Origin of the sequence: Alcanivorax jadensis T9 (genome assembly GCF_000756655.1) — a bacterium.
Lineage (GTDB): Bacteria > Pseudomonadota > Gammaproteobacteria > Pseudomonadales > Alcanivoracaceae > Alcanivorax > Alcanivorax jadensis.
The window spans coordinates 1-230686 of the sequence record NZ_ARXU01000001.1 but is presented as its reverse complement, the minus strand read 5'-3'; the positions used below and the strand labels follow the sequence as shown (position 1 = coordinate 230686).

At 57.1% G+C, this 230686-nt stretch carries 207 protein-coding genes and 7 tRNA genes (1 of these 214 cut by a window edge); 71 read left to right on the top strand and 143 right to left on the bottom strand.

Annotation, left to right across the window (positions count from 1 at the left end):
* The 3 genes in view from T9A_RS01050 to T9A_RS01040 are tightly spaced (each overlapping or abutting the next) and all read right to left on the bottom strand, a layout consistent with a single transcriptional unit that may run on beyond the window.
* On the bottom strand, positions 1-710 hold the start of the coding sequence (locus T9A_RS01050; protein ID WP_035244364.1) for an FGGY-family carbohydrate kinase. It extends 850 nt beyond the left edge of the window; the window shows 710 of its 1560 coding nt (coding positions 1-710); its start codon is at positions 708-710; its stop codon lies beyond the left edge, outside the window.
* On the bottom strand, positions 707-2206 hold the full coding sequence (locus T9A_RS01045; RefSeq protein WP_035244363.1) for a glycerol-3-phosphate dehydrogenase/oxidase: 1500 nt from the start codon (positions 2204-2206) through the stop codon (positions 707-709). Before T9A_RS01045 ends, T9A_RS01050 begins: the two co-directional genes overlap by 4 nt.
* Complete coding sequence (locus T9A_RS01040) at positions 2206-3825, bottom strand: FAD-binding oxidoreductase (protein ID WP_035244361.1); 1620 nt, start codon at positions 3823-3825, stop codon at positions 2206-2208. Before T9A_RS01040 ends, T9A_RS01045 begins: the two co-directional genes overlap by 1 nt.
* Positions 3826-4142: 317 nt before the next feature.
* Here T9A_RS01040 and T9A_RS01035 point away from each other — a divergent pair, with 317 nt between their 5' ends.
* The 3 genes from T9A_RS01035 (at position 4143) to T9A_RS01025 (ending at position 6917) form a co-directional block, all read left to right on the top strand.
* The gene (locus T9A_RS01035; protein WP_035244359.1) at positions 4143-4811 is read left to right on the top strand and encodes a YiaD family glycine zipper/OmpA-like lipoprotein; all 669 of its coding nucleotides are present in this window, start codon (positions 4143-4145) and stop codon (positions 4809-4811) included.
* 139 nt (positions 4812-4950) lie between these two features.
* Positions 4951-6018: a bifunctional DNA-binding transcriptional regulator/O6-methylguanine-DNA methyltransferase Ada gene (gene ada / locus T9A_RS01030; protein ID WP_035244357.1), complete on the top strand. Its 1068-nt coding sequence runs from the start codon at positions 4951-4953 to the stop codon at positions 6016-6018.
* Positions 6015-6917 carry a DNA-3-methyladenine glycosylase family protein gene (locus T9A_RS01025; protein ID WP_035244356.1) on the top strand — a complete coding sequence of 301 codons (903 nt, stop codon included), beginning with the start codon at positions 6015-6017 and terminating at the stop codon, positions 6915-6917. The genes ada and T9A_RS01025 overlap by 4 nt, the downstream gene beginning before the upstream one ends.
* 173 nt (positions 6918-7090) lie before the next feature.
* On the opposite strand, the gene T9A_RS17335 is transcribed toward T9A_RS01025, so the two are convergent.
* Positions 7091-7879, bottom strand: a complete 789-nt coding sequence (locus tag T9A_RS17335; RefSeq protein WP_269529848.1) for an MFS transporter — start codon at positions 7877-7879, stop codon at positions 7091-7093.
* Positions 7840-8343 carry an MFS transporter gene (locus T9A_RS17330; RefSeq protein ID WP_269529847.1) on the bottom strand — a complete coding sequence of 168 codons (504 nt, stop codon included), beginning with the start codon at positions 8341-8343 and terminating at the stop codon, positions 7840-7842. Before T9A_RS17330 ends, T9A_RS17335 begins: the two co-directional genes overlap by 40 nt.
* On the opposite strand from T9A_RS17330, the gene T9A_RS01015 reads away from it, so the two are divergent.
* Positions 8334-9125, top strand: coding sequence for a patatin-like phospholipase family protein (locus tag T9A_RS01015; protein ID WP_035244354.1), 792 nt, complete (start codon positions 8334-8336; stop codon positions 9123-9125). The genes T9A_RS17330 and T9A_RS01015 overlap by 10 nt on opposite strands.
* A 106-nt stretch (positions 9126-9231) precedes the next feature.
* On the opposite strand, the gene T9A_RS01010 is transcribed toward T9A_RS01015, so the two are convergent.
* The 3 genes from T9A_RS01010 to T9A_RS01000 all read right to left on the bottom strand — a co-directional run bounded on the left by T9A_RS01010 (position 9232) and on the right by T9A_RS01000 (position 11556).
* Entirely contained in the window at positions 9232-10344 is a 1113-nt protein-coding gene (locus tag T9A_RS01010) for a ferritin-like domain-containing protein (protein ID WP_156964802.1), read from the bottom strand.
* Between the two features lie 295 nt (positions 10345-10639).
* Complete coding sequence (locus T9A_RS01005; protein ID WP_035244352.1) at positions 10640-11089, bottom strand: PaaI family thioesterase; 450 nt, start codon at positions 11087-11089, stop codon at positions 10640-10642.
* Positions 11086-11556, bottom strand: coding sequence for a PaaI family thioesterase (locus tag T9A_RS01000; protein WP_232221947.1), 471 nt, complete (start codon positions 11554-11556; stop codon positions 11086-11088). The genes T9A_RS01005 and T9A_RS01000 overlap by 4 nt, the downstream gene beginning before the upstream one ends.
* A 136-nt stretch (positions 11557-11692) precedes the next feature.
* On the opposite strand from T9A_RS01000, the gene T9A_RS00995 reads away from it, so the two are divergent.
* The gene (locus T9A_RS00995) at positions 11693-12817 is read left to right on the top strand and encodes an alpha/beta fold hydrolase (RefSeq protein WP_035244350.1); all 1125 of its coding nucleotides are present in this window, start codon (positions 11693-11695) and stop codon (positions 12815-12817) included.
* Between the two features lie 73 nt (positions 12818-12890).
* Here the strand turns inward: T9A_RS00995 and T9A_RS00990 are convergent, their stop codons facing one another.
* The 4 genes from T9A_RS00990 to T9A_RS00975 form a co-directional block, all read right to left on the bottom strand.
* A complete protein-coding gene (locus T9A_RS00990; protein ID WP_232221946.1) occupies positions 12891-13652 on the bottom strand; it encodes a hypothetical protein in 762 nt (253 codons plus the stop codon).
* Positions 13653-13732: 80 nt separating this feature from the next.
* Positions 13733-14608, bottom strand: coding sequence for a hypothetical protein (locus T9A_RS00985; protein ID WP_232221945.1), 876 nt, complete (start codon positions 14606-14608; stop codon positions 13733-13735).
* Between the two features lie 200 nt (positions 14609-14808).
* Entirely contained in the window at positions 14809-15210 is a 402-nt protein-coding gene (locus T9A_RS00980; protein ID WP_035244344.1) for a YkvA family protein, read from the bottom strand.
* Positions 15200-15982 (bottom strand): ParA family protein, encoded by a 783-nt coding sequence (locus T9A_RS00975; RefSeq protein ID WP_035244342.1) that lies wholly within the window; start codon positions 15980-15982, stop codon positions 15200-15202. Before T9A_RS00975 ends, T9A_RS00980 begins: the two co-directional genes overlap by 11 nt.
* Before the next feature lie 470 nt (positions 15983-16452).
* Here T9A_RS00975 and T9A_RS00970 point away from each other — a divergent pair, with 470 nt between their 5' ends.
* The gene (locus T9A_RS00970; RefSeq protein ID WP_035244340.1) at positions 16453-17796 is read left to right on the top strand and encodes a cytochrome P450; all 1344 of its coding nucleotides are present in this window, start codon (positions 16453-16455) and stop codon (positions 17794-17796) included.
* Positions 17797-18100: 304 nt separating this feature from the next.
* On the opposite strand, the gene gorA is transcribed toward T9A_RS00970, so the two are convergent.
* Entirely contained in the window at positions 18101-19465 is a 1365-nt protein-coding gene (gene gorA / locus T9A_RS00965; RefSeq protein WP_035244338.1) for a glutathione-disulfide reductase, read from the bottom strand.
* 346 nt (positions 19466-19811) lie between these two features.
* Here gorA and T9A_RS00960 point away from each other — a divergent pair, with 346 nt between their 5' ends.
* The gene (locus T9A_RS00960; RefSeq protein ID WP_035244337.1) at positions 19812-20462 is read left to right on the top strand and encodes a transglycosylase SLT domain-containing protein; all 651 of its coding nucleotides are present in this window, start codon (positions 19812-19814) and stop codon (positions 20460-20462) included.
* An 83-nt stretch (positions 20463-20545) separates the two neighbouring features.
* Here T9A_RS00960 and T9A_RS00955 read toward each other — a convergent pair whose 3' ends face one another.
* Both T9A_RS00955 and ppsA read right to left on the bottom strand, forming a co-directional pair.
* Positions 20546-20848: a Rieske (2Fe-2S) protein gene (locus T9A_RS00955; protein WP_035244335.1), complete on the bottom strand. Its 303-nt coding sequence runs from the start codon at positions 20846-20848 to the stop codon at positions 20546-20548.
* A gap of 216 nt (positions 20849-21064) precedes the next feature.
* Positions 21065-23437 carry a phosphoenolpyruvate synthase gene (gene ppsA, locus T9A_RS00950; protein WP_035244333.1) on the bottom strand — a complete coding sequence of 791 codons (2373 nt, stop codon included), beginning with the start codon at positions 23435-23437 and terminating at the stop codon, positions 21065-21067.
* A 465-nt stretch (positions 23438-23902) separates the two neighbouring features.
* Here ppsA and ppsR point away from each other — a divergent pair, with 465 nt between their 5' ends.
* Positions 23903-24721, top strand: coding sequence for a posphoenolpyruvate synthetase regulatory kinase/phosphorylase PpsR (gene ppsR, locus T9A_RS00945; protein WP_035244330.1), 819 nt, complete (start codon positions 23903-23905; stop codon positions 24719-24721).
* A 416-nt stretch (positions 24722-25137) separates the two neighbouring features.
* Here the strand turns inward: ppsR and T9A_RS16525 are convergent, their stop codons facing one another.
* The 18 genes from T9A_RS16525 to filA form a co-directional block, all read right to left on the bottom strand.
* The gene (locus tag T9A_RS16525) at positions 25138-28554 is read right to left on the bottom strand and encodes an FG-GAP-like repeat-containing protein (protein WP_084573349.1); all 3417 of its coding nucleotides are present in this window, start codon (positions 28552-28554) and stop codon (positions 25138-25140) included.
* A 107-nt stretch (positions 28555-28661) separates the two neighbouring features.
* Positions 28662-30239, bottom strand: coding sequence for a hypothetical protein (locus T9A_RS16970; protein WP_232221944.1), 1578 nt, complete (start codon positions 30237-30239; stop codon positions 28662-28664).
* An 80-nt stretch (positions 30240-30319) separates the two neighbouring features.
* Positions 30320-32743, bottom strand: coding sequence for a DUF6160 family protein (locus tag T9A_RS00935; protein WP_156964800.1), 2424 nt, complete (start codon positions 32741-32743; stop codon positions 30320-30322).
* 2 nt (positions 32744-32745) lie between these two features.
* Positions 32746-33540: a hypothetical protein gene (locus tag T9A_RS00930; protein ID WP_198030598.1), complete on the bottom strand. Its 795-nt coding sequence runs from the start codon at positions 33538-33540 to the stop codon at positions 32746-32748.
* Complete coding sequence (locus T9A_RS00925; RefSeq protein WP_156964798.1) at positions 33537-34823, bottom strand: hypothetical protein; 1287 nt, start codon at positions 34821-34823, stop codon at positions 33537-33539. Before T9A_RS00925 ends, T9A_RS00930 begins: the two co-directional genes overlap by 4 nt.
* Before the next feature lie 369 nt (positions 34824-35192).
* Positions 35193-36677: a bifunctional 2-methylcitrate dehydratase/aconitate hydratase gene (locus T9A_RS00920; protein WP_035244322.1), complete on the bottom strand. Its 1485-nt coding sequence runs from the start codon at positions 36675-36677 to the stop codon at positions 35193-35195.
* 166 nt (positions 36678-36843) lie between these two features.
* On the bottom strand, positions 36844-38022 hold the full coding sequence (prpF, locus tag T9A_RS00915) for a 2-methylaconitate cis-trans isomerase PrpF (RefSeq protein ID WP_035244320.1): 1179 nt from the start codon (positions 38020-38022) through the stop codon (positions 36844-36846).
* A gap of 129 nt (positions 38023-38151) precedes the next feature.
* Positions 38152-40743, bottom strand: a complete 2592-nt coding sequence (gene acnD, locus T9A_RS00910; protein ID WP_035244318.1) for a Fe/S-dependent 2-methylisocitrate dehydratase AcnD — start codon at positions 40741-40743, stop codon at positions 38152-38154.
* 143 nt (positions 40744-40886) lie between these two features.
* Positions 40887-42017 carry a bifunctional 2-methylcitrate synthase/citrate synthase gene (gene prpC, locus T9A_RS00905; RefSeq protein WP_035244315.1) on the bottom strand — a complete coding sequence of 377 codons (1131 nt, stop codon included), beginning with the start codon at positions 42015-42017 and terminating at the stop codon, positions 40887-40889.
* A gap of 131 nt (positions 42018-42148) precedes the next feature.
* Positions 42149-43036 carry a methylisocitrate lyase gene (gene prpB / locus T9A_RS00900; RefSeq protein ID WP_035244313.1) on the bottom strand — a complete coding sequence of 296 codons (888 nt, stop codon included), beginning with the start codon at positions 43034-43036 and terminating at the stop codon, positions 42149-42151.
* Positions 43037-43114: 78 nt separating this feature from the next.
* The gene (locus T9A_RS00895) at positions 43115-43810 is read right to left on the bottom strand and encodes a GntR family transcriptional regulator (RefSeq protein WP_035244311.1); all 696 of its coding nucleotides are present in this window, start codon (positions 43808-43810) and stop codon (positions 43115-43117) included.
* Positions 43811-43907: 97 nt separating this feature from the next.
* Positions 43908-45851 (bottom strand): hypothetical protein, encoded by a 1944-nt coding sequence (locus T9A_RS00890; RefSeq protein WP_035244308.1) that lies wholly within the window; start codon positions 45849-45851, stop codon positions 43908-43910.
* A gap of 44 nt (positions 45852-45895) precedes the next feature.
* Positions 45896-46711: a globin family protein gene (locus tag T9A_RS00885; protein WP_035244307.1), complete on the bottom strand. Its 816-nt coding sequence runs from the start codon at positions 46709-46711 to the stop codon at positions 45896-45898.
* Positions 46711-48378, bottom strand: coding sequence for an outer membrane protein transport protein (locus T9A_RS00880; protein ID WP_035244305.1), 1668 nt, complete (start codon positions 48376-48378; stop codon positions 46711-46713). Before T9A_RS00880 ends, T9A_RS00885 begins: the two co-directional genes overlap by 1 nt.
* A 30-nt stretch (positions 48379-48408) precedes the next feature.
* Positions 48409-49425: a transporter gene (locus tag T9A_RS00875; protein ID WP_052042407.1), complete on the bottom strand. Its 1017-nt coding sequence runs from the start codon at positions 49423-49425 to the stop codon at positions 48409-48411.
* Positions 49426-49470: 45 nt separating this feature from the next.
* Positions 49471-50280, bottom strand: coding sequence for a C39 family peptidase (locus tag T9A_RS00870; protein WP_035244303.1), 810 nt, complete (start codon positions 50278-50280; stop codon positions 49471-49473).
* A 202-nt stretch (positions 50281-50482) separates the two neighbouring features.
* Positions 50483-52390 (bottom strand): tetratricopeptide repeat-containing sulfotransferase family protein, encoded by a 1908-nt coding sequence (locus T9A_RS00865; RefSeq protein ID WP_198030597.1) that lies wholly within the window; start codon positions 52388-52390, stop codon positions 50483-50485.
* A 114-nt stretch (positions 52391-52504) separates the two neighbouring features.
* Positions 52505-53365, bottom strand: coding sequence for a putative pilus system protein FilA (gene filA / locus T9A_RS00860; protein ID WP_035244299.1), 861 nt, complete (start codon positions 53363-53365; stop codon positions 52505-52507).
* Between the two features lie 526 nt (positions 53366-53891).
* On the opposite strand from filA, the gene T9A_RS00855 reads away from it, so the two are divergent.
* Positions 53892-54830 (top strand): anthranilate synthase component I family protein, encoded by a 939-nt coding sequence (locus T9A_RS00855; protein WP_232221943.1) that lies wholly within the window; start codon positions 53892-53894, stop codon positions 54828-54830.
* Positions 54831-54992: 162 nt separating this feature from the next.
* Positions 54993-55214, top strand: coding sequence for a hypothetical protein (locus T9A_RS17240; RefSeq protein ID WP_232221942.1), 222 nt, complete (start codon positions 54993-54995; stop codon positions 55212-55214).
* A 383-nt stretch (positions 55215-55597) separates the two neighbouring features.
* Here the strand turns inward: T9A_RS17240 and thrH are convergent, their stop codons facing one another.
* The gene (thrH, locus tag T9A_RS00850) at positions 55598-56215 is read right to left on the bottom strand and encodes a bifunctional phosphoserine phosphatase/homoserine phosphotransferase ThrH (protein WP_035244297.1); all 618 of its coding nucleotides are present in this window, start codon (positions 56213-56215) and stop codon (positions 55598-55600) included.
* 194 nt (positions 56216-56409) lie between these two features.
* The gene (cysB, locus tag T9A_RS00845; protein ID WP_035244292.1) at positions 56410-57384 is read right to left on the bottom strand and encodes an HTH-type transcriptional regulator CysB; all 975 of its coding nucleotides are present in this window, start codon (positions 57382-57384) and stop codon (positions 56410-56412) included.
* Positions 57385-57563: 179 nt separating this feature from the next.
* On the opposite strand from cysB, the gene T9A_RS00840 reads away from it, so the two are divergent.
* Entirely contained in the window at positions 57564-58361 is a 798-nt protein-coding gene (locus tag T9A_RS00840) for a sulfite exporter TauE/SafE family protein (protein WP_035244290.1), read from the top strand.
* Positions 58362-58598: 237 nt separating this feature from the next.
* Here T9A_RS00840 and T9A_RS00835 read toward each other — a convergent pair whose 3' ends face one another.
* On the bottom strand, positions 58599-59516 hold the full coding sequence (locus T9A_RS00835) for a 5'-nucleotidase (protein WP_035244285.1): 918 nt from the start codon (positions 59514-59516) through the stop codon (positions 58599-58601).
* Between the two features lie 427 nt (positions 59517-59943).
* Here T9A_RS00835 and T9A_RS16965 point away from each other — a divergent pair, with 427 nt between their 5' ends.
* Positions 59944-60570, top strand: a complete 627-nt coding sequence (locus T9A_RS16965; protein ID WP_035244284.1) for a hypothetical protein — start codon at positions 59944-59946, stop codon at positions 60568-60570.
* A gap of 58 nt (positions 60571-60628) precedes the next feature.
* On the opposite strand, the gene T9A_RS00825 is transcribed toward T9A_RS16965, so the two are convergent.
* The 3 genes from T9A_RS00825 to T9A_RS17455 all read right to left on the bottom strand — a co-directional run bounded on the left by T9A_RS00825 (position 60629) and on the right by T9A_RS17455 (position 61991).
* Entirely contained in the window at positions 60629-61018 is a 390-nt protein-coding gene (locus T9A_RS00825; protein ID WP_232221941.1) for a PilZ domain-containing protein, read from the bottom strand.
* On the bottom strand, positions 61008-61685 hold the full coding sequence (locus T9A_RS00820) for a hypothetical protein (RefSeq protein WP_035244282.1): 678 nt from the start codon (positions 61683-61685) through the stop codon (positions 61008-61010). Before T9A_RS00820 ends, T9A_RS00825 begins: the two co-directional genes overlap by 11 nt.
* 96 nt (positions 61686-61781) lie before the next feature.
* The gene (locus T9A_RS17455; RefSeq protein ID WP_456297568.1) at positions 61782-61991 is read right to left on the bottom strand and encodes a hypothetical protein; all 210 of its coding nucleotides are present in this window, start codon (positions 61989-61991) and stop codon (positions 61782-61784) included.
* On the opposite strand from T9A_RS17455, the gene T9A_RS00815 reads away from it, so the two are divergent.
* Positions 61896-62450: a DUF3108 domain-containing protein gene (locus tag T9A_RS00815; RefSeq protein WP_456297567.1), complete on the top strand. Its 555-nt coding sequence runs from the start codon at positions 61896-61898 to the stop codon at positions 62448-62450. The genes T9A_RS17455 and T9A_RS00815 overlap by 96 nt on opposite strands.
* A 71-nt stretch (positions 62451-62521) precedes the next feature.
* Here the strand turns inward: T9A_RS00815 and T9A_RS00810 are convergent, their stop codons facing one another.
* Positions 62522-62980 (bottom strand): DUF2489 domain-containing protein, encoded by a 459-nt coding sequence (locus tag T9A_RS00810; protein ID WP_035244281.1) that lies wholly within the window; start codon positions 62978-62980, stop codon positions 62522-62524.
* Between the two features lie 123 nt (positions 62981-63103).
* On the opposite strand from T9A_RS00810, the gene T9A_RS00805 reads away from it, so the two are divergent.
* From T9A_RS00805 to mtnC, 5 genes are all read left to right on the top strand, one after another.
* The gene (locus tag T9A_RS00805) at positions 63104-63559 is read left to right on the top strand and encodes a PGPGW domain-containing protein (RefSeq protein WP_035244276.1); all 456 of its coding nucleotides are present in this window, start codon (positions 63104-63106) and stop codon (positions 63557-63559) included.
* Positions 63549-64577 (top strand): S-methyl-5-thioribose-1-phosphate isomerase, encoded by a 1029-nt coding sequence (gene mtnA, locus T9A_RS00800; protein ID WP_035244274.1) that lies wholly within the window; start codon positions 63549-63551, stop codon positions 64575-64577. The genes T9A_RS00805 and mtnA overlap by 11 nt, the downstream gene beginning before the upstream one ends.
* Before the next feature lie 4 nt (positions 64578-64581).
* The gene (locus T9A_RS00795; protein WP_035244272.1) at positions 64582-65217 is read left to right on the top strand and encodes a methylthioribulose 1-phosphate dehydratase; all 636 of its coding nucleotides are present in this window, start codon (positions 64582-64584) and stop codon (positions 65215-65217) included.
* A 5-nt stretch (positions 65218-65222) separates the two neighbouring features.
* Positions 65223-65768, top strand: a complete 546-nt coding sequence (locus tag T9A_RS00790; RefSeq protein ID WP_035244271.1) for a 1,2-dihydroxy-3-keto-5-methylthiopentene dioxygenase — start codon at positions 65223-65225, stop codon at positions 65766-65768.
* Positions 65769-65881: 113 nt separating this feature from the next.
* Positions 65882-66556 (top strand): acireductone synthase, encoded by a 675-nt coding sequence (mtnC, locus tag T9A_RS00785; RefSeq protein ID WP_084573346.1) that lies wholly within the window; start codon positions 65882-65884, stop codon positions 66554-66556.
* 114 nt (positions 66557-66670) lie between these two features.
* Here mtnC and T9A_RS00780 read toward each other — a convergent pair whose 3' ends face one another.
* Positions 66671-67777 (bottom strand): methyltransferase, encoded by a 1107-nt coding sequence (locus T9A_RS00780; protein WP_035244270.1) that lies wholly within the window; start codon positions 67775-67777, stop codon positions 66671-66673.
* 141 nt (positions 67778-67918) lie between these two features.
* Between T9A_RS00780 and T9A_RS00775 the strand changes: the two genes are divergently transcribed.
* A tRNA-Pro gene (locus T9A_RS00775) sits at positions 67919-67995 on the top strand.
* Between the two features lie 309 nt (positions 67996-68304).
* Here T9A_RS00775 and T9A_RS00770 read toward each other — a convergent pair.
* The 16 genes from T9A_RS00770 to thpR form a co-directional block, all read right to left on the bottom strand.
* A complete protein-coding gene (locus T9A_RS00770) occupies positions 68305-68595 on the bottom strand; it encodes a hypothetical protein (RefSeq protein WP_156964797.1) in 291 nt (96 codons plus the stop codon).
* Between the two features lie 87 nt (positions 68596-68682).
* On the bottom strand, positions 68683-69135 hold the full coding sequence (locus T9A_RS00765; protein WP_084573345.1) for a DUF2213 domain-containing protein: 453 nt from the start codon (positions 69133-69135) through the stop codon (positions 68683-68685).
* Positions 69132-69371, bottom strand: a complete 240-nt coding sequence (locus T9A_RS00760; RefSeq protein ID WP_035244268.1) for a hypothetical protein — start codon at positions 69369-69371, stop codon at positions 69132-69134. The genes T9A_RS00765 and T9A_RS00760 overlap by 4 nt, the downstream gene beginning before the upstream one ends.
* Positions 69372-69383: 12 nt before the next feature.
* The gene (locus tag T9A_RS00755) at positions 69384-70184 is read right to left on the bottom strand and encodes a hypothetical protein (protein ID WP_035244266.1); all 801 of its coding nucleotides are present in this window, start codon (positions 70182-70184) and stop codon (positions 69384-69386) included.
* 20 nt (positions 70185-70204) lie between these two features.
* Complete coding sequence (locus tag T9A_RS00750) at positions 70205-71599, bottom strand: terminase large subunit domain-containing protein (RefSeq protein ID WP_052042404.1); 1395 nt, start codon at positions 71597-71599, stop codon at positions 70205-70207.
* On the bottom strand, positions 71596-71952 hold the full coding sequence (locus tag T9A_RS00745) for a hypothetical protein (protein ID WP_035244261.1): 357 nt from the start codon (positions 71950-71952) through the stop codon (positions 71596-71598). The genes T9A_RS00750 and T9A_RS00745 overlap by 4 nt, the downstream gene beginning before the upstream one ends.
* 143 nt (positions 71953-72095) lie before the next feature.
* On the bottom strand, positions 72096-72350 hold the full coding sequence (locus T9A_RS16960; RefSeq protein ID WP_156964796.1) for a hypothetical protein: 255 nt from the start codon (positions 72348-72350) through the stop codon (positions 72096-72098).
* Positions 72351-72407: 57 nt separating this feature from the next.
* Positions 72408-73940 (bottom strand): DNA primase family protein, encoded by a 1533-nt coding sequence (locus T9A_RS16735; RefSeq protein WP_198030596.1) that lies wholly within the window; start codon positions 73938-73940, stop codon positions 72408-72410.
* A complete protein-coding gene (locus tag T9A_RS00730) occupies positions 73933-74343 on the bottom strand; it encodes a CHC2 zinc finger domain-containing protein (protein WP_035244260.1) in 411 nt (136 codons plus the stop codon). The genes T9A_RS16735 and T9A_RS00730 overlap by 8 nt, the downstream gene beginning before the upstream one ends.
* Positions 74343-74702 carry a hypothetical protein gene (locus tag T9A_RS16955; protein WP_052042403.1) on the bottom strand — a complete coding sequence of 120 codons (360 nt, stop codon included), beginning with the start codon at positions 74700-74702 and terminating at the stop codon, positions 74343-74345. Before T9A_RS16955 ends, T9A_RS00730 begins: the two co-directional genes overlap by 1 nt.
* The gene (locus T9A_RS00720) at positions 74699-74908 is read right to left on the bottom strand and encodes a hypothetical protein (RefSeq protein WP_035244255.1); all 210 of its coding nucleotides are present in this window, start codon (positions 74906-74908) and stop codon (positions 74699-74701) included. Before T9A_RS00720 ends, T9A_RS16955 begins: the two co-directional genes overlap by 4 nt.
* Positions 74905-75117 carry a helix-turn-helix transcriptional regulator gene (locus T9A_RS17410; protein WP_035244254.1) on the bottom strand — a complete coding sequence of 71 codons (213 nt, stop codon included), beginning with the start codon at positions 75115-75117 and terminating at the stop codon, positions 74905-74907. The genes T9A_RS00720 and T9A_RS17410 overlap by 4 nt, the downstream gene beginning before the upstream one ends.
* A gap of 76 nt (positions 75118-75193) precedes the next feature.
* Entirely contained in the window at positions 75194-75787 is a 594-nt protein-coding gene (locus tag T9A_RS00710) for a hypothetical protein (RefSeq protein WP_035244253.1), read from the bottom strand.
* Entirely contained in the window at positions 75784-77172 is a 1389-nt protein-coding gene (locus T9A_RS00705) for a tyrosine-type recombinase/integrase (protein WP_035244252.1), read from the bottom strand. The genes T9A_RS00710 and T9A_RS00705 overlap by 4 nt, the downstream gene beginning before the upstream one ends.
* Positions 77173-77449: 277 nt before the next feature.
* Positions 77450-78079, bottom strand: a complete 630-nt coding sequence (locus tag T9A_RS00700) for a YbhB/YbcL family Raf kinase inhibitor-like protein (protein WP_035244251.1) — start codon at positions 78077-78079, stop codon at positions 77450-77452.
* A gap of 85 nt (positions 78080-78164) precedes the next feature.
* Positions 78165-78677, bottom strand: coding sequence for an RNA 2',3'-cyclic phosphodiesterase (gene thpR / locus T9A_RS00695; protein WP_035244250.1), 513 nt, complete (start codon positions 78675-78677; stop codon positions 78165-78167).
* A 121-nt stretch (positions 78678-78798) separates the two neighbouring features.
* Between thpR and rimO the strand changes: the two genes are divergently transcribed.
* The 3 genes from rimO (at position 78799) to T9A_RS00680 (ending at position 82041) form a co-directional block, all read left to right on the top strand.
* On the top strand, positions 78799-80124 hold the full coding sequence (gene rimO / locus T9A_RS00690; protein WP_035244249.1) for a 30S ribosomal protein S12 methylthiotransferase RimO: 1326 nt from the start codon (positions 78799-78801) through the stop codon (positions 80122-80124).
* Positions 80125-80128: 4 nt separating this feature from the next.
* Complete coding sequence (locus T9A_RS00685; RefSeq protein ID WP_035244773.1) at positions 80129-80974, top strand: DMT family transporter; 846 nt, start codon at positions 80129-80131, stop codon at positions 80972-80974.
* A gap of 116 nt (positions 80975-81090) precedes the next feature.
* Entirely contained in the window at positions 81091-82041 is a 951-nt protein-coding gene (locus tag T9A_RS00680; RefSeq protein ID WP_035244248.1) for an alpha/beta fold hydrolase, read from the top strand.
* A gap of 16 nt (positions 82042-82057) precedes the next feature.
* On the opposite strand, the gene T9A_RS00675 is transcribed toward T9A_RS00680, so the two are convergent.
* The gene (locus T9A_RS00675) at positions 82058-83305 is read right to left on the bottom strand and encodes an ABC1 kinase family protein (protein WP_035244247.1); all 1248 of its coding nucleotides are present in this window, start codon (positions 83303-83305) and stop codon (positions 82058-82060) included.
* Positions 83306-83428: 123 nt separating this feature from the next.
* Here T9A_RS00675 and T9A_RS00670 point away from each other — a divergent pair, with 123 nt between their 5' ends.
* From T9A_RS00670 to T9A_RS00660, 3 genes are all read left to right on the top strand, one after another.
* A complete protein-coding gene (locus T9A_RS00670; RefSeq protein ID WP_035244245.1) occupies positions 83429-84064 on the top strand; it encodes a class I SAM-dependent methyltransferase in 636 nt (211 codons plus the stop codon).
* Between the two features lie 109 nt (positions 84065-84173).
* Positions 84174-86546: an endopeptidase La gene (gene lon / locus T9A_RS00665; protein WP_035244243.1), complete on the top strand. Its 2373-nt coding sequence runs from the start codon at positions 84174-84176 to the stop codon at positions 86544-86546.
* A 91-nt stretch (positions 86547-86637) separates the two neighbouring features.
* Positions 86638-87315: a pseudouridine synthase gene (locus tag T9A_RS00660; protein ID WP_035244241.1), complete on the top strand. Its 678-nt coding sequence runs from the start codon at positions 86638-86640 to the stop codon at positions 87313-87315.
* A gap of 119 nt (positions 87316-87434) precedes the next feature.
* Here T9A_RS00660 and T9A_RS00655 read toward each other — a convergent pair whose 3' ends face one another.
* On the bottom strand, positions 87435-87758 hold the full coding sequence (locus T9A_RS00655; RefSeq protein ID WP_035244240.1) for an SET domain-containing protein: 324 nt from the start codon (positions 87756-87758) through the stop codon (positions 87435-87437).
* Between the two features lie 89 nt (positions 87759-87847).
* Between T9A_RS00655 and T9A_RS17325 the strand changes: the two genes are divergently transcribed.
* Genes T9A_RS17325 through T9A_RS00640 form a run of 3 tightly spaced genes read left to right on the top strand, consistent with a single transcriptional unit; the run spans position 87848 to position 91723 of the window.
* Positions 87848-89266: a haloalkane dehalogenase gene (locus tag T9A_RS17325; protein WP_052042402.1), complete on the top strand. Its 1419-nt coding sequence runs from the start codon at positions 87848-87850 to the stop codon at positions 89264-89266.
* On the top strand, positions 89263-90924 hold the full coding sequence (locus T9A_RS00645; protein WP_035244239.1) for an ABC1 kinase family protein: 1662 nt from the start codon (positions 89263-89265) through the stop codon (positions 90922-90924). Before T9A_RS17325 ends, T9A_RS00645 begins: the two co-directional genes overlap by 4 nt.
* A 7-nt stretch (positions 90925-90931) precedes the next feature.
* Complete coding sequence (locus tag T9A_RS00640) at positions 90932-91723, top strand: M48 family metallopeptidase (RefSeq protein WP_035244237.1); 792 nt, start codon at positions 90932-90934, stop codon at positions 91721-91723.
* Positions 91724-91836: 113 nt separating this feature from the next.
* Here T9A_RS00640 and nfuA read toward each other — a convergent pair whose 3' ends face one another.
* Positions 91837-92436 (bottom strand): Fe-S biogenesis protein NfuA, encoded by a 600-nt coding sequence (gene nfuA / locus T9A_RS00635; RefSeq protein ID WP_035244235.1) that lies wholly within the window; start codon positions 92434-92436, stop codon positions 91837-91839.
* Between the two features lie 409 nt (positions 92437-92845).
* On the opposite strand from nfuA, the gene T9A_RS00630 reads away from it, so the two are divergent.
* The 3 genes from T9A_RS00630 to T9A_RS00620 all read left to right on the top strand — a co-directional run bounded on the left by T9A_RS00630 (position 92846) and on the right by T9A_RS00620 (position 95391).
* A complete protein-coding gene (locus T9A_RS00630; RefSeq protein ID WP_035244233.1) occupies positions 92846-93079 on the top strand; it encodes a DUF2970 domain-containing protein in 234 nt (77 codons plus the stop codon).
* A gap of 181 nt (positions 93080-93260) precedes the next feature.
* The gene (locus tag T9A_RS00625; RefSeq protein WP_035244231.1) at positions 93261-94907 is read left to right on the top strand and encodes a nitrite/sulfite reductase; all 1647 of its coding nucleotides are present in this window, start codon (positions 93261-93263) and stop codon (positions 94905-94907) included.
* Entirely contained in the window at positions 94900-95391 is a 492-nt protein-coding gene (locus T9A_RS00620) for a DUF934 domain-containing protein (protein WP_035244229.1), read from the top strand. The genes T9A_RS00625 and T9A_RS00620 overlap by 8 nt, the downstream gene beginning before the upstream one ends.
* Positions 95392-95433: 42 nt before the next feature.
* Here the strand turns inward: T9A_RS00620 and T9A_RS00615 are convergent, their stop codons facing one another.
* The 6 genes from T9A_RS00615 to T9A_RS00590 all read right to left on the bottom strand — a co-directional run bounded on the left by T9A_RS00615 (position 95434) and on the right by T9A_RS00590 (position 102050).
* Positions 95434-96390 (bottom strand): zinc transporter ZntB, encoded by a 957-nt coding sequence (locus tag T9A_RS00615; protein WP_035244228.1) that lies wholly within the window; start codon positions 96388-96390, stop codon positions 95434-95436.
* A 139-nt stretch (positions 96391-96529) separates the two neighbouring features.
* Positions 96530-97519, bottom strand: coding sequence for a YhdH/YhfP family quinone oxidoreductase (locus tag T9A_RS00610; protein ID WP_035244226.1), 990 nt, complete (start codon positions 97517-97519; stop codon positions 96530-96532).
* A 185-nt stretch (positions 97520-97704) separates the two neighbouring features.
* On the bottom strand, positions 97705-98757 hold the full coding sequence (gene sohB / locus T9A_RS00605) for a protease SohB (RefSeq protein ID WP_198030595.1): 1053 nt from the start codon (positions 98755-98757) through the stop codon (positions 97705-97707).
* Positions 98758-98904: 147 nt separating this feature from the next.
* Positions 98905-99552: a hypothetical protein gene (locus T9A_RS00600; protein WP_035244225.1), complete on the bottom strand. Its 648-nt coding sequence runs from the start codon at positions 99550-99552 to the stop codon at positions 98905-98907.
* 12 nt (positions 99553-99564) lie between these two features.
* Positions 99565-100371, bottom strand: a complete 807-nt coding sequence (gene nudC, locus T9A_RS00595; RefSeq protein WP_232221940.1) for an NAD(+) diphosphatase — start codon at positions 100369-100371, stop codon at positions 99565-99567.
* Complete coding sequence (locus T9A_RS00590) at positions 100371-102050, bottom strand: FimL-related protein (RefSeq protein WP_035244223.1); 1680 nt, start codon at positions 102048-102050, stop codon at positions 100371-100373. Before T9A_RS00590 ends, nudC begins: the two co-directional genes overlap by 1 nt.
* A gap of 517 nt (positions 102051-102567) precedes the next feature.
* Here T9A_RS00590 and nhaB point away from each other — a divergent pair.
* The gene (gene nhaB / locus T9A_RS00585) at positions 102568-104157 is read left to right on the top strand and encodes a sodium/proton antiporter NhaB (RefSeq protein WP_035244221.1); all 1590 of its coding nucleotides are present in this window, start codon (positions 102568-102570) and stop codon (positions 104155-104157) included.
* 96 nt (positions 104158-104253) lie between these two features.
* Here the strand turns inward: nhaB and dnaQ are convergent, their stop codons facing one another.
* Genes dnaQ through T9A_RS00570 form a run of 3 tightly spaced genes read right to left on the bottom strand, consistent with a single transcriptional unit; the run spans position 104254 to position 106227 of the window.
* Complete coding sequence (dnaQ, locus tag T9A_RS00580) at positions 104254-104991, bottom strand: DNA polymerase III subunit epsilon (RefSeq protein ID WP_035244219.1); 738 nt, start codon at positions 104989-104991, stop codon at positions 104254-104256.
* Positions 104991-105446 carry a ribonuclease HI gene (rnhA, locus tag T9A_RS00575; RefSeq protein ID WP_035244217.1) on the bottom strand — a complete coding sequence of 152 codons (456 nt, stop codon included), beginning with the start codon at positions 105444-105446 and terminating at the stop codon, positions 104991-104993. Before rnhA ends, dnaQ begins: the two co-directional genes overlap by 1 nt.
* Positions 105447-105450: 4 nt before the next feature.
* Positions 105451-106227 (bottom strand): class I SAM-dependent methyltransferase, encoded by a 777-nt coding sequence (locus T9A_RS00570; RefSeq protein WP_035244215.1) that lies wholly within the window; start codon positions 106225-106227, stop codon positions 105451-105453.
* A 57-nt stretch (positions 106228-106284) separates the two neighbouring features.
* On the opposite strand from T9A_RS00570, the gene gloB reads away from it, so the two are divergent.
* From gloB to T9A_RS00530, 8 genes are all read left to right on the top strand, one after another.
* Positions 106285-107058 carry a hydroxyacylglutathione hydrolase gene (gene gloB / locus T9A_RS00565; protein ID WP_035244214.1) on the top strand — a complete coding sequence of 258 codons (774 nt, stop codon included), beginning with the start codon at positions 106285-106287 and terminating at the stop codon, positions 107056-107058.
* A 69-nt stretch (positions 107059-107127) separates the two neighbouring features.
* On the top strand, positions 107128-108732 hold the full coding sequence (locus tag T9A_RS00560; protein ID WP_035244212.1) for a lytic transglycosylase: 1605 nt from the start codon (positions 107128-107130) through the stop codon (positions 108730-108732).
* A 16-nt stretch (positions 108733-108748) separates the two neighbouring features.
* Entirely contained in the window at positions 108749-110545 is a 1797-nt protein-coding gene (locus T9A_RS00555) for an extracellular solute-binding protein (protein ID WP_035244210.1), read from the top strand.
* 160 nt (positions 110546-110705) lie between these two features.
* Positions 110706-112523: an extracellular solute-binding protein gene (locus T9A_RS00550; protein ID WP_035244209.1), complete on the top strand. Its 1818-nt coding sequence runs from the start codon at positions 110706-110708 to the stop codon at positions 112521-112523.
* Positions 112520-113599 (top strand): microcin C ABC transporter permease YejB, encoded by a 1080-nt coding sequence (locus T9A_RS00545; protein WP_232221939.1) that lies wholly within the window; start codon positions 112520-112522, stop codon positions 113597-113599. The genes T9A_RS00550 and T9A_RS00545 overlap by 4 nt, the downstream gene beginning before the upstream one ends.
* On the top strand, positions 113599-114642 hold the full coding sequence (locus tag T9A_RS00540; protein WP_035244205.1) for an ABC transporter permease: 1044 nt from the start codon (positions 113599-113601) through the stop codon (positions 114640-114642). The genes T9A_RS00545 and T9A_RS00540 overlap by 1 nt, the downstream gene beginning before the upstream one ends.
* Positions 114639-116267 carry an ABC transporter ATP-binding protein gene (locus T9A_RS00535; RefSeq protein ID WP_052042400.1) on the top strand — a complete coding sequence of 543 codons (1629 nt, stop codon included), beginning with the start codon at positions 114639-114641 and terminating at the stop codon, positions 116265-116267. The genes T9A_RS00540 and T9A_RS00535 overlap by 4 nt, the downstream gene beginning before the upstream one ends.
* A gap of 110 nt (positions 116268-116377) precedes the next feature.
* Positions 116378-117178 carry an enoyl-ACP reductase FabI gene (locus T9A_RS00530; protein ID WP_035244203.1) on the top strand — a complete coding sequence of 267 codons (801 nt, stop codon included), beginning with the start codon at positions 116378-116380 and terminating at the stop codon, positions 117176-117178.
* 85 nt (positions 117179-117263) lie between these two features.
* On the opposite strand, the gene T9A_RS00525 is transcribed toward T9A_RS00530, so the two are convergent.
* The 10 genes from T9A_RS00525 to T9A_RS00480 all read right to left on the bottom strand — a co-directional run bounded on the left by T9A_RS00525 (position 117264) and on the right by T9A_RS00480 (position 126458).
* Positions 117264-119195 (bottom strand): SurA N-terminal domain-containing protein, encoded by a 1932-nt coding sequence (locus T9A_RS00525; protein ID WP_035244201.1) that lies wholly within the window; start codon positions 119193-119195, stop codon positions 117264-117266.
* Between the two features lie 166 nt (positions 119196-119361).
* Positions 119362-119438 (bottom strand) — tRNA-Asp (locus T9A_RS00520).
* A 10-nt stretch (positions 119439-119448) separates the two neighbouring features.
* Entirely contained in the window at positions 119449-119721 is a 273-nt protein-coding gene (locus T9A_RS00515) for a non-specific DNA-binding protein Hbs (protein ID WP_035244197.1), read from the bottom strand.
* 185 nt (positions 119722-119906) lie between these two features.
* Complete coding sequence (gene lon / locus T9A_RS00510; RefSeq protein WP_035244195.1) at positions 119907-122303, bottom strand: endopeptidase La; 2397 nt, start codon at positions 122301-122303, stop codon at positions 119907-119909.
* Between the two features lie 28 nt (positions 122304-122331).
* Positions 122332-123612 carry an ATP-dependent Clp protease ATP-binding subunit ClpX gene (gene clpX / locus T9A_RS00505; RefSeq protein ID WP_035244193.1) on the bottom strand — a complete coding sequence of 427 codons (1281 nt, stop codon included), beginning with the start codon at positions 123610-123612 and terminating at the stop codon, positions 122332-122334.
* Between the two features lie 131 nt (positions 123613-123743).
* On the bottom strand, positions 123744-124361 hold the full coding sequence (gene clpP / locus T9A_RS00500) for an ATP-dependent Clp endopeptidase proteolytic subunit ClpP (protein WP_035244764.1): 618 nt from the start codon (positions 124359-124361) through the stop codon (positions 123744-123746).
* 320 nt (positions 124362-124681) lie between these two features.
* On the bottom strand, positions 124682-125995 hold the full coding sequence (gene tig / locus T9A_RS00495; protein WP_035244191.1) for a trigger factor: 1314 nt from the start codon (positions 125993-125995) through the stop codon (positions 124682-124684).
* Between the two features lie 179 nt (positions 125996-126174).
* Positions 126175-126250 (bottom strand) — tRNA-His (locus T9A_RS00490).
* Between the two features lie 28 nt (positions 126251-126278).
* Positions 126279-126355: transfer RNA gene (locus T9A_RS00485), tRNA-Arg, on the bottom strand.
* Between the two features lie 26 nt (positions 126356-126381).
* A tRNA-Pro gene (locus T9A_RS00480) sits at positions 126382-126458 on the bottom strand.
* Positions 126459-126701: 243 nt separating this feature from the next.
* Between T9A_RS00480 and folD the strand changes: the two genes are divergently transcribed.
* Complete coding sequence (gene folD, locus T9A_RS00475) at positions 126702-127547, top strand: bifunctional methylenetetrahydrofolate dehydrogenase/methenyltetrahydrofolate cyclohydrolase FolD (RefSeq protein WP_035244188.1); 846 nt, start codon at positions 126702-126704, stop codon at positions 127545-127547.
* 244 nt (positions 127548-127791) lie between these two features.
* Here the strand turns inward: folD and T9A_RS00470 are convergent, their stop codons facing one another.
* Positions 127792-129474, bottom strand: a complete 1683-nt coding sequence (locus tag T9A_RS00470) for a glutamine--tRNA ligase/YqeY domain fusion protein (protein WP_035244186.1) — start codon at positions 129472-129474, stop codon at positions 127792-127794.
* A gap of 162 nt (positions 129475-129636) precedes the next feature.
* Between T9A_RS00470 and T9A_RS00465 the strand changes: the two genes are divergently transcribed.
* The 3 genes from T9A_RS00465 to T9A_RS00455 are packed head-to-tail and all read left to right on the top strand — an operon-like array spanning position 129637 to position 131466.
* Entirely contained in the window at positions 129637-130134 is a 498-nt protein-coding gene (locus T9A_RS00465) for a peptidylprolyl isomerase (protein ID WP_035244183.1), read from the top strand.
* 4 nt (positions 130135-130138) lie between these two features.
* Complete coding sequence (locus T9A_RS00460; protein WP_035244181.1) at positions 130139-130735, top strand: peptidylprolyl isomerase; 597 nt, start codon at positions 130139-130141, stop codon at positions 130733-130735.
* A gap of 2 nt (positions 130736-130737) precedes the next feature.
* Complete coding sequence (locus T9A_RS00455; RefSeq protein WP_035244179.1) at positions 130738-131466, top strand: UDP-2,3-diacylglucosamine diphosphatase; 729 nt, start codon at positions 130738-130740, stop codon at positions 131464-131466.
* A gap of 163 nt (positions 131467-131629) precedes the next feature.
* Here T9A_RS00455 and miaE read toward each other — a convergent pair whose 3' ends face one another.
* Positions 131630-132235, bottom strand: coding sequence for a MiaE family protein (miaE, locus tag T9A_RS00450; RefSeq protein ID WP_035244177.1), 606 nt, complete (start codon positions 132233-132235; stop codon positions 131630-131632).
* 120 nt (positions 132236-132355) lie between these two features.
* Between miaE and T9A_RS00445 the strand changes: the two genes are divergently transcribed.
* Both T9A_RS00445 and acnB read left to right on the top strand, forming a co-directional pair.
* Positions 132356-133264 (top strand): lysophospholipid acyltransferase family protein, encoded by a 909-nt coding sequence (locus T9A_RS00445; RefSeq protein ID WP_035244174.1) that lies wholly within the window; start codon positions 132356-132358, stop codon positions 133262-133264.
* A gap of 181 nt (positions 133265-133445) precedes the next feature.
* A complete protein-coding gene (gene acnB / locus T9A_RS00440; protein WP_035244172.1) occupies positions 133446-136046 on the top strand; it encodes a bifunctional aconitate hydratase 2/2-methylisocitrate dehydratase in 2601 nt (866 codons plus the stop codon).
* A gap of 105 nt (positions 136047-136151) precedes the next feature.
* On the opposite strand, the gene hrpB is transcribed toward acnB, so the two are convergent.
* Positions 136152-138602: an ATP-dependent helicase HrpB gene (gene hrpB / locus T9A_RS00435; protein WP_035244171.1), complete on the bottom strand. Its 2451-nt coding sequence runs from the start codon at positions 138600-138602 to the stop codon at positions 136152-136154.
* Positions 138603-138742: 140 nt separating this feature from the next.
* Here hrpB and T9A_RS17225 point away from each other — a divergent pair, with 140 nt between their 5' ends.
* Both T9A_RS17225 and T9A_RS17220 read left to right on the top strand, forming a co-directional pair.
* A complete protein-coding gene (locus tag T9A_RS17225; protein WP_232221938.1) occupies positions 138743-139099 on the top strand; it encodes a hypothetical protein in 357 nt (118 codons plus the stop codon).
* 20 nt (positions 139100-139119) lie between these two features.
* Positions 139120-139308 (top strand): hypothetical protein, encoded by a 189-nt coding sequence (locus T9A_RS17220; protein ID WP_232221937.1) that lies wholly within the window; start codon positions 139120-139122, stop codon positions 139306-139308.
* Between the two features lie 114 nt (positions 139309-139422).
* Here the strand turns inward: T9A_RS17220 and T9A_RS00425 are convergent, their stop codons facing one another.
* From T9A_RS00425 to leuC, 21 genes are all read right to left on the bottom strand, one after another.
* Positions 139423-140157 (bottom strand): iron-containing redox enzyme family protein, encoded by a 735-nt coding sequence (locus T9A_RS00425; protein ID WP_035244169.1) that lies wholly within the window; start codon positions 140155-140157, stop codon positions 139423-139425.
* Between the two features lie 68 nt (positions 140158-140225).
* On the bottom strand, positions 140226-142268 hold the full coding sequence (locus tag T9A_RS00420) for a transglutaminase TgpA family protein (RefSeq protein ID WP_035244167.1): 2043 nt from the start codon (positions 142266-142268) through the stop codon (positions 140226-140228).
* An 8-nt stretch (positions 142269-142276) separates the two neighbouring features.
* A complete protein-coding gene (locus T9A_RS00415; RefSeq protein ID WP_052042399.1) occupies positions 142277-143233 on the bottom strand; it encodes a DUF58 domain-containing protein in 957 nt (318 codons plus the stop codon).
* 3 nt (positions 143234-143236) lie between these two features.
* Positions 143237-144148 (bottom strand): AAA family ATPase, encoded by a 912-nt coding sequence (locus tag T9A_RS00410; protein ID WP_035244165.1) that lies wholly within the window; start codon positions 144146-144148, stop codon positions 143237-143239.
* A 94-nt stretch (positions 144149-144242) separates the two neighbouring features.
* Positions 144243-145454 (bottom strand): O-succinylhomoserine sulfhydrylase, encoded by a 1212-nt coding sequence (locus tag T9A_RS00405; RefSeq protein ID WP_035244164.1) that lies wholly within the window; start codon positions 145452-145454, stop codon positions 144243-144245.
* Positions 145455-145484: 30 nt separating this feature from the next.
* Positions 145485-147008, bottom strand: coding sequence for an amidophosphoribosyltransferase (purF, locus tag T9A_RS00400; protein ID WP_035244162.1), 1524 nt, complete (start codon positions 147006-147008; stop codon positions 145485-145487).
* A gap of 65 nt (positions 147009-147073) precedes the next feature.
* Positions 147074-147559 carry a CvpA family protein gene (locus tag T9A_RS00395; RefSeq protein ID WP_035244160.1) on the bottom strand — a complete coding sequence of 162 codons (486 nt, stop codon included), beginning with the start codon at positions 147557-147559 and terminating at the stop codon, positions 147074-147076.
* 140 nt (positions 147560-147699) lie between these two features.
* Positions 147700-148314 (bottom strand): SPOR domain-containing protein, encoded by a 615-nt coding sequence (locus T9A_RS00390; RefSeq protein ID WP_232221936.1) that lies wholly within the window; start codon positions 148312-148314, stop codon positions 147700-147702.
* Positions 148307-149542, bottom strand: coding sequence for a bifunctional folylpolyglutamate synthase/dihydrofolate synthase (locus tag T9A_RS00385; protein WP_035244156.1), 1236 nt, complete (start codon positions 149540-149542; stop codon positions 148307-148309). The genes T9A_RS00390 and T9A_RS00385 overlap by 8 nt, the downstream gene beginning before the upstream one ends.
* Positions 149535-150416 (bottom strand): acetyl-CoA carboxylase, carboxyltransferase subunit beta, encoded by an 882-nt coding sequence (accD, locus tag T9A_RS00380; protein ID WP_035244153.1) that lies wholly within the window; start codon positions 150414-150416, stop codon positions 149535-149537. Before accD ends, T9A_RS00385 begins: the two co-directional genes overlap by 8 nt.
* 12 nt (positions 150417-150428) lie before the next feature.
* Positions 150429-151232 carry a tryptophan synthase subunit alpha gene (gene trpA, locus T9A_RS00375; RefSeq protein ID WP_035244152.1) on the bottom strand — a complete coding sequence of 268 codons (804 nt, stop codon included), beginning with the start codon at positions 151230-151232 and terminating at the stop codon, positions 150429-150431.
* A 9-nt stretch (positions 151233-151241) separates the two neighbouring features.
* Positions 151242-152453, bottom strand: coding sequence for a tryptophan synthase subunit beta (gene trpB / locus T9A_RS00370; protein ID WP_035244150.1), 1212 nt, complete (start codon positions 152451-152453; stop codon positions 151242-151244).
* Entirely contained in the window at positions 152446-153102 is a 657-nt protein-coding gene (locus T9A_RS00365; protein WP_035244146.1) for a phosphoribosylanthranilate isomerase, read from the bottom strand. Before T9A_RS00365 ends, trpB begins: the two co-directional genes overlap by 8 nt.
* A gap of 86 nt (positions 153103-153188) precedes the next feature.
* A complete protein-coding gene (gene truA, locus T9A_RS00360) occupies positions 153189-153992 on the bottom strand; it encodes a tRNA pseudouridine(38-40) synthase TruA (protein ID WP_035244144.1) in 804 nt (267 codons plus the stop codon).
* A 226-nt stretch (positions 153993-154218) separates the two neighbouring features.
* Positions 154219-157302 carry a FimV/HubP family polar landmark protein gene (locus tag T9A_RS00355; protein ID WP_232221935.1) on the bottom strand — a complete coding sequence of 1028 codons (3084 nt, stop codon included), beginning with the start codon at positions 157300-157302 and terminating at the stop codon, positions 154219-154221.
* A 206-nt stretch (positions 157303-157508) separates the two neighbouring features.
* Positions 157509-158522, bottom strand: coding sequence for an aspartate-semialdehyde dehydrogenase (locus tag T9A_RS00350; protein ID WP_035244143.1), 1014 nt, complete (start codon positions 158520-158522; stop codon positions 157509-157511).
* Positions 158523-158648: 126 nt separating this feature from the next.
* Entirely contained in the window at positions 158649-159761 is a 1113-nt protein-coding gene (gene asd / locus T9A_RS00345; RefSeq protein ID WP_035244141.1) for an aspartate-semialdehyde dehydrogenase, read from the bottom strand.
* A gap of 62 nt (positions 159762-159823) precedes the next feature.
* Positions 159824-160900, bottom strand: coding sequence for a 3-isopropylmalate dehydrogenase (gene leuB / locus T9A_RS00340; RefSeq protein ID WP_035244139.1), 1077 nt, complete (start codon positions 160898-160900; stop codon positions 159824-159826).
* Between the two features lie 46 nt (positions 160901-160946).
* Positions 160947-161387, bottom strand: coding sequence for a hypothetical protein (locus T9A_RS00335; RefSeq protein ID WP_035244137.1), 441 nt, complete (start codon positions 161385-161387; stop codon positions 160947-160949).
* A gap of 42 nt (positions 161388-161429) precedes the next feature.
* Complete coding sequence (leuD, locus tag T9A_RS00330; protein WP_035244135.1) at positions 161430-162068, bottom strand: 3-isopropylmalate dehydratase small subunit; 639 nt, start codon at positions 162066-162068, stop codon at positions 161430-161432.
* A 10-nt stretch (positions 162069-162078) separates the two neighbouring features.
* Complete coding sequence (gene leuC / locus T9A_RS00325; RefSeq protein WP_035244134.1) at positions 162079-163497, bottom strand: 3-isopropylmalate dehydratase large subunit; 1419 nt, start codon at positions 163495-163497, stop codon at positions 162079-162081.
* Positions 163498-163656: 159 nt separating this feature from the next.
* On the opposite strand from leuC, the gene T9A_RS00320 reads away from it, so the two are divergent.
* Positions 163657-164532 carry a LysR family transcriptional regulator gene (locus T9A_RS00320; RefSeq protein WP_084573342.1) on the top strand — a complete coding sequence of 292 codons (876 nt, stop codon included), beginning with the start codon at positions 163657-163659 and terminating at the stop codon, positions 164530-164532.
* A 4-nt stretch (positions 164533-164536) separates the two neighbouring features.
* Here the strand turns inward: T9A_RS00320 and T9A_RS00315 are convergent, their stop codons facing one another.
* From T9A_RS00315 to prmB, 3 genes are all read right to left on the bottom strand, one after another.
* Positions 164537-165691, bottom strand: a complete 1155-nt coding sequence (locus T9A_RS00315) for an MFS transporter (RefSeq protein WP_035244132.1) — start codon at positions 165689-165691, stop codon at positions 164537-164539.
* 258 nt (positions 165692-165949) lie between these two features.
* Positions 165950-167035: a chorismate synthase gene (gene aroC / locus T9A_RS00310; protein ID WP_035244130.1), complete on the bottom strand. Its 1086-nt coding sequence runs from the start codon at positions 167033-167035 to the stop codon at positions 165950-165952.
* Between the two features lie 70 nt (positions 167036-167105).
* Positions 167106-168032, bottom strand: coding sequence for a 50S ribosomal protein L3 N(5)-glutamine methyltransferase (gene prmB, locus T9A_RS00305; protein ID WP_084573341.1), 927 nt, complete (start codon positions 168030-168032; stop codon positions 167106-167108).
* Positions 168033-168255: 223 nt separating this feature from the next.
* Between prmB and T9A_RS00300 the strand changes: the two genes are divergently transcribed.
* From T9A_RS00300 to T9A_RS00280, 5 genes are all read left to right on the top strand, one after another.
* Complete coding sequence (locus T9A_RS00300) at positions 168256-168636, top strand: hypothetical protein (RefSeq protein ID WP_035244128.1); 381 nt, start codon at positions 168256-168258, stop codon at positions 168634-168636.
* Positions 168633-169112 carry an EVE domain-containing protein gene (locus tag T9A_RS00295; RefSeq protein ID WP_035244126.1) on the top strand — a complete coding sequence of 160 codons (480 nt, stop codon included), beginning with the start codon at positions 168633-168635 and terminating at the stop codon, positions 169110-169112. The genes T9A_RS00300 and T9A_RS00295 overlap by 4 nt, the downstream gene beginning before the upstream one ends.
* Before the next feature lie 174 nt (positions 169113-169286).
* A complete protein-coding gene (locus tag T9A_RS00290; protein ID WP_035244124.1) occupies positions 169287-170582 on the top strand; it encodes an ammonium transporter in 1296 nt (431 codons plus the stop codon).
* Entirely contained in the window at positions 170579-171196 is a 618-nt protein-coding gene (locus T9A_RS00285; protein ID WP_035244123.1) for a hypothetical protein, read from the top strand. Before T9A_RS00290 ends, T9A_RS00285 begins: the two co-directional genes overlap by 4 nt.
* Before the next feature lie 101 nt (positions 171197-171297).
* Entirely contained in the window at positions 171298-172626 is a 1329-nt protein-coding gene (locus T9A_RS00280) for a dicarboxylate/amino acid:cation symporter (RefSeq protein WP_035244122.1), read from the top strand.
* On the opposite strand, the gene T9A_RS00275 is transcribed toward T9A_RS00280, so the two are convergent.
* On the bottom strand, positions 172611-172820 hold the full coding sequence (locus T9A_RS00275; RefSeq protein WP_035244118.1) for a hypothetical protein: 210 nt from the start codon (positions 172818-172820) through the stop codon (positions 172611-172613). The two genes, T9A_RS00280 and T9A_RS00275, sit on opposite strands and share 16 nt — an antisense overlap.
* A gap of 101 nt (positions 172821-172921) precedes the next feature.
* Between T9A_RS00275 and T9A_RS00270 the strand changes: the two genes are divergently transcribed.
* On the top strand, positions 172922-173722 hold the full coding sequence (locus tag T9A_RS00270; protein ID WP_035244116.1) for an SDR family NAD(P)-dependent oxidoreductase: 801 nt from the start codon (positions 172922-172924) through the stop codon (positions 173720-173722).
* Between the two features lie 168 nt (positions 173723-173890).
* Here the strand turns inward: T9A_RS00270 and T9A_RS00265 are convergent, their stop codons facing one another.
* From T9A_RS00265 to T9A_RS00240, 6 genes are all read right to left on the bottom strand, one after another.
* Positions 173891-174400 carry a DUF2505 domain-containing protein gene (locus T9A_RS00265; RefSeq protein ID WP_035244115.1) on the bottom strand — a complete coding sequence of 170 codons (510 nt, stop codon included), beginning with the start codon at positions 174398-174400 and terminating at the stop codon, positions 173891-173893.
* On the bottom strand, positions 174397-175485 hold the full coding sequence (locus tag T9A_RS00260; RefSeq protein ID WP_035244114.1) for a GGDEF domain-containing response regulator: 1089 nt from the start codon (positions 175483-175485) through the stop codon (positions 174397-174399). Before T9A_RS00260 ends, T9A_RS00265 begins: the two co-directional genes overlap by 4 nt.
* Complete coding sequence (locus tag T9A_RS00255; RefSeq protein ID WP_035244113.1) at positions 175478-176431, bottom strand: hypothetical protein; 954 nt, start codon at positions 176429-176431, stop codon at positions 175478-175480. Before T9A_RS00255 ends, T9A_RS00260 begins: the two co-directional genes overlap by 8 nt.
* A gap of 289 nt (positions 176432-176720) precedes the next feature.
* On the bottom strand, positions 176721-177182 hold the full coding sequence (locus T9A_RS00250) for a MaoC family dehydratase (protein WP_035244112.1): 462 nt from the start codon (positions 177180-177182) through the stop codon (positions 176721-176723).
* Positions 177183-177290: 108 nt separating this feature from the next.
* Positions 177291-178139 (bottom strand): alpha/beta fold hydrolase, encoded by an 849-nt coding sequence (locus tag T9A_RS00245; RefSeq protein WP_035244111.1) that lies wholly within the window; start codon positions 178137-178139, stop codon positions 177291-177293.
* Positions 178139-178951, bottom strand: a complete 813-nt coding sequence (locus T9A_RS00240) for an alpha/beta fold hydrolase (protein ID WP_035244110.1) — start codon at positions 178949-178951, stop codon at positions 178139-178141. The genes T9A_RS00245 and T9A_RS00240 overlap by 1 nt, the downstream gene beginning before the upstream one ends.
* A 244-nt stretch (positions 178952-179195) precedes the next feature.
* Between T9A_RS00240 and xthA the strand changes: the two genes are divergently transcribed.
* Genes xthA through T9A_RS00220 form a run of 4 tightly spaced genes read left to right on the top strand, consistent with a single transcriptional unit; the run spans position 179196 to position 182861 of the window.
* Positions 179196-180011, top strand: a complete 816-nt coding sequence (gene xthA, locus T9A_RS00235) for an exodeoxyribonuclease III (protein WP_035244109.1) — start codon at positions 179196-179198, stop codon at positions 180009-180011.
* Between the two features lie 3 nt (positions 180012-180014).
* A complete protein-coding gene (locus T9A_RS00230) occupies positions 180015-181040 on the top strand; it encodes an ion transporter (RefSeq protein ID WP_035244108.1) in 1026 nt (341 codons plus the stop codon).
* 51 nt (positions 181041-181091) lie between these two features.
* Complete coding sequence (locus T9A_RS00225; protein WP_035244105.1) at positions 181092-181595, top strand: response regulator; 504 nt, start codon at positions 181092-181094, stop codon at positions 181593-181595.
* Positions 181596-181646: 51 nt separating this feature from the next.
* Positions 181647-182861 (top strand): serine/threonine-protein kinase, encoded by a 1215-nt coding sequence (locus T9A_RS00220; protein ID WP_035244103.1) that lies wholly within the window; start codon positions 181647-181649, stop codon positions 182859-182861.
* Positions 182862-183191: 330 nt separating this feature from the next.
* Here T9A_RS00220 and sixA read toward each other — a convergent pair whose 3' ends face one another.
* From sixA to T9A_RS00195, 5 genes are all read right to left on the bottom strand, one after another.
* The gene (gene sixA / locus T9A_RS00215; protein WP_035244101.1) at positions 183192-183668 is read right to left on the bottom strand and encodes a phosphohistidine phosphatase SixA; all 477 of its coding nucleotides are present in this window, start codon (positions 183666-183668) and stop codon (positions 183192-183194) included.
* The gene (locus T9A_RS00210) at positions 183665-184696 is read right to left on the bottom strand and encodes an NAD(P)H-dependent glycerol-3-phosphate dehydrogenase (RefSeq protein ID WP_035244099.1); all 1032 of its coding nucleotides are present in this window, start codon (positions 184694-184696) and stop codon (positions 183665-183667) included. Before T9A_RS00210 ends, sixA begins: the two co-directional genes overlap by 4 nt.
* A gap of 270 nt (positions 184697-184966) precedes the next feature.
* Complete coding sequence (gene htpG, locus T9A_RS00205) at positions 184967-186814, bottom strand: molecular chaperone HtpG (RefSeq protein ID WP_035244097.1); 1848 nt, start codon at positions 186812-186814, stop codon at positions 184967-184969.
* Between the two features lie 76 nt (positions 186815-186890).
* Complete coding sequence (locus tag T9A_RS00200; RefSeq protein ID WP_035244095.1) at positions 186891-187793, bottom strand: TIGR01777 family oxidoreductase; 903 nt, start codon at positions 187791-187793, stop codon at positions 186891-186893.
* Positions 187790-189415: a hypothetical protein gene (locus T9A_RS00195; RefSeq protein WP_035244093.1), complete on the bottom strand. Its 1626-nt coding sequence runs from the start codon at positions 189413-189415 to the stop codon at positions 187790-187792. The genes T9A_RS00200 and T9A_RS00195 overlap by 4 nt, the downstream gene beginning before the upstream one ends.
* Positions 189416-189923: 508 nt before the next feature.
* Here T9A_RS00195 and T9A_RS00185 point away from each other — a divergent pair.
* Entirely contained in the window at positions 189924-190160 is a 237-nt protein-coding gene (locus tag T9A_RS00185) for a PA3496 family putative envelope integrity protein (protein ID WP_035244089.1), read from the top strand.
* Positions 190161-190326: 166 nt separating this feature from the next.
* On the opposite strand, the gene sucD is transcribed toward T9A_RS00185, so the two are convergent.
* From sucD to sdhC, 9 genes are all read right to left on the bottom strand, one after another.
* Complete coding sequence (gene sucD / locus T9A_RS00180; protein WP_035244086.1) at positions 190327-191202, bottom strand: succinate--CoA ligase subunit alpha; 876 nt, start codon at positions 191200-191202, stop codon at positions 190327-190329.
* Complete coding sequence (gene sucC, locus T9A_RS00175; RefSeq protein ID WP_035244084.1) at positions 191199-192368, bottom strand: ADP-forming succinate--CoA ligase subunit beta; 1170 nt, start codon at positions 192366-192368, stop codon at positions 191199-191201. The genes sucD and sucC overlap by 4 nt, the downstream gene beginning before the upstream one ends.
* Before the next feature lie 71 nt (positions 192369-192439).
* Complete coding sequence (gene lpdA / locus T9A_RS00170; protein WP_035244082.1) at positions 192440-193879, bottom strand: dihydrolipoyl dehydrogenase; 1440 nt, start codon at positions 193877-193879, stop codon at positions 192440-192442.
* 93 nt (positions 193880-193972) lie between these two features.
* Positions 193973-195232, bottom strand: coding sequence for a 2-oxoglutarate dehydrogenase complex dihydrolipoyllysine-residue succinyltransferase (gene odhB, locus T9A_RS00165; RefSeq protein ID WP_035244081.1), 1260 nt, complete (start codon positions 195230-195232; stop codon positions 193973-193975).
* A gap of 13 nt (positions 195233-195245) precedes the next feature.
* Positions 195246-198080 carry a 2-oxoglutarate dehydrogenase E1 component gene (locus tag T9A_RS00160; protein WP_035244080.1) on the bottom strand — a complete coding sequence of 945 codons (2835 nt, stop codon included), beginning with the start codon at positions 198078-198080 and terminating at the stop codon, positions 195246-195248.
* Between the two features lie 395 nt (positions 198081-198475).
* A complete protein-coding gene (locus T9A_RS00155; protein WP_035244079.1) occupies positions 198476-199192 on the bottom strand; it encodes a succinate dehydrogenase iron-sulfur subunit in 717 nt (238 codons plus the stop codon).
* Positions 199193-199206: 14 nt separating this feature from the next.
* Entirely contained in the window at positions 199207-200982 is a 1776-nt protein-coding gene (gene sdhA / locus T9A_RS00150; RefSeq protein ID WP_035244078.1) for a succinate dehydrogenase flavoprotein subunit, read from the bottom strand.
* A gap of 3 nt (positions 200983-200985) precedes the next feature.
* Positions 200986-201357 (bottom strand): succinate dehydrogenase, hydrophobic membrane anchor protein, encoded by a 372-nt coding sequence (gene sdhD, locus T9A_RS00145; protein ID WP_035244077.1) that lies wholly within the window; start codon positions 201355-201357, stop codon positions 200986-200988.
* Positions 201351-201725 carry a succinate dehydrogenase, cytochrome b556 subunit gene (gene sdhC / locus T9A_RS00140; protein ID WP_084573340.1) on the bottom strand — a complete coding sequence of 125 codons (375 nt, stop codon included), beginning with the start codon at positions 201723-201725 and terminating at the stop codon, positions 201351-201353. Before sdhC ends, sdhD begins: the two co-directional genes overlap by 7 nt.
* A 454-nt stretch (positions 201726-202179) precedes the next feature.
* Between sdhC and gltA the strand changes: the two genes are divergently transcribed.
* The 3 genes from gltA (at position 202180) to T9A_RS00125 (ending at position 205794) form a co-directional block, all read left to right on the top strand.
* Positions 202180-203463 carry a citrate synthase gene (gene gltA / locus T9A_RS00135; protein WP_035244073.1) on the top strand — a complete coding sequence of 428 codons (1284 nt, stop codon included), beginning with the start codon at positions 202180-202182 and terminating at the stop codon, positions 203461-203463.
* Between the two features lie 353 nt (positions 203464-203816).
* Positions 203817-204929, top strand: coding sequence for an SMP-30/gluconolactonase/LRE family protein (locus T9A_RS00130; RefSeq protein ID WP_052042397.1), 1113 nt, complete (start codon positions 203817-203819; stop codon positions 204927-204929).
* Entirely contained in the window at positions 204916-205794 is an 879-nt protein-coding gene (locus T9A_RS00125; protein ID WP_035244071.1) for an NAD(P)-dependent oxidoreductase, read from the top strand. Before T9A_RS00130 ends, T9A_RS00125 begins: the two co-directional genes overlap by 14 nt.
* A 58-nt stretch (positions 205795-205852) precedes the next feature.
* Here T9A_RS00125 and T9A_RS00120 read toward each other — a convergent pair whose 3' ends face one another.
* A complete protein-coding gene (locus T9A_RS00120; protein WP_035244069.1) occupies positions 205853-206869 on the bottom strand; it encodes an amidohydrolase family protein in 1017 nt (338 codons plus the stop codon).
* A gap of 157 nt (positions 206870-207026) precedes the next feature.
* On the opposite strand from T9A_RS00120, the gene T9A_RS00115 reads away from it, so the two are divergent.
* The 3 genes from T9A_RS00115 (at position 207027) to T9A_RS00105 (ending at position 208969) form a co-directional block, all read left to right on the top strand.
* Positions 207027-207434 (top strand): MbcA/ParS/Xre antitoxin family protein, encoded by a 408-nt coding sequence (locus T9A_RS00115; RefSeq protein WP_035244067.1) that lies wholly within the window; start codon positions 207027-207029, stop codon positions 207432-207434.
* A complete protein-coding gene (locus T9A_RS00110; protein WP_408605288.1) occupies positions 207431-208132 on the top strand; it encodes an RES family NAD+ phosphorylase in 702 nt (233 codons plus the stop codon). Before T9A_RS00115 ends, T9A_RS00110 begins: the two co-directional genes overlap by 4 nt.
* 72 nt (positions 208133-208204) lie before the next feature.
* Positions 208205-208969: a TIGR01458 family HAD-type hydrolase gene (locus T9A_RS00105; protein ID WP_035244065.1), complete on the top strand. Its 765-nt coding sequence runs from the start codon at positions 208205-208207 to the stop codon at positions 208967-208969.
* 262 nt (positions 208970-209231) lie between these two features.
* Here the strand turns inward: T9A_RS00105 and T9A_RS00100 are convergent.
* From T9A_RS00100 to gltX, 3 genes are all read right to left on the bottom strand, one after another.
* Positions 209232-209307, bottom strand: a tRNA-Glu gene (locus tag T9A_RS00100).
* Between the two features lie 5 nt (positions 209308-209312).
* Positions 209313-209388, bottom strand: a tRNA-Ala gene (locus tag T9A_RS00095).
* A gap of 330 nt (positions 209389-209718) precedes the next feature.
* Positions 209719-211203, bottom strand: a complete 1485-nt coding sequence (gltX, locus tag T9A_RS00090; RefSeq protein ID WP_035244063.1) for a glutamate--tRNA ligase — start codon at positions 211201-211203, stop codon at positions 209719-209721.
* Positions 211204-211420: 217 nt separating this feature from the next.
* On the opposite strand from gltX, the gene T9A_RS00085 reads away from it, so the two are divergent.
* The gene (locus T9A_RS00085) at positions 211421-211900 is read left to right on the top strand and encodes a DUF4399 domain-containing protein (protein WP_269529817.1); all 480 of its coding nucleotides are present in this window, start codon (positions 211421-211423) and stop codon (positions 211898-211900) included.
* Between the two features lie 74 nt (positions 211901-211974).
* On the opposite strand, the gene T9A_RS00080 is transcribed toward T9A_RS00085, so the two are convergent.
* From T9A_RS00080 to T9A_RS00065, 4 genes are all read right to left on the bottom strand, one after another.
* Positions 211975-212310 carry a YnfA family protein gene (locus tag T9A_RS00080; RefSeq protein WP_035244060.1) on the bottom strand — a complete coding sequence of 112 codons (336 nt, stop codon included), beginning with the start codon at positions 212308-212310 and terminating at the stop codon, positions 211975-211977.
* Positions 212311-212406: 96 nt separating this feature from the next.
* Complete coding sequence (locus tag T9A_RS00075; RefSeq protein ID WP_035244058.1) at positions 212407-212751, bottom strand: TraR/DksA family transcriptional regulator; 345 nt, start codon at positions 212749-212751, stop codon at positions 212407-212409.
* A gap of 55 nt (positions 212752-212806) precedes the next feature.
* Positions 212807-213655: a universal stress protein gene (locus tag T9A_RS00070; RefSeq protein WP_035244056.1), complete on the bottom strand. Its 849-nt coding sequence runs from the start codon at positions 213653-213655 to the stop codon at positions 212807-212809.
* Positions 213656-213665: 10 nt separating this feature from the next.
* Complete coding sequence (locus T9A_RS00065; protein WP_035244054.1) at positions 213666-215150, bottom strand: SulP family inorganic anion transporter; 1485 nt, start codon at positions 215148-215150, stop codon at positions 213666-213668.
* A gap of 281 nt (positions 215151-215431) precedes the next feature.
* Here T9A_RS00065 and dusA point away from each other — a divergent pair, with 281 nt between their 5' ends.
* From dusA to T9A_RS00050, 3 genes are all read left to right on the top strand, one after another.
* Positions 215432-216430, top strand: coding sequence for a tRNA dihydrouridine(20/20a) synthase DusA (dusA, locus tag T9A_RS00060; protein ID WP_084573365.1), 999 nt, complete (start codon positions 215432-215434; stop codon positions 216428-216430).
* Positions 216431-216621: 191 nt separating this feature from the next.
* On the top strand, positions 216622-217572 hold the full coding sequence (locus T9A_RS00055; protein ID WP_269529816.1) for a transaldolase: 951 nt from the start codon (positions 216622-216624) through the stop codon (positions 217570-217572).
* Positions 217569-218009: a tellurite resistance TerB family protein gene (locus T9A_RS00050; RefSeq protein ID WP_035244048.1), complete on the top strand. Its 441-nt coding sequence runs from the start codon at positions 217569-217571 to the stop codon at positions 218007-218009. Before T9A_RS00055 ends, T9A_RS00050 begins: the two co-directional genes overlap by 4 nt.
* Positions 218010-218169: 160 nt before the next feature.
* Here T9A_RS00050 and T9A_RS00045 read toward each other — a convergent pair whose 3' ends face one another.
* The 8 genes from T9A_RS00045 to T9A_RS00010 all read right to left on the bottom strand — a co-directional run bounded on the left by T9A_RS00045 (position 218170) and on the right by T9A_RS00010 (position 229106).
* The gene (locus T9A_RS00045; protein ID WP_035244748.1) at positions 218170-218940 is read right to left on the bottom strand and encodes an MlaA family lipoprotein; all 771 of its coding nucleotides are present in this window, start codon (positions 218938-218940) and stop codon (positions 218170-218172) included.
* Positions 218941-219031: 91 nt separating this feature from the next.
* Positions 219032-219682 (bottom strand): HvfX family Cu-binding RiPP maturation protein, encoded by a 651-nt coding sequence (locus tag T9A_RS00040; protein ID WP_052042395.1) that lies wholly within the window; start codon positions 219680-219682, stop codon positions 219032-219034.
* A 9-nt stretch (positions 219683-219691) separates the two neighbouring features.
* Positions 219692-220462, bottom strand: a complete 771-nt coding sequence (locus T9A_RS00035; protein ID WP_035244047.1) for an HvfC family RiPP maturation protein — start codon at positions 220460-220462, stop codon at positions 219692-219694.
* Positions 220459-221316, bottom strand: coding sequence for an HvfB family MNIO-type RiPP peptide maturase (locus T9A_RS00030; RefSeq protein WP_035244044.1), 858 nt, complete (start codon positions 221314-221316; stop codon positions 220459-220461). The genes T9A_RS00035 and T9A_RS00030 overlap by 4 nt, the downstream gene beginning before the upstream one ends.
* 18 nt (positions 221317-221334) lie before the next feature.
* Positions 221335-221682 carry an HvfA family oxazolone/thioamide-modified RiPP metallophore gene (locus T9A_RS00025; RefSeq protein ID WP_035244042.1) on the bottom strand — a complete coding sequence of 116 codons (348 nt, stop codon included), beginning with the start codon at positions 221680-221682 and terminating at the stop codon, positions 221335-221337.
* Between the two features lie 192 nt (positions 221683-221874).
* Positions 221875-223005, bottom strand: coding sequence for a beta-ketoacyl-ACP synthase III (locus T9A_RS00020; protein ID WP_035244038.1), 1131 nt, complete (start codon positions 223003-223005; stop codon positions 221875-221877).
* A gap of 267 nt (positions 223006-223272) precedes the next feature.
* Positions 223273-227157, bottom strand: a complete 3885-nt coding sequence (hrpA, locus tag T9A_RS00015; RefSeq protein WP_035244032.1) for an ATP-dependent RNA helicase HrpA — start codon at positions 227155-227157, stop codon at positions 223273-223275.
* 149 nt (positions 227158-227306) lie between these two features.
* Entirely contained in the window at positions 227307-229106 is a 1800-nt protein-coding gene (locus T9A_RS00010) for a M61 family metallopeptidase (protein WP_035244029.1), read from the bottom strand.
* A gap of 209 nt (positions 229107-229315) precedes the next feature.
* Here T9A_RS00010 and T9A_RS00005 point away from each other — a divergent pair, with 209 nt between their 5' ends.
* On the top strand, positions 229316-230248 hold the full coding sequence (locus tag T9A_RS00005) for an alpha/beta fold hydrolase (protein WP_035244022.1): 933 nt from the start codon (positions 229316-229318) through the stop codon (positions 230246-230248).
* Positions 230249-230686 lie beyond the last annotated feature (438 nt).

The following is a 230686-nucleotide window of genomic DNA, read 5'->3' as shown; positions in this document are numbered from 1 at the left end:
CCGACGGGAATGCCGGTATGTCGGCTGGCGGCGGCGGTGACCTTGCCCAATGTCTCGCCGGGTGCGACCAGCTCAGGGAGCTGCTCGCGGTTTACCCGCAGGGCTTTCCATTTCAGGTCGTGGGGCGGCGCCCAGCACTGCCCTTTGTAATCAAAAGGAATGTAGCCAACCTGAGAGGCAGTACAGTCACGAAGCTCACCGGTCAGCCGATAGTTTAGGTAGCCGGACAGCAGCAGGAAATGGGCGGTTCGTTGCCAGATCTCGGGCTCATCCTCCGCCAGCCAGTTGCACTCCGCCTTGGCCTGAAACTGGCGCAGGGTTTCTCCCTGGCCGAGCAAGTTCACTGGCGCCGCATACCACCAAGGCAGGCGAGGAAAATTCGGGGTACGACGCTGATCCAGCCAGATCACCGCCGGGCGCAATGGGCGCATGGCCTTGTCCAGGCAGACCACCGAGGCACGTTGAGTGGTCAGAGACACCGCCACAACCCGGGATCGCAGCTCGCCATGCTCCAGCCATAACCCCTGACAGGCTTGGCCCAGTTGTTCCCAAAAATAATTGACGTCCTGCTCGGCCTCGCCTGGGCGGTCTGGAAGATAGGGCTCAATATGTTGCTGGTATTTGGCAATCAGCTCGCCGTTGCCATCGAACAGCATAGCCCGGGCACTTTGTGTACCCTGATCCAGAGCAAGCAGCAGCGGCGCGTTCATCCTACGGCCTGCTGTGCTGGGGAGGCTGGCACACCATAGTAGCGCTGATGAATTTCCAGATAGCGTCTCCTCTCCTCTTCCCAGTACGCATCGTCCCAGCCCAGGGTGGACTGAATCTGTTGTCGCAGGCTATCCAGCAGTCCCTTGCCGGCTTCAGGCAGCAACAGACCCAGCCGGGTACGGCGCAGCATCAAATCATCCAGGTGCACCACATCCTCGTTGTCCAGAATCCACTGAATGAAGACCGGGTCCCCCTGATTTGCATGCAGAAAAGCATCCACGGCTTGTGGGGCATCACTGATGGGAATAAAGCCGGGCTCTGTGGTTTTCTGACCGCGCTTGTGGGCGGCACTGTCGATCAGTCCGCTGGCCAGCAAGGCATCCAGGGCAATCAGCCGAAACGTGGTGAGCTTGCCACCGCTTACGGTAACGATACCGTTTTCGCCCCATACCGCATGATCCCGGCGCTCCTTGGAAGGATCCATGCCCTTGCCTGAGGCAATGACCGGACGGACTCCGGCGATGGTGGAATAGATATCGTCCCGATTGAGATCCACCTTCGGAAACTGGCTGTTGATCAAACGGAGCAGGTAATCCACTTCCTGACCACTGGCCGCTGCCTCGATATCCATATCCTGGGGATGATCCAGATCCGTGGTGCCCACGCAGGTCACCCCCTCCCAGGGGAACACAAACACCGGGCGCCCATCGTCCGGGTGCATGACAGTGAGGCAATCCTTCACCGGCAGACGTTCGGGATTCACGAACAGGTGACTGCCCCGCAGGGGGCGGACGCGGGGATCGCTGCCGGAAAAGCGGTCTGCCCAGGCGCCGGTGGCACTGATCACCCGTCGTGCGCGAAGGGTAGCGGTCTGCTCGGTGGTTCGATCCGTCACTGTGACGGCGTAACCCTCACCACTGGGTTCGGTTTGCTCTACCCGGCAGTAATTCTGTGCCAGTCCACCGTGGCGGGCTGCCTCCAATATCACCCGAACCACCAAGCGACAGTCATCGGTGAGGGCATCGGTATAGCTCATGGCGCCTGTCAGCGACTGGCTATTGAGCCCCGGCACCCGTTCCAGCAGTTGCTCGCGGTTCAGGTAACGGTGATCACGGATGCCGGCAAGAAAATCGTACAGCCAGAGAATTGCCTTCATGGGCAACCGACCGGGGAATACTCCCTTTCGTAGCGGAAACAGATAAGTGGCTCGCTCCACCAGCCCCGGCAACTCTTCAATCAGACGTTCTCGCTCAAGCAGGGAGTGGCGGGTCAAGCGAATGTCCCCCTGGGCGATATAGCGTAGCCCGCCGTGCACCATCTTGGAGGAACGACTGGAGGTGCCCCAGGCGAAATCGGTCTGCTCCAGCAGCAGAACCCGATGCCCCCGGCGAGCCGCTTCCAGCAGCACGCCGGCTCCGGTGATACCGCCACCGATGACAATAAGGTCCCAGTTTTCGTCAGCGAGGGAGTCCAGGGAGTGGCGTTTGCCTAACATCAAGATTCCTTTTCAATACGCGGCTGGGTGTCGTCGAGCAAACAGCCCGGGTTCAGTCGCTGCTGCGGATCAAAGTGCTTCACCAATGAGGTCAGTGCCGCGATACCCTGCTCGCCTTTCTCGTGGTGGAGCCAGGGTGCATGATCGCGCCCTACCCCGTGCTGATGGCTGATGGTGCCCCCGTGCGCCACGATGGCCTCACTGGCCGCCTCTTTCATGGCATGCCAGCGCTGCAAGGTGTTGTGGTAGCTGTCCGAGCTGCGAAACACATAGGTGGTATAGATACTGGAACCCTGCGGATAAAGGTGTGACAGATGGGTAAAGACATGCACTTTTTCGCCCTCACCCACGTTGTCGCGTACCGCCTGCTCCATGGCATTCATGGCCGGGGTAACCTGGTTCCAGTCCACTGCGGTTTCAAAGGTATCCACCACATACCCATGCTCCCACAGGCCATGACGAAGATAAGGGGAACGAAAACGGGATTCTTCCCATTTCTTGCCCAGCAGCTCACCCACCACTGTGCCACCGACAGCACGAATGCGTTTTTTGACCGTGGCCAGGGTATGGCGCACCAGCGACTTTTCACCGGTCACCCCAAAAGTGATCATGCATTTTTCATTCCGGCAGCCACGAAGGGACAGGTAACGGTGCAGTACCGACACCAGCCTTTCATGGCCGGCGAGCATCAAATGGGTGCGGGTTTCTTCCGCATTGGACAGCCGCAGCATGGAAAGCGGCAGCTTGGCCTGGGTCAGGCTGCGCACTAGCGTCTTGGCCGTTTCCCAGTCCGGAGCGAATGCTACCTGGAAGGTTTCCGTTTCCGGCAAGGGGGTGACGCGCACCTTGACCTCACTGATCACCCCCATGCGCCCTTCTGAGCCCATGATCATCTCCCGCAGATCCGGCCCGGCGGAAGACGCCGGAATCGTGGGGATATCCAGGGTGCCTCTCGGCGTTTCGATACGCCCGCCGGCGAACATCTGTTCGATACGCCCATAGCGCATGGACTGCTGGCCGCTGGAGCGGCTGGCCACCCAGCCGCCTACCGTAGACAGTTCCCAGGATTGCGGGAAATGTCCCAGCATATAGCCCTGCTCGCGCAGCTGATTTTCTACTTCCGGTCCCGGGGTACCGGCCCCGAAGGTGGCTATCTGACTTTCCTTGTCCAGGTGGAGCAGTTTGTTCATGCCAGCCAGTGACAATGTCAGCACCGGTTTGTCGCTGGCTGGCGGATTGATATGCCCGGCCACGGAGGTGCCGCCGCCATAGGGAATCACCAGCACATCATTGTCCTGGGCCCAGGCCAGCAGACGCTTCACCTCTGCGCTTTTGGTCGGCATCGCGACCCCGTCCGGGAAACGCCCGAAATCACCGGAACGCATGGCCAGCCAGTCCGGCAGGCTTTGCCCACGGGCATGACGAATACGGGTTTCTGCATCGGTGCGGATCAGTGGGTGGTCAGGCATGCGCGACGCGGGCACCGCCTGCAACACCGTTGCCATTTCCGCATCCGGCAAGGGAGTCGCCGTGCCAAGACGGGATTGCAGAAAAGTCAGGCCAGAGGCCTTCAACGGGTAATGATTGGCGCTGTCGCCCCAGCCGTTCCAGCGTCGCATGCAACTACTCCTTGGTTTGGGAAAGCCTGACAGGATCGTATAACAGGCTGCTGTCATGGTAGCCCTGGTGGCAAGGGGTTTCACTGGCGCAGCGGGACAGTAGATGGACTATTTCTGACATTCGGCTGATTTGTGCCGCCGTTACAGGCTGTATTGAATAGATAACAACCCTCTACAGACGGCCACTCGGTTTTTTTCGTACAAATTCGTAAACTCGTGAAGACGCCGCTTTACCAGCCATGCTGTCAGGGCTATGGTTCATATCACATCCAAACTATTTAAAAACCAATACCTTATAAGACTTACAAGGAGTTTCCATGAAACGTTTCGTTGGCTGTCTGGCGCTTGCAGGCGCTATGTCCCTGCAGGCTGGCTGCAGCACCATCAACCCCTACACCGGTGAAAAGCAGACCTCCAAGGCTGGCATGGGTGCCGGTATTGGCGCCGTCACCGGTGCGCTGATCGGTATCGCCACGTCAGACAGTGCCAAAGAGCGTAAAGAGCGGGCACTGAAAGGCGCCGGTATTGGCGCCGTTGCCGGTGGTGGCGTGGGCTACTACATGGATGTACAGGAAGCCAAGCTGCGCGAAAAACTGGAAGGCGCCGGTGTGTCCGTTACCCGTGACGGCGACAACATCATCCTGAACATGCCGGGCAACCTGACCTTCGACACCGACAGCACCACGGTGAAGTCTTCCTTCCGCCCGGTACTGGACGCAGTGTCTGAAGTGCTGAAGGAATACAAGTCCACCATGATTCAGGTAGCCGGCCACACCGATAGCACCGGCGGCGACAAGTACAACCTGATGCTGTCCCAGCAACGCGCCCAGTCTGTCGCCAATATTCTGGGCGGCTTCGGCGTTGAACAAGTGCGCATGGATACCGTCGGTTTCGGCGAAACCCAGCCCATTGCCAGCAACGGTACTGCCAGCGGCCGTGAGCAAAACCGTCGTGTTGAACTGACCCTGTTGCCTTACACCGAGTAAGGCAATCTGGAGGTGGGTGCCCGGCACCCACCTCTTCTCCCCTTCCAGTTTTTTCAATTCCCCCGCAACATCCAGAGTGCATCGCGATTTTCTTCGGGTCATGATGAAGTCAGACTCTTAACGCCCAGGAAACAAGATCGTGAGCACAGTGACGGCGCAGATTACCGACACACAGTGGCATGCCATCCAGAACCGTGACCGAAGCGCGGATGGTCGCTTTGTCTATGGCGTCATCACCACCGGTATTTTCTGTCGGCCCAGTTGCCCGGCAAGACGACCTAACCCGGCTAATGTGCGGGTTTTCCCCAATGGGCAGGAAGCCTTGCAGGCAGGCTTTCGCCCTTGTCGTCGCTGCAATCCGTTTTCCCTGGCTGGCTCACCGGTGACAGACACCGTCACAGCCCTGTGCCGCCATATTGAGCAAAGCCACAGCCTGCCGACGCTGAAAGAGCTTGCCGCTCAGTGCGGCTGGTCGCGCCACCATCTGCAGCGCCAGTTCAAGGCCGTCACCGGTGTTTCGCCACGGGACTATGGGCTGGCAGTGCGCCGGCGGCGACTGACCGGGAATTTACAGCGCCATGCATCCATCAGTGGTGCCATGCAGGAGTCGGGAATGGAATCCGGCAGCCAGCTTTATAGCCAGGGCAAGCAGATGCTGGGCATGTTGCCCGGCCAGTATCGTTCCGGCGGCACGGGGACAGCTATCCGCTTTGCCATGGCCGAATGTAGCCTGGGAAGCCTGCTGGTGGCAGAAACGTCGCAGGGCCTCTGTGCCATCAGTCTCGGTGATGCGCCGGAGCCGTTGCTAGAGGAGTTTCAGGCACGTTTTGCCGGCGCCGAGCTGCTGCCACCGGATCCGGCATTTGACAGCAAAGTGGCCCGGGTTATTTCACTGGTCGAAGATCCAAAACAGAGTCTGTCGTTGCCACTGGATATTCGCGGCACCGCATTTCAGCAACGGGTCTGGCAGGCGCTGCAGCAGATACCACCGGGCACCACCCTGTCCTATCAGGCTCTGGCCGAAACGCTTGGCCAACCGGGAGCCGCCCGGGCCGTTGCGTCGGCCTGCGCCGCCAATACATTAGCCGTGGCGATTCCCTGCCATCGGATTGTACGCCGCGATGGCAGCCTGTCCGGCTACCGCTGGGGCGTGGAGCGCAAGCGGGTCCTGCTGGAACGCGAGCTTGAAAACAAGGAGAGTGAGTGAGGGAACAAACAGCCGAGCTAGTTTTACCGCTACCGGCGGATTTCAATCGCGACGCCTTCCTTGATTTTCACCGGCGGGATGTTCAAGCAGTGGCCGAGAAAGTCGATGCCGGGATGCTGGTGAAAGCCTTCATCTGGCAACAGGTACCCACCCTGCTGACAGTGGCATTCCATGAGCCAGGCCAGGCCCGTATTACCTTGCAATGTGACGCCGAGGCGCCCTCAGCCAGCGTTTCACTGGACGCCTTTGCTCGTCACTTGCTTGGCCTGGATCAGCCAACACAAGAATTCGAGGCGCAGACCGGCAGGCATCCCCTGGTGGGCGCAATGGTGCGCACCCAGGCCGGATTGCGGGTACCACAATCCGCCTCACCGTTTGAGGCACTGAGCTGGGCCATCATCGGCCAGCAAATCAGTGTGGCGGCCGCCGTTTCCATTCGCCGACGTTTTATACAGCGCCTGGGCCGCAGGCACAGTAACGGCCTTTACTGCTACCCCGATGCCAAGGATGCTGCCAACACGGACGCGGAAACACTGAAGGCCTGCGGTTTTTCGCGCAGCAAGGCGGAGTGTCTGCTCACCGTTGCCCGGCTCTGCCTTGACGAGACCCTTCTGCCCGAGATTCACACGGCACAGCCCGACCTGGAAGCCTTACGGAAGAGCTTGCTGGAAATACGTGGGCTGGGTCCCTGGAGCGTTCACTATGCACTGCTGAGGGGGTATGCCTGGATGGACGGCAGCCTGCATGGGGATGTGGCCGTACGCCGAGCCATCCAGCAGTTATTGGGCAATGCCGCGCCACCTACTGCCCGTGAAGCCGAGCTCTGGTTGGCAGACTTTCGCCCCTGGCGCAGCCTGATGGCGGCCCATCTGTGGAAGTCGTTATCAGTGAATGCCTGACTTGATGACTCACCGGCCCCAACTTTCACCGTAGGGTGCACTGAGCCTAAGGCGAACTGCACCATCCCCAGCGCCGAATCGGTGCAGTTCGCCTTAGGCTCAGTGCACCCTACGAAGCTGACGTATTTTGACCGGTTTTCGCGACTCGAAACCCGGACCTCGCCACTGGCACCCTACGCACTAGCCGCCGCAGAACGTACCAGCCGCCAGGCCAGCCAGGCCAGCGGCACCATCAGGGACAATACCAGCAGATAGGGCCAGCGATGATCCAGGGTGTACAGGCCTGTGCCAACCAGCGGCCCGAGGATAAAGCCCAGTGCCGGGCAGGCGCTGGCCAGACCGGCCACCCGCCCCTGTTCTTCACTACTGACTCGCAGGCTGGCCAGAGACATGATCGCCGGCATGCCAAAGCCCAGGCCGAGCCCCACCAGCAATACCGCAAAACTCATCACCAGTTGCCGGTCTGCCAGCCACAGAATCAAGGCGCCGACGCCCAGCGCCGGAACAGCCAGGGCCACCAGCAACGTGGCCGGTGCCCGCAGCCATTGCACCACGACAATCTGACCAAACAGGGAGGTGACCGCCGCCGCCATCATGGTCAGGCCAAGTGCGCGGGCCGCCGCCGCGGGCGATAACCCGAAGTGGTCCTGAAACAGGAAGCCCAGGGTCTGCTGAATCAGCGCAAAGCTCATGAACAGCATCACGCCGGTGAGCAGCAAGTCCCGCAGTCGCGGGTCCGCATAGGCGCCGAGACCACTGCGCAGCACCTTGCCCAGGGACACGGTGCGCGCCGTAGGCTGGTGTGGGGATTGAGGCAGCCACAAGGCTGTTGCGATAGCCATCAGTGCGGTCAAGGCCGCCACGCCATAGAGCGGAAAGACCAAACCCACCGCCGCCAGCAGCCCACCGGATACCGGCCCGATCACTGTCCCCAGATTGTTCGCTGCACCAATACGCCCCATACCCTGGGTGCGCTGCTCCGGGGTAGTGATATCTGCGGTATAAGCTGGGCGGCGGCCGGCGTGGCGGCCATGATCGCCGCCTGCACCATGCGACTGAGCACCAGACCGGCCACCAGCAAGCCACCGACCAGACCGCCATGCAGACCAATATCGAACACCACCGCAAACATCAGCGTGCCCAGGGAATAGCCGCTCAGCCCGATCACCAGCACCCGCTTGCGGCCCAGGGATTCGCTGAGGGTGCCCCACACCGGGCTGGCCAAGGCAAAAATCAGCGACGAACAACTGATGATCAGTCCCACCTGCATTTCCGCCAGGCCGGTGGCCCGGCCCAGGGACGGAAGCAGCGTGAATACCAGGGTCTGACCCAGTGCGGTAACCGCCACGGCGGTCAACAGGATTGTATGGCTGAGGGTGCCCGGGTTAGGGTTTGTCGCCGCAGAGGAAGAGTTCAATGAAGACATTTCCCGCCCCAAGCATGGCGGACTGGTTGGCCGAGCGCCCCTTTACCCTGGCCATGTCGTCCGGTTTTTTTGGTTTCTTTGCCCATTTTGGTGTCGTCAAAGCCCTGAAAGAACATGAATTACAGCCTGCCCGCTATTGCGGCTCCAGTGCCGGCGCGCTGGTAGCCGCCTGCATGGCCAGCCAGGCATGTCCGGAAAGAATGGAGCGCACTCTGCTCGGGCTGTCCCGGGAGCATTTCTGGGACCCGTCTCCCGGACTTGGTTTGCTAGCCGGCAAGCGTTTTCGCACATTGCTGCAAGAGCTGCTACCGATAACGGACCTGGCCCTTAGCCCCACCCCGGTGGCCATTTCCGCCTGGCATGCCGGCAGCCGCCGCACCCAGGTACTGAGCACCGGGGACCCGGTAGAAGCCGTCTATGCGTCCTGCGCCGTGCCCTTCCTGTTCCAGCCGGCGCGGATCGACGGTGGTTACTACTGGGATGGTGGCATTGCCGACCGGCATGGTCTCGCCGGCACCTGGCCCGTCGAGCGCGTACTCTATCACCATCTGCAATCCCGATCCCCGTGGCGACGGGCCAATAGCCCTGCCCTGCAGGCGCCTTTGCGCCCCAACCTGATCACCCTGGCCATTGATGGCCTGAGCCGCAGCGGTCCGGGGAAGCTGGAGCAGGGGCGCATGGCATTACATCAGGCCTATGAAGCGACCACTCAGGCGCTGGCCAAACCGGTTCGGCAGGGAATCGTCAACGTCGACAGCGTGTTGAAACGTAGGGTGCACTGAGCCCAGGCGAACTGCACCGATCTGGCGCTTGAATGGTGCAGTTCGCTTAGGCTCAGTGCACCCTACGCTGACTATAGACTTTTGTAAGAGCCTACAGAGACAGCCCTCAGGAGGCTTCGTCGTAGAGAGGTTTCGACAACTCCGCCCAGTCCACTTCGCCGTCATCCACCAGGTTTTCGAACTGAAGGATGCCCAGTTCTTCGAAACGGGGGCGAACCGACTCGGTGAGCAGACCGATACGTTTCAGGTTGGGCATGATGCGAGTGAACAGCAGATTGCGGAATTGGGCCATGATGGTGGAAGACAGGACCTGTTCACGGGCCTCGTCCACATCCCAGCCAAAGTGTTCAAACACCTCGGTGCTGATCAGACGCTCACGCATGACCACGCAGGCCTCAAAGGCAAAGTGCGCCCGCTCTTCTTTTTCTTCTTCAGAAAGAGTCTCAACAAAGTCCTCCAAGTAGTTGACACCAAAGGTAACGTGCCGCGCTTCATCGCGAATAACCAAGTGGATGATCTGCTTGAGAAGCGGATCATGGGCGGTCAGCTTGAGGGTATTGAAAGCCGCCAGGGCCAGGCCTTCGATGATGATCTGCATACCGATAAATTTCAGGTCCCAGCGAGGGTCCGAGAGGATCTTGTCGAGCAGGGCTTTCAGATTTGGATTCACCGGGTAGAGAATGCCGATCTTTTCCTGCAGGTAGCGGGTGAACACTTCCACATGCCGCGCTTCATCGAAGGTCTGGCTGGCCGCATAGAGCTTGGCATCGTAGGAAGGTGCACAACTTGCCAGCTGTGAAGCCACCAGTAACGCACCCTGCTCCCCGTGCATGAACTGCGCCAGCATCCAGGCAAGATTGTGCCACCCGAAGCGCAGTTTTTCGTCGTCGCTAAGTGCCTCGAAGGTAGGCCAACCATTGAACGGGTTGAAGGACTGATCCAGGGGCACCTCGCTCCTGGGAAAGGTCTGGCTCCAGTCCAGATCCATGTCCGCATTCCAGTTCAGTTCCTTGCCCAGGCGGTAGAGCTTGCGGATACGCCCATCGGCACTGGAGTAGTCCCAGTTGTAATGGCCGGTGAGCGGGGTCTGGAAGATTTCCACCACATCCTGCACATGACCAGGGGTCAGCTTGTCTTCAATATCATCGGCACCGGGGCCGTCCCAGTTTTCGTAAATGCTCACCGATGTGGGTGGAGAGGTGACGTTGGTTATTTTCATGAAAACACCCTTTTTAGCGTTGTAGCGCACACTCAAGGACGCAACGTTGCGTCCTGAACAGGTTCACTTAAACGCTAGGCGGATGTGGTTGCTGGAACAATGTCGCGTTCTGACAATCGGGACGAAGGCTGGCGCAAAATCACAATAAACGCAAAACCAGAAAAATCTCTCAGGAAGACGCAGGGTGCGCTTAGCCTAAGCAAACTGCACCATCCAACGCCGAATGGGTGCAGCTCGCTTAGACTCAGTGCACCCTACAAAACAGCTGATGCTTGATCCTCAAAAGTCTGCGACGTCAGCCTGCATCATCAGACAAGAGGAAATGGGCCCGGGCGATGGTGATGGGTTCCTGGCGGTTTTTTTGCCAGGCGCTGATATGCACATTGGCAATTCGGCGCCCCAGCCGGGTCACGCTGCATTCCGCATAGGTGTCTCGGAAAAGACCGGCCCGCAGGTAATCGATGGTGAAATCGATTGTCTTGGGTACCCGTGGCTCACCCATTTGCAGCAGAATGAAGATAATCGCGGCCTGCTCCATAAAGCCAGCCACCGCCCCACCATGCAGGGCCGGCAAGGTCGGATTGCCCACCACATTGTCATGCTTGGGCAGGACGAAGGTCAGCTCGTCACCCTGCGCCACTACCTGGATGCCCAGAAAGCGGGCATAGGGTACCCGGTCAATCAGGCTCTGGTAATCCGCCTCACCAGCGCGGCATTCTTCAATCAGGGTTTTCAGTGCTTTCATTGCCCCACCACCTTGCCTGCCGTTTCGATTTTCAGTCGGGTATAGGTTGCCAGACCGGTTGCGATGGGCTCATCTTCATTGCCCTCTTCCCAGGTGGTAATGCGTACAAAGGCCACGTGGGTAGTGAGGCGATAGCAGGTGGCTTCGCAGAATACGGCTGCGCCCTTTTCAGGGCCGCGCAGATGATCCACGCGAAAGTCGATGGTGGGGGTAATTTCAAACGTCGGGAAGGTACGGCAGGTGACTGCCATGCCGCCAGCATGATCCATCATGGCGAAGATGGCGCCACCATGCATAACACCGGTTTCCGGGTTCCCGACCAAGTCTTCGCGCCAGGGCACGCGTACCCTTACAGCGTTTTCTTCAGCGCTGAGCACTTCCAGCCCCAGCACGACTGAGTGCCTGACCGACTCCAGAAAGCGGTTACAGACATCCAGACGGGTAAATGATTGCGATGAAGTTGTCACGACGGCCAATGCCTCCTGTGCCTCGGGCGCGCTAGATTAACGAGTCGACATTACTCTGCAAAGTGTTACTTTTTCACCCTAGTAATACGCTGCTTTCCCGATAGTATCCCAGCCCCCTCATTGTCGGAGGCCTCCCATGGCGACGTCATCCCGTTTGAAGACCAGTCTGCGTGCAGTTGGGCATATCGTCGAGCGTCGGCGGCATCCGCAGCGGTTTATCCAGATTGATAAATGCCCCTGGGATGAAATCTACCGCGACGGCATCATGGCAGTTCGCCATTATAGCCTGCCGCCCATGGCCGAAATCCCAGTCAATGACGAGACCATGCCTGTTGAGCGCCATAAATATCGCACTCCCCTGATTCTGGTGCCCGCTTTGGGGATTCATTGCTGGACCTATGACCTGATGCCGAACCGCTCCATGGTCCGCTATCTGATGGCGCGAGGCTATGACATCTATTTGGTAGATTGGGGCAAACCCTCCCAGGCCGAGCGCAGCCTGGATCTGGATACGTATGTGAATCGTTGGCTGCCGGAAGCGGTGGAAATGGTCAAGGCACATTCCGGGCAGGAGCAGGTCAACCTGATGGGCTACTGCATGGGCGGCCTGCTTTGCCTGATGTACCTCGGGGGACACCTGGATGCGCCGGTGCGCAGCCTGATCACCATTGCCAGCCCGGTGAATTTCCACAAGAGTGGTCCTTTCGGCAAGGCCCTGGGCCTGGCATCCATCCCCGCCATGCAACTCCACGACTGGTTCAAGCTGCGTCTAGAGCCACTGGACGATAAGCTGTTCCATATCCCGGCAGGGCTGCTGACTTTCGGCTTTAAAATGACCAATCCGCCAGGGGTGGTGCAGGCTTATCTGGATCTGGTGAAGAACATTGCCGACCGGGAATACGTCACCGAGTACATGACTATGGGTCAATGGTTCAACGATATGGTGGATTATCCGGGTGCGGTAGTGCGCGAAGTGATCGAGAAGATGATTCTGGCAAACAGCCTGGCCAAGGGGAAAATCCGTATCGGTGGTCGCGGTGTGGATTTTTCTGCGATTCGCCAGGACCTGCTGGCGTTTGCCGGCACCACCGACAATATCGTCAGCCTGCGCGCCGCAAAGGAAGTGCTACGGCTGGTCGGCAGCCAGGAAAAACGTTTCGAAGAAGTCCCTGGCGGCCATGCCGGGGTATTCTCCGGCTCCAAGGCACCCAGCCAAGCGTGGCGTATCAGCGCCGACTGGCTGGCAACACGCTCAGATTGATACTGACACCCCCATAGCCATACTTTCCGGGAAAACGCCCCTTTTGCTCCACCGGAAAGTGCTACCTTTTAGCTCAGGGAGCTACCAGCTCCTCTATGTGCTCTGCGACCTGGCTGGCGTAGCGATAAAAGAGGTAAGGGACCTTATTGGCATCGTTCTCGTTCATCCGCGGGATGGTATTGCGCACGAAAACCCAACGTTGATCAACAAATGCCAGCACCTCGCTCGCCTGCGTATCACTGGCATAGTGTCTCTTTAGATTCTCCAGCTGGTCATCAATGGCTTTTGCTTCAAGGGCAAAATCCATTGGCGGCAGCCCAGTACCGGTCGGCATGCCTGCCGACGGGAAGGCGGCCAACGCAAGGTATTCACTGGCCAAGCGCTGCATGGAGACCGACAACTCCGCAATATTGAGATAGCTGCCTTTGTCAGTGGAGTCGGCCTCCTCAGCCAGCTTGGCAACAGCAAGAGTGGTCGTGTTCATCTCGCTCATGGCGCCATAGTCCGCATAACCCAGAGATGCCAGCGGGTTGTCGAGCGCGCGTTTGGACAGGTCATCCCAGGCCTGGTTAAAAGCCCTGGCCTGGGCCACCTCTTCGCCCTCGGCTTGCCCTTTGAGCTTAACCACCCGTCGCTCCCCATCATCAAGCAGCTGCCTAAGTGCGTCCCGGTCCTCCGGGTTATCACCACGAATCGAAAGTAGATGGAATCCCATCCTGGCGCGCCAGGCGTCCGCTTCCATCATTGCCAGTTCCGTTGCAGAGAATGCTGCTTGCGCGCCGGAAACAGCGACCATCAGCGCCCCCGCCAACATCCACAATCCTTGTTTTTTCACCCCAATTCCTCTTTCTTTACCCCACGAAAAACCCCCGCCGTTAGCGGGGGCCTGAATGCATGCCAAGCTGGCAGTTAAGACTATTCAACTGGCCCGAAGGTAGGCTTGGCCATATCTGTGGATGCCAGACTGATCGCCTGCTCCATTGTTTCCACCATCTGTCTGGTATAGCGGTAAATCAGGAACGGCACCGCATTTTCATAGAACTTTACCATGGACTGACGAATGAATTTCCACTTTACCGCCACCTGATTCAGTGCCCGGGTCATGGCTTCGTCGCCAGCATATTGTTTCTGAGCCGCTTCCAGCATCTTCTCAAATTCCGGTACGGCATTCTTGAAATCCAGCCGGCCCTCATCCGAGCCTGATGCCATTCCGCCGGCAGGGTCCGCTGCCACATTCAGATACTCTGATGTCATCCGCTGAAGGTATGCCGATAACTCACGAATTTCATCATACTTGCCACCGGTGGCATTTTCGAAAGCATCCATTTTGTCCGCCATAATAGCGGGAAGCTCGTTCACATCCTTGATGATATAGGCATTGGTATACCCTTGCTCCGCCATGGTGTTACCCCTGGCGGCATCGACGTATAGGGTTAATTCCTTTTCCAGATCTGCCACAAACTGGCGCTCTTCGCTGCCCTCGGCATTGGCTCTGAGCTCGGAAAGAGCCTGCCTGGACTGGGAAATAGTACGCTTCAGGTCAGACGCATAAATCTCACTGCCTGCCATCACCGTGAGCATATGGAAGTTTGTGCGCACCTTCCACAGCGACAACTCAAACTCTTCAAGATCCGCATTGGTAATGGCTGCCATCCCCTGCGCTGGCAGCAAGGCGATAGCCAGAAGGCTCCCCAGCAGACGCTTGCCCATAACTACTCCCTTTTCCTGATCGCTAATTGTTGTTGTGAATTGCTTGTTTTTGGTCTGATCACGCCGGCCCAGGGCAGGCACTCACTCAATATGAGTAAACACTATCACAAAATTCATAAGAGAGAGGAACCCGGTATTGATATCAAAATGGTCACTGTCACGCTGCCTTTCACCCTGGGTCCTGTCCGGGCAGGGTCCTACCTCAAAATCGTAGCTGGCGTTATGGCCACTTCATGGTATCGAGGCCTGGCGTCATAAGGCCAATCACACCTAACAGGCTGCTATAGACCTGTAGCAGCGTCGTCATGGATCTCACGCCATTGCTGATATCGCTCGATATCCTTTCCGGCAAATTGCCAGGCCTTGGCCAGCACCCCAATATCATCCAGCAAACCCAGGCCAATAATCGGGTCTGGGATAGCATCCAGGGGCATCAGGAAATACACCAGCGCTACGGTGATGGTGAGCAGGGTTCCCCAGGGCACCTGACGGTAGCGCCCAGTCGTCCAGTCCAGCAGCATTTGGGCCAGTAGCTTGAGCTGCCCCGCCGCCTTCCCCAGACGTTGTTGCAACTGATCAGAGCGGTTGAATACCGCCTTGGCCAGCCATCGGCTGGCCGTGGCCGAGCGCAATATACGCTCGGCACGGCGAGACGCCTGCTTGCGAAACGGATTAGCGGCCACTGAGCTCGTGGAACAATGCCCGATATTCCTCGGTCAGCTTGTGCTTTGGCTGCAAATTAACCAGGGGGGTCGCCTGTTCGTGGGATTCTCGCATTACCACACTGGCAGAAAGCTTGCTGCTCAGCATCGGCAAACCTTCTTCAACAAGCGACGCCACCAGCTCCTGCGGCAAACGGGCTCGGGGCTGGAACTGGTTGACGACGATGCCTTCCACCTGCAGCTCGTCATTGTGATCTTCGCGAGCCTCCTGAATGTTTTCCAGTAGGGTATACAGCGCCTTGCGTGAGAAGGCATCACAATCAAAGGGTATCAATACACGATCAGCAGCAATCAGCGCGGACAGGGTATAAAAGTTATACGCTGGCGGGGTATCGACAAAGATGGTATCGAAATCCTTGGACAGGCTTTTCAGCAGGCCGCGGAGCTTGTAGATCTTGTGCTTTGATTCAAGCATGTGCTCGATTTCGCCCAGTTCGCCATCCGAAGGCAATACAAACAGGTTCTGAAAAGGCGTGGCATGCACATAGTCGCGAGCGTCCTTTTCTTTCAACCGAAACGACAGCGTCTGGGCAAAGAAGGTGCCGATATTCGGCTTGGGGCCTTCACCATTGCTGTAGGCGGGCATCCCCAGCAGGTACTGGCTGGCATTACACTGCGGGTCCAGATCCACCACCAAGGTGCGGTTTCCTTCGGCAGCACTGATGGCAGCCAGGTTTACCGTGATGCTGGATTTACCCACTCCCCCCTTCTGGTTAAACACCACACGACGCATTCCTTGTTCTCCTTAATACAGCAGGCTTGCGGACTGTCTGCAGGCCAGAACTCCGCAGGCATCCGCGCTATTGGCGCTGACGCCCTGCTTGATCCGGGTTTGACTTAAGCCATTCGACCACTGGAAGCCCACTCTTTCGAAGCGGGCTCAATCTGGGCCTGCACGCAGTTTTTGTTTGTTGCCGAATCATACACAGGCCTTGGAGGCTCTCCCAGTGCCCACCGGTTCTCTTTTTCTGTCCACAGTTTCTGTGGATAACCGAGTGCATAACCCTTGAGTGACTGGCCCCAGCCTTGCCGGGCTGTGAGCCAGACAGGTTCAGGTCAAAAAAACAGCACACTGCACCCGGGGACTACGAGATCTGAGCCGTTCGGCTGAGAGGGAAATGTCATAACGAAATCTGTTTAGTGGTATTGAGCTAAGCGGGGTATCCAGCTAATAGTAAACGCTCTGTTTATTGGGAGAGATTCATGTCACAACCGTTTTGTTCGCTGCCCGCACACAGTCAGCTTCGAGCTGTGCCCGGCGACAAGGGGCTGCCGCTCATCGGCCATACGCTCTCCTTCATGAGCGACCCCATCGGTCTTATGCGTAAGCGCTACGACCAATACGGTCCGGTCTCATGGACTAGCGTATTTGGCCTGAAAATGGTGCAACTGCTGGGGCCCGATGCCAATCAGTTCGTCATGCTCAATCGGGGCGATCTGTTTTCCAATCACCAGGGCTGGGATTACTTTATTGGTCGTTTTTTCCATCGCGGTATCATGCTGCTGGATTTCGAAGAGCACCGCTGGCATCGCAAAATCATGCAGCAGGCCTTCAACCGGGATGTGCTCAAGGGGTATCTGGAGCGGATGGGCCCGCACATCACCTCGGGAATTGCCCCCTGGAAAGACATCGCCGATTTTCATGTGCTGAATGCGGTAAAACAGCTCACCCTGGATCTGGCCACTGATGTATTCATGGGCTATGAGCTGGGCCCGGAGGCTGACGACATCAACCGGGCCTTCGTGGATACGGTTCGCGCCGGTACTGCCATCGTGCGTACTCGAGTCCCCGGCCTACGCTGGTCAAAAGGTCTCAAAGGGAGAAAGCTACTGGAGGCCTTTTTCCGCAAGGAAATTGCCGCCAAACGGCAAAGCCGCGACTCCGATCTTTTCAGTGTGCTCTGTCACGCCGAAACAGAAGATGGCGAACAATTCAGCGATGACGATGTGGTCAACCACATGATCTTCCTGATGATGGCGGCCCACGATACGTCCACCATCACGCTCTCCACCCTCTTCTATTATCTGGCCAAGAACCCGCAATGGCAGGAGCGTCTGAGGGAAGAAAGCCAGGCCCTTGGCAAAACCTGCCTGGACTATGAGGACCTGCCCCGGCTGGAAGGCATTGGCATGGCCATGAAAGAAGCACTGCGGCTCTGTGCCCCGGTGCCATCCCTGCCCCGCAAGACCGTCAAGGACGTGGAATACGAGGGCTTTTTCATCCCCCGTGGCAGCTTTATCAATGTGGTGCCCTACTTCACGCATTACATGGAAGAGTACTGGCCGGTACCTGAAAAGTTCGATCCGGAACGGTTCAGTGAAGCACGCCGGGAAGACAAGGTGCACCCTTATGCCTGGGTGCCGTTCGGGGGCGGTGCGCACAAATGTATCGGCCTGCACTTTGCGGAAATGCAGGTAAAGGCGATTCTGCACCAGGTGCTGCTCAATTTTCGCTGGAGCGTACCGCAGGACTATGAGATGCCGGTGGATACCACCAGCCTGCCGGTACCCGGCGATGGGCTACCGGTGAAACTGGAGAGAATCTGACACCCAGACCGCAGGAGCGTCGCTGGCGGCGCGATAGCCAGAATCGCGCACCCCCGATCATGTCTCGCAGCCGCTGTAGGAGCTCCGCTTGAGGGGCGAACCACGCGTCAGCGTGGAAATAGCTCGCAGGGCGATCAGGAGTATCTTGCTTGGCAGACTCCATTGCGGGCACCTGCCAAGCTGTTATCTCGCTGCGCTCGGTTCGCCCCTCAAGCGGAGCTCCTACAGCGGCTTTGTAGAAAGTGTGGAGGATGTTGCGCCGGCAGTTACGGCCCCTACGGCATAGTCAACCAATATTGGCTGATCAGGCGGTGATTCTTTCCCCCTGACGCATGGTGACCAGCTCTTCAGCCGCCGTCGGGTGGATGCCCACGGTAGCGTCAAAATCCGCTTTGCTGGCACCCATCTTGATAGCCACAGCAAACCCCTGGGTAATTTCTGCCGCGTCCTCGCCGGCCATATGCAGCCCAAGCACTTTGTCAGTTTCGTCGTCCACGATCAGCTTGATAAAGCTGCGTTCCTGCTTGTCACCCAGAGTGTAACGCATGGGTCTGAAGCCACTTTTGTAAACCCGGATTGCTGAGGCCTGCTGTAGCGCTTCTTCCTGACTGAGCCCTACGGTGCCGATGTTCGGGTGGCTAAAAACAGCGGTGGCGATATTGCGGTAATCCATTGTAGCCTGCGGCTTGCTCTCGCCGAACAGCTGCGCAGCCAGCCACATGCCTTCAGCCAGGGCCACGGGGGTCAGCTGGACACGGTCAATCACATCGCCCAAGGCGTAAAGGCACGGGATGGAGGTGGCAAAGCCGTCATCAACCTTGATCGCCCCCTTCTCTGTCAGCGTTGGCGTCGCCCCGTCTGCAAACAAACCATCCAGCTTTGGCACGCGGCCGGTGGCGTAAAAGACTTCGTCAAAGGTTTGCTGGCTGCCGTCCTGATAGGTGACCTGCTTGCCGCTGCCGACCCTATCCAGGCGGGTAACGTCACTGTTGAACTTCAGATCCACCTCCTGCCCGCGCATCTGCTCTGCCACGAACTGACGAATATCTCCGTCAAACCCGCGCAGGAAGAGATCACCCCGGTATACCTGGGTGACCTGACAGCCCAGGCCATGCAGGATGCCCGCGAACTCGGTGGCAATATAGCCGCCCCCCACCACCGCTACTCGCTCAGGCAGCGTCTCCAGATAGAACAGGTCATCGGAGATCCGTGCCAGCTCACAGCCGGGAAATTCAGGCACATAAGGCTTGCCGCCGGTGGCGATCAGGATATTGGCTGCGCTCAGTTCCTGGTCATCCACCGCAACTCGTCCCTGGCCCAACACCTTGCCATGTCCTTCGAAAACAGTGACTCCGGCCTGATCGAGAATGCGTTGGTAAATGCCATTCAAGCGCTCAATTTCCCGGCTTTTGTTATCTCGCAGGGTTGCCCAGTCGAACGACCAGCCCTGCACGGAAAAACCGAAATCTTCGGCCAGTGCAAATTCCTGGGGGAAATGGGAACCATAAGAAAACAGCTTCTTGGGAACACAGCCCACATTCACACAAGTACCGCCAAAAAAACGTTCCTCAATGATGGCAACCCGGGCGCCGTGGCTTGCAGCCATCCGCGCCGCTCGAACGCCGCCGGAACCGGCACCGATCACCACCAGATCAAATTCTGTTGTCACTGCTGTCTCCTGCTAGGTTTGCCCCTATTGTGCGCAGGGCGAAGGGATTAACAAGGCTGGTGAGCTAATACGTGCCATAGCCAACAGCAATGGATTTTCCCATATGCCAGAATGAAGCCGAAATGTGCGCCAGACCTCTTGGGCGTCGAGGGCAGCGATAGTATGATATTTGAGCGCTGGCCGGGTACGCTCAGCGGCTCATACCGACAACTCGTCGGTCATGGGTAATACCTGTCAGGCCTGACGTTATCATGGGGGTAACGTCGGCGGGAAAAGCTCACAGGGCTTTTTCTTACAACAACAACGCGTGGCACACCACAGCGCATTAACGGGGAACGGGACACCAATGCGACTGAGCGGGCTGCTGGCTCTACTAATGAGCGGCATGATCAGTTTTTCAGGCACTGTCGGGGCCAGTGATATATACAAGTATCGCGCCGCTGACGGCACCATTCTGTTTACGGATCAACCTCAAGACCGGGTTGGCCGCAACCATACCCTGCTATCCATCCGCAAAGGCTGGAATTACCAGCCCCGCGCCCTGAGTGATGCAGAGCGGGACCGCTACGACAATCTGATCACCCTGGCGGCAGGCCAGCACCGGGTGGATCCGGCTCTGGTAAAGGCCGTGATCCATGCCGAATCCCTGTTCAACCCTCAGGCCATATCCCGTGTCGGCGCCCAGGGATTGATGCAGCTGATGCCAGAAACCGCTGCTTATCTGGAAGTCAGCAATCCTTTTGATGCCCGGGAAAACATCCTCGGCGGCACCCGCTTCCTGGCGTACCTGAAAGGCAAATTCTCTACCCTGGACCATATCCTGGCGGCCTATAATGCTGGGGAAGGCAATGTGCGCCGTTACGGCGGCATCCCCCCCTTCAAGGAAACCCAGGCCTATGTGCGCAAGGTCAAACAACTACGCCAGCGCTATAGCAGCCACTTTGTTGCCGGGCTGGGCGAAGAGAAAGTGGTCTACGCTTCTCCCATTCGCCAGTAAGCTGCCCTCTGATTTCTGCACAAGCAGACCCGCAAACGGGCGGCAACCAGCGTTACGTTTTCAAGCATCGTTATTGCTCTCTCCTATGCGGGCAGATCCACTCCCAACCACGGGCCGTCATAGCTCAGTGGATATTGCTCGAGTTGGTAGCCAGCGCTGAGACAGCGGCCGCTTCGCAGGGAAAACATCAGCCCATGGCCGGGGCAGCGCAGCTCGCCATGGCTGATGGTGCAACGATCCAGTGGGAAATCCGCATGGGGACAGCGCCGTTGCATTAACCGGGTCTCCCCCTCCTCGTGGATCAGCAACAGCTCCAACCGGCCCACTTTGACAGGCAGTCGCAGGCCGTCGTACAGATCCAGAGTCCTTAGCAGGCGATGAAACATGGCTTACCTTCATCCAGGTTTTTGAACTTGCGGTCCATGGCAGCCCAGATTCCTCTTGCTCAGACCTCTATCCGCATCCACAGACTCTTCAACATAAAAGAGGAAAAGGAAACCGCTGAGAAACGTCTCTGCCAACCAGCCCATAACGTAAAAAGCCCGCAATCGCGGGCTTTTTACTGTGCTGTGAAGCACCTTGCAGGTCAAGCAGGCAAAGGATCAGTTGCCGTGCTTCTCCGCCAGGTAGAACCAGGTGTCGAGTACCGAATCCGGGTTCAGAGACACGGAAGAGATGCCCTGCTCCATCAGCCATTTGGCCAGATCGGGATGATCCGAAGGTCCTTGGCCACAGATACCGATGTACTTGCCCTGGGCATTACAGGCATCGATGGCCATCTTGAGCAACTTCTTGACCGCCGGATCCCGCTCGTCAAACAGGTGGCTGACGATACCGGAATCCCGATCCAGGCCCAGCGTGAGCTGAGTCAGGTCGTTGGAGCCGATAGAGAAGCCATCAAAGTGCTGCAGGAAGTCGTCAGCCAGCAGTGCATTGGTGGGCAGCTCGCACATCATGATCACACGCAGGCCGTTCTCGCCACGCTTCAGACCGTTCTTGGCGAGCAGATCAACGGCCTGCTCGGCTTCGCCCACCGTCCGCACGAAGGGCACCATGATTTCCACATTGGTGAAGCCCATGACATCCCGGACTTTTTTCAGCGCACGGCATTCCAGCTCGAAACAGTCACGGAAGTTTTCGCTGATGTAACGACTGGCGCCCCGGAAGCCCAGCATGGGGTTCTCTTCTTCCGGCTCGTAGAGCTTGCCGCCGATCAGGTTGGCATATTCATTGGACTTGAAGTCGGACAGGCGAACAATCACCTTTTCCGGGTGGAAAGCGGCGGCCAGGGTGGAGATCCCCTCGACCAACTTCTCGACATAGAAGTCCACCGGATCACCGTAACCGGAAGTGCGCTTGTCCACGTTCTGCTTCACATCTTTGGGCAGAGTGTCGTAGTTCAGCAGCGCTTTCGGGTGCACCCCGATCATGCGGTTGATGATGAATTCCAGACGCGCCAGGCCAACACCCTGGTTCGGCAGACCGGCGAAATCGAAGGCGCGATCCGGGTTGCCCACGTTCATCATGATCTTGAACGGCAGCTTGGGCATGGATTCAATGGAGTTACGCTGAATATCGAATTCAAGCTGGCCTTCATAGATCTTGCCGGTATCACCCTCAGCACAGGACGCAGTCACTTCCTGACCGTCCTTGAGCACATCAGTGGCATCGCCACAGCCTACAATGGCCGGCACCCCAAGCTCACGAGCAATGATCGCCGCGTGACAGGTACGCCCACCCCGGTTGGTGATAATGGCCGCCGCACGCTTCATGACCGGCTCCCAGTCCGGGTCGGTCATGTCGGTAACCAGCACATCGCCGGGCTGGACCTTGTCCATTTCCTTGATGTTGGTAACGATGCGCACCTTGCCGGCACCGATACGCTGGCCAATGGAGCGGCCCTCTACCAAGACCTTGCCGGTCTGTTTGAGCAGGTAGCGCTCCATGACATTCACATCGGAGCGGCTCTTCACGGTTTCCGGGCGGGCCTGCACGATGTAAAGCTTGTTGTCGTCGCCATCCAGCGCCCATTCAATATCCATGGGCATACCGTAGTGTTTTTCGATCTCGATGGCCTGACGGGACAGGTTTTCGATCTGCTCGTCATTGAGGCAGTAGACCATGCGCTCGGCATTATCCACGTCCACAATTTTCACAGACTTGCCCGCAGAGCCTTCGGCGCCATAGACCATTTTCTGCATCTTACTGCCAAGATTGCGACGCAGGATGGCGGGTTTCTTGTTCAGCAAGGTTTTCTTGTGAACGTAGAACTCATCCGGGTTCACTGCACCTTGCACTACCATTTCACCCAGGCCGTAGGAAGCGGTAATAAAGACCACGTCCTTGAAGCCGGACTCGGTGTCCATGGAGAACATCACGCCAGCGGCACCAGTCTCGGAACGCACCATGCGCTGAACGCCGGCGGACAGTGCAACCAGCTTGTGATCAAAACCCTGGTGAACGCGGTAGCTGATGGCACGATCGTTGAATAGAGAGGCAAACACTTCCTTGACGGCAATCATTACGCTGTCGATACCGCGAATATTGAGGAAGGTTTCCTGCTGACCAGCAAAGGAGGCATCGGGCAGATCTTCCGCAGTGGCAGAAGAACGTACTGCCACCGGCAAATCAGCATTTCCTTCGCCAATCTGTGCGTAAGCCTCACGGATAGCACTATCCAGCGCTGGCTGGAACGGGGCGTCCACGACCCACTGGCGAATCTGCTCGCCGGTCTTGGCCAGAGCAACCACATCCTCAACATCTAGAGCGCTTAAGGCCTCGTTGATTTTCTGGGTCAGATTGTTGTGCTCAAGGAACTCGCGAAAGGCTTCAGCTGTGGTGGCAAAACCGCCCGGAACGGAGACACCCGCTGCCGACAGATTGCTGATCATCTCACCGAGGGATGCATTTTTGCCGCCTACGCGCTCAACGTCATTTTTCCCAAGGTCCTGAAACCAGACTACATATTCCGCCAAGGTCGTCTCCTTTTTACGTATTACCGTTGATTACTGGCCTGAGCCGGCGCTAATCGAGCCGCCATTCTACTCAAAACCCGCACAGTTTGCCCGCCCCTAGTCGTAATTTGGGTACGACTTTGGTCAATCCCTGCATCTGTGGCTAGTCCTGCCCCTCTCGGGAGCACTATCCCATTGAAAATGAAAGGGTATTTAACCTGCGGACCAGCCTATGCGGCGCAGTTTAGAAGGATGTGAAGGCAGGGACAACGCCCAAGGCAGGATTTACCGGATTTGAGCGCCAACTGCCCACAGATAGCACTGGCCCCTAACCTCTGCGGGCTCTAGACTGTCATCATTGAAAACAATGACTTACAAAACCCCGTAGGAGCGGCGCTTGAGTCGCGAATATGCCTGGCAAGTCGTGTGTTGAGCAATTCGCGGCTCAAGCGCCGCTCCTACAGGCACAGAAGACGGCTGAAACCAATGAAAAGAACGGCATTCTATCTCTCAGATGGCACCGGAATCACCGCAGAAACCCTTGGCCACAGCATGCTCAGCCAGTTCGGCGATATTGAGTTTGTGCAAATCACCCTCCCCTTCGTCCAGTCCGATGAACAGACCCGGGAAGCCATCGCTCGCATCAACAGAGCGTCGGTAGAGGATGGCCAGAAGCCCGTTGTCTTTTCCACCCTAGTCAATAACGACCATCGCACCCTCCTACACGGCTGCGACGGACTGGTACTGGATCTGTTCGGCGCCTTTCTGAACCCCCTGGAAGACGAACTGGGCGTGCGCTCCAGCCACAAGATCAACCAGAGCCACGCCATCCGCGATGCGGAGTCCTACCGCATCCGTATCAATGCCGTGCATTTTGCCCTGGACAACGACGACGGCGCCCGCACCCGCCACTATGATCAGGCGGACGTGATTCTCATTGGTGTTTCCCGCTCCGGCAAAACCCCGACCTGTCTCTACTTGGCACTGCAATTTGGCCTCTTCACCGCCAATTACCCCCTCACTGAAGACGATTTCGACGACCTTCGGCTGCCGAAGCCGCTGGTCGAGCACAAACAAAAGCTCTTCGGCCTCACCATCAACGCCGACCGCCTCAGCGCCATTCGCAGCGAGCGCAAGGCAGGCAGCAAATACGCTTCCCTGCGGCAGTGTGATATGGAGTTGAGAGCTCTGGAAGCCATGTACAACAAACACAACATCCCCTACCTGGATGCAACGGAGCTATCGATCGAGGAGATTAGTACGCGTGTATTGGCGATGAAGGGGTTGGAGCGGCGATTGCAGTAGCCGCCCTGCCATAGGAGCTAATCTGAGAGCGATTCACACCCAAAGCATAGTCTATGCGGTCTTTCCAAGAAATCTTCATCCGCCGGCAGAGCCATTCGGAAAGGCCGTAGTAGTTTGAATGAGGTACTCGGTATAACGTTCCGTTTGACGGAGCTTATGAGTATCCCCGGTTAACGCTGAAACTCCAGAACCTGATTTTGTTAGACTGTGCTTGCACTCTAAATAGGTGTGGTGACCAGCCGGATAAGCTGCAACCAGCCTTCTACTAAAAGTGGAAATTTCAGATAGAGAACAAACGGTTAACAAGTTGAGACTATGCGAAGCTTTCGGTAAAAAGAAATTAATTACGGAAACCTCTTGCTAAAGTTCCGCCATGCCAGAAGAAACCTCATCTGATACGCCAGGCCGACACAGTATTAAGGCTGTATGCTACAGCCGGCATGAAGCGCGCGTTGATCAAAAATTATGAAGCGGTTGGTTTCCATACTTTCACACTGCCAACGCACACCATCCGGCCAGGTAACAGTGATATCTCCCGCCTGAGCTTCGCCCATGCCGAAATGCAGGTCGGGTGGGTTTTGCCCGTTGAAATTCGTGTTAGCCATGCTGACACGGGTTTGTGTCTGCGTACCGTAATTGCCCCCAACATTAGCTTCTATGGAAACTTTAGTACCCAAGGCTTCGGTATTAGGCGATTCACCCACCAATCTGATTGACAGGAAGTGGTTACCCGGGCCGTACCCTACTTGGTTGCTAAAAAACTGCAGCCCATTGGAGTGATCAAGAAGAGCGACATCCATATCCCCATCACGATCATAATCCAGGCAAGTAACCCCACGTCCATCGCTAGTTAACAATAGCCCCCAAGAAGCCCCCTGTTCGGAGAAAGTGCCATCCCCTTGGTTCATGAAAAGCCGCGGCAAGGAACCTTGATACTCGCTGGCAATGTCCCGAATTCTATCTTTCAGCTTCTGGCCTTGTTCATCTATAACGGCACTCTCAGGGATATTCCCAAAACCATTTACATGAAAAATATCGAGAAAACCATCATTGTTGAAATCTGCGAAACAAGCGCCCCAGCCCCAGTTTCCGTCGGCAACACCCACCTGTTCAGTCACATCTTTCAGCAAGATATCTCCGCCACCACTATCGTTTCGGTAAAGTCGGTTCCCGGTTACACCCCAGTTGCCCTCTGCCTCTCCATTCGGGTCATAAATCGAAGTAACAAACCAGTCAAGATCACCATCGTTATCATAATCACCGAGTGCAGAGCCCATGCCATTCTCATCAGTAATAACGGATCTGTCAGTTATATTAACAAAAGTGCCTTTTCCTGCTCCCTGCATTACAACACTGGTGCCAAAATCCGAAGCCAGCAGTAAATCTAATTCGCCATCGCCATTGAAATCGCCAGGCTGTGGTGAAAAATTCCAACTCTGAGAAAGATTGTTGTCTGAGAGACCACCCTCAAAATCATAATGTTCGAGCTCAGTTCCTCTGTTATTTTTCCAAAAAACCGGTGCGGTCAGAGTGTTGCCGAGAAACCAGTGGGCCAAAAATATCTCTGGATAACCATCGTGATTACTGTCGGCAAACGATATACCGTAGGTATGACGACTGATAGAAAGGTCTGCCACACGATAATAACTGCCCCTATCATTACCGGAATAGATCGGCAACTTCTTGTCCTTGATATTGCCAAACAATAATTCTCGCCGATAATCACCGTTCAAATCGGCCATGGCAACACCAGTAAAACGACCACCAGGATCATCTTCTAGCAATGGCTGGGCATCGAAACCGGCCTGCCCACCACGGTTGATATAAAATACCATTCCAGACCGATCACCACCTGCATAAGCCAAGTCTAACCAACAGTCGTCATTCAGATAGCTGGCACTGACACCGCCAGCGATCATAGTTGGTTCAGAACTGAGTCCGCCAGTAAGACCCCAAGTCTCCGCATTAAAACCATGTGGATGTATCGGGTTGCCGAACAGATCATAAAGCCCGAATAAAATCGAGTTTCGTGGCAAAAAACCATGTCCAACATTAATGGTGCTCTGGCTTGGATATTCAGAACAATATTCGATTTCAGCAAAGGTACTACGAGCTTGGGCAGTAAAATTTAAATCCACAGTTTTCGGATAATCGCCCGGTTGTGCAGGCAGCTCATTATCATCAGTGGGTGGATCAAGTGGCGTAATCGGCTCAGCCGTCGGGTTAATACCACTGACGAGTAAATTACCATCAGGGTCATCGTTGAGACTAGGAACCCACTGGTTTCTGCAGGTATGATTTTTAACACAATCATCGGTAAGCGTGTGCAAAAAAGAAGCCAGGTCAGACACTTCCTGATTAGTCAAGGCCCTTCCAGGAAGAAGCGCTTCAGCAATAGAAAAGCTACTGGCATTCAGTGCGCTCTGTGAATGCGATAAAGCATAGCCATAAGACTGGGTTCCTTGAAACTGTGCCAGACTAGCCAGTGTAAAATCATAATCTTGTATACCCTGACGCGGATTGGCATGGTAACGAATAGCATCTTGTAAAAGATCAAAGGTCCCTGCATGACCATACGGCATGGTAACTTCAACATTCAGCAAGGAGGGCACTCGAAAAGCGTACCGATCTTCTTCCCTTCTTGTGCTAGCCCAACGGCCAATGTCATCTTTTTCAGCACGCATAAAACCGCGCCCAATCTGCGGAAAAGCAACATTGTAGAATCCTTCATTGGTAAAAAAATCGCCGCTATGACAACTTGTACAACCTAGGCCACCCTCATCAATGGGCTCGAAAAACAAGCGGGCGCCACGCTTAGAAGATAATGAAATCGCATGATCATTACCTTCCACATAACGTTTCCACGGGGATTCAATAAAAATCATAGACTGGATATATTCAGCAAGCGCTCGCTGGATATTAATCAAGGTAATAACCTCTAAAGCGCTAGCCTGTGGTTGGTCAAACCCCTGCCGGAATCGTTGCAACCAATTTTCGGGCCCATTCGCTGACAACATACCCTCATCCTGCTCTCCTCGCAGCCGAGCTGCCAGGTACTCCCGGTACTCCTCCTGAGATTTTGCACTAAAGAGATAGGCCCGCATTTCATTATGGTTGGTAAGGGGGAATTTGACAAAAATTTCCAGTATACCGTCAGCATCTGATGAATCGGGGAAATTACCGCTTTCAGGAGTGCGGATTGCTTGCCCTTTACCGCCAGCGACAACGTTCTCATCCTCCACAAATACTCGACCATCAAAACTCATACTGCGGTCAAACAAAGCAGAGTTAAAAATTGTCTGACTATTACGGTGCATGTTGGGGCCGCGATCAGCAGCTGGATCCAGATCTTTGGTGCTGTCTAGTCGACGCACAGGGCCGACTTTAGCTGCATCTACAGGAGCAACTCCAATTCCAAGTGAAAGCGCGTCGCTTCCACCGAAATCGGGCGTGTGGCAAGTAGCACACGAGGATGTCAGATCACCTGAAAGGGAATGGGAAAAGAAGAGCAATTGCCCTAATTTAATTTTAGGGTCTTCTGAAGGGGTTCGCTGGCGCTGCTGTCGTGGAGTTGCCGGATCCCCAGTTAGACCATTCTCCATGATTACGTTACGGAGCCAATCATCCAACGTTGCATTCGGCTCATCAGATCCAATATCTGTTTCACCAAAATCTGAGCCGTGATCGGGGTTAGGAGGTGTCTTTATGGCTGGATTTGCATCCACAGGAGCTTTACCGTTGCTGCCACCACCCCCGCAGCCAGACAACACTAATGAAACCACCAAAAGCCACAATAGACGCTGGCATTGGTCAACTATTTTTCCTGATGTCATTACCGTATCCGGGATTCTTTATTTAATAGGTTTAAAGCAACACAAAAAGCATTTTCTGTATGGAATACATTTTGAATCATCAAAGTAGAGCCGCGTATGGCTTTTATTCAACAAAACCTAGCGCTTCCCCAGCAGTTCTTGAATGGAGGCTCTAGCCCAACGATATTGCCATCCCTTGCGGCTGAAGAACCGGTAATACCAGAAACAAAAGTTGTAACAGGCTGAGCTATATCTAAAGTAAAAGCGTCAGGAGCATACATAGCCCATCCTCTTTTTACTGACTCAACATAGCCTGGATACTGAACATCTTCTTTTTGAAAAGAAAGCCCAAAAAGATCAGAGGTCACATCAATTTGATGCACATTCGTCACATTAAATGGAAGATCGTAGTTGTTTAGATCAGTGTTGATAGCTCCATCAGATTTACTATTAATTATAGCTTGATTCGTTGCCTCATTAGGATCATAAATTCTCAGGCCTGCAGCAAGCTGTCTTTTAATTTGATCTGAGACCCCACCGCGGAGCAACGGAAGTAATGTAGGACCAAAAATACCAACTAATGCTCCAGCATCAGTATCAGCCAATTCAAGGGGAGAGGCACCAACATTGGTAGAACCATCGTTGTTGCCGTAAACAAGGCTATTAACAACTCCTCCAAGCTCAATACCACTTACTGCCGCCTGATTTTGACGGTTGCCACTGAGAAGAACCGAATTACCATTTCGGGTAACTGTGCCATAACTAACCAGAGCTTCCTGAAAGCGAATAGACGCAATCCCAATATCAAGAATCATATCGTCACCGAGATTAAGATATCCACCTTCTGGGGCTGGCAACCCAGCTCTATTACAACCAAAAAAACCACAAGCGGCAGGAGGAGATCCCCAGCTACTGGCGCCACCATTGTTCATTCCGCTCGTATCAGCACCTGGAGCCACACAAGGGCGATCTGCATATGCACAGGTAATAGCAACATTGTCTGCGCCTTGCATTTCCAGGTTTGCTTGGCCAGACATATACCCGCTGAAAGTATTTAGTGAACCAAAGCTTAAGGGTCCGGATACATCCTCACCACCTAGCCGAATACCCACCACTTCCCTGAGAGTTTTTGAATTATCATTTTTTATAGCAAACTGGAAAAAAGGACGCTCAATCAAAAAGTCTTTCAGCTGACTGGCAGTTCCAGCTGGGGCACCCGGAATTTGGCGCCCACGTGGATCCAAAGAAAGGCATGCTCCTGATGAATCAGCAACACAACCTAGAGAAAAATTGTCGATATCTAAATCACAAGCTCCAGGGCCATTAACTCCGCCACAGCCTAACTGCAGCTTCTCGAAATTTGTATTCAGTTCAAGTTTTGCATCAAGGCCCGCTTTATAAAACGTAAAGCCATTGGTGAACTCTTTATCCATTTGCAATAGCGCCTGACCAGACACATTAGACATTTCTTTGTCAGCCATCTCGGTCATTGCAGTGACCGGTGAAGCAATACTCAACAAAATAGCCGTCATACAAAATGCCAACGCTATTCCTGCTTTATTAGCCTGGATTGGAGAGAATAAAAAACCACGGGTAAATCCAGAGCAGTTCTGACACTCATTGGAAAAGGTCTTTTTCATGAAAAAAAAAGCTCTCTGAATAAAAATCCCTAGAGAGGCGAGAGCGTCAATGGCGGCCTTTATCATTATTCTCTGGTTGCTCATCATTTTGCCTGTTCTGTTGTTTGGTCGACCAGATGCATATGCAAGGTAAACATTTCTTACAATTACGGAGAGAATGGTATTGCTGCACTTTGAGGTTCTAGTGTGATACTTGAGTAAATTTGTGCCGAAGGAATAACCATTCGTCCAAGCTTGGCGTCACCTAGCATAATGCTGTCAATTATTACCGGCTGTCCCGCATTAGCACTTGAAATACCTGGAACAGTATCAAGAACACTACCCAGGTGAGTTGCCGCCGCATAGCCGACTTTTATGTTATTAGCGATTATCATTTTGGGCTCAGGGCTCATTGCTCTTTCATTAGTCCCCACGATGTCTACCCTGCCGTCAGTAAAGGCAAGATCGCCAGTTATATTGGCAAGCTTAATTGCTGCTTCAGGCTGACTCGGTTCAGCGATAGAAAGGTAACTACCGCAATTTGAATCTCCTAAAGAGCCGCAATTTGACACGTCAGTCGTGCCGCCTAACATACCATCGCTGTGGCTAGTACCGAGGCTCAAAGCGCCGCTATACCCCAAATAATTATTGCCAGATGTAGAAGCAGGATCAGATGGTGAAAATCTTAGATTTACCAAACCCTCCAAATTCAAATCCAGATTGGCTCCATTAACGGTCTGAGCACGAGTTGTACTCTCAGGGTCGTAGTCAGGATGACCAGGTAACAAACCTCCACCAAAGGTGGCACGGTAGTTGAACCGTGCTTCAGGGGAAAAAATATCGAGGCCGCCGGAGTAATAGTCGTTTCCAACCTGTGGTTTTACCCATATCCGGGTATCGTTACCAGCCACCACAAAACTTGAACTCATAAAACCAATACCCATGCTGGCTTCAGTATCAGCAATCATCAAATGTGTGCCGTGATCCCAATTCTGAGTCTGTAGTTCATTGCTAGCGTCAAGAGTTTGTGACTTGAGCAAGATATCAGCAATAATCCCATCTCCGCCGACATAAGAAGCAGACCCGGAATCATAACGACTACCACCGGGATACAAATAAAAGTTGGCATCAATATTCGCCAGTGAATATATGAGCCCCCAATTAAACTCTCGGGTATTTACTGTTTCACCATCTGACTGCCTCTCAAGAAGCCGCACCTTACGAGAGTACGCTTGAAGTTGCCCATCGCGAACAACAATGGCAAGAGCCCCGGAATCACCGCCATGGGTAAACCCGTAATAATTGCCAATCCGCCCAGGCTGAATATTCATAAACTGCCCGCCTGCACCAGCACAACCGGAGGCCTGAAAATTGGTTCCATGGCCCCAGCAGAGTCCACCAGGGCCTTGCCCTGCTCCATTAATCACATCTATAGCAATCAAAGGAAAATAGTGAGCCGACGGTTTGCGCTCTGTCCGTACGCCCCACATGGTCCAGTCACCGAGCTCAAAGTTAACTCTTGACTGATCTAAACTTGCAACATCGGCAGTTTCACCAAGCCTCCAGCGGAATTCATTGTCAGCAGAAAGAAAACTCTTTGCAGCAATGTCATCGAGATTCACATAGTCCCATTGGGAGCTAAAGCGTAAACCTTCCGAAGTCACAGCATTTGCACCATATGGGTCAAAGGCTCCGGCAGTTGCTCCTTGCCAAACACCGCCTGACATCCACTTGAGTTCGGCGTCACGCACGCTACCGAGAAAACCAAAGTGCATTAAACCTCTTGCGTTATTAGTAATGCGGAACTCTTCCGCACCAACTTTCTGGCCATAGATTAAATCGAAGTCCAACGCTAAATTGATCAAATCTGAAGCTTGGATGTTAGAAGACGTTGGTATTTCTGATGAAGGGCCAGAAACTGCGTTTGGGTCAAACGGGTTACCTGCTCGATGCACGATACCCTGATTATCAACTCCCAAGGTGCCTTCCTGAATTTCCCAACGAAGAGCAAAATCATGCAGCGCTAACCAAGGATTAGTATCGTCTCCTTGACGATAAAAAAGATCTGCATCTCGGATCTCACCCAGCAGGTAGGCCTTGTCATAGCCCATGTTAAAAATGCCATTATTAACAAGGTCGATACCACCTTCAAAGTCGAAGGCAAACGTCCCCATTGAACGAGAGTTGCTTGCGGAAGGAATAGTCAACGAATCAGTGCGCACACGTATACGGCTGTCTGTATGAAGACCCAGCGCCATCAGCGGCACACCATCACCAGCAGTACCAGCGTCAACCGTAAAAGTAGCTGCGGCCTGGTCAGCACCAGCCATGGTGCCATCATCACCTACTCCATCTAAATTGATGTTATTGAGGCTTAGCTCGGTCGCATCCGGCTTCCATTTAACAGCGTCGGCACTCCAACCTTCACTTGCTTCGAGATTAATTGTCAGGCCGTCTTGACCAGATACACCGGCTAAATCTTTATCATCAAGTGCCTGCATGGCATTAGCTGGAATGGCTGAAGCCAACAGTGCGGCAGGAAGAGCCACTGAGAAATAAACGCTTTTTATTGTTATTCTGCGTTTTTTCATAATCAGAACCCGTACATATAGAAGTTGCCACCGATAGCAATGCCAGCCTGATGACTATTATTGTCGGCAATTTCGAAGCCTAAAAATGAACCAAAGTTGTTTGCCTGCCAGCCAGGTGCTGCAGCCCAAGTCTCGCCGATTTCGGGCTCATTATATTCCACGGCTAGCCCTTGAACATAAACCCCTAGGAGAACGTCATTGTAGCCTTGACTGGTTCCTGGTTGGCCTGCATTACCTGCCGTATAGATTCCGCCACTCTCAGGGTATTGAGCTCGAACAGCAGGAGAGTTATCAATCCATGATTTTGTACAGTCCCCAAACAGGCAATCTCCTGACTCATTACGAAACTTTTCATCATTGAGGTCTATTAATTTGTTAGCAGCACTGACCCCATTTTCTGCCTCTGGATCGCCGCCAAGAAATGCGGCATCCAGACTCAAACGGTTCATTTCCAGTGAGGCATGCCCGTTTTTGAAGACCAACCAACCAAAGTCGCGATTCTCAAGTTGCAAAGCAAGACGACAGTTCACACTTGCTAAACCAGTACAATCAGCGTTAGCGGATCCAATGTCTTCATCATTAGCAACGTCATGAGGCGGCCTGCTGTTGTAGTAATATTGCAAGCTGATCAGAACCCCTTCTTTCCCAGTAACAGTGCCCATTTCTGTATCATCCATGGGCTCAAGTGCTTGCGCAGGGTTCACATTCAAAAATAGCATCACAAGTAAAGACACCACGAAACGGCGCTGCAAAAAAATTAATGGGTAACCAGATAGCTTTTTAACACAAGTCGTCACAGCCCTGCCCCCAAAGTTGTGATTTTCATATGGTTGATTCGCATGCCTTCGATCCTGGAAATCCCAAGATTAGTGACCGCATCAGGGATCACCGTACCGGCGCCGGTGCCGCCACTAACAAAGTAGATACCGTTATCGGTAGATTGTGCACCCGGTACTGCAAAACCGTCAGTGGACCCAGGATCGTCGAAACGGGTGAAATCCCCCCAGCGTACATAACCACGCGTATCGTTGTTGGGGTTTTGAATTTCTCCGTTGACAATATTGCAAGGTCCAACGCAGTAAAAATCCTCATAAACTGCAGCAATATTGGGAATTTGGGTTAATTCGATAATAAAGTTACCGCGTTCGCTGCCACTTCTTACTGCATCGAGAGTTAGTGCTTGGTAGTGCAATTGTCCAAGAGGTAGGTAGGCATCAACATTTTTGAAGTACATGCCTTCATTATCTTCAAAGTCCGGCACCCAATGCAGGCGATCTTCAGAGTTTGCTTTCTGACGCACAGAGAAGCGGAAGTCACCTGAAAGAGCACTTTCATAGGTGATGCCAAACGTATTGGAGTCAGCCCAAGGGTAGAGTGCCGAGTCCATACCAGTGGTGCGCATCAGTCTAAGTCGAGCGGGCCTGCCATCTGTCGTTACCGGTTTGCCGTGGATTATGGTCTGGCTCTGAAGGAAATCGGCACCACCAACGTTATAGCTATTGTTCAGAGCACCATCGGCCGGATTGTTATTTAACCGATCCACCTCAAGCTCACCCCAGAAAGACCAGCGCCAGCGGTCAGTATCGCTGGGGCCTATCAACTCCATCACGGTAGGCATATTTGCAGGGGTGCTGAGGTAAGCGCCCGAATAGTCATAGCCTTCGTATTGGTAGGCACGCAGGACGTAGGGGTCGTAAATGGAGGCAAAGGCACCGATTCCCCCACCATTGTCCGTACCCATTGGACAAGCCAGGTGATCATTGCCGAAAGCCCCGCCGGAGCCACAGCCTGAACCATGCCAATCCATACCGGCGATTTGCTCTCCATTGGTAATGGAAAGGCCGTAGTAACGGGCATCACCCCGTTCCCAACCTGCACCCTGTGCTTGGGTTCCGGTCAGTTCTATATAGCTGGTAGGTGCAAAGCGAAAACTGAAATCATCCATTGCAAAGGCCAAACCTGCGCCCTGCACATCAGACAGCGAGGAGTCATCCAGCTCTTGCAGAGCCATTGCCTGGGAAGCGCCGAGGGTGAGGGCCGCTCCCAGCAGCATGTGGGAAAGGGAGTTGTTGCGCCGCACTGTGACCTCTGTCTTGTTGTTATCAGTCTGACCGTGAACGGTTTTTGGGCAGGACTGGTTACTTATGCCACAAGACTACACAGCATGATAACGCTAGACAACATGTGTTAACACAGACACTACATTATGTTAGGTTTAAATTTTCATTAATTTCAATACGTTATAGATGGTAAACATCAAGTTTACACTTTCTATGAATATACGTGCGCTACCAAAAGCGAGGATCTGTTACAAATATGCACACTTTGCCGAGAACTGTAGATTCCAAGGCTATGTAGGAATGGTGTGCGAGTATTAAGGCCTAAGAGGGTTCGCCATGCGAGCATAGTTCCTAGTGGGGAAGGACCTGACCCATTTGGATTTACAGGCCTACAGCGCAAGCATGTCCATGAATTCGTTAACGGGTATGGCTTCCAGTTCATCACGATCCCGGCAGAGCTCGAGAATACGCTCTGTCCGCCCTCGCGGAAAACTTGTCAGCAGGTGTCGTCGGAATTTGCTTTCCAGAACAGGGGTGCCCTCCTCCCTGCGACGACGGTGACCAATGGGATACTCTACGGCCACCTTGTCCGTGTGGGTACCGTCTTTGAAGACTATCCGGATGGCATTGGCGATAGAGCGTTTGGCCGGGTCGTGGTAATCCGCTGAGTACTGCTTGTCTTCCTGCACTTCCATCTTGTCACGCAGGGTGTCGATCAAGGGATGGCTTTTGTGGAAGTCATCCTCATAGTGCTCGGCAGTCAATTCACCGAATATTAGCGGTACGGCAACCATGTATTGCAGGCAGTGGTCCCGGTCGGCCGGATTGGCCAGCGCACCCTGTTTGGAAATGATGCGAATGGCCGAGTCGTGGGTGGTGAGTTCGATCTTGTCGATCTGGTCGAGACGGTCCTTTACCTGGGCGTGCAGCGTAACAGCAGCTTCACAGGCCGTCTGGGCATGAAACTCTGCCGGGAAGCTAAGCTTGAAGAGAATATTCTCCATGACGTATGAGCCATAGTCCCGCTGAAAACGGAATTTTCGCTCCGCGTCAGGTTTGACCTTCTGATCCTTGTTGGTTTTGGAGAACAGCACGTCGTAGAAGCCCCACTGTTCTGCGGTAAGGGCACCGGGTATCCCCATTTCTCCCCTAAGGGCAATATCGGCCAGCCGCACGGCTCGACTGGTGGCATCCCCGGCGGCCCAGGATTTCCGCGAACCCGCATTGGGAGCATGGCGATAGGTACGCAGTGATTGGCCATCCACCCAGGCATGGGAAATCGCAGACAAGAGCTGTTCGCGGTTGGCACCCATCATTTTTGCCGCAACCGCAGTGGACGCCACTTTTACCAGCACCACATGGTCAAGCCCGACCCGATTGAAAGAATTCTCAAGCGCCAATACACCCTGTACTTCATGAGCACGGATCATGGCATCGAGGACATCTTTCATGGTCAGCGGCTCCCCACCCTGTGCCGCCCTCTGTTGAGATAGGTGGTCTGCCACAGCCAGGATCGCACCCAGATTATCCGACGGATGCCCCCACTCCGCAGCCAGCCAAGTGTCGTTATAGTCCAGCCAGCGGATGGTACAGCCAATATCCCAGGCGGCTTTGACCGGGTCCAGTCGATGCGGGGTTCCAGGGACCCGGGCACCATGGGGAACCAGGGTTCCTGCCACTAAAGGCCCCAGATGCTTGGTGCATTCCGGGAAACGCAACGCCAGCAGACCACAACCCAGGGTATCCATCAGACAATAGCGGGCCGTGTCCCACGCCTCTTCCGAGTCAATTCTGTAATTGAGGACATAGTCGGCGATAGCCTGGATTTCCTTATCGTAATCCGGGCGTTCATTGTGGTCGACGTTGGTGGACATGGCAGAAGCCTCCCCTTGCTGGGTTGGCTTTCAGGGTCGCCCCAGGATGGCGGAGGGTCAAGGGCTGGAGGAGACTAAATCGGTAGGTATTCGCCTTGTAAGCAAGGCTCCAACGGGGATAAATGTTGTTGGAGCTTAGCTCACAAAGTGAAATCAGCCTGGCAAGTCAGAAGCAGTCACCAGGGACACGCACCCAGCCTTCCATCAGCACGCGGGCACTGCGGCTCATACTGGCTTTGGTGGCAGTCCACTGACCGTTAACTTGCTGGGCTCCAGCGCCGACACGCAGGGTGCCGGAGGGATGGCCGAAGGTCACGCTGTCGCGCTCGCCACCACCGGCTGCCAGATTGACGAGGGTGCCCGGCACTGCCGAAGCGCTGGCGATAGCGACTGCGGCAGTTCCCATCATGGCATGATGCAGCTTGCCCATGGACAGGGCTCGCACCAACAGGTCCACATCCGCCTCGCCGATTTGCTTACCACTTGAGGCGGCATAGGCTTTCGGTTTGGAGACAAAGGCAATCTTGGGGGTGTGCTGACGGGCTTCCGCTTCCTCGATGTTCTCGATAAGCCCCATACGCACGGCAGCATAGGCACGAATGGTCTCGAACCTCTGCAGGGCGTCCTTGTTTTCGTTGATGTCACCCTGCAGCTCGGTACCGGTGTAGCCGATATCTTCTGCATTCACGAAAACCGTAGGGATACCGGCATTGATCATGGTCGCCGGGAAGGACCCCACACCGGGGACCTCGAGCTCGTCAACCACATTGCCGGTGGGGAACATGGCGCCGTCACCGTCTGCCGGGTCCATGAAGTCAACCTGTACTTCCGCGGCCGGAAAGGTCACCCCGTCCAGCTCGAAGTCACCGGTTTCCTGGACTTCACCTTTGGTGATCGGCACATGGGCGATAATGGTTTTCTGGATATTCACCTGCCAGATGCGCACCACGGCAATGCCGTTTTCGGGAATACGGTCGGCGGCGATCAGCCCGTTATTGATGGCAAAGGCCCCTACTGCAGCCGTCAGGTTGCCGCAGTTGCCGCTCCAGTCAATGAAAGGCTTGTCGATGGACACCTGGCCGAACAGGTAATCCACATCGTGGTCAGCGCTTTCGCTCTTGGCCAGAATCACCGTCTTGCTGGTGCTGGAGGTGGCGCCGCCCATGCCGTCGGTGTGTTTGCCATAGGGATCCGGGCTGCCGATGACTCGCAGCAGCAGCTTGTCACGGGCTTCGCCGGCCACCTGGGCCACGTCCGGCAGATCGGTGAGGCTGAAAAAGACGCCTTTGCTGGTGCCGCCACGCATATAGGTGGCGGGGACTTTAATTTGAGGTGCATGAGCCATGCGAGTTTCTCCTTCAAAAAAACCCCGACGTGCGAAGGCACCGGGGTTTCAGATTCTTCGCCTTGCGAGCAAGGCTCCAACGGTTTGGGTTTGCTGTTGGGGCATTGCCCGCATTATCAGGCGAATGATTTAGCTGGCTTCTGCCATGAAATCCTTGGCGAATTTCTGCAGGATACCACCGGCGGAGTACACGGAGACCTCCTCCGCGGTGTCCAGCCGACAGATCACAGGTACGCGTTCCTCATCACCATTGGCGCGGTGGATCACCAGGGTCATGGTCGCACCCGGCGCGCGCTCACCTTCGACGTCGAAGATCTCGGTGCCATCCAGGCCCAGGGTCTTGCGGGTGGTACCTTCCTCGAACTGCAGAGGCATCACGCCCATACCGATCAGGTTGGTACGGTGAATGCGTTCGAAGCCTTCGGCGACGATGGCTTCCACACCTGCCAGTGCTACGCCTTTGGCCGCCCAGTCACGGGACGAGCCCTGACCATAGTCGGCGCCGGCGATGATGATCAGCGGCTGCTTGCGATCCATGTAGGTCTCGATAGCTTCCCACATACGCTTCACTTCGCCTTCCGGCTCGACCCGAGCGTGAGACCCCTGAATCACATTGCCCTGCTCGTCCTTGACCATTTCGTTGAACAGTTTCGGGTTGGCCAGGGTGGCGCGCTGGGCGGTGAGGTGATCACCGCGGTGGGTGGCGTAGGAGTTAAAGTCCTCCTCCGGCAATCCCATCTTGTCCAGGTAGGCGCCCGCAGCGCTGTCCAGCAGGATGGCATTGGACGGCGACAGGTGGTCGGTGGTGATGTTGTCCGGCAGGATTGCCAGCGGACGCATGCCTTTCAGGGCACGAGCCTCGGCCATGGTCCCTTCCCAGTAAGGCGGACGGCGGATATAGGTGCTCTGCGGACGCCAGTCGTACAACGGGCTGGCAGCGCGCTCACCGTCACCTTTCTTCTCGAACATGGGAATGTAGGTCTTGCGAAACTGCTCCGGCTTCACTGATGCCTTGACGATGGCATCAATCTCTTCATCCGCAGGCCAGATATCCTTGAGCATGATCGGGTTACCCTCCTGATCATGGCCCAGCACATCCTTCTCGATATCGAAACGGATGGTACCGGCAATGGCGTAAGCTACTACCAGCGGCGGTGAGGCCAGGAAAGCCTGCTTGGCGTACGGGTGAATACGACCATCGAAGTTACGGTTACCGGACAGTACCGCCGTGGCGTACAGGTCGCGGTCGATCACTTCTTTCTGGATCTTCGGATCCAGCGCGCCGCTCATGCCGTTACAGGTGGTACAGGCAAACGCCACGACATCGAAGCCCAGATCCTGCAATTCTGGCAACAGATTGGCTTCTTCCAGGTACATTTTCACCGTCTTGGAACCCGGCGCCAGGGAGGATTTCACCCAGGGTTTGCGGATCAGACCCAGCTTATTGGCGTTGCGGGCGATCAGGCCGGCGGCAATCATGTTGCGCGGGTTGCTGGTGTTGGTGCAGCTGGTGATGGCGGCAATGATCACTGCGCCATCTGGCATTTCACCTTCTTTCTCTTCCCACTTGCCGGAGATGCCGCGGCTGGCCAGTTCTGAGGCTGGCAGCAAGGAATGCGGGTTGGACGGACCGGCCAGGTTGCGGCCAACGCTGGTCATGTCGAACTTGAGGACGCGTTCGTACTCGACACCTTTGAGACTGTCTGCCCACAGGCCAGTGGCCTTGGCATAATTTTCCACCAACGCCACTTGCTTGTCTTCGCGGCCGGTCAGCTTCAGATATTCCAGGGTGTTGTCGTCGATGAAGAACATGCCGGCGGTGGCGCCATACTCAGGCGTCATGTTGGCAATGGTTGCACGGTCGCCCACGGACAGGCTGTCAGCCCCTTCACCGAAGAATTCCAGGTAGGCACCCACCACACGCTCGCGACGCAGGAATTCTGTGATTGCCAGTACCAGGTCAGTACCGTTAATGCCCGGGCGGAGTTTACCACTCAGCTCCACGCCGACGATGTCGGGCAGACGCATCATTGAGGGGTTACCCAGCATCACGTTTTCTGCTTCCAGGCCCCCTACCCCGACGGAAATCACACCGAGTGCATCCACCATGGGTGTATGGCTGTCAGTACCGACACAGGTATCCGGGTAGGCAACACCATCACGCACCTGAACTACCGGAGACATCTTCTCCAGGTTGATCTGGTGCATGATGCCGTTGCCCGGGGGAATCACGTCCACGTTATCAAAGGCTGTCTTGGTCCAGTTGATAAAGTGGAAACGGTCTTCGTTGCGGCGCTCTTCCACCGCCCGGTTTTTCTCGAAAGCATTTTCTTCAAAGCCCGGGTGTTCCACGGCAAGGGAGTGATCCACAATCAGCTGGGTCGGCACTACCGGGTTGACCTTGGACGGGTCACCACCCTGCTCGGCGATGGTGTCACGCAGACCGGCCAGATCCACCAGAGCGGTCTGACCGAGGATGTCATGACAGACCACCCGGGCCGGGTACCAGGGAAAATCCAGGTCGCGCTTGCGCTCGATCAGCTGCTTGAGCGAATCCGTCAGTGCGTCCGGAGCGCAACGTCGTACCAGCTGCTCGGCGAGAATCCGTGAGGTGTACGGCAGTTTGTCATAGGCCCCAGGCTGGATGGCATCGACAGCCGCACGGGTGTCGAAATACTCCAGCTCGGTGCCGGGAAGGGATTTGCGGTATTCGGTGTTCATAGCCTGGGACTCTTGTTCAGGGGGCTCTTTGGGGGGAGACCTGAGTAATGAATGTGGGAGCAGCTGTAGGAGCTTGCTTGCAAGCGAATCCGTTCGGGTATCAAGGCATTCGCCTGCAAGCCGCCACCTACAGTTATAGCGTTTTAGCTACGCTCGGCAATTGGCGTTACCTTGCGCAGTTCCGGACCGGTGTACTCCGCACTGGGACGGATAATACGGTTATCCGCACGCTGCTCAAACACGTGAGCGGCCCAGCCAGTCAGACGGCTGATCACGAAAATAGGCGTGAACAGCTTGGTGGGGATGCCCATGAAGTGATATGCAGAAGCGTGGAAGAAATCGGCATTACAGAACAGTTTCTTCTCGCGCCACATGACTTCTTCACAACGGACGGATACCGGATAGAGCACGGTATCGCCCACATCATTGGCCAGCTTTTCGGACCACTGCTTGATGATAGCGTTACGGGGATCGGATTCGGTGTAGATCGCGTGGCCGAAGCCCATGATCTTTTCCTTGCGCTCCAGCATGCCCAACATTTCTTTCTCGGCATTATCCGCGTCGCTGAACTTCTCGATCATATCCATGGCCGCTTCATTGGCGCCGCCATGGAGCGGACCACGCAGGGAACCGATGGCACCGGTAACACAGCTGTGCAGATCACTCAGAGTCGAGGCGCAGACGCGAGCGGTGAAGGTAGAGGCGTTGAATTCGTGCTCTGCATAAAGGATCAGCGACACGTTCATCACACGCTCATGCAGCTCGTTCGGCTTTTCGCCACGCAGCAGGTGCAGGAAGTGGGCGCCGATGGAATCGTCATCGGTTCCCGGATCAATCTTCACACCGTCGTGGCTGAAGCGATACCAGTAACAGATGATGCTCGGGAAGGCTGCCAGTAAACGGTCGGTGGCATCTTCCTGTTGGCTGAAATCGGTTTCCGTTTCCAGATTGCCCAGCATGGAGCAGCCGGTGCGCATCACATCCATGGGGTGAGCATCCTTGGGGATCTGCTCGAGGACGGTTTTCAAGGCGTCAGGCAGGCCACGCAGGCTTTTCAGTTTGGCCTTGTAGGTGGCCAGCTGGTCCTGGGTGGGCAGTTCGCCCTTCAGAATCAGGTGCGCCACTTCTTCGAATTCACAATTCTCCGCCAGATCTTTCACATCATAGCCACGGTAGGTCAGGCCGGAGCCACTCTTGCCTACGGTGGAGAGTGCGGTTTTACCTGCTACCTGGCCACGCAGACCTGCGCCGCCGACTTTTTTGCCTTCTGCCATTGTTTATCTCCTTGTGAAACCAATTTTTCGCCAATACGAATTCAGTTCTGTAGGAGCGCCTCTCGAGGCGCAAACCGGCTTGCCGATATCTTCTGATTCGCACCTCAAGAGGTGCTCCTACCTAAAACCTCTTAGCCCTTGCCTTTGGCGAAGAGCGCATCCAGCTTCTGCTCGTAATCGTGGTAATTCAGGAAATCGTACAATTCCATACGGGTCTGCATGATGTCTACCACGTCTTTCTGGTGGCCCTGCTCGCGAATACTCTGATACACCTTCAGAGCTGCCTGGTTCATGGCACGGAAGGCACTCAACGGATACAGGATCATGTCCGCTCCCGCCTCAGCCAGTTCTTCACGGGTGAATAGCGGCGTGGCGCCGAATTCGGTGATGTTGGCCAGCAGCGGAACGTCGCCCAGACCTTCCTTGAAGGCCTTGTAATCTTCCAGGGTGTGTACGGCTTCGGCAAAGATGCCATCCGCACCGGCTTCGATGCAGGCCCTGGAGCGCTCGATGGCGGATTCCAGACCGTCTTTCTGGAAAGCATCGGTACGGGCGATAATGAAGAAGTCATCATCGGTCTTGCCGTCAACGGCCGCCTTCACCCGGTCCACCATTTCTTCCTGGGAGACGATTTCCTTGTTCGGCCGGTGGCCACAGCGCTTCTGTGCTACCTGATCTTCCAGATGAACGGCGCCGGCACCAGCCTTGATCATTTCTTTCACGGTACGGGAGATATTGAATGCCCCACCCCAGCCAGTATCGATATCTACCAACAGTGGAGTTTCCACAGCACTGGAGATACGACGCACATCTTCCAGCACATCATTCATGCTGGTCATGCCCAGATCCGGCATGCCGTAGCTGGCATTCGCCACACCACCGCCAGACAGGTAAATCGCCCGGTACCCGGTCTGCTCTGCCATCATGGCCGCATAGGCGTTGATGGTACCCATCACTTGCAACGGCTTCTCTTCAGCCAGAGCCTTGCGGAAACGTCCGCCGGCGGTGAGTTTGCTCATAGTAGATCTCCTCGTTATGTGCCGTAGGAGCTTGCTTGCAAGCGAATCCTGATCGGCGGTTCGCTTGCAAGCAAGCTCCTACAGTGTGTCAGCCTGTTTCTGATACTGGTTTTCGATATTCTTGCGTGCACTACTGATATGGCGACGCATCAAAAGCTCGGCCATTTCGCCATCACGAGCCTCAATAGCTTCGACAATTCGACGATGTTCATTGAGGGCTTTCTGGGGCCGGTTGGCCACGGTGCTGAACTGGTAACGGTACATACGCACCAAGTGATACAGCTCACCGATCAGGAGCTGACTCAGAGTGGCATTGTGGCTGCCCTGGATAATGCGGTAATGGAAATCCAAATCCCCTTCACGCTGGAAATAGGCGACATCTTCGCGAAGGTCTTGCTGCTGCTCGTGCTGGGCCAGCACGTCGTAAAGGCCTCGCACTTCCTCAGGAGTCATATGTTCGGCGGCAAGCCGGGCGGCCATACCTTCCAGGGCCTCGCGAACATGGTAGATTTCGATCAGGTCATTGACGCTGAGGGACGCCACGCGAGTGCCCACATGCACCACTCTCTCAAGCAGTTTGCGGGATTCCAGACGGCGGATAGCTTCACGAAGGGGGCCACGGCTGACACCGTAGCGGCTGGCCAGCTCGGTTTCGCTGACCTTGGAACCGGGAAGGATTTCCCCGCGCACAATATCGTCCTGCAGCCGGGCGAAGACCCGATCTGCCAGTGTGCGTGTGTTTTCGGGTACGGAACCCGCGGGAGCAGCAGTCATAAAATAGCCCGATTGTTGACAATCCGAACAACCGGGCTGGACTTTACGCCCCTAAACAGGATGTTTCAAGGGGCATTGTTGACAATTTGGCTCAAGATTAAGGCGCCATGGGGTCACAGGCTGGGTCTCCCGGGGCACCTTTGAAAAATTGCACTGCCCCACTGCGCAGGGAATTGAATCGGCGAGCTTCGGGGTCACTTGGTTCATCCCCGAAACCTGCCAGAACAATGCGGGGTAAAAAAGTCTCTTCTACCCATCGAGCTCGGAGACCAATATCGAAGTTTTCATCAGACAGCCGGTAGAGTGGCGCACAATTATTAGCATCAGCCGTCAGATCAACTCGCCCTTCAATGGTGGCATTAAAATGAGGAGTGTCAGCCCTGAGATCCATGCCCGGCGCTAAACGAATTGATAGGTTGGCACTTTTGGGATCGTCAAAACTGCGTGTCACCAAACCAACGCCATAAGCATTCCCGCAAGCGCCGCCCGCACCAGTGGTTACGAGTCCATCCGCATTAATTCTCAAACAGAATTCGCCGATATCATTCTCGTCCATGCGAACACGCTCACGGATTACGGTTTCGCCACCCAATGTCTCTGGATAATTGCCCCCGGAATTACTGATTTCTTCATTCTCATCCGTATCTTCGTTCGGGTCCACGATATCCATACACACGCCGGTGTCATCATCGTCGCCAAGATCATCGTCAACACAGGCACGCATTAAACGAATGGTGTAATCACCAACCAATTCTGTGGCGACAACAGGTTGGGCCTGGACAAAGCCAGTTTTCGTGGCCCGGAATGGAAGAGGCTGACCGGTCAGCTGTGCATCCAGCAACTTCTCCGTGATTTTCCCTTTTTCTTGCTCCTGCAAGCTTGTGTCGGCGCTCGGGAAATCAAGTTTGAAATCGCTATTACCGTCGATTTCCACACCCGCATAAAGGCTGGACCCAAGGAACCGACCGGCAACCTGGGCATCAGTATTGTTAGCTGGAGCATCACCAATGCCTGCACTTAGCAGATTGACTGAAAGCGAGTCGTCATCCTGATTCTGAAGTTCAAGAAGAGCCGATAGTCCTGCAGTAGATCTGAACCCCAGGTAATCCAGCACCTCGTCACCGCCCTCTGACGCCCTCACACCCAAGCCGCCGCCAAGGATATCGCCATCAGGGAGTACCAGGGCATTAAGCGTGAACGATACCGTCGAGCCATCAACACCACCGAAGTCACAGCCATCCAGGATGATGCACTCACCCGCAATTTCAAAGGCATAGAGGCCGGCGCGAGTTCGGTTATTCCCTTCTACAAGACGATCCTCATAAGCACCGGTGTCGTTGGCGAATCCATCAATAGGTGTTTCCGTATTTACCCGGTCAATGAAACCCTGCCAAGCCGACTTGAATTCGTCGAAATCGCTGTAATCAAAGCCGTTTCCTGCAGCGAGCTCAGGCTGGGCATCGAGTATGGTATTCGGATCCCCGGAATCAGCAGGAAGATCCTGCTCACCCGGAATGATAATCTTCGCGTCAGGATTATTGCCCTGCTGATTAAGGGCATGCAATAACGCAGACCGGTTCAATGCCGGGCTTGCCGTGCCCGCCGCGCCATCTTGAACCTCTGTCCTGCGAGGTGACTCAATCAAATCCGCAAGGGTAAGCTGATAAGTCCCCTTACGCAGTTGCTGCGGCAACTGGTAGCTGCCCAGCGTGACCCGGTTACCCTCAAAAATGGCGCTGCCGATATAAAACTCAACGCTGCGCGAGTTAGCCGGGCACAGTGCATGAAAAGCAGGAACTTCGATATTCAGGCCAGCAGGGGTATAAGCCTCGTCACGGGTATAACCGTTCGAGTTTCCACATCGATAGCCCAGGTTCGCCACACGCGGGCCCTGTAGTTCGATCAGAGAATCCCCACGAGGATTAATGTCACAGTTCGCCCCTAGCGGGCAACCTGGAACCGTGGCATCAGAAAAATCCTCGCCGCCATTACAGCCAGCCAGCGCCAAGGCGGCAAAAGCCATCAATGTAAGGTGTCGCATAGTTCGTTACCTGTAATAGCAAGCCGGGCTCTAACCGGCTGAATTCATTGGGCGGAAAGCAGCAATTCGCCTTTCAGCACCGCTTGCAGCCCATCAGTACTCGATTGCTCTTGTAAGTAAGGCAGGAAAACCACCAAATGACGTTGACCGGATTCATGCGGCAAGGTTCCTTGTAAATAGCCGTATCGGTACCAAGTCTCCGGGTATTTTCGACTGAACGGTTGATCGATCAGAAGCAGCGGTCGGCCAGCTTCATCTAGCCACAGCAGTTGTGCGGCTACGTAGTCCTGTTTTCGAATGAAGGCCTTCAATTCAAGGGTAGTCACATTCTTGTTTACCGTCAGGGCCATTGCCTTGAGTGGCTCATCGCCCAGCATGACCGGGCTATCCTGGTCAAAACTAATCAGAGTTTCGGTACCTGGCGCAAGCTCGACTGCTTCCTCAAGGAGATGCTGGCAGCAATCCTGCCGTATTGTGCGGTAAGTTTCCAGAAAACCGCTTTCAGCAACCTCCGAATACTCCGGTTCGACCTTGGACAGCGCCTCCTTTTCAGCCACCATATCCACTGGTCGACTGGTTAGCTGCCCACTTTCGTCCACATAGGTAATAAACCGATCCCGCTCTTTATCCTCAAGCTCCTGGTCTATCTCTTCGCTGGGCCGGTAGTCTTCCAGCGGCTCACCAAGAGAAAGCCCACCAGTACTACCATCAGCCTCAATTAGTTTTTTGTCTTCAGGTTTCTCAATAGTGACCAGGTTACCTTGAGCATCCGTGTAGACGTACAGATCGCCCTGCCCTGGTTGCCCCTGGCAGGCAGCAAGCAACAGTATCAGCGGATAGAGAAATAAGTATTTTTGCATTAGAAGCGAGTTCTGAACGCCAGGCCCATGATAGTTACCGTAGCTTCAGTTTTTATATCAAGCCCGGCGTAGGGGTTATAGACCACATTGTCGATACCCGTGCAGTTAGCCGCACAGCTTGAATTTGCAGGAATTTCATCCTTGCTACGCAGCTGGGCAATACCAAGATCGATATCCGTGTCCTTATCCCATTTATAGCCAAGGCCAAGGCTGTAGTACTTGGCCTCGTTGATCGGAACCATTGGGCTACGACGGTCTTCCGGAATTGCCGATGCCCGAGGCTCGTAACCAGCACGAAGCTGAATACGGCCAGTGAGATCGTAGGAAGCACCAAACGCCAGGTTCCAGGTGGACTGATAATTCAACGGGTAACTTAACCGGGACGAGGTAGAGCCAGGTGAAAACAGGCGTGCAAGGCTGAGTACTGCAGAGCTGCGGTCAAAAGTAAAATCAAAGGAGTCCCATTCTTTGTAATCTGCCCATACCGCATCCACATTGAATTGCAATCTTTCTGTCGGCCGAATCTTGATGCCCGTCTGGAAAGAGGCAGGCATGGTCAGATCCATGCTTACACGCCCGACTTCTTCTGCTGCGACACGGGAAGGTATGCCAAGCACCGCCAAGGCAATAGCCCCCGTTGCGGAGCCGCCAATCCCATTAATAGTTTCCTGGGCAGCATTGGAATAGCTGATCTTGTAGTCACCTCGCATATGCGTTTTGGCAGCAGAGCGATACACAGCGCCCCAGGCAAAACGCTCATGAGGCTCCCACAGCACACCCAGGTTGTAGGAAGGACTAAAACGCTGATCCATTTTAACATCGAGAGACGCCAGATTCTTGAACGGACCCAAGCCCTCTTCCGGGCGGCAAATACCGAAAAGAATCAGATCTAGAGCGATATTGGATTCGCCCTTGAAAGGCGCACAAATACTTTCATCCAGCACCCTGGCAAACCCCAGCAGCTCATTGGGGGCACGAAAATCTTGCTCCAGGGCCACAGCCTGGAAGCTCATGCCGATGGAAGCACCAATTGAGAGTTCGTCGTTGACCCGGTAACCAACCGAAGGTGAGAGATAGGTTATACGTTCCAGCGCTACCCGCTCACCCATAAAGTTGCCGACATCATCTTCATCACGGTAAAAGCCTGCAGCCATGGGCAGATACGTGGCGGTACCAAAAGTGAACTTGGAACCTGCTGGACGAATGGAAAAAGCAGGTAGCGGACCTGCAATCAAAGGGCCGGGAGGCAAATCCACAGTATCGTTAATAAACGGCACATAGAGAGAAATGCCCTCAATCGTACTGTTGGCGGTTTTGAAATCACGGCAGAAATCCACACCATCATTCGGCGCATCGTTACAGACAACCGGATCATCAGAAAAACCAAAAACATTATAGTCCGGGGGCGCAGAAAACTCGGAGTTCAAGCTGAAGTCCGCAGCCAAAAACTGTAAGTCGACCCTGCGTCCATCTAGCTTGGCCAACCCTGCTGGATTGAAATGGATTGCCATAATGCCAGGGGGATCAGCGGTTACCGCATGGCCCATACTCATGGCACGCACATCAATCGCCAGGTTGTTAGCCAACTGGGCCTTGGCACCTGTCGCAAAAGAACCCGCCAGCAAAGCCGCCAGGCCGCAGGCCAAAGCCTTATTATTGTTCTTCATGGCATGCCTCTCACAACTGCAAATATCGGCTTAGGCACCGGGTTTCAAACCGCTGAAATCAATCGGCATGGACAAACCAAGCAGCACGTCGGGAGAGTCTTCGGTCAGACCGAAGCCGAAACTCAGGTTAATGATGCGGTTCTTGGAAGAACGTAAACCAATGGAGGTATTCACTACACTGGAAGTGGAGTCTTCTGATCGAGCAATCCGACCACCATCAAAGAAGAACTCGGTATCGAAATTATAGGACTGCTGATAGCTGGCGCTCAGAGACACTTCATAGGACAGCGCATAAGCTAAGCCCATGGAAAAGTTGATGCTGTCCCCCGGGTTTACCTCTTCAAGGATATCCGAGCCGCGTCGCTGATTGATACCGGTAATGTCAAATGCCATGGAATAGCCCAATGAGCCATACAACACGACGGGGTCAACAACCTTGCTCATACTGACGCCACCACCCAGGGAATAGAACCCGGAACCGCTGGAAACCTCACTGTTAACGTTGATGTCGTAAGGGCTATCCCCTGTCGGCGTCGTCAACGTTGTATAAAGTGTGGTATTTACGGCGCCAGGGCGCACCGGGAAAGGTTGATAACGCAACCCAAAAGACACATCCCCAAGGGCAGCCTGGGACACATCCTTTTCAGTGTCATACTTGTAGGAAACAGGCAACCGGGTATTGAATGTCAGGTTGTTCCAGATACCATAATCAAAAGACAGCGAGGAGCCGAAGGAGTGCTGGGCATCCTGCTCAATACGGAATCGGCTGATATTGCCACTATCCTCATCCAGAGCAATATCAATTCTATCATCACGATAATAGTTATAGTTCGCCGAGAAATTCAGTGACATCTGTCCACTGGGCAATAAGGAGTACTGTTTTTCCGCCGCCTGGAAAACTTCTTCCAGGTTCTTTTCTTCGGTCACATCATCTTCTTTGGTCTGCAGGGCATCGCGTGCTTCTTCAACGCTTTCGGCCGCCCAGACATAGGGCTGGGCAAGCAGGAGTGCAGCAATCGCTGCCACTTTTCCAGACTTCATATTCATGCAAAGCCGTCCTTTATTCTGTTTTTTATTTGCCACTGCAGGCTCTTATTTTCTGAAATAGGTGCGGGTTGGCACATTGATCACACGCTCTGTACCGTCCTCTTCCTCAATCAATACTCGACGAAGCGTACTGGCCTTATCCGCCCAGTTTTCGATGGTATTGGTAAACACTGGAAACTCCTGGAAAGCCAATCGATTAATAGTACGTTCATCCAGCAAACGGAGGTCATAATCAGTCAATTCGAGACCATCCTGTGGCTCAAAGCCGTTAGGAAATACAATGAACAGGACATTCTGGTCCCAAACTTCAAGAAACTTGGATTCAGTAAAGCTGATATTGCCCAACGCCGGGTCAGCCACATAGATATGGCCGTCCTGATATTTTTTCAGCACAACGAAATGCTTAAAGCCGCCATAAGCGATAGGAACGATTGCCGGGTGGTCAAGGCTCTCGATATCTTTCATCTCCGCCTTGAACCCACCACTAGGGTGACCCAGGGCAGTTGCCAAACGTTTCATATCCAGTAGCGAAAAGCCACGGCGCTGGACAATCTTTTCGGTTTCACCAAACCGCAAGAGGCCCTCCATGATCTGGCGCTCCTGGAACTGTCGTCCAAGATATTGATTCAATACGGTAGTCAGAGCAGCGGAGCCACAGGAATAGTCGTACGCCTGCCGCGTAACGTTGTGATAACGGAATTCAGAAACTGGTTTAACAGCAACCCCCCTCTCACGCAGAGGCCCGTCACCAGTGGAGTGCTCGTAATAGATCACGCCTTTCTCGGGGGGCTCGACCACTACCGACTCATTGGCGGCAAAGTAGATCAGCGCTACACCCAGCATGGACGTCAGCATGGCAAGTTATCCGCTGTTATTGTTATTGTTTGTTTCAAACATAGGCAGACATGTTAACCATGTCCCAGTAGGCAGGCAACCACCTATTCTGACAGACTCAGGTGGCGTTCCAGCCAATCTTGTTGGCACCCGAATGAAGCTTATTGCTTATAATTCCGTCCATAAGCGCTTGTTTTTAAAGGAAAGTCCAACAAAGCACCCCTTAGTCCCTTAATGGCTCCAGTCCATGTGACCTCAGGGCATCCATCATAGGCCCTAGATACGCCTCATATTTTTTCCATCGAGCAACGCCCTGAGTAAAGAGCCCCTGGCTTACCTGGTTGATGCTTGCAGTACTCACCTTACCCTTGGCGCGTTGAAACTCCAGGCAGCGCGGATCCCATGAAAGCGCACAATAAGCAAGAAGCTCTCTGACCTGTGGCTCAAAATTATTGACGAGGGTCTCATAATACAAGGAGTGGAACTCTTGAGCGGGCAACTGGTTATACCAAAAGGCCATATTGTCATAGAAAAGCGCCACTTCGCGGGCACACCCGTCCATGGAAAAGCTGAATAACTGACTAGCAAAATTTTGCCGATAACAGCCAAAGGCTACATCCATGATATTCCGCCGAAGATCGATAAAACTGGCCTCGGGAAAGGCTGCTTTTAGCAATCCGGCAAATTTATGATTGTTAATTCCTTTATTTACCAAACGCTTACGCGTATCAAAACCGGCCTCTGCCGCCGCTGCAAGATAATACTGACGGAATTTTTCGACCTTTTCTGCTGACATTTGACGGTGTAATTCAGGGGCAGAAAACAAAGACCGCTCACCAGTCAATGCAAACCAGGCCTGCTCGGCAAAGTCTGATTCCCCCGTTGCTTCAGCATCTTCATGCACTCCCAGGATCTGCTCTACCAGAGTACTTCCTGAACGAGGGAGACTGAGAATGAAAATTGGCGCGGGACAAGGTCGGGCTTTCGAGTCTGCCGACCATTCATGGATATTTTCCGCGGAATAGCACTCACGCGAGGGCTGTACTCGTGAAAGATAGTTATCAAAATCGAAGCGGATCAAACCATGCTTTAAATTGTTACCCTTTTCAAGAGATCGAAACTCCAGCTCCCTTTCCCCCGTAAGCTCGAAGTGAAAAGCCAACGCGAAATGAAAGTCCGCGGCGGTCGATTGACGCCCAAATTTGCTCGCTAAGCGGGCCTGCTCCTTAAGACAGCTTAACTCTCCATCACTAAGAGGGCTTTTGGTGAGCTCCATAAGCTGCTTCCAACCATTAGCAATTCCCGGCTCGCTTTGCAGGAGAAAACGCAAACGCTCACAGGCCTCTGCATTGCGGCCATAAATGTTATCCAGACGCACACGCTGCAAAATCCAGTCAGGCTCTTTCTGATGCACCTCATCCATACCATCCAGAAATTGTTCAGCAAGATCATATTCACCGGTATGCAAGTACACATCAACGAGCCGTCTCCGAGCCAGCGCCCCAACAACCGGGTGGTCTTGAAGCTTTTCCAACTCCTGCTGGGCTTGCCGATAACGATTTGCCTGACGCAAGGCTTCGCCATAATCAACTTTGGGGCCAACCGCGTCCGGAAAATCTGAAATCAATTTCTCAAGTAGACGAAGCGCCTTCAATGCCTCGCCTTTTTCGAGAAAACACACGGCAAGGCGCTGGCGAGCCTCAGGGAAATCAGGCTCACGCTCTAAAGCCCCGCTAAAACAACGCAACGCTCGTTCGACATCCTTGGTGCCAAGCAAACTCTCGCCCAGGCCAAACCATGCCTTGGCCTGACTGTCATCCTGTTGAATAACCTGCTGATAAATATTTGCAGCGTCCTGCCATTGTCCAGCCCGGACCAGCATTTGCCCCAATAAAAGGGCACGGTCGAGCCGCCCTCCGTCCAGAGAAATAGCTTTCTTTAGACCGAGAATCGCAGGTTGCACCTGGTTTAAATTCGCACATGCCTGGGCGTAGATATCCCACGCCACGCCGGATGCAGCCCCCTGCTGAAAGGCAAGATTGATAGCCTGCTGCGCCTTTTGAGAAAAGCCCTGTTGCAGCAATGAGGCAGCCTGGCGCACCAGTACTTGGGCTTTCGGGGTTTGATTCATGGTCATGAAATCATAGATATAAAATGAATTGACTGTATATCGTTAAAAAAAATAAAAAAACCCGGCCTGAAAAGGCCGGGTTTTCGTTTGCAAGCCATACGGCAAGCTTCAGCTTTAGTGGCCAGAAATTTCCAGGCTACCAGTCAGCTGCAGGCCAACCAGCTCGATATCACCGACGTTACCGCCAGAACCATCACCGATGTTCAGGTTAGCCAGACGTACATCCATGCCACCACCGTTACCGATGCCCGCAAGGCCGATATTCAGAGAGTCAGCATCAACGTTGATACCAGTAGCCACGGTCAGATCAGTACCACCGTTATCCACAATGCTTACGTCCTGGGTAATACCACCACCGCTGTCAGCATCATTAATAGCGAAGCCGCTAATGGAGATACCATTAGAGATGGTCGTGTCGATAGCGATCATGTCACCTTGAGCTTCATTACCCAGCTGGATGTTCAGGGAAGTCCCCGCACCCAGAGTCAGGGAGCCCAGGCTGATCACGCTGTCTACGCGGTTGGTGCCAACGGAAGTGCCAACCGTCCAACCTGCACTAATCGTGGAGGCAGTAGTTCGGCCAGAATCCGCCACGTCCAGATCACCCATGTTCACATCAATACCGTTAGCCAGATCCACATTGATGTTCAAAGTCGGATCATTACCCGCGTTGGTACCAGCATCAATTTCCAGATCGATCTGAGCAGCACCACCACCGATAGCAGTAATGGCAAAGTCCTGGAAGATAAGTGCCGCAGAATCAGTGCGGTCATTTGCAGTGACACCAGCAGGATCTACAAAGCCGTCAGCATCGTGAATACGCAGTTCAGCACTCAGTGCAGTGTTAAGGCCAATGGTGATACCGTCCTGACCAGTTACACTGGACAAAGCGCTATCTTCCATAGCTTCCATGGAAAAACCGGTAGCCGGAAGGGCTGCAACGGCGGCCGCCAGAGCAAGCTTCTTGAATTTCATTGTTATCTCCTCGTGTGCACAACGTTTTGTTGTAATCGTTCGGGTGCCACGTTTGATCGGCACGCATCTAAGTTAACACAATGGTTACAAAAACAAATGCATCCGTTACAAAAGTCGAAATCGCAGCATTTCAAGCATAGGTCATTGTTTTTATTTGCTTTTATAGCCTTACATACACCAGCATCAATCGAACAAAGATGTAAACACAGCCCATGTTAAAGTCTACCTGTTACGCTCAGTAACAGAGTTAGGCAAGTTTCACCTCGACGGGTAGACTACCTGCTCCTGAATCTGGTTGCCCATGATGTCATCGAGCTGTCTCTTCAGTAATACAAATGGACTAGTCGCCCTAAACAGGCCCGATCTAACGCTGTCTGCGGATAACGCCGCGGATCTGGTGCGCTGTACTGTGGAAGCGGAAAAGGCCCTGGCTGGGGGCTATGCTTTTGCGGCCGGCGTGTTGCCTTATGAGGCCGGGGCGTGGCTGAGAGGGGTTAACCGTTCCTGTACCGTGAAAGGGAGGGGCTTGCATAACCATTCTGTGATGCCTGCGGTAATTCATCTCTATAAGACGCACCCTAAACCCTTTCGCGGCTCGAGCGCCGCTCCTACAGGGGGATTTATCCTCGGCGGAGCGTTTCGGGCCGAGCAACGCAGGGAGGAATATCTGCATAGTCTCGCGCGGATCAAGGACTATCTGTCTGCCGGTGACTGCTATCAGGTGAACTTGGCCCAGCGTTTCAGCTCCCACTTCGAGGGCGATCCCCTTACCGCCTGGCTTGCGTTACAGGAGGCTCACCCTGCCCCGCACAGTTGCTACTTTGATACGGGCGACAGCCAGATCTTCGGAGTATCGCCGGAGCGTTTTCTGTCTATCCGCGACCGGAGGGTGGTGACCGAGCCGATCAAGGGCTCGCGACCGCGTGGCAACAGTCCTGAAGAAGATCAGGCTTTTGGCGACGAGCTGCTCTCCAACCCCAAGGATCGCGCGGAAAACCTGATGATCGTGGACCTACTGCGCAATGATCTGGGGGCCTGCTGTGAACCCGGCAGCATTCAGGCATATCCATTGTTCGAGTTACGACGTTTCAGCAATGTGCAACATCTGGTCAGCACAGTGACAGGCACCCTCCGCCGGGATCTCTCACCACTGGACGCCCTGCTCGGCGCTTTTCCTGGGGGCTCCATCACTGGCGCCCCGAAGAAACGGGCCATGGAGATTATTGCCGAGCTAGAACCGTCGCCCCGCGGCGCCTACTGCGGCAGCTTCTTCTGGATGGATAACCAGGGCAATCTGGACAGCAACATTCTGATTCGCACCCTGCAAACCGAGGGTGACCGGCTCTATTGTCATGGCGGGGGCGGTATTGTGTTCGATTCCGTGCCGGAAGCGGAATATGAGGAGAGCCGCTTTAAAGTTGCCAAGTTGATGGGGGCGCTGGAAGAGCGGTTTCTTTCATTGTAGGAGCTTGCTTGCAAGCGAACCCACACCTGGCCGAACGAAAAGCATTCGCTTGCAAGCAAGCTCCTACAGGGGGTTCTCCTACAGTATATTCCGAGCATTGCTGGCACGGGCTGAAGCGAGGGGCTTACAACCATGTAAATGAGGCCATGTCAGGCTTTTTCCATGAATCAAGTTTTTCATGGCAAGGCCCTTCGGCGTGGCCGACATAGTGCGCCGGGTAATATTTACATTGTTACGATAGTCACCAAACAGCGTCACTTCTGGTTCCAGCGCTTTGACAGTGCTCGAGTGGTGGTTCGGGCTCTTCTTAATAGTGACCGGCAGGGGTTTTCCAGCACTTATGCCTTTGTGGTGATGCCTGATCACCTTCATTGGCTGGTTTAACTGGAAAATAAAGAACCGTTGTCTCGTGTTGTGCAGAGGGTCAAGTCAGAAGTCACTCGCGGGCTGAGACAACAAGAGACCAACATTCATAATCAGGTCTGGCAGGCTGGCTTCCATGATCATGCCATGCGAAATGAGGAGAGTTTGATCCGTGCTGCTCGCTATATCGTGGCCAATCGGTTAAGAGCGGGGCTGTGTCGTAGTGTTCGCGAGTATCCGCATTGGGATTGTGTTTGGGTGTAGCGCGGGTTCGCGTGCAAGCACGCTCCTACAGCACGCTGTCCTGTAGGAGGCTGCTTGCAGGCGAACCGGGTTGGCAGATCTAGGCCGGTGTTCGCGTTCGCTTGCAAGCAAGCTCCTACAGGGGGCTTGGCCCAAGTTGATTACAGCGGGATATCGCGCGGGCTGGCTTTGACGATTTCCTTTTTCAGGTCGTCGTAGCTAAACACGGCGGGGAACTGGGGGAATTCCGCAATCACGTTGTCCGGGGCATGGAACAGGATGCCCTGCTCGGCTTCTGACAGCATGGTGGTGTCGTTGTAGGAATCACCTGCCGCGATGCAGTGGTAGTTCAGGGAATGGAATGCCTTGATCGATGCCCGCTTGGGATCCTTCTGGCGCAGCTTGTAGTCGGTGATCCTGCCGTTCTCGTCCACTTCCAGGCGATGGCAAAACAGGGTCGGCCAACCCAGCTTCTTCATCAGCGGCCTGGCAAACTCGTAGAAGGTGTCAGAAAGGATGATCAGCTGGAAGTTCTCACGCGCCCACTCGACAAACTCTTTGGCACCCTCCATGGGGTCCAGGGTATCGATGACTTCCTGGATGTCGGGTAGCCCGTAGCCATGCTCATCCAAAATGCGCAGGCGCATGCGCATCAGCTCATCATAGTCCGGAATGTCCCGGGTAGTGGCACGCAGCTCGTCGATACCGGTCTTTTCCGCAAAGTTGATCCAGATTTCGGGGATCAACACCCCTTCCAGGTCCAGGCACAGCAATTCCACGGTTTTCCCCTTTGGGTTAATAAGGCGCGCACAATGTAGCGGCGCCCCGGGGGCTTTGCAATGGCTGACAGACGCTCAGGCTTGGCGGAACCCGTGGGAGCCTTGCTTGCAAGGCGAAGGGCCTGAGAAAGCGCCACTGCTCCCGAGACTCTTCGCCTTGCAAGCAAGGCTCCAACGAGGTCGCAACGGAGGAACTAGCGGATGGGCAGCTCAATGCCCTCGAACAGGGCTTCACGCTCCTCCCGGTTGGGGGCCTTGATGGCAGCATCCACCTGATCCCGGGTCAGGTGTGGCGCGAAAGCCTCCAGGAAGTCATACATGAAGCCGCGCAGGAAGGTCCCTTTGCGGAAACCGATACGCGTGGTGCTGGATTCGAATAAATGGCCGGCATCCAACGCCACCAGCCCCTTGTCTTCCACCGGATCCACGGCCATGTGGGCTATGATTCCTACCCCCATGCCAAGACGGACATAGGTTTTGATCACATCCGCATCGGCGGCGGTAAACACCACTTTCGGCTCCAGCCCCTTGTCGACAAAGGCATCATCCAGCTTGCTGCGGCCAGTAAAGCCGAACACGTAGGTGACAAGGGGGTACTCAGCCAGGGCTTCCAGTGTCAGCGGCATCACCTTGGTCAGCGGATGTCCCTCCGGCACCACCACTGTCCGGTTCCAGCGATAACAGGGCATCATGACCAGATCGGTAAACAGGTCCAGGGCTTCCGTGGCGATAGCAAAATCCACACTGCCGTTGGCGGCCATCTCGGAAATCTGCATGGGAGTGCCCTGATGCATATGCAGGGACACATCCGGGAAGCGCCCGGTGAACTGCTGGATGACCGGTGGCAAGGCGTAGCGGGCCTGGGTATGAGTGGTGGCAATGCTGAGTTCGCCGCGGGATTCGTCCCGGTATTCCTGGGAAACCCGGCGTATCGATTCGGTCTGCTGGAGGATCTCGCCGGCAATCTTCAAGATCGCCTGGCCAGCCGGGGTGATGTGGGTCAGATGCTTGCCGCTACGGGCAAACACTTCGACGCCGAGTTCATCCTCCAGCATGCGGATCTGCTTGCTGATACCCGGCTGGGAAGTGAATAGCGCCGCGGCGGTGGCAGACACATTCAGATCATGGCGGGCCACTTCCCAAATGTAGCGTAGTTGCTGCAGTTTCATCCTTGCCTCCGCAATCGGAACACGGCGCCAGGTTGAGTGACTATCCTTTGTTGATACATCAGGATACAGCTCAACCTGGTTATAAAAATATGAATAATTATTCGTTCAAAGCATAGATAACCGTCTTTATAGTAGCTCCGTCAAGTATTTCTCCCACAGAATCTGCCAGGAGCCACTGTATGCCGATACTGCAACCGGAGCTGCTTCTCTATATAAGCGCCGGTGCGCTGGTCGGTTTTGCTGTTGGCCTCACCGGGGTCGGTGGTGGCTCGCTGATGACCCCGCTCCTGCTCATGTTCGGTTTCCCGCCCCAGGTTGCCATCGGCACCGATCTGCTTTACGCCGCCATTACCAAATCCTCCGGTATGGTGATGCATGCCCGTCGCCGCAACGTGGACTGGACCATTATGAAGCGCATGGCTGCCGGCAGCATCCCTGCCGCCCTGCTCACCGCAGCGTCCCTTTGGTTACTGGCTTCCGATGCCGACGACTATGCCCCCTTGCTGACAACGGCACTGGGTATAACCCTGATCGTCACCGCCCTGGTGCTACTGTTCAAGCATCGTCTGCAGGCGATGGTGAACCACCGTCCTGTTGGCGTACTGGGATCCGTTCAGCAGCGAGCCGGCGCGTGGACGGTAGTCATGGGGGTTCTGCTGGGCGTTTTCGTCACCCTATCCTCGGTGGGCGCTGGCGCCATCGGTACCGCCGTGTTGCTGATTCTCTACCCTGCCCTGGCACCGATTCGGGTGGTGGGTACCGATCTGGCCCATGCGGTCCCCCTCACCCTGATCGCCGGCCTCGGGCATCTGGCTCTTGGCCATGTGGATCTGGGGCTGCTCGCTGCCTTGCTGATGGGGTCCCTGCCAGCAATTTATATCGGCACCCATGTGGGCCATCGGGTTACCAACCACATCATGCATCCGGTGTTAGTGACGGTGTTGCTGGCGTTGGGTATCAAGTATGCGGTGTTTTGAAGGAAGGCTCTGATATTAACCCGGACGCAAAAAAGTGCGCCGTAGGAGCGGCGCTAGAGCCGCGAATGGTAAGCAAGGACGCCGGGTTCGCGGCTCAAGCGCCGCTCCTACAGCGAAACAACCCCTTGCGGGTTAATAGTAAGAGACGCAAGAGCGATGCTTGCATCGCGACTCGCAAGCAGATTCGCCATGCAAGCATGGCTCCTACAGGGCAAAACCTGTCAGGCTAACGCGGTCTCAAGCTTCACCGCTTTTTCGCCGATTGGCGACACCATGGGGAACATGCCCGGCCGCCACGTGTCTGGCGGCGGATTCGCAGTGGCCCTGTTGATCATCGAAGAAGACATCTGCACCGAACGCCCGCAGGAAATCCCCTTTTGCCAGCCCTCCCAGAAACAGACTTTCATCCAGCCGAATATTCCAGTCGCGCAGGGTTCGTACCACCCGTTCGTGAGCAGGAGCCCCCCGGGCGGTCACAAGGGCGGTGCGGATCGGGCAGGATTCCACCGGGAAGCTGTCCTGCAGTTGATGCAAGGCGGCCAGGAAAGGCTTGAACGGGCCGCCGTCCAGTGGCTGACGTGCGGACCGCTTTTCGTTCTCAGTGAAGGCCTCCAGGCCATCACTCTGGAAAATCTGTTCTGACTCATCGGAAAACAGCACCGCATCGCCATCGAAGGCAATCCGCAAAATGCCATCCGGGCGCTGACACTGGCCGCCGGAAAGAATGGTGGCGGCCGCATAGCCGGCTTCCAGTACCTCCTGTACATCATCCGGGTCTGTTGACAGAAACAGATGGGCACCGAAGGCAGATACATAGCGGTGGGGGCTTTGCCCGCCGGCAAAGGCCGCACGGGTGATCGGCAATCCGTAATGCTCGATGGAGTTGAAGACCCTCAGTCCGGTATCCGAGCTATTACGCGATAGCAGAATGACTTCGACCCGCCCTTTCCCCTCTTTCAGTTCGTTGATGGCCAGCAGCTTCTGCACCAGCGTAAAGGCATCGCCAGGCTCCAGCACATCGTCTTCATGGCGGGTCTGGTAATCCTGAAACGCTTCCAGACCCTCTTCCAGATAGACCTTGTGGCTGTCTGCAAGATTGAACAAGGCACGTGAGCTGATCGCGATAACCAGCTTGCCATCAAAGGAAACCGGCATGATAGGTCCCGGGTGAAGGTGAATTTTACCCAGTATCCTGCGCGCCCCATTGAATCGCAACAGCTCAACGCAGCACCAGGTATGCCAGTGCTTTTGCAGCAGGCAAGGCTTGTGTTCCAGTGCGGCCTGATTCGCGATGCAAGCATCACTTCCCACATAGGCTTGCCTCTATTTCATCATTCACTATCGCCCCTGTTACTTCCCTGGCCCTCCTCTGAGGACCGCGATCAAATCGCGACTAATGACTTGTTTCTGGCGTTGAGAATCCCACTTCCAGCGTTCTTTAATTGATCAATGGTTGTTCAGTAGTGGGATGTGGCATAAAGTTGCTACAGCAACGGCGTTGCACGTTACTATTGAATCCGGGCATTGCTGCTCACCAGCGCAAAGCCACTACGAACAATCCGAAGGGGAAAGGGAGTCATCCATGGCTGCTAGCAAGGTGAAAGATACTGTCGAGGAACTTCAGGCTCAGATTCGCAAGCTGGCTGAGCGCTTCGACAAGGAACGCGAGAAACAGATCAGTCAACTTGAGAAACAACTGGAGAAGGTGCGCGATCGCCTGAACCAGGAAATGAAGCGTCAGCGGGAGTACTTCGCCAAAGTTGAAAAGCTGCAGGCGGAATACCGTGACCGTGCCACCGCCACCGTCAAGAAACAGATGGACCGCGCCCGTAAGGCGGCAGAAGATGCCCGCAAACAGGTGGAAACCTCTCAGGGCCGCAAGCGCATCCTGGAAACCGAGGTGCGGGTTTTGAAGGCCACTGCCAAGCAGGCCCACAGCCTGTCGCGGGTTATCGGTCAGTACGAGAAAGATCTGGAAAAACGCGCCAAGGAAATTGAGCGCAAGGTGGCTCCCAAGAAAGCGGCTGCCAAAAAGGCACCTGCGAAGAAAAAAGCGGCTGCCAAAAAGGCTGCTACTCGCAAGGCTCCTGCCAAGAAGAAAGCGGCCGCCAAAAAGGCCCCAGCCAAGAAAGCAGCGGCTAAGAAGAAAGCACCTGCAAAGCGGGCTCCTGCCAAGAAGAAAGCGGCAGCGCCTTCTTCCGGCGAATGAGCCAAGCCAATATCAAAAAAGCCGCCTCAGGGCGGCTTTTTTGTGTTCGCTACCAGCCTCAACCCTGGGGGAAAAGCTGTTCTTCCATTCCTGCCAGATAACGGATCTGATGCTGTCGCGCATCATCAGCCAGCTCCCGCAGGCTGGAATAGGTGCGCAAGCCGATCCGATATGCCTGCCCTGCCCGATGGCAACTGACCACTTCTGCGGATACCTGCCGCAGAATCATGCCCGGCGCATACAAGTCCAGCTTGAGTCGGGTGCCCTGTGACAGACTCACCGGTGATGTCAGACCCACCCCATAGCGATTGTAGTCCATGGCCTTGGCACGAGTTACAAAGCGCCATCCGCCAATCAAACGGTGGCGAAAGATATCGACCCGCATTTGGGTATTGATTCGTGCCAGCTTTCGGCGGTTGGCACCGCGATTTTCCCTGCTATCCATCATCGAACCGTATCAGCATCTGATCAAAATAACGCACCACCGCCGTCCTGGCGTTGGCCTCCATGCCCGGCACCCCCTTTTGAGTGGCTGATGCCGTTGCTTTACAAATTGTAACACGAGCTGCCGATACTAATGCACGGTTTACCCGCCCCAGTGTCAGACAAGCCACCGAGTTGTCCATGAAATGGGTGATCGCACCATCATTGATCGCCTGCATCACAACCAGCAACCCGCCCATGTCTTCTTCACCCAGCAGGCTTGCCTGAAACACCAGAGAGGCCTTCTCTGCCATGGCCGGGCTGAGGGGGTAAGCCACATACAATTTGCTGCCCTGATAACGGCGAAGATTCTGGAAATAGCGAGCCAGAGCCAGCTGCTCGTCCAGAGTGGTATTTTTCATCAAGCGACCAATCAGACTGTTAGCCGACCGGTTTATCACTCTCATGGCACCCAGAATCAATCTGGCCGATGTCCCCTTTGCCTCGGCGGCTTGCAGCGGCCCCTTGAAGAACACAGACAGCACTTCATCGACAAAACACACAACCAAAGCGTCCAGTTCTTCTAGGTGACAACGTCCGGGCTGAGCCGGCACGCCATCAATAAATTCCTCAATGGATTGCTGGAGGGGCAGTGAGGCCTCGAAGGCAATGTGGAGCGTGCTATCATCCATATTCATTTAACTGGGGACACTGGGAAAGTGGCGAATCATACTGTAATCCTGCGGCCCTTACGGCTGCTGTCGGGCCTGCTGCTTTTGGCGTCCCAGTCATTGTTTGCTCAACCCGGCAATCGGCCTGCCCCGTTCCCGGTAGCGCTGCAGCCTGCTGAGGCCGAGTACCGCGTTGTCGTCAATGGCATCCCACTTGGTCTCAACGCCACCATCCGGCTCACGCAGGAAGACCAGGACTACCGGCTTCATTTCCGGATTGAAAATCGCCTGTTTCAACATGAAGAAGTTGCCACCTTCCGTTGGCATGACTGCACCGCCCGTCCCCACCACTATCGCCACGCCAGTGCCGGTTTCGGACTGCGCCGTGAAGGGGAGATTGTGTTTGACTGGCAAGACCGGGAAGCTCAGGGAAGCAAGGCGATCTATCCATTAGTCGACGAAGCCCTGGATGCCTTGAGTGTCGCCATGGTGGCACGCTGCAACATGGCAAAGGGAGACGCAGAATTCAGCTACCCGGTAGCAGAGCCGGACGGCATGGCACACTATCAATACCGTTCTCTGGGTGTGGAAAATTTGGAAACGCCCGCCGGGGATTGGAATGCTGCCAGCATAGAGCGGGATTATCCGGAACGGGGCAAACGCTCCCGATTCTGGGCGGCGCGGGAGCTGGATTACTTCATGGTCCGCATGGACCATCAGGAAAACCTGTTCGTGCGGGGGCGTATTGAGTTGACCTCGTTCCGTTATCTCACTGTGCCCCCCTGAAGCCCGCCTTATCTGTATCTGCTGCAGGGGACCAATCTCTGCCGCCCCGGTAGCATCACAGGCTTGCCAACCTAGACTCCCAAGCCGCTTCGCCAGGTTGGCAGTACTTTTGCCAGGCGGCGTGCCGCCTGGTTGACCACCTCATCCTGATCCTCTTCCAGCTGCCAGCGACGGGAATCCTGCTGGAATCGCGCCCGGGGAGTCAGTTCCTGGCGCTGCTCACCGCGATCAAATTGTTGGCAGGTTTCGGCAAACTGATGAATGGCGGCCAGATCCACTTTTGGTTCAATGCTGTCAGGCAGGCAGTCCAGCAAGGCGCTGATACGGATGGAAGCCTCACTTAATTCCACCTGCTTCTGCTCCACAGCCCGGCATAGCACATCCAGACTCTCGATAATGTGCACCTGCTGAGCTCGTATTTCCCGTGTCTCGCGACGTGCCAGCCAGAACCGCCAAAGCACCAGGCCCAGGGCTGCACCAATCAACAGCCCGATCAAGGCTGCCAGTATAAGTTGTCCGGCCTGGGCCATAACGCATTCTCCTTGGAGTCTGTGAAGATAAAAAGCCATGCCATCGGCATTGAAAATCCGCGGGCATAGTCGCATTGTACGCGGCACACTCTCTCTGCTACAGCACCGCAAACCGGAGGCCCATTGAACGCAGAGTTACCCGTCTGGCTGGAGCCCTTGGCCCAGCACCTGGAACCCTGGCTGCCGGCACTCACGGTAACTGGTATTGTCATGGCCCTGGCCTCCTGTGTCGCCATTCCCTGGCTATTGCTGCGAATGCCTGAGGATTATTTCACCGAGAGCTATCTGCCTCACGCCCACCGAGGCCCTTTGGCCTGGTGTTTCTGGCTGATTCGTAACGTACTGGCGATAGTATTACTGGTCGCTGGCATTCTGATGCTGGTGCTTCCCGGGCAAGGGCTGCTGACCATTCTGATAGCACTGATGACAAGCACTTTTCCAGGGAAATACCGTATGGAACGCGCTATTATGCGCCGCCCCGGCATCTTCCGGACAGCCAACTGGATACGCCGCAAATACCACAGAACACCTCTGAAACACCCTGACGGACATGACAAGGACATCACCGATGGCCATTAACAGCGCTGCCATCCGTTGGCATGACGATCACCTCGAGCTGCTCGACCAGCGACGCCTGCCGGCAGAAACCATCTGGCTGCCAATCCACGGCAGCGACGATGCCGCAACCGCCATTCATGACATGGTCGTTCGCGGAGCACCTGCCATTGGCATCACCGCCGCCTACGGCCTCGCCCTGGAGGCTGCCCGTCTGGGCGATGACGCTTCAGCGGCAGCGCTGGCGCCTGCCATTGCCACCCTTGCCGCCAGCCGCCCTACGGCCGTCAATCTGTTCTGGGCCCTTGAGCGTCTGCAGAGAATCGCCAGCGACCTTTCCGGCGCGGCGCTGATCAGCGCCCTCAAAGCAGATGCACAGGCCATTCACCAGGAAGACCTGGCGGCCAACCAGCGCATGGGCGAGCTGGGTGCTGACCTGCTGCCGGCCAACGCCAGCGTCTATACCCACTGCAACACCGGCGCTCTGGCTACCGGCGGGCATGGCACGGCGCTCGGCATTATCCGCACAGCCTGGTCACGGGGTAATCTGCAGCAGGTTTATGCAGGCGAAACCCGGCCCTGGCTGCAAGGCAGCCGCCTTACCAGCTGGGAACTGCTCAACGACGGCATCCCTGTCACGCTTGTCGCGGACAGTGCCGCCGGCCAACTTATGCAGCAAGGTAAGGTACAGGCCGTGATCGTCGGTGCCGACCGCATTACCGCCAATGGCGATACTGCCAACAAGATCGGCACCTACAATCTGGCCGTGCTGGCACGCCATCACGGCATTCCCTTTATCGTTGCAGCACCACTGTCTACCCTGGATGCAGAACTGCCTGATGGCAGCCACATTGTTATCGAAGAGCGTGATGCCAGTGAAGTACGCAGCATTCAGGGCAAGACGCTGGCACCGGCCCACTGCCCGGTGTACAACCCGGCTTTTGATGTGACGCCCGCAGAGCTGATCACCGCCATCGTCACCGAACGGGGTGTGATCCGGGCCCCCTCCACCGATACACTGTTGGCACATCTTCGTGGATAAAAACATGATCGAGCGCCCCTACTCTACCGCCGTTTACCGTGATGCTGCCCACGCCCTGGCGACTATCGGCCAGCGCATCTATCAGCATGGCTGGTCGCCGGCCACCAGCAGCAACTACTCCGTGCGCCTGAATGCCAGCCATGCAGCGATTACCCGCTCCGGCAAGGACAAGGGGCTGCTGCAGGAAACCGATATCATGGCCGTGGACATGAACGGCCAGGCCGCTAGCGATGGCAAACCATCAGCAGAAACCCTGCTGCATACCCAGCTGTACCGTCGCCATGACACCGTGGGGGCCGTCCTGCATACCCACAGCCATGCCAGCACCGTGCTGACCATGCACTGGCCCGCCAACAGCATCACCCTGGAAGGCTACGAGCTGCTCAAGGCCCTGGAAGGCTTTACGACCCATGACAGCCGGCTGGTCATCCCGGTATTCGATAACACCCAGGATATTGCTGCCCTCGCCGACCAGGTGGATGCCGCCATGGCAGACGATGGTATTAGCCACGCCTACCTGATCCGCGGCCATGGCCTGTACACCTGGGCAAGCGATTTACCCACCTGCTATCGTCAGCTTGAAGCGCTGGAGACCCTGCTCGCCATAGAGCTGGATCGCCGCCGTCTGCAAGGAGTGTGAACACCATGAGCGAACTGAAAATCTTTCATGACAACCAGCCCGATACCCTTGAGCAGCACCTGACTGACAAGGCATCCATGGCCAGCGCTCTGGCTAAGGCCGGTATTCGCTATGAACAGTGGCAAGCCACACAGGCCCTGTCCGATGCCCCTCAACAAGACGAAGTCATCGCCGCCTACAAGGCCGATATCGACCGCCTGATTGATGAGGAAGGCTACCAGACCGTGGACGTGGTCAGCATGGTGCCGGATCACCCTGAAAAAGCGGCGTTCCGACAGAAATTTCTCGAAGAGCACCGCCACAGCGAAGACGAAGTGCGCTTCTTCGTGGAAGGCCAGGGCCTGTTCACATTGCACATCGAGGACAAGGTGTACGAAGTACTCTGCAGCAAAGGCGACCTGATCAGCGTGCCCGCCAACACCCCGCACTGGTTCGACATGGGCCCCAACCCCCGCTTTGTCGCCATTCGCCTGTTCAATAACCCGGAAGGCTGGGTGGCTAATTTTACCGGCAGCGATATCGCCCAACAGTTCAACCGCCTGGAAAACTGAAACCTGGCCCCTGTAGGAGCTTGCTTGCAAGCGAACCTCCGTGCGTAATCTGGCTGCCTGGTTCGGCTGCAAGCAACCTCCTACAACAGCCTATCCAACCCGCGAACCGAATCATGATCAAGGCCATCGTTACCGACATTGAAGGCACCACCAGCAGCATTTCCTTCGTCAAGGAAGTCCTGTTCCCTTATGCCGCCAGACAATTTCCGGCGTTTCTCGAAACGCACTGGGATCAACCGGAGATACAGTCACAAGTGCGGGCGGCCGAACAGGAAAGCGGTCGGAGTCTGGAAAGCCCAGCCTCAGCCAATGCCCTCTTCCAGCAGTGGATCCGCGAGGACCGTAAAGCCACCCCGCTGAAATCCCTGCAGGGAATGATCTGGAAGGCCGGCTATCAAAATGGGGATTACACCGCTCACCTCTACCCGGATACCGCCGCTGCCCTGCAAGCCTGGAAGGAAAAGGGGTTGGACCTGTACGTTTACTCCTCAGGCTCCATCGCTGCCCAGAAACTGTTCTTCGGCTACAGCGATGCGGGGGATCTGACCGGCCTTCTCTCCGGCTATTTCGACACCACCTCCGGCCATAAACAGGACGCTGGTAGCTACCGCACCATCCAGCAAGCGATCGATTTGCCGGCGGAGCAATTGCTGTTTCTGTCGGATGTGGAAGCGGAACTGGATGCGGCGGCTGACGCGGGATTCCAGACTATTCGCCTGGACCGGGAAGGCAGCCAGGGGGAAAGTCGGCACCGGGTAGTGACGTCATTCGACGAAATCGCCCTGTAGCGCCACCTACGGCCGCACAACGGGAAAACAGGAAATGCCGGGTGCACTGAGCCGAAGGCGAACTGCATCATTCAGGCACTGGGTCGGAGCAGTTTGCCTTCGGCTCAGTGCGTCCTACGAACAACCCCAGACAACAAATTTCTGGTTGCTGCCCAGCACCTCCACCTTGGTAAACAGCTTGCCCAACAGCTTGTGGTAGCCCAGGTGGCGGTTACCGATCACCCGCAGTTCCCCGCCAGCGTTCAGCGCCTGCTTCGCTTGTCGGAACAGGCGTCGCGCCACGTGATCACCGACCACATGCCCTTCATGAAACGGCGGGTTGAGAAGGATCAGATCAAAACGCTCATCGCACCCGGCCAGACCATCACCGAGATGAAATTCGCTGGTGCTTTCCGGGCAATACCTAGCCACATTGTCACGGGCACTTTGCAGGGCCAGCCAGGATTCGTCGCAAAACACCAGATGACTGTCCGGGTGGGCCTGCAGCAGTGCCAGCCCGATCACCCCGTTGCCGCAGCCAAGATCTGCCACCTTCGCCCCCGCTGACAGACTGCCGGGTAGATGCGCCAGAAAAAAACGTGCACCGATATCCAGCTGCTGCTGGGCAAACACCCCCGCATGTACCGTCAATGGCCCCATGGGGCCCTCCACCTCGGTGGGGTATGGCGCCACAACGAGCCGTTCGCCGGGCGCCGTCGCACTGAACAGACGTGCCTTCTTCCAGCCCAGCTCCGCCCGACCATTGCCCAGGTACTGCTCCATCAGCGGCACCAGTTGCCGAGGCAGGTGCTTGTCCATGCCCGCCAGCCAGACCGGTGTGCCGCCCGCAAGCTGCTCGCTGAGCCATTGCAACTGCCATTCCAGCAGCGCCAGAGACTTGGGCACACGCATGATCACCTGATCAGGCACTTGCGGCAGGAGATCAAAAGGCCACAGGGTCGCTCCCTGCTCCGGCAGCCCATTCAGTAGACGGTTATGGGTCAGCGCCCGGCTGGCCAGAAAAGAATCGCCACAGCTGACCACTGGCCCATGCTGGGCCGCTGCCAATGCCAGCGCCCCCTGCTGATCATTGACCACCAGCGTTACCGGACCGGCATGGCGCTCCTTGAGAATCTTCAGCAGGTAGTGATCGGCACTGTCCCAGGCCTGCAGAGGCTCATTACGGCGACGAGGCCAACGCTGCAGGGTCAATTCGCCCCAGGGGTGCTCAAAGGTTGTCATACCATTCCTGCTTGCCGATCGATCAGACCGCGCATTCTGCCTGCCCTACCGGCTGTTGGCCAGATTCTGCGCAAACAGCCCGGCGACGCCTATTTAGGTATGGTATTTTGCAATTTCGCTGCTAGAATGCGCCAGCGAACTCGGAATATAGCTCAGCCTGGTAGAGCACTACGTTCGGGACGTAGGGGTCGCAGGTTCGAATCCTGCTATTCCGACCAAATAAGTAAACAAAATCAGCGGTTTACGGGTGATGCCGGGTCGCTTTTTTTGTGCCTGAAATTTCTGTCAGCGCAAATGTGGCCAACGTGTGGCCAATCGTAAATTTTCCTCTATTGCCGATTTTTCCCGAGAATTGTCGAAATTCCCAGCGCCTTCTAGCCAAGTCCTACCCAGCTTTAGCCAATCTCCTACACAAAAAAGCCGCCACGGCTTACAGATCCGCAACGGCTCCCTTGTTATCGTTCTCTTGTCCGGTGCCAGCCAGGAAGGCTAACGACTAGCGTGTCAGTGATTATGCGCCGGACTCTTCACCCTACAAACTCGTAAATCATCCGCCTTGCGGCATTCAGATCCAGCCCCAGCGGCTCGCATAGATTCGCCAGCAAGCGGCAACTGGTCAGCAAGTCGGCAAATGCCTCCCCATCATCGGGGGCTTTGCCCTTGTTGGCATAGGCCCGCACATCCTTCGCGTAGTCCTTAATAGCGGCCATCCACATAGCCGTGCAAGCCTCGCTGTTGCTGCACAGATTCGCCGGATGGTGAGCCAATGCAGACAGCTCGATCAGGTTTTGCTGGCTAACCTGCATAAGTCTGCCCATGGGGATAATCGGAATAAGTACCGACCGCGAGGCAACCACCCTCCGCCGGTAGTTGGATAGGCTCCAACAAGCCCCCACGGAGCATGGTTAACCACCGATACGCTGGGCCGAGCCACTGCGCCCCTTGGGAACCAAGGCAACGTGATTGCCCTGGATGTCCCGTTGCTCAAGTCCTCGGGCCGCTTCTTGGTAGTCGGCGGCATACCCGCCGGACAACTCCCGCAAGCCGTCAGCGATGGCGGCAATGGCCTGTTCTTCCCAGATAAGGAAGTCGGCTTTAAGTTGCTGGCTGGATTCGTCGTAGAAAGGGGCCGACACAATGCCGACCATATCCCGTTTCACTGAATCCCCGGACACGCCCCCATCAGGATGATCTACCGTAACCGGCACACCGTTGAAGGATTGCGCCGAGCGTTTGACCTCGCCGGGGTCGCGGTACACTTTCAGCACATCGGAACCAGCGCGCCCCAGCTCATGGGCGACATATTCCTGATAGCCTGCCCGTGCAAATGGCACTGCCCGAAATAGTTTCGCCCTCATTTGTAGCCACCTCGCAGCCAATCCTCATAGCTTTCCCCGTCGGTTTGGCCGAGATATTCCGCATACTCGCGGGGGATTTGGCGGGGCTGGTGAACGGCATCCATCGTCACGGCCTTTTTGGCGCGGGCTTTTAGCCTCTCCAGCTCATCGTCGCTTAGATCCAGCTCCTCATGGGGCACAAAGCCCAAGTGCTGGGCACCTTGTCCGGCGGCATCAGTGAAGTAGTGGGTAGTCATGGCTCGATCTCCTTAAACCGCGACGGCCAACTGAGCGGTGCTAGTGATTCTCAGCGTTCCGTCTTGGGTCATTGCGATATACATGGGGTGATTGCGCAGCTTGTCGAATTCAGCGGCTGATACCTCGGTAATAGTCCCGCCAGCGAGTGCAACGCCAGCAACGCTAACCTGTCCGGCGCGGTTGTTCTGGATGCCTACGGCAGCATCATCAGACACATCAGTCGTAAACAAGCGCGGCTCAGCCTGTGCGAGCGCGTCCAGCAGGCGCTGGGCTTTGAGTAACTTGCCCGCATCGCGCTGTAGCTTCTTGCGGTAGCTCTCGGTCTTTTCCGGGGCAATCAGCTCCGCAAGCTGTTCAGCGTCTTGCAGGCTCTCCAGTGACTTAGCCAGGCTGTCGGGAAAGTCAATCACGCCAGCGTCTACGCGCCCTTGTGTGGCCCTCACCAACGCGGCAAGCAACTTGATCCGGGCAGGCTGCCCCCAATCACGCGAGTAGCGGTTAAAGGTGGCAATCCAGAAAGCGCCGTTACGCTGGTTAGTGGCCGAAAGCTGGCGACCACTGGCAATAGCGGCAACGTACTGGTTAAGGGCTGTTGATAGGGTTTCTTCCCGCACGTCCAGCGCCTCGACGGCCTCCACAATGATCTGTGTATAGGTGTCGATCTTGGTTTGCATGTCGGTGCTGGCTGCCAAGGTGTCGCGCTCTGCCTCTACGTCAGCCCGTGCGCTCTCATATAGCGGCCTGATTGTCTCCGCCGCTGCCTTGGCTGCCTCATTAAAGGCTTCTACTTTCTTCATGGTGCTGGTGGTCATCGTGGTTGCTCCGGTTGGGGTTAAATCCAGTCTTCGATGGGGACATAGCGGCGACCAATAGCGGTATTGGCAATAAGCCCCGCCACTGCGTTTGCACGGTCGTCGTGTCCTCCGGGGGGATGGTCGATACTTTCCCGGCCACCTCTGGCGGTGCGCCGTTCGAGGCTGGCTAGCTGGGTGATTAGCTTGTCATCGGGGGGGATCTCTGCCCGGCCACTGTTCAGCACGGGCAAGGTGTCCTTGTATAGGTCGCTCTTGGGCTTGGCTGATTGCTCTACGGTTATCCTGTGGCGTGCGAACTCATCAGCGGGCCATGTACCGCCATATCGGTCAGACGTGGCCTTGTCGATGCCGTAACTAGCAAGCAGGGCCGCATATTCCTCAACAATGGCGGATGGTTTACCGGTACGACCGCGCACAACATCAACGACAAGGATCTGGTCTTCTATGTGACCTATGGCGAGGGTGAATTCGTCAGCGCCACCACCAGCCGGATCAACAAAGGCTTGATACTGGATGCCTGACTGATACGGCAGCTCTAGTGGCTGTGGCCGTGTTGCCGCTTCCACCACCTCACGCTGTATAAACGCCTCAATGTCCGACCGGAACTGAGCGCCATACTCAGCGGCAGCCGCTTCGGGGTCGCGTGCGTATGCTTCATCTACAACACGGGCAGGCAATGCGGGGTTCATGGTGCGGCTTGGAGCCTGCGCCACCAAGATGCTGGAGTCGGTGCCGTAATATCGGCGGTAGGCGTCCCATAGTGCGCCACGGCGGCTGTAGGGGCTGGACAGTGCTACCAGCTTGCCATCCAGTGTTGCCATGGCCGGGCGAATCGCGTTCAGGATCTCAAAATCAGGGTTTGCACTATCATCCGACCGCCAGAACGCCACCTCATCAGCAATACAGCAAGAGACGGAATAACCACGGGTAGCGCGGAAGCTGGCGGTATGCACCTCGATAGCAGTGCGGTTAGATAGCTCTATGGATTCCTTGTCTTGCCGCACCACCAATGCCCGAAGCATAGGGCTGGAATCAATCAGGCCGCTGATATACCGGAACACTGAGCGGGCCTGTTTTCGATCTGCCGCCAGTAGCATCACAGTGGCCACTTCGCCAGGACTTAACTTGTCCCGGTGGTCACGGAAGAAGGCCTCATAAACGGCCAGCAGGGCCGCGTTTTGTGTCTTGCCGCCACGTCTGCCAACCACTAGCCATAGCTCGTTGTGTGCGCTCTCTGAGGCGCTCTCGCGTGCGGTAAGATCCTGCCAATGGGTCAGCTCACCATCGGACAGCGGAAGACCATAAAAGCCTGCCAGCAGGCTACGCCATGCGGTGAAGGACTCGCCACCAAACTGCCCGCCGAATAACTCCGGGTCGGTCATCAGGTCGCGGATGGTGACTGCCTCGCTCATTGACCTGCACCCCTGCGAGCAATGAACTCAGACAGGTTAGGCACATCACGGGCCGCACGCTCTAGCCCCAGCTTGGACAGGATGCCTTGCAGGGAGTTGGCTGCCTGCACCCACTTGCCCACGTCGAACTCTGTACCAGTAGCCAGCCCTTGCTCTTGCTGGGCCAGCCAATACTCCAGCCACAAGGCACGCTCAACCAGTGAACGCTGGGCGTAGCTCAGCCGGTCAGCGCCTCCCAGATCCGCCGTAAAGTCGTCGTAACGCTGGCGCATCACCTGAGCAATGCCGGTGCGGCCATCCAGCTCAGACAGCCAGCCTTGTGCGAATTTATCCGGGGGGTATTTGTGGGACATTGGGTGCCTAATTACGCTCTAATATGGGCCTATTTTCCCGCGAGCGGCCACAGACTGGCTAATCGGCACGAACAAACACGAACACTAATCCTTATATTTCATGTGTTTACTTACTTATTTTCCTGCTTAATTACCGCAGGGGTCTAATGTTCCAGGGTATCCCCCAAAAAATGCCGGTAATTTGCGGCTGGATTCTCTAGCCCATTCCAGTGCCGATAGTGACGCAAGTGACGGATCTCCCTACATACCCCTATGCCCTGAGAAAAAGGTTTTTCCTTTATTTCTTTTTTCCACACGCAATATATAAAAAGAAGCGTCACTAACGTCACTAATGCTCTGAAATAGGCGTATTTGCTGGGCTGGCGGCAGTGACGGATCATTAAAGAAGCGTCACTCATGCGTCACTTTCCTGCCCATAAAGAGAAAGGGCGTACCAAATGGCACGCCCTCCGCAGCTACATCAAGTTGGCCCGTCTGCAATCTAGGCCGGTTATGTACCTGGCTCCATTGGTTCGGTATCGCTCGAACCCCAGTGCCTCTACACGATCAGCGAAGGCGCGAAGGCCCAGCGTCTTGTGAATCCCGCACTCGTCTGCCCATTGGCGGTAGGCATTAAATAAGCGTTTCGGCTCGACTCTGCACACGGCATCAGCAGTGCATTCATCCTCGACAAATTGCGCCACCTGATCCGCCTCCATGCGCCAGCGGTTACGGGCCTGCTTGCAGCTCACTGGCAGAGTGAAAGCACCACGGGCCACCACTCCGGCATAGGCGTCCAACGCAATGTTCAGGATGCCCGGCAGCTCTGCCATTAGCTTGTCTACCAACAGCGGGTCGCAGTTGCCAAGCTCCGGCTTGAACTTGTTGTTGAACTCGACCACAAGGGCACGGCGGAACAGGCCGTCACTAAAGTCACGGGTGTGAGGCATGTGGTTAGTGCCGAACCAGCAAGTGCTGAACGGGCGCATCACGAACGGGTCGCGATGCTTGTGCTCAACGGTGGTCGGCTCACCGGAAACAATGCCTTTCAAGCTGGCGTCGTCGATGATCTCACCCTGCTTGACCTCGGTTACGATGTTCACCAACTTCCCGTGAAGGTGGGCACGCTGGAAGGCTTTACCGAAATTGGAAGGCTGTACCCCGGCGACGTTGCCAGATCCCGCCAAGGCCTCAAGCACTGCCAAAAGGACAGACTTACCGTTAGCACCACCGCCCACCAGAATCACGAAATGATGATAATTACAGTGGGCCATCAGGGAATAACCCATCACCTCAAGCAGCACCAGCGCCTTCTGGTCTGCGTCCGGGTCGCCTTTAAAAACCTCGGCCAGGAATTGCTCAAACCGTGGGGCTGTCGCGTTCTGATCGAACTCAACCGGCACTTGAGTAGTGCGGAAATGCTCACGGTTGTGCGGCTCCAGCTTCCACCCCTCCGGCGAAAGCATCAGCTCCCCATTGGGGCAGTTCACGCATTCTGCCGGGCCTTGGTCGAACTCCAGTTCTGGCCGGTAGACTTCTGTTCGGAACAGGTCGGCTACGCTGTCCACGTCGGATTTACTCACACCATCATCATTTTCACCTAAGTGCGCCTGAACCCATTGCTTAACGGCACGGTCTTCCTGTTTGCGCCATACCCCTGTGTTTTCCCAGCGCCATACGAACGATTGCGCGGCCAGCACGTTGTCGTTGCCGATATGGCCCACCAGATCCCGCGCATGGGTCAGGTGGTCAAACCCAGCAGTGTCTTCACGGCTGTGATTCTCAGCTTGAGCAATTACCCCTAGCGGCAGTCCGGTCTGTTTCTTGATTGCCTCATGTACCCAGCGCTTTTCAATGGGACTCAATCTGGCAGCTTCGCCAACGATCATTGAAACGCTGGCCGTGTCGGCATCCTTGGTCAGCTCTTGGGCTGCGGCCAACAATTCTGGATAGCCTCGCCCTTTCTCGGCTTCCGCTTCTTCAATCATGGCATCTATATCATCAGTCATTGAGAAGCCCCCCAATCTTGCGTAGCCGCTCCTTGGCCTTGGCTGCACGCTCAGGGTCGACAAGCTCACCACGCGCAGCATCAGAGCGCATACAAGCCAGCACGGCACGCTCGTGGTCAGCATGTGCCCGAAGGCGCTCCATTTTCCAATGAGGCAAGCCCGGCTTGTGATGGCTACGCATTCCATCGGGGAACAAGTCGCCAAGGCTAAGGCCAACAGCCGTTAGCACGTCACCAGTTGGACAACCTGCGAAGCAATGCACCAGCAAGCGGCCATCGTCGCATTCCTTAATGGATAGGCTCGGGGTTCGATCATCATGCGCAGGGCAGCAGGCCATATATCGGCCTTCACCAGTGCGGCGCATCTTTTCCAGGCGGTTGAGTAGTTTCTGTGCTGGGGTCATCACTTCACCCCCAACATAGCCAGTGCATGGCGCAGCCCGTCGCGGTCTGCCTTGCTCAAGTGATACCGGCCATACCATGTCCGCATCGTGTCCCGGTCACGGCAGTTAATCCGCTCCATGTCGATGGTCAGGCCCAGCTCTCGGAGCAGGCGCACATACTCCGGCGCATTGGTGGTGCCGACGATCTGGTCTAGGTCAGGACGGTCTACAGGGCCGCTCAGCATTGCAGCGGTTGCCCGGCTATATCGGTTGTTGGCCTTAATGCGGCGGGCGATTGTGCTATAGTCAGGGCGCTTGTTTTGATATTGGGCCTCGCAACCGGCGGCAACCGGCGCGGGGCTTTTTTGTGTCTGAGTCATAATGCTGTCACCTCCGCTTCAAGGCGTGACAGCAGGTCAACATCCACACCTACACGGTGCGCGATGGACTCAAGGGCGCGTTGCCGGTCGAACCAGTGCGGCAGGGTGTCCGCATCCAGCAGGACGGCAGAGATTTCCTCTACGGTAGAAACTGGCTTTAGCAGGACTAGCGCGCTTTTCTGGCGGAATTCTTGGAAGGTTTTCATCGCGCAGCCTCCTCAACCTTGGCTTCAAGCCATTGGTCTAGCTGGCTGCGAGTCCAGCCGATGCAGCGGGCACCTAGTCGGACGGGGCGCGGGAAATTGGCGTCATACTCCATGAGCTCATAGAGTTTGGTTCGGCCTATATCAAGGTAGGCACAGGCCGACTTGGGACGGTAGAAAGCTTGCTGGCGTGTGTGCTCTTGGGTTTGCATTATGAATCCCGTATTTGTTTGAGGGATTCTTATTTAATGCCATGCATAGTGGGACAGTGGCGGGCACTGTCCCTACTTATTTTCCTGTTCTGGGGTTTGTAGTGTGACGCTTGATCGTTTTTTCCGAAACTTCAAATTTTATGGCCGCCTTCCGCTGTAGATCCGCATAGCTCAGCCTTGGGTTTTCAGCGTATAGATTATCAATGTGGCTCTGATATTCCGGCCATTTTTTTCTATGGCGCTCAGCGGCAGCGTCCCCTCCTCTACTGCTACTTTCTATTTGCTTCTCGCCACGCTCAATATCAGGAAGGCTCTTTAAATACGTCCCAGCACGCAACGAGTTTAAGGCCTGCGCCAAATAATCCGATGCATAAGTAAATTCAGGCGGTATCTTGTTATCTACAATTTCATTTTTCGTTATCCAAACCAGTAGTGCCGCATCATGAATTGAACGTAGTATCAGAGCGTCAAAATCAGAACCTGCCCCAATAGTTTTTAAAAGCCATGGCGGGCGCTTACATTCTGGGTATATGCAGGCATTCTCCATAAGCCACTTCAAATCTTTACCTGACCTTGTCCTATAATCGTCAATCAATACCTTAAAACCATGCTCTTCCGCATATTGGGTTATATGCTTAATATCAGAATCATTGCTTTTTGATTCATTCACAGCACAGCCCCCTTGTTCAGCTTCTCGCCGCCGCTGAGGCTGGCAGCCACAATATCCAACGCCTCTAGCGCCTGATCCTCGCAAAGGTGGCCGTAGTATTCCTGAATCATGGTGGCGTCTTTCTGCCCCACCATCTTGGCGACGGTTAGAATGGGCACGTTGGCCTTAATCATGGCGCTAATAAAGTGGTGCCGGAATGCGTAGAAGTTTAGGTTGTCCGGCAGTCCTCCAAGGCGCTTAACCCGTGTCCATGGCTTTATGTGGGCCTTTCTATCCAGCTCCCGGCCAGTTCGCGGGGACGGGAATACCAGCCCCTCCTCAGGCTTGCCCTGCTCTTTCCACCATGTCTTCATAATCGCCAGCGTCCCATCATTCAAACGCAGGTCTACCGCGATGGGGTCACGCTTCTTGCGGCGCATGTGCTTGGACTTCTCGGTGATTTTGGTCAGCCTGCCAAACTTTATGTTTAGCTCGTCCCACGTCAGGGAATACAGATCCCCCGGCCTAAGGCCTGTTCTCATTGCCAACTGACAGAAAGGGATGAACCAGTGCGGCATAGTCCTGTCGTCCAGATCCGGCAGGTAGGCTTTCCCATGTTGGCGGCTATTGCGGCGCTCTGCCCTCAATTCCTCCGCGAAGGCCTCCAGCCCCTCACTGATCCCGGCAACCTCATCAGCGGTAAGCATGCGGCGCTCGGCCTTCTTGGGGTCAGCGTTAATCCGCTCCTGCTCATCCATGCTGGCCGTCTCTAGCGTGAACCTCTCAAGGGGGTCAACCTCCAGCACGTCATCCTTCACGGCCTGACGCAGCAGCGTTTTCAGACTGGAATAGGTGCGTTCAATCGTCTTGTAGCGTAGCCCACGGCCTCCCTTGGCTTTCGGGGCTTCGCAATGGGCCTGCCAAGCATGTATGTCCTGCTTGTTGATTGTGGCCATGTCGCGGTCTAGCAGATCCGCAAAGTGCCCTTTGATACGGCTGTAATTGATCTTTGCCGGAGTCGGCTGCCACGTTTTATCCATCAGTGGCTTATACCGGTTCTCAAGATAGTGGCGCAGGGTGCGCTGTTCTGCGGTGGCGGCCTCCTGCTTACGGATATGACGGGAATGAGCCTTTTCCTGTAACGGATCGGCTTCCCCTTCCCTCCAAGCCAGCGCGACCTTGGCGGCTTCATCGGCTTCCAGGTGTACCAGCTTGCCAATGGTCGCCGTTCGGCGCTTACCAGTGCCATCAGTGTAACGATAACGCCAAACGGCTCCTGACTTGAGCTTGGTCAGGTGGAAGCCTGGGATTCGCTTGCAGTAAACCGCCTGCCGCTCCTCTGCCTCTTTTGCCCATTTGTTAGCCGCAGTATCGGTGATGCTTGTGATGGATGCTCGCTTGGCCATACCCCTGATTCCTTGACCGTAATGGTCTGCCGTTCCGGTTTCGTGTAGCCAATCTGTGGCCACACAAGGGGCATAATAACGAACAACGGCGAACACAAGCAAACACTAAACCCTACAATATCAGCATGTTATAGTTTCAACAGATTGAAAAGCGGCACCATTTTTTACGTTCGGGACGTAGGGGTCGCAGGTTCGAATCCTGCTATTCCGACCAATTCAGGTCCTTGTCTCAAGGGCCTACAAAAAAGGCCGCTTTTGCGGCCTTTTTTGTGTCTTCTCAGTCTGCCAATCGCGGGTTCAGCGTGTAGCTCACCGTGATACTGGCTTTGGCAAGTACATGCCCTTCCATGGCCGCAACAATGGCGGCACCACTGAAATCATCCTTGACCGGCAATGTGCTCACGTCCAGTGCGTAAACGGTAAAGACATAACGATGCACAATGCTGTCGTTCCAGGGCGGACAGGGGCCGTCATAACCGAAGTAACTCCCTTCCATATCCCCGTCGCCGGCAAACCAGCTGGTGTAATCGTTAAGACCATGCCGCATACCCTGTGGTGCTGAAGGCCCGGATTTGCCCCGTGGGGTTATCCCCTGGCAATGGCTGCCTTCCATCAGCTCGCTCTGGTCAGCGGGAATGTCGAACAGGGTCCAGTGATAGAAATCCACCCGCGGCAAGTCGGCAGGGACTTCGCGGTCTTCCTGATTCACATCATCGCCCGCACTGGGTACATCCGGGTCATGACAGACCACCGCGAAAGAGCGGGTCCCGGCCGGCTCGCCTTTCCAGGCCAGATGAGGATTGATGTTGCTGGACAGTGCCACATGGTTATCCGGGTCAATCACTGCGAAAGCGAACTTCTCAGCGATGGGAGCCTGATCGGTGATGCTGTTACTGAGTAGCTCCATGGTACGACTCCTTAAATCAGTGTTTGCACAACCCCCAACCTTGCAGTTGCAGGCGATAAATTCAACCTGTCATGGCCATTTCAGTTCAAACCATGCCGGTCAGCGGGTGCTGGGATAATGGCCGGTAGGTAGGGACCTCGCCCTGTATCATTTCACTCTGGTACAGACAGAGTTGATCTACCGACAACAGCCAGTGCCCCGTTTGCGGTACCAATGCCAGCCCCGGCTTTGCCAGGGTAATGTGCGGTCGAAAGGCTCGCTGTTCGCGCTCTACGCCCTGGCGACTGAGGCATTCCCACAGGGCTTCGTGCAAGGTATTGAGAGGACCGGAAACGGTCGTGGTCAGCGCCAGAAAAGGCCCCTGCTCCGCCGGAAAGGCTTCGCAGCAATCAAAGTCCAGTTCAAACGCCGGAAAGCGGCCAGCCAGCGACTGCAATTCACCGGATAACCGGGCCACCCCCGCCGGGGTACATTGCCCCAGAAAGGCCAGCGTCAGATGCAGGTTGGGTCGAGGAGTGGCCCGCGGCAACCCCAGGGAAAGCTCCTTGCACTCCCGGGCCAGAGACCCGGTGACCGGTACGCCGACAAAACAGCGCATGAAAAAACCTCCTGTCTATCAACCAAGCCAGCCGAGCGGCATGGCTTCAAAGCGGTCACGGCGGTAGAATTGCGCCCCGTTATGGCTATCGGCGAACGACAGCCAATCTCGAGGTATCACTATGTCCGGTAAAGTCGGTTTCATCAGCCTGGGTTGCCCCAAGGCCCTGGTGGACTCTGAGCGTATTCTGACCCAGCTTCGCACGGAAGGCTACGAAGTCACATCCAGTTACGACGATGCGGACGTAGTAGTCGTCAACACCTGTGGCTTTATCGACGATGCCAAGGCCGAATCCCTGGATACCATTGGCGAAGCACTCAGCGAAAACGGCAAGGTGATTGTGACCGGCTGCATGGGCGTGGAAGAAGACACCATTCGCAAGGTACATCCCTCGGTCCTGTCCGTCACTGGCCCGCAGCAATACGAACAGGTGGTTAACGCCGTTCACCAGGTGGTGCCACCGAGCCAGAACCATGACCCTTTTCTCGATCTGGTTCCCCCTCAGGGCATTAAACTGACTCCCCGTCATTACGCCTACCTGAAGATTTCCGAAGGCTGCAATCACAAATGCAGTTTCTGCATCATCCCCAGCATGCGCGGCAAACTGGATTCACGCCCGATTGGCGATGTGATGGATGAAGCGGAGCGCCTGGTGAAATCCGGTGTGCAGGAACTGTTGGTGATCAGCCAGGACACCAGCGCCTATGGGGTGGATCGCAAGTACCAGACCGGTTTCTGGCAGGGCATGCCGGTGAAGACCCGTATGCTGGAAATGTGTCAGGCCCTGGGCCAGCTTGGCGCCTGGGTACGCTTGCACTATGTATACCCCTACCCCCATGTGGACGACATCATCCCGATGATGGCCGAAGGCCATATTCTTCCCTATCTGGATATTCCCTTTCAGCACGCCAGCCCCAGCGTACTGAAAAACATGAAGCGCCCAGCCCATTCCGAAAACACCCTGGAGCGAATTCGTCGCTGGCGGCAAATCTGCCCGGACATCACCTTGCGCAGCACCTTTATCACCGGTTTCCCCGGTGAGACCGATGCAGATTTCGAGCTTCTGCTGGACTGGCTGGAAGAAGCGCAACTGGACCGGGTGGGCTGTTTCACCTATTCCCCGGTAGACGGTGCCCCGGCCAACGCCCTGCCAGACCCGGTGGATCCGGACGTGGCGGAAGAACGCCGCGAGCGCTTCATGAACGTGCAGGCCCGCATCAGTGCCGCCAAGCTGCAGAAGAAAATCGGCAGAACCCTGGAAGTGCTGGTGGACGAGGTGGATGAGGAAGGCGCCATCGCCCGCTCCCAGGCTGATGCGCCGGAGATCGACGGCCTGGTCTATCTCAACGGGGAAAGTGACCTGAAGCCCGGCCAGCGGTTAATGGTGAATATCGAGCACGCCGACGAGCATGATCTGTGGGGTACTCCGGTACCGGTCGGCCATTAATCCGGTGAACGACCAGCCTCTCAAGGGCGCTCTGCTACTGGTCCTCGGTGAGGGTCTGCTGGCGGTGATGGCCGCCATGATCAAGCATCTGTCCGATCACCTCGACACCGAGGTGATCGTGTTTGCCCGCAATCTGTTCGGGCTGTTGATCCTGTTGCCCATCATTGCTTCGCGCGGCGGCTTTGGCCAGCTGCGCACCCGCTTCCTGCACCTGCACATGATCCGCGGTTTTACCGGGGTCACTGCCATGTTTTGCTTCTTCTACACCATCGGTCACATTGCCCTGGCAGAAGCGGTACTGGTGAAAATGACCGTACCCTTCTTTCTGCCCATCGTGGCCTGGTTGTGGCTGCAGGAAGTGATCAGCGTGCGCACCTGGCTGGCTATCATCGGTGGTTTTGCCGGGGTTGCCGTGATCATGGATGTGAGCAGTGGCAGCGTGAACCCGGTGATGTGGGTGGCGCTGGCCGGGGCCGCCATCATGAGTGTGGCCAAGGTAAGCATCCGGCGCATGGCAGTATCGGAACCTGCGCAACGGGTGGTGTTTTACTTCGCCCTGTTTGCCACCCTGTTTTCCGCCCTGCCCCTGCCCTGGGCCAGCACTCCTCCTGCTGGCAGCGATTACCTGTGGTTGTTCGCCATCGGCCTGGTGGCCACCGGCGGGCAATACGCCATGACCACCGCCTACCAGATTGCCCGCCCGGGCCAGGTGGGAGTCTACAACTATTCATCTGTCATCTGGGCCGCCCTGCTCGGCTGGATGTTCTGGGGCGAAACCCTGGTCCTGACCACCCTGATCGGTACCCTGCTGATTGTTGCCGCCGGCGTCTGGAATCTGAAGAGCCGCTAGTGAGTATCTACAGAAGGCCTTCACGGTCCTATTGGATATTGGCCCGCAGAGAAGGACACGAGGCGACAAAATCCCCTATGCTCTTGGGTCGGCAAAACAACCAACGGGATTCCTGCATGCATTCATTAAAACTCAGCCTGCTGTTGATCAGCACGATCGTCCTTTCCGGCTGCGATGGACTGGCAAAATGGGCCTACGAGAGTGGCTTGAGCCTGGAAAAGGGTCGCGCCGGTCTGACGGATCAGACCGTGGGAACCAGCGACGGCATTCAGTGGCACCTGCTACGCAGTGAAGGTCAGCAGGACAAACCTGCTGTCCTGTTGATTCACGGTTTCGGCGCCGATTCCAGTAACTGGGTACGCTTCGTCAACGAACTTGAAGGCGACTTCCATTTTGTCGTTCCGGACCTGCCAGGTCATGGCGACACCACCCGTAACACGGATCTGGATTACACCATGGCAGCCCAGGCAGAGCGCCTGGTGACCCTGATGGAGACCCTGGAGATTCCAGCCTACCACGTGGCCGGCAATTCCATGGGCGGCGCCATCACCTTGGCTCTGGCGCAAGCAGCGCCACAGCAGGTGCTTTCCATGGGGCTGGTGGATGCGGCCGGGCTGACTCGCCAGACCGAGGAATTCAAAGCCATACTTGCCACCAGCGACAGCAACCCGCTGATCCCGCGCAGCCCGGAACAATTCCACACCACGCTAAAGTGGGCCATGGAAGACGCACCTTATATCCCGGAATTCTTCATCGATATCATGGGCGCGAAAAAGGCGCAGAACGCTCCTGTGACCGAGAAGATCTGGGAGGATATGGACACTGACCCGGGTCTAAGCCTTGAAGGCACCGGCAAACTGGCCAGCCTGGAGCAACCAGCACTGGTTCTCTGGGGCCGTGAGGATCGCTTGTTAGGCGTGGACAACGTGGATGTTTTCCTCAAGGAACTGCCCAAAGCCCGGGCGGTGATCCTTGATGGCATTGGCCATGTGCCCATGGCAGAAGCCCCTACCAAAAGTGCCGATGCTTTCCGGGTATTCTGGCGTGAAGCGCAATCAAGCTCCTGATTCATCTTTACCGTCGCTAGGTTGACTGGGCCTGCCGCTGCTCCGGCGGAGTCCAGTCAAACGGCACCTGGTAGCTCATCAGAAACCCCCCCAGCGTAATCAGTACCCGCGAGATGCCGATATAGGAATCGGGAATACTGATTCGCTCTTCTCGGAACCGCTGCATCAACTCCCCCATCGCCGCCACCGGCCCCTGTTGATTGACCTTGTCAGTCAGTACAAAGAGAGCCAGCTCTTTCAGTGTTTCCGGGCTTCCGCCTTTAAAGCCTGCCTGAACAAACAACTCGCCGATATCCACATCCCCTTCAAAGCCCATCAGGCCGTACAGCAGCCGTGAATAGCGACGCACTTCGTCCGGCGTCAGCACACCAATGGCACCGAAATCCAGAATCACCACCTGGCCCTGGTCGTTGACCAGGAAATTGCCTGGGTGCGGATCCGCCTGGTAGACCCCGAAACGGGTCACCTGCTGAAGGTAGCTGGTTAACAGTACCGAGAGCAGGTCCCTGGCCTGTTCCGGATTCTCATCCAGATGGTTGCGCAACCTTGAGCCATGCTCCCAACTGGTCACCAGAATGCGCTCACTACACAAGCCATCAATCAAATCGGGAATACGAATACGGTCATGATGGGGCTGGCGGGAAAAGCGCCGGGTATTGGCGGCCTCATTACGAAAATCCAGCTCCATGGCGGTCATGATCAGCAGCTGCTCTATGGCCTGCTTCAGATCAAATTCCCGAAACCGGGGCGCGGCAATCGCCGCCAGAACCTGGAATACCTTGGCATCCTGCTCGAACAGCTTCTTGACCCCGGGCAAGCGCACCTTGATCGCCACATCGGTGCCATCTTCCAGGCGCGCCCGGTGCACCTGGGCGATGGAGGCCACTGCCACCGGGTTTTCGTCCACCCAGCGAAAAGCATCACGCCAGTCAGCACCAAGGGATTCTTTCAGGGCAGCTTCAATCCGTGAAAAAGGCACCGGGGCTGCGTCATTCTGCAATTGCTGAAACGCTTCAATATATTCCTGCGGCAGCACATCTGGCCGGCAACTGAAGAACTGGGCCGCCTTGACCCAGATCGCACCATTGCGTCGACACAGGGCAGTAAGAATGTCCGCTCCCCGGCAGTGACGCTGGTGGCGATCATCCTTGCCGACGCCCCCCGCATAGATCGCCGCCACACGAGCCATGGCCGTCAGTGCCCGCAAATACCGGGAGCGCCCTCCAGCCAGGCCACCGACACCGGCGATACTTTTCTTAATCATTAGGCTTTATTCATTATGGTTATTCACCGGAATTCGGTTTGCCCAGAGTAAGCCGCATAGATACGGCTTGAAACCCGTCGGGCTTGACCTTACTGTTTCTAGCTTTGCCGCTGGTGAGCGATTATGTCAGGAACAGTTATACGCGCTGGAGAGCCGCATACCATTCGCACTCGCGGCATCACCCTGCTGCGTTCCGGCCACCGGGAAATCCGTCGCCTGAAACGTGCAAACCACACCCCCTCCATTCACGGTAACAAGGTCTGGAACTCCAGCTTCCTGATCATGGACCACCTGACCCGCCGAAAAGTGTCTGCCGACGAGCATATGATGGATATTGGCTGTGGTTGGGGTCCCCTTTCCATCTTTGCGGCCAAGCGTTTCGGTTGCCGGGTCACGGCTGTGGATGCCGATCCGGATGTGTTTCCCTATCTCGACCTGCATGCACAGATCAACAAGGTTCAGATCAACCAACAGCAGGATAGCTTCGAAAAGCTCACCCAAAAGCGCCTGGCCGAGGTGGACATCATTGCCGGTGCCGACATCTGCTTCTGGGATGAACTGACCCCGGTGCTTTTCAATCTGATACGCCGGGGCCTGCGCAGCGGGGTCAAACAGGTGATTATTGCCGACCCGGGGCGGTCGCCGTTCTATGCCCTTGCGGAAAAATGCGAGAATGCCGGTATGGATGCCCGTGTCGTGGAGCGCCGGACCAAAACCCCAAAAGTCCTGAGCGCGGATCTGTTGATTATTAATCGCTAACGCAGCGGTCTGCGATGTATCAAACATGCGGCGCACCCCAGTGCCGCACTATTGATTTTTCGCACCTCGCCACCATGTTGTTTCCACGCTGAATGGAAGTGACAACATTATGAGCCAAGACGATAGCAATACTGTTGAGCAACCCTCGAGCAGCCTGGCGCTGCCTGACCAGCCGAAACCCCAACGCATCTACCTGATTCCCGTCCAGCACCGGCCTTTCATGCCCGGGCTGGTACAACCGGTGATGCTGGACAAGGAACGCTGGCAGGCGACCCTGGAACGAGTCAGTCAGACCCCACATCAGTCGCTGGGGCTGGTCTATGTCGGCGATAACGACCCGGATTCGGTGACGCCGGAAGATTTCCCGGAATACGGCTGCCTGGTCAAGGTTCACGCCCTCAATGAAGAAAACGACCAGTTCCAGATGGTGGCTCAGGGCACCACGCGATTTCATATTGAAAACTGGCTGACCCGCAAGCGGCCCTTCATGGCTGAGGTCAGCTATCCGGAACCTCGTGTCGAGGCGGATGAAACCATCCGCGCCTTCGGCATGGCCATTATCAACACCATCCGCGAACTGCTGCCCCTGAATCCGCTCTACAATGAAGGGCTGCGCCACTATCTACAGAATTTCTCCCCCAGCGACCCCTCGCCGCTGACTGACTTCGCAGCAGCGCTAACCAGCGCCAACGGCGCTGAGCTGCAGGCCATTCTGGAAACCGTGCCGTTGAAACCGCGCATGGAAAAAGTGCTCACTCTGGTCAAGAAAGAGCTGGAGGTGGCCCGACTGCAGAGCCAGATTTCCGAAGAGGTCAACGAGAAGGTCAGTCAGCACCAGCGCGACTTCTTCCTTCGCGAGCAGCTCAAGATCATCCAGCGGGAGCTGGGCCTGAGCAAGGATGACAAGACCGCCGAAGCGGAGGAATTCCGCGAACGCATGAGCGCCTTGGCGCCGCCGGAATCCGTACAGAAACGTTTTGAAGACGAGCTGCAGAAGCTGTCAGTGCTGGAAACCGGCTCACCGGAATATGGCGTCACGCGCAACTATCTGGACTGGCTCACCAGCGTACCCTGGGGCCAATACAGCGACGACAACCTGGATCTGAAACATGCCCGGGAGATCCTGGAAGCCCACCACAGCGGCCTGGATGATGTGAAGGACCGGATTGTGGAATTTCTGGCCGTGGGCGCCCTGCGTGGCGAGGTCAAAGGGTCCATTATCCTGCTGGTGGGCCCACCGGGTGTGGGCAAGACCAGCATCGGTAAATCCGTCGCCGATGCCCTGGACCGCAAATTCTACCGATTCAGCCTGGGCGGCATGCGCGACGAAGCCGAGATCAAGGGCCATCGGCGCACCTACATCGGCGCCATGCCCGGCAAGCTGGTGCAGGCACTCAAGGAAACCGGCACCGCTAATCCGGTGATCATGCTCGATGAGGTGGACAAATTGGGGCAGTCTTTCCAGGGTGACCCTGCCTCGGCCCTGCTGGAAGTGCTGGACCCGGAACAGAACCAGGATTTTCTCGACCACTACCTGGATGAACGGCTGGACCTGAGCCACGCCCTGTTTATCTGTACCGCCAATACCATGGACAGCATTCCCGGTCCCTTGCTGGACCGCATGGAAGTGATCCGCCTGTCCGGCTATATCACCGAAGAAAAAGTGCAGATCGCGCGCCAGCACCTGTGGCCCCGTGCCCTGGAACGTGCCGGCGTAAAACCCGGCCAGTTGCGCATCAGCGACAGCGCGCTGCGCCAGATCGTGGAAGGCTATGCCCGCGAAGCCGGGGTCCGTAATCTGGAAAAACAGCTCAACAAGATCATCCGCAAGGCGGCGGTGAAACTGCTGGCTGGGGAAAAGAAACTGAGCGTCTCCGGCAAGAATCTGGCGGATTTCCTCGGCCAACCCTACTTCCAGACCGAGAAGACCCAGCGAGGCGTGGGCGTGGTAACCGGCCTGGCCTGGACCTCCATGGGCGGCGCCACGCTCTCCGTGGAAGCCAGCCAGGTGCACAGCAAGCAGCGGGGCTTCAAGCTCACCGGTCAGCTTGGTGATGTCATGAAAGAGTCCGCGGAGATTGCCTACAGCTATGTAGCCAGCCATCTGCGCGATTACGGCCTGAGCGAAGAGCGCCTGGATGAAGCCTTTCTCCATCTCCATGTGCCGGAAGGGGCAACCCCCAAGGATGGCCCCAGTGCCGGTATCACCATGGCCAGCGTCCTGCTGTCACTACTGTTGAAGAAGCGTTTGCCGCGCAAGGTGGCCATGACCGGCGAGCTGACCCTCACCGGCCAGGTACTGGCGGTTGGCGGTATCCGTGAAAAAATTATCGCCGCCCGGCGTGTAGGTATTCGTGAGGTGATTTTGCCGGACGCCTGCCAGCGGGATTTCGACGAACTGCCGGGGTACCTGAAAGACGGACTCACTGTGCATTTTGCCAAACAGTACGACGATGTCTTTCAGATACTCTGGGGTAAATAGGTTGCGAGAAACGAGTGATGAATAGCGAAAGGCAAAAACGGGCTGAAGTCCCGGAGTCAGTATCTCTGCGATCTCAACGACGAACTGCCCGATGAATTCACCCGCCGACAAACCCTACTATGTCGTGCCCACCTGCCATGAGCGGGTGAGCACGGTGTACAGGGATGAGCATATTCTGCTGGTCAACAAACCGGCCTATCTGCTCAGTGTGCCGGGGCGCGCACCGGAAAATCAGGACTGTGCGGTGCGACGCCTGGCGCGAAAAGATCCGGATATACGCCTGGTACACCGACTGGATCTGGATACGTCAGGCATCATGGTCTTCGCTCTCACCCGCCAGGCGCAGAGCCAACTCAGCCGGCTGTTCCAGCAACGTACCGTGAAGAAACGCTATCAGGCGGTGGTGCACGGCCTGGTAGCAAAAGATAGCGGCAGCATCGAGTTGCCATTGATCGCGGACTGGCCCAACCGCCCGTTGCAGAAGGTCTGTTACGACACAGGCAAGTCCGCCCTCACCCATTACCAGGTGCTGGAACGGGACGAAGCCCGCAACCGCACCCGGCTAGCGTTAAGCCCCGTCACCGGCCGCAGCCATCAACTACGGATTCACTGTCGGGAGCTGGGTCATCCCATCATAGGCTGCGACATGTATGCGCCGCCGGAGATTGAGGCACTGAGCCCGAGGTTGTTGCTGCACGCGGAGTGGCTGGCCTTCAACCACCCGATGACCGGGCTATGGCAGGAATTCACCTCACCCTGCCCGTTTTAAGCAACCCAAATGGTGCACCCTGCGCAGCTGTAGGAGCTATGCTTGCATGGCGAACCGCCCGGAAACCGCGATAAATATCATCGCGAGCAGGTTCGCCATGCAAGCATAGCTCCTACAGGTTATTCCCAATCATCGCCGTAGTCGTGCAGCAGCTCTTCCCCGGCCTTGATGGACTTCAGGGCCACCACGGTCAGGTCGTCATAGTAAGCCACGTTGGGTTTCTTGCCGTGGTTGATGAAGCGCAGATCACAGAGCACCCGGTAGCGCTCTTTGCCCTCGTCATCCAGCGATAACACATAGGGGCCATCTTTTTTGGCAACCTTGGTTTTACACAAACCCAGCTCGGTATCTTTCTTGATTCGCTGGGTGGCAAACAGGCCACGACCATGGACGGCGCTATGGCGCACTTCCACTAGATCGTCACGGAGATAGGGTTTTGACATTTTTTCGCACTTTACGTTACTGACACAGCCATGGCATCTTGCCAGAAAAGCGGTAACAGTTGAAAAATTCGATGCAAGGGATGCATGTCATGGGTTTTGCGGATTTTCCGTTTGAGTCACGTTACGTCACGCTGAATGGCCACCGCCTGCACTATATTGATGAAGGTGAAGGACCGGTACTGCTGTTCATCCATGGCAATCCCACCTCCAGTTACCTGTGGCGCAACGTGATCAAGCCGCTTCGGGGCCACTATCGCTGTATCGCTCTGGACCTGATCGGTTTTGGCAACAGCGACCAGCCCGACATCGATTACCGCTTTCTGACCCATTACCGCTATCTGGAAGATTTCGTTGCTACCCTGGGGCTCTCCGACATCACCCTTGTGCTCCACGACTGGGGCGGCCCCCTGGGTTTTCGATTAGCACAGCAACAACCCCGGACCGTCAGCCGTCTGTGTTTTATGGAAACCTTCCCGTTCACCTGTGACTGGGATGAGTTCCCCCTGCCCTTGCGCCCTCTTTTCTTTGCCTTCCGACAAGAACGCCTGGGCCGGTTTCTGATTATCAACCGCAATCTGTTTGTCAGGATGGTGCTGCCTTTCGGTGTTATTCGTCATCTTCCCCGCAGCGTCAGGCGCATCTACCAGAAGCCGTTTCGTCAGCGGGCGTCCCGCTACCCGGTATATGTCTGGCCCAACCAACTACCGATCAATGACCGCCAGGATGAAGCCTGGAAGGCCATTGAGGAGATTGAAAAGGGACTGGGCAGCATGCCCCAGCCCATGCTGCTACTGAGGTTTCGCCCCGGGGCCGTGCTCGGCCCGGCGCGCATTCGCTGGTTGCTGGATCAGATCCCCAATCTGGATATTTCCGATTGCGGTCGCGGGCTGCACTATGTGCAGGAAGATAACCCTGAGGCGATCGCTGATGCGATCGAACACTGGCTGCATCCATTGACAGGAACCATGGCAGAGGCCGCCCCCCCCGCCAGTCCGCACCTGCATGAATCCGACGATTATGCAGAGCCACTGACCTGGTACTATGGCGAAAGCTGCTATGGCCATGCTCTGGTCGCCGAGTCCGCTCACGGCCTGATCCACTTCGATTTCTGCAACAACAAGGATGACGCGCTGGGCAGACTGAAGCAGCGCTTTCCCGCCGCTAACCTCATAGAGCAACCCACCCCGGCACTGCTGGCCACCCTGGACCACCCCGATTCCGCGCCGAGCCCGCTACATCTTTGCGGCACGCCATTCCAGCGACAGGTATGGCAAGCGCTATTACACATTCCCCCCGGCAGCACCCGCTCCTATGGCGAGATTGCCCGGCAAGTTGGCAGCCAGGCCCGGGCCGTAGGCCAGGCAGTGGGCAAGAACCGCCTGGCAGTCCTGGTGCCCTGTCACAGGGTCACCCGTGCCGATGGGGGTCACGGCGGATTCTACTGGGGCACAGCACTGAAACAGCGGTTGCTGGATCAGGAGAGTACGACAAAAGGAAATTCCCCGTGAGCATTCTCCACACCGGCAAAGATCTGTTACGCATGAATGAGCTGGCCACCATTCTGCTCAAATACGGCTTTGCCGACGTGATTCGTCGATTGGGGCTTTCCACTCCGGTGGAACATGCCGGCAAGCTGGTGCGCAGTTCCATGCGCCCGGACATGCTGCGCATGGGTACCGCCGAGCGACTGCGCCATGCCATGGAAGAGATGGGCCCCACTTTCGTCAAACTGGGGCAGGTACTGGCCACCCGGGTGGACCTGTTCCCGCTGGACTGGATTGCCGAGTTCGAGAAGCTCCAGGACCAGGCCACCGCCATCCCCTATGAAGAACTGGTCCCCCATCTCGAAGCGGCCCTGGGCAAATCTCTGGAGTCGGCCTTTGCCCGCATCGATCCCAAACCCATTGGTGTCGCCTCCATCGGTCAGGTGCACAGCGGCCTTACCCGCCGTGGCCAGAAAGTGGTGCTGAAGATCCAGAAACCCGGCATCCGCGCCAAAATCGAATCCGATCTGCGCCTGCTGGACCAGCTCGCCAAGCTGGCGGCGGACAACTCTGTGGAGCTGCGCCGCTACCGTCCCGTGGAACTGGTGCGCGAGTTCAAACGCTCCCTCACCCGGGAGCTGGATTTCACCATCGAAGCGCGCAACGCCGATCGTATTCGCAAGAACCTGCGCTCTCTGAAGTGGCTGACAGTTCCCCGGGTGTATTGGGAGCTGTCATCACAGACCCTGCAGGTGCAGGAGCATATCCAGGGCATTCCCGCCCGCGCCACAGACGAGCTGGATGCAGAAGGCCTCGACCGGGTACTAATCGCCCGGCGCGGTGCCCTGGCCGCCTGGAAGATGGCCCTGGAAGACGGCTTTTTCCACGCCGACCCGCACCCGGGTAACTTCATCATCCAGAGCGGCAACCGCATCGCCATGCTGGATTTCGGTATGGTCGGTAAACTCAGCCATAGCCGCCGCGAGCAGATACTGCAGATCACCCGCTCGGTGGTGCTGCGCGAGGCCGAGCAATGCGCGGCGGTGCTTTCCAACTGGTCCGATGGCCAACCGGTCCGCTTCGATCAGTTAGTGTCTGACGTGGAAGACGTGATCAGCCAGTACCACGGCATCTCCCTGTCACAGCTGGACATTACTGCCCTGCTCACGGATATCACCGCCCTGGTGCGCAACCATAACCTGGTCCTACCCAGTGATATCGCCCTGTTCATCAAGGCGATTATCACGCTGGAAGGGTTCGGGCGTCTGCTCAACCCGGATTTTGATCTGATGACCGAGGCGGAGCCACTACTCAAACGCATGATCCGCACCCGCTACTCCCCGGTGCGGCTGGCCAAGAGCCTGAGCCTGCGTGCACTGGACGTGGTGGACAAGGTTTATGCGCCGCCCCACGCCGGCAATTTGCCGTCGCAACAGGAGGGCAGCATTGATCCACGCCACCTTGAAAGGCTGGTAGCCAGACTGGAACGCGGCCAGTATCGACAGGTCCAAGCGTTATTGGTGTCAGCCGGTTTTATAGGCGGTTCACTGATGCTGGCCGGCCGTGTGCCTCCTGCACCATGGGAAATTTCCCTGTTTGGCCTTATCATCTTCCTCGGAAGCGCTGGCTGGGCAAGCTGGCTTATGTTTGTGTCCCGCCGTTTTCTGCGGGAATGGGAGTAACAGAATAATGAAATTTCGACGTCTGATTATGATTTCCGCCCTCACTGCCGGGCTTGTGGCCTGTGCCACCTCGCCATTGGGCCGCAATCAGTTCCTGCTGATGCCCGCCGGTGAGATGGACCAAATGGGCGCCACCGCCTATGCACAAATGAAAGAAGAGAAACCACAGAGCAAAGATAGCCATGAAGTGAACTATGTCCTTTGCGTGAGCAATGCCATTACCAACACCGTGGGTGGCAACCAGCAATGGGAAGTCACCGTGTTCCAGGAAGACAGCGCCAACGCCTTTGCCTTGCCCGGAGGAAAGATCGGTGTCCACACCGGCCTGTTGAATGTGGCCAAGAACCAGAGCCAGCTTGCCGCCGTGATCGGCCATGAGATCGGACATGTGCAAGCCCAGCACTCCAACGAACGGATGTCCCTGCAGTATGCCACCCAGGGCGGCATGCAGCTTCTGGGCGCCCTGGCTGGCCAGGACAGCGCGGCCAAACAGGGCATCATGGCCGCACTGGGGGTGGGCGCAGAGTATGGTGTTGCCCTGCCCTTCAGTCGCAAGCACGAAGCGGAAGCCGATATCATTGGCCTGCAGCTGATGGCTCAGGCCGGTTTCGATCCCCGCGAAAGCGTCAATCTGTGGCAGAACATGGCAGCGGCCAATGGCGGTAACGAGCCGCCGGAATTCATGTCCACTCACCCCTCCAATTCCACCCGCATTAACGGACTGCGCGCGCGCATACCGGAAGTGATGCCGCTGTATCAGCAAGCTCAGGCGGCGGGACGCAAGCCGCAGTGCGGGTGAGGGGGAAGCTACGAGCTGCTAGCCACTAGCTTCTAGTAAACGCGAAGACCTTAAACAAGAAAACGCAGCCTAAGGCTGCGTTTTCTTTTCTAGAAGCTAGTAGCTCGAAGCTGTTAGCTGTAGTAAGCGTTGTCCGTGACGGTGTGGTCGGTCTTGTCGCGCACACCGGTCAGGTCCGGCACGCGTTCTTTGAGGGTTTTCTCTACGCCATCACGCAGGGTCACATCGACCACGGAGCAACCCTGGCAGCCGCCACCGAATTCCAGCACGGCCACGTTATCTTCCGTCAGCTCCAGCAATTGAACGCTGCCGCCATGGGCCGCCAGGTTGGGGTTGATTTCGGCATACAAGACGTAATTGATTTTCTCTTCGATGCTGGCGTCTTCGCTGATATCGGGCACCCGGGATTTCGGGGCGCGGAAAGTGAGCTGACCTCCCATGCTGTCTTTCTTGTAGTCGATCACCGCATCTTCCAGGTAGCGCACGCTCTTGCCTTCTACCCAGGCGTGAAAGCCCTCGTAGTCGTAGCGAACGTCGCTGTCTTCCTGTTCGCCATCCGGGCAATAGGCCATGCAGCACTCCGCATGGGGGGTACCGGGACGCTCTACAAAAATGCGCACGCCGATATCGCCCTGCTGATCCTGCTTGCCCAACAGGTCACGCAAGTAATCCTGGGCGGTTTCGGTAATATCGATCAACTGCTCTGCCATCATGATTCCTGTTCGGGATGAATGGCCACCTGGCAGGCTGCTGAAAAACCCCTTGCATGCTCAGCGTAGCCTGAAGCGCGCAGCAGATATGCGCTTCAGGCGACGCCCTTCGGGGCTTTCAGGCTGGCCCGTACTCGTTGTTGCAATTTCTCGATGGGTGGACACACACCTTCAAAATTGCGCCTAGATTACCAGCCAGCCTGAAAGCCTGAGCAGGCAAAGGGTTTTTCACCAGCCTGCTGGGGGTGGTAATGCTTTCCTGACTATTTTAGTCAGGTATTCCACAGTTGCAATGGTGCCGTGGTGAAGTGAATTCAACCCCGGCCTTCTCCGCTGTTACCCGGCGCTCGGCAAGCGTACAATAGCAGACGTAATTTATCGTTCAGCCAATCGCCAAAACGCAGGATTTTCCATGTCCGAGCAGCATCACACCCCCTCCGATCAGGGCAAAAAACCGACGTTAATCCAGACCATCAGCAGCATTCTGGCCGCTTTATTCGGGGTCCAGAGCTCGAAAAACCGCGAGCGGGACTTCACCAAAGGCGATGCCGGCAACTATATCGGTGTCTATGTAGTGTTGGTTCTGGCACTGATCATCGGCATGATCGTTACCGTGAATATGGTACTGGACGCCGTCGCGAAATAAGCCCGCTTAGATGAGCATTCGTTATAGCGATATGCCAAGATATTTCTTTTCACTATAAGGGCGCTTTGTTAGAGTGCCGCTCTCCCTCCCCCGAGGGCGACGCTTACCTGTTGAATTCTAACCCGAATCTATGATTTGACATGGATTTAGGTTCAAGCATAAAGGACGGTGAATCGGTCCCATGTACGTCTATCAGGAACATGACCAGCGACTGCTGGAAGAGCGGGTTGCGCAGTATCGCGACCAGACCCGCCGTTATCTGGCTGGAGAACTGAGCGAAGACGAGTTTCTCGTCCTGCGTCTCCAGAACGGCCTCTATATTCAACGTTATGCGCCGATGCTGCGCATTTCCGTTCCTTATGGCTTACTGGCGAGTCGTCAGCTGCGCCGTCTGGCTCATATTGTGCGCACCTATGACAAGGGCTTCTGCCACGTCAGCACCCGCCAGAATATTCAGCTGAACTGGCCTTCCGTGGAAGAAGTGCCGGATATTCTTGCCGAGCTGGCTGACGTGCAGATGCACGCCATTCAGACCAGCGGCAACTGTATCCGTAACATCACCACCGATGAATTCGCTGGTGTGAATCCGGACGAAATTGAAGATCCGCGTCCCTGGTGTGAAATCATTCGCCAGTGGTCCACCTTCAACCCGGAATTCGCCTACCTGCCGCGTAAATTCAAGATTGCCGTGAATGCCGTCCCCGATGCGGACCCGGCCCTGATCGGCGTCCACGATATAGGCGTACAGCTGGTTCACGATGCCAACGGCGAGACCGGCTTCCAGGTATGGGCCGGTGGCGGCCTGGGCCGCACCCCCATGACAGGTTCCGTGATTGGCGAGTTTGTCCCATGGCAAGACCTGTTGCCCTACCTGGAGTCCATCCTGCGGGTGTACAACAAGTACGGTAACCGCGACAACAAGTACAAGGCCCGTATCAAGATTCTGGTCAAGGCTCTGGGTGCCGACAAGTACCGCGAGCTGGTGGAACAGGAATTCGCCGAGCTGAAAGACGGCCCGATGACCCTGACCCGGGAAGAAGTAGAACGTATTCAGTCCTGCTTCAGCGCCCCGGACTACCAAACCGTGGACAGCGCCGCCCTGAACGCCAAACTGGCCGAAGACAAGGCGTTCAGCCGTTGGTATCACACCAATACCCGCGCCCACAAACAGGCCGGTTACCGCGCTGTTACCCTGACCCTGAAGAAAACTGGTCGGGTACCGGGCGATATCAGCGATGAGCAGCTGGAAGCCGTTGCCGATCTGGCGGACCAGTACAGCTTCGGTGTGCTGCGCAACAGTCACCAGCAGAACATGGTGCTGGCTGATGTGGCCGCCTCGGATCTCTACGACCTGTGGAAAGCTCTGGACGCTCTCGGTTTCGCCACCCCCAACCTGGGCCTGATCACCGATATCGTGGCCTGCCCCGGTGGCGATCTGTGCGCCCTGGCCAACGCCAAATCCATTCCGGTGGCGGAATCCATCCAGCGCCGCTTCGATAACATGGATTATGTGCATGACCTGGGGCTCATCGACCTGAACATTTCCGGTTGCATGAACGCCTGTGGTCACCACCATATTGGCCACATCGGTATTCTCGGCGTGGACAAGAAAGGCAAGGAGTTCTACCAGGTCACCCTGGGTGGCCGTGGTGACAGAGAGTCACGCGTGGGCGAGAAACTGGGCCCGTCCTTCGAGTCTGATCAGATTACCGATGTGGTTGAAAATATCATCAAGCTCTATGTAGAAAAGCGCCTCGAAAACGAGCCGTTTATCGACACCTACGAGCGCATTGGCATGGACCCGTTCAAGGAGCGCATCTATGGATAAGGTAATCATTGATGGCGCCATCGCGGACAACCTGTGGCAGCGACTGGAAGCAGATGCTCTGGAAAGCGGCGTGCCGGCACAAGGCAAAATCATTGTGCCGCTGGCCTACTGGCAGGAAAATCGCGATGCCCTGATCGACCGTGGTGATGTGGCCGTATGGCTTGCACCGGGCGAAGAGCCCAAGGACCTGGAAGACGATCTGGCCAGCCTGCCGCTGGTGGCGATCCACTTTCCGGCCTTCAAGGACGGTCGCGGTTACTCCTATGCCCGTGAGCTGCGAACCCGCTATGGTTTCAAAGGTGAAGTTCGTGCCACCGGCGATGTGCTGCGTGACCAGCTGTTCTATATGACTCGTTGCGGATTCAATGCCTTTGAAGTCCGCGAAGATCGTAGCATTGAAGACGCACTGCAGGGCCTCAAGGATTTCAGCATTACCTACCAGGGCGATGTGAACGAGCCCAAACCGATCTACCGCCGGGCCTGAACGGCAAACCCCTCAACGGCAGATCCACGACAACGCCGCTGGCTACAACCAGCGGCGTTTTCGCATCCAGATGGCGACGCCAACGGCAATCACCCCCACGCCGGAACAGAACCACCAGAAAGCATGGGGATCCTCCACGCCCGGCAGCCCGCCCACATTGATACCGAACAGGCCGGTCAGAAACCCCAGCGGCAGGAACAATGCGGAAATGATCGCCAGCAGATACATACGATCATTGATCGCTTCGTTCTGCACCGAAAAGACCTCTTCCTGCAACAAGGTCGCATGCTCCCTGGCTGCATCCAGATCTTCCAGCAGACGTTGCAAACGATCCGTGGCTTCTCGGATCAGCATGGTATCCGCCGCCGCAAACAGCGATTCATTCTGTAGCTTGATCAATGCCTCACGCTGGGGCGCAAGATACCGTCGCAGCGTAATCGCTCGCCGGCGTAGCAGGCTCAGTTGTGGCGTCAGGCTGGATGTGGGAGCCTCTTCCAGCTGTAGAGCACAGCCCTCAACTTCCGACTCCAGATTCTCGATCACCTCTTCCATACGCCAGATCAACTGATCGACCAGCTCAGCGACCAAGGCGCTGATGGTCGCCGGTCCCTGCTGGCTGTCCAGCGTCTGTTTCACCGCATCGACACTGAGCAAGGCCCGCTTCTGACTACTCACCAGCCCCGTTGGCCCAACCCACATTCGCAGGGCAATCATGTCTTCCGGTCGTGCACCCGGGTTCAGGTTAACACCGCGCAAATACACCAGTACGCCGCCTGCCACCTCCGAGGCACGGGGGCGGGTTTCCGCTGCGGTAAGCGAATCAATCACCGCCTTCGGTATGGACTGTCGATGCAACCACTGTTCACTTTCTTCGCGGGTGTAGTCCATATGCACCCAATAGGCTGAGGTTTCCGCCAGAGGCTGCTCAGCGGCCAGTTCAGATGCGCCACCCCGGCCATTCAGTTGCAATGCAATTTTCAGCCAATTGCTGTCAGTCATTGTGGCTCATGCCCTTGTTGTCTCGCCTGGATTTCATCGAAATATCCCATGGCCATAGAATGCGTGAGTGACTTTCTTCAGACAAATAAAAAAGCGCGGCCTCGCCGCGCTTTTTTATCAAGATTGAACGTTTCAGCCATCAGGGCAAGCGCACAACCACACGCCCCTGGACGCCGCCCTGGAGAATTTTATCCACCCAGGCGTTAACACCTTGCAGTTCAACCTCATCCGCTTCCAGCAGAGGTAGATCCACGGGCATCCATTCGTCCGCAAGTAACTGCCACATTTGTTGTTTGATCTCGCAGGGCAGCTCAACACTGTCCACGCCCAACAGGTTCACGCCGCGCAGAATAAACGGCAATACGGTCATTTCCAGCTTGGGAGATGCCGCCAACCCACAGCAGGCGGCACAGCCACCATATTTAAGGCTCTTCAATGCCGTGGTCAGCATATCTCCACCGGCACAATCCACCGCCCCGGCCCATTGCTCTTTCAGCATGGGTTTGCCGGCGTTCTCAAGAAAACTGTCGCGGCTGATCACCTCACTGGCGCCCAGCGACTTGAGCCACGGGTGTGATTCCGATTTGCCGCTCACAGCGGTCACGGAAAAGCCCAGCTTGGAGAGAATGGCGACCGTGATACTCCCTACTCCGCCAGTGGCGCCGGTCACCAACACCGGACCCTGATCCGGATTGAGACCGGTATCGAGCAGTGACTCCACGCACAGTGCAGCGGTGAGCCCGGCGGTGCCCAGCACCATGGCATCACGGGGGGCCAACCCTTCAGGCAGCGGAACCAGCCATTCCGCAGGCACCCGGATGTACTGGCTGTAGCCACCATCCGTATTCATGCCAAGGTCATAACCGGTGCAGATCACAGTATCGCCAACGCTGAAGGGGCCGTCTGTGGTTTCCTCCACCACACCCACCGCATCAATACCTGGCGTATGGGGGAACTGGCGGGTAACCCCCTTGTTGCCGGTGGCTGAAAGCGCATCTTTATAGTTCAGAGATGACCAGTGCACACGCACCAACACACCCTCTTCCCCCAGATCAGTCAGTTCGCGTTCTTCCAGTGCGGTTTGGTACCCGTTCTCGGTTTCACGGGTCAGCAGGGCTTGGAAACTCATGATCGAACTCCTTCTGAAGCGGCTAGTTACGAGCGACCAGCTACGAGTCGCGAATCAAGTTGCGACCAAGCAGAAACGCTCTCGCAGCGAAACAACACCTTTGCGACTCTGTGCGCAGCGACAATATTCTGTCGATTGGCACCCTACTTTCCCGCGTCTTGTGGCTCGCAGCTAGTAGCTAGTTTTTAATGAATCTGTCGCTGGCTGCCTCGGTGCCAGAATTTTTCTACGGCGCGGTGCAGGCTGGTTTCCAGGGAGAAACCGAGCCGTTCGCCCAGCTTGCGCTTGGCTTCCCACTGTACCTGATAGAGAGAGTGGGTGCCCTGGCGCAGTTGCAACAGTTCGTCACTGGTCATGATCTCGTCCACCAGGCCCAGTTCCTTGGCCTGGCTACCAAACCAGTGCTCGCCAGTGGCCACTTTATCCAGATCCAGGCCGCGGCGATTGTCGCGAACAAACGATTTGAACAGCTGGTGGGTTTCTTCCAGTTCTTCCTGGAATTTGGCGCGCCCTTTCTCGGTATTCTCGCCCAGCATGGTCATGGTGCGCTTGTATTCACCGGCGGTCATCAGCTCCACGTCGATATCGTTCTTTTTCAACAGACGATGGAAGTTGGGGATCTGGGCAACCACACCAATGGAGCCAATCACCGCGAAAGGCGCCGCCACAATACGGTCAGCAATGCAGGCCATCATGTAACCGCCGCTGGCAGCCACTTCGTCCACAGTCACGGTCAACTTGATGCCGCTATTACGGATGCGGCGCAGCTGGGACGCAGCCAGGCCATAGCTGTGCACCAGACCACCAGGGCTCTGCAAACGCACCAGCACTTCGTCATTCTGGGTGGCTACCTGCAGCACGGCACTGATTTCCCGGCGCAGATGATCCACCGCGCTGGCCTGCACATCGCCATCGAAATCCAGCACGAACAGGCGTGGTTCGACCTTGTCTTCGGTCCCGGCCTTTTTCTTTTGCTTGGCTGCCAGTTTTTCCTGTTTGCGCTTCGCTTTATGGGCTTTCTTGCGCTGTGCCTCGGGCAGGATTTCCGCCTCCAGAGAGTCCTTGAGGTCCTCAAATTCTTCATTGAGGTGGCGGACTCTCAGTTCTCCGTCCTGGCCCGCCTTGTTGCGGCCGCGGGAAGCGGTAGCGGCGATGCCGCCGATCACAAACAAGATTGCTACCACCAGAGTAACGACCTTGGCCAGAAACATGCCATATTCGGATAAAAACGCGATCACTGTTTACCTGCTTGTCCGTAGGATTGGTACCTGCCCGTGGTCGGCAGATGAAAAGGAGTGAGAGGGATTCTACCTAACCGAGCGGCAATGGGGTATGGCGGCCACCACAGGAACGCTGTAATGGCACCTCAAGACCAGCCGACAGCCTCAATCCCAGCCGGAGATGGCTTGCTGGGCACTGCCATTCATGGGGCGAGCCACCAGACCGGTGGCGCCGGCATTCACTTCAAACAGCGCCCCTTCGGCCATGGGCAAATAGGCGGCACTGCCATAACTGGCATCCACCAGCAGACTCCAGCCGTCCCGGGCCATCTTCCAGACATCAATACCCACCGGGTCACGGTGCAGACTGTAGACAGTGCGGTCCCGCGAGCGCTCATCTTCCAGTGCGTAATATCGACCGGAGATGCGGTCCAACTGGTAGCCGGGCTGCAGGCCCAACAGGCTGAAAGGCATTTTCCATTTGATAATCCGGGCATCCAGCTGCCACTGATCCCCTTTCAGACGGAAATCTTCGGTGGTGCCATCGGTGCGGGTAACGGTGGCAATGAAGGATTGCTCACCGGACTGACGAAAGCTGACCGTGGCCACGGACACTTCCTGAGCGTATTCACGGTAGCCGTAGATATTCAGGGCGAACAGGCTCAGATAGATAGCCAGACCCACCATCAGCAGCCCTGCCGTGCCTTTTAGCCATTGCATCAACCATTGCTGGCGCAGCAGCACCCAGGCGCCCAGCAAGACGAAAAGCAGGCTGAAAATAAAAATCACCAGAGGCGCGAGTGTGTAGTTCATTGCTTCTGTCCTTTATTGGAAACGCGCTACCCAATGGTCAATCAGGGTTCGGGCGATACTGCCCGGTGGCGGTATCATTGGCAGTGACCGGTAGTGAAACCAGTCCGCCGCTACTATCTCGTCATCATCAATACAGATTTCCCCGCCGGCGTAGTCTGCGTGGAAGCCCAGCATCAACGAATGCGGAAACGGCCATGACTGGCTGGTGAGATATTCAAGATTCGTCACTTCGATGCCACTTTCTTCCCGCACTTCACGGGCCAGCGCCTGCTCCGCCGACTCCCCTGCCTCCATGAAACCCGCCAAACAGGAATACATCCCTTCCGGGAAACGGGTTGAGCGCCCCAGCAGTGCATGCTCGCCGCGGGTCACCAGGGTAATGATGCAGGGAGTGATTCTCGGGTACTGGAAATAGCCACAGGCCTGACAGGTCATGGCCAGATCCCGATGGTGGGCTTCAGTGAGTGAGCCACAGCGGCTGCAGTAACGGTGGTTCTTTTGCCAACTGAGGAACTGCAAGGCCCGGCTGACCATCGAGAAGCCTGGCTCATCCAGGCCTCCGGAAATCAATTGCCGTAGCGGCACCGGTTGCAGGGAACCATCATCCAGTTCGTGGTTGACCAGTTCACAAACGTAACAGGGCTCGCCGTTCAACAGACCCAGATAAAAGTAATGAGGATGCTGGCGAAGCATATAAGCCGGCATCACCGGCAGCTGCCACTGATCGGCGGCAATCAGGATATTTTGCTCATGGATGACATAACAACGGGCGTGTTCAGCATCCTTGGGTTCGGGGCTGGAGAGATCAATCATGGTCATCAAGCCACTTTGGCCACCGGGTAACCCAGCGCTTTCATACTTTCTTCAGCCACCTCGAGCACACCGTCGCCGATGGGCTTTTGCTCTTCCATACTTTCCAGGTAGTAATCCACGCCGGTGAGGGCGTCGGCCAAGGTTTCCATATTTTCCTTGGTGGGAGTGGTCGGAGCCTCAATGAGCTGATGAACGATGTATTTGTGGCATGACTCAGTCACACCACGGGCCCGCTGCAACTCCAGGAACATCAGGCCGCCGGCAATTGACGCAAAGGTGCCGGGCAGATTGGAAAGATGCATGGCATCCCAGTTGTTATCCATAAAAGAACTGATGGAGCGCTTGGCCAGAGCCAGCCCGGCACGGCACTCCCCGACCACGGTCATGCGAGCATCATCCAGCTGGTAAAGAGAAATACCGCTGTTGTTGCTGCCACGATGGATGTCGTCTTCCGGCGCAATACTGCGCTCCAGATTTGCCGCCACGTTCTCAACCATAAGCAGGTCATCCACCAGCGCATGAAATGCTTCGCTTTCAACGTTCTGGTCAGCACGCCACTCGTTTACCTGCGCGGCACGCTGTTTGATCACTCCTGCCTCATCGTCCTTACCGATCATGGCCAGGGTGCTACCCAGACGGTTGAGGCTGGCGGCCACGGACTGATAATTGGTGTCAGCCACTCCCTGGGAGGCCATATCCAGGCTTTCTTTCAGCTCACTGATTTCATCGCGCATGGCACTGGCAACCGAACGGATCACCGAGCCGCTGGCACCGGTCATCAGTGCCAGTTCGCGCTGCAGGATGGCGTCGGATACATCATTGTTCAGAGCAAACGCCTGCTTCACTTCCGCAACCACACCTGTGTCCAGGGAGGACAGAGACACCAGATAGAGACTTTCCTTGATCATCAACAACGGCGCTTCTTCGCTGAGCGCCTGATCCCCACCATAGACCAGCTTCTTCAATTGTCGGTCGTACTGGGACAACAGCGCCTTACGGGCCGGGGTGATCGCCATGTCATCGGCCACCATGGCCGTGATGACGGCCTGGCCAATCCACAGAAACCGACTCAGACCACAATCACCGGCGGCGCGATCCAGGCGCACCATGGCCCGCCCCATCAGACGGAGGCTTACCGAAGGGTTCAGATCTCGCAATACACCCAGCAGGCCAGTCTGATACATGTGGCGCAGGCGACGGGCCAGTGCCGGCAATTCGGCGCGAGGCAGGTCACTGTCCGGCGCTACCGGGTTACGGGGCCGGGATAGCTCGGCACTAAAAAAATGGCTTTCCTGAATCAGTGCCTTACCACCGGCGCGACGCAGCTCATTAATACCGCCGATCAACAGTGCCGGCAGAGTGCGGTTCTTCAACTGGACATAATCGAAATAGCGGGTGAGCAACACAATGGCATTACTCAATGCCTGTACCCGGGCATCGGACTGCTTTTCACGCAGCTCCCGGGCGGCAAGAGACATCTCTTCACTCATCAGCGCAGCCGCAGGCAGCTCTACCACCTGGCAGATACCCCGCAATTGCTGGAAGTCTTCGGCACAGCGTGCCAGCTCCTCCTGACGGGAGGGGTCGTCGGAAAATGCCTCCAAGCTGTTTTCCGCTTCCGTCAGGGTGGCGTCAATCGCTTCCTTGAGAAAAGTCAGGGAGGTGGTATTCGTTATGGCGACCATGGACTCTCCGCAAGCACCCAACTGTTATTATCATCGGTCCGATCCGTAAAGCCGTACAAAAACCCCCGGATACGCCGCAATTCTCATGATAGAAGTGTCGGCAGGCCATCGAAAGCAAGCCGGGCAGACACCACAGAGACAGCATTGCTGTCATCTCAAGCACGCAGAGCACGTGGTTTACTGTGTCTACCTTGGCGGCAGCCTGCCGTCCAGGCGGCAAGAAAAGGACTTTACTGTTCTTTTCAGCACCGACCGAGAAAGGCGCATCAACTTTTGCACGTCATCAAACAGTGCGTCAACTTTCATTTGTAAGCAACTGATTTATTGGCCATTTGTTAACCTGGCCACACTCTGGCAATGGCGTTTTAACCATCGCCAACCCTAAACCGGCTGCTTGAGTGTCAACCCCTACCATCGTCCGGTCCCGCTCCCCGCCATCTGCACTGTACTGGGGCAAGGCAAGTCCGTATGATTGCGACCGCAAAAACCCCGTTCATCCCTCGCGCAGGATTCCGCCATGTCAGCCACGCTTGGCCGTGCCTTTTTGCACAACTTTCTTGGGCAAGCTCCCGCCTGGTACAAGTACACCATCATTGCCTTCCTGGCAGTGAATCCGCTGATCCACCTGACTCTGGGTCCGGTCGTCGCCGGGTGGCTGCTGCTGGCGCAGTTCATCTTTACTCTGGCCATGGCACTGAAGTGCTATCCGCTCCAGCCGGGCGGCCTGCTCGCCATTGAAGCGGTACTGATTGGGCTCACCTCTGCGGAGACGGTACTGCACAAGGTTGAGAGCAACCTGGAGGTGATGCTGCTGCTGATCTTCATGGTGGCGGGGATTTTCTTTCTCAAGGATCTGTTGCTGTTCCTGTTTACCCGCATCCTGCTGGGGGTGAAATCCAAGGTACGCCTGAGCCTGCTGTTCTGTGTGGCGGCTGCAGTTCTCTCGGCCTTTCTGGATGCGCTCACCGTTACCGCTGTGGTCATTGCAGTGTGTACCGGCTTCTTCGGCATCTACCACAAGGTGGCCTCAGGCAAGACCTTTCAGCAGAAGCATGATCACGGCGACGACACCAGTGTTGAAGACCTACACCGCGAAGACCTTCGCCGCTTCCGCTCCTTCCTGCGCAGCCTGCTCATGCATGCAGCAGTGGGCACTGCCCTGGGCGGGGTTTGCACTCTGGTGGGCGAGCCTCAGAACCTGCTGATCGCCAACAAGGCAGGCTGGGAATTCGGCGAATTCTTCCTGCGGATGGCGCCAATCACCCTGCCGGTTCTGGTCATGGGCCTACTGACCTGCGTGTTCCTGGAAATTAGCGGCAGCTTTGGTTATGGCGAAGACATCCCGGAAAAGGTCCGGGGCATCATGCGCCAATACGCCCTGGAGCAGGACCGCAAACGGACCATGCAGAACCGGGCCGCTCTGGTGGTACAGGCGCTCACCGCCGTCTGGCTGGTGGTCGGGCTGGCTACCCACGCCGCCTCCGTGGGCCTGGTGGGTCTGACGGTGATCATTCTGGCCACCTCCTTTACCGGCATCATCGAGGAACACCGTCTGGGTGCCGCGTTCGAAGAAGCTTTGCCGTTTACCGCCCTGCTGACGGTGTTTTTTGCCGTGGTGGCGGTAATTGCCGACCAGCAACTTTTCGCACCGATCATTGAATACGTGCTGAGCCTGGAAAAACAGATCCAGGGGCCAGCCTTCTATGTAGCCAATGGGGTACTGTCGGCGGTGTCCGATAATGTTTTTGTGGCGACGGTCTATGTGGATGAAGTCGGCCAGGCACTACTGAAGGGTGAAATCGATCGGGACACATTCGATTTGCTGGCAGTGGCCATCAACACCGGCACCAATATTCCCTCGGTTGCCACTCCGAATGGCCAGGCCGCCTTCCTGTTCCTGCTGACCTCGGCGCTGGCGCCGCTGGTGCGGCTGTCCTACGGACGCATGGTCGTCATGGCCCTGCCCTATACCATCGTCATGTCGATTACCGGCTTGCTCATGTCGATGATGGCACTGGGGCCGGCAACGGATTATCTCTACGAGAAGGGCTGGATCGAACACCACGATGTCAGTGAATTCCAGGTATCTCCAGACAAGGGGCACTAGCTGATACCTGACACCTGACGCAAATAGTGGTCTTAGGGCGGAAATGGGCATTAAACCCATCTCCGCCTTTTTTGATTCTTTTGCGTCAGGCGTTCATCAATGCAGCGGGCTGTCTTCTTCCTGCCGGTCCCACAGGGTGGGCTCACCGTTACTGTCGGCGATGGCGGACAGCTTGTCGCGATGCCGCTGCAACTCCAGATCCGAGGCACGCACCACGGTCAGCCCCGGGCGCTGACCATCCAGCCGGCGGATAGCCTCAGCCGCCATCTCTCCGCCCTGCTCTGCACTGTTATTGCCGTCGAGTGACAGTCGGGTCTGGCCGCCGGTCATCGCCAGGTAGACGTCGGCAAGGATCTCCGCGTCGAGCAGGGCCCCGTGCAGCTCCCGGTGGCCGTTTTCCACCCCATAACGGCGGCACAGCGCATCCAGATTGTTCTTCTGCCCCGGATGCTTCTGCCGCGCCATTACCAGGGTATCGAGCACGCCGCAGCGCTGCTCCATGGTCCCATAGCGGCTGCCAAGGCGGCGCAACTCGTGGTTGAGGAAGCCCACATCGAACGGGGCGTTATGGATCACCAGCTCCGCACCATCCACAAAGGCGAGGAATTCATCCGCCACCTTGTCGAAAGTGGGTTTGTCCGCCAGGAACTCGGTGCTGATGCCGTGAACGGCCAGCGCTCCTTCATCGATCTCGCGCTGCGGATTGAGATACAAATGCAGGCTGTTGCCGGTGAGGCGACGATTAATCACTTCTACACAACCAATCTCGATCACCCGGTGGCCATCATTGGGCTCAAGGCCGGTGGTTTCCGTATCCAGTACTACCTGACGCATTAGCTCGGCATTCCTTTTTTCTGAAGCAGTTCATCAATGCCACGGTTGGCGAGTGCATCGGCCTTGTCATTCTCGGGATGTCCGCTGTGGCCCTTGACCCATTGCCATTCAATGGTGTGTTTCTCGCAGGCCGCATCCAGGCGTCGCCACAGATCCGCATTTTTCACCGGCTGCCTGGATGCGGTTTTCCAGCCCCGCTTCTTCCAGTTGGCCATCCACTTGGTGATGCCATCCATGACATAACGCGAGTCCGTTGTCAGCACTACCTGACAGGGCGCTGTCAGCGCTTCCAGGGCCATGATCGCGGCCATCAGCTCCATGCGGTTGTTGGTGGTATCAGGTTCACCACCGAAAAGCGTCTTCTCGGTGGTGCCGTAACGCAGTAGCGCTCCCCAACCACCCGGGCCGGGGTTACCGCGGCAGGCGCCGTCGGTGAAAATAATCACTTGCTTCAATGAATCAGGACTCCTTGTTTTGCTGTCCCCAGCGGGCAACCGGTACGGGCACCACTGTATTGCGCGGCACCTTGTGTTGCCGGCTGGGCAACAACTTGGCAATGCCGGCCCGCTTGCGGGCTACCAGTAAATAGGCGTTGCCATGGCGGGGCCACAGCAGACTACCCAGCCACTCAAGCAGCCCAAGCCGCTCCCGGCCACGGTCGGAAAGCGGCATAGTATAGAAGCCACTGGCCATGCCATCGACCTCAAATCCCAATACCTGCAACCAGTCAGTGAGCCGGGTGGGCCGGTAAAAGCGCCCGGACCAGCCCGGCCGCTTCCGCCAGAAGAACCACCGAGCCAGCCCCATCAGGCTGATCGGGTGGAAGCCGATAATGGCCACCTTGCCGCCAGGCGCAATACTTCGAGTCGCTTCACGCAACACCTGGTGGGGGTCATGACTGAAGTCCATGACATGGTGCAGCAGGAGCAGATCCACACTGGCCTTGGCCAGGGGCAACAGCTCGAGCCGGGCGCGAACCCGGGTGCCTCCGAAGCCTTCGGTAGAGATGCTGGTCTGCCAGGGTAGCGGGCTCTCGGCCAACATATCCCGACCGCTGCCACTATACAGGGCCACCGCACGCTGGCCGGCCTGGCTGCGCAACCATTCCCCAAGCATGGCTCGCTCTGCTGCCAGCAAAGCCTGACCTGGCTCGCTGTCCAGCCAGTTATCAAAATTGCGGCCCAGCTCCGGTGAAGAAGCATTATAGGAAATACGGTTGAGTGGAGGCAGTTGCATGACGGACAATGACCCCTGATCACAAAAGATTGCCGTTTTTCAGGAGCGTAGCACGACATGTTGCCAAGCCCCACCGCCATCCCCGCATTTCGCGACAATTACATCTGGGCCATCCGCCAGGAGGACCGCTGCGTGGTGGTGGACCCGGGCGATGCTGCACCAGTCGAGCAGTTCCTTAAGGACAACGGGCTGCGCCTCACCAGCATTCTGGTGACTCACCATCATCCGGACCATGTCGGTGGCATTCCTGCTCTACTCCGGGAAAGGGATATTCCCGTTTACGGGCCTGCCAGAGAAACCATCCCCGGGATGACGCACCCGCTTGCCGAAGGCGACACCATCCAGCCAGCAGGCGTGGACATGACCCTGGCAGTCATGGAAGTTCCCGGCCATACCCTTGGCCATATCGCCTTCCACGACACAGACCGCTGCTGGCTGTTCTGCGGTGACACCTTGTTTGCCGGCGGTTGCGGACGGCTGTTCGAGGGCACCCCGGCGCAGATGTTTGACTCACTGCAGCGGCTAGCCAGCCTGCCCGCTAAAACGCAGGTATTCTGTACCCATGAATATACCCTGGCCAACCTGACTTTTGCTGCGGCAGTCACCCCGGATGACGATGCTGTGGCAAAACGCCTCGACACCGTGCGCCAGGCCCGCGAGGCGGGTCAGATCACCCTGCCCTCCACCCTCGAAGAAGAGGTACGCAGCAACCCCTTTCTGCGCGCCCATGAGCCGACACTGAAGCGCGCCTGCGAAGCCCGGGAAGCGGGAACGGCCGGCTCTGATATGCAGTGTTTTGCCGCCTTGCGTCGCTGGAAAGACAACTTTTAGCTGACACTGCTTGTGGGGGCCCTTTGCATGCCCCTAAAATGACTGAAATATTTTGCTGTCGTTATTATTATGAAAAAAATCATCACTCTCGCCCTGTGTCTAGGCTTGGGAGTCCTGGGAGGCTGTGCCTCGAATCAGTCCCTGGATGAGCTTCCTCCCATGCCCGCCGCCGAACCGTCGGTGGACGATGTCAATCTCGCCAACGGCATGGACGAGCCGACCCCCGTGGAAAGCAGCCCGGATCAAGATAAAGACAACAACGATTTATGGGTAAGACTACGTCAGGGTTATGGCCTTGATCTGGAAGTGGAAAATGACCGCATTCGCGTCCAGCGCGACTGGTACGCCCGCCACCCGCAATACTTCACCCGTGTCACCACCCGATCCGAGCGCTACCTTCACTACATCATTGAGCAGGCAGAAGCGCGCAACATGCCATTGGAGTTGGCCCTGTTGCCCATCGTGGAAAGCGCCTTTGACCCCTTCGCCTACTCCCACGGCCGAGCCGCCGGCCCCTGGCAGTTCATTCCCTCTACCGGTGATTACTTCGGCATGGAGCGCACCTGGTGGCAAGATCAACGACGGGACATTCTCAAATCCACCAACGCAGCTCTGGATTATCTGCAAAAGCTCTCCAACCGCTTTGACGGCGACTGGCTACTGGCACTGGCTTCCTACAATGCCGGCGGCGGTACCGTGTCGCGAGCCATCCGCCGCAACGAAGAGGCGGGCAAACCCACGGATTTCTGGAACCTGAATCTGCCGCGGGAGACCACCGCCTACGTTCCCAAGCTGTTGGCGATTGCCCAGATCGTGCAGGAGCCGGAAACCTACGGCGTCACCCTGCATCCGATCCGTAATGAAGCCTATTTCAGCAGCGTGGACATCGGTGGCCAGATTGACCTGACCCAGGCCGCCCGACTGGCGGATATTTCCGTGGAAGAGCTCTATCTGCTTAACCCTTCCTTTAACCGCTGGGCCACCTCGCCGGATGGTCCACACCGTCTTCTGGTTCCGGTTGACCGGGAAGAGCGCTTCCGTACCGGGCTGGCCGAATTGCCCCGGGACCTGCGCATGCAGTGGGCCCGCTACGAAATCCGCCCCGGCGATAACCTGGGCGCCATTGCCCGCAAACATCGCACCACACCGCAGGTCCTGCGCAGCATCAACAAGCTCAACGGCAACACCATCATCGCCGGTCGAACCCTCCTGATTCCGGGGCCCTCCTCCGGGAAAGGCGACTACAGCCTGAGCGAAGATTCGCGCCTGGCCGCCAATCAGTCCCGGGAGCGCAAAGGTCGGCAACGGGTCAATTACACCGTGCAATCCGGCGACACCCTGTGGGAAATTTCCCGTCGCTACAGTGTGGGCGTGAAGGAACTGGCCAAATGGAACAACATGGCCCCCGGCGACAGCCTTAGCATCGGCCAGTCCCTGGCCGTGTGGAGTGAATCCGCCCAGAACAGCAGCAGCGTCGTCCCGCCGGAAAATGACAAGATGGTCCGCAAGCTACGCTATGCAGTACGCAACGGAGACTCCTTGTATGCCATTGCAGACCGCTTTAATGTATCGGTGAACGACATCAAGAGCTGGAACGACCGTGTAGCCAGCAATCGTTACATTAAACCCGGGCAACGGCTGACACTCTACGTTGATATTCGCAAAACGTTCTAGACCCTTACTGGCCCTTGTGGCCCTGCTCCTCGGCGTGGCTTGCCACGCCGAGGTGACCCGCAGCCACGGCTACCATCCCTTCGGCAACCTCAAGTACCCCGCCGACTTTCAGCACCTTGATTACGTCAACCCGGATGCCCCCAAAGGCGGCACTATGCGTCTTTATGGCCAGGGCTCCTTTGACAGCCTCAACCCGTATATTCTCAAGGGCATTAGCCCGGCTGATACCCCCGGCATGCAGATGTACGGTGTCACCGAGCTGGCCGACAGTTTGCTGATGGGCAACCAGTCCCATAACCGGCTGGGCGATGAACCCGGAGCCGCTTATGGCCTGATCGCCGAATGGGTGGAATATCCTCATGACCGCAGCTGGGCCACTTTCCGCATCCGCGAACAGGCTCACTTCCATGACGGCCACCCGATCCGCGCCGAAGACGTGGTGTTCAGCTTTGAGATTCTGCTCAGCAAGGGAAAGCCCGAGTATACCTTGCAGCTGGCTGACCTGGCCGATGTGAAGGCGGTGGACCCGCTCACCGTGAAGTTTACCTTCAAGGAAGGCCGCAAGGATTTACCCCTGGTGGTCGGCTCGATCCCCATCCTCCCCAAGCATTATTGGGAGAAGCACGATTTCGAGCGAGCCACCCTGACTCCGTCACTCTCCAGCGGCCCTTATCAGGTCAGCTCAGTCAAACCGGGCAAGCAGGTGGTTTTCCAGCGGGTCAAGGATTACTGGGCAGCGGATCTACCTGTTAACCGCGGCCGTTACAACTTCGATCAAGTGATTTTCGAGTTTTTCCGCGATGCTGATGTGGGTTTTGAAGCCTTCAAGTCTGGCGATTATGACCTGCATTACGACTACAGCTCGAAGCATTGGGCCACCGCCTACGACTTTGCCGCCGTTGAACAGGGTCAGATAATCAAACAGGAAATCCCTCACCAGATGCCTCGTCCGGTGCAGGCTTTCTTTTTCAATACCCGCAGCGCCCCGTTTAATGACCTGAACGTCCGTAAGGCTGCCAGCCTGCTGTTTGACTTCGAATGGTCCAACCGCAACCTGTTCAGTAATGCCTATAGCCGCACTGTCAGCTGGTTTCCCAACAGCCCCTACACTGCCCCGGTTCCCGCAACCGCTGAAGAGCAAGCGCTGTTGGCTGATCAAGCCAAGCATCTGCCGGACAATTTCTTCAGCGCTGATATCCATCCTCCCGTGAATGATGGCAGCGGCCAGATCCGCAACCGCATGCGCGAGGCACTATCACTGCTGCAGGAAAGCGGTTGGCGCCTGCAGGATCACAAGTTGGTCAACGAGCAAGGCAAGCCGCTCCGCTTTACCGTTCTCAATTATCACAACCCCGGCATTTACCGCATCCTCGCCCCCTGGTTCCGTAACCTGCAGCGTCTGGGCATTGAGGCCGATTACCGGGAAGTAGAACCCGCTGCCTATAAGGAGCGGCTGGACAACTTCGACTATGATGTGGTGCTGTTTGTACTGCCGGTACGCGACTATCCCGGACCGGAGCTGACCGATTATTTCGCTTCAAGCAGTGCAGATATCCCCGGCAGCAAGAATCTGGCGGGTATTAGCCACCCGGTTGTCGATTTTCTGGTTCGCACTGCCCTGTCTGCTGAGCAAGAAGCCGAGTATGTGCTCAGCCTGCAAGCGCTGGACCGGATGTTGCGCTACCAGCATTACGGCGTCCTGAATTACCATATTCGCCATCACCGGGTTGCCTGGTGGGACAGATTTTCCCGCCCTTCGGAACCGATCCCGTTCGGATTGGGTCTGGATACCTGGTGGATGAAAAATAAATAACGCGCGCACGCTTCACGCTGGCATGTAACAAGCCTGGCCACGCTTATTCCTGGTGGGCCAGCACTGATTACGCGACGATACCTGGAGCAGCGACGACATTGTTGCTATAGCCCGTTGCATGTTGCCCGTGAGCGTGCCGCATGAAGAAAAAGGAGTCATTATGGGCATTCACAGCACTGTGCTGCGTGGGCTGTTTGTTGGGCTGTGTGCGTTCACAGCATTGGCGCATGCCGAAATCCACAAGAGCCATGCCATTGCCATGCATGGCGAGCCCAAATATTCCCCCGGGTTCTCGCATTTTGATTACACCAACCCCAACGCCCCCAAAGGCGGCGAGCTGCGGCTGCATGTGATCGGCGGTTTCGACTCTCTCAACCCCTTTGTCTCCAAGGGCCGCGCCGCCGCTGGCATGGCGTATCTGGACAACTCCTACCTGTACGATTCACTCACTGTGCGCGGTGAAGACGAACCTTTCACCCAGTACGGCTTGCTTGCAGAAAGCATCGAATGGCCGGATGACCGCAGCTGGGTGCGTTTCCACCTTCGCGAGGAGGCCCGTTTCGCAGATGGAGAACCGGTGCAGGCCGACGATGTGGCCTGGACCTTTGACACCCTGATGGAGAAAGGCAAGCCTTTCTATAGCTACTACTACGCAGCCGTTGAACGCGTGGAAGTCAACGATCCGCGCACCGTTACCTTTCACTTCAAGGCCAGTGACAACCGGGAACTGCCGCTGATCATCGGCCAGCTTCCCGTGCTGCCCAAGCACCACTGGCAAGATCGGGAGTTCGACAAAGACGGCATGCTCCCGCCCCTTGGCTCAGGCCCTTACCGCCTGGCCGAAGCGAAACCCGGCAAGAAAGTGGTTTACCAGCGCCGCAAGGATTACTGGGCGCAATCACTGCCTGTGATGAAGGGACGTAATAACTTCGATCGCATCATCTATGATTACTATCTGGATGAAACCGCGGCTCTGGAAGCCTTCAAAAGTGGTCGCTACGACTGGCGCCATGAAAACAATTCCAAACTCTGGGCCACAGCGTATCGGGGCCCGGCCTTCGAAAGCGGCAAGATTGTTACTGATGAAGTCAGCCACGGAAACCCCTGGGGCGCACAGGCCTTCATCTTCAATCTGCGCAAGGAATTATTCCAGGATGAAATCCTGAGAGAGGCGATTGGTTACGCGTTTGACTTCCAATGGTCCAACGACAATCTGTTCTACGGACAATACAAACAGAACCGTAGCTACTTTGATAACTCCGAAATGGCCGCCACGGGTCTTCCCTCAAAGGCGGAGCTGGCATTGCTGGAGCCATACCGAGAGCAACTACCGGAAGCGGTTTTCAACAAGGAATACCAGCCTCCCAAAACCGATGGGTCTGGTCGTCCCCGTGAAAATCTGCGCAAGGCATCCATGTTGCTCAAGGAAGCCGGCTATCAGCTCCGCGACGGACAGCTTTACACCCCGGACAACAAGCCGGTTCGCTTCGAGTTTATCCTCAGCTCTCCGGCCTTTGAGCGCATCGTTCTGCCTTTCTCCCGTAACCTGAAGGCACTGGGTATTGTGGCCAACGTCTCCAAGGTGGATTCGTCCCTGTGGGTTGAGCGCATCCAGAATTTCGACTTCGATATGATTGTGTATCGCATGGGGCAATCCAGCTCACCGGGCAATGAACAGCAAGAATACTGGTCTTCCCAGGCTGCCGAACAGCCCGGCAGCCGCAACCTGATTGGCATCAAGAATCCGGTTGTGGATGCGCTGGTGGACAAGATCGTCGCAGCCCAGACCCGTGAAGAACTGATTACCCGCTGCCGGGCCCTGGACCGGGTGCTGCAATGGCAGCATTACAGTGTCTTCAACTGGTATTCCGACCAATACCGACTCGCCTACCAGTCCCGCCTGCGACACCCTGAACTTGGCAAGTACGTTGGCATGGATGCGGCCCTGGATACCTGGTGGGATAGCACAGCGAAATGATGCGCTACTACATTGCCAAACGGCTGCTGCTGGTTCTTCCTACTCTGTTCGGCATCCTGTTACTGAACTTTCTGGTGGTACAGGCCGCTCCCGGCGGACCAGTGGAAAAGACCCTGGCGGAACTGCAAGGAATTGGCGGCGGCGGCACCGGCAGCAGCTTTGCCGGCGGCAGTGCGGACACCGTCAGCGGCGGCGAATACCGTGGTTCCCGGGGTTTGCCACCGGAGCTGGTGGAACGTATTGAAAAGATGTACGGCTTTGACAAGCCTGCCCATGAACGTTTCTGGCTGATGATAAAAAACTATTTCAGCTTCGATTTCGGCGAATCCTATTACCGGGACCGTTCCGTCACCGAGCTGATTGTAGAACGCCTGCCAGTGTCCATCTCTCTGGGGCTGTGGAGCACCCTGATTGCCTACATGATTTCCATTCCACTGGGCATTCACAAGGCAGTCAGAGACGGCTCTCGCTTTGATGTCTGGTCAAGCACCGCGATTATTGTCGGCTTTGCCATCCCCAGCTTTCTGCTGGGCATCCTGTTGATCGTGCTGTTTGCCGGCGGCTCCTATTTCGAGTGGTTCCCGCTTCGCGGCCTTACCTCTGACAATTTTGATGAGCTTAGCCTGTTCGGCAAGATTGTCGACTACGCCTGGCATATCACACTGCCCACCATCGCCATCGTGGTCGGCAACTTCGCCACCCTGTCCATGCTGACCAAAAATTCCTTCATGGACGAAATTCGCAAACAGTATGTGCAAACCGCCCGAGCCAAGGGACTGAGTGAAAAGCAGGTGCTCTACGGCCATGTGTTCCGCAACGCCATGCTGATCATCATCGCCGGTTTTCCCGCCGCTTTTATCAGCATGTTCTTTACCGGTGTACTGCTGATCGAATTCATCTTCTCCCTGGACGGGCTCGGGCTGCTGGGCTTTGAATCGGTGATCAACCGCGACTATCCGGTGGTCTTTGGCACCCTGTTCATCTTCACCCTCATCAGCCTGTTGCTGAAGCTTGTCAGCGACCTGACCTATATGTGGGTGGATCCGCGCATCGACTTTGAACGGAGGGATAACTAATGGCTCTACCCTCCCTGCGTTTCAGCAATCCGGTATCGGCCCGCCAATGGCAAGCTTTTCGCAGCAACCGCCGGGGCTACTGGTCGTTATGGATTTTCCTTGTGCTGTTTATCCTCAGCCTGGGCGCGGAATTCATCTCCAACGACAAGCCCTTGCTGGTTCACTATGACGGCGACCTCTACACCCCGGTATTCAATGCCTACCCGGAAACCACTTTTGGCGGCTTTTTCGAATCGGAAGCCAACTACCGGGACCCGGTGGTAAAAGATCTGATCGAAGAGAATGGCTGGATACTCTGGCCGCCGATTCGATTCAGCTATAACACCATCAACTACGATCTGAGCGAACCCGCGCCTGCCCCACCCTCGGCGGAAAACTGGCTCGGCACCGATGACCAGGGCCGCGATGTGGCCGCCGGATTAATATACGGCTTTCGTATTTCCGTACTGTTCGGGCTGATGTTGACTCTGTTCTCCAGCATTGTCGGCATCATTGTTGGTGCCATTCAGGGCTACTACGGTGGCTGGCTGGATCTGGCCGGGCAGCGCTTTCTGGAAATCTGGTCAAGCATGCCGACCCTGTTCCTGATTATCATCATTTCCAGCTTTGTGACGCCTAGCTTCTGGATTTTGCTGATCATCATGCTGCTGTTTTCCTGGATGACACTGGTGGACCTGGTGCGGGCCGAATTCCTGCGCTGTCGTAATATGGACTATGTACGCGCCGCTCACGCCATGGGGGTGCGCACACCGGTGATCATGTTCCGCCATATGCTGCCCAATGCCATGGTGGCCACCATCACCTTCCTGCCTTTCATTCTCAACGGTGCCGTGGTGACACTCACCTCCCTGGACTTTATCGGTTTCGGTCTACCCCCCGATGCGCCTTCCCTGGGCCGCCTGGTGGGTCAGGGGAAAGCCAATCTGCACGCTCCCTGGCTGGGAATCAGCGTCTTTGCCACACTCACGGTCATGCTGACCCTGCTGGTGTTTATCGGCGAAGCCGTTCGTGATGCATTCGACACGAGGAAGTTTCTGCAATGAGCCTCCTATCCCTGCGTGGTCTGACCATTCGATTTGGCCAGGATGTGGCCGTAGATAACCTGTCCCTGGATCTGGAACCCGGCCACATGCTGGCGTTGGTGGGCGAGTCTGGTTCCGGCAAGTCCCTGACCGCCCTGTCGATCCTTGATCTGTTGCCGGATAGTGCCAGCTGGCACGCCGACACACTGACTCTTGATGGCGAAAACCTGCTCGGGCTCACGGAAAACCGCAAACGCGCCCTGCGCGGCGGCCGTATCGGCACCATTTTCCAGGAACCACTCACGGCCCTGAATCCTCTGCATACGGTGGAAAAACAGATCAACGAAAGCCTGTTTGTTCATCAGGGAATGAGCCGGCAGAAGGCCCGTGCGCGCTGCCTGGAATTACTCTGCCAGGTTGAGCTTCCTGCTACATCGGAAATGCTGGGCCGTTATCCGCACCAGCTCAGTGGTGGCCAGCGCCAGCGGGTAATGATTGCCATGGCCCTGGCCAACGATCCACAGATTCTGATTGCCGACGAGCCCACCACCGCTCTCGACGTGACCGTTCAGGAAACTATTCTGACGCTGATCAAGCGGTTGCAGAACGAACTGAACCTGTCGATCCTGCTGATCAGCCATGATCTGGCGGTAGTCAGCCGCTTTGCCGATGACATTCTTGTCATGCATCGCGGCAAGAAAGTGGAAGCCGGCCCCACGGCACAGGTGCTGGAACAGCCCAAGGAGGCCTATACGCGCCATCTGATCGACTCGGAGCCCCGAGGCCGGATGCCGCCACTGGCGGAGGATGCACCGCTGCTTCTGGAAGCCAGTACCATGGCGGTCACCTTCAAGGAAAAGCGCCGGAGCCTGTTCTCCCCTGCCCCGTTGATGCGGGCGGTGGATGAGATTGATCTTTGCGTCAGGCGCGGCGAGACCCTCGGTATTGTCGGCGAATCCGGCTCTGGTAAATCCACTCTGGCGCTGGCGTTGTTGCGCCTGGTAAAGAGCCAGGGCCAGATCCTCATGGACGGTACCGATCTGCGACAACTAACCCCCCGGCAGCTGCGCGGCTGGCGCAGCCGCCTGCAAGTGGTCTTCCAGGACCCATTCGGCAGCCTCAATCCGCGCATGACAGTGGGCCAGATCGTGGCGGAAGGTCTGGCCGTGCACGCCGGCAGCCTGTCTCGACAGGAAAGGGATGCCAAAGTCATCCAGATGCTCGAAGAAGTGGACCTTCCGGCCGAAGCACGACATCGCTACCCCCATGAGTTTTCCGGCGGTCAGCGGCAGCGTATCGCCATTGCCCGTGCCCTGATCATGGAACCCGAGCTGCTGATTCTGGATGAACCCACCTCAGCCCTGGATCGGAGTGTGCAATATCAGATCCTGGAACTGCTCAAATCCCTGCAAGAGAAACATGATCTCAGCTATTTGTTTATCAGCCATGATCTGAAAGTCATACGATCCATCTGTCACCGGGTGATGGTGATGAAGGATGGCAAGGTGGTTGAGCAAGGCGATACAGAGGCTATCTTTGACCAGCCACAACACAGTTATACCCACAAGCTCATGTCCGCGGCCTTTGCCACGGGAAACACACCGTTGCATTTGGCAACCCCTGAGCAGACGTCAAAACCCGTTTAATTGCCTATAATCAGTAACAAGTTGAAAGTTGAAAGTTAAGAAGCGCCATTAACACGCGCTTTTCGACTTCCAACTTCCAACTTCCAACTCAAAATACATCGAGGACAGACATGGGATTTCTAGCAGGCAAACGCTACCTTATCGTCGGCGTCGCCAGTGACCGCTCCATTGCCACGGGTATTGCCGAAGCGATGCACCGCGAAGGCGCCGAGCTGGCCTTTACCTACCAGAACGAGAAGCTGAAAAGCCGTGTCGTGAAAGCCGCAGAACGCTATGGCAGCAACCAAACACTATGCTACCCCTGCGATGTCGTCAGTGACGAAGAGATCGAGGCAGTATTCACGGCGCTGGGCGATCAATGGGACGGGCTGGATGGAATTATCCACGCGGTGGGCTTTGCTCCAGGCAGCGAACTGGATGGCAGCTTTGCGGAAGTGGCAACCCGCGAAGGATTCCGCATCGCCCATGATATTTCCAGCTACAGCTTCGTTGCCCTGGCCAAAGCCGGGCGTCAGATGATGGCCAACCGCAATGGCTCCCTGCTGACACTCACATACCATGCCGCGCGTCAGACCGTGCCGAACTACAACGTGATGGGCCTGGCCAAGGCCAGCCTGGAAGCCTCAGTTCGTTATCTGGCTTCCAGCATGGGACCGGACGGCATTCGTGTGAACGGGATTTCCGCCGGCCCCATCCGTACCCTCGCAGCATCCGGCATCAAGAAGTTTCGCAGCATGCTGGACTACAACGCCGCCAAGGCACCGCTGCGTCGGAATGTGACTATCGAGGAAGTGGGTAACGTGGCCGCTTTCCTGTGCTCTGACCTGGCATCCGGCATCACCGGCGAAATCACATATGTGGATGCCGGCGCCAGCACCGTATCCATGCCTTTTGAGCTTGAAAACGAGTAAATCAGAAGAAGCACCCGCAACCCGGAATTGCGGCAAAAAAAAAGCTCACCATCGCTGGTGAGCTTTTTTTGTTTCTACCGCTCGATTACTGATCGGCAGAACTGCTACTCAGTCGCTGCAGATTAAGGTCCACATCACCTTCGTCGCGCAACAATGCAACCACCTGACGGAAGTTACGTTGCCCTTCGATATTTCCAAGCTCAAGCAGCGCGGCCTGTTGCTGGGCGTCCGACAGCGGTTCGGCATTACCGTCTTCCACCCGGGTCACCTGGTAAGCCACCAGAGAACCGTCACCCACGCGAGTCAGCTCTATAGCCGAACTTTCCCCTTTCGCAGTCTTCGGCAGCGCAAAGGCGCCGTTGACAACTTCCATGGAGGGCTCGGCCCCACCACGTTGAAGGCCTTCCTGCTCTTCAATCCCGGTCTCGAACAAGGCGGCGATCTCATCCAGGCTCGCGCCCTGCTGCAATTTCTCTTCTGCCTGTGCAGACAATTCCTGCACCCTGTCAGCAGCTCGCTCGCCCTTGAGGCGCTCGCGAATTGCGAAGGAGACATCTTCCAGCGGCAGCGGCTCCGCCGGTTTGTCGTCGAGGATACTGACAGCCAGGTACTCACCAGGGGCAGTCTCGATCAGATCACTGTTGTGGCGATCCTTACGAACCTGGTCACTGTTGAGAGCTTGCTGCACCTGACGAGCAGACAGTGGCTCAGGCAGCGACGACAGGGAAACCCAGTCGGTGCTTACGACTTCGATGCCAACCTGCTCGGCGGGAACGGTCATGTCGCTGTGTTCGTACAGAAGCTCTTCCAGACGTGCCACATCTTCATTCAGCAGAGTTTCCGCGCGGCCCTGTTTGAGATCTGCACGAATCTGCTCGGCCAGTTCCTCAAGTGTGGGCAAATCCTGCTCACGGACAACATCAGATACCTTGATCAGATGCACGCCGGCATCGGTCACCACCGGATCGGAAACCATGCCCGGCTCCAGACTGGCGATAGCCTCTTCCATTTCTTCAGGTAGCGCCCCCTTGGATACCACACCAAGATCGCCACCGGCGTCGGCAGAGCCTGGATCGTCGGAGTACTGAGCGGCCACTTCAGCAAAGGAGCCACCGGCGGCAATTGCCTGTGCGGCTTCAGTCGCACGGGTCTGAGCCTGCTCAAGATCTCTGTCGCCATTGATCTCGACAAGAATATGGGCCACTTTGCGAGCGGTGCTCGCACCTGATTCTTCCATGATAGAGCGGCGGACTTCGTACTCCGCCGCCACGTCTTCCTCACTCACGGATACCTGATCGGTGTAGTCCTGCGCTGACAGCTTCACATAGGCAACCCGGAATTCTTCCGGACGCATGAACTCTGCCTGGTTTTGATCGTAGTAAGCCTTGATGTCTTCATCGCTGACGGAAAAATCACTGCGTAGCGCGTTCAGGTCCAGCGTCACATAACGAATATCACGAACCTGCTCACCCAGTCGGCGCTGCTCTTGCAGTTCCGTTGGCAATGCAAAATTCGTTGCCATGAAGCCGGAGCGATACTGTTCTTTCAGCATGTCCTGACGCAGGCCCTGAATATAACCCTGTGGCGTCAAGCCACGGCTACGCAGTTCCCGCTCGAAACGAATCTCGGAAAACCTGCCATTCTCCTGGAAAAGGGGGACCTGATAAATATCGCGGGCGGCCTGCTTTTCGCTGAATGCCAGCTTGGCGTTATCCGCTGCTGCAAGAATCAGCTGTTCGTTAACCAGTCCTTCCAGCACCATTTCGGGGCGAACAAAGGAATCCAGCATGGACGGGTCTATATTCGGACTCTGCTGGCGCAGCATGTCACGAACACGCTCCACACGCTGATTCACCACACTGCGGGTGATTTTGTTGCCTTCCACTTCGGCAACCACATCTCCGCTTCCACCACCGGTGAAATAGCCGTAGAAACCGGAAATCACAAAAGGAAGGATAATCGCGGCAAGCAGGACCTTGCCCACGGGACCGCGGACAAACCGTCTGAACTCCTGCATGAAAATACTCCGTAGGGACTCTTATTAAAACCTGGAGCCGTGACTTAAGCATGGCTTCAGGTGAAAACTTTCGAATTCGATCTTGTTATGTGAGAACCGCAATTTTTACCACAGGTTCCCCTAAACGGAAAAAAGCGCACCCGCTTACGGCTGCGCTTCCTCAAACTGGCGGAGCGGACGGGACTCGAACCCGCGACCCCCGGCGTGACAGGCCGGTATTCTAACCAGCTGAACTACCGCTCCAGCAAACAGTTTAGTTCACCGCGTCTTTCAGTGCCTTACCAGCTTTGAAGCCCGGTACTTTGGCAGCGGCGATCTGAATAGTCTGGCCAGTTTGCGGGTTGCGGCCTTCGCGAGCAGCGCGCTCTTTCACAGCAAAAGTACCAAAACCTACCAGAGAAACGCTGTCACCTTTTTTCAGGGCGCCAGTAACCGCTTCCAAAGTAGCATCCAGTGCACGACCTGCGTCGGCTTTGGAAATATCCGCGCTAGCGGCAATCGCATCAATCAACTCTGACTTATTCACAAAGTTCCCCTTTCTGTTTTTCCCGGTTTTATGGTCGAGGCGTGATGTACTCTCCTCCTGAGCAAGCAGCCTTTATACCAACGGGTATAAGGAGCGTCAAGAAAGGAAAGGTATCATCGCACCCAAGTTAAAAAAAATGAAAAACCATATAGATCAATAATTTAAAAAGCTTCAATTCCGGCTCATTAATGTGTACTGGGCCGCTTTTCACCTTCCTGGTTTTTCTCTTCTGCGAGCGCCAAATCCTCTTCCAGTTCCGCTTCGCTCAGCGGGCTGGGTTGATGAGTCAGCGCCACATCAAGCACCTGGTCAATCCATTTAACAGGACGGATATCCAGGGACGACTTGATATTGTCCGGAATCTCCTTGAGATCCCGCTCGTTTTCTTCCGGTATCAATACCGTCTTGATGCCACCACGATGAGCAGCCAATAATTTCTCTTTCAAGCCACCAATGGGCAGAACCTGGCCACGCAGGGTAATTTCACCAGTCATGGCCACGTCTGCACGCACCGGTATACCTGTGAGCACGGACACCATGGCAGTACACATGCCGACACCCGCACTGGGGCCGTCCTTCGGCGTAGCACCTTCCGGCACATGCATGTGCAAATCGTTACGGTCCAGGGTGCGGCGACGGATACCAAGAGTTCCAGCACGGCTTTTCACAACCGTCCAGGCCGCCTGAATGGATTCCTGCATCACATCGCCCAAGGAGCCGGTAGAGATTACGCGGCCTTTGCCCGGAGTGGAAACACTTTCGATAGTCAGCAGCTCGCCACCTACAGAGGTCCACGCCAGTCCGGTAACCTGCCCTACCTGATCCTTTTCTTCCGCACGGCCAAAGCTGAACTTGCGCACACCCAGGTATTGTTCCACCAGCTCCTCGGTGAGCGCGACACTGGTACTCTCTCCAGCCAGCAGGTGTTCCTTGACTACCTTGCGACAAATCTTGCTGACTTCACGCTCCAGTCCACGAACCCCGGCTTCACGGGTGTAATGACGAACCACGTAACGTAGCACGGATTCGTCGAAAACCACTTCGTCCTTTTTCAGACCATTATTCTTGATCTGCTTGGGAACCAGATACTGGAGAGCAATATTGACCTTTTCGTCCTCGGTGTAGCCCGGCAGACGAATGACTTCCATACGGTCCAGCAAGGGTGCCGGAATATTCATGGAGTTGGAGGTGCAGACAAACAGGGTTTCCGACAGATTGTAATCCACCTCCAGATAGTGATCGCTGAAGGTATCGTTCTGTTCCGGATCGAGCACTTCCAGTAGCGCAGAGGCCGGATCACCACGGTTATCCATGCCCATCTTGTCCACTTCATCGAACAGGAACAGCGGGTTCCTGACACCGACCTTGGACAGCTTCTGCACTACCTTGCCCGGCAACGAGCCGATATAAGTGCGACGGTGACCGCGAATTTCGGCTTCATCTCGCACTCCACCCAACGCCATGCGGACAAACTTGCGGTTGGTGGCATGGGCAATGGATTGTCCCAGGGAGGTTTTACCCACGCCTGGCGGGCCCACCAAGCACAACACCGGCCCCTTTACCTTGCCCACACGGCTCTGTACCGCCAGGAACTCCAGAATCCGGTCCTTCACTTCTTCCAGACCGTAATGATCCTCATCCAGCACTTTTTTGGCATGGGCCAGATCGTGACGTACCCGGCTGCGCTTCTTCCACGGCACCGATGTCATCCAGTCCAGATAGCTACGCACTACCGTGGCTTCCGCAGACATGGGCGACATCATCTTGAGCTTGTTCAGCTCGTTCATGGATTTCTCGAGGGCTTCCTTGGGCATGCCCACGCTTTCAATTTTCTTTTCCAGGTCTTCCAGGTCGTTACCACTGTCGTCCAGATCACCCAGTTCTTTCTGGATGGCTTTCATCTGTTCGTTCAGGTAGTACTCGCGCTGGCTTTTCTCCATCTGTTTCTTGACGCGCCCACGAATGCGTTTTTCCACCTTGAGCACATCAATGTCGGATTCCATAAGCGCAATCAGGTGTTCAACCCGCTCACGCACATCCACCATTTCCAGCACGTCCTGCTTTTCTTCCAGTTTCAATTGCAGGTGGGCGGCAATGGTGTCGGCCAGACGGCTGACTTCATCAATGGAGGAGACAGAGCCGGTGACTTCCGGCGCCACTTTCTTGGAAAGTTTGACGTAATCCTCGAACTGGGATTGCAGCGAGCGGGACAGTGCCTCCTGCTCACCCTCATCCGGCAGCCCCTCTTCCAGCTCTCGCACATCAGCGATACCACCTTGGTCGCCGAACTCGGCCTTGACCACGTGGGCACGCTGACCGCCTTCAACCAGCACCTTGACGGTGCCGTCGGGCAGTTTGAGCAGCTGCAGGATGGTTGAGACGGTACCGACCCGGTAAATGTCATCCGCACCCGGGTCATCGTCAGAGGCATTGCGCTGGGCGACCAGCATGATCTGTTTGTCGTCCGCCATGGCGGTTTCAAGCGCAGCAATGGACTTTTCCCGGCCAACAAACAGCGGGATCACCATATGGGGATACACCACTACGTCACGCAGTGGTAAAAGCGGGATATCTTTCAGCACGTATTGCCTCTATTGCCGTGGTGGCACCTTAATCCGGTGCCACCTTGGAAGACTGCTCGTTGTTCTCGTAAATCAACAACGGATCGGATTCGCCCTTGATGGTGGGACTGTCGATAACCACCTTGGCAACAGAGTCCATGGAAGGAACCTGGTACATGGTATCGAGCAGCACACTTTCCAGAATGGAGCGCAGACCACGGGCCCCTGTCTTTCTTTCCATGGCTTTGTGGGCCACGGCGCGAAGGGCATCATCGCGGAAATCCAGCTCCACGCCTTCCATCTCGAACAGGCGGGCGTACTGTTTGGTCAGAGCATTGCGTGGTTCAGTGAGAATCTGAACCAGCGCCTCTTCACTGAGCTCTTCAAGGGTCGCGATCACCGGCAGACGACCGATAAATTCGGGGATCAGGCCATACTTGACCAGATCTTCCGGTTCCACATCTACCAGCAATTCACCCAGGTTACGGGCATCATCCTTGCTCTTCACTTCTGCAGAGAAGCCAATACCGCCCTTCTCGGAGCGCTCGCGGATTACCTTGTCCAGGCCGGCAAAGGCACCACCACAGATAAACAGCATGTTGGAGGTGTCCACCTGCAGGAACTCCTGCTGGGGATGCTTGCGCCCGCCCTGGGGAGGCACAGAGGCCACGGTACCTTCAATCAGCTTGAGCAGGGCCTGCTGCACGCCCTCCCCGCTCACATCACGGGTGATGGAGGGGTTGTCAGACTTGCGGGAGATCTTGTCGATTTCATCGATATAGACAATACCGCGCTGGGCCTTGTCCACATCATAGTCGCACTTCTGCAACAGTTTCTGAATGATGTTTTCCACATCCTCACCCACGTAACCGGCTTCGGTGAGGGTGGTGGCATCCGCGATGGTGAAAGGCACATTGAGCAACCGCGCCAAGGTCTCGGCCAACAGCGTTTTACCACTACCGGTGGGACCGATAAGCAAAATATTACTCTTGCCGAGTTCCACCTCATCACGGCCCTTGCTACTGCTGCGCAGGCGCTTGTAATGGTTGTATACCGCCACGGCGAGGACTCGTTTGGCTCGCTCCTGGCCAATCACATACTCATCAAGGGTTTCCTTGATTTCGTTGGGCTTGGGCAGGGCTTCACCGCCGGTGTCCCCGGTGTCTTCCTGCACTTCCTCGCGGATGATGTCATTACACAGATCCACGCATTCGTCGCAGATAAAGACCGAGGGCCCCGCAATCAGCTTGCGGACCTCATGCTGGCTTTTGCCACAAAAAGAGCAGTACAGCAGCTTGCCGTCGTCGCCCTTGCCAGTGGAGTCGGTCATTGAATCGCCTCTAAACCTGTGTATTTGAGTATTTGCGTCTCTTTGAAGATGCAGGGAGACGGGGGCTTTTTCAAGCCCGCCGGGCCTCTCAGGCCTTCCGTTAGGACACTTTTTGTACGAAGGTTACCGAATTACACCGGACGCTGACGCAATACCGCGTCAACGATGCCATATTCCTGCGCTTCTTCCGCGCCCAGGAAGTTGTCGCGGTCGGTATCCTTCTCCAGCCTTTCCAGCGACTGGCCGGTGTGATGCGCCAGCAGGCTGTTGAGCTGCCCTTTGATCTTGAGGATTTCCCTTGCGTGGATCTCGATATCCGAAGCCTGGCCCTGGAAACCGCCCAGCGGCTGATGGATCATCACCCGGGCATTGGGCAGCACATAGCGTTTGCCTGCTGCACCGGCGGCCAGCAGGAAAGCCCCCATACTGGCAGCCTGGCCCACGCACATGGTGGACACATCCGGCTTGATGAACTGCATGGTGTCATAGATGGACATGCCGGCTGTGACAGAACCACCCGGGCTGTTGATATAGAGATGAATGTCCTTGTCCGGGTTTTCCGACTCCAGGAACAGCATCTGGGCCACGATCAGGTTGGCCATTTGGTCTTCCACCTGGCCGATCATGAAAATCACCCGTTCCTTGAGCAGGCGGGAATAGATATCAAAAGAACGCTCACCACGGGCAGTCTGCTCGATCACCATCGGCACCAGACCCAGATTGGTGGGATCCTTGCTCAGCTCTTGCATTTCCGGGGTCATGGAGTTGATACGGCTCAAGTCGATCATGTAGCGCTTTCCTTCTCGTCGATCGTCCGGGGACGCTCTTGCGATTTATTGGTATCGGCCGGTAGCCGACCTCATCCTGAATGCTGCAATGGGGGCTGACATAGCCGAAAACAAGGCAGGCTGGACGAACAGGGCTTCCCGCATCTTATGACGGTGTATGGGGGGCGTCTATAAAAGTGGGCTTTGGCGGGGTCTGAATGCGCAAAACTTGCGCAAATTGTGCATAAATAACGCAAAACGGGGCCAGAAGGCCCCGTTTTGGTGTCAAAAAGCGGAAAGAATCAGCCTTCTGCTTGCTCACGTGGCTTCACCGCGTCCTGGTAGGACATGGCTTTCTCTTCCACCTTGGCACTATCCAGAACCAGGTCGACAACCTGCTCTTCCAGTACCGCACCTTCAATCTGCTGCAGCTGCTGCGGATTGCTGTAAACCCAGCTCACCACCTCTTCCGGCTTCTCGTACTGCTCGGCGATTTCCTCAACACGGGCTTTCACCTTGTCGGCATCGGCCTTGATCTCGTGCTTGTCGAGGATAGCGCGAACCACCAGGCCCAGACGCACGGAACGCTCAGCCTGCTCCTTGAACAGATCATCCGGCAGGATGGAGGCATCAAACTGCTGACCGCCACCAAACTGCTGCATCATCTGTTGACGCATGCGCTGGATTTCCTGGGTAACCAGGGCGCCCGGCAGGTCAAACTCGTGCAGGTTGACCAGGCCATCCATCGCCTGCTCTTTCACCTTGCCGGTTACCGCATTCTTCAGCTCGCGCTCCATGTTCTTGCGCACTTCTGCCTTGAATTTGGCTTCGTCGCCATCGTCAACACCGAACGCTTTCATGAACTCGGCATCCACTTCCGGCAACGCCTTGCCTTCAACCTTGTTGACCTTGATCTGGAACACCACGGACTGGCCTTTCAGCTCTTCGGACTGGTAGTCCTCCGGGAAGGTCACGTCGATGTCTTTTTCCTCACCAGCTTTCATGCCAACGATGCCGTCTTCAAAGCCCGGGATCATCTGGCCGGAGCCCAGCTCCAGGTTCTGCCCTTCGGCGCTACCGCCTTCGAAGGCTTCACCGTCTTTCAGACCTTTGAAATCAATGTTGACGCGGTCACCCGTTTCCGCGGCACGATCCACATCGGCGAACTCGGCGCGCTGCTGGCGCAGGGTTTCGATCATGGTATCCACATCGGAATCGGACACTTCAGCCTTGGGCTTTTCCACTTCGATGGAATCGAAAGCCGCCAGCTCGACATCCGGGTATACCTCGAAGGTAGCCACGAATTCCAGGTCCTTGCCTGCTTCGTTGGTCTTGGCTTCAAAGCCCGGCATACCCGCTGGCTGCAGCTTTTCCTGCTCCACCGCTTCGATGAAGGCTTCACGCATTACGTCAGCCAGCACTTCGTTACGCACGGCCCCGCCAAAGCGACGCTTTACTTCACGCATGGGCACTTTACCCGGGCGGAAACCGTCCAGACGGATCGTTTTCTGGGCTTCCTGCAGCTTGCCTTCTACTGCCACATCCACTTTTTCCGCGGGTACACCCACCGTTACACGGCGCTCAAGACCTGAAGTCGTTTCAACAGAAACCTGCATAACATCCTCTTTAAAAAAGACTTTTATCTCTGCCCGCCGCCGAAATAACGCGAAGACGGCCTAATGAAGGGCGAAGATTATAATCAAAGGGGGCTTCGCTGCCTACAGCCTGACTGTTCAGCAGTGCCTGAAGCCCATACGAAAAAGCCTCCGGGGATCTATCCCGGAGGCTTTTAATATGGGGTGACTGATGGGGCTCGAACCCACGACCGCCGGAATCACAATCCGGAGCTCTACCAACTGAGCTACAATCACCATAAAACTGTCTGCTTTCTTTCCTGCCTGGCGCACCTGGCAGGACTTGAACCTGCAACCTACGGCTTAGAAGGCCGTTGCTCTATCCAGTTGAGCTACAGGCGCTTGCAGATTTCCGCCATCAAGCCAACTGGTCGGGGTGGAGGGATTCGAACCCCCGACATCCTGCTCCCAAAGCAGGCGCGCTACCAGGCTGCGCTACACCCCGTCTTTTAAAGCTGCGTCAGTGACTAAGCTCGAAAGCGAGGCGCGCATAATACTCGGCACCCCCATGAGCGTCAACGGGGTTCGACGCAAAAAAATGTCTAACGTTCAGATTTTAGTCAACTTTTGCGCGTTGTGCCTGCGCGTGCGAGAATCGCGCCGTTCACGGCTAGCCCCGGCAGGCTGCGATTAACGCAACCGCGCCAAGCCGCCCCCTATTGTAGTCAATTTCAGAGAGACCGCCCACATGACCGCCCAGATTCTTGATGGCAAAACCCTGGCCCAGCAGTTCGAACAGGAGATGCGCCTGCGCGTCGACGCCCTGAAAGCCAAGGCCAACGGCCGCACGCCGATTCTTGCCACCATTCTGGTGGGTGCTGACCCGGCATCTGCCACCTATGTAAAGATGAAAGGCAACGCCTGCCAGCGTGTCGGCATGGAATCTGTCGCCATTGAGCTGGACGAAGACACCAGCACCGAACAATTGCTGGCAAAAATTGACGAACTCAACACCAATCCTGATGTGCACGGCATTCTGCTACAACATCCGGTGCCCGCCCAGATTGATGAACGCGCCTGTTTCGACGCCATCAGCCTGGAAAAGGACGTGGACGGCGTCACCTGCCTCGGGTTTGGTCGCATGAGCATGGGTGAGGACGCTTACGGCTGCGCCACCCCCAAAGGCATCATGCGCTTGCTGGAGCACTACCAAGTGGAACTGGAAGGCAAACATGCCGTAGTGGTGGGTCGCAGCGCCATTCTTGGCAAACCCATGGCCATGATGCTGCTGGAAGCCAATGCCACAGTCACCATCTGCCACAGCCGCACCCGGGATCTGCCAGCCCTGGTCAAACAGGCTGACATCGTTGTCGGCGCCGTGGGCAAGCCGGAGTTCATCAAGGCAGACTGGATCAAGGATGGCGCCGTGGTCGTCGATGCCGGCTTCCACCCGGAAAAGTGTGGCGACATCGAGCTGGGACCACTGGTAGATAGAGTGAGCGCCTATACTCCGGTACCCGGCGGCGTCGGCCCCATGACCATCAACACCCTGATTTTCCAGACCCTGCAGTCCGGCGAAAAAGCCCTGGGCTAACCGACCAACCCAAAAGCCGCGTTCATTATGGTCGCGGCTTTTGGGTGGCCACTACTGCCTAATTAACGCCTCTAACGGTGCCACCACTACAACACCAACAGGCGCCGGCCCTACTGATAATCGCGTTCCACAAATGTAAATTCCCACAAAAAAGCCGCACCCAAACCTTAGGCGCGGCCTCTTTGCTTTCTGTCAACACCACGCACGCGACATCGCGCAGCTATTAACTCTTCACTGTTAATTACTAACTGTCTTTGGGCCAGGACTCACGCAGACCGACAGTCTGATTGAACACCAGCTTGTCAGCGCTGCTGCTCTGATCCACACAGAAGTAACCCTCACGCTCGAACTGGTAACGGGTTTCGGCCAGAACCCCACGCAGACCTGGCTCCACCCAGCAACCATCCAGCACGCTCAATGAATCCGGATTGATATGGGACAGGAAGGTCTGCCCTTCTTCTGTCTTGTTGGGGTTCGCAGCGGTGAACAGGCGGTCGTAGAGACGCACCTCACAGGGCTCACCCTTGCTGGCACTGACCCAGTGGATCACCCCGCGCAGTTTGCCCTGGTCATCCGCATTTTCCGGGTTCTTGCCCAGGGTGTCCGGATCATAGCTGCAGCGCACTTCCACAATCTCGCCGCTGTCATCGCGGACCACATCGGTAGCACGCACCACATAGCCGTAGCGCAGACGCACCCGATCGCCCAGCACCAGGCGCTTGAACTTCTTGTTGGCCTCTTCCCGAAAATCCTCCCGGTCGATATAAATCTCCCGGGTCATGGGTACCTGGCGGGTTCCCATGGTCTCGTTCTGCGGATGCACCGGGGCGGTCAGGGATTCCTCCTTGCCCCCTTCCCAGTTTTCGATGACCACTTTCAAGGGATTCAGCACACACATGGCGCGGGGGGCATGCTGATTCAGATCATCGCGGATGGCGGCTTCCAGCATCCCCATGTCCACCACGGAATCCGCCCGGCTGACGCCCACAGACTCACAGAATGTGCGCAGTGAAGCCGGTGTGTAGCCACGACGACGCAGACCGCTGATGGTGGGCATACGCGGATCGTTCCAGCCTTCCACATGCCCTTCATCTACCAACTGCTTGAGCTTGCGCTTGCTGGTCACCGTGTAATTCAGGTTAAGGCGGGCAAACTCATACTGGCGCGGGCTCGCCGGCACGGAGGTGTGCTCGATGACCCAGTCATAAAACGGCCGGTGATCCTCGAACTCCAGGGTACAGAGGCTGTGCGTGATCCCCTCGAGGGCATCGGACAGCGGATGGGTGAAGTCGTACATGGGATAAATCACCCACTTGTCACCGGTCTGATGATGCACTTTCTTGCGGATGCGATAGAGAATCGGATCGCGCAGATTCAGGTTGGCACTCTGCATGTCGATTTTGGCACGCAGCACCGCCGCCCCCTCGTCCATCTCACCGCTGCGCATCTGCTCGAACAGGGCCAGATTCTCTTCCACGCTGCGCTCGCGATAGGGGCTTGGCTTGCCCGGCGTGGTGAAATTACCGCGGTACTCGGCGATCTGCTCCGGGCTCAGGCTGTCCACGTAGGCCAGCCCCTTGTGGATCAGCTCCACGGCCAGCTCATAAAGCCGGTCGAAATAGTCGCTGGCAAACTTCTCCTGACCATTCCAGGTGAAGCCAAGCCACTGCACATCCTGCTTGATCGACTGGATATACTCATCCTCTTCCTTCTCGGGATTAGTATCATCGAAGCGCAGGTTGCAACTGCCGTTATAGCTTTCGGCAACCCCGAAGTTCAGGCAGATAGACTTGGCATGACCAATATGCAGGTACCCATTGGGTTCCGGTGGAAAACGGGTCACCACCTGGCCGTCGTTTTTACCTTCTGCGAGGTCACGGTCGATGATCTGTCTGATAAAATTGCTGGGCGCTTTCGTTTCGCTCATGGGTCTTGGCCAGTCCGGAAGGCAGAGAGCCTGAATATGGGCAGGCTCTCACGGTGAAAATGAAGGTGCGCTAGTGTACTGTACGCCCCCCAACAGTCAAAGACTCAGGGCCCGCCGGGGAACAAAAACCCCCAACCAGGCCCATCTTGCGGAGAAAACCTGATGAAAGTGGTGCTGACAACAACCTACGGCAAAATCACCCTGCAGCTGGACGCAGAGAAAGCGCCGATTACGACCGAGAACTTTGCTCAATACGTCAAGGATGGCCACTTCGACGGCACCATCTTCCACCGTGTTATCAGCAACTTCATGATCCAGGGCGGCGGCTTCAGCGAAGATATGCAGCAGAAGCCCACCCGTGGCACGATCCAGAACGAGGCAGGTAATGGCCTGTCCAACAAGGCAGGCACCATCGCCATGGCGCGCACCCCGGATCCCCATTCCGCGTCCGCCCAATTCTTCATCAACGTGGCCGACAACCACTTCCTGGACAAGGAACGCAGCCAGGACGGCTGGGGTTATGCGGTCTTTGGCGCGGTCAGTGACGGCATGGACGTGGTGGAAAAAATCCGGAATGTGGCCACCGGCAACAGCGGCGGCCACCAGGATGTGCCGGTGGAGCCGGTACTGATCGAATCCGCCGAACTGATCGAGGACTGAGCCCATGCGCGTTCTGGCCACTGCCCTGCTCGCCTTGTTACCGACCCTGCTGCTCGCCAACCCGCAGGTTCGCCTGGAAACCTCTGCCGGCCCGGTCACCGTAGAACTCTACGCGGACCAGGCGCCGCAGACCGTCGCCAATTTCCTCAAGTATGTGGATGACGGCTTCTACGACGGCACCCAGTTCCACCGGGTAATCCGCGGTTTCATGATTCAGGGCGGCGGCTTTGACCAGAACGGGCAGCGCAAGGCCACCCGCGCACCGATCCAGAATGAAGCCGACAACGGCCTGAGCAATGAGCGCGGCACCCTGGCCATGGCCCGTACTGGCAACCCGCACTCGGCCACCGCCCAGTTCTTCATCAATCTGGTCGACAATGACAACCTGGACTTTTCTGGCAAGAATGCCCGTGGCTGGGGCTATGCCGTCTTCGGTAAGGTCACAGACGGGATGGCGGTAGTGGACAACATCGCCAGTGAACGCACCACCAGCCAGCGCCTCAACGGAATGCTGGCGCGGGACGTGCCGGAAGTGCCCATTCTGATTACCCGAGCCTACCGCCTGGATTCAGCCGGCGAAGAAGAAAAAGGCGCACAGTAACCATGAGCTATACCCTGTTTATTTCAGACCTGCACCTGGATCCGGCCCGGCCGGAGCATCTGGAAGCGCTGGGCAAACTGCTGGAAGCCCACGCCGGCCAGGCTGATGCCCTCTATGTACTGGGCGACCTGTTTGAAGCCTGGATTGGCGACGACGATGACACCCCGTTCAATCAGGAAGCCATTGGCGCCTTCCGCAGCTTCAGTGACAACGGCAGCCAGCTCTATTTCATGCATGGCAATCGGGATTTCATGCTCGGTGACGATTTCGCCGCTGCCTGTAGCGGCACCTTGCTGGAAGAAGGCACCGTGGTGGATCTGTATGGCACCCCCGTCCTGCTGATGCACGGCGACAGCCTGTGCACCCTGGATACCGCCTACCAGCAGTTTCGCACCATGGCCCGTAATCCCCAGTGGCAACAGGGCATGCTGGCAAAGCCGCTGGAAGAGCGCCGCATGATCGCCCAGGGCATGCGCATGCAAAGCCAGGGCAACAACGCCAACAAGGCAGAAAACATCATGGACGTGACCCCGGAAGAAGTGGTTCGGGTTATGGAAGAGGCCGGCGTCAAACACCTGATCCACGGCCACACCCATCGCCCCAATATCCACGATGTTGAACTGGCCGACGGCCAGGGTAAGCGCTGGGTGCTGGGTGATTGGGGCAAGCTGGGGTGGCAGATTGTGGCGGATAGCGAGAAGGGCTTAAGACTGGAAAGCTTTGAAATCTGACCTCCTGTAGGAGCGCCGCTCGAGGCGCGAATCCGCCGGAAAATACCTGACAGATCTGTCCCTAGCGACCATGCCTGATCGCCTATCGGCGATTTCCTCGCAAGCGAGGTTCGCGGCTCATACTCGCAGAGCACAGAGAGCACCGCTCCTACAGGGAATTCTGTCAGGCTTGCGGAATACCGGAATGAAACCGAAACTCCGAATCCGGCGACTCCACCAATTCACGCTCCACTTCCTTGAAAAAACTCACCCTCTCCTCGATCGGCCCACCGGCATATTGTTCAGCCAGCTTCAGATAATCCTCAAAATGGCGCGACTCACTCTTCAGCAGGTAACGGTAATAACGCCCCAGCTCCGCATCCACATGCGGCGCCAACGCGGCGAAACGCTCACAACTCCGCGCCTCGATTAACGACCCTACGATCATGGTGTCCACCAGCCGACCAGGCTCCGAAGTGCGTATATGCTGGCGCAGCCCCTTGGCATAACGCGCAGGCGTCATGTGGTCGTAGGTCACACCGCGGTCTCGCATCAGCTGTATGACTTGCTCAAAATGCAGCAGCTCCTCTCGCGCCAGCTGGCTCAACGTATCCAGCAGTTCAGGCCGGTCCACATAACGAAACATCAGATTCAACGCGGTGCTGGCCGCTTTCTTTTCGCAATGAGCATGGTCGATAAGCAGGATATCAGGATGCTGCAATGCCCAATTAACCCAGGCCGACGGCGTGTCACAGGGAAGAAAATCGCGAATATGGGAAATGTCGTGCATGGAAATCTCACAGGCTTAGAGGAGCCGATCAGGAAACGGGCGTCGGCATTATAGCGTTTTTGTGCGCAATCTCATCCGCACCGCTGGTGCTCACTCGTCGCGCCCGTATACTGTCGCGTCATGGGCAGAAAAACACATCCACGCGTACAGCGGGCAAAAGGACAAGCGGCCATCATCGCACTGCGACTGCTGGGCGCGTTACCCTTTGCTGTCAACCGAGCACTCGCCTCCTTTATCGGCACGTTGCTGTCTTGGCTGCCGACCCGGGCTTTGACGATCAGCAAGACCAATCTGGCAATTAGCTACCCTGCCTTATCTGAGGAAGAACGCACCCGGCTCGCCCGCAAATCATTGGTGGAGAGCATCAAGAACACCTTTGAAATCGCACTCTTCTGGCGGCACCCCAACCAAGGACTGACACGGATAGTCGCCGTGGACGGCGATGCCCCTCTGCGGCAAGCGGTGCAGGACGGCAAACCCATCATGATCCTGGCGCCTCATCTGGGTTGCTGGGAAGTACTGAATTTCTGGCTCGCCACCGAGTTCGGGCTGCACGCCATGTTTGCTCCTTCCGGCCTGCCAGAAGTCGATCAACTGGTAAGGCAAGGGCGGGAGCATTTTGGCTCCACCATGTACCCGACTACCGCTCGCGGTGTAGCCGGATTAGTGCGCGCCATGAAAAAAGGTGCCCTGACAGCCATTCTTCCTGATCAGGTACCCGACCGCCGCAGCGGCCGGCATGTACCTTTCTACGGACAGCCGGCCTACACCGGCACCCTGGCCTGCAAGCTGGTACGCCAGACCGGCGCGGTCACTTTCATGGCCTGGGCCCGCCGCCTGCCCGGCACCCAGGGCTACGAAATTCGAGTCCGTCCGGCTGATCCCGCCGTCGCTGATGACGACCTGGATACTGCCCTTGCGGCAATGAATCGCTCCATCGAACATCTTATCGACGAATCCCCTGACCAGTACCTGTGGAGCTACAAACGCTTCCGGCGCCCGCCGGACGGCCTGAAAGCCCCCTACTGATTGCCGCATACCATGCTGTCAGTGATTACGAGTATTCATCCCGTGAATGACTACAACCGCGGTTTGGCTTAACAGTTGATGGCATTTCGGCTATACTCCGCGCGCAATTCCAACCCCCAGTAACACCCTAAAAGACTGATTTCCAAAAGAAATCAGCCAATTCGAGAAAGAGGGAAACGCTGTGCTAGAAGCCTATCGCAAACATGTTGAAGAGCGCGCCGTTGACGGTGTGCCGCCCAAGCCGCTGAACGAGCATCAGGTTGCCGACCTGGTAGAGCTGCTGAAAGCCCCGCCGGCCGGCGAAGAAGAATTCATCCAGGACCTGTTCGTTAACCGCGTGCCGCCGGGCGTGGACCAGGCCGCCTACGTGAAGGCCGCCTTCCTGACCGCGATTGTTAACGGTGAAGCCAGCTCTCCCCTGATCGACCGCAAACGTGCCGTGCAGCTGCTGGGCACCATGCAGGGTGGCTACAATGTGGCCACGCTGGTTTCAGCGCTGGATGATGCCGAACTGGCAGAAATCGCTGCTGACGAACTCAAGCACACTCTGTTGGTATTTGATGCTTTCCACGATGTGGAAGACAAGATGAAAGCCGGCAACGCCAAGGCCAAGGAAGTCATCGAGTCCTGGGCTGAAGGTGAGTGGTTCACCAATCGCGCGGACCTTGCCGAAAAGATGACCCTGTCTGTCTTCAAGGTTACCGGCGAGACCAACACTGACGACCTGTCCCCCGCACAGGACGCCTGGAGCCGCCCGGATATCCCGCTGCACGGCAATGCCATGCTGAAGAATGCCCGTGAAGGCATCCACCCGGAGAAAGACGGTGAGATCGGCCCGCTGAGCCAGATGGACGAGCTGAAGAAAAAAGGTCACCCGGTTGCCTATGTGGGCGACGTTGTGGGCACCGGTTCTTCCCGTAAGTCCGCCACCAACTCAGTACTGTGGCACTTCGGTGACGACATCCCGTTCGTACCCAACAAGCGTGCAGGCGGTGTCTGCATCGGCGGCAAGATTGCTCCTATCTTCTTCAACACCATGGAAGATTCCGGCGCCCTGCCCTTCGAGTGCGACGTAGAGAAAATGAACACCGGTGACGTGATCGACGTTTATCCGTTCGCAGGCAAGGTAGAGAAAGACGGCGAAGTGATCGCCGAATTCGACCTGCGCTCCCAGGTACTGCTGGACGAAGTCCGCGCTGGTGGCCGTATCAACCTGATTATCGGTCGCGGCCTGACCACCAAGGCTCGCGAAGCCCTGGGTCTGGCCCCTTCCGAGCTGTTCCGCAAACCGGAACAGCCTGGCGATTCCGACAAGGGCTTCACCCTGGCCCAGAAAATGGTCGGTAAAGCCTGCGGCATGGACGGCGTTCGCCCCGGCATGTACTGCGAGCCGAAGATGACCACTGTCGGTTCCCAGGACACCACTGGCCCGATGACCCGTGATGAACTGAAAGATCTGGCTTGCCTGGGCTTCCAGGCAGACCTGGTGATGCAGTCTTTCTGTCACACCGCCGCTTACCCCAAGCCGGTTGACGTGGAAACCCAGCACACCCTGCCCGACTTCATCATGAACCGTGGCGGTGTTTCCCTGCGTCCAGGCGACGGCATCATCCACTCCTGGCTGAACCGCATGCTGCTGCCAGACACTGTCGGCACCGGTGGTGACTCCCATACCCGTTTCCCCATGGGCATCTCCTTCCCCGCGGGCTCTGGCCTGGTCGCCTTTGCTGCCGCTACCGGCGTGATGCCGCTGGACATGCCGGAATCGGTTCTGGTTCGCTTCAAGGGCAAACGCCAGCCGGGCATCACCCTGCGTGACCTGGTACATGCAATCCCCATGCAGGCGATCAAAGATGGCCACCTGACCGTTGCCAAAGCCGGCAAGGTCAACGTGTTCTCCGGTCGCGTACTGGAAATCGAAGGTCTCGACGACCTGACCGTCGAGCAGGCATTCGAGCTGTCCGACGCATCCGCCGAGCGTTCCGCTGCCGGCTGTACCATCACCCTGTCTGAAGACAGCGTGACCGAGTACCTGAAGTCCAACATCACCATGCTCAAGTGGATGATCTCAAATGGCTACGGCGATGCCCGCACCATTGAGCGTCGTATCCAGGGCATGGAAGAGTGGCTGGCCAACCCAAGCCTGATGCGTGCCGACGCCGATGCCGAGTACCACACCGTCATCGAAATCGACATGGACCAGATCAACGAGCCGGTACTGTGCTGCCCGAACGACCCGGACGATGCCAAGACCCTGTCCGACGTGGCTGGCGCCAAGATCGACGAAGTGTTCATCGGCTCCTGCATGACCAACATCGGTCACTTCCGTGCCGCCGGTAAACTGCTGCAGAAAGTGGAAAGCGGCACCATGCCGACCCGTCTGTGGATCGCTCCGCCGACCAAGATGGATCAGCACCAGCTCACCGAAGAAGGCTACTACAACATCTTCGGCAGTGCCGGTGCACGCACCGAGATGCCGGGCTGCTCCCTGTGCATGGGGAACCAGGCTCGCATCGCGCCGAAGTCCACCGCGGTATCCACCTCCACCCGTAACTTCCCGAACCGTCTGGGTCAGGGTGCGGATGTGTACCTGGCATCGGCTGAGCTGGCGTCTGTGGCGTCCATCCTCGGCAAGCTGCCCACCACCGAAGAGTATATGGAATACGCGAACACCATCGATTCCATGTCCTCCGAGATCTACCGCTACCTGAACTTCGACCAGATGCCGGAGTACCAGGACGTGGCAGATACCGTGAAGATCCCGGTTGCTCAATCTGTTTAAGATTGACTGATTGCTTCACGAACCAGACCAGAAACGCCCGGCTTTTGCCGGGCGTTTCTGGTTATGGAGGAAGAAAAAACGTCGTGGCGTTGACGATAAAGGCCGTTACTGGCCTGCATTAAGACGGCGCTTGGTGAGGACTGTAGCTTCCGCCGCAAGCGGATCTTCCGGCCAGGGATGTTTGGGGTATCGGCCACGTAAGTCCTTGCGCACCGCCTGGTAGTTTTCCCGCCAGAATCGTTCCAGGTTATCGGTAATGGCTGCCGGCCGCCCTGCCGGAGTCAGCAGATGCGCACTGATAGTCAGCTTGCCCTCAGCAATGGGCGGCAGTTGGGTGAGCCCGAACAACTCCTGCAACTTGACGGCCAGCACCACCGTATCCCCCCTGTAATCGAGTTGCACCCGCCGCCCGGTGGGAATGACAATAGCCTCTGGCATACAGCGCTGCAGACGCTTGTGTTGATCCGCCGTCAACAACAGATTAAGAGCTTCATGCACGGCTACCCGCTTTAAATCCTGCAGCGTACGCATGCCGGCGAGAAACGGTGCCAGCCAGCGTTCCAGATTTTCCAGCAAGGCCGCATCACTCACATCCGGCCAGGCGCTTTCGTCTACAGCGGCCAGTTTTGTCACTCTGGCCTGCCACTGCCGACAGCTATCAGACCAGGGCAACAGCCGCAGGCCATCCCCACGCAACCCCTCCAACAAGCCCTGAATCTGTTGCTCCGCGCTCAACGATTCCATGGGCTGGTTCTGCAGGACAATAGCTCCCAGCCTGTGCTGACGCCAGCCAGTTACCCGCTGACGCTCGCTATCCCAACCAATCTGCTCATGCCACTGTCCATGCTGCGCCATGACTGATTGCAGATCCGACTCTTCCAGTGGCATGGCGAGTCGGATGCGGGCATCCCGGGGCTGGCCGTCCGTATCCAGAATCAACAACCATTGTGTGCCAGCCAGACTATCTCCGGGTGGCAGTTGTACACCGGGGCCATCCATCATCTGGTAACGATTGCCCTGACCCTGGCGCAGGCGAGCCACCTGTCGCGGGTAGACCCGGGCCAGCAACCCACCCAGACAATCCCGCCAGTCATTGCTATCGCGGGGCGGCTTGCCAGGCAGTAGTCGCTGAGCTTCAGCAAGAAGTAGTCTGTGGCGGTCGGGGTGGCTTTCCAGTGCTTGCAGGCGACTACGCAAATCCACGCCCTGACCATTGAGGATGTCCCGCTCGGACAACAAGGCCGCGACTCGGGCTGCGGCCACCGGCAATCCCTGCTCCCTGCCTGCCAGTATCAGCATGGCCAGCGCCGGCTCGACTCCCAGGCTGGCGATGGCTGCACCATGGTCCGTCAGCCCGCCTTGCCTATCCAGCGCGCCACCATCGCGAAGCCTGGCCACCGCGCTCTGCCAGGCCGGCAATGGCGGTGCCTCCAGCCAGTGCATCTGCTGCGGCTCCCGGCATCCCCAGCGGGCTAGATCCAGCACCAGCTGATCCAGCGCCACTCGCGCTATTTCCGGTTTCTGGTGGCTGGCCATGACCTCGGACTCAGGCCATAGCCGCACGCAGCAACCGGGACCTAACCGCCCGGCCCGACCGCTGCGTTGGCGAGCACTGGCCTCGCTGATCCGACGCGTGACCAGCCGGCTACGGTGACGGGCCGGATCATAGACCGGTTCCCTAGCCAGGCCACTATCAATGACATGGGTGACCCCCTCAATGGTCAGGCTGGTTTCCGCCACATTGGTGGTTAGTACAATCAGGGCATCGCCGTTTCTGGCTGAATCGAGCACCTGCTGTTGCTGCGCCAGCGGCAGCCCCCCATGCAACTCGGCGATCGGCAAGCTGAGTCCCGATTCGGAAAGACCGCGGGCCACCCGACGGATATCCGCACGGCCGGGCAGAAACACCAGTACCACCTGGGCATCACCGGCCACAGAACAGATTTTCTGCACGCAATGATCTCGCCAGTCCTGACGAGGGGCAGGCGGCCGATACATCACATCGACTGGAAAACTGCGCCCTTCACTGCGAATCACAGGCGCATTCAGCAGGGTCACCAGCGGTCCGCAATCCAGCGTGGCGGACATGACCAGCAGCCCGAGATCCGGCCGGAATGCTTCACGGATTTCACTGACCAGCGCCAGTCCCAGATCCGCATTCAGGGAGCGTTCATGGAACTCATCAAAGATCACCAGTGAGATGCCCTGCAACTCCGGATCACTCAACGCCATGCGGGTCAAAACACCTTCAGTGACAACTTCCAACCGGGTGGCAGCACTAACCCGGGTATCGGTGCGGGTCCGGTAACCAACGGTTTGCCCTACCGGCTCTCCCAGGTGAGAGGCCATAAAGGTGGCTACGGAACGAGCCGCCACCCGGCGTGGTTCCAGCATCAGAATACGACCCTGATCAGCACCGAAATGGTCCAGTAGCCGTAGCGGTACACGCGTGGATTTCCCGGCCCCGGGCGGAGCTTCCAGAATCGCGCACCCCGCACTCAGCAAAGCGTCACGCAATGGCACGACAACATCATCAACGGGAAATTTTTTCTGCATTCATTCCGTCCATTACTCAACCATCGTGACGGCGGTCACTTCTGATCACTTTGACAGGGCTATACCACTGGCCGGGGGTTAAACCTATGCTATATTCTGCTCATTAACTAATAATTAATAACTACTCAATATAGTGAAATATGCTGAACGATTTGGGGATTCCAGAGCACCTTATCTGGAAACTGAATGACTTTGACAACCACCAGCGGGCGGTCAACTTTATCAAACAGTTTCAGGATACGCTGTGTGTTTACAGTGCACCTGTGGAGCAGCTCTATACCAACTACGATATTTCCATACCGCCGGATGATGATCGCTCACTGGTGATTCTGCCCAACCCCTATGCTTACCACGATACCTTTAACAGTATTGGGGATCACAGTGTTCACGCCACGGGCATGTATATCGTGCCGGGGGACTTGTTTGGCAAGGAAGGGCTTTTTCTGACGTTACGTCTGCTCAAGTATGGCAAAGGGTTATCAAACCGGTGCCACTGAAAGTGGGTCTGTGGGCCCTGATGAAAAAGGAATCCAGTGATATTCCTTTTTTGCCGGTCATCACCAAGAGGGACTTACGCGCCTTCAAAAAGGATTTTCCCTGCCTGCATCTGCACAGGATTCAGCCGTCCAGGCTATCGGAACGCTCACCCATGGAAATCAAAGCGATACAACGCGTGATTCGCGACAAGCTGAAGGTCTATATGTAGAGGCAGCGAACAGTTAATAGTTAATAGTTGACAGCGAGAACAGGCACCACGCCGTGAAGAACCACCAAGTCTCAATAGGCAGCTTTCACGGCTTTGCAGGCGTGCCCCGTCGATTCAGTCCGACTCTGTGTAGCAGTGGTCCAGTGCCAGAATGTAGTACTCCAGCCCTTTCGCCGCTGCCGCGAAGGCCCTCTCCCGGCTTGCTTCATCAGCACAGGTGAGCTTGATCAACTCCATGGCCTCATGGGGATGCGCATCATCGTAGGAAGCGTGGGCCCGCAACCAGGCCATGGAATGGCGGTTGATGGTGGCCACCCCATTTTCCTGGTAGGCCTGCATGCCCTTCACTACACTCTGGCTCCATTCGCCGGTGGCCCATTCAATGGCCAGATTGGTAGCAGCCAATCCTTCCTCCAGGCTAGCCTGTCGGCCCATGTGCCAGAGATAATGATTCACCGCGTCCATGGCTGCCGGTGGAGTCACGAACTCCAACTCTTCCAGGCTGATACCAAAGCCCATGGCCCAGTCCTGGTACCAGTAGGCATGGCGCTGTTCGACCTTGATATTGCTGATCAGCCAATTCTTGCTTTCTTCGTGCCCTGGGTAGCGACCGGGCTGGGTTTTGGCCAGATTCAGGCCCATGTATTTGGGGAAATTTTCAACCAGCGGGTAGAAATTCAGCAAGGCACTGCGAAAACGAGGCAGGCTCAGTGTCCCGGCCCCCATTTCCACGAACACCGGATGCTCCACCACCCGATTTTTTAACGGTACCAGATCGTCCCAGAAGGCCTGAGCCCAGGGGCCGTGGTCAGTGAGTTCCAGCCCTTTCTTGTAATTTGCGGCGCGCATTTGTCGTTCTCCATAACAACCGGTTATCGCAGCTCGTGGCCAGAGGGCCATGGACTAGTGATAGCACACTAGTCCAATAATTTGTATAAGCGATTTCTCAGGCTGCGTAAATGGCGCTTTTGCTGTTTATTCGGTAATGAGACGGGGTCATAGTGAAGCTTCTGGTAGTATTTTGCCCAGTTATCGGCAGCAATGGCTGCCTGAGGCCACTGTTCACTGATCGCCTGGCAAAGCTGCATAGGAGTCAGACCCGCCTCCAGCGGGCGGCCCCGCTCACTGGCACGCTGATGCAGTCGCCAGTATTCCCGCTCCATCAGGGTCAGCCTTTCATTGCCGCCGTGCCACAACAGAAACAATGCATACAGCCCCATCAATAGGGTGACGGCGACAATCAGGGCAATGGCAATGCGCACTGGCGAAACCGCGCCCAGCAGATCTTCCAGAAATTCGGACTGGAAGGCGCTGTCATAGCCCAGCACCCAAGTCTGCCAGCGGAAATCCACGTAATCCATCAACTGACTGACTTTCGCGAACAAGCCCCCATCCGAGAAACGACGCAGCCCCAGATCATCCAACAGATCTCTACCATCTTCGCTGTTCTCGAGAGCTTCCCTGAGTCCAAGTTCGATACGATCCGGCGCAACCGCGCCGGTGGGGTCAACACGAGTCCACCCATGCCCGCCCAGCCAGATTTCACTCCAGGCATGGGCATCATACTGTCGCACCAGCAGATGAGAGCCCAGTTCATTGCGCTCTCCCCCCTGGTAGCCCACCACAACCCTGGCCGGCACCCCGGCAGCACGCATCAGGAAAGTAAAGCTGGAGGCATAATGCTCGCAGAAGCCCCGCCGGGTTCGGAAAAGAAAGTCATCCACTGGATCCACGGTAAGCCTGGGTGGACGCAAGGTGTAATGAAAAGGTTGATCACGGAAGTAATCCAGTGCTCGCTGTGCAATATCCGACGCCGAATCACTTTCAAGTCGCCACTGATGCGCTAATCCCCGTGCCTTCCTGCCGGCTCCCTCCGGCAGCGACAACATCAGTTGTCGTTCCTGGCTAGTAAGGTTTATGGCAGCAGAGACCGCGGGAACGCTGTCCACTCGATAGGCAAACCTCTCAGAGACCGGCTGATTGGCCACCAGGCGCATATCTTTCGCTAAAGACACATCGCCGTACAACGGGAAGGGAACATCCAGACTGAACAACCAGCGACGCTGGGTCGGTTCAGCAATCACCTGGTAACGATAATATTGCTGATCAGGGGATCGGCGGCCTTCAAGCCGTTTGTACCAGTCCGGTTTTTCGCTTCCTCGCTGGTAAAGATATTCCGATTCCGGCTGCCCCTGAGGTACTGCCTGCTGCCAGGTACGTCCGTCGTAGTGGCTCAGTGTCAGCCCCCGCCAGTAACGCTGAGCCCGAGGCGGCATATCCCCCTGAAAGTCCACTCGAAAAGCCAGCTCTGCAGATTCCGACAGCTCGCTTATCTGCCCTGGCGACATGCTGTCGCTCATGCCAGTGCGGGCCTTGTCACCTCCAACCTGCATATTCCACAACGGTGCCACGCGAGGCACCAACAGGAACAGCACCACCATCAGGGGAATAGCCTGCAGGGTAATCACCAGTGCACGCCTGCCATGCAGAAGGCCGCTGGCACGGGTATCACTGTGATTTATCCCCACCAGGCAGGTCGTAAGGACCGTCATGCAAAGGACAACATAGAGGAACATGCCCGGTGCCTGGGAAAACAACAGCGCCGTTGCACAGACAAAATACCCCAGCACAATCACCACATAGGCATCACGCTGCTGCACCACTTCCAGATACTTGAGCGCAAACAGGCTGACCAGCAAGGCAACGCCTGCTTCCGGGCCGTACAACCTGCCAAAACTGTAAAAGGTCAGCACCACAGCGCCAATCAACAGCAGCGAACGAACCATGCGACCCGGCAACGTCATACGCTGCTGCTCCACCAGCCAGCGAATCAGAATCACCAGCAGCAACAACCCGGCCTGCCAGGGAGGCCCTTTGACAAGCTGCGGCAAGGAACACAGCAAGACCGCCAGGGCGAGCCAGAGTCGGGTATGGGACGGGACCTGATAAATACGCGCCATGGAAAACCTCAGAAATCCGGATAACCGGCCAGGGCATCCAGCAATCGCCAACGATGCACGTCACCGGTATCCGGCGCTAACGTCAGACCCGGCAACGCCAGACCATAGGGCTGGCGCTGCTGATCCAGTTGCAAAATCCAGTAGCAGAGCACGGATAGTCGCTGCTCCTCGCCAATCCCCGGCAAACGATCCCAACGCAACCAAAGCCGACCACCCACCGGTTCCTCGAACTGCTTGGTATTCAACCCTCGACCAGCTGCGTAACCTTTCCAGTCTACCCGGCGCAGGGAATCTCCGGGGATGTAGCTGCGCAGCCCTTGAAATTCGTCGTTCCCTGACTGGCCGCTACTGAACGCCTCTTGATTTTCCTTACCGCCATCTGCCGGACAATCCAAGCTTTCCTTCGGACGCGGCCAGGCCAGGCAATAATGGTCCAGGGTCACATAGGACCAAGTACGCAGCAGCCCAAGCGGAAAGCGGCTTTCTACCTTGAGACGAGGCGCCATCACCCTGCCCCGCTCTGCAAGAGGCAAATTCAGCCACAGGCTCTCCTCTTCCCCTCTGCGGATGCTGATCTGCTGACCGTCCTGGCCACGCCAGCGTAGCCAGACGCAATGGTGCTCCCGTCGCTGGGCAAACAATACGATTTCCAGCGCCCCTTCTTCTCCGGCAAAACCGGATTCGCTGTCACCGTTTCGTATACCCAGAGCAGAAAGATTCCGGAAGGTATGCAGAATCGCCACCATGAACAGGCTGGCAAGCAGGAAAGACAAGGCCAGGATCAGGTTGTTTTCATAATTGATGCCACCGATGAACAGCAATGCCGCTACCAGCAGATAAAAGAAACCGTACCCGGTGGGGAAGATAAAGATGCGCCGTTGATCCAGCACGATCTGTCTCGCCGACGGCAAACGCCGGGCCAGCCAGCGTTCGTAGAAGTTGCGAAGCGGCGCCGGCAACTGCATGGGCTAGCGACGGATGACTGGGACGGATTGCAGTAGGGACTGGGTGATGGCCGCCACACTCCCTCCCTGACGGGCACTGAGACGGTGCTCCGCCACGGATGGCCACACCGCTTGAACATCTTCCGGCAGCACATAATCGCGACCACTGAGCAGGGCCCATGCCCGGGCTGCCTTGAGCAAACCCAGGCCGGCGCGGGGAGAAAGGCCAGCAACGAAACGATCATCAGAACGAGTGGCATCCAGCAAACGCTGTACATAGTCCAGCAACTCGTGGCTGGCGCGGACCTTGCCCACTAATCGTGACAACTTGATCAGTCCTTCACTGGTGATCACCGACTGCAGCTCACGAACCTGCTCGCGAAGGTCGCCACCGGCCAGTAACTGCAACTCCACTTCCGGAGCCGGGTAGCCTAGGGAAATCCGCATCAGAAAACGGTCAAGCTGGGATTCAGGCAACACAAACGTGCCAGCTTGGTCCACCGGATTCTGGGTGGCGACAACAAAGAACGGTTGTGGCAAGGGACGGGTTACACCATCGAGGGTCACCTGTCGCTCTTCCATGGCCTCAAGCAGAGCGCCCTGGGTTTTCGGGGTGGCTCTGTTGATCTCATCGGCAAGCAACAACTGGGTGAACACCGGCCCTTCGCGAAGGGAAAATTGCTGCGTATTGGGATCGAATACGGAAACGCCGAGAATATCCGCCGGCAACATGTCGCTGGTGAATTGCACTCGCCGGTACTCAAGCTTGAACACCCGGGCCAGGGCATGAGCAAGGGTGGTTTTTCCCATGCCGGGCAGGTCTTCGATAAGCAGATGGCCATTGGCCAGCATGCAGGTAAGCGCGAGCTTCAGTTGTTCTTCTTTGCCCAGTACCACACGCCCCACCTGGGCCAGGGCTTTATCCAGTGCCTGCATGGTTCCCCTTTCAAACGCCACAGGCTGGACGCTTCACGCGTCATGCCAAAGCGTTTTCTGTTTACAGGTTGCATTGCGTATGCAACGTCTCGTTTTATGCGCTACCGAGCGCCTCTAACCCCCGGTTCAAATCTGCCTTCAGGTCGTTGACCGATTCCAGGCCGATGGCCAGACGGATAAGATTTTCGGTAACCCCGGCCCGTTGTTTTTCTTCCTCTTTCACGCGCCCATGGGTGGTTGACGCCGGATGCGTAATCGTCGTTTTAACATCACCCAGGTTAGCGGTAATGGAAATCAGCCGGGTGGCATCAATAAAGCGCCAGGCTGCCTGTCGATCCCGGTTGCCCGCGGCATCTTCGACTTCAATGGACATGACCGCACCGTAACCTGACTGTTGCTTACCGGCCAGGGCATGCTGGGGATGATTCTTGAGACCCGCATAGTGCACCCGCACGATGCCCGGCTGACTTTCCAGCCACTCGGCCAACACCTGAGTGCGGGCACTCTGGGCTTCCATGCGCAACGATAATGTTTCCAACCCCTTCAGGAATACCCAGGCGTTGAAGGGGCTCATACAGGCACCAGCAGAGCGGACAAAACCCAGCACTTCTTCCATTTCTGCTTTCGGCCCAACCACGGCACCACCAAGACAGCGCCCCTGACCATCCAGGTATTTGGTGGCGCTGTGAATAATGATATCCGCGCCCAGTTCCAGCGGTTTCTGCAAGGCCGGCGTGCAGAAACAGTTATCTACCACCAGCAAGGCGCCATTGTCATGGGCCAGTTTGGCCAGGGCTCGTATATCGCCAATTTCCGATAGCGGATTGGACGGTGTTTCCAGGTACAGGATGCGGGTTTCCGGACGGATTGCCGATTCCCAGTCCTTCAGGTCGCTCAGGTCCACCAGCGACGTCTCGATGCCGAATTTGGCCAGATATTTGTCAAACACCACATTGGTGGTGCCGAACACACTGCGGGAGCTGACGATATGATCGCCGGGTGAAAGCAGGGAAAAGAAGGTGCCACTGATAGCGGCCATGCCGGAGGCAAAGGCCACGCAGGCCTCGCCCCCTTCCAGCGCGGCCAGGCGCTGTTCAAAAGCACGTACGGTTGGATTGGTGAAACGGGAATAGATATTGCCCGGTTCCTGACCGCCAAAACGCGCCGCCGCCTGGGCGGCACTTTCATAGACAAAACTGGAGGTCAGGAAAATCGGATCTGAGTGCGCCATCTCGTCCGTACGCAACTGTGCCGTGCGGATTGCCAGGGTTTCCACATCGAGTTGTGTCGGATCAAGATCGTTCATTGATGGCCTCAATTTTCCCTTGGGTCTTACTCAGTTTGTGTTGTGCAAATCGATAATCTCGTTATCTGCCAGTGCCTGGGTTTTTTCATTACTGCCCTTGGCCATGTCATTGCGCCGTGCTTCAAGGCCTGCCAGATATTCCGGTGTGATGTTGCCTGCCAGATAGATTCCATTGAACACGGAACAGTCGAAAGACTCCACTCCGGGATTGCCTTCCTTGCAGGTCTCCACCAGATCTTCCAGGTCCTGATAGATCAATTTGTCTGCACCAATCAGTTTGCCGATTTCCTCAGTGGTACGACCGTGGGCAATCAGCTCCTGGGCAGCCGGCATATCGATGCCATAGACATTGGGGAACTGTACCGCTGGCGCCGCCGAGGCAAAATACACTTTCTTGGCGCCGGCTTCCCGTGCCATCTGGATGATCTCGTTACAGGTGGTACCGCGCACAATGGAATCATCCACCAGCAGCACATTCTTGCCCTTGAACTCCAGCTCGATGGCATTGAGTTTCTGGCGTACAGATTTCTTGCGCTGCTGTTGGCCGGGCATGATGAAGGTGCGGCCGATATAACGGTTCTTGATGAAACCTTCCCGGTATTTGACGCCAAGATGATTGGCCATCTGCAGGGCCGACGTACGGCTGGTATCCGGAATGGGAATGACCACATCAATATCGTGATCCGGCCACTCTCGCTCTACTTTTTCCGCCAGTTTCTCGCCCATGCGCAAACGCGCCTTGTACACCGAGATACCGTCGATGATCGAGTCCGGACGAGCCAGGTAAACCTGCTCGAAAATGCATGGGTGCAGGCTCGGGTTTTCTGCACATTGACGGGTGTGCATTTCCCCTTCGGCAGTAATATAAATGGCCTCGCCCGGCTCCAGGTCTCTCTCGATATGAAAGCCCAGGGAAGACAGCGCCACGGACTCCGAAGCCACCATGTACTCGGGGCCGTTGGGGGTATCCTTGCGCCCAAAGCAGACCGGACGAATACCGTGGGGGTCACGGAATGCCAGAATGCCGTAGCCGGTGATCATGGCCACCACCGCATAGGCCCCCTCCACCCGCTTGTGCACCGCAGCGACGGCATCAAAAATATCGTTCGGTTCTGGCTGAAGCTTGCCGATGCTCTGCAATTCGTGAGCGAACACATTCAACAGCACCTCGGAATCGGAAGTGGTGTTGATGTGGCGCAGGTCAGCCCGAAAAATGTGTTCGGCCAGCGCCTCAGCGTTCGTGAGGTTGCCGTTGTGGGCCAAAGTGATGCCATAGGGCGAATTCACATAGAACGGCTGGGCTTCCGCCGAACTGGAGCTACCGGCTGTGGGATAGCGCACATGGCCAATCCCCATGTTGCCCACCAGACGGCGCATATGGCGGGTACGAAACACATCCCGCACCATGCCATTGTCCTTGCGCAGATAGAGACGATCCCCGTCACAGGTAACGATACCGGCTGCATCCTGCCCCCGATGCTGAAGGACTGTCAGCGCATCATAGATGCCCTGGTTCACATAGCGATGGCCGACAATGCCCACAATGCCGCACATGGTACTTTCCTCTCGTTAGGGCCTGCTACACCACCGATATGAATGATGTTACACACCCTCGTTGCTTATACGTTCATGACCAGGGCGAGCAGCTTCTCACCCATGTCCCGAGTCCACGCTTCCATCATGACCAGATGCGGAACCAGAGTGGATTCTTGCCACCATGGGTCGGCGCCAAACATATGCCGACCCAAGGCTACCAGCACGACCATCAGCAGCACTCCTCGCAAGGCGCCGAAGACCATACCCAGTAAGCGATCAGTGCTGCTCAGCCCTGTAACACGGATCAATTCACCGAGCAGATGATTAATCAGGGCGCCCACCACCAGCGTCAGGACAAACAGCAAGCCGAAAGCAACGGCGGCTCGCAGGCTGGGGGTGGCAATCTGATCTTGAAGAAGGAGATCCAGGGCCGGGCTGAACAGGCGCGCGATGATAAAGGCAGCCACCCAGGTGAGCAATGAAAAGGCTTCGCGGGTGAAGCCACGGCGCACGCTCAGCAAAGCGGAAATTGCGATGACAATCAGAATGATGGCGTCTGCCAGATTCATGTAAAGCGTGCTCTCACCGGCTTGATTCCTGAGGTAGCCGGGTGCGCTTGCTCGCACCCGGCTACCCGGAAAATTCAGAGGGCGAAGTTTAACAGAGGCAGGAGCACTTGCCCATGGATACACCAAGTGGGCGGCAGGAATCAGGGAGCATAAATCCGCACCAACCCCTTGAAGCCAAAACGACTATCATCCGCCAGCTGCTGGCGGGTTCGCTCGGCATCCTTCTTGTGGATTTCCGGCCCCACCATGACCCGATGAACCACCTTGCCATGGTGGCTGTCGGTTTCGCTGTAGGCCCGATAACCAGCGGCTTTCAGCTTTTCCACCACACCTGCAGCATTATCAGCACTGGAATAACTGCCCACCTGAACCACGAAACCGGCCAGAACCGGGCTATCATCCGGTTTGACGGGTGGTGGCACTGGCGCGTCGTCGATAACCGGCTCTGCCTGGCTATCTTCACGGTCATCAGCATCAGATTCACCGGCGCTGTCCGTCTCGGCCCACAACTGCTCTTGCGCAGCCTCTTTGACAGCCTCGCGCTCGGACTGGATGCGTTCTGCTGCAGCGCTTTCCATCTCTTCAGAGACCACCGGTTCTACATTCACCGCAGTCATCTCTGGTTGATCCGGTATTTGCATATCCAGCGCATTACGAATCTGCTCCGGAGACCGGAACACAAAGGGCGCCAGGACAGCCGCCAGAAGCAACAACAGGACAATGCCGATAATGCGCTGGCGGGTTCGTTTATCCACCTTGCTCTCCCCTCGCTTCCGCAACGGTATAGAAAGACCCGAAGATTAGCACCTGATCGCTGCTCTGTGCAGCGTCCAGGGCACCCCTCAGTGCCTCGGAGACACTCTCATACTGACGGCATTGCGCCTGCGCCGGCAAGGCAGCTGCCAGCCGGGATGGCGATGCAGCCCGGGCCATGGCCGGGGCGGCGAGGTGCCAGCTTACTGACTGACCGGCAAATAACGCCACCACCTCATCAATCGGCTTGTCTGCCATCATTCCGAACACCAGATGCCGCCGGCCTTCGCAGGGCGGCAACAGTTGCAGGAAGCGGGTCACCGCCGCCAGATTGTGGCCCACATCAAACCAGCATAGGTGTCCCTGCAGCTGGCGAAATTCACAACGCCCGAACAGAGCCACATCGGCCACCGCTGCGCAGTCCTGTGTGGTAACCGGGACGCCAACCAGGGCAAGCGCCTGACACGCGGTCGCCAGGTTATCCCGACCCAGGGTCACCATGCCGGGAAAACCCAGCTCGCGACCATCACAGAGCGTCACACCCTGCTCATTGAGGCGAAACTCTCGCCCGGCAAACACCGGCTCAACGCCATAGCTGTCTGCCAGGGCCGGCAGATTGTGAGGCCAGTCTGCCTCACCAAAAATCAGCGGTCTGCCGGGACGGGCAATGCCGCACTTTTCCCTCGCTATGGCCTCGCGGGTGTCACCCAGCCAGTCCTGATGATCCAGTCCCACAGAGGTGACCACTGCCACATTCGGGTCCACGATATTCACCGCATCAAGCCGGCCACCCAGGCCGACTTCCAGCAGTACCAGATCCCCCTCGCTTTGCCGGAACAGCAACAGCGCCGCCAGGGTACTGAACTCGAAATAGGTCAGGGAAACGTCCTGGCGTGCCCGCTCCACCTGCTCAAACGCCTCACAGAGCTGCTGATCCGAGGCCAAGCCACCGGGCAGACGCACGCGCTCATTGAAACGATGCAGATGAGGAGAGGTGTAGAGACAGACTCGACGGCCATGACGCTCGGCCAGAACCTGCATCAGGCGCAGGGTGGAGCCTTTTCCATTGGTGCCAGCCACGGTGATCACCGGCACCGGCATGGCATCCACACCAAGACGGCAGGCCACCTGGTGGATGCGTTCCAGACCCAGTTCGATTTCGGTGGGATGCATGGCCTCAATCCGCTCCAGCCAGGCGGCCAGAGCGGAAGCGGCAGAGTCTTCAGTCATCAACGGTCTGGAGGGGCCAGCCCATCATGTTCGCCAGCAGGCGATGGAGGGTATCGCGCATATCGTGGCGAGACACGATCATGTCGATGGCACCGTGATCAACCAGGAATTCACTGCGCTGGAAGCCTTCGGGCAGTTTCTGTCGCACGGTCTGTTCAATCACCCGAGGCCCCGCAAAACCGATCAAGGCATTGGGTTCAGCCACATTTACATCACCGAGCATGGCCAGGGACGCGGAAACGCCGCCGTATACCGGATCAGTGAGCACGGAAATAAAGGGTAGGCCCGCCTGACGCATCTTTTCCAGCGCCGCACTGGTCTTGGCCATCTGCATGAGGGAGAACAGGGCCTCCTGCATACGCGCGCCGCCACTGGCAGAGAAACACACCAACGGAAGCTTCTGCTCCAGGCACACATCCACGGCGCGGACAAAACGCTCGCCGACCACCGAGCCCATGGAACCACCCATGAAGTTGAACTCGAAGGCACAGGCCACCAGGGGCTCACCGTGCAGGGCCCCTTTAAGGACAATCAGCGCATCGTTCTCTTCAGTGGCTTTCTGGGCAGCAACCAGCCGGTCCTTGTACTTTTTGGAGTCCTTGAACTTGAGACGATCCACTGGCGCCAGTTCGGCACCGATTTCCGTCTGCGGCCCCTCGTCCAGAAACAGCTTGAGCCGCCGCCGGGCATTGATGCGCAGGTGATGCTCACACTTCGGGCAAACATCCATGTTGCGGTCCAGTTCGGGCCGGTACACCACCCCGTCGCAGCGTGGGCATTTACGCCACAGCCCCTCGGGAATGTTGTTGCGCCGGTTTTCCTGGGGGCGACGTACTGCAGGCAGGATTTTCTCCAGCCAGTTGCTGTTGCTCATGCAAAGGTCCCGTTACTGATCCATAGCGTTGCGCATGGCGGCCAGGATGTCACTGATGGCCTTATTGATCGCCCCCGGGTTATCCGGATTGGCAGCGATCTGGTTCACCAGAGCACTACCTACGACCACACCATCGGACACCCGGCTCACCGCCTGTGCAGATTCAGCGTCTTTGATACCAAAGCCGACACCAATGGGCAATTGAGCAAGGTTGCGAATTGTTTCAACCCGTCCAGCCACCTCGTCCACATTCAGTGATGCGGAGCCGGTCACGCCCTTCAGGGAGACGTAATACAGGTAGCCGGAGCCGGCCTTGCCAATCAGCTTGATACGAGCATCCGAGGTAGTCGGTGCCACCAGAAAAATCATGTCCAGCTCGTGAGCATCCATCACCGGCTTGATTTCCAGGGCTTCTTCCGGAGGCAGATCCACCAGCAGAATGCCATCCACACCGGCTTGCGAGGCGGCCTTGGCAAAGCTTTCATACCCAAGCGCTTCCACCGGGTTCAAATAGCCCATCAGCACTACCGGCGTCTGGGTATCCCGCTCGCGAAATTCCTTTACCATGGCCAGCACGTCATGGGTAGACGTGCCGTGGGCCAGGGCCCGCTCACAGGCCTTCTGGATTACCGGGCCATCGGCCATGGGGTCCGAAAAAGGCACACCCAATTCAATGATGTCGGCCCCCGCTTCCACCATGGCATGCATCAACGGCACCGTCACTTCCTTGCTGGAATCACCGGCGGTCACAAAGGGAATCAGAGCCTTGCGCTTCTGCTCGGCCAACCGCTGAAAACAGCTTTCAATACGACGCATTACTGCTCCTTAAAATTCAATGCCATCGATGGCGGCGACAGTCAGAATATCCTTGTCTCCACGACCGGACAGATTGATAACGATGTCCTGATCCGGTGACATGGTCGGAGCCAGTTTGCGAGCATAGGCCAGCGCATGGGCCGACTCCAGGGCCGGCATGATGCCCTCTACCTGGGTCAGCTCACGGAAAGCCGAGAGGGCTTCCTTGTCATCCGCCGACACATACTTCACCCGCCCCAGATCCTTGAGCCAGGAATGCTCTGGCCCCACACCGGGATAATCCAGCCCAGCAGACACGGAATGGGTTTCGATGATCTGGCCGTTATCGTCTTCCATCAGGTAGGTACGGTTACCGTGCAATACACCCGGACGGCCGGCACTCAAGGGCGCCGCATGGCGGCCGGTTTCGATACCGTCACCCGCAGCTTCCACACCATACATGGCCACACCATCATCATTGAGGAAAGGATGGAACAGGCCAATGGCGTTAGAACCGCCGCCGACACATGCCACCAGCGCATCAGGCAGCTTGCCGGCCTGCTTGAGGCTCTGCTCGCGGGCTTCGCGACCGATCACGCACTGGAAGTCACGCACCAGTAGCGGATACGGATGCGGGCCGGCCACGGTACCAATGATGTAGAAGGTGTCATCCACATTGGTAACCCAGTCACGCATGGCCTCGTTCATGGCGTCTTTGAGGGTTTTTGAACCGGACGTGACCGGAATCACCTCAGCGCCAAGCAGCCTCATGCGATAGACGTTGAGCTTTTGCCGCTCCACGTCCTCCGCACCCATATACACCTGGCACTCGAGACCCAGGCGGGCCGCCACAGTGGCCGTTGCCACACCATGTTGTCCTGCTCCGGTTTCTGCAATCACCCGCGGCTTACCCATATGCTTGGCAAGCAGGGCCTGGCCAATGGTGTTGTTTACCTTATGGGCACCGGTGTGATTGAGGTCTTCACGCTTGAGCCAGATCTTTGCCCCGCCGAGCTGCTTCGACCATCGCTCCGCCAGATACAGCGGAGACGGACGGCCAACATAGTGGGCCAGGTCGTAGTCGAAATCCGCACGGAATTGCGGATCATCCTTGAGACGCTCATACATGGCGGCCAGATCGTCCAGAGCCCCCATCAGGGTCTCGGAAACAAAACAGCCGCCAAACTGGCCGAAATGGCCTCGGGCGTCAGGAAAAGCAGAAAAATCAGGGCGTTCAGACACCAGCTACTCCTCGTATTTTCGCACTTTTGATAAAGGCGCGGATGGCGGACGGGTCCTTGACCCCTCCACTGCGGCCGCCCTGAACAGTCCTCTGCTCAACGCCGCCACTGACATCCACCGCCCAAGGCCGCACCTGTGCTACGGCATCGGCCACATTGCCCCGGTGCAGGCCACCGGCCAGCACCACGGGAAGGGGCAGATCCTTGGGTAATCTGCCCCAGTTAAACGTCTCACCGGTACCACCGGGCACACCGGGCACATAGCTATCGACCAGAAGCCCTGCCGCCTCACGATACTCCATCGCGCAGCGATACAAATCCACATCATCTTTCATGCGCACCGCCTTGATCCACGGACGCGAAAAACGGGTGCAGAACTGCGCGGGCTCATCACCATGAAATTGCAGCAGATCCAGCGGCACCTGAGCCAGCACATGGTCAATGGTGGCTTGCGACGCATTCACGAACAAACCAACCGTGGTCACAAACGGTGGCAAGCTGGCGCATATTGCCGCCGCCCGGGCGACCGTAACGTAACGGGGGCTGGGCTCGTAAAATACCAGACCAATAGCATCGGCACCGGCGTTTGCTGCCGCCAGTCCATCCTCGATGCGGGTGATGCCACAGATTTTGACCCGGGGTATGGTCATGGGTTCTCCAGTGTATCAAAAGCCCGGCGGATTAGGGATGTTTCGGGGCATTGGCAATAAATCATTTACCACTGCCCGGCTGCTCATTATGCCTCAAGGGAATCCGGCAACCACAGGGGGCCAAGCGGCTCTCTGGGTAAATCGAAATGGTCCGGGTATTCGATGTCGACGAGGTACAAGCCAAATGGTGGTGCCGTTGCAGCCCCCTTGCGACGGTCCCCGGATTCCAGCACCTCACGAGCCCAATGGGCGGGTCGCTTACCCGCCCCGATCGTCATCAGCACGCCTGCTATATTACGCACCATATGCATCAAGAAGGCGTTAGCATGAGCCTCCAGCACGATCACCTTGCCAAATTCATGCAGTTTCAGACTGTGCAGTGTCTTGTGCGGTGACTTCGCCTGACAGTGCACACTGCGGTAAGCAGTAAAATCGTGGCTGCCGACCAGGTGACCGGCTGCTTCACGCATGGCGTTGAGATTCAGCGGCCGATAATTCCAGGTAACCTGATTGCGATACAGGGCCGGTGGGCGTGGGTGGTTGTAGATCACGTATCGATAGCGGCGACTGACAGCAGAAAAACGCGCATGAAATTCTTCGCTCACCGGAGTGGCCCAGCGAACGGTCACATCCCGAGGCAGGTTGGTATTGCCACCCATGATCCAGCTTTTCATTTCCCGGGGAGCATCGGAGTCAAAATGCACCACCTGACCGGTGCCATGCACGCCGGCATCAGTGCGACCAGCACAGACCACCGACACAGGATGGTCCGCCACTTTCGATAGCGCCTTCTCAAGGCATTCCTGCACAGTTCTTACGCCGGCTTGCTGGGTCTGCCAGCCGCGAAAGTCGGTACCGTCGTATTCAATTCCAAGGGCGATCCGGGCCATGGCAACCTCAGTTAAAAGGTCAAAGCTGAAAGTTAAATCGCGAACCAAAGTGCCAACCAGCAGATAAGATGGAGCCACACTTACCAGCCCTGCTTTGCGGGCAGGGTGCTCAACGTCAAACAACACCCCGCCACACACTGTTTCAACCCTGAACTTCCAACTCGCAGCTAAACAAAAAGGGGGCGATACCATAAGGCATCGCCCCCTTATTTCCTAGCAGTAGAGGTTAACCAACCTGCCCCATCAGCTCACGGGCTTCCGCCTGTTGCTGATCGCTACCTTCAGAGATCACCTCATTGAGGATATCACGAGCACCTTCGCTGTCGCCCATATCGATATAGGCCTTGGCCAGGTCCAGCTTGGTAGCGTTTTCGTCGGTCTCCCCGAGGAAGTCGAAATCGTCCTCGTCGCCCAGCACATCGCCGGTCACCGCCTGCGGTTCCGGAGACGATGCAATCTCCTCAGCCGGCTCAGCAGGAGCTACCGGGGCTTCCGGTTCCGGCTCAGGAGTCGGAGCTTCTTCCCGGACAGAATCCTCGTCCAGAGAGAGGTTGTCACCCTCACCCTCCAGTTCCAGGTCTTCATCACCCAGCAGATCTTCCAGGGAGGCAGCCTGCTCGGATGCCGGTGTCGGTTCATCAGCGGGCATTTCCAGATCCAGATCGGCGAGATCATCCTCTGTGTCACTGTCCGCAGAACTGGCCAGGGATTTCTCCGCTTCATCCAGTTCAAGGTCCAGATCAGCCAGGGTGTCATCGGCGCTGTCGTCAGAACCGCCATCCAGGTCCAAATCATCCAGGGAAAGATCCAGCTCTTCCTTGTTATCTTCGCTGTCGCCGGACTCATCGAACTCGAGGCTCATGTCATCCAGATTCAGATCCCCGTACTCGGCATCACCATCGCCCATGGAGGAACTGCTGACATCGTCCAGTTCCAGAACAGGGCTGGCAGCCAGGGACTGCTTGTCCGCGTCGGACAGAGGTATTTCCTGCCCGGCTTCCGTTTTGCTGTCGTCTTCAAAATCCAGGCTGAAATCATCATTCAGAGAGGCCGTATCCTCGGAAGGATCCAGCATCAGAGTGTGATCTTCACTGTCGCTGCCCTCATCCGCATCCAGCTCGAAATCGAAATCAGCCAGCTCATCGTCCTGATGCCCTTTCGCCTGGTCATCAGAGGCGTCGGTGGACAATTCCGGCTTATCGGCCTGCATGGTGGGGACATCGTCATCCAGACCGGAGGACAGGCCCATTTCAAGATCATCCAGGGACAACGCTTCATCATCGCTGTCTGATGTCTGGGATGGAACACTGCCGCCCAGACGGGCAATGGCTTCATCCACCTCGGCGGAAGTGCCAGCAAAAATGCTGGTCTGCTGTTGGAAGGCAGCATCGTCATTCATTTCCTTGAGCAGCTCCAACAAGCGAACTTTCAGATCGGCCCGCTGAGGATGCTTGTTGATTTCGTTGCGCAGGAAATCCACCGCCTGCGGGTAGCGGCCATAGGCCACATAGACTTCCACGTCTTCCAGCGGATCCTGGCTGCTACTCTGCTCCGGAACGTCAGCTTCTTCATCGTGGTCAGCGACGGCACCGGTAGCGACATTGTCATCGTCCAGGTTGAGGCCAAATTCGTCCTGACCGTCATCGTCCAGATCTTCAAAAAGAGCACCATCAGTCTCGTCGTCACCACCGTCCTTCTTCTTGCCGCGCAGCAGCAGGAAGAGCAATAACAGGATGGCAACCAAGCCCAGAGCGATATACATCAGGTTGTCGAGCAACAGGGCAACGATGCCGCCCTGCTGCTCCTGGACGGGAGGCTGCGCAGGTGCCACCGGCTTTGGCTTGACCACTTCTGGCGCTTTTTCCACTGCAGGCTCAGCCGCAGTAACGGTGGCATCAGTATTGTCCTGTGCGTCACGGTCCGCACCTTCCGCATCATCAGCGGCTGCAGAGCCATCCTCGGTAACGCTGGCATCTGTTTGCGCCACAGTAGCACTGTCAGCGTCGTCGCCCGCGGTCGGCTCGGAAGCCTCGTCACCGTTAGCCGTTATGTCATCGTCGCTAGCAACAGTGGAATCAGTTTCTTCATCTGCAGTCGCCACAGGTTCAGCTGGCGCTTCCATAAGCGGATCATCGCCTTCCACAGCGACACCCTGCTCTTCACGCAACTTGCGGAGTTCTTCCTGCAATTGAGCAATCTGATCGTTACGCAGCTTCAGCAATTGCTCGCTGGTACGGGTTTGGCCTTCAAGGTCATCCAGACGGGATTTGAGCTCGGAATTTTCCCGGTCAAGACGGTCCAGATTCTCGTCACGAATGGCCAGCTCATTCTCAAGCACTGCGGTATTGGCACTGCCATCGCGGGCCGAGCCGGTGCTGTCACCGTCATCTACACCAGCAGTGGATTCCGGGGAAACCAATTTCACCTGGCCAGTGGTCGGACCCTGCTCATCGTCATCGCTGCCGGCAGCCTGGCGGCTACCATCAAGCTGGGCACGCTGTTGAGGGGCCTCAATACCACGGGCCTCCAGCATCTCGCGCCATTTACGATTCTGGTCAGCCACTTCCACAATGGCATTGCGGGTAGAGATATTGCGCACTTCCTGTTCGTTGGGAATGCGCAGCACCGTCCCTTCCCGAACCAGGTTGACGTTATTGTTGATAAAGGCGTCAGAATTCATGGTCTGGATAGCGACCAGCATCTGCTGCACGGACACACTTTCTGCAGGACGGTTGTCGAGGGCGATACGCCACATGGTGTCTGAGGCTTTCACCGTGTAGGTGTTGCGCTGGCCGCTATCCGCCACCGGCGCCGGCGCCGGGCTTGCAGATTCTGACGGGGATGACTGGGCGACCGGACGGCTCGGCGCGGCTTGCGGCTCAGGTTCTGCCTCAGTGCGGGTTACCGGCTGTGGTGCCCGGCTGATGGTCGGAGCGGCTGTAGAAGCGCTGTCGGCATAGCTGGGCGGGTCCAGCAGCACCGTGTACTCACGCATCAGTCGACCGGTCGGCCAGAGAAACTCCACCAGGAAATTCAGATAGGGTTCGCGAACTGGTTGATCCGTAGTGACATGTAGCCGCGCCTTGTCACCGGCCTGCAGCTCGACCGCAAAATCCATACGGTTGAGGAAATAGGCACGATCCACCCCGGCTGCGTCGAATTCGGCCTGCGACGCCAGGTTCACGAGGATTTCCTCTGCGGTCAGATCCCCAACCTCATGCAGGGAAATTTCCATATCCAGGGGTTGATTCAGGTAGGAATTCAGCTCGTATTCCCCAACCCCTAAAGCCGCCGCAACGCCTGGTGACATGATTACCAGTGCGGTTAAGCCAAACCCAAGTTTTCGAAGCATGGTCGAACCCTTTATTTATTATGTTTCCCGCGCTCAGCCCGATCCCGCGGGCGCTACCGGACGAACCCGAGGCGGCAAGCAGTCCTATGACGCTGATCACACATTCTGCCCCAGGCTGGACTCAAAACCTAGAAACCGCGTCACATAATGTCAGTAAGTATCCATTACAGATAGTCTTTTAGCAACTTCTCGACCACCTTCACCGCGTTAAGAGCGGCCCCCCAACGGACATTGTCGGCGACGCTAAAATAGCTCAAACCGCCGCTGCCTTCCATGTCTTCCCGGGTTCGAGAAATCCGCAGGCGCGGCTCCCCTTCCACCGAAGCCACCGGGGACATTGCCTGGGGGTCGTCATTTTCCAGCACATCCAGATCATTCTGCCCCTCCCAGACCGACAGCGCCTGCGCCATTGCCAGGGGCTGAATGCTACGAACCGACACACTCTGCCCATGGCCATAGAAGACCGGCACCCGCACCGTGGTGACCTGAACCGACAAGGGCTGGTCGGCCAGCACACGGCGGGTTTCCAGCATCAGCTTGAGCTCTTCGCTGGTAAAACCGTTTTCTTGAGCCTGGCCGCTAAGCGGCAGTGCATTAAAGGCAATCTGGGCCTGGGCCGCCTCGCTGGGCGACAGGCCATTAAGCAGGCGCACGCTCTGCTGGGCCAGTTGATCCACCCCGCTCCTGCCAGTCGCAGACACCGCCTGAAGCTGGGTCACCACCACTTCCTGCAGCGGGGCCATATCAGCAAGAGGCTTGAGAGCCCGCACCAGCTGGACGGTGGCGGCATCCGCACAGGCTACCAGGTTGTTTTCCCGGGCCTGACCAAGCAGCTCATCGTTAACATCAGCCACCAGCAACGGCACATCGGATTCGTAACGAAACGCCGGTGACAAATCCACCACCATCGCCCCTGCTTCGGCAGCCCGGGGCGCCAATTGCTGACTCACCGTGGCGCCAGCGGCAAACAGCGCCACCTCCACTTGTGAAAAGTCGAAATCTTCGGTTTTCTTTACGGTCAGCGATTTGCCGCCGAAGGACACCTTGCCCCCTGCCCCGTTTTCAGATGCCAACACAAAAAGCTCGCCGACCGGAAATTGCCGATCTGCCAGCAGCTTGATAATGGCCTCGCCGACCAGTCCGGTTGCACCGACAATGGCAAGATTGATTGAACGCATAGAAACCTCGCGACAACGATGCTGCAGGAGCGCTGATAACATCCCCCACAAATACAAACGCGGGCACGGCCTTGATACTACCTCGGCCCTGCCCGCGCTTTTCTACTTTCACTATTTAGCAGCTTATCAACGCTCCATAAGGATACGCAGCATGCGACGCAGCGGCTCCGCCGCGCCCCACAAAAGCTGGTCGCCCACGGTAAAGGCATTCAGGTACTCGCCACCCATGTTGAGCTTGCGCAAGCGACCTACCGGGACGCTCAGGGTACCCGTCACCGTCGTGGGAGTCAGATCCCGCAGGGTAGCCTCTTTTTCGTTGGGCACCACTTTCACCCAGTCATTGGCCTTGCCGATGATCTCGTAGATTTCATCCAGCGGCACATCGCGGGTGAGCTTCACTGTCAGGGCCTGGGCGTGGCAGCGCATGGCGCCGATACGCACACAGGTGCCATCCAGAGCAATGGGATCCGCGGCACGACCCAGAATCTTGTTGGTTTCTGCCTGGGCTTTCCACTCTTCCTTGCTCTGACCATTTTCCATTTCCTTGTCGATCCAGGGCAGCAGGGAGCCCGCCAGGGAATGACCGAAATGTTCCGTGGGCAGATCGCTGCTGCGCATGGTGGCCGCCACCTGGCTGTCGATATCCAGGATCGCACTGGACGGATCCCCCAGCTTGTCTGCCACATCGCCATGAATCTTGCCCATCTGGGCAATCAGCTCACGCATGTTCTGGGCGCCGGCACCAGATGCCGCCTGATAGGTCTGGGCACTCGCCCATTCAACCAAGCCTTCATTGAACAGGCCACCCAGGGCCATCAGCATCAGGCTGACGGTGCAATTGCCACCCACATAATCCTTCACACCCTTATCCAGGGCACTGTCGATCACATTACGGTTGACCGGATCCAGCACGATAACGCTGTTGTCCGCCATACGTAGGGCAGAAGCAGCATCAATCCAGTAACCGTCCCAGCCGGCTTCACGCAGCTTGGGATACACCTCATTGGTGTAATCGCCACCCTGACAGGTCACGATCACATCCAGGGTCCTCAGCTCATCAATGCTCTTGGCATCGCCCAGGACAGGAATATCCTTGCCCACATTGGGGCCCGCCTGACCGACCTGGGAGGTCGAGAAAAAGACCGGTTCGATATCTGCAAAATCATTTTCGGCAATCATGCGCTCCATCAGAACGGAACCCACCATGCCACGCCAGCCGACAAAACCGACTTTCTTCATTGGAAAACTGTCTCCTGAAAGGATTGCCCTTTCTATCTGTGAATAAACGGGTGAACGCGCTATTACGCCTGGGCCAGAGCTTCGGCCACGGCGTTACCCATCTCTTCAGTGCCCACTTTGCGAGTGCCCTCGGTGTAGATGTCCGCAGTACGCAACCCCTGATCCAGTACTCGCTCTACCGCAGCTTCAATGGCATCCGCCACATCGCCGCGCTCCAGGCTGTAACGCATCAGCATGGCCAGCGACATGATGGTCGCCAGCGGGTTGGCTGTGCCCTGGCCGGCAATATCCGGTGCCGAGCCGTGGCAGGGTTCGTACAAGCCCTTGCGGTTCTCGTCCAGGGACGCGGAGGGCAGCATTCCGATGGAGCCGGTGAGCATGGCGGCTTCATCGGAGAGAATGTCACCGAACAGGTTACCGGTGACAATCACATCAAACTGTTTCGGCGCACGCACCAACTGCATGGCCGCGTTGTCCACATACATGTGGGACAACTCGATCTCCGGATAGGCCTTGGCCTCCTCGGTGACCACTTCTTTCCAAAGTTCGGTGACTTCCAGCACGTTGGCCTTGTCCACCGAACAGACTCGCTTGTCACGCTTCATGGCCAGCTCGAAAGCCACCTTGGCGATACGGCGCATTTCCGACTCGGTGTACACATAGGTATTGAAACCTACGCGCTCGCCGTTCTCTTCCTTGATACCACGGGGCTGACCGAAGTAGATGCCACCGGTCAGCTCGCGCACGATCAGGATATCCAGCCCGGAAACCACTTCAGGTTTCAGGCTGGAAGCATCCGCCAGTTGCGGAAAGAGGATCGCCGGGCGCAGATTGGCAAACAGGCCCAGCGAGGAACGCAGGCGTAGCAGGCCACGCTCCGGGCGCTTGCCCCGCTCAATGGCGTCCCATTTGGGGCCACCGATGGAACCGAACAAAATCGCATCTGCAGCGCGGGCCTTTTCCAGGGTACCTTCCGGCAGCGGATCACCTTCCGCGTCCACCGCCGCGCCGCCCACCAAGGCCTCATCCAGCTCTACATCGAGGCCAAATTTCTGTTTGGCGACATTCAGCACCTTCACCGCTTCATCCACGATTTCCGGGCCGATACCGTCACCGGGCAACACCAGTACCTTGCTCATTACCTGCTTCCTGTTTACTGCTTGATCTGAACACTTGATCTATTGCTTAAAAGTTTTTGCTTACCAGCACATCGTCAGGTGCCGAGGCCTTGACCAGCTCCAGAGTGTAATCACCCTTATTGCCGGGAGATGGTTTCACCCGCACCTGGTAAATGCCCTTTTCTTCAAAGGTATGGCGGAATTTTCCGAACCGCAGGATGCCGCCCTGGTCGGCAAACACTTCCACGGAACGCTCGCCGGCATCAATAAACACCGACTCCACGCCGCCCTGCTCGGAAATCCGGTCACCGTCGACCTTGAAGATTTCCGCCTTGGCAGAGCTACTGGTGGGCATCTGCCAACCACCGCCGCCATCACCCTTTGCAGCTACGGAAAGCTGGTTGTCCACACTCAGTTTGGCCGCATCACCCGCGTCCGGTTCGTTGTACATGCCGGTCGCACAACCGGCCAGAGTCAGTACTGACAGCAAAGATAAAATTCGCAACATGTGTCGCCTCCTTGTTTTTTCTTTTAATGGTCCCGGACTCTGTTACTGGAAAATCCAGGGTTCCCGCTCGGCGCGGCGTGCTTCATAGGCTCGAATGGTCTCTGCCTCGTTGAGCGTGAGGCCGATTTCATCCAGACCGTTGAGCAGACAATGCTTGCGAAACTCATCAATCTCGAACGCCAGCGGCTCCCCGCTTTCCGGGATCACCTGCTGTTGCTCCAGATCAATAGTGATTCGGAAGCCTTCCTTCCCTTCCACCGCTTTGAACAGGGCTTCCACGTTATCCTCAGACAACACAATGGGCAATAACCCGTTTTTGAAGCAGTTGTTGTAGAAGATATCCGCAAAGCTCGGTGCAATGATGGCCTTGAAGCCAAAATCCATCAGTGCCCAGGGAGCATGTTCACGGCTGGAGCCACACCCGAAGTTGCGACGGGTAAGCAGAATGCTGGCGCCCTGATAACGGGGCTGATTCAGCACAAAGTCTTCGTTTTTCGGGCGCTGGCTGCTGTCCTGGCCAGGAAAACCCTCATCCAGGTAGCGCCATTCATCAAACAGATTCGGCCCGAAACCGGTACGCTTGATGGACTTGAGAAACTGCTTGGGGATGATCTGGTCGGTGTCCACATTGGCACGATCCAACGGCGCGACCAGCCCTTCCTGACGAATAAACTTTTCCATGATCTGCTCCTCAGGCCTGGTCGAGTTCGCGAATATCCACAAAATGGCCCGCCACCGCAGCGGCCGCGGCCATGGCCGGACTCACCAGATGCGTGCGGCCACCATTGCCCTGACGCCCCTCGAAATTACGGTTGGAAGTGGACGCACAGTGTTCACCGGCTTCCAGGCGGTCAGGATTCATGGCCAGGCACATGGAGCAACCCGGCTCCCGCCATTCGAAGCCAGCTTCAATAAACACCTTGTCCAGACCTTCCTTCTCGGCCTGCTGCTTGACCAGACCGGAGCCCGGCACCACCAGCACTTGTTTGACGGAATCCGCTTTTTTGCGGCCCTTGGCCACCTCGGCTGCGGCTCGCAGGTCTTCAATGCGTGAGTTGGTACAGGAGCCGATAAAGACCCGGTCGACCTTGATATCTGTGACCGGAATACCTGGCTTCAGCCCCATGTACTCGTAGGCGCGCTGCATGCCAGAGCGCTTCACTTCATCGCTCTCGGCCTGCGGATCCGGCAACATGGCATCTACCGGCACCACCATCTCCGGACTGGTGCCCCAGGACACCTGCGGACGGATATCCGCCGCATCAATATTCACTTCCGCGTCGAATTCGGCATCCGCATCGGACACCAGGGTTCGCCAGTAATCCACCGCCTTGTCCCAGTCCTCACCTTTCGGCGCGAAGGGGCGACCTTCCACGTAATCAATGGTGGTCTGATCCACCGCTACCATGCCGGCACGGGCACCAGCCTCAATGGCCATGTTGCAGATGGTCATTCGCCCTTCCAGGGACAAGCCGCGAATGGCGCTGCCGGCAAATTCGATAGCATAGCCGTTGCCGCCAGCGGTACCGATGATGCCGATGATATGCAACACCACATCCTTGGCGGTGACAGCGGGACTCAAATCCCCTTCCACGGACACCCGCATGTTGTTCATTTTTTTGGCCACCAGGGTCTGGGTCGCCAGCACATGTTCAACCTCGCTGGTGCCGATACCATGGGCCAGACAGGCCAGCGCGCCATTGGTGGACGTATGGGAATCACCGCAGACCACGGTCATACCGGGCAGGACGGCACCCTGCTCCGGCGCCATCACGTGAACGATGCCCTGGCGTACATCACCAATACCGAATTCGGTAATGCCAAATTCGCGAGTGTTGTCCTGCAGAGTCTGTACCTGGATCCGGGAGGTCTGATCCACAATTTCAGCGGCCGACTTGAATGGCGTGGTCGGTACATTGTGGTCGATGGTGGCCACACTGGCGCCCGTACGCCAGGGTTTACGGCCGGCCAGGCGCAGGCCTTCAAACGCCTGGGGCGAGGTCACCTCATGGATGATCTGACGGTCAATATAGATCAGCGCGGAGCCATCCTCACGCTCGGTGACGAGATGGGCGTCCCACAATTTATCATAGAGGGTTTTGCCGGCCATGTTTCTCTCCCTGCGTCGCACTGCAGCAACTTCATCATTGCGACTGGTTTGTCAATAACGATTAATGTAGGGTTCACCCACCAATAAATCCAATTCATATTTTTCATTTTTAAGATAACCAATTATTATCTCGCAACCGAACAACTGGATGCCCCGGTAATGATAGACACACCGACCCTGAGCGCCTTCATGGGAGTGGCTGAAACCGGCTCGTTTTCTGCCGCCGCTGAGCGCCTCTACATCACGCAGCCTGCCATCAGCAAACGCATCGCCCTGCTCGAACAGCAGCTTGGCGCCCGTCTCTTTGATCGGGTGGGCCGTCAAATTCAGCTTACCGAAGCAGGTCGCTCCCTGCTGCCACGGGCCAGGCAGGTGCTGATGGACGTGGAAGACATGGCTCGGGCCATCCACGACCTGTCCGGCTCGGTCACCGGCAAATTGCGCATTGGCACCAGCCACCATATCGGCCTGCACCGCCTGCCGCCGGTGCTGCGTCAGTTCTCCCGGGACTACCCGCAAGTGGAACTGGACATCCATTTTATCGATTCGGAAGAAGCCTGGGAGGGAGTGCTGCACGGGGAACTGGAAATGGGTGTAGTCACCTTGCCTCCACAGCCGGATGAGCGTCTGCAAAGTGATGTGATCTGGCGCGATCCGCTGGTGTTCATGTGCGCGCCGGAACACCCGCTGGCCAAGGTGGACAATATCACCCTGGAAACCCTCACCGGCTACAGCGCCATCCTGCCGTCACCGGTCACCTTTACCCGCGGCATCGTGGAGCGGCTGTTTGACGAACATAATCTTAAGCTCAATATCGCCATGTCCACCAACTATCTGGAAACCATTCACATGATGGTGTCCATCGGCCTGGGCTGGAGCGTCCTGCCTGCCACCATGGTGGATGGCTCGGTGGTGGAATTGGCCGTGGATGTACCGTTACCGGAGCGGGAGCTGGGTGTGGTGATTCACCCTGCCCGCACTCGCTCCAATGCCGCCAGGGCGTTTTTGCAGGCGCTGGAGGCATCCGGCCTGTAACTGCTTAAGCGGTTGAATCGCCGGAACGGGTAACGCCGCCCACGATAAGCAACATGGCCGCCAGCACGGCGGCCAGCGCCGCGCCGAAAAACAGGTCCACTCCCCACTGCTGCCACAGCAAACCGGACAACCCGGCACCCGCCGCCCAGCCTGCGCCAAAGCCCAGGCTGGAATACAGGGCCTGTCCCTGACCGCCCAGTGACGCCTCAAACTGCTTGTGCACCCAGGCGATGCTGGCCGCATGAAAGCTGCCAAAACTGGCCGCGTGGAGCAGCTGGGCAAGCGCCAGCCATAACAACGAATCGGCTACCACACCAATCAGCAGCCAACGCAGGGCCGCCAACAGCAGACTGGCCACCAGAATCCAGGGAATAGAGAAACGCCGCATCAGCCGATGCATGACCAGAAACAACCCTACCTCCGCCAGTACACCCAGCGCCCACAGGCTACCCACCACGAACTTGCTGAATCCCAGATCCTGCAGATAGATGCTGTAGAACGTGTAGTAAGGCCCATGGGAGAGCTGCATCAGAAAAGCGGCCACCAGAAACAGGGAAACGGCCGGACGTCGCAACACGCTCCACACAGATGGCCCACCCTGTTCCCGATGACGCACCTCCCCGTCACCCGCCGGCAACGTCAACGTACCCAGCCACAACAGCCACAACAACGCGCTCAATACCCAGGGCAGCAGATCAGTACCCAGCCGGTCCAGCGCCTCGCCAAGCACCAGTACCGCCAGGATAAACCCCACTGAGCCCCACAGGCGCACAAGACTGTAGCGGTGAGACTGACGCCCCAGAGACTGCAAGGTGAGGACTTCAAACTGGGCCAGTACCGCGTTCCAGAAGAAACTGAACGACACCAGCAGTGCCGCCATGGACCAGAACTGATGGATCCAGAACACCGGCAGGAACACTATCGCCGCAAGCAGGTTTCCGGTCCGGATGATACGCAGGCGCTGGCCGCTCCGATCCGCCAGCCAACCCCACAGGTTAGGGGCACCAATTTTGGTCAGCTGGGGAATGGCCATCAGCAGGCCGATGGCGGCAGCGCTGAAACCCAGATCCTTCAGGTACAGGGACCAGTAAGGCACCAGGGTGCCCAGTAGTCCGAAATAGAGGAAATAGAAGCCTGACAATCGCCAGTAGTAAGGCATTAGGGGCTGAACCTTGGCGTGGCGGTTAAATGAATGGAAGGCCGGACGTCTGATGTCGGACATCCGGCGCTAAATCAAACCTGCCGTAGGAGCGTCGCTGGCGGCGCGATCAAAGGCGTTGAACAGCAATGTAACCACAGAGGTCGCCGAGGAAAAGACTGGTTTTTTCTCTGTGTACTCTGTGCCCTCTGTGGTGAAAATGCTTTTGATTGCGTGTCATCGCGCCGCCAGCGAAGCATCCTACGGATGGTCAGGCATTTAAATCGGCGGAAATGGTGGCGTCACATCGCCGTTCTGCGCCCGATGGCGCAGGCAATGGTCCATCAGCACCAGGGCCAGCATGGCCTCGGCAATAGGAGTGGCCCGCACGCCCACGCAAGGATCGTGGCGCCCCTTGGTAACCACTTCAACCGGGTTCCCTTGCAGATCAATGCTCTTGCCGGGAATCAGGATGCTGGAAGTGGGCTTGAGCGCCATGGCCACACGGATGGTCTGCCCGGAGCTGATACCTCCGAGCACACCGCCGGCATGGTTGCTGAGGAAGCCTTCCGGGGTCATCTCATCACGATGTTGCTCACCGCGCTGATTGACCACTGCAAAGCCGTCGCCTACTTCCACACCCTTGACCGCGTTGATGGACATCATTGCCTTGGCCAGATCCGCGTCGATACGATCGAACACCGGCTCGCCCCAGCCCGGCGGCACGCCGTCGGCAAACACTTCCACCCGTGCACCGATGGAAGAGCCATCCTTGCGCAGCGCATTGATGAGAGCTTCCAGCTCCGGCACCTTGCCTGCATCCGGGAAGAAGAAAGGATTGCTGTTTACGGTAGACCAGTCGAATTGCTCCGCTTTGACCTCACCGATTTGAGTACAGCCCCCATAGATGCGAATACCCAGTGTCTGCTCCAGATACTTGCGGGCAATGGCGCCGGTCGCCACGCGCATGGCCGTTTCCCGGGCCGATGACCGCCCGCCGCCGCGGTAATCGCGGAAACCGTATTTCTGCGTATAGGTGTAATCCGCATGCCCGGGCCGGAAGGTGGTGGCGATGTCGGAGTAGTCCTTGGACTTCTGGTCGGTGTTTTCGATCAGCAAGCCGATGGACGTGCCGGTGGTCTTGCCCTCGAACACCCCGGAAAGGATCTTCACCTGATCCGGCTCACGACGCTGAGTGGTGTAGCGGCTGGTGCCTGGCTTGCGCCGGTCCAGCTCCACCTGCAGGTCTTCCTCGCTGATTTCCAGCCCCGGCGGGCAGCCATCCACGATGGCCCCCAGTGCCAGGCCATGACTCTCACCAAAGGTGGTGATGCGAAAACGTTCACCAAAACTGTTGCCGGACATGCGGATCCTCAAAAAAGCATTGGGCCATTGCATCTCCCCTCACCTGCCCGGTAAAAGGAGCATCAACGGCTCAGGAAGAAAACTGTTCGCGGTATTCTAGCAGCTGTTGACGGGTAAGCATGAATACCCCGTGGCCACCACGCTCGAATTCGAACCAGAAGAAAGGCACCTGCGGCCACTGATTGACCATGGCTTCCCAGCTATTGCCCACCTCCACGATCAATACCCCGTGCTCGGTAAGCTTATCAGGGGCCTCACTCAGCAGGCGGCGGGTAAAATCCAGGCCGTCATCGCCGGAGGCCAGTGCCAATTCCGGTTCGTGGCGGTATTCATCCGGCAGGCTGGCCATATCCTGTGCATCCACATAGGGCGGATTGGAGACGATCAGGTCATAGGGGCCATCCACCTGGGCTAGGCCATCGGAATGCAGGGCTTTCACCTGCCCTTCCAGGCCATGACGGCGAATATTGTCTTCACAGACGGCCAGAGCTTCTTCACTGATATCACTGCCGTCCACGCGGGCATGGTCAAACGCGTAGGCACAGGCGATGGCGATACAGCCGCTGCCAGTGCACAAATCCAGCACCGCATGGACCTGCTCCGGCTCTACCCAGGGGGTGAAGGATTGCTCGATCAGCTCTGCCAACGGCGAGCGGGGAATCAGGACGCGTTCGTCCACGTAAAAGGGCAACCCGCAAAACCAGGCTTCATGGGTCAAATAAGGTACCGGAACCCGGTCATTCACCCGACGACACAGCAAGCCCAGATAGTCACTGATTTCAGAAGGCAACAAGCGGGCATCGAGAATGCGAGGATCGCCATGCAACGGCAGAGACAAGGTGCTCATCAACAGCGCCAGCGCCTCGTCCCAGGGGTCATCATTACCGTGACCAAAGAAAACCTCACCGGCACGCAGGGCACTCTCACCAAAACGCAGACAATCCCTGACTGTGTGCAGGGCGGTAACGGCTTCTTTCTGTTGTTGCGGGCTAATCACGGCATCCTCCTCAAGCAGGCGGCGAAGATTAGCACAAAATCCGCCATGAAAGCCTGTAGAGGGTAACTTGTTGGCCTGCCAGCAGGCATGGCTGTTAACCTGCAAATGGTGTCGGTTAGCAGCAATGTCGGCATAGGAAAATCAAGTGCCATCATTTCAGCGACAGCAGCATTGCGTATAAGATGCGCTCACGCTCTCTGGCAGGCTGTTGAAAAGGATTAGTATGACCGCAGTTACGGTGTTCCAAGACGGCCCTTTTACCTTGGTGGATTTGAAGAACGGCACCCTGGTCGACATGAGCGTGGAACTATCGATCTATCGACAGCGACTGACCCTGTTCAACATGAATCTCCAGCGCAAACAGCTGGCAATCTATGTGGGTCGCATCTGTGGGCTCGACTTTACCGCCTCCCGCTATGCCTGCGGCGAAGACTTCAAGCAAATTACCGAGGCCAAAGTGCTGGTACTGGAAAGCATACTCAACCGTACCTTTGCCAACATGATGCTGACCCTGAACAAACCGCAATTCCCGGTCTACGTGTGTGCGAGCCTGGCAGAGGCCAAGGCGTGCCTGCTGGAAAAACACCCCCGGGAGGAACAGTGAGCGCGATCTGGTTATTGAAAACCGAGCCCGACACTTTTTCCATCAATGACCTGCAGGCCTGTCCTGGGGGCACCAGCGGCTGGGACGGAGTGCGCAATTACCAGGCTCGCAATCGTGTGCGCGACGAGATGAACGAAGGTGATTGCGTGCTGATCTACCACTCCAGTTGCGCACAGCCCGCCATTGTCGGTGAAGCCTGTGTGGTCAGTGCCCCCTACCCGGACCCCAGCCAGTTTGATCTCGACTCAGGGGGGTTCGACAATCGCAGCAGCCGCGAAGAACCGCGCTGGTATCAGGTGGATATCCGTTATCTGTGCACGTATCCGCAGCCCCTGTCGCTGAAAACCCTTCGCCAGTACGCGGAGTTTGCGGATATGGAACTGGTTGTGCGGCCACGCCTGTCAGTACAGAAAGTCACCGAACGTCAGTTTCAGCGCATCCAGCAACTCTGCATGCCAGAAAGCGCCAGCGCCTGACCAGCAAGCGAACCAGTGCAGTGCACAGCATCGCACCAGCGCAAGACTGCGCCCCAAAACCGCGCAGGCAGATACGAAAAAAGCACGACACACCCCCATAATCCCTTCCGTGGCCGGCTTGGCACAGCGGTTGCAATTGCCCCTTCGTCACTACTAACGAATGGGATTCATACCATGCCACAGCGCCGTTTACCCTGGTTTGCCTTACTGCTACTCCCCGGCCTGGCCAGGGCGGATTCGCTCAGCGCCGTTGATACGGTCTGGATTGCCGTGGCTGCCGCCCTGGTTTTCTTCATGCAAGCGGGCTTCGCGCTGCTGGAAAGTGGCATGAGCCGCGCCAAGAATGCACTGAACGTGGTGATGAAAAACTACATGGATTTGTGCGTGGGCACCCTGGTGTTCTGGGGTGTGGGGTTTGGCGTGATGTTTGGCACCAGCAGCACCGGCTGGTTTGGCGAAGACCAGTTCATGCTCAGCCACGCCGACGGCAGTACCTGGGCCATGCTGCTGTTCCAGATCATGTTTGCTGCCACCGCTGCCACCATCGCTTCCGGCGCCATGGCAGAACGCACCCGTTACGTGGGCTACCTGTGTGGGGCCATTGTCATTACCGGGCTGATCTATCCGCTCTACGGCCACTGGGCCTGGAACAGTGAGGGCTGGCTGGCCAAGCTCGGCTTTATCGATTTTGCTGGCTCCACCGTGGTGCACAGCATCGGCGGCTGGTGTGCCCTGGCCGGAGTGTTGGTGGTTGGCCCACGACTGGGCCGCTTTGACCGTCACGGCCAGCCCCGGACCATCCCCGGGCATAACCTGTCCTACGTGGCTCTGGGTGGCTTTATACTCTGGTTCGGCTGGTTCGGCTTCAATGGCGGCTCCACCCTGGCTGCCAGCGTGGATATTGCCAAGGTGAATCTGAATACCCAGCTCGCTGCCGCCGCCGGTGCGGTGGGCAGCGTGATCTACCGCATGGTCAGCCGCCGACCGATTCTGTTGACGGAAACCGTCAACGGCAGCCTTGCAGGTCTGGTGGCGGTTACCGCCGGCTGCGCCGTGATGACACCGGGCTTTGCTGTCCTCACCGGCCTGGTCGCCGGTGCGCTGGCGGCCTTCGGGGCGAGAATGTTGCTAGCGTTACGCCTCGATGATGTGGTCGGCGCGGTGCCGGTGCATGCCTTCGCCGGTGCCTGGGGCACCCTGGCCGCTGGACTGTTCTACGATGGTGACCTGTTCAACCCGGAACGAATTACCGTACAGCTGCTGGGCATCGTGGTTGCATTTGGCTGGGCCTTCTTCACCGCCCTGGTGATGTACATGCTGGTGTCCTTGCTCACAGGCCTGCGAGCCCCTGCTCTGCATGAACAACGCGGCCTGGACCTGAGCGAACACGCAGAAAGTGGCTATCCGGAGTTTCCCCAGAACACGCTTTATAACAGTGAGCTGACCCGCTCGGCGGAGTCTCGTCCATGAGTCAGGAGCTGCAACGTCGACGGCGCGCCATTGCCACCGGGCTGACGCCCTACATGAACGAACCTCTCTTGCTGGAGGCGATCAGCCTCTGGCAACAAACCTATGCCGAACGCCCTCGCTTTTCCCTGCAGGGCTTTGTCAGTGAGTTGTGTCAGATGTTCGACCTGGGGGAGCGCCGGCATCAGATCCATATGAGCCTGGTGCAGGCCATGACACTGTCGGAGCAGGAACTGGCCGACGATCCGCTGGCCGGAAGCGAGGAAAACCCCGCCCGGGAGCACCCCTGCAGCCAGGCGTTCGAGCAGATCATGCGCTCGCTGTGGGAAGGCATTGGCGCCCGTGCGGCAAGCCAGTTGCGGCTGGACATGGCCGCCCAGCTGCGCAGCAATCAGGTCGGGGCGGAAACCCGGCTGACCATGGAATACTGGCTGCAAGCTCCGGAACGCCCGCTGGCCCCACTGACACTGGCCGCCCTGCGCGATCAGCTCAACCGTACTTATGTGCTGTTGTGCGAAAGACTCGGACCGGTGGAAGCCGACCAGCAACTGAAGGCGGCCTATCAGAACGCCCTGCAAACCCGCATTGACCCGACGGCATTGCGCCAGCTGCTGTAGAAGGGTTCCTGCCATTTCAGCCATGTGACACCACCGAGGATCAGGTAGTCTTGTAATCCTGTTCGCGCGTTGAGCCATAACAACAACCGATAGGGAACACCATGAAGCTACACCACCAGATCTTTATTGCCATGCTGGCCGGCGCCCTGGTCGGCAGCCTGACCAGCGAGTCCACTACCCTGTTCGGGGTCCCGATACTGGCCGGTTACGACCTGGTAGGAAGTCTGTTCATCAATGGTTTGAAAATGGTGGTGGTGCCCCTGATTGTCACCGCCATCATCAATGGCATGACCAGCGTCGGCGACGGCAACAATCTGGGTCGAATGGGGCTAAAAACGGTAGCACTGTACATGACCACCACCGTGGTCGCGGTGCTGATCGGGCTGCTGACTGTCAATCTGTTCAGCCCCGGGGTCATCGACGGCCAACCGGCCCGGGACCTGCTTGGTCTGGCCAGTGATACCGAAGCGGTACTGGCTGGCATCGAAGGGCGAGGCGCCGGGGATTTCACCCAGATCCTGATGCAGATGCTACCCCCCAACCTGATTGCTGCCGCTGCCGATGGGCAGATGCTTGGCCTTATCGTGTTCGCCCTGTTGTTCGGCTATTTTCTGCGCACCGAACGCAATGATGCCGGCCGCAGTCTGCGAGATCTGATCGAGGGGATTTATCAGGTGGTGATGAAAATCACCATGCTGGTGATTCGTTTCACACCGCTGGGGGTGTTCGCCCTGATTGCCGCCACGGTGACCCGCACCGGCCTTGATGCCATCGAGCCGCTGGCCTGGTTTTTCGCTTCAGTGGTCGTTGCACTCACCCTGCATGCCTTTGTTTTCATGCCGGCATTGGTGTTTTTCCTTGCTCGCCGCTCACCGTTGCGGCACATCCAAGCCATGACACCGGCCCTGCTCACCGCGTTTTCCTCGGCCAGCTCCGCAGCTACCCTGCCGTTGACCATGGAATGCGTGCAGAACCGGGCCGGGGTATCACAACGAAGCAGCAGCTTCGTACTGCCACTGGGGGCCACCGTCAACATGGACGGCACGGCCCTGTATGAGTGCGTGGCCGCCATGTTTATCGCCCAGGCCTATGGCATGGACCTGTCGCTGGCGACACAATTCATGATCGTGATAACCGCGGTACTCACCTCCATTGGCGTGGCCAGTATTCCGGCCGCGTCCCTGGTGGCAATCACCGTGATACTGGCTGCCATCGGACTACCGGCGGAAGCCATCGGCCTGATTCTGGTCACCGACCGGCTACTGGACATGTTCCGCACCGCAGTGAACGTATGGGGCGACAGTGTCGTCACCGTAGTGCTGGCACGCAGCGAAGGGGAAGAACAGGTGCTGCAGAGGCCGGTAGCCGACGCAGAGAGAATGGCGCAGGCGGCAAGCGCCCACGCCGGACAAGGTCAGACTGACAAGTGATGGTCGCGGTTGTCCCAGTCACGCTTGATGGCCACCGCCGCACTGCCAACGATCGGCACCATGGCGGCAAATGCCAGCATGGCCGGGAACAGATTTTTCCCCTGATCGGCCAGACCGGCTACCATCAGCACGGTGAACAGAACAGCCACAACCAGAGCGAAAATGTCTTTACTGATACGAGAGATAGTAGTCATGGGTAACGCTCCTCTTAAATTGTTTTAGTGAACACATGTTAACTCACAAGAATGGAAAGTCAACACCTGTTCACTTTCAATGATTATTTCCCGGAGATCCCTTGAAACATCAGCCTACCCTGCTTATCAGCAATGCCTGCTCCGAACTTGGTCAGGCCCTGGTCAGTGACGCTGCAGAGCATTTTCGGGTTGCCCTGGCAGACGCGGATGGGCAACTCGGAAACCAACTTTGTGCCAACCTGCACGGCAATGGTCGAGAAGCGCTTTTCCTGGATTGTCTTCCCGGCAGCTCCCGCGACCGTCAACGGGGTGTAGAACGGGTGCTACGTCGCTGGCAACAGCTGGATACCGTGATTAACCTGCCCGCGCCACTGACCCTCGGCCCTTTCGAGGCGACCCAGACATCACACTGGCAGCGGGTTATGGATGAGCAACTGATGGATACGGTAAATCTGTGCCAGAGCGCGATCAGCGCCATGCACCGCCAGGAAGAAGGTGGCCGGATTCTCAATGTGGTACCGGAATACGGCATCCTGGCAGGGCCTCTGGCTGGCGCCCAGAGCGCTGCCAGCGCCGCCATCGTGGCCCTGGGAGAAAGCCTGCACAGTGAATTGCACAGTAGCGGTATCAGGGTGACCACCCTGGTGATCCCCCTGTATCAGGAGCAGGCCAGCAGCCTGTGCGCCACCGACCCGCTCAGCGACGCTCGCTTCCAGCGCAAGATTGCTCGCAGCCCGGTCACCCGAGAGGAGCTCAGCCAGCAGATCCTGGATGCCCTGAACAGCGGTAACGCCCTGCACATCGCCTCCGGCTATACACGGGCGAAATGGCGGCGCAAGCGCTGGTTCAGGAAACGCTGGGAGCGGGGATTGCGGGAGTTAGGGGCGAGGTATCGGCGCTAAGAGCAAAAGACTGGTTTCACCACAGAGGGCACAGAGGACATTGAGAAAGATCAAAAGCCCCGCCGTCCCTCGCCGCGCATTTCAGTGCCCGCGATAACATGGCAGTCATAGCCCGGTTTTCACTCAGTGTTCTCTGTGCACTCTGTGGTAAAAATTATTCCAGCCACGTCAGGCAAACTGTTCCACATAACGCAGTGTATGCCGGTAATCCCCTGCCAGAGCATCGTCAATTTTCGGCGCCACCAGATCCACCAGTTTCCTGCCCACCAGGGGAACCGATGAGGTGATTTCCACCTGGGTTTGCTGGATGGACTGGGACTCACCGTCGGCGTTGAGCTCCATGGTGCCACTGATTTTCAACGGCACATTGCCAAGCTGAAAGCGATAGCGGGCCTGATAGAAACCCGGCCGGCCGGTGGCTTGCCACAGGAATTCCGTCAGCAAATCCGCCTGACTTGGCAGCAAACGCCGCGCAAATGACGGTACCTTGTCGGTGCGAATCTGTATCGGCTGAACGATCTGTATCAGCAGACCTTCCCCGGTCTCCTGGAAGGCCTGGAAACGGTAGTCATTTACCTTGCCCCATTCGAATCGTTGTTCGAAATAGGCCTTGCTGGTGAGAATCTCATAAAGCCGGTCCACGCCGACAGGAAATTCCCGGTCAACCATTACCTTCATGCTGTCTCCTGACCCGCCGGCGTCTGCTCAATCAATTTCAACAGGGGCGCCAGCTGGCGTTTCAAGTCCGGCAATGCATTCACCACCACACGGGGCTTGCCAGCCCGCAACAGGGTGAGTGCCTGCTCTATGGTTATCGAAGGCGTCGTCAGGGCGGTGGCCAGAGGCTCATCGGGGCCATCTCTGACCACCGCCCCGGGCCCGGCCAGGCGCGCCTTGCTCATCTGTTCATCCAATACCGCCTGAACCTGGCGGGGCATCAGCCCGGTATGCGCAGTGGGCGTATGAATGACCACCGACAGCGGCAATTGCTGTGCCCGGCCGCGAAATTGGAAAGCCAGTTTCTCGCTGACCTTCAACGCCCGCTCGACAAAACGCTGGGCGCCTTTGGCTCCGGCACTGGGCAGCAGAATGGTAAATTGGGCCACGCTGCTTCTTGCCAGCGAATCTTCCTTACGTACCACTCCCCGCATCAATTGCGCCATTTTCATCAACACCATATCGGTTCTACGTTTACCGAGCTGTACGAAAAGTTGATTGAATTGGTAAATCTCCAGTTGCACAACCGATAGCGGGATCTGCTGACGACTGGCCAGCGCCAGCTCCTGGCGCAGGCGATGCTGCAGATAACGACGGTTACCGAGTCGGGTGAGCGGATCGATCATGGCCTGGCGGGCCAGTTCCTTGCGCTCACGCTGGTAGTGGGCATGGGCACGAGCACGGGCCAGAAGATCCGTGGAATTGAACGGTTTGCTGATAAAGTCCGTGCCGCCAAGACGTAGGGCTTCGCTGCGTGTTTCCTCGTCGTTCTCGGCACCGGTAACGATGATCACCGGCAGACCGGCAATGCCGTCATCGTCACTGGTGCGGATTTTTTTCAGTAACGTAAAGCCGTCCATCTCCGGCATCGCCAGGTCGGAAAAAACCACGCTGATGGTCGGGTTGTGGCAGATCATTTCCCAGGCTTCGACGCCGTTTTCCGCCACTTCGACACGAAATTCCCTGCCCAGCATCTTGTCAGCAGCAAGACGCATTACCTTCGAGTCATCGACAAACAGCAGCACCGGTTTGTTGTTGTTATCCATGTGGCTCCATTCCCTTTTTTACCACGGACAGCGCCCCTTTCAGGCCGGGCTCTCGCCCTCGCACATACCCGTAAAGCCGGGAATGACGCTGACAAAAATCCCCGCGCGCGATGGCAGGCAGATAATGTTCGTTGAGAAGATGCCCGGGGCGGTCGGCCAGGCAATAGACAGTGCCAGCGGTACTGTCCAGATGGGAAAGAATGCCGATCTGCGCCAGATAATCACGGCCGTTGGCAAAGTGTTCCACATAGGGCACCGGGTGACCGGCCGCAAGCGTCAGCTGCGGATCGATTTCCAGGCTGTCGGCCACCCCACCGATACAATAAATTTCCAGCTTCTTGACCAGTTGCCGGGCGCTCGGGTGACGCAGCAGTTTGCGCACGATATAGCTGGCAACAATGGTGCCCTGGGAGTGGCAGACCAGCACTACCTGATCATTATTTTCCAGTGCTTCCACCAGGATATTCAACGCCGGGCGCGACAGTTTGCCGTCCTTGCGCAGGGTACGAGCGGTAATCGACTCGGCCACATCGCGGATCAGTCCCCATGTAGGGGTATGGATCAGGTGCACCGGACGGCGAAAAATCCGCGCGATCTCGCTGGCATTGAGCAGCGCCACCGGCCCGGCCGTTCCCATGCCATTGATGAAGAACCAGCGCGAAGAGCGCCCTTCATGGGTGGTCCGCGGAGGATGGCAGACCAGGGTGCCCTGGCTGATGGACTCACGGGTGGCCGGCACCAGCAACTGCAAGAGCGAGAACAGGGCCTCACCGCGGCTTGAGTAGGATGACCAGGCCATTTCCGAGCGAACACCTGGCTCCCGGCCCAATGGTAGGACCATGCGGGGAATATCCGCTGCATGGGTCAGGCTAAGGCGCAGATCACGACGGATGGCAGAACGGTTGTCTACCAGACGGCGAAGCCATTGTCGGGGACGGTGCAACATTGGGAAGCCCTGATACGGGGTGGCGACAAATTCGCTCTAACACGAAAGTTCCCCTGTACAGTACGTCGAAATGCGCTATTTTGCCAGCAACAATAACGGCCAGCGCCACAACTCAACCTGAGCCAAATCAGTAGCTTATTTGATCAACCTTGTGTAGAACCCGAACTTTCAAAGCTGACATCAGTTATGTCTGTCGAGAGGAGTGTGCGATAAAAAAACAGGCCTGCCGTGCACAAAACGACAGACCTGACCAGGAGACCTTGTGATTCTCTCTATGGCGCTGTTTGTCTCAGACGAAGTACATCAGCAACCACTCGGCAACCAGTGCCGGCTTGTCCTCTCCTTCGATTTCCACCGTAAAGGCGAATTTCAACAACCACTGCCCTTCACGCTTTTCGGTGACCTCCAGCAAGGTGGCTACTGCTCGAACCCGCTTGCCCTCTTTCACCGGTGCCATGAATCGCAGTTTGTCGAAGCCATAGTTCATGGCCATTTTCATGCCTTTGGGCATCAAGAAGCCATCAATGGAGGCTTGCAGATAAGGCAGCAGCGACAGGGTCAGATAACCGTGTGCAATGGTGGTGCCGAAAGGGGTGTTCTTGGCCTGATCCGGATCCACATGAATGAACTGATGGTCCAGGGTCGCGTCAGCAAAAGCGTTAATTCTGTCCTGATCTATCTGGAACCAGTCGGACGCTCCCAGTTCCTTGCCCACGTAATCGGTCAGCGAGGCTACCTCAACCACTTTCATCGTAACGCGCTCCTTGAATACATTTTTCCTGAAGCTTAGCGAGCCTGGGCAAGGCAATACATGACCCTTTCAGGCAGTGGCCTGGACAGGTCTGGTGCTTTTGGTCAGTCAGCGGTTGTTGTCATCCAGAAAGGTATTGATTGCGCCTGCCACGACCTCCGGTGCTTCCATATGCAAATGGTGCCGACCCGCTAAACGCACCACGGAGGCGTCCGGCAACCAGTCCAGCCGGTGATCGAACATGCCGTTGCCGCCCATGCCCTGCTCACCGAGAATCAGGCAAACCGGTGCCTGAATGGCACGAACAAAACCCTCCACCTGCTCTTCGGTAAGCCGCAACGAGGAAGTCAGCCGCAGGCGGCTGTCCGCCCGCCAGGTCCAGCCATCGGTCACCGGCATCAGGCCACGCTCACTCAGCAACGCAGACGCCTCCCGGCTGAGTCCACCGAAGCCGCGGGTGCGTGCCTCAACCGCGTCGGCAATGTCCGTGTACACCGGCTTGCGCTTGTCTGCCAAAGCCATCATGTCATCCAGTGCCTTGCGCAGGGTGCTGGCCACGTCCTTACCGGGCGTGCTGGGCGGGCCCAATCCTTCAATCAGCACCAGCCGGGAGACCCGATCCGGAAACGCTGCCGCAAACAGGCAGGCAATCCCCGCCCCCATGGAGTGACCAACCAGTGTAAAGCGTTGCCAGCCGAGCTGATCTGCCACTGCCAGCACATCTCGCACATGATCCACCAGGTGGGTTACCACCCCGTCGGGGCGATGGTCCGAGTGACCATGACCGGAAAAATCCAGTGCCACCATGGGGCGTTGCCACTGCGACGCCAGCGGAATATAGGACGCGGCATTGTCCAGCCAGCCATGCAGGGCCAACACCGGCTCGCCCTCGCCGTCCCAGCTGAGGGCGGCCAGAGTCTGTCCGAAAACGTGAAATTTCTTCTCTTTTGCAGCCATTAACTCGCCTCCCCCTGTTGCAGCGTTTGCAGGGTTTCGCGAAACAGGGCCAGGGTCTGTTCAGGCTTCTCCAGTGGGTACATGTGCGATCCTTCCGCAATGCGATGGAGCATGCCGTGGCGGCGAACATGGCGCCGGGCACTGTCGAGAAACGGAGATGGCGACCCCTTGCCGGTGATAATCGCCCCGGGCACTTTCAGCCTGGGCATGCGTGTGGCAGCCGTGGGGGTATGTCGAAAAATGGCCACTTCCACCTCTGGGCGAAAACGCAATCGCCAGCCGCCCTCCCAGGGCTCCAGCCCCGCGCGCAAATAATCTGCCAGGCAACGTGGATCAAAGGCCCGGAACAGGCCGCGTGAGGAAAAATAGCTTTCCACGGCTTCCCTGTTCGGCCAGTAATCCAGCCGCCCCTTGCTCTTGCCCGCCGGTGTCACTCGATCAATCATGCCGGTCAGCTTCGCCGCATGCATCATCACCCCGTGCCAGCCATTCATCATCGGCGGGTCCAGCATGATCAGCGCGGAAAACCATTCCGGGCGGCGCTGGGCCACCAGGTACATGACTACCGACCCCAGCGAATGTCCGGCTCCAACCAGCGGCTTGGGCAGGGATTCGAGCCTGGCTTCCAGCTCCAGGCTGAGGCTATGCCAGTCCGCATCCACCGGGTAAGCCGGATTGTGGCCCAAGCGATCGATGATGATGACATCGAACTCGTCCGCCAGCGGTGCCAGAAAGGTGTCATAGCTATGGCCGGGAATGCCGTTGGCGTGGGCAAAGACCAGCGTCTGACGACCGGCGGAAACTGCTGACATGGTGTCTCCCTAAGTTGGGCACGAAAATAAAAGAGATCTCCTGAAACCGTGACTTCAGCGTAGATGCATGGCGTAAGAATTTTCTGTGGCGGCAAAGGCTTGCGTCAGGCGCCACGATGAAGTCACGGTTTCAGGAGACATCATAGCCGCAACTGTTCACCCCGGACCATGTCCGATAACGCCACAGAGTGGTCTGCCTTGGTCATCTTTTGTTGGTGTACAATGCCCGCACAAAGGAGGCTCCATGACCCTGATTTCATTCAACATCAATGGTATTCGCGCCCGTCTGCACCAGTTGCAGGCAGTCATCGATAAATATCAGCCGGCCCTGATCGGCCTGCAGGAAACCAAGGTTCACGACCCGGAGTTTCCCGAACAGGCGGTTCGAGACATGGGCTACCACCCCTACTATTTTGGCCAGAAAGGCCACTATGGCGTGGCACTGATTACCCGCGAACCGCTGGAATCGGTTCAGTACGGCTTTCCCTCCGATGATGAAGACGCCCAGCGTCGCATGATCATTGGCACCCTGCGTCATTCCGATGGCTCTGCCATTACCGTGCTCAACGGCTATTTCCCCCAGGGCGAAAACCGCGAGCACCCGCTCAAATTTCCTGCCAAGGAAAAGTTCTACCAGGACCTGCAGAACTACCTGGATAACCAACAGCAACCCGACCAGCAGGTGGCCGTCATGGGGGATTTCAATATTTCCTCCACCGACCTGGACATCGGCATCGGCGAAGCAAATCGCAAGCGCTGGCTACGCGAGGGTAAGACCAGCTTTCTGCCCGAAGAACGGGAATGGTGGCAGCGCCTGATCGATTGGGGGCTCACCGACACCTTCCGGCACCAGAACCCGGAAACTGATGACATCTTTTCCTGGTTCGACTATCGCTCCCGGGGCTTCGAGCGCGAGCCACGCCGGGGCCTGCGCATCGATACCGTCCTGGCCACAGCCCCGCTGCTGGAAAAACTCGATACCACCGGGGTGGACTATGACCTGCGTGGCATGGAAAAACCATCAGACCACTGCCCGGTATGGGCCAGGTTTCGCGGCTAACCCATGAAGATCAAACTGCACCCGGAAAAGCTGAAGCTCAATCTGGACACGATCGGTTTTGTTATCGATCTGTTGATGATTGCCCTGGTCATCCTCAACCTTGGCCTGATCCTGTTCGACTGGCTTTTCCAGGTGCCACCGGTACAGGGGTTTCTGGCAGAGATGACGCCAGCATTCCATGCCTTCTACCGGGATACCATCCACAGTAATTTTCTGTTCTACGACCTCTGTTTCGTCGCTGTCTACCTGACCGAGTTCGTCATCCGCTGGATTGTCGCCATTGCCCGCAGCACCTACCACCGCTGGTTCTTCTACCCCTTTGCCCACTGGTATGACCTGCTCGGCTGTATTCCGGTGGGCAGTTTCCGCTGGTTGCGGATTCTGCGTGTGGTTGGCCTGGTCATGCGTCTGCAGCGCATGGGCATTATCGACCTGTCACAAACCTGGCTGGGCCAGACTATCCTCAAGTATTACGGCATCGTGGTAGAGGAAGTGTCCGACCGCGTGGTCATCAATGTCTTAAGCGGCGCCCAACGAGAAATCGGTGGCGGCAGTCCGCTGCTGCATCGTATCGAAACTCAGGTACTGGCACCGCGCCAGGACAAGCTGGTGAGTTTTATCGCCACCCGCATCGCCGACGCGACCCAGAAAAGCCACGGCCAGTATCGCGATCAACTGGCGGAATATTTCGCCCACCTGACCGACGAATCGCTGACCCGCACCCAGGCCGGTAAACGCCTGGCGGCCATCCCCGTGGCCGGGCCAAGGGCTATCGCCCTGCTCGGCGACGCCGTGCGCGAGACCGGCACCGCTTTCGTGGATCAATTGGTGGATGACCTGGCCTCACCGGCCAACCGGCCGCAGCTTGAGCAACTTCTCCACGATCTCATCGGTGCCGCCAAGGGAGAAGGCGAGCAACTCGACCAGCTGATCCGCGATACCTTGCTGGATGTGCTGGAACAGGTAAAAGCCCAGATGGCCGTGCAACAATGGAAGCTGGAAGAGCAAGACGGCCCCGAAAAAAGTTGATAACATCGAGTAAGACTAAAGTCTCAGCGACTACGCCAACCGGATCACATCATGAGTACCACTGCCGATTCCAGTGACGACAATCTGCAACTACCCCGCTCCCGTATCCTGCTGGTGGATGACACCCCGCAGAATCTGGTGGCGCTCGAAGTGGTACTGGAAGATATGGACTGTGATCTGGACAGCGTGACCAGCGGCAATGCGGCCCTGGCCAAGCTCCTCAAGGAAGATTACGCCCTGGTCTTACTGGACGTACAAATGCCGGAAATGGACGGCTTCGAAGTAGCCGGCATCATGCGATCCCATCAGCGCACCCAGAATGTGCCTATCATTTTTGTGACTGCGATCTCGAAAGAAACCCGCTTTGTGCAACAAGGTTATCGTAGTGGTGCCGTAGACTATCTGTTCAAGCCTATTGATCCGCAACTGCTGCAGAGTAAGGTCAGCTTTTTCCTCAGCCTCGATCAACAGAAGAAGCGACTGGAAGCGAAACTGGCCCAGGCCCGTCGCTCCGAAGCCGAAATGAAGGCGCTTTACGGCGAACCGCCCGAGTAAATTTTCCCGGGCCCGACAACAATAATCGGTCAGGACGACCTCGATAACAGCATGGCCATCAGACTTCCCGGATACCGAATTACCGAACGCCTTGGCAAGGGTGGCATGGCGCATGTCTTTCTCGCTACCCAGCATTCCTTCGAGCGCCAGGTCGCGATCAAAATACTCACCCCCTCCCTCGCCCTGGAACCCAGCTTTGCCGAGCGCTTCATGCAGGAAGCTCGCACCGTGGCCAGCCTTAATCATCCCCATATCGTGCCGGTGTACGACGTGGGCGAGCACGAGGGTTACTATTATCTGAGCATGGAGTACGTGACCGGGGGCAGCCTGAAACAGCGCATTCGCGATGGCATAGAGCCCAGGGAAGCAGAAAACGTGCTGCGGCAATTGGCTGGCGCCCTGGACTACGCCGGCCTGCATGGCTTCATTCACCGGGACGTGAAGCCGGACAATGTGATGTTCCGTGCCGACGGCTCCGCACTGTTGATGGATTTCGGCATCGCCGCCAACATGCTGCGCGATAACAGCGTCACCGCTACCAACAGCATCATGGGCACCCCCAAATACATGAGCCCGGAACAACACCGCTCCCAGCCGCTGACACCGCAATCAGACCTGTATTCCCTGGGCTGTGTGTTCTACGAAATGCTCACTGGCAAACCGCCTTATCACGGCGAGGATACCAGCGCTATGGCGCAGGCCCACCTGCGTGAGCCGATACCTTTACTGCCAGTCACACTCCGCCATTATCAGCCAATACTGCGCCAGTTGCTGGCCAAGGCACCGGCAGATCGACCGGAGAGCGGCGCAGCCCTTGTTGAGGCCCTCGACCACCTGGAATCCCCGGAGCACTACACCCGCGAACGAGCCCGTTACCGCCCGCAGGAAGCCGGGATCAACGGCACCCTGGCACCACGGTTGCGGCTCAAGGAAACCAAGGCAGGAATGAGCTGGCGAGGCAATCTCTACCAGTACGACATTTATCTGGTGGCCGACGACTTCGAGCAGTTCCAGTCCCATTTTCCGGTACTGCGCTCCGCTCTCCAGGACTGGCACCAGCAAAGGGGCTCACGCTGCAAGGGCATCACCATCAAGGCAACCCTGCATCCGTGGATCAGTGGCCGGGTAAAACAGTATCTCAAAGAGCTTCGCCAGTCAGAGGGGCTGGAATTTCTCGGTCGCCTGCCAATTCTGCTCAACCTGGTGGCCGCCGATGGCCAGCCCATTGAACGGTTAGCCTGGGAGCCGGATTCTGAATCCAGTTAAAACCCAGTATCCACAATTTCACAAAGTAAAACCGTGTCATTACCCCTCGCGAACTCACTGTGAAAACAGGGTTTCTGCCGGGATAGCGATCGCCGAATAACAGACATAAAAAAAGCACCAACATAGGTTGGTGCTCGAGGATCTGCCTAAGTTGATGTGATGCAAGGAGACATCACATTCCCCCCCTTAGGGTGGTACCGATGACACCGTTCAGGAGTCTGCCATGCGTTCCAGTGTCATCAAGGTCAGGTTAGGGCAATCGCAAACAACCTGACCAGCGCCTATCGGCGAACGGTACGCAACGCGTTATCAAGGGTAGGGTTTTCCGGATTAGCGGCCAGAAACGGCCTCGCCAGGGCTGCGTAACCACAACAGGCGGGCACCGGCTGCAGCGGCCACCTCCACATCCAGACAGGCCACGGTCCCCACATTGAAACCAATACGCTCGACCGAACCGGTCCAGCTTGCGGTCAACTGGGCCACCAACGGCATATGACTCACCAGCACGGCGTTATCTGCGGGCGGGTTGGCAAGCAACCAGTCAAAAAGCGCTTGCGGGTTGGCATCCGGCACTAGTTGCTCGCAGGTTTGTCGGGGCAAGCCACCATAGACCTGATCGATACAATCTGCGGTCTGCTGGGCGCGCACAAAAGGGCTTGCGATCAGCGCCGATACGGCAATTCCGCTATCCCGCATGCCTTGCCAGTGGGCAAGCAGCGCCGCCCTGCCCGTCTCGGTCAATGGGCGCTGCGCATCGGTAGGAGCCCGGGAAACAGCCTGACCGTGGCGGCTGAGATAAAGCTTCATGCACTGGCTCCAGCGAGCTGGAATTCCACATCGTGCTTGTATTCCCCGCTCATCAACTGCTGGATAACCAGCTCCAGCGGCTGGCCATGGTAAACGATCTGATACAGGGCCGTAGCCAGGGGCATATAGACGTCCAGCTCCGCGGCCTTGTCCGCCACCAGCTTGATAGTGTTGATACCTTCAGCCGTTTGCCCCAGGCTTTCCACCGCCTCCTCAAGGCTCTTCCCCTGGCCTAGCTGGAAGCCCACCTGATAGTTGCGCGACAACGACGAACTACAGGTGGCGATCAGATCCCCCACCCCGGACAGTCCCAGGAATGTCATCGGGTTGGCACCCAACTCCACCGCAAAACGGCTCATTTCCGCCAGGGAACGGGTAATCATGAAGCTGCGGCTGTTTTCACCCACTCCGATGGCCGCGGCCATGCCGGAGGCCACCGCGTAAATATTTTTCAGGGCACCGCCCAGTTCCACGCCGTAGATGTCCGGGTTGTCATAGACGCGGAAGTAATCGCAGCTAAGTGCCGTCTGCACCACCTGGCACAACTCCTCATCGGGGCTGGCTACCACGGTGCCGCTAAATTTCTGCTCGACGATTTCCTTGGCCAGATTAGGGCCACTGAGCGCACCGATACGGGCGTGCGGCCACTCCTGCTGCAACACTTCGCTCATCAGCAGAAAGCCTTCGGAATAAATCCCCTTGGTACAGCTGATCACCATGGTGCCAGCTGGCACCCATTCCCTGGCCTGACGAAGAACGTCCATAAACGCCTTGCTGGGAATCGCCACAAACACCAGGGATGCCTGATCCAGTGCCTCTTCCAGACTGTCTGTGGCATTCACTCCCGCAGGCAATTCAGCACCGGGCAGATAGCGGCTGTTTTCCCGATCCAGATTGATCGCCGCAGCTGTTTCCGGGTCACGCACCCAGATATTCACCCGGTGGCCATTGGCGGCCAAAATGCTGGCCATGGCGGTGCCAAAACTGCCACCGCCCAGAATTGTTGCGTTATGTCTTTCCTGCTCCATACGGAACGCCTTGTATAGCAGCTTTTGAGGCATCATAAGCGCCCATCGAAGCAGAGACAACGGAAGCCTCATCAAGCTTGGGGCGAAGCCAACAGTAGGAGCGCCTCTTGAGGCGCGAACCCGAGCGTAGCGAGGACGGAAGTAGTTTCCGTCCGTCATCCCATATGCACATGTCGAGTTCTGACAGGCTTGATCGCCTGCGGCGATTCCCTCGCCGAGGTTCGCGCCTCACCAAGCGAAGCAAATAGTCGGCGCGCCTACAGGTGGTGATCACAACGCCCGAACAAGAAGCTCCTGCAAGCGTCGTGCAGTCGCCGCCGGATCTTTAGGCAACTGACCTTCTGCCAGCATGGCCTGGTCGAGTAGCAGTGCGGCCATGTCGTCGAAGCGTTCGCCCTCTTCCATCTCGGCCAACGCCTGTAACAGACTGTGGTCCAGATTCACTTCCAGCACCGGCTTGTTTTCCGGCGCCGGTTGCCCGGCAGCCTCCAGCATGCGGCGCATCTGTGGCCCCAGCTGGTCTTCGGCCAACACCAGGCACGCCGGGGAGTCCACCAGACGGGAAGTCGCCCGCACGGCTTCCACCCGTTCTGCCAGGATGCTGCCAAGACGGCCGATCAATGGATTATCGTTATCGGCCTTATCCGTCTCTTCCCCCAGATCCAGCTCGCCACGGGCCGCATTGATCAGCTTCACATCCTTGTAGCTGTCCAGATAGCTGACCATCCACTCGTCCACCGGATCGCTGAGCAACAGGACCTCGATGCCCTTCTTGCGGAAGACTTCCAGATGGGGGCTGTTCTCTGCCGCTGACGGGCTGTCAGCCAACAGATAATAAATCTTGTCCTGCTCAGCTGGCTTGTTCTCCAGGTACTGATCCAGCGACGTGGCCACCTTGCCCGGCTGATTACTACTGGCAAAGCGCAACAGGGCGGCAACCGCCTCCTGATTGTCACGATCTTCGCCAATACCTTCCTTGATCACCTGGCCGAACTGGGACCAGAAGGTGGCGTATTTTTCCTCGTCATTGCCCAGTTTCTTGAGCATCTGCAGTACCCGTTTGGTCAGCGCTGCACGGATTTTTTGTACCGGGCCATAGTCTTGCAGCAGCTCCCGGCTCACGTTCAGTGGCAGGTTCGGGGCATCAATCACCCCTTTGATAAAGCGCAGGTACTGGGGCAGAAACTGCTGCGCATCGTCCATGATAAAGACGCGCTGCACATAGAGCTTGAGGCCACGATTGGCTTCACGGTGATACAGATCAAAGGGTGCCCGGGCAGGGATGTAAAGCAGACTGGTATATTCCAGCTTGCCCTCAACCTTGTTGTGGCTCCAGCTCAGGGCATCCTGGAAATCGTGGCTGATGTGCTTGTAGAAATTCTGATATTCCTCGTCACTGATTTCCTGACGGGGCCGCTGCCAGAGGGCCGTGGCGGAATTGAGGGTTTCTGCTTTTTCCTCGTCGTCACCTTCTGCCGGAGTGACAAGCGTGATCGGGAACGCCACATGGTCCGAATACTGGTTCACCACCTGACGAATCTTGAAGTCATCCAGAAATTCCCTGGCATCCTTGCGCAGATGCAGAACCACCGCTGTACCCTGCTCTGCCCGCTCAATGGCTTCCACGGTAAACTCACCCTGGCCATCGCTTTCCCAGCGCACCCCGGCGGAGACATCGGTACCGGCCTTGCGGCTTTCCACGGTTACCCGGTCAGCAACAATGAACGCGGAATAAAAGCCTACACCAAACTGGCCGATCAGCTGGGCGTCCTTCTTCTGGTCACCGCTGAGCGAGGCGAGGAATTTTTCGGTGCCGGAACGGGCGATGGTACCCAGGTTCTCGATCACGTCTTCCTCGTTCATGCCAATTCCGTTATCGGCGATGGTGAGAGTGCCCGCTTCCTTGTCTATTCGCAGGCTGATAGCCGGGTCGTTTCCTGACTCCAGTAACGACGGCTCATCCAGTGCCTTGAAACGCAGCTTGTCGCAGGCATCGGAGGCGTTGGAGATCAATTCACGAAGAAAGATTTCCCGGTTGCTATACAGGGAATGAATCATCAGGTGCAGCAGGCGGGATACTTCCGCCTGAAAACCATGGGTTTGTTTTTCTGCAGACACGGCTGACTCCTCTGGGATTAATCACCCGGGAGTAATAGGGGCAGCCGTGTCTTTTTCAAGGGGGGAGTAAAAGGGATCAGCGCTTGATCTGGTGAGCCAGCGCCGATTTCAGGTCCGGAAAGCGGAACACGAAACCCTGTTGCTCCAGGCGCCGGGGGTAGACCCGTTGCCCGCCCAGCAGGATCTCTGACTGCTCGCCCAGGCCGGCACGCAGAGCCACTGATGGCACTCGCAGAAACGCCGGTCGCTTGACCGCACTGGCCAGCGATTGATGAAACTCACGCTGGGTAACAGGTGCCGGTGCCGTGGCATTGAATACCCCGTCAATCCCCGGGGTTTCCACCGCCCGCACCAGAATCGCCACCATGTCGTCGATGTGTATCCAGCTCAACCACTGGCTACCATCGCCGAGCATGGCGCCAAACCCGAGCCGGTAAACCGGTAGCAGCTTGCCAAGCATGCCGCCATCACGGCCCAGTACAATGCCGGTTCGCACCAGGCACAACCGTACTCCCTGACGGGATACGGGCCGTGCCGATTGCTCCCAGGCATCGCAGAGCAGATAACCGAAATCACGCTTGCGGGCAGAGCTGTCTTCAGTCAATTCCGCATTACCCGCGTCCCCGTAGAAGCCCACTGCGGAGCCGGATACCATTACCGCCGGCTTGCGTTGCAACCTGGACACCAGTGCCACCAGGCCCTGGGTAACACCAATACGGGAATCAAACAGCACCTTCTTGCGACGCTCCGTCCAGCGCCCGGCAAACAGGCTTTCACCGGCCAGGTTGATGATGCCGTCGATGGGGTCGTCATCGGCAATATCATCCAGCGACGAGACGATACGGGTTTCTTCTGGCAACAGCTTGGCAACCCGTTTCGGGCGACGACTGAGCACGACAAGATCGTGCCCATGTGCCGCCAGTCTCCGGCACAGATGCTGGCCGATAAATCCGCTGCCTCCGGTAATCAGTATCTTCAACGCGCTGCCTCAACCTTTTGAATGCTGTTCATGTCATAGAAGTATTCGATGTTGCCTGCTCCCATCGCCACACTCAAGGTCAAATGATCCTCGGTGACCGCCTGCAAAACTCCTGTGCGGGTGACGACGCCACTGGCGGTGATGGTGACGGATTGACCTACCAGGGCACGCAGCTCCTTCAGTTTCGCAGATATTTCCGCAACAGGCTCGTCCACCTTCGTTGCCTGCTCCGACTGTTGTTCAGCCCGCCGTTCACTGTCGTAGACAACCTCTGCCTCATCACTGCCATCGTCCTCTGATACCAGATCAACCCGTTGTCCATTGGGCAACGTCAGTGATTGAAGTTCCTCTGCAGACACACTGCGCTCTACATTACCGCTACCCACATTCATGACCAGCCACAGGCGATCTCCGCTGATGCGGCGCAATACCCCTTCCAGCTCACGGCCACTGCGAGTTTCCAGCAGTACCGTTCTGTCCACATAGGCAACTAGCTCCGGAAAGGTCTTCTCCACGGGCGGCAAGGCTTGCACCTCTTCTGACGCCGGCTCCTCGAAAACGGGGGATCTCAGGGTTGCACTGCCCTCACGCGGAGGAGTAATCACCCGCGTTTCCATTGAGCCCGGGACCACAGCCCAACCCACTTCGCTCTTCTCCAGGCGCACGTGCCGTTGTTCCACCGCACCGCTGGTCAACACTACCCGTGACATTACCTGCCCAGTGGCCTCCGCGCGGCGCAGCTGGACATGCTCCGCCTGCACGGATTCCAGCATCCCTTCAGGGAACTGGGTCGCCAGATACTCCTCTGCCACATAGGCTAATGTGTCATCGTGGTCAAAATGCAAATCCACATTGCCATTACGATAACGAAGATGATTGGAATACGCCGTGAAGTCACCGACCAGATAGCTTTTGAAGCTGTCCGGCATGACCAGCACCATGGAACCGGAAAGCTGATCGGTATCCAGCGGCGCCAGCGCCAGCTCCAGACGGTAACCGCCGGAAAAGATGCGGGTTTCCGGGTAGTCCTGCCCCTCCGGTTTCCAGGATAAATGCACCACCGGAACCCCCTCATCGGATGGGCTCACCAGCATTGAGCGGCGCTCGGTGATTTCTTCAGGATCCCAACCCAGCAGAATGCGCACTTCCAGTTCGGGCAGGAAGCCTTTTCCCTGGCTGGCTGTCAGGACCCCGTCTATCAGTGCCACCCGGTCATAACGGAATTTTTTCCCGTGCAAACGGCCTGACAGGGCCTTTCCCTGACCCTCTACCACCAGCAGCGCGGCCTCCTCAGAAGTCACAAATGCAGTGCTGGTGGCCATATTATCGCCCCGCAAAACCTGGCCCGCCTGCCCCGCCAGGTTTTGCCGGGGTGTCTGTTCCAGTGGGCTCTGGCCAGTAGCCAGGAACAGCGCCACCCCTACTGCCGCCGTCAGCAAAGACGCTACACGCCCCAGCGCCCACCAGCGATATTCTTCCCAGTGCTGCTGCACCTGCCCCAGACTTGCCAGGGGTAACAGGAAAAACAAGGCACTGTGCCCCCGGCTACCCGCCTCGTTCATCAGGCCAAGGGTGCTGATGATGAAGCCACTTACCCCAATAATGATCAGCAGTTCTGCCATCTTCTTATTCTCTCAACAGATGATTCTCTCAACGGAGCGTTGAATAAGCTTCTGTGAAGCGTTGTTGGCGCTTTTGCCTTTGCTGCCCTGCTAGCCAGCAATACGCATATGGCCTCTTCAGATTCTCGGCAAAGGTAACCGGGTGGCTGCACAAGCCTCCCTGCGGGAGACGCCAGAACAGGCTCTGCAGGCTCCAGGCGAAAAGGTTATCCCGATGCCTCCACTTTACAAAGCCGGGGCCGGGCATTCCAGCACTTAAGTGACTGATTTTTCTATCCAGCGGCCAGGCATGATCTCCATCACACTCAGCCCTGCAGCAGCCGGCCAGATCCGCTTGCTGCACCGCCAGGTGCTCCAGCCACCACCACTTATCATCGGAAATAAAAAAAAACTTGTCAGCGGGAAAATCTGGATATATACAGGCGCTGAGGACGTCAGGAAACCGGTACCCCGGACCTGGCTCGCCGATTAACAGGTTGTTTGGGGAGGTCAAATACAGGAGGCCACCATGAGTAACCATCGTAATGAGCAAGACCTTGATTCGGAAGATCTGCTGATGAACGAAGATTTCGATATCCTGGATGACGACGTGGACGATGAAGAGCAGGAGGAACGCAGCGCGCGCTCCCGTGCGTTCAACATGGACATGCGTCATCGCATCGAAGATCGTCTGGAGGCCCGTCGCCTGAAAAAGGAACTCAACGAGTATGAGTTCTTCGATCTGGACGACGACATTCTCCACTGAGGGGGAGCTGCTCACACTATTTCTATGGCCCCTGTTGAGGGCCTAACCCTGGAGGAGAAGGCTGATCGCTTTTCCGCCTGTCAGAGACTATAGAAATAGTGTGGGCAACCCCCAACAAAAAAGGCCGGCGAAATGCCGGCCTTTTTTGTATCAGCGAAGGACTATACTACCAGCCAGTCGCTTCTTTCACGGCCTTACCGATTTCCGCAGGGTTGCGTACGGTTTTCACACCGGCCGTTTCCAGGGCTGCAAACTTCTCGTCCGCAGTGCCCTTGCCGCCGGCAATAATGGCACCGGCATGGCCCATACGCTTGCCCGGAGGCGCAGTCACGCCGGCGATGTAACTAACCACCGGCTTGGTCACGTGTTCCTTGATATAGGCAGCGGCTTCGTCTTCCGCAGTACCACCGATCTCGCCGACCATGACAATGGCTTCGGTCTGCGGATCGTTCTGGAACAGTTCCAGCGCGTCAATAAAGGTGGTGCCGGGGATCGGATCACCGCCAATACCGATACAGGTGGACTGGCCAAAGCCGAGTTTGGTGGTCTGATTGACCGCCTCATAGGTCAGGGTGCCGGAGCGGGATACGATGCCCACTTTGCCCGGCTGGTGGATATGCCCCGGCATGATACCGATCTTGCACTCACCAGGGGTAATGACACCCGGACAGTTGGGACCGATCAGACGCACACCACCTTTGCGGGTGATGTATTCCTTCACGTACAACATATCCAGCGCCGGGACACCCTCTGTGATGCAGACGATCAGTTCGATGCCAGCATCGGCCGCTTCCAGAATAGAGTCCTTGCAGAACGGTGCCGGCACGTAGATGACACTGGCAGTGGCGCCGGTTTCGGCAACCGCCTCGGCCACGGTGTTGAACACCGGCAGGCCCAAATGCGTCTGGCCGCCCTTACCCGGGGTCACACCACCCACCATCTTGGTACCGTATTCGATAGCCTGTTCGGAATGGAAGGTGCCCTGGCTGCCGGTGAAACCCTGGCAGATCACTTTGGTGTTCTTGTCGATCAGTACGCTCATGCGGCACCTCCCACTGCTTTCACTACCTGCTCGGCAGCATCATCAAAACTTTGCGCGGCGATAATGTTCATGCCGCTTTCTGCCAGCTTCTGGGAGCCCAGCTCCGCGTTATTACCTTCCAGACGAACAACCACCGGCACGGTCACACCCACTTCTTCCACTGCGCCAATAATGCCCTCGGCAATCAGGTCGCAACGAACAATACCGCCGAAGATGTTCACCAGCACGCCTTTCACCTGATCATCGGAGAGAATGATCTTGAAGGCTTCGGTAACACGCTCTTTGGTGGCACCGCCGCCCACGTCCAGGAAGTTGGCCGGCGCACCGCCTTTCAGCTTCACCAGGTCCATGGTGCCCATGGCCAGGCCAGCACCGTTGACCATGCAACCGATGTTGCCGTCCAGTGCCACATAGTTCAGGTCCCACTCGGCCGCACGACGCTCACGCTCGTCTTCCTGACTGGGATCTTCCAGCGCCTTGATGTCCGGGTGGCGATACAGCGCAGAGCCATCCACGTTGATCTTGGCGTCCAGGCAATGCAGATCGCCCTGGTCCGTGATCACCAGCGGATTGACTTCGATCAGCGCCAGATCCTTGTCTTCGAACAGTTTCGCCAGACCCACAAAGATCTTCGCGAACTGGCCAACCTGCTTGCCTTCCAGGCCAAGCTTGAAAGCAATCTCACGGGCCTGATAGGGCTGCGCACCCACCAGCGGATCGATTTCCGCCCGCAGGATTTTTTCCGGGGTTTCTTCGGCAACGGTTTCAATGTCCACACCACCTTCGGTGGAGGCCATGAACACAACGCGCCGGGAGGCACGGTCAAACACCGCACTCAGGTACAGTTCCTTGGCGATGTCGGTGCAGGTTTCCACCAGGATCTTGGACACCGGCTGACCATGCTCATCGGTCTGAAACGTGACCAGGTTTTTACCCAGCCATTTTTTGGCAAACTCCGCCGCTTCTTCCGGGCTATTCACCAGTTTCACACCACCGGCCTTACCCCGGCCACCGGCGTGTACCTGGGCTTTTACCACCCACTTTTCACCACCAATTTCTTTGGTTTTGGCTGCAACCTCTTCCGGAGTATCGCAGGCGAAACCGGTAGAAACTGGCAGACCATAATCAGCAAAAAGCTGCTTTGACTGATATTCATGGAGATTCATGCCAATACTTCCATATCAATGAATGAGTGGCGCCCGACTGGACGCCGTCACTTCGCGACCGTTCTGCGGCGTTATTTCTTGCGCCGACGCTGCGCCACATGGATTGCCTTGTAATCCACGGCCAGGGCGGCTTCATGAACGGTTTCCGACAGGCTCGGATGACCAAACACCATCAGTTGCAAATCTTCTATGGTGGCGCCGAACTCCATCGCCACCACGCCTTGCTGGATCAGTTCCGAGGCCTGTGGCCCCACCACGTGCATGCCGAGAATGCGGTCGGTTTTCTCATCGGCCACAAACTTGACCATGCCCCCGGTTTCGCCGGCAGCCATGGCGCGACCATTGGCCGCAAAAGGCACTGCACCGGTCTTGTAGGCGTCACCGGATTCCTTGACCTCTTCTTCGGTCTTGCCCACCCAGGCCACTTCCGGGTGGGTATAGATCACCCCGGGAACGGCATCGTAGTTAACCTGGGTGTGCTCGCCGGCAATCACCTCGGCTACCATCACACCTTCCTCGATGGCCTTGTGGGCCAGTGCTGGGCCACGTACCAGATCGCCAATGGCATAAACACCGGGCACATCGGTACGGCACTGGTTATCCACGTAAACGAAATTACGCTCATCCAGGCTGACACCGGCATCCTGACTGAGCAGGCCTTCGGTATAGGGGCGACGGCCCACGGCCACAATCAGGCGGTCGAAGGTCTCCTGCTGATCTCCGTCCTTGTCGGTGAAATTCACCACTACCTGGTTCTTCTTCATCTCGGAGCCGGTAACCCGGGCACCAAGACGGATATCCATGCCTTGTTTGCTGAACTGTTTCTTGGCGTCCTTGGCGATCTGCTGATCCACCGTCGGCAGGAAGGTATCCACTGCTTCCAGCACCACCACTTCGCTGCCGAGACGGGCCCAGACACTACCCAGTTCCAGCCCGATCACACCGGCACCAATCACACCGAGACGCTTGGGCACTTCAGGGAGATCCAGTGCGCCGGTAGAATCGACGATGATTTTTTGATCAACCGGGGTCGGCGGGATCTCCACCGGGACGGAGCCAGCAGCCAGAATGATGTGCTCGGCCTGCAGAGTCTGCGCATCACCTTCCAGAGGCGAGAATTCCACCTGCTTGCCACTCTTCAACTGCCCGCTGCCTTGCAGCCAGGTGACCTTGTTGGCCTTGAAGAGCTGAGCGATGCCGCCGGTCAGGTTGCGAACGATGGTGTCCTTGCGCTTGTGCATGGTATCCAGGTCCAGGCTCACGTCGCCCAGCTTGATGCCATGGTCCGCCAGGGAGCTCTGCGCTTCGTGATACTTCCAGGAAGAATCCAGCAGGGCCTTGGAGGGGATACAACCCACATTCAGGCAGGTACCACCCAGTGCGGGCTCGTCCTGCTTGTTGATACGTTTCTCGATACAGGCCGTGTTGAAACCCAGTTGCGCACAACGGATGGCAGCCACATAACCGCCGGGGCCACCACCGATGACAATGACGTCGTACTTGTCAGCCATGATCTATTCCTTCAATCGCTGGCACGCTGCACGAAACACGCTGGCACGCCCTTAGCGTGATTGCGTGCCAACGTGATGCGTGCAGGCATACATTCAGATATCCAGCAGCAAACGCGCCGGATCTTCGATAAAGTTCTTCACTGCCACCAGGAACTGCACCGCTTCCTTGCCATCGATCAAACGGTGGTCATAGGACAACGCCAGGTACATCATCGGCAGGATTTCCACCTTGCCGTCTACCGCCATGGGGCGTTCCTGGATTTTGTGCATGCCGAGAATGGCTGTCTGCGGCGGGTTGAGAATCGGCGTGGAAATCAGTGAGCCGAACACCCCGCCATTGGAAATAGTGAAGGTGCCGCCGGTCATTTCTTCGATGGACAGCTTGCCCTTCTGGGCCTTCTGACCGTACTCGATGATCTGGGATTCCACTTCCGCCAGACCGCGCTGGTCCGCATCGCGAATCACCGGAACCACCAGACCACGCTCGGTGGACACTGCCACACCCACGTCGTAGTAACCGTGGTACACAATGTCCTCGCCATCGATGGACGCATTCACGGCCGGGAACCGTTTCAACGCTTCCACGCAGGCACGGGTGAAGAAGCCCATGAACCCCAGACGCACGTTGTGAGCCTTTTCGAATTCCGGCTGGTAATGCTTGCGCATATCCATAATCGGTTTCATGTTGACCTCGTTGAAGGTGGTCAACATGGCGGAATTCTGCTGGGCAGACACCAGTCGTTCGGCAATACGCTTACGCAGACGGGTCATGGGAACCCGACGCTCTTCGCGCTCACCCGGCGTTGCCGGTACATCCAGGGTGGCCGGCTGCTGCGGTGCTGGCTGGTTGGCCCGCTTCTCTTCCTTATCGCTGATGGTTTTTTCCACATCCGCCTTGGTGATGCGGCCGCCCTTGCCGGTGCCGGTCACTTGTGCAGCGGCAACGCCATGTTCGGTCATCAACTTGCGGGCCGCCGGGCCGGCCTGATCCGAGGCGCTATCGTCGTCGCTGGCAGCCTCATTGGCGGGTGCCTTCTCTGCTGCCGGTTCCTCTTCCTTCTGCTCGGCCGGAGCCGAATCGGCCTTGTCGCCACCAGACGACGCCGAACCGCTGGCGCCCTCTTCGAAATGACCCAGCACCTGCTGGCTCTCAACGGTGTCGCCTTCTGCGGCGAGAATTTTGCTGACTACACCGTCAGCCGGTGCCACTACTTCCAGCACCACCTTGTCGGTTTCGATGTCTACCAGCAGCTCATCACGCTTGACCGCTTCGCCTTCCTGTTTGTGCCAGGTGGCTACGGTGCCGTCCGCTACTGATTCGGGAAACTGCGGAGCTTTGATATCAGTCGCCATGCCTAATCCTTATTTACTTGATCTCGAAGGCGTCCTGGACCAGACGCTGCTGTTGTTCCACATGAAGGGCCATGGAGCCAGCTGCCGGCGCGGCAGCCATATCACGGCCAGCGTAATGCACCCGCAGGTCTCCGACCTCGCGGGCCACCCGGTACATATGGTGCTGCGAGCAATACCAGGCGCCCTGGTTCATGGGCTCTTCCTGGCACCACACCAGGTTTTCCAGATTGGGGTAGCCCTCCAACACTTCCTGCAAGCGCTGCTCCGGGAACGGATAGAGCTGCTCGACGCGAATCAGCGCGGTATCGATCAACTCATCACTGTCGCGCTTCTCCAGCAGGTCGTAGTACACCTTGCCGGAACACATCACTACCCGTTTCACCTTGTCACGATCCAGCTCTGCCGGATCATCCAGCACGGTACGGAAAATACCGTCAGCCAGATCTTCCAGGGTGGAAATCGCTTTTTTATGCCGCAGCAAACTCTTGGGACTCATGATCACCAATGGTTTGCGCAGCGGGCGCACTGCTTGGCGGCGCAACAGGTGATAAATCTGGGCCGGGGTGCTGGGAACGCAGATCTGCATGTTGTGCTCGGCGCACAGTTGCAGGAAACGTTCCAGACGGGCGGAGGAGTGTTCAGGCCCCTGCCCTTCATAGCCATGGGGCAACAGCATGGTCAGCCCACACAGGCGGCCCCACTTCGCTTCCCCGGAGGAAATGAACTGATCGATCACCACCTGGGCGCCGTTGGCGAAGTCGCCAAACTGCGCTTCCCAGATCACCAGCGTCTTGGGCGTGGTAGTGGAGTAGCCATACTCGTAGCCCAGCACCGCCTCTTCGGACAGCAACGAATCGTAAATATCGAAACGTGGCTGCCCTTCATAGAGATGCTGCAGCGGCACATACTGCTCACCGTCTTTCTGGTTGTGCAGCACCGAATGACGGTGAGAGAAAGTGCCGCGGCCGGAATCCTGCCCGGTAAGACGCACATGGAAACCTTGATCGATCAGGGTGGCGTAGGCCAGGGTTTCACCGTACCCCCAGTTCAACGGCAAGGCACCGGCGGTCATCTTGCGGCGATCTTCGAGAATCTTTTTCACCTGACGCTGGACCACAAGACCTTCCGGCGGCGTTTCCAGGCGAGTGGCAAGATCCTGCAATTTTTTCAGCGGATAGCTGGTATCCCAGTCATCTTCCACCTGATGGCCGATGTAGGGTGACCAGTCCACGAACAGGGACTTGTTGGGTTCACGCACCAGGGATTTCACCACGTGGTCGCCCGCATCCAGCATGTTGCGGTAATCGTCAGCAGTTTTCTGTGCTGCCTGCTCACTGACCACGCCCTCACTGACCAGACGCTCCGCATAAAGCGTTCGCGTAGTAGGGTGGGACTTGATCTTCTTGTACATCAGCGGCTGGGTAGAAGACGGTTCATCCGCCTCGTTATGACCCAGGCGGCGATAGCAGATCAGGTCAATCACCACATCCTTCTTGAACTGCATGCGGTAGTCCACCGCCAGCTGAGTGACGAAGTACACCGCTTCCGGGTCATCTGCATTGACGTGGAAAATGGGGGCCTGCACCATTTTTGCCACGTCGGTGCAGTACTCGGTGGAGCGCGCATCATCACGACGGCTGGTGGTAAAGCCGACCTGGTTGTTGATGATCACGTGCAGGGTACCACCGGTATAGAAGCCCCGGGTCTGGGACATCTGGAAGGTTTCCATGACCACGCCTTGACCGGCGAAGGCGGCATCGCCGTGCAGCAGAATCGGTACGACCTGTTCGCCTTCATGGTCTTCCCGGCGATCCTGGCGGGCCCGCACCGAGCCCTCCACAACCGGGGAGACGATTTCCAGGTGAGACGGATTGAAGGCCATGGCCAGGTGTACTTCACCACCGGAGGTCTGCACATTGGAGGAAAAACCCTGGTGATACTTCACATCACCGGAGCCGGTTTCGATAAAGCTCTTGCCATCGAATTCCTCGAACAGATCCTTGGGGCTCTTACCCAGGGTGTTGACCAGCACATTCAGGCGACCCCGGTGGGCCATGCCGATAACCAGCTCCTTGGCCCCGTAGCTACCCACACGCTGAATGATTTCGTCCATCAACGGAATCAGGGATTCGCCCCCTTCCAGACCGAAACGCTTGGTACCCGGGTACTTGCTGCCCAGATATTTTTCCAGGCCTTCTGCGGCGGAGAGACGCTCGAGAATATGCTTCTTGACGTCTTCACCGTACTCTGGATGGCTGCGCACACCTTCCATGCGCTGCTGGAGCCAGCGTTTTTCCGCAGTGTTGACGATATGCATGTATTCAGCACCCACGCTGGAACAGTAGGTGCCCTGCAAACAGTCAACGATTTCACGGAGGGTGGCTTCGGGCTTGCCGATAAACAGGTTACCGGTCTGGAATACGGTATCCAGGTCCGCGGGACTTAGCCCGTGGTGAGACAACTCCAGATCCGGCACTGCTTCGCGTTCCATGATCCCCAGTGGATCCAGCTTCGCCACCTGATGGCCCCGGTTGCGGTAGGCCGCAATCAGGTGCAGCACTCGCACTTGGCGCCGCTCGTGCTCGGTGCTGACAGCACTGGCACCAAACTTTTGCACCCGGGAACGATTTTTGGCCTGCAACAGGAAGTATTCACGAACAGCCGCATGGGGAACGTCAGATTCGACGGCGGCATCAACACTGGGGAGTTTTTCGAAGTAGACGCGCCAGTCTTCCGGCACAGAATTGGGGTCAGTCAGATAGGATTCGTACAGTTCGTCGACATAGGCGGCATTGGCTCCTCCGATATGGGAGGACTGCCATTGGCGCTGCATGGAACTGTCTTGCATGTCAGCTCGTTCCTTCAGCGGGAGGTGTCACACTCTGTGGTAGGTGGTGTCACTGCGACCACAGGGGGGCGACCCTGTTCCCGTACGCTTTGTATTGTCCGGGACAGCGCCTTTTAAGCCCTGCCCCACCCATGAGATGAAACAAAACCGCCCAACTTCACCGGGTGGGGTGAGGGTGAGTGTTCTGTCACGTCTCGACGAGGGATTACCTCGAATCGTCGTCTAGTGTAGCCCTTTTATTTCGGTTTTGTTAGACGCCGATTTTGATAAAACAACTTAACACTTTTTCTATCCGTTACGGCACTGGCAAAACGTCGAATAGACACCATTCAACGACATTTCTTACGGTAACAGATACAAAAAAGGCGGCCAGATGGCCGCCTTCTTCGTTCGGGTCAGATGCCCCGTTCCAGCAACATGGAACGGATATGGCCAATGGCCCGGGTCGGGTTGAGCCCTTTCGGACATACGCTGACACAGTTCATGATGCCGTGGCAACGGAACAGGCTGAAGGGGTCATCCAGCTTGCTCAGTCGCTCTTCGGTAGCCGTGTCGCGGCTGTCCGCCAGGAAGCGGTAGCTCTGCAACAGGGCCGCCGGGCCCAGGAACTTGTCTGGGTTCCACCAGAAGCTCGGGCAGCTGGTAGAGCAGCAGGCACACAGAATGCACTCGTAAAGACCATCCAGCTTGGCGCGGTCTTCCGGAGTTTGCAGGCGCTCGATAGCTGGCGCCGGGCTGGTGTTCTGGAGGAACGGCTGCACCTTCTCGTACTGGTTGTAGAACATACCCATGTCCACCACCAGGTCACGAATCACCGGCAGGCCCGGCAACGGGCGCAGGATCAGCGGCTTCTTGCCTTCCAGTACACCCGGTGCCACCTGGGACAACGGAGTGATACAAGCCAGGCCGTTCTTGCCGTTGATGTTCATGCCGTCAGAGCCACATACACCCTCACGACAGGAGCGACGGTAGGACATGGAGGAATCCTGCTCTTTCACCAGAGCAAGGATGTCCAGCACCATGAGGTCTTTACCATTGGTATCAACCTCATACTCCTTCATGCTCGGCTCGCGGTCCGTTTCCGGATTGTAGCGATAGATACTAACTTTCATCGTATTACTCTCCGTTAGTAGGTCCGAGCCTTGGGCTGGAAGGTGTCGACAGTCTTCGGCTTGAAGTTCACGTCACGCTTGCCCAGCTTCTTGGCTTTCGGGTCGAAGATGGAGTGGCACAGCCAGTTCTCATCGTCACGATCAGGGAAATCGTAACGGGAATGGGCACCACGGCTCTCGGTACGACCTTCTGCTGCAATGGCAGTGGCTTCAGCCACTTCCAGCAAGTTCTCCAGCTCAAGCGCTTCGATACGCGCAGTGTTGAACGGCTTGCTCTTGTCATCCAGATGCGCCTTGCCAATGCGCTCGCGCAGATCCGCAAGCTTGGCTACACCTTCCGCCATCAGATCGCCTTTGCGGAATACACCGAAGTGATTCTGCATCACGCTCTGCAGCTCCTTGCGCAGGGCCGGAATGGATTCGCCACTGGTAGACTCATCCCAACGACGCAGGCGCGCCATGGCTTCATCGATGTTGGCATCGGTAGGCTCGTACTGGGTCATGCCCTGGCGTAGCTGATCCTCGATATAAAGGCCTGCAGCCCGACCAAACACCACCAGATCCAGCAGCGAGTTACCGCCCAGGCGGTTTGCACCGTGTACAGATACACAGGCGACTTCGCCCACTGCAAAGAGACCGTTAACGAACTGCTCTTCACCCTCATGGCCGCCAGACAGCTTGATGGCCTGACCGTGAACGTTAGTGGGGATACCGCCCATCATGTAATGACAGGTCGGCACAACCGGGATCGGTTCCTTAACAGGATCAGTCTGCGCGAACGTAATGGCCAGTTCACAGATGCCCGGCAGGCGGCTGTGCAGCACTTCTTCACCTAGGTGGTCGAGCTTGAGGAATACGTGGTCGCCGTTCGGGCCAGCGCCTCGGCCGTCCAGAATTTCCATCATCATGGAACGGGCAACAACATCGCGGGAGGCCAGATCTTTGGCGTTTGGCGCATAACGCTCCATGAAACGCTCGCCATCCTTGTTGATCAGATAGCCACCCTCGCCCCGACAACCCTCGGTAACAAGTGTGCCTGCACCGGCAATACCGGTGGGATGGAACTGCCACATTTCGATGTCTTGTACCGGCACGCCAGCACGCAAAGCCATGCCAACACCGTCACCGGTATTGATAAGAGCATTGGTGGTAGAAGCGTAGATACGACCGGCACCGCCGGTAGCAAAGACGGTTGCCTTGGCCTTGAAGAACACGGTCTCGCCGGACTCAATATCGATGGCGATCACGCCACAGACATTACCTTCGTCGTCCTTGACCAGTTCGGAGGCATACCACTCGTTGTAAAACTGGGTGCCGTTCTTCAGGTTCTGCTGGTAAAGGGTATGCAGCAGCGCATGGCCGGTACGGTCAGCGGCCGCACAGGTACGGGCCGCCTGACCGCCTTCACCGAAGTTCTTGGACTGACCACCGAACGGACGCTGGTAGATACGGCCTTCTTCGGTACGGGAGAACGGCAGACCCATGTGGTCCAGTTCAAAGACCGCTTCCGGGCCCACATTACACATGTATTCGATCGCGTCCTGGTCACCGATGTAGTCGGAGCCCTTGACGGTGTCGTACATGTGCCAGCGCCAATCATCGTTGGGATCAGCAGACGCGATGGCACAGGTAATACCGCCCTGGGCGGACACGGTGTGCGACCGGGTCGGGAATACTTTGGAAATCAGCGCAGTCTTGAAACCGGACTGGGCCATTTGCAGTGAGGCGCGCATACCGGCACCACCACCACCTACGACGATAGCGTCAAACGTAATAGTGCGAATGGACATGGATTACGCCCCTCCCCAGATCAGAACCAGACCCCACAGCAGATACACCACCAGAGCCAGAGCGATTGCCACCTGGGCAATCAGGCGCACGCCGGTGGCAGCTTTACCCAAGGTCATGCCGGTCAGGTAGTCGGTGGTTACACCCCACAGGCCTACCCAGGTATGTGCAGCAACGGAAACTACCAGCAGGGTGTTGGCAATCTGCATGCAGACAGAGCCCATCAGGGCCTTCCAGCTGACGTAGTCCAGATCACCGGACAACATCAGGTAGCCCAGCATGCCGATCATGTACACACCAATGATAACGGCAGACACACGTTGAATGAGCCAGTCATACAGGCCGTTACGGCCCAGGCTCGTCACACTGGTTACCATATCCAGCCTCCTACCAGCAGAATCAGTACTACAGAGATGATGAACACCAGTTTGGCGCCACGCTGGCCGCCTTCCAGGGTCTCACCCACTCCAGCATCCATAACAAGGTGGCGAATACCTGCCACCAGGTGATACAGCAGTACAGCCAGAATGGCCCATACCACCAGCTTCACCAGCGGGGAGGTCATCAGTTCTTTCAAGTCCGCAAAGCTCTCGGGAGACGCCAGGGAGCGATCCAGCATCCACAACAGAATCGGCAACGCCAGGAAAATGGCAACGCCGGTTACACGGTGGGTGATAGATGCTATAGCCGTGACCGGGAACTTGATCGTGCTCAGATCGAGGTTAACGGGTCGCTTATCGTTCACGGTAGCCTACTTATAGCCGGGCCCCAGGTTGGGGCGGTTGTCGGGAACTTTGGCAAAGTTGTTGAGATCAAAACGTGAAGTCTGATCTTAACAACCTCGCCCGGGCCGGGGTGGGCCCACACAAAACCCCCAGTCAGAGGTTCCTGCCGGGCGGCAGTATATCGCTGCGCCCTGAGCAAAACAAACGCTGCGCACCATACAAACACAGTATCTTTCCTCTAACGCCTTGATTTACAATGGCGCACCGGATGTGAGCGCCCTAAAAAGAGCTTGCACCAGCCTGATGCAAAATGCGGTTATTGCTGTAACAGGCTGTTTACCCTACAAAAGTCTGACCCACCGGTTCCCGGGTTCGCGTTGACAAAGGTGTGTCAAAACTTTACCTTCCCCCGCGCTTTGGAGGACCTTCCTTGCCTTGAGGAACGTTCCCTCGTCCGCCAATGGAGAGATTCCCATGACCGAGAAGAAAGCCACTCTCAAGGTAGATGGTAAGGACCTGGACCTGCCGATCTACACCCCGACCCTGGGCCGCGATGTTATTGACGTGTCCAAACTGGTAGCCAACGGTGTCTTTACCTTCGACCCGGGCTTCACCTCCACCGCCTCCTGTGAATCCAAGATCACCTTTATTGATGGTGAAGTGGGCAAGCTGCTGCATCGCGGCTACTCCATCGAGGAACTGGCCGGCAAGTCCGACTACCTGGAAGTGTGTTACACCCTGCTGTACGGCGAACTGCCCACCGCAGAACAACGCGATCAATTCATCAGCACCGTGAAGAATCACACCATGGTGCATGAGCAGATTCGCAACTTCTTCAACGGTTTCCGCCGCGATGCCCATCCGATGGCCATCATGTGTGGCGTAGTTGGCGCGCTGTCTGCCTTCTACCACGACTCTCTGGACATCAATAATCCCGAGCACCGTGAGATCACCGCGTACCGCCTGATCGCCAAGATGCCCACCATCGCGGCCATGTGCTACAAGTACGCGTTGGGCCAGCCTTTCATGTACCCGCGCAACGACCTGGGTTACGCAGAGAACTTCCTGCACATGATGTTCGGCAACCCCTGTGAAGAGTCCAAGATCAGCCCGACCCTGGCCAAGGCCATGGATCGCATCTTCATCCTGCACGCGGACCACGAGCAGAACGCCTCCACTTCTACCGTGCGTCTGGCCGGCTCCTCCGGTGCCAACCCATTCGCCTGTATCGCTGCCGGCATCTCTGCCCTGTGGGGCCCGGCACACGGTGGCGCCAACGAAGCCGTGCTGAACATGCTCGACGAGATTGGCTCACTGGATAACATCGATACCTACATCGCCAAAGCCAAGGACAAGAACGACCCGTTCAAGCTGATGGGCTTCGGTCACCGCGTCTACAAAAACTACGATCCGCGTGCCACCGTGATGCGCGAATCCTGCCACGACGTTCTGGCCGAACTGGGTGTCAACGATCCGCAGCTGGAACTGGCCATGAAGCTGGAAGAGATCGCCCTGAGCGACCCCTACTTCAAAGAGAAGAAGCTGTTCCCGAACGTGGATTTCTACTCCGGCATCATCCTCAAGGCGATCGGCATTCCGACCTCAATGTTCACCGTGATTTTTGCCCTGTCCCGTACCGTGGGCTGGATCGCACACTGGAACGAGATGATCTCCAACCCGTACAAGATTGGCCGTCCGCGCCAGCTGTACACCGGCGAGACCGAACGGGAGTTCATCCCGGTCAACGAGCGCAAATAAGCGCCTGTTATCGCCACACAAAGAAACCGCCTCCGGGCGGTTTTTTTGTGTCTTCAGAATCCCCCCGTCCCTCTACTCCTATCCCTTGCTGTAGGAGCACCTCTCGAGGTGCGAACCCTGACCATGACGAAGACATCACGGCTGAACCTGATGCAGGGTTTCGGAAAAAAATCGATGGTAAAGGTTACCGTGTCCCTTGCTGGCGCTCGGGTTCGCACCTCGAGAGGTGCTCCTACAGAGGTGTGGTGTAACAGCATGCCATGGCGTCAAAAGCCTGGATGAGGCAACCGTTTGCCAAATCCCCGCCCTCCATGCAAGCATCGACTTTCCGTTAATCGATCTTCCGGATTCCAATGATAAAAAATATTGCACTGCTGATTCTCATCATTCTGGTTGGCTATCTGCTGTTCTGGCCCGTGTCCATTGATCCAGTGGCCTGGCAGGCGCCCGAAGCGCCAGCACTGGAAGGCCCCTATGCCAGCAACTCCGCCCTGGCGGAAAGCCGCTCCCTGGCCGTTGATGACGGCATCGGCCCGGAAGATGTGGCTATCGATAGTGACGGTTTTCTCTATGTGGGCTACGTGGACGGACGCATCTTCCGCTTCGACCCGGATGGCAGCAACCCGGACCTGATTGCCGACACCAAGGGCCGCCCGTTGGGCCTGGATTTCGACCCGCAAGGCAATCTGATCGTGGCCGATGGCTACAAGGGGCTGCTCAGCATCAGCCCGTCCGGCGCCATTGCCGCTCTTTCCCAGCGGGCCAACGGTGTGGATTACAAATTCACCGACGATGTGGATGCGGACAGCAACGGCGTTATCTACTTCACCGATGCATCCAGCAAGTTCGGCCCCGCCCTGCACGCACGCGATGACATTCTCGAACACGGAGGCCACGGCCGCCTGCTGCGTTACGACCCGGCCAGCGACCAGACCCAGGTCCTGCTGGATGGCCTGCAATTCGCCAACGGCGTGGCGCTATCCCGGGACGAAGACTTTGTCCTGGTCAATGAAACCGGCAGCTACCGGATTGTCCGTTACTGGCTGAAAGGCGACAACGCCGGCAGCCATGATGTGTTCTTCGACAACCTGCCCGGTATTCCCGACGGCATCTCCAGCAACGGCAACGGCACCTTCTGGGTGGCCCTGTTCAGCCCGCGCAATGCCATGCTGGACGCCATGTCCGACAAGCCCCTGCTACGCAAGGTGGCCTTCCGTCTGCCATCATTCCTCCAGCCCCAGCCTGCCCACCACGGCTTCGTACTGGGCCTGAATGAACAGGGGGAAGTCACTCACAACCTGCAGGACACCAGCGCCGACGCCTTCGCCCCCATCACCAGCGTGGAACAACACGGCAACACCCTGTATCTGGGCAGTCTCACTGCCCCCCGTTTTGCCGCCTACCCGCTGCCGGCCAATGACCCCGCCACAGTTATCGAGCAGGACGCCCGCCATGTCACAGATTAACGCCGCGTTTATCGGGCTGGGCACCATGGGCTATCCCATGGCCGGCCACCTGGCCGAAGCCGGGCTGTCCATGACCGTCTACAACCGCACCGCCAGCCGCGCCCACCAGTGGGCCCGGGACTTCAATGGCCGTACCGCTGACACCCCCGCCGAGGCCGCTGCAGGTGCCGCCATGGTGTTTGTTTGCGTGGGCAATGACGATGACCTGCGCCAGGTCACTCTGGGCCCTGGCGGCGTGCTCGAAACTCTCAGCGATCGCGCCCTGCTGGTAGATCACACCACCGCCAGCGCCGCCGTGGCTCGGGAGCTGGATGCCGCCTGCCGGGATCGCCAGGCCGATTTTATCGATGCGCCGGTGTCCGGCGGCCAGCAGGGTGCCGAAAACGGCCAGCTGTCGATCATGTGTGGCGGTGATGATTCTGCCTACCAGCGCGCGGTTCCCGTGCTCAATCACTATGCCAAGGCGGTCAATTTGATGGGCCCCGCTGGCAGTGGGCAGCTCACCAAAATGGTCAACCAGATCTGCGTGGCAGGCCTGGTGGAAGCCTTGGCCGAAGGCGTCGCCTTTGCCAAGAATGCCGGACTGGATGCCGGCAAAGTGTTCGAGACCATTCAGCATGGCGCCGCCGGCTCCTGGCAAATGGCCCACCGCCACCAGACCATGATCGACGACCAATACGAGCATGGCTTTGCCGTGGATTGGATGCGCAAGGACCTGGATATCTGCCTGACAGAAGCCGCCCGCAACGGCACACCCTTGCCAGTGACGGCGCAGGTAAATGATTTCTATCAGGAGATCCAGACGATGGGTGGCGGGCGCTGGGATACATCCTCCCTGCTGCGTCGCCTGCAAAAACCCGAGTAGCCCTCCAACTCCGTTGTTGCCTTTTCACCAAGGCAACAACGGAAAATTTCGATGCACCTCAATCACTCCGATATTGCGCACCCTTTTCGGGCACAAGCGCAGCAGCATTGCCATTCGCCAGTTGCTCCGCCACTTTTTGGGGCAAGACATCCAGCAGCGATTGGTAGTCATCCATCAGCCGTTTCATGCTGCCAAAGTGCCCCACCAGGTCCGAGCCCAGGACAAAACGGTCTGGATAGTCCCTGATCAGCTCGATCCATTCCGCAGCGGGTTTGCCATCCTTGAGCAAATAGTGATCCTTGACGCTCCAGGACAGATCCACATAAAAATGCTCATAACGGCCCAGCAAGGCCCGCAGGATCGGCACCAGGGTACCCAGCGGCGCCTGCCGCTCTTCCACCCCACCGCTGGTGCCTGCATGTGCCAGCACAAAGCGGGTCTGGGGATTGGCGGACAACGCCGCCTCCAGCTCTTCCAGGAAAATCGGCGTCTCTTCCCGCAGTGATGTCAGGTTGCTGTGCAGCAACACCGGCAGATCGTAGCGGGCCGCCAGCGTGTAAACCCGCATCAATGCAGGATGGTTGGCTCTGGGCGTTTCGCCCTCGGTCAGCGCTGTCAGCTGATCATGGCGGGTGAGAATTTCCCCGATGCCGAACCACATCCCCGGATACCGCCGTATCAACGCCTCAATCTGGTCAGCAGCGTTCATGTCCGTGGGATTAACACCGCTGATAAAGGGTTTCAGCCGCCGCTGCTGCGCCTTCGTCAGCGCCTGGACCGCCTGTGCCACAATGTCATCGGTGGCGCTGTAGTAATACAACGGCGCCTCATCACCCAGGTAATAGCGTGGTTTTCGCGGTGCCTCCGCCTGCCACTTCTTCATCACCGGCAAGCCGAACAGCCAGGCCGTTTCCACCCCGGCCTGATCCATTGCCGCCAGCATGGCCTCACTGCCCTCACTGTCCTGCATGAAATCCACGTAATGCAGGTGCGCATCCGTCAGCGTCCTCGCCTGAATCCCTGCACTGCCCAGTAATATCAGCAATACCCACATCGACAACCCTGTCTTTGTCATCACAATGCCCTGTCTGTCATCTCGCTGTCAGAGACCGGGAAACCCGGCTCAAGTTCTGGCCATCCTCCCGAACTGGGACCTGGATCCGTCCGTATATCCACATATAGACAAAAATGACAAAAAGGGCCATCATTGAAGCATCAAGTCAGGAGGCATTATGGAAGCAGCCAGACAACAGACACCGCAGGCGCTGGACGACGGTGCCCGCCATGCAGCACTGCGCGCAGTACTCAAGCTACTGGAGCACTGGCAGTGCAGCGAGAAGGAAAAGATGGCTCTGCTCGGCGTGGGTCGCTCCACCCTGCACAAGTACCAGAGCCAACCGGACAGTGCCCGGGTCGGCAACGACCTGCTGGAACGCCTCAGCTACTTGCTGAACATCCACCAGGCGCTGCGCACCCTGTTCGGTAACCGGGAAAACGTCTACGGCTTCGTGCGCATGGCTAACCACAACCCGTTCTTCAACGGCGCCACACCCATGGACATCATGAGCAACGGCCGCGTGGCCAGCCTCTACGAAGTGCACCGTCAGCTGGACAGCCTGCGGGGCGGGCAATGGGGATGAGCGAAACAGAGATCCACGCCCTGCCCCGACACCCCTTCCCCTCGCAGATCGCCTACCGGCTGGTTAACGGCAAATACCCACCCATCGCCATCTTTGACGATGTGGCAGACCAGGCCGACTTCGATGCCCTGTTTGCGGTGCAGGCCCTGACCAACCCGCGCCTGCAGAACGAAGTGGGTGATCTGAACCGGGTGCCGCCTGCGGAGCGCCCCTGGGGCATTCCCGGCTGCAACTATGCCCTGGGGCCCTTTGTCCACGTGAACCCCGCCGGCTCCCGCTTTTCCGATGGTGCCTACGGTGTCTTCTACTGCGCGGATCGCATGGCCACGGCCCTTGCCGAAACCCGTTACCATCAACAGCGTTATTTCCAGCAGGTAGACGGCCTGAAATACGACCGCATTGTCATGCGCGGCCTCAAGGTCCACTTCTCGGCCACCCTGTGCGATATCACCCCGGCCACCCGATATCCGCACTGGCATGACCCGGACCATTACCAGGCCCCACGGCAACTTGGCCAGCAGCTTTACCAGCTGCGCGAAGCCGGCCTTCACTACGAATCCGTCCGCGCCCCCGGCAGCCACTGCTACGCCCTGCTCTCCCCCCTGCCGGTGGAGGCCATTACCCCCAGCGCGCATTACGAGTACATCTGGGATGGCGAGAAAATTGCCCACACGCTGACCATTCGCCGCTTGAGCTGACCACACCGCCAAGCCTATGCTCTGAGTAGAGCCTACTTTCCCGCCATACACAGGCTCTCACGGAGGAGTGCCATGCCACTGCATGCCATCTGCCTGGACCTGGCCGGCGTGCTCTACCAAGGCCCGCGCCTGCTACCGGGCGCCCAGGACGCGCTTCAACGCCTGCGCGCCACCGGTCTGCCCCTGCGCTTTGTCACCAACACCTCCCAGCGCAACCGCACCCAGATACTCAATGACCTGGCCAGTCTGAACCTGGCGGTTGATGAGACAGAGCTGTTTACCGCGCCGCAAGCCGCCCACGACTACCTGACTTGCCGAGGGCTGACCCCCTACTGCTTGTTCCACCCCAATCTGAAAGAAGAGTTTGCTGATCTGGAAGGCAAGCAAGCCGATGCCGTACTGATCGGCGATGCCGGCAGGAAGTTCACCTACGAGCATCTGGACCAGGCTTTTCGTTTGCTGCACGACGGCGCACCGCTGATTGCCATCGGCGAAAACCGTTATTACCAGCTGGATGACGGTCTGCATCTGGATGCCGGTCCCTTTGTCAGGGCATTGGAATATGCCGCCAACTGCCGAGCCATCATCACCGGCAAACCCTCCTCCGCGTTCTTTGAACAGGTACTGGCCGACTTGGGAACCCGGCCCGAACACACCCTGATGGTAGGTGACGACGTCCATGGGGACGTGGAAGGCGCGCTGAACAGCGGCATGCAGGCCTGCCTGGTGCAAACCGGGAAATACCGGGAGGGGGACGAGCAAGCCATCACCGGTGATTTTTACCTGGAGGCGGATATCACTGCCGTCGCCCGAACCGTAACCCACCTGCTCGGATAGCCATAGCGAGATTACATCAGCGTCCTGTGAGACGGTTGAAAACCTTTAGGACGCCGGCTTTCAGCATGGCTGGCAATCCAGTTGCACTGTCAAAGGTATTTCTCAAGGAAGAACGAGCGGGATCTGCCAGCCGATAAAAAAGGGGAGCAACCAAGCACTGGCGGCGCTACCCGGCAGCAAAGGCGAAGATCTGGACAATGATGACCAAGGATAAAACGCACAAATAAAAAAGCCCCACTCTTTCGAGCAGGGCTTTTCTATATGGCGTCCCCTAGGGGAGTCGAACCCCTGTTACCGCCGTGAAAGGGCGGTGTCCTGGGCCACTAGACGAAGGGGACGTATTTGGTGGAGCCAGGCGGGATCGAACCGCCGACCTCAACACTGCCAGTGTTGCGCTCTCCCAGCTGAGCTATGGCCCCAAAAACGTCAATCAGAACAAGGTGCATCCCGGTTGGTGCGGCGTATTCTACCCAGCCCCCCTACTCTGTCAAGCGCTGGCCTGGTGTTTTTTTCAGAATGAAGTCCGTTTGGCTACATCCTGAACAAGCTGCTGAAAAACTGGACAAAATCCACAGCCTCTGTCGTAGGAGCGTCGCTGGCGGCGCGATAACCAGAGTTTCGAGTTGCGAGAAGCGAGTTTCGAAAGACAAACCCCAAAACCCGGGAAAGCCCGATGATTTTCGCTTCTCGTAACTCGTTACTCGCAACTGACCTTATCGCGCCGCCAGCGACGCTCCCACAGTCAGGCCTCAGCCTACCGGCAAATCCCGATAAGCCTTCTCCAGCTTCTTCATCTGCTTCTTGGACACCCCGCCCAGCACCTCGATGGCGTTGCGCAGGCGGGCGCGGCTCAGGTCGGCGCCGATGATTTCCATGGAATCCACCACCGAGAAGCTGGCGCTGGTGCCGGCAATGGCGACAAAGGCCGGAAACAGGAAGTCCTTGATCTTCACTTCCAGGGCATCGGCGATGGCCTTGGCATCGGCAAACAGACCGTCACGGTTCCAGTCACTGCGTGCCTCATAGGCCCACAGCAGGTACTGCAGCCACACCTTCATGTCCTCGGCACCATACTGCTTGTGCTCGAAGCTGGCTTCGCTGATCGCCGGCATGCCGTTGAAACAAAATGCGGCCTTGTCCGCCACGTCCGACAAGGTTTCCACCCGCTGACGCAGGTGAGGAATGATCTTCATGGCGTAATCGCGGTTGTAGGCCCAGTCCAGCAAGGTATCCAGGAACTGCTCGTCGCTCTGCTCACGCAACCATTGGCCATTCAGCCAGCTCAGCTTTTCCACATCAAAAACGGGACCGCCCAGGGACACCCGGTTGATATCGAAAGCGTCCTGCATCTGCGCCAGGGTGAACTTCTCGCTCTCGTCCGGCATGGACCAGCCCATGCGCCCCAGATAGTTCACCAGGGCTTCCGGCAGGTAGCCCATACGCTGATAGAACAGGATGCTGGTGGGGTTCTTGCGCTTGCTGAGTTTGGATTTGTCCGGGTTGCGCAGCAGCGGCATGTGACACAGCGCCGGCATCTCCCAGCCAAAATATTCATACAGCAGCTTGTGCTTGGGCGCGGAGTTCAGCCATTCCTCACCGCGGATCACATGGGTGATCTCCATCAGATGATCATCCACGATATTGGCCAGGTGGTAGGTAGGCATGCCGTCGGACTTGAGCAGGATCTGTGCATCCACCAGCGCCCAGTCCAGCTCCACGGTGCCGCGCAGCATATCCTGGATTTCACAGCGGCCGTCCGTGGGCACACGCATGCGAATCACGTAAGGCGCACCGTCTGCTTCCCGCTTTGCCTGCTCGTCGGCGGGCAGTTCCAGATCCATCGGCTTCAGCGCCCGGTTCTCGCCCTGCTCTTTCAATTCGGCACGCAGGACGTCCAGCTCCTCACTGGTGCGGTAGCATTTAAAGGCGTGACCTTTCTCAATCAGCGCCTCGGCATACTCAGCGTACATATGCTTGCGTTCGCTCTGCCGATACGGGCCATGGGGGCCGCCCACGTCCGGGCCTTCGTCCCAGCTCAGCCCCAGCCACTTGAGCGAATCCAGAATCATCTGCTCGGACTGGTCCGTGGAGCGGGTCTGATCCGTGTCTTCAATTCGCAGAATGAATTGACCACCGTGCTGGTGGGCAAAACAGCGATTGAACAGGGCAATATAGGCGGTGCCTACGTGAGGGTCACCGGTGGGCGACGGCGCTACGCGGGTGCGGACGGTCATGCTGACTCCAATAGTGCAAACTGGCGCGGATTATACCTGTCACAGCGGGAAGCTTATAGACACGGAGCAGCGGCTTTCTGTTAAGGTTGAACGCGAATCATTATTTCGCCTACCGAGCAACTGCTGGGCGTTATCTCCTCGACAAGACGTAAAGGAAAAGACAATGCGTATTCCCTTCAGATACACACTGCTTGCAGCCTTAATTGTGGGCATTCCTATGCTTCAGGCCTGCTCAGATAACGAAACCCCGGAACAACAAGACATCGCCGAAAAAATTGTCGAGCAATCGCAAAAATCCAAAGCCATGTCTGCGGAAGAATCCACCGCTTCTGGCATTGAGCGCAGCATGGCGCCCGAAAATGCCACAGCCTCCATTCTCAGTCCCGCTGACGGTGCCACCGTCACCAGCCCGGTCACCGTGACATTTGGCCTGGAAGGTATGGACGTAGCGCCCGCCGGCACCGAGCAAGAACACTCTGGCCATCACCACCTGCTGATTGACCTGAACGAGCTGCCGGCCATGGATTTCCCGCTGCCGGCCAACGACAACGTGGTGCATTTCGGCAAGGGCCAGACAGAAACCGAGCTGGAACTGGAACCGGGCACCCATACCCTGCAATTGCTGCTGGGTGATCACATGCACGTGCCCCATGAACCGCCGGTAATGTCTGAAAAGATCACCATTACCGTGGAATAAGGGTCAAACGCCGGACCTCAGACGCCAACAAGTTTCTCTTTTCGCGTCAGGGGTCCGGCATCAAGCCTCAGTCGTCACCCTATCTGCCGAGGCGCAAACATGATGATGGCCATGCCGGTCAGCGCCACCAGCGACCCGACAATATCCCAGCCCGTGGGACGGATACCGTCAACGCCCCACAACCAGAGAATGGCCACGAAAATATACACGCCCCCGTAGGCCGCATAGACCCGCCCCGCCGCCGTGGGGTGCAAAGACAGTAACCAGGCAAAGGCCGCCAGACTCAGCGCAGCAGGAATCAACAACCAGGCGGACTTCCCTTCACGCAGCCACAGGTAGGGCAAATAGCAGCCCACGATCTCGGCGACAGCCGTGATCAGAAACAATCCCAGAATCTTCAACTCCGGCAAGAGAACCTCCCGGTCTATCGTCAGATAAGCACACCGCAACGCACACGCGACGTTCAGCGCACGGTAAGTACCGCGAGTGTAGCGGGAAATATCCGCCTATTCGCGGGCACTGGCACAATCAAGGCAAAACAAGGTGGCGGGATCAATCTCGAGACGCTTGGGATTGATGGGCTTGCCGCAGTCTTCGCAGTAGCCGTAATCATCCTCATCAATACGACGCAGCGCCGCAACAAGCTGGCGCAAACGCTGCTCCTGACGTTGACGGGTTGCCAGGGCCATGGCCTGTCCCTGCATGGCGTCCATTCGCGACAGGCGCCCAACGCTTTGCTGATCCAGCTCCACCGGTTTGGTGGCTGAATCAGCCGCATCATTTTTTTCGCTTAATGCCTGCTTCTCTTCCAGCAGTTTCCGGCGAAAGTGTTCCTGATCTGCCTCTTCCATTTGGCTCCCCAGGGGACAATACCCCCGACGTCACCAACCACGCCGGGGTACCTCTTTACCTCAGCAGCAGATGCGGCACCGTGGCGTTCTTGATCATCTTGCTGGTGGTGCTGCCCACGAAGAATTCGCGGATACGGGAATGCCCATAGGCGCCCATGACCACCATATCAATACCGTTATCCTGCTGGTATTGGTGCAAGGCAGGCTCCACGTCGCCTTCCAGCTGTGCCACTTCCACCTCGTGACCGGACTTTTCCAGGGTGTCGCGAGCCCAGTCCAGATCCTCTGACAACTGCTTGTCCTTGCCCACGGCGACCAGATGACAAGGCAGCCCCAGAAACAGGGGACTGGCGGCCAGCAGTTTTACGCCTTCACGACAAGTCGGGCTGCCATCGAAGGCCAGCATGATTTTGCCAGGTTCAGCGAAATCAGACGGCACAACCAGAATCGGCTTGTGCATGGTTCGAATCACCTGCTCCACATGGTCGCCTACTTGAGCCGCCTCACCGGCATGTTCTTCACCCAGTTTGCCGATCACCAAGATGCGGGTCTGCTCCTGCATGCCGGCCAGTGTTTCTACCAGGCCACCATGACGCTGGCGCTGTTTAGGCTCAGCCACACCCTTTTCAATAGCACGGCTGGCAGCGCCATCCAGCATCAGCTTGCCCTGCTCCAGGGCCAGCTTGTTCCGCTTGGCATCGAGCTCGGACAGCTCAGTCAGCAACGATTCACGACCACCCAGCAGCAGGTTGCCACTGAGATCACTTTCCACCGGATAGCGGGAATGATCCAGTACATGCAGCAGGGTCAGCGGCGCATTCAGGCGCTGCACCGCCCAGACGGCATAGTCGCAAACCCGTGCTGCGGCTGGAGAACCATCAATACAGGCAATCACTTCACTCATTGTTCTTCTCCTAGTGGCCGCCCATGAGTTTTTCGACCGCCTCGGGCTTGTCGTGCACGGCAAATTTATCCACCAGAGTCGCGCTGGCTTCGTTCAGGCCGATCAACTCCACCTCGGTACCCTCACGGCGGAACTTGATGATCACCTTGTCCAGGGCGCCAATGGCGGTGATATCCCAGAAATGGGACCGGTGCACATCAATAGTCACTTTATCCAGTGCTTCCTTGAAGTCAAAGGAGGCAATGAACTGGTCCGCTGAGGTAAAGAACACCTGACCCAGCACTTCGTAGCGACGATGACCGCTATTGATTTCATCCAGGTCTGAACGCACATAGAAAACACGACCCACCTTGTTGGCATAGAACAGCGCGCTGAGTACCACGCCGATGCCAACACCGATGGCCAGATTATGGGTGGCTACGGTGGCAGTCACGGTAGCCAGCATGACGACGGTACTGCTCGCCGGATGCTTGGTCATGTTGGTAATGGACTCCCAACTGAAGGTACCGATGGACACCATGATCATCACCGCCACCAGCGCCGCCATGGGAATCTGGGACACCCACTTGCCCAGGAACACCACCAGCACCAGCAGGAAGCAGCCGGCAAACAGGGTGGAAAGGCGCTTGCGGCCACCGGATTTCACGTTAATCACGGACTGGCCAATCATGGCACAACCCGCCATGCCGCCCAGGAAACCAGAGAAGATATTGGCGACACCCTGCCCTTTGCATTCGCGATTCTTCTCGCTATCGGTATCGGTCAGATCATCAACGATGGTTGCCGTCATCATGGATTCCAGCAGGCCTACCACGGCCAGAGCCAGTGAATACGGCAGGATGATTTTCAGGGTTTCCAGGTTAAGAGGGATATCAGGCAACAGGAACACCGGGAGGCTATCCGGCAAATCGCCCTTGTCACCGACAGTAGGTACATCCAGGCCGAGATACATGGCGATGCCGGTAATCACGACGATACAGATCAGCGGAGACGGTACCGCCGTGGTCAGCAGCGGCAGCAAATAAATGATCGCCAGACCCGCCACGACCATGGCATAGACATGCCATGTCACCCCAACAAGCTCCGGCAACTGCGCCATGAAGATCAGAATCGCCAGCGCATTCACAAAGCCGGTGACCACGGAGCGGGAGACAAAACGCATGAGATTACCAAGCTGCAGGAAGCCGGCAATAATCTGCAAGACACCCGTCAGCACGGTTGCCGCCAGCAGATATTGCAGGCCATGGTCTTTCACCAAGGTCACCATCACCAAGGCCATGGCCCCGGTCGCCGCCGAAATCATCCCCGGGCGCCCGCCGACAAACGCAATGACTACAGCGATACAAAAGGAGGCGTACAACCCTACCTTGGGGTCCACACCGGCAATGATGGAAAAGGCAATTGCCTCGGGAATCAAGGCCAGGGCAACAACGGAACCGGCCAGCAAATCACCACGGATATTACTGAACCATTCCTGCTGAATAGATCGAAGCATGGAGAACAATCCTGTTTTGGAATTACGACAAACAAAGATGCTGCGCAGCAGCAGAACACGGGATGACATGGCGCAAAGCACCATACGGCAAAGCCGGAGACGGGCTGTCTACTAGGGCGGACTCAACCGTGGGAGGGTCATGAACAGTCTCGAGTGATTTGGAAAGGCGCGGAGTTTAGCAGAGCGAACCCGGCTTTGACAGGCAACGCCGCCGTCCCCCCTACGCCCACGCGCAACAACATGCGACAATAATGCCCTCTGACACCCGCTTGCCGCCTTGCATGAATCACACTCTGACAACGACAACCCCACTACAACAGCCGGACCGACGCCTGTCCGTGGCGCCGATGATGGACTGGACCACCCGGGACTACCGGTTTCTGGCCCGGTTGATTACCCGCCACACCCTGCTCTATACCGAAATGGTGGTGGCCCAGGCGATTCTGCGCGGCGATCGTGAGCGGTTTCTGGCGTTCAATGACGAAGAGCATCCGGTAGCCCTGCAGCTTGGCGGCGGCGAGCCCCGGGATCTGGCCGAAGCGGCCCGGATTGCCGAGCAATACGGGTACGACGAAATCAATCTCAATGTGGGCTGCCCGTCGGATCGGGTACAGCAGGGCAAGATCGGCGCCATTCTGATGGCCGAGCCGGAACTGGTGGGCCAGTGCGTGGAAACCATGCAGGCAGCCGTCAGTGTGCCGGTGACGGTAAAGACCCGCATCGGCATTGATGACCAGGATGATTACGATTTTCTCTACCGGTTTGTGACCCGCATGGAACAGGCCGGCTGCACCAGCCTCACCATTCATGCCCGCAAGGCCATCCTTTCCGGCCTGTCGCCCAAGGAAAACCGGGAGATCCCTCCGCTCATCTATCAGCGCGCCTATGCCATCAAGCAGGCCTTCCCGCATATGGAGATCGTCCTCAACGGTGGCGTGAAGACTCTGGACGAGGTGCACGAGCACATGGGCGACGTGGATGGCGTGATGATTGGTCGCGAGGCTTACCAGAACCCCTACTTCCTGGCCGACGCGGATCGCATCGTGTTTGCGGATGAGCACCCTGTACCCAGCCGCCGGGATGTAGCCGAACAATTCCTGCCCTATGTGGAGCGTCGCTACGCACTGGGCCATGCGCCCAAGCATTCCCTGCGCCATATTCTCAACCTGTTCCAGGGTGAACCGGGCGCCCGTCGCTTCCGACGACACTTGAGCGAAAACATGCACAAGCCGGACACCACCCCGCAAGTGCTCATGGACGCTTTGGCACAACTGCCTTAGCCTGTCAGTACGTTATATCTCCGTAGGAGCGGCGCTAGAGCCGCGAATCTGCTTGCGAACACTTCCCCAGGAACTGTTCGCGGCCCATAGCCGCAGGACACAGAGAACGCCGCTCCTACGGCACAGAAAAGCCCCTGTCATAGTTGGCCTTTACCCTATCGCCCGCCATGACACTGAAAGGAACGGATACCGTGAACAAACGCGAACAGCTAGCCCAATGGACCTCTCTGGTCGCCGATACCGGTGATCTGGACATGATCGCCGAACTGGCGCCGGAAGATGCCACTACCAACCCTTCCCTGCTACTGGCGGCTGCCCGTGACGAACGCTATCGGCCGATGCTGCAACAGGCGGCAGATTTATGCCGCACTCTGGGTCATGGCGGCGAGATGGACTGGCTGACGGACTGCTACGCCTGCCTGGCCGGTCAGGCAATCCTTGAACGGGTTCCAGGCCGGGTCTCCAGCGAAGTGGACGCACGCTTGTCCTTTGACACTCGCGCCACCGTGGAAAAGGCTCGTCGATTGATGGCCATCTATCGGGAACTGGACGTGGACCCGTCGCGCATCCTGATCAAGACTGCGGCCACCTGGGAAGGGATCCGCGCAGTAGAAGTGCTGGAAGAGGAAGGCACCCGCTGCAATGTAACCCTGGTGTTCAATCAGACCCAGGGCCTGGCTGCGGCAGAAGCCGGCGCCACCCTGATCTCTCCCTTCGTGGGCCGTATCTTCGACTGGCACCGCAAACAGGGTATGGAAATGGCCACTGCCGATGACGATCCGGGCGTGCAGTCCGTGCGCCAGATCTACCGCACCTTCAAGGCGCGCGGCCTGGAGACCATCGTGATGGGCGCCAGCTTCCGCAACGCCGGCCAGATCGAAGCCCTGGCCGGCTGCGACAAGCTCACTATCAGCCCGGCCTTGCTGGGGGAACTGGCCGCCGATACCGGTAGTCTGACTCAAGTACTGGATGCGGAGCTGGTGGCCCCGGAAGACGATTGGCACGCCATTACCGAGGCCGCCTTCCGCTGGCAACTCAATGATGATGCCATGGCCAGTGACCTGCTTGCCGATGGCATCCGCCGCTTCGCCAAAGACCAAGTGGCGCTGGAAACCCTATTGCAGGAGGAAGGTGTAATTTGAATTGGTTGAACCGACTCTTTCGCCCCGACCAGCCCCAACAACAGACCAGCGAGCACGACCTGCACCGGGCGGCGGCCGCCCTGCTGCTGGAAGTGGCTCGCACCGACGGCACCGTGGCCCCGGAAGAATCACAACGCCTGATCCAGGCGGTGGAAAAGCACTGGCATCTGGACCCACAGGAAATGGATGACATCCTCACGGAACTGGAAAACCGCGTGGACCAGGCCACCGATCTGTTCGAATTCACTCGCCCCCTTCGCGATCACTGGGGACCGGAACCCAGGGTCACACTGATCGAGGAAATGTGGGCCATGGCCGCTGCCGACGGCCATGCAGATGCCCACGAAGAACACCTGATCCGCCGGGTCAGCGATTTGCTGTATGTGTCTCATGGGGACTACATTCGGGCTAAGCTTAAAGCAACTGAATTCAATTGATAATGGATAGTTGATAATTGATAGCTGCGCGAATGATCTTGCTACCAACATAAAACGCAAGAGGCCGCGATCAAACCTGAACCGCGGCCTCTTGCGTTGATGACAACTGACAACCTGTTCCGTGCCGTTATCAATTATCCATTCTCAATTATCAATTGCTTCACCACCCCTCATCTTCCAGCTCCGAATCTCGCTGTTCCACATCCGGGAAACGCAAAGAAGGGGCATCGCCGGATTCAAAGCGGCGGCGCTGCAGGTAGGCATTGCGCAGGAAGGTGTAACGGTCACCAACGATATTGCGCTCCAGGTCCAGCAGATCCGCACGCAAATCCACCACGTACAACGCCGTAAGACTGTAGCGCGTCAGGTCATGTTCGATGTAATGGCGAGGGCGCATGTAATCTTCGGGGATAATTGACGCGGCATCGCGAACTGTGGACGGCCCCCAGAAAGGTAGCACCAGGTAATTACCTTCCGGAATCCCCCAGCGAGCGAAGGTCAGGCCCAGGTCGGTATTGTGCTTGTCCAGATCGACCTTGCTGGCCACATCAAACAGACCTCCGATGCCCAGGGTACTGTTGACAGTAAAACGGCCAAAGTTGTGGCCGGCATGGCCCCACCGCCACTGCAACACACTGTTCAGACCGCTACGAAAATCCCGCAGATTCTCGAAGAAGCGGGTCACGGTGTCATCAAACCAGCTTGGTGTCGCCTTGCGATAGCCCTTGGCGGCGGGTTTGAGGGCGTATTTGTCGAGGGTTTCGTTGAAGGCAAAGATCTTGCGGTTGATGTCTTCCCAGGGGTCGTCATCCTTTGGCTCGCTGCCTTTGGGAGCATCGAAGGGAGAAGAGGCATCACCCCAGTCTTCACCTTCCGCGCCAGCGACGGCGCAGGAAACACTCAGCAATACAGTCAGTAGGAAATAACGCACGGTCACCCCGAAAAGTCATAGACGCAGCATTATAGCGACCCTGTCGCCCCCCCGAACAGGGGGGCGAGCAATCTACAATGCTATCGCTCCCTTAAACCGGCCGGGACAGGCGGCGAGCGAACCAATAATCCAGGCTCAGATATCGGCCAGCCCCGTAAAAGAACAGCACCAGAAGCATGATGAAATAGGTAGCAGCGAATTCGATGCCATTGTTAAGAACGACCAAGTTGCCCTTTTCCGTCAGCCAGGGGTAATTACCATGTTCACGCAGAATCATCTTGGCTCGTTTTAACCGCTCACCCACAGCCTCACTGTTCTCCAGGCTGGCCTGAGCCCCGGGAAAGCCCACCTGGGCCAACGGTAATGCCGTGCTGGTAGCAGGGTCAGAGGGTGCGATTGCAAACCACCCGTGCTGCCAATGCACCGTTGCCATGGCAACAAGCATGGTAAACATAAGCGGCAATGTGATGTACCGGGTCAGTAGCCCTAGGAGTAAAAGCACCCCACCCAACAGCTCTGTCGCGGTAGCCAAAAAAGCCAATAACGCCGGGAAGGGCAAGCCCAACCCCCATTCCTGGTTTCCGAACCAGGCGACCGTGCTGTCGAAACTTACAGCCTTGTTGTATCCGGCACTGATCATTACCGGAGCCAGATACAAGCGCAGCGCCAGAGGCGCCAGGAAATCCAGGGAACGGGTACGATTCAGCACATCATGAATAGAAAACAATAACGCGTTGCTCATCAGGAATCCTTACAGGCTGCTTAGTGTCGTCCCAATAAGGATGTCTCGTTCACGCATTTGTTGCAGAATTTCCAGAGAAAAAGACGCCAATTTACTGACATCGAAAAATTGCATCTCTTTCGACAATATCGCGACAACCTGGTGCCCTGTGAGTCCAGGGTTTTCATCAATGAGCTGTAACAACCGGGCGGTTGGCGCATTAATTTCCATGAACCGCACCTTGTCATCCCTGCCTCGATAGACCAATAACCACAACGTTTGCTCTAACGGAGTCTGGGGTTGAAATTCGGCACATATTTCATGGACCGGGTACTGGTAACTCAACACAACATGAAGGGGGCTTAGCTGTGGAATGGCACGCAACAGGTCGCCCTCGGGATGAAACCCGGTGGCGGGAAAGGTTTCTGTAGACGCATCCAGTACCAGCTCCATCCACTCATAGTGAGCCAGTTCCAGCAGGAAAGGCGGATCGCCCTCCTCCAGGCCCTGACCGGAAGCCAGGAAGGTGACAAATTCCTGGGGAATTTCCAGAAAATAAGGGGTCTGACAGGCATGCTGATCAAAGAAGGTACGAACCAGCCGTTGCCAACGCTGCGCATCCAGAATGGAATACAGCACAGGAAACCCCTGGATGATAAAACCGTTTACGTTGTTGAAAAAAAGCGTTCGGTAAATATCCAGCCGACGTTCTTCGATATCGCCGGGGGCTGAGTGGTTTTGCGGATTGCGTAGATGTGCCGCAAATCGCCGCTGCAGGGTTTGAAAATCGGCCTGGCTCATCCCAGTTTCCGTGTCGTTGACGGCTGCTGATGCTGATAACGGCCAATTTTCTGAAGCTCACTGAACAGCTCTTCATTGCCGGGGAAATTGAAATCCCGCTCCAACAAGGTAGGTATGGCACCAAACTCACGGTAGGCATGCTCCAGCAATGCCCACACAGGATCAATAACCGCACTGCCGTGGGTATCGACTTTCAGATCTTCCGCCTCATCAAAGTGGCCGGCGATATGCACGTAACAGATACGCTCACCCGGCAACGCACTGATAAAATCGCGGGGGTCATAACCGTGGTTAATGCTGTTCACGTAGGCGTTGTTCACATCCAGCAACAACTCACAGTCCGCCTCTTCCAGTACCGCATTAACGAACTCGATTTCTGACATTTCCGCGCCGGGAGCAGCATAGTAACTCACGTGCTCGATGCCGATGGGCTGCTCAAGAAAATCTTGTACCTGGCGAACCCTGTCTGCCACGTAATGTACTGCCTCTTCCGTAAAAGGAATCGGCATCAAATCGTAGAGGTGGCCATGGTCGCTACAGTAGCTCAGGTGTTCCGTATAACGGCGAATATTGTGTTCCTTCAGGAACCCTTTCACCGATTTCAATAATTCAAAATCCAGAGGCTCAGGCCCGCCAAGGGACAGGCTAAGGCCATGGGTCACAAAGGGAAATTGCTCCGTGAAGGCACGGAACTGCTTGGCCAGACGGCCACCCATGGGTATCCAGTTTTCGGGTGCCACCTCCATAAAATCAAAGGGCGCACTTTGCGGAGAGTCGAGGGTCGGAGAAAGCGGGCCCATCAGGGCCCGCCGAAGACCCAGGCCCACTCCGGACACTGGTGTCTCAGGTTTCATGCATTAGCTCCTGCCTTATTAGGCACCACCGCCGCATTTGCCTTCACCACACTTGCCTTCGCCTTTCTTGTCATCGCCACATTTGCCCTCGGCGCTTTTCTCGCCGCAGCTACCTTCAGCGCTTTTTTCACCACAGCTACCTTCGCCACTTTTTTCGCCGCAGCTACCTTCTGCTTTCTTGTCACCGCATTTGCCTTCACCACACTTACCTTCAGCGTGGGCACCAGCCAATTGGTAACCGGCTTGCAGATCAGCGGCTGCGAACGGATTTTCTGCAGCCATCGCCACAGGAGCGGAAAGTGCGGAAGCCACAACAGCGGCACCAACAGTCGCAGCGAGGGGGTTCAGTTTGCTCAACTTAGCCATGTTCAGTCTCCATACATCATTATTAAGGTTGTATCCGAAACCGCACAATGCGGCTCAGGCAAACCACGTTGTTTTGCGTAGCGCCTGATTCAGACAATATAGAGATGAAGCCGTGAGGTAAACGTTACAGGCAGCATGAAAAAAGGCCGCAGAATGCGGCCTTCGTGAAGCTGACGTGAAACCGGCGGGCGGTTACTTGATCCGGTTCACAATCACACTACCGATGGAGTAACCGGCGCCAAAGGAACAGATCACCCCCTTGGTATCCACCGGCAGGTCCGCGTTGTACTTGTGGAAAGCAATAATGGAACCGGCGGAGCTGGTATTGGCATAGTCGTCGAGAATGACCGGGGCTTCCTCACGGGTGGCCGGGCGACCCAGTACCCGCTTGGAGATCAGTTCATTCATGCTCAGGTTGGCCTGGTGCAGCCACATACGGCTCAAGGACTCCACCGCCACACCGGTATCGGACAGATGGGAGGAAATCTGCTCGGCTACCATCGGGCAAACTTCCTTGAATACCCGGCGCCCTTCCTGGCGGAACAACTTGTCGCGAGCCCCCACGCCGCTTTCGTCGGCACGGTTCAGGAACCCGAAATTGTTGCGGATATTGTTGGAGAATTTGGTCTGCAGGCGCGTGCCCAGCACTTCCCATTGGTTGGCGGAGGTAGCATCTTCCTTACGCTCCAGGATCACGGCGGTAGCCACATCACCAAAGATGAAGTGGCAGTCGCGATCTTCCCAGGCCAGGTGCCCGGAGCAGATTTCCGGATTCACCATCAGCACCCGACGGGCGCTGCCATTACGAATGGCGTCGACACCTGCCTGAATCCCGAACGTGGCGCTGGAGCAGGCTACGTTCATGTCATAACCCCAGCCATGATCCATGCCCAGGGCCGCCTGTACTTCCACGGCCATGGCCGGATACGGGCGCTGCATGTTGGAACAGGCCACCAATACCGCATCCAGGTCGTCGGCGGTCAGATTGGCATTCTCCAACGCCTGCTTTGCCGCTTTTACGGCAATTTCTGCCTGAATGGAGACGTCATCGTCAGATCGCTCGGCAATGTTCGGTGCCATTTTTTCCGGGTCGAGAATGCCGCTTTTATCGATCACAAAACGCTGTTTGATACCGGACGCCTTTTCGATAAAGGCGCTATCGGAGGGACCCAACGCCTCCACCTCGCCAGCCTCGATGGCCTGGGCATTTTTCTCATTGAAACGCTTTACGTATTCGTTGAAGGATTCCACCAGCTCGTCGTTGGTGATGGTCTGCTCCGGGGTCCACAGACCGGTGCCACTGATTACTACAGAATAGCTCACAAGCGAGTCCTCGCACTCGAGCGAGGCAAAGGGCCCCGCTCCACAAATGGGAATAATGGGTCGATTATCCGGATTCGGGGTGGCCAGCGCAAAGGGGGTGAGTAGATAGCTGTCAGGCTTTCTACAGGGCCACTGTAGGAGCGCCGCTTGAGGCGCGAACCGGGCGTAGCGTTTTGTTATGCCTGATCGTCTCCCTACCCTTCCTCGCACGCGAGGTTCGCGCCTCAAGCGGCGCTCCTACAGCATCTTCGTAGAGAGGATCGCTGATCAGCAGAGTTCCCACTGCTTGTTGAGACGCTTGGCAGAGACCGGGACCCGGGTGCCTAGCTGTTGTGCAAAAAGGCTCACCCGATATTCCTGCAACATCCAGAAATACTCTTGTAGAGGCGCCGGCTGCTGCCACAGGGGCAGACCCGCAGCACGAGTGGCGTATTGCTTGTCACAGGCCTCCAGCTCTGCGGTTAGGGTGCGGTCCTTGCCGATCTGGCCACCCAGTTTGTCCAGACGATGACCGATGGCCTCCAGGTATCGGGGATACTCCATTAACCAGGGCCAGGGCACCTGCAACAGGAAGTCGTCACGGAACAGGTTGCCCAGTTGTTGCTTAAGGTCCCGGTGGGCATGGGCCCAGGCCAGCGGGAAGTTTTTTTCCAGCTTGCCCATCAGCTGCCGATAATCGGCGAACAGCTTGCCGAAGGCGGTCAATTGCTGGCTTGCCCAGGGCACGAAATCCCCCCGATGGGCATCCAGACGGGCCCGGAAGGCGGCCTCATCGCGTACCGGCTCGTCCAGCCGGAAATGCTCTGCCAGCAGACGCAGTACCGCATGATCCAGTGCCTGGCGGGCCATGGCGCCCTTCTCGCCCTTGAGCTTCTGGAAACCGGGCATCTGCGAGGCCTGTTTGCGCAGGTCCCGCAGCTGGACACTGAGCTTGAAGCCCAACAGTCGCGCCGTGCCCCACCGATGGCTCCAGCGCGCGTCATCGGCATCATCCCGGTAGCGCAGCACCACCGCATCACCATCACCTTCCAGCGCCGGATAGCGGCGAACCACCATGCCCCCCAGATCCTGTTCCCTGGTTTCCGGCAAGGTGCCGAACAGCCATTCCTGGCCGCGCAGGGCCGGCTCCTCCGCCGCGGGTTCCGGCAGGTTACGGGTAACGCCATCCAGCTTGTCACGGACTTCGTCCAGGTGGCGTCCCTGGGCCAACACCTTGCGTTTGCCATCCACCCGGTCTACCACCTGGATGAACATGCGCAGATGATCTGGCAGCGTGGCATCCTGCCACTCTTCCCGCTCGATACGTACACCGGTCATGCGTTGCAGCTCCCGGGTCATGGCAGACAACAACGGCTCCTGCGGATTCAGGGTTTCCAGCAGCGCACTGACGAAATCCGGCACCGGTACAAAGTGACGCCGACGGGCCTTGGGCAACGCCCGGATCAGGGCTTCCAGTTTTTCCCGCAGCAGCCCGGGCACCAGCCAGTCCAGGCGGGTATCCGGCACCTGATTGAGGACCGCCACGGGGACAATCAGGGTGACGCCGTCGCGCTCGCCGGTGGGGTCAAAGCTGTACTCCAGGGGCAGGCTGATGCCATCCAGGCGCAGCTGATCCGGGAACTGGTCGTTGCCCAGATCCGGGCTTCGCGAGAGCAGGAAATCCCGCGCCATCAACAACGCATCCTTCTGCGCCTGAGTGGCCTTTTTGTTATACCAGCTCATCAGCCCGGCCAGGCTGGTCACGTCCTGCGGCAACCGCTCATCGTAGAAGGCCACCCGGACCTCCTCATCCACCAGGATATCGCGCCGGCGCAGCTTGTGTTCCATCTCCTCCAGCGCCTCGAACTGCTCCCGGTTGGCCTTCACAAAGGGCGGTTCGCGGTGCAACTCCCCCATCACCAGTCCTTCCCGAATCATCAGCTCGCGGGCTTCCTGGGGATGGATGGGGGCATAGTTGACGCGCCGACCAGTGGCCAGGATCAGGCCGAACAGGTTGACCTGCTCCTTGGCGATGGCACAGCCCCGTTTCTTCGACCAGTGCGGCTCGAAATATTGGCGTTTGACCAGATGAGCGGCGGCGGCCTCCACCCATTCCGGCTCGACACGCGCTACGGTACGGGCAAACAGTCGGCTGGTTTCCACCTGCTCCGCCGCCATCAGCCAGCGGGCCTTGGTTTTCGACAGCGACGAGCCGGGCCAGATCAGGGGCTTGCGATTACGTGTGGACAGCCACTCGCCCTCATCGGTGCGCTGCATCACGTTGGCCAGCAGGCCGGGCAACAGGGCCTGATGCAAGGGCCCATAGGCTCCCTCTGCGAGCCCCTGCTCATTCATAGTCGGCGGGTTCAGCTCCCAACCCTGCTCTTTACACAGCAACAATAACTGGCGGTGGGTATCGCGCCATTCACGCATGCGGGTGGGCGACAGGAAGGTTTTCTTCAGCAGCTTCTCGTACTGGTTGCGGCTGAGTGCTTCGCGCTTGCTGTCCGCCCACTGCCACAGCTTCACGAAAAACAGGAAATCCGAGTCCTTGTCGGTGAACGGCTGGTGCGCCTGGTCCGCTTGCTGTTGCTTGTCGTGGGGCCGCTCACGGGGATCCTGGGCGGCCAGGGCCGAGACAATGATCAGCGCCTCTCGCAGCACCTTCTGCTGTGCAGCGGCTACCAGTATACGCCCTAGGGTAGGATCCAGCGGGAAGCGGGCCAGTTGTCGACCCAGGGGGGTCAGGGTTTGTTTCGGCGTCAACGCGCCCAACTCGTCCAGCAGCCTGTAACCGTCACGGATCAGTCGACCGTCCGGCGGTTCGATAAAGGGAAAGTCTTCCACACGCCCCAGGCGCAGATCCGCCATTTGCAGAATCACTGCCGCCAGATTGGTTCGCTGAATTTCCGGATCAGTAAACGCAGGCCGATTCAGGAAGTCGTCTTCGTCGTAAAGGCGAAAACAGATACCGGGCATGATGCGCCCGCTACGCCCGGCCCGCTGGTTGGCGCTGGCTTGGCTGACCGGCTCCACCGGCAACCGCTGTACCTTGGAGTGCAGACTGTAGCGGCTGATCCGGGCGGTACCGGCATCAATCACATAGCGGATGCCCGGCACGGTGAGTGAGGTTTCCGCCACATTGGTGCTGAGCACCACCCGCCTGCCCCGGTGAGAAGCAAAGATACGGTGCTGCTCGGCCTGACTCAGCCGCGCATAGAGAGGCAGGATTTCCGTGTCTCTCAGCTCGCACCGCTTCAGGTGATGATGCACATCGCGAATGTCCCGCTCGCCGGCCAAAAATACCAGTACATCCCGGGCCACGGGCAGGCCATCACGGCGCTCCTCGCGCTGAATCTCCTGCAGCACCTCTTCGATCTGCCGGGACAGTTCCTGACCGTCAGCAGGTGGGCGATAGCGCATTTCCACCGGGAAAGTCCGCCCGGATACTTCCAGCACTGGCGCATCACCGAAGTGATTGGCAAAGCGTTCATGGTCGATGGTGGCCGAGGTAATAATGAGCTTGAGATCGGGGCGCTTCGACAACAGCTGCTTGAGATAGCCGAGCAGAAAATCGATATTCAGGCTGCGCTCGTGGGCCTCATCGATGATCAGGGTGTCGTAGTGGTTGAGAAAGCGATCCCGCTGGATCTCATTGAGCAGCATGCCATCGGTAAGTACCTTGATCAGGCTGGTCTCGCTGACTTGCTCGGAAAAGCGCACCTTGAAGCCCACGGTGCTGCCGAGAGGACTGTTCAGCTCTTCCGCTACCCGGCTTGCCACCGCTCGTGCCGCCAGGCGCCGTGGCTGGGTGTGACCGATGGTGCCCTCGATGCCCCGCCCCAGCTCCAGGCAGATCTTGGGTAGCTGGGTGGTCTTGCCGGAGCCGGTTTCCCCGGCAATCACCACCACCTGATGGTCGCAGATGGCAGTCTTGATCTCCTCGCGACTGGCAACTACCGGCAGGTCCGGCCAGTTTAGAACGGGCTGAGACGCCTGGCGTTTTTCCCGATTGGCAATGGAATCGGCAATAGCCGTGGATATCTTCTCCAGCGCCTTGTCATTGCGCTTGTCGGCAGGCAAGCGTGACAGACCATCAATCCGCTTTTTCAAACGAAAATGGTCCGCTCTGCGAACGTTATCAAGCTGGCTGTAAAGTGCTTTTAAAGACATGAAAAATTCAATCAACCATAAAACGTCGTAGGAGCGGCGCTCTCTGCGCCCTGCGGGTATGAGCAGCGAATCTCCTTCGCAAGCAGGTTCGCGGCTCAAGCGCCGCTCCTACGGCCTGTTTTCTGTCGTTATTCATTCTCAACTATTAACTATTCATTGCCTTTCCAGTGCAGCCAGGCTTTACCCTTCTCGGTTAACCCGCCCTTGGCGATGGTCAAATACGCAGTGCTGGGCTCGCTGGGCGCCACTTTCACCTTGAACTTCATCAGTTCGTCGCGGCGGAAAGCATGCACTTCCACGATTTCGCCGGGCAAAAAGTTGGCCATCAGGTTGTCGATATTGCTCTGGATGGCCTGCAGGCCATCCACGGCGATAATCACATCGCCGGCGGACAGGCCTGCCGCCATGGCCGGGCCCTGCTCGAATGCCACGGCAATCTTGGCGCCCATCGAATCGCCGACCACCCGCACACCCAGATTGGCAATACCCTCCTTGCCCGGTTTCCCCCCGTTGTCGCCGTGACCGGCGGCACTGCGCCAGTTGAGCTCCACGCCCCGTTCGGCCAGCAGCTCTGCCAGGGGCAGATCCTCGGTGCTATAAAGCGCCCGCTCGAAAAAGTCGCTCATGTCGCAACCGGCCACTTCCTCGGCCAGGGGCTGTATGCCCTGCTCCGGCACGCCTTCGCCGGTCTGCCCGTAACGGGCCCAGAGCAAACGCATGAGATCGTCCAGGGACTTTTCCTCACCGGTCAGGTTGCGCAGGGTCAGATCCAGCGCCAGCGCCACCAGGGAACCCTTGGTGTAATAGCTGACGATGGCATTGGGGGCGTTTTCATCCTGCTTGTAGAAACGGGTCCAGGCGTCAAAACTGGATTCGGTGACGGTTTGCTTGTGACGGCCCTGGCCGCGATACACCCGGCTCAGGGTCTGCCCGAGCAACTCCAGATAGCTCTGCGGCGCAATCAGCCCGGTGCGAGTCAACGACAGGTCATCGTAGTAGCTGGTGATGCCCTCGAAGGCCCACAATAATTCCGTGTGCACTTCCTGAGACAGGTCGAACGGCGTAAACGCCGCCGGCTTAATCCGCTTGATATTCCAGGTATGGAAATATTCGTGGCTGCACAGGCCCAGATAATTGCGATAGCCATCGCGCACCTTGCCCGGCTCGTCGGTACGTTTGGGCAGGTCATCGCGGGCACACATGAGGCTGGTGGAATTGCGATGTTCCAGGCCACCATAACCATTGCCGGTGACCAGGGTCATGAACAGATAGCGGTCCATGGGCGCCGGTTCGCCGAACATGCGGATATGGTGCTCGCAGATGGGTTTCAGGTCCCGGCACAGCCGCGCCATATCGGTCCTGTGACGACCGGCCATCACCACCCAATGCGGTACGCCGCAGGCTTCAAACTGGGCATACTCGAACGGGCCCATTTCCACCGGATGGTCGATCAGGGCGTCGTAGTTGTCTGCCCGGAAGCGGCCAAATGCCAGCTCCGAACCACTCAGCCGCGGCAGCCCGGTGGCCAGGTGCCAGCCCAGATAGGCGGGGCCTTCCGGTGCTTCGATGTCCACTTCACAGGGCTGATCCTCGTGCCCCATGGGCGCCAGGAAGACACAAGTGCCATTGAAATAGCCGTGGGTGGTATCCAGATGGGCACCACGTACGGACAGGTCCCAGGCATAGACGTGATAATGCAGCTGCACCGGACCGTCGCAGGGCGGTACCTGCCAGGTTTGCTTGTCGATTTTCGCGACTGGCAGAGTCTCACCCTGGCAACTGGCTTCCAGATACACCAGATGACGGGCAAAATCACGGATCATATAGCTGCCGGGAATCCAGGCCGGCAGGCTAAACGCCTGCCCTTCCGGGGTCGGGTTCGCCACGGTGAGCGTCACTTCAAAAAGATGAGCTTCAGGGCGCAGTGGGCGAATCCGGTATTCAATCATGGTCTCTCCTGGAAATCGGGCAGCGTACAACAGCGTCCGGCATGGTAGTTGCTGCATCACCCTGTTGCCATAGCTGTTATTATGCCATGGTCCGGAACAGGCTCAGGAAGCCTGGCCGGCAGGCTGCCGGCTGAGCATTTATCCTCGCCAGGGACGCCTTAATAACACAGGCACCAACCTGTCCACTGACCGCGCCGCCGGAGAATGTTATGAGCAAGCAGATGCGCTACCTGAACACGGGCGACGGCCATTCCACCGCTATCCACCACTGGCCTACCCAGGCAGCAACGTCCAAAGGCATTCTGGTCTGGCTGCACGGCATGGCGGAGCATGGTGCCCGTTATGAGCCCCTTGCGAAAGCACTGAACGAACAGGGCTGGCATCTGTATTGTCCGGATCATCGCGGCCATGGCCTGAGTGTTAGCGAGGCCTGCCCGAAAGGGCATTTCGGCGACGACAACGGCTGGGATTGTCTGGTTGAGGATGCCCTGGCAGTGATCGCCATGGCCCGTGAAACCCACCCGGGTCTGCCCTGCGTGCTTGGCGGCCACAGCATGGGCTCTTTTATTGCCCTCGCAGCAGCCCAACGCAGCGGTGAGAATCTGTCGGGGCTGGTGCTATGCGCCAGCGATTACCACCCGGCAGCCTACTACACCCTGATGGGCCTGCCGGTGAAACTGACCCGTCACCGTAATGGTAAGCGCGGGGTCAGTCCGCTGATTCGCAGAATGACCTTCGGGGCCTGGGCCAAAAGAGTGCCGGACCCGAGTACCGAGTTCGACTGGCTGAGCAATGATCGCGATCAGGTACAACGCTATCTGGACGACGACCTGTGTGGCTTCGATTGCACCACGGAGTCATGGTGTCAGTTGATTGAGGGCTTGCGCCACATCCACAGCATCGTCCAGCTCGCCGAGCTGCCCGACCAACTTCCGGTCCTGCTGCTTGGTGGCGAGCAAGATCCCATGAGCGACATGGGCAAGGGCATGATGGCTCTGGAGCAGGTGTTGCATACCATGGAGCAGCCATTGACCGCCCACTTCTGGCCCGAAGGGCGCCATGAAATTCTCAACGATCATTGCCGGGACCAGGTACTGGATGCGATGAGCCAATGGCTTGAGCCTCTGGCACTGAAGGGCTGAAAGCCGGCCAAGCTCCTCCTCCATCAGAGTGATTCCCTGATGCATCTGCCCTGCTGACAAGGCTCCAACGATGGGTTTTGCGGCTGTCGGCAAAATATCGGATAACAAACGTAACGCCTATGATTTCCGTTTTCTTCGGTTATTGCTGCGCTGCAAGGGATCGGCCCAACACTCCTCAGTGTGAACATTCAGTGCACTGAACAGACCGACTGCAACCGTCAGTTCGATGCGCGGGATCTGAAGTGCTCTCGGTTTCTACCATCAAGCGATCACTCTCAACACCTCCTGGATTCGCGACTCTAGACAACGTTTCCCTAAAAGGCTGAGTCAAATCCATGCCTGTAATACCTGCAGAGCAAAAAGAGCGAAATCATTCAGCTCCGCCCTAGAGTGAGGTCGAGATATCTGCCCATATCGAAGCGACCCCATAAAAAAAGC

Excerpts from the sequence above, each read along its gene's own strand:
- T9A_RS00065 (WP_035244054.1), bottom strand. The coding sequence starts at position 215,150 with ATGCTTCGATCTATTCAGCAGGAATGGTTCAGTAATATCCGTGGTGAT.
- prpC (WP_035244315.1), bottom strand. The coding sequence starts at position 42,017 with ATGGCAGAAGGCAAAAAAGTCGGCGGCGCAGGTCTGCGTGGCCAGGTA.
- T9A_RS00185 (WP_035244089.1), top strand. The coding sequence starts at position 189,924 with ATGAGTAACCATCGTAATGAGCAAGACCTTGATTCGGAAGATCTGCTG.
- T9A_RS17330 (WP_269529847.1), bottom strand. The coding sequence starts at position 8,343 with ATGTCTTCATTGAACTCTTCCTCTGCGGCGACAAACCCTAACCCGGGC.
- tig (WP_035244191.1), bottom strand. The coding sequence starts at position 125,995 with ATGCAGGTTTCTGTTGAAACGACTTCAGGTCTTGAGCGCCGTGTAACG.
- nhaB (WP_035244221.1), top strand. The coding sequence starts at position 102,568 with ATGTCAGCCACGCTTGGCCGTGCCTTTTTGCACAACTTTCTTGGGCAA.
- T9A_RS17455 (WP_456297568.1), bottom strand. The coding sequence starts at position 61,991 with ATGCCAACGGAAGGTGGCAACTTCTTCATGTTGAAACAGGCGATTTTC.
- T9A_RS00770 (WP_156964797.1), bottom strand. The coding sequence starts at position 68,595 with ATGGGCAGACTTATGCAGGTTAGCCAGCAAAACCTGATCGAGCTGTCT.
- T9A_RS00655 (WP_035244240.1), bottom strand. The coding sequence starts at position 87,758 with ATGTCAAAACCCTATCTCCGTGACGATCTAGTGGAAGTGCGCCATAGC.
- T9A_RS00560 (WP_035244212.1), top strand. The coding sequence starts at position 107,128 with ATGAAAAAAATCATCACTCTCGCCCTGTGTCTAGGCTTGGGAGTCCTG.
- T9A_RS00290 (WP_035244124.1), top strand. The coding sequence starts at position 169,287 with ATGCCACAGCGCCGTTTACCCTGGTTTGCCTTACTGCTACTCCCCGGC.
- T9A_RS00130 (WP_052042397.1), top strand. The coding sequence starts at position 203,817 with ATGATAAAAAATATTGCACTGCTGATTCTCATCATTCTGGTTGGCTAT.
- T9A_RS00355 (WP_232221935.1), bottom strand. The coding sequence starts at position 157,302 with ATGTCACCAGGCGTTGCGGCGGCTTTAGGGGTTGGGGAATACGAGCTG.
- T9A_RS00745 (WP_035244261.1), bottom strand. The coding sequence starts at position 71,952 with ATGTCCCACAAATACCCCCCGGATAAATTCGCACAAGGCTGGCTGTCT.
- T9A_RS01035 (WP_035244359.1), top strand. The coding sequence starts at position 4,143 with ATGAAACGTTTCGTTGGCTGTCTGGCGCTTGCAGGCGCTATGTCCCTG.
- T9A_RS00730 (WP_035244260.1), bottom strand. The coding sequence starts at position 74,343 with ATGACCCCAGCACAGAAACTACTCAACCGCCTGGAAAAGATGCGCCGC.
- T9A_RS00250 (WP_035244112.1), bottom strand. The coding sequence starts at position 177,182 with ATGAAAGTGGTTGAGGTAGCCTCGCTGACCGATTACGTGGGCAAGGAA.
- T9A_RS00630 (WP_035244233.1), top strand. The coding sequence starts at position 92,846 with ATGTCCGAGCAGCATCACACCCCCTCCGATCAGGGCAAAAAACCGACG.
- dnaQ (WP_035244219.1), bottom strand. The coding sequence starts at position 104,991 with ATGCGTCAGGTAGTACTGGATACGGAAACCACCGGCCTTGAGCCCAAT.
- T9A_RS01040 (WP_035244361.1), bottom strand. The coding sequence starts at position 3,825 with ATGCGACGCTGGAACGGCTGGGGCGACAGCGCCAATCATTACCCGTTG.
- T9A_RS00975 (WP_035244342.1), bottom strand. The coding sequence starts at position 15,982 with ATGCGTCGTGTGGTGTTTAACCAGAAGGGGGGAGTGGGTAAATCCAGC.
- sdhA (WP_035244078.1), bottom strand. The coding sequence starts at position 200,982 with ATGTCCATTCGCACTATTACGTTTGACGCTATCGTCGTAGGTGGTGGT.
- T9A_RS00030 (WP_035244044.1), bottom strand. The coding sequence starts at position 221,316 with ATGAAACCTGAGACACCAGTGTCCGGAGTGGGCCTGGGTCTTCGGCGG.
- T9A_RS17335 (WP_269529848.1), bottom strand. The coding sequence starts at position 7,879 with ATGGGGCGTATTGGTGCAGCGAACAATCTGGGGACAGTGATCGGGCCG.
- T9A_RS00385 (WP_035244156.1), bottom strand. The coding sequence starts at position 149,542 with ATGACTGAAGACTCTGCCGCTTCCGCTCTGGCCGCCTGGCTGGAGCGG.
- T9A_RS00865 (WP_198030597.1), bottom strand. The coding sequence starts at position 52,390 with ATGAATCAAACCCCGAAAGCCCAAGTACTGGTGCGCCAGGCTGCCTCA.
- T9A_RS00795 (WP_035244272.1), top strand. The coding sequence starts at position 64,582 with ATGATCGAGCGCCCCTACTCTACCGCCGTTTACCGTGATGCTGCCCAC.
- T9A_RS00415 (WP_052042399.1), bottom strand. The coding sequence starts at position 143,233 with ATGCAGTTGCCGGCGCCGCTTCGCAACTTCTACGAACGCTGGCTGGCC.
- T9A_RS00570 (WP_035244215.1), bottom strand. The coding sequence starts at position 106,227 with ATGCAACTGCCTCCACTCAACCGTATTTCCTATAATGCTTCTTCACCG.
- leuD (WP_035244135.1), bottom strand. The coding sequence starts at position 162,068 with ATGGAAAAGTTTATTCGTCAGGAAGGGCTGGTCGCGCCGTTGGATCGT.
- T9A_RS00280 (WP_035244122.1), top strand. The coding sequence starts at position 171,298 with ATGAAGCTACACCACCAGATCTTTATTGCCATGCTGGCCGGCGCCCTG.
- T9A_RS00535 (WP_052042400.1), top strand. The coding sequence starts at position 114,639 with ATGAGCCTCCTATCCCTGCGTGGTCTGACCATTCGATTTGGCCAGGAT.
- T9A_RS00120 (WP_035244069.1), bottom strand. The coding sequence starts at position 206,869 with ATGACAAAGACAGGGTTGTCGATGTGGGTATTGCTGATATTACTGGGC.
- T9A_RS00720 (WP_035244255.1), bottom strand. The coding sequence starts at position 74,908 with ATGAAAACCTTCCAAGAATTCCGCCAGAAAAGCGCGCTAGTCCTGCTA.
- T9A_RS00870 (WP_035244303.1), bottom strand. The coding sequence starts at position 50,280 with ATGCTGACGTCCATGCTGGGTGTAGCGCTGATCTACTTTGCCGCCAAT.
- T9A_RS00705 (WP_035244252.1), bottom strand. The coding sequence starts at position 77,172 with ATGGCCAAGCGAGCATCCATCACAAGCATCACCGATACTGCGGCTAAC.
- T9A_RS00890 (WP_035244308.1), bottom strand. The coding sequence starts at position 45,851 with ATGCGACACCTTACATTGATGGCTTTTGCCGCCTTGGCGCTGGCTGGC.
- T9A_RS00420 (WP_035244167.1), bottom strand. The coding sequence starts at position 142,268 with ATGGCGCGTATTTATCAGGTCCCGTCCCATACCCGACTCTGGCTCGCC.
- T9A_RS00465 (WP_035244183.1), top strand. The coding sequence starts at position 129,637 with ATGAAAGTGGTGCTGACAACAACCTACGGCAAAATCACCCTGCAGCTG.
- T9A_RS01005 (WP_035244352.1), bottom strand. The coding sequence starts at position 11,089 with ATGAAAGCACTGAAAACCCTGATTGAAGAATGCCGCGCTGGTGAGGCG.
- T9A_RS00260 (WP_035244114.1), bottom strand. The coding sequence starts at position 175,485 with ATGGATAACAACAACAAACCGGTGCTGCTGTTTGTCGATGACTCGAAG.
- truA (WP_035244144.1), bottom strand. The coding sequence starts at position 153,992 with ATGGCCCGGATCGCCCTTGGAATTGAATACGACGGTACCGACTTTCGC.
- filA (WP_035244299.1), bottom strand. The coding sequence starts at position 53,365 with ATGAAATTCAAGAAGCTTGCTCTGGCGGCCGCCGTTGCAGCCCTTCCG.
- T9A_RS00640 (WP_035244237.1), top strand. The coding sequence starts at position 90,932 with ATGAAATTTCGACGTCTGATTATGATTTCCGCCCTCACTGCCGGGCTT.
- T9A_RS00455 (WP_035244179.1), top strand. The coding sequence starts at position 130,738 with ATGAGCTATACCCTGTTTATTTCAGACCTGCACCTGGATCCGGCCCGG.
- T9A_RS00600 (WP_035244225.1), bottom strand. The coding sequence starts at position 99,552 with ATGAACTACACACTCGCGCCTCTGGTGATTTTTATTTTCAGCCTGCTT.
- acnD (WP_035244318.1), bottom strand. The coding sequence starts at position 40,743 with ATGAACACCGAATACCGCAAATCCCTTCCCGGCACCGAGCTGGAGTAT.
- T9A_RS00895 (WP_035244311.1), bottom strand. The coding sequence starts at position 43,810 with ATGACTGCTGCTCCCGCGGGTTCCGTACCCGAAAACACACGCACACTG.
- T9A_RS17220 (WP_232221937.1), top strand. The coding sequence starts at position 139,120 with ATGAAAAAGGAATCCAGTGATATTCCTTTTTTGCCGGTCATCACCAAG.
- T9A_RS00525 (WP_035244201.1), bottom strand. The coding sequence starts at position 119,195 with ATGCAGGAGTTCAGACGGTTTGTCCGCGGTCCCGTGGGCAAGGTCCTG.
- T9A_RS00840 (WP_035244290.1), top strand. The coding sequence starts at position 57,564 with ATGCCGATACTGCAACCGGAGCTGCTTCTCTATATAAGCGCCGGTGCG.
- T9A_RS00335 (WP_035244137.1), bottom strand. The coding sequence starts at position 161,387 with ATGTTGCGAATTTTATCTTTGCTGTCAGTACTGACTCTGGCCGGTTGT.
- sucD (WP_035244086.1), bottom strand. The coding sequence starts at position 191,202 with ATGAGCGTACTGATCGACAAGAACACCAAAGTGATCTGCCAGGGTTTC.
- gloB (WP_035244214.1), top strand. The coding sequence starts at position 106,285 with ATGTTGCCAAGCCCCACCGCCATCCCCGCATTTCGCGACAATTACATC.
- T9A_RS00395 (WP_035244160.1), bottom strand. The coding sequence starts at position 147,559 with ATGAATCTGGCAGACGCCATCATTCTGATTGTCATCGCAATTTCCGCT.
- nfuA (WP_035244235.1), bottom strand. The coding sequence starts at position 92,436 with ATGATGGCAGAGCAGTTGATCGATATTACCGAAACCGCCCAGGATTAC.
- T9A_RS16965 (WP_035244284.1), top strand. The coding sequence starts at position 59,944 with ATGGCTGCTAGCAAGGTGAAAGATACTGTCGAGGAACTTCAGGCTCAG.
- T9A_RS00780 (WP_035244270.1), bottom strand. The coding sequence starts at position 67,777 with ATGACAACCTTTGAGCACCCCTGGGGCGAATTGACCCTGCAGCGTTGG.
- T9A_RS00765 (WP_084573345.1), bottom strand. The coding sequence starts at position 69,135 with ATGAGGGCGAAACTATTTCGGGCAGTGCCATTTGCACGGGCAGGCTAT.
- T9A_RS01045 (WP_035244363.1), bottom strand. The coding sequence starts at position 2,206 with ATGTTAGGCAAACGCCACTCCCTGGACTCCCTCGCTGACGAAAACTGG.
- miaE (WP_035244177.1), bottom strand. The coding sequence starts at position 132,235 with ATGCACGACATTTCCCATATTCGCGATTTTCTTCCCTGTGACACGCCG.
- T9A_RS00255 (WP_035244113.1), bottom strand. The coding sequence starts at position 176,431 with ATGTTGCACCGTCCCCGACAATGGCTTCGCCGTCTGGTAGACAACCGT.
- T9A_RS00620 (WP_035244229.1), top strand. The coding sequence starts at position 94,900 with ATGGATAAGGTAATCATTGATGGCGCCATCGCGGACAACCTGTGGCAG.
- T9A_RS00545 (WP_232221939.1), top strand. The coding sequence starts at position 112,520 with ATGATGCGCTACTACATTGCCAAACGGCTGCTGCTGGTTCTTCCTACT.
- T9A_RS00540 (WP_035244205.1), top strand. The coding sequence starts at position 113,599 with ATGGCTCTACCCTCCCTGCGTTTCAGCAATCCGGTATCGGCCCGCCAA.
- T9A_RS00245 (WP_035244111.1), bottom strand. The coding sequence starts at position 178,139 with ATGGCTGCAAAAGAGAAGAAATTTCACGTTTTCGGACAGACTCTGGCC.
- T9A_RS00660 (WP_035244241.1), top strand. The coding sequence starts at position 86,638 with ATGAATTCACCCGCCGACAAACCCTACTATGTCGTGCCCACCTGCCAT.
- T9A_RS00955 (WP_035244335.1), bottom strand. The coding sequence starts at position 20,848 with ATGTTTCATCGCCTGCTAAGGACTCTGGATCTGTACGACGGCCTGCGA.
- sixA (WP_035244101.1), bottom strand. The coding sequence starts at position 183,668 with ATGAAGCTTTATCTCAGCCGCCACGGTCAGGCTGTTTCCCGGGCTCCT.
- lpdA (WP_035244082.1), bottom strand. The coding sequence starts at position 193,879 with ATGGCTGACAAGTACGACGTCATTGTCATCGGTGGTGGCCCCGGCGGT.
- T9A_RS01015 (WP_035244354.1), top strand. The coding sequence starts at position 8,334 with ATGAAGACATTTCCCGCCCCAAGCATGGCGGACTGGTTGGCCGAGCGC.
- prpF (WP_035244320.1), bottom strand. The coding sequence starts at position 38,022 with ATGGCTCATGCACCTCAAATTAAAGTCCCCGCCACCTATATGCGTGGC.
- T9A_RS00275 (WP_035244118.1), bottom strand. The coding sequence starts at position 172,820 with ATGACTACTATCTCTCGTATCAGTAAAGACATTTTCGCTCTGGTTGTG.
- T9A_RS00315 (WP_035244132.1), bottom strand. The coding sequence starts at position 165,691 with ATGCCTTACTACTGGCGATTGTCAGGCTTCTATTTCCTCTATTTCGGA.
- T9A_RS00880 (WP_035244305.1), bottom strand. The coding sequence starts at position 48,378 with ATGAAGAACAATAATAAGGCTTTGGCCTGCGGCCTGGCGGCTTTGCTG.
- T9A_RS00825 (WP_232221941.1), bottom strand. The coding sequence starts at position 61,018 with ATGATGGATAGCAGGGAAAATCGCGGTGCCAACCGCCGAAAGCTGGCA.
- T9A_RS00680 (WP_035244248.1), top strand. The coding sequence starts at position 81,091 with ATGCATTCATTAAAACTCAGCCTGCTGTTGATCAGCACGATCGTCCTT.
- T9A_RS01010 (WP_156964802.1), bottom strand. The coding sequence starts at position 10,344 with ATGAAAATAACCAACGTCACCTCTCCACCCACATCGGTGAGCATTTAC.
- ppsR (WP_035244330.1), top strand. The coding sequence starts at position 23,903 with ATGAAAAGAACGGCATTCTATCTCTCAGATGGCACCGGAATCACCGCA.
- T9A_RS00025 (WP_035244042.1), bottom strand. The coding sequence starts at position 221,682 with ATGGCTAAGTTGAGCAAACTGAACCCCCTCGCTGCGACTGTTGGTGCC.
- T9A_RS00820 (WP_035244282.1), bottom strand. The coding sequence starts at position 61,685 with ATGGATGATAGCACGCTCCACATTGCCTTCGAGGCCTCACTGCCCCTC.
- T9A_RS00155 (WP_035244079.1), bottom strand. The coding sequence starts at position 199,192 with ATGAAAGTTAGTATCTATCGCTACAATCCGGAAACGGACCGCGAGCCG.
- T9A_RS00110 (WP_408605288.1), top strand. The coding sequence starts at position 207,431 with ATGAGCGAAACAGAGATCCACGCCCTGCCCCGACACCCCTTCCCCTCG.
- T9A_RS00530 (WP_035244203.1), top strand. The coding sequence starts at position 116,378 with ATGGGATTTCTAGCAGGCAAACGCTACCTTATCGTCGGCGTCGCCAGT.
- T9A_RS17225 (WP_232221938.1), top strand. The coding sequence starts at position 138,743 with ATGCTGAACGATTTGGGGATTCCAGAGCACCTTATCTGGAAACTGAAT.
- clpP (WP_035244764.1), bottom strand. The coding sequence starts at position 124,361 with ATGCAAGAGCTGAGCAAGGATCCCACCAATCTGGGTCTGGTGCCGATG.
- aroC (WP_035244130.1), bottom strand. The coding sequence starts at position 167,035 with ATGTCCGGCAACAGTTTTGGTGAACGTTTTCGCATCACCACCTTTGGT.
- lon (WP_035244243.1), top strand. The coding sequence starts at position 84,174 with ATGAGCCAAGACGATAGCAATACTGTTGAGCAACCCTCGAGCAGCCTG.
- asd (WP_035244141.1), bottom strand. The coding sequence starts at position 159,761 with ATGAAGAAAGTCGGTTTTGTCGGCTGGCGTGGCATGGTGGGTTCCGTT.
- T9A_RS00920 (WP_035244322.1), bottom strand. The coding sequence starts at position 36,677 with ATGTCCACCAACGTCGACCACAATGAACGCCCGGATTACGATAAGGAA.
- T9A_RS00240 (WP_035244110.1), bottom strand. The coding sequence starts at position 178,951 with ATGTCAGCAGTTTCCGCCGGTCGTCAGACGCTGGTCTTTGCCCACGCC.
- T9A_RS00010 (WP_035244029.1), bottom strand. The coding sequence starts at position 229,106 with ATGATTGAATACCGGATTCGCCCACTGCGCCCTGAAGCTCATCTTTTT.
- hrpB (WP_035244171.1), bottom strand. The coding sequence starts at position 138,602 with ATGCAGAAAAAATTTCCCGTTGATGATGTTGTCGTGCCATTGCGTGAC.
- T9A_RS00350 (WP_035244143.1), bottom strand. The coding sequence starts at position 158,522 with ATGCGTTCAATCAATCTTGCCATTGTCGGTGCAACCGGACTGGTCGGC.
- T9A_RS00670 (WP_035244245.1), top strand. The coding sequence starts at position 83,429 with ATGTCAGGAACAGTTATACGCGCTGGAGAGCCGCATACCATTCGCACT.
- T9A_RS00810 (WP_035244281.1), bottom strand. The coding sequence starts at position 62,980 with ATGGCCCAGGCCGGACAACTTATACTGGCAGCCTTGATCGGGCTGTTG.
- T9A_RS00365 (WP_035244146.1), bottom strand. The coding sequence starts at position 153,102 with ATGACCATACCCCGGGTCAAAATCTGTGGCATCACCCGCATCGAGGAT.
- T9A_RS00265 (WP_035244115.1), bottom strand. The coding sequence starts at position 174,400 with ATGAAGGTAATGGTTGACCGGGAATTTCCTGTCGGCGTGGACCGGCTT.
- leuB (WP_035244139.1), bottom strand. The coding sequence starts at position 160,900 with ATGAGCAAGGTACTGGTGTTGCCCGGTGACGGTATCGGCCCGGAAATC.
- T9A_RS00470 (WP_035244186.1), bottom strand. The coding sequence starts at position 129,474 with ATGAGCGAAACGAAAGCGCCCAGCAATTTTATCAGACAGATCATCGAC.
- T9A_RS00105 (WP_035244065.1), top strand. The coding sequence starts at position 208,205 with ATGCCACTGCATGCCATCTGCCTGGACCTGGCCGGCGTGCTCTACCAA.
- T9A_RS00035 (WP_035244047.1), bottom strand. The coding sequence starts at position 220,462 with ATGAGCCAGGCCGATTTTCAAACCCTGCAGCGGCGATTTGCGGCACAT.
- T9A_RS16735 (WP_198030596.1), bottom strand. The coding sequence starts at position 73,940 with ATGACTGATGATATAGATGCCATGATTGAAGAAGCGGAAGCCGAGAAA.
- xthA (WP_035244109.1), top strand. The coding sequence starts at position 179,196 with ATGACCCTGATTTCATTCAACATCAATGGTATTCGCGCCCGTCTGCAC.
- T9A_RS00875 (WP_052042407.1), bottom strand. The coding sequence starts at position 49,425 with ATGAATATGAAGTCTGGAAAAGTGGCAGCGATTGCTGCACTCCTGCTT.
- hrpA (WP_035244032.1), bottom strand. The coding sequence starts at position 227,157 with ATGTCTTTAAAAGCACTTTACAGCCAGCTTGATAACGTTCGCAGAGCG.
- mtnC (WP_084573346.1), top strand. The coding sequence starts at position 65,882 with ATGATCAAGGCCATCGTTACCGACATTGAAGGCACCACCAGCAGCATT.
- T9A_RS00935 (WP_156964800.1), bottom strand. The coding sequence starts at position 32,743 with ATGAAAAAACGCAGAATAACAATAAAAAGCGTTTATTTCTCAGTGGCT.
- T9A_RS00625 (WP_035244231.1), top strand. The coding sequence starts at position 93,261 with ATGTACGTCTATCAGGAACATGACCAGCGACTGCTGGAAGAGCGGGTT.
- gltX (WP_035244063.1), bottom strand. The coding sequence starts at position 211,203 with ATGACCGTCCGCACCCGCGTAGCGCCGTCGCCCACCGGTGACCCTCAC.
- T9A_RS00835 (WP_035244285.1), bottom strand. The coding sequence starts at position 59,516 with ATGCCGGTTTCCTTTGATGGCAAGCTGGTTATCGCGATCAGCTCACGT.
- purF (WP_035244162.1), bottom strand. The coding sequence starts at position 147,008 with ATGTGCGGCATTGTGGGCATTGTCGGCCATCGCTATGTGAACCAGGGC.
- T9A_RS00445 (WP_035244174.1), top strand. The coding sequence starts at position 132,356 with ATGGGCAGAAAAACACATCCACGCGTACAGCGGGCAAAAGGACAAGCG.
- T9A_RS00300 (WP_035244128.1), top strand. The coding sequence starts at position 168,256 with ATGACCGCAGTTACGGTGTTCCAAGACGGCCCTTTTACCTTGGTGGAT.
- T9A_RS00285 (WP_035244123.1), top strand. The coding sequence starts at position 170,579 with ATGAGTCAGGAGCTGCAACGTCGACGGCGCGCCATTGCCACCGGGCTG.
- trpA (WP_035244152.1), bottom strand. The coding sequence starts at position 151,232 with ATGCGTCGTATTGAAAGCTGTTTTCAGCGGTTGGCCGAGCAGAAGCGC.
- clpX (WP_035244193.1), bottom strand. The coding sequence starts at position 123,612 with ATGACCGACTCCACTGGCAAGGGCGACGACGGCAAGCTGCTGTACTGC.
- prpB (WP_035244313.1), bottom strand. The coding sequence starts at position 43,036 with ATGAGCAAACTCACCGCCGGCGGACGTTTCCGCAAGGCTCTGGCTGAA.
- T9A_RS00750 (WP_052042404.1), bottom strand. The coding sequence starts at position 71,599 with ATGAGCGAGGCAGTCACCATCCGCGACCTGATGACCGACCCGGAGTTA.
- T9A_RS00070 (WP_035244056.1), bottom strand. The coding sequence starts at position 213,655 with ATGAGTGAAGTGATTGCCTGTATTGATGGTTCTCCAGCCGCAGCACGG.
- odhB (WP_035244081.1), bottom strand. The coding sequence starts at position 195,232 with ATGGCGACTGATATCAAAGCTCCGCAGTTTCCCGAATCAGTAGCGGAC.
- leuC (WP_035244134.1), bottom strand. The coding sequence starts at position 163,497 with ATGGCCGGCAAAACCCTCTATGATAAATTGTGGGACGCCCATCTCGTC.
- T9A_RS00040 (WP_052042395.1), bottom strand. The coding sequence starts at position 219,682 with ATGAGCAACGCGTTATTGTTTTCTATTCATGATGTGCTGAATCGTACC.
- T9A_RS00755 (WP_035244266.1), bottom strand. The coding sequence starts at position 70,184 with ATGACCACCAGCACCATGAAGAAAGTAGAAGCCTTTAATGAGGCAGCC.
- gltA (WP_035244073.1), top strand. The coding sequence starts at position 202,180 with ATGACCGAGAAGAAAGCCACTCTCAAGGTAGATGGTAAGGACCTGGAC.
- T9A_RS16960 (WP_156964796.1), bottom strand. The coding sequence starts at position 72,350 with ATGAGTGACGCTTCTTTAATGATCCGTCACTGCCGCCAGCCCAGCAAA.
- T9A_RS00410 (WP_035244165.1), bottom strand. The coding sequence starts at position 144,148 with ATGCAGGCACTGGATAAAGCCCTGGCCCAGGTGGGGCGTGTGGTACTG.
- cysB (WP_035244292.1), bottom strand. The coding sequence starts at position 57,384 with ATGAAACTGCAGCAACTACGCTACATTTGGGAAGTGGCCCGCCATGAT.
- accD (WP_035244153.1), bottom strand. The coding sequence starts at position 150,416 with ATGAGCAACAGCAACTGGCTGGAGAAAATCCTGCCTGCAGTACGTCGC.
- T9A_RS00675 (WP_035244247.1), bottom strand. The coding sequence starts at position 83,305 with ATGATTAAGAAAAGTATCGCCGGTGTCGGTGGCCTGGCTGGAGGGCGC.
- T9A_RS17325 (WP_052042402.1), top strand. The coding sequence starts at position 87,848 with ATGGGTTTTGCGGATTTTCCGTTTGAGTCACGTTACGTCACGCTGAAT.
- T9A_RS00885 (WP_035244307.1), bottom strand. The coding sequence starts at position 46,711 with ATGCAAAAATACTTATTTCTCTATCCGCTGATACTGTTGCTTGCTGCC.
- T9A_RS16955 (WP_052042403.1), bottom strand. The coding sequence starts at position 74,702 with ATGACTCAGACACAAAAAAGCCCCGCGCCGGTTGCCGCCGGTTGCGAG.
- T9A_RS00405 (WP_035244164.1), bottom strand. The coding sequence starts at position 145,454 with ATGAACGATCTTGATCCGACACAACTCGATGTGGAAACCCTGGCAATC.
- T9A_RS00615 (WP_035244228.1), bottom strand. The coding sequence starts at position 96,390 with ATGACTGACAGCAATTGGCTGAAAATTGCATTGCAACTGAATGGCCGG.
- T9A_RS16525 (WP_084573349.1), bottom strand. The coding sequence starts at position 28,554 with ATGACATCAGGAAAAATAGTTGACCAATGCCAGCGTCTATTGTGGCTT.
- mtnA (WP_035244274.1), top strand. The coding sequence starts at position 63,549 with ATGGCCATTAACAGCGCTGCCATCCGTTGGCATGACGATCACCTCGAG.
- T9A_RS00125 (WP_035244071.1), top strand. The coding sequence starts at position 204,916 with ATGTCACAGATTAACGCCGCGTTTATCGGGCTGGGCACCATGGGCTAT.
- rimO (WP_035244249.1), top strand. The coding sequence starts at position 78,799 with ATGTCCGGTAAAGTCGGTTTCATCAGCCTGGGTTGCCCCAAGGCCCTG.
- sdhD (WP_035244077.1), bottom strand. The coding sequence starts at position 201,357 with ATGGTAACCAGTGTGACGAGCCTGGGCCGTAACGGCCTGTATGACTGG.
- T9A_RS00970 (WP_035244340.1), top strand. The coding sequence starts at position 16,453 with ATGTCACAACCGTTTTGTTCGCTGCCCGCACACAGTCAGCTTCGAGCT.
- T9A_RS00760 (WP_035244268.1), bottom strand. The coding sequence starts at position 69,371 with ATGACTACCCACTACTTCACTGATGCCGCCGGACAAGGTGCCCAGCAC.
- T9A_RS00320 (WP_084573342.1), top strand. The coding sequence starts at position 163,657 with ATGATAGACACACCGACCCTGAGCGCCTTCATGGGAGTGGCTGAAACC.
- T9A_RS00085 (WP_269529817.1), top strand. The coding sequence starts at position 211,421 with ATGCTTCAGGCCTGCTCAGATAACGAAACCCCGGAACAACAAGACATC.
- T9A_RS17240 (WP_232221942.1), top strand. The coding sequence starts at position 54,993 with ATGAATCAAGTTTTTCATGGCAAGGCCCTTCGGCGTGGCCGACATAGT.
- T9A_RS00790 (WP_035244271.1), top strand. The coding sequence starts at position 65,223 with ATGAGCGAACTGAAAATCTTTCATGACAACCAGCCCGATACCCTTGAG.
- T9A_RS00220 (WP_035244103.1), top strand. The coding sequence starts at position 181,647 with ATGGCCATCAGACTTCCCGGATACCGAATTACCGAACGCCTTGGCAAG.
- T9A_RS00425 (WP_035244169.1), bottom strand. The coding sequence starts at position 140,157 with ATGCGCGCCGCAAATTACAAGAAAGGGCTGGAACTCACTGACCACGGC.
- T9A_RS00550 (WP_035244209.1), top strand. The coding sequence starts at position 110,706 with ATGGGCATTCACAGCACTGTGCTGCGTGGGCTGTTTGTTGGGCTGTGT.
- T9A_RS00195 (WP_035244093.1), bottom strand. The coding sequence starts at position 189,415 with ATGGCAGAACTGCTGATCATTATTGGGGTAAGTGGCTTCATCATCAGC.
- thpR (WP_035244250.1), bottom strand. The coding sequence starts at position 78,677 with ATGCGCTGTTTTGTCGGCGTACCGGTCACCGGGTCTCTGGCCCGGGAG.
- T9A_RS00115 (WP_035244067.1), top strand. The coding sequence starts at position 207,027 with ATGGAAGCAGCCAGACAACAGACACCGCAGGCGCTGGACGACGGTGCC.
- T9A_RS00075 (WP_035244058.1), bottom strand. The coding sequence starts at position 212,751 with ATGGAAGAGGCAGATCAGGAACACTTTCGCCGGAAACTGCTGGAAGAG.
- T9A_RS00230 (WP_035244108.1), top strand. The coding sequence starts at position 180,015 with ATGAAGATCAAACTGCACCCGGAAAAGCTGAAGCTCAATCTGGACACG.
- T9A_RS17410 (WP_035244254.1), bottom strand. The coding sequence starts at position 75,117 with ATGCAAACCCAAGAGCACACACGCCAGCAAGCTTTCTACCGTCCCAAG.
- T9A_RS00610 (WP_035244226.1), bottom strand. The coding sequence starts at position 97,519 with ATGAGTTTCCAAGCCCTGCTGACCCGTGAAACCGAGAACGGGTACCAA.
- T9A_RS16970 (WP_232221944.1), bottom strand. The coding sequence starts at position 30,239 with ATGATAAAGGCCGCCATTGACGCTCTCGCCTCTCTAGGGATTTTTATT.
- folD (WP_035244188.1), top strand. The coding sequence starts at position 126,702 with ATGACCGCCCAGATTCTTGATGGCAAAACCCTGGCCCAGCAGTTCGAA.
- T9A_RS00160 (WP_035244080.1), bottom strand. The coding sequence starts at position 198,080 with ATGCAAGACAGTTCCATGCAGCGCCAATGGCAGTCCTCCCATATCGGA.
- T9A_RS00960 (WP_035244337.1), top strand. The coding sequence starts at position 19,812 with ATGCGACTGAGCGGGCTGCTGGCTCTACTAATGAGCGGCATGATCAGT.
- sucC (WP_035244084.1), bottom strand. The coding sequence starts at position 192,368 with ATGAATCTCCATGAATATCAGTCAAAGCAGCTTTTTGCTGATTATGGT.
- T9A_RS00225 (WP_035244105.1), top strand. The coding sequence starts at position 181,092 with ATGAGTACCACTGCCGATTCCAGTGACGACAATCTGCAACTACCCCGC.
- T9A_RS00210 (WP_035244099.1), bottom strand. The coding sequence starts at position 184,696 with ATGGAGCAGGAAAGACATAACGCAACAATTCTGGGCGGTGGCAGTTTT.
- T9A_RS00460 (WP_035244181.1), top strand. The coding sequence starts at position 130,139 with ATGCGCGTTCTGGCCACTGCCCTGCTCGCCTTGTTACCGACCCTGCTG.
- T9A_RS00005 (WP_035244022.1), top strand. The coding sequence starts at position 229,316 with ATGAGCAAGCAGATGCGCTACCTGAACACGGGCGACGGCCATTCCACC.
- dusA (WP_084573365.1), top strand. The coding sequence starts at position 215,432 with ATGAATCACACTCTGACAACGACAACCCCACTACAACAGCCGGACCGA.
- T9A_RS00995 (WP_035244350.1), top strand. The coding sequence starts at position 11,693 with ATGGCGACGTCATCCCGTTTGAAGACCAGTCTGCGTGCAGTTGGGCAT.
- nudC (WP_232221940.1), bottom strand. The coding sequence starts at position 100,371 with ATGACCATGATTGATCTCTCCAGCCCCGAACCCAAGGATGCTGAACAC.
- T9A_RS00700 (WP_035244251.1), bottom strand. The coding sequence starts at position 78,079 with ATGGAGCTACTCAGTAACAGCATCACCGATCAGGCTCCCATCGCTGAG.
- T9A_RS00590 (WP_035244223.1), bottom strand. The coding sequence starts at position 102,050 with ATGGTCGCCATAACGAATACCACCTCCCTGACTTTTCTCAAGGAAGCG.